210 protein-coding genes, 2 tRNA genes and 2 pseudogenes (2 of these 214 running past the window's edge) are annotated in these 227,748 nt (G+C 63.0%); 94 read left to right on the plus strand and 120 right to left on the minus strand.

Annotation, left to right across the window (positions count from 1 at the left end; all coding sequences use genetic code 11):
* Both ACDK93_RS07420 and ACDK93_RS07425 read left to right on the plus strand, forming a co-directional pair.
* Positions 1-887, plus strand: the 3' portion of a protein-coding gene (locus ACDK93_RS07420) for a diguanylate cyclase domain-containing protein (protein WP_458071965.1). Its footprint begins 748 nt before the window's first position; 887 of the gene's 1,635 nt are visible here — the last part of the coding sequence; the start codon falls outside the window, past its left edge; its stop codon occupies positions 885-887.
* A 162-nt stretch (positions 888-1,049) separates the two neighbouring features.
* On the plus strand, positions 1,050-1,439 hold the full coding sequence (locus ACDK93_RS07425; protein WP_458071966.1) for a hypothetical protein: 390 nt from the start codon (positions 1,050-1,052) through the stop codon (positions 1,437-1,439).
* A gap of 129 nt (positions 1,440-1,568) precedes the next feature.
* Here the strand turns inward: ACDK93_RS07425 and ACDK93_RS07430 are convergent, their stop codons facing one another.
* The 8 genes from ACDK93_RS07430 to ACDK93_RS07465 all read right to left on the minus strand — a co-directional run bounded on the left by ACDK93_RS07430 (position 1,569) and on the right by ACDK93_RS07465 (position 10,997).
* Positions 1,569-2,603 (minus strand): LLM class flavin-dependent oxidoreductase, encoded by a 1,035-nt coding sequence (locus ACDK93_RS07430; protein ID WP_458071967.1) that lies wholly within the window; start codon positions 2,601-2,603, stop codon positions 1,569-1,571.
* On the minus strand, positions 2,600-3,532 hold the full coding sequence (locus ACDK93_RS07435; RefSeq protein ID WP_458071968.1) for an ATP-grasp domain-containing protein: 933 nt from the start codon (positions 3,530-3,532) through the stop codon (positions 2,600-2,602). Before ACDK93_RS07435 ends, ACDK93_RS07430 begins: the two co-directional genes overlap by 4 nt.
* 142 nt (positions 3,533-3,674) lie before the next feature.
* Positions 3,675-4,667 carry an NAD(P)/FAD-dependent oxidoreductase gene (locus ACDK93_RS07440; RefSeq protein ID WP_458071969.1) on the minus strand — a complete coding sequence of 331 codons (993 nt, stop codon included), beginning with the start codon at positions 4,665-4,667 and terminating at the stop codon, positions 3,675-3,677.
* A gap of 92 nt (positions 4,668-4,759) precedes the next feature.
* Positions 4,760-6,226 carry an ABC transporter permease/substrate-binding protein gene (locus ACDK93_RS07445; RefSeq protein ID WP_458072375.1) on the minus strand — a complete coding sequence of 489 codons (1,467 nt, stop codon included), beginning with the start codon at positions 6,224-6,226 and terminating at the stop codon, positions 4,760-4,762.
* 23 nt (positions 6,227-6,249) lie between these two features.
* Complete coding sequence (locus ACDK93_RS07450) at positions 6,250-7,017, minus strand: ATP-binding cassette domain-containing protein (protein WP_458071970.1); 768 nt, start codon at positions 7,015-7,017, stop codon at positions 6,250-6,252.
* Positions 7,018-7,065: 48 nt separating this feature from the next.
* On the minus strand, positions 7,066-8,340 hold the full coding sequence (locus ACDK93_RS07455) for a putative bifunctional diguanylate cyclase/phosphodiesterase (protein WP_458071971.1): 1,275 nt from the start codon (positions 8,338-8,340) through the stop codon (positions 7,066-7,068).
* A gap of 19 nt (positions 8,341-8,359) precedes the next feature.
* Positions 8,360-9,736 carry an HD-GYP domain-containing protein gene (locus ACDK93_RS07460; RefSeq protein WP_458071972.1) on the minus strand — a complete coding sequence of 459 codons (1,377 nt, stop codon included), beginning with the start codon at positions 9,734-9,736 and terminating at the stop codon, positions 8,360-8,362.
* Between the two features lie 28 nt (positions 9,737-9,764).
* Positions 9,765-10,997 carry an MFS transporter gene (locus ACDK93_RS07465; RefSeq protein ID WP_458071973.1) on the minus strand — a complete coding sequence of 411 codons (1,233 nt, stop codon included), beginning with the start codon at positions 10,995-10,997 and terminating at the stop codon, positions 9,765-9,767.
* Positions 10,998-11,255: 258 nt separating this feature from the next.
* Between ACDK93_RS07465 and ACDK93_RS07470 the strand changes: the two genes are divergently transcribed.
* Both ACDK93_RS07470 and ACDK93_RS07475 read left to right on the plus strand, forming a co-directional pair.
* Positions 11,256-12,287, plus strand: coding sequence for an aldo/keto reductase (locus ACDK93_RS07470; RefSeq protein WP_458071974.1), 1,032 nt, complete (start codon positions 11,256-11,258; stop codon positions 12,285-12,287).
* A gap of 88 nt (positions 12,288-12,375) precedes the next feature.
* Positions 12,376-12,534, plus strand: a complete 159-nt coding sequence (locus ACDK93_RS07475; protein ID WP_458071975.1) for a DUF2256 domain-containing protein — start codon at positions 12,376-12,378, stop codon at positions 12,532-12,534.
* A 30-nt stretch (positions 12,535-12,564) separates the two neighbouring features.
* Here the strand turns inward: ACDK93_RS07475 and ACDK93_RS07480 are convergent, their stop codons facing one another.
* From ACDK93_RS07480 to ACDK93_RS07525, 10 genes are all read right to left on the minus strand, one after another.
* Positions 12,565-13,350 (minus strand): alpha/beta hydrolase-fold protein, encoded by a 786-nt coding sequence (locus tag ACDK93_RS07480; RefSeq protein WP_458071976.1) that lies wholly within the window; start codon positions 13,348-13,350, stop codon positions 12,565-12,567.
* Positions 13,351-13,425: 75 nt separating this feature from the next.
* Positions 13,426-13,806: a hypothetical protein gene (locus ACDK93_RS07485; RefSeq protein WP_458071977.1), complete on the minus strand. Its 381-nt coding sequence runs from the start codon at positions 13,804-13,806 to the stop codon at positions 13,426-13,428.
* Positions 13,807-13,862: 56 nt separating this feature from the next.
* Positions 13,863-14,243 carry a DUF4345 domain-containing protein gene (locus tag ACDK93_RS07490; protein ID WP_458071978.1) on the minus strand — a complete coding sequence of 127 codons (381 nt, stop codon included), beginning with the start codon at positions 14,241-14,243 and terminating at the stop codon, positions 13,863-13,865.
* A 42-nt stretch (positions 14,244-14,285) separates the two neighbouring features.
* Entirely contained in the window at positions 14,286-15,500 is a 1,215-nt protein-coding gene (locus tag ACDK93_RS07495) for an NAD(P)/FAD-dependent oxidoreductase (RefSeq protein ID WP_458071979.1), read from the minus strand.
* Between the two features lie 141 nt (positions 15,501-15,641).
* Entirely contained in the window at positions 15,642-16,442 is an 801-nt protein-coding gene (locus ACDK93_RS07500) for a siderophore-interacting protein (protein WP_458071980.1), read from the minus strand.
* A 135-nt stretch (positions 16,443-16,577) separates the two neighbouring features.
* Positions 16,578-16,778, minus strand: coding sequence for a hypothetical protein (locus ACDK93_RS07505; RefSeq protein ID WP_458071981.1), 201 nt, complete (start codon positions 16,776-16,778; stop codon positions 16,578-16,580).
* Positions 16,771-17,442 carry a PadR family transcriptional regulator gene (locus ACDK93_RS07510; protein ID WP_458071982.1) on the minus strand — a complete coding sequence of 224 codons (672 nt, stop codon included), beginning with the start codon at positions 17,440-17,442 and terminating at the stop codon, positions 16,771-16,773. Before ACDK93_RS07510 ends, ACDK93_RS07505 begins: the two co-directional genes overlap by 8 nt.
* An 84-nt stretch (positions 17,443-17,526) precedes the next feature.
* Positions 17,527-17,985: a cupin domain-containing protein gene (locus ACDK93_RS07515; RefSeq protein ID WP_458071983.1), complete on the minus strand. Its 459-nt coding sequence runs from the start codon at positions 17,983-17,985 to the stop codon at positions 17,527-17,529.
* 51 nt (positions 17,986-18,036) lie between these two features.
* Entirely contained in the window at positions 18,037-18,741 is a 705-nt protein-coding gene (locus ACDK93_RS07520; RefSeq protein WP_458071984.1) for a class I SAM-dependent methyltransferase, read from the minus strand.
* A 282-nt stretch (positions 18,742-19,023) separates the two neighbouring features.
* Positions 19,024-19,827, minus strand: a complete 804-nt coding sequence (locus ACDK93_RS07525; protein WP_458071985.1) for a hypothetical protein — start codon at positions 19,825-19,827, stop codon at positions 19,024-19,026.
* 306 nt (positions 19,828-20,133) lie between these two features.
* On the opposite strand from ACDK93_RS07525, the gene ACDK93_RS07530 reads away from it, so the two are divergent.
* Positions 20,134-20,670: a PepSY domain-containing protein gene (locus ACDK93_RS07530; protein ID WP_458071986.1), complete on the plus strand. Its 537-nt coding sequence runs from the start codon at positions 20,134-20,136 to the stop codon at positions 20,668-20,670.
* 46 nt (positions 20,671-20,716) lie between these two features.
* On the opposite strand, the gene ACDK93_RS07535 is transcribed toward ACDK93_RS07530, so the two are convergent.
* The 8 genes from ACDK93_RS07535 to ACDK93_RS07570 all read right to left on the minus strand — a co-directional run bounded on the left by ACDK93_RS07535 (position 20,717) and on the right by ACDK93_RS07570 (position 27,708).
* On the minus strand, positions 20,717-21,214 hold the full coding sequence (locus ACDK93_RS07535; protein WP_458071987.1) for a hypothetical protein: 498 nt from the start codon (positions 21,212-21,214) through the stop codon (positions 20,717-20,719).
* A gap of 185 nt (positions 21,215-21,399) precedes the next feature.
* Entirely contained in the window at positions 21,400-21,990 is a 591-nt protein-coding gene (locus tag ACDK93_RS07540) for a gamma-glutamylcyclotransferase (protein ID WP_458071988.1), read from the minus strand.
* A 134-nt stretch (positions 21,991-22,124) separates the two neighbouring features.
* Positions 22,125-23,231, minus strand: coding sequence for an alkene reductase (locus tag ACDK93_RS07545; protein WP_458071989.1), 1,107 nt, complete (start codon positions 23,229-23,231; stop codon positions 22,125-22,127).
* Between the two features lie 109 nt (positions 23,232-23,340).
* The gene (locus ACDK93_RS07550) at positions 23,341-24,525 is read right to left on the minus strand and encodes an FAD-binding domain-containing protein (RefSeq protein WP_458071990.1); all 1,185 of its coding nucleotides are present in this window, start codon (positions 24,523-24,525) and stop codon (positions 23,341-23,343) included.
* Positions 24,525-24,947: a DUF427 domain-containing protein gene (locus tag ACDK93_RS07555; protein ID WP_458071991.1), complete on the minus strand. Its 423-nt coding sequence runs from the start codon at positions 24,945-24,947 to the stop codon at positions 24,525-24,527. The genes ACDK93_RS07550 and ACDK93_RS07555 overlap by 1 nt, the downstream gene beginning before the upstream one ends.
* A gap of 137 nt (positions 24,948-25,084) precedes the next feature.
* The gene (locus tag ACDK93_RS07560) at positions 25,085-25,885 is read right to left on the minus strand and encodes an SDR family oxidoreductase (RefSeq protein WP_458071992.1); all 801 of its coding nucleotides are present in this window, start codon (positions 25,883-25,885) and stop codon (positions 25,085-25,087) included.
* A gap of 107 nt (positions 25,886-25,992) precedes the next feature.
* Positions 25,993-27,066, minus strand: a complete 1,074-nt coding sequence (locus ACDK93_RS07565) for an alkane 1-monooxygenase (RefSeq protein ID WP_458071993.1) — start codon at positions 27,064-27,066, stop codon at positions 25,993-25,995.
* 105 nt (positions 27,067-27,171) lie between these two features.
* Entirely contained in the window at positions 27,172-27,708 is a 537-nt protein-coding gene (locus ACDK93_RS07570; RefSeq protein WP_458071994.1) for a lipocalin family protein, read from the minus strand.
* A 252-nt stretch (positions 27,709-27,960) separates the two neighbouring features.
* On the opposite strand from ACDK93_RS07570, the gene ACDK93_RS07575 reads away from it, so the two are divergent.
* The gene (locus ACDK93_RS07575; RefSeq protein ID WP_458071995.1) at positions 27,961-28,143 is read left to right on the plus strand and encodes a CsbD family protein; all 183 of its coding nucleotides are present in this window, start codon (positions 27,961-27,963) and stop codon (positions 28,141-28,143) included.
* A 97-nt stretch (positions 28,144-28,240) separates the two neighbouring features.
* On the opposite strand, the gene ACDK93_RS07580 is transcribed toward ACDK93_RS07575, so the two are convergent.
* Entirely contained in the window at positions 28,241-28,930 is a 690-nt protein-coding gene (locus ACDK93_RS07580; RefSeq protein WP_458071996.1) for a class I SAM-dependent methyltransferase, read from the minus strand.
* 345 nt (positions 28,931-29,275) lie between these two features.
* Here ACDK93_RS07580 and ACDK93_RS07585 point away from each other — a divergent pair, with 345 nt between their 5' ends.
* The 3 genes from ACDK93_RS07585 to ACDK93_RS07595 all read left to right on the plus strand — a co-directional run bounded on the left by ACDK93_RS07585 (position 29,276) and on the right by ACDK93_RS07595 (position 32,578).
* Complete coding sequence (locus tag ACDK93_RS07585) at positions 29,276-30,028, plus strand: SAM-dependent methyltransferase (RefSeq protein WP_458071997.1); 753 nt, start codon at positions 29,276-29,278, stop codon at positions 30,026-30,028.
* A gap of 447 nt (positions 30,029-30,475) precedes the next feature.
* Complete coding sequence (locus ACDK93_RS07590; RefSeq protein ID WP_458071998.1) at positions 30,476-30,766, plus strand: hypothetical protein; 291 nt, start codon at positions 30,476-30,478, stop codon at positions 30,764-30,766.
* 96 nt (positions 30,767-30,862) lie between these two features.
* Complete coding sequence (locus ACDK93_RS07595; RefSeq protein WP_458071999.1) at positions 30,863-32,578, plus strand: GGDEF domain-containing protein; 1,716 nt, start codon at positions 30,863-30,865, stop codon at positions 32,576-32,578.
* A 47-nt stretch (positions 32,579-32,625) separates the two neighbouring features.
* Here the strand turns inward: ACDK93_RS07595 and ACDK93_RS07600 are convergent, their stop codons facing one another.
* Positions 32,626-33,603, minus strand: coding sequence for an aldo/keto reductase (locus ACDK93_RS07600; protein ID WP_458072000.1), 978 nt, complete (start codon positions 33,601-33,603; stop codon positions 32,626-32,628).
* Positions 33,604-33,862: 259 nt separating this feature from the next.
* Between ACDK93_RS07600 and ACDK93_RS07605 the strand changes: the two genes are divergently transcribed.
* Complete coding sequence (locus tag ACDK93_RS07605) at positions 33,863-35,518, plus strand: M28 family metallopeptidase (protein WP_458072001.1); 1,656 nt, start codon at positions 33,863-33,865, stop codon at positions 35,516-35,518.
* A gap of 8 nt (positions 35,519-35,526) precedes the next feature.
* Here the strand turns inward: ACDK93_RS07605 and ACDK93_RS07610 are convergent, their stop codons facing one another.
* Positions 35,527-36,138, minus strand: a complete 612-nt coding sequence (locus tag ACDK93_RS07610; protein ID WP_458072002.1) for a TetR/AcrR family transcriptional regulator — start codon at positions 36,136-36,138, stop codon at positions 35,527-35,529.
* Between the two features lie 135 nt (positions 36,139-36,273).
* Here ACDK93_RS07610 and ACDK93_RS07615 point away from each other — a divergent pair, with 135 nt between their 5' ends.
* From ACDK93_RS07615 to ACDK93_RS07630, 4 genes are all read left to right on the plus strand, one after another.
* Positions 36,274-37,398, plus strand: coding sequence for an MBL fold metallo-hydrolase (locus ACDK93_RS07615; protein ID WP_458072003.1), 1,125 nt, complete (start codon positions 36,274-36,276; stop codon positions 37,396-37,398).
* Complete coding sequence (locus tag ACDK93_RS07620; protein ID WP_458072004.1) at positions 37,395-38,315, plus strand: SDR family oxidoreductase; 921 nt, start codon at positions 37,395-37,397, stop codon at positions 38,313-38,315. Before ACDK93_RS07615 ends, ACDK93_RS07620 begins: the two co-directional genes overlap by 4 nt.
* A gap of 298 nt (positions 38,316-38,613) precedes the next feature.
* On the plus strand, positions 38,614-39,861 hold the full coding sequence (locus ACDK93_RS07625) for a serine hydrolase domain-containing protein (protein WP_458072377.1): 1,248 nt from the start codon (positions 38,614-38,616) through the stop codon (positions 39,859-39,861).
* A 106-nt stretch (positions 39,862-39,967) separates the two neighbouring features.
* Complete coding sequence (locus ACDK93_RS07630; RefSeq protein ID WP_458072005.1) at positions 39,968-40,669, plus strand: tetratricopeptide repeat protein; 702 nt, start codon at positions 39,968-39,970, stop codon at positions 40,667-40,669.
* A gap of 106 nt (positions 40,670-40,775) precedes the next feature.
* On the opposite strand, the gene ACDK93_RS07635 is transcribed toward ACDK93_RS07630, so the two are convergent.
* The 3 genes from ACDK93_RS07635 to ACDK93_RS07645 all read right to left on the minus strand — a co-directional run bounded on the left by ACDK93_RS07635 (position 40,776) and on the right by ACDK93_RS07645 (position 47,429).
* Positions 40,776-43,526 carry a M14 family zinc carboxypeptidase gene (locus tag ACDK93_RS07635; RefSeq protein ID WP_458072006.1) on the minus strand — a complete coding sequence of 917 codons (2,751 nt, stop codon included), beginning with the start codon at positions 43,524-43,526 and terminating at the stop codon, positions 40,776-40,778.
* 122 nt (positions 43,527-43,648) lie between these two features.
* A complete protein-coding gene (locus ACDK93_RS07640) occupies positions 43,649-45,919 on the minus strand; it encodes a transferrin receptor-like dimerization domain-containing protein (RefSeq protein WP_458072007.1) in 2,271 nt (756 codons plus the stop codon).
* Positions 45,920-46,208: 289 nt separating this feature from the next.
* Positions 46,209-47,429 (minus strand): hypothetical protein, encoded by a 1,221-nt coding sequence (locus tag ACDK93_RS07645; RefSeq protein ID WP_458072008.1) that lies wholly within the window; start codon positions 47,427-47,429, stop codon positions 46,209-46,211.
* A 437-nt stretch (positions 47,430-47,866) separates the two neighbouring features.
* Between ACDK93_RS07645 and ACDK93_RS07650 the strand changes: the two genes are divergently transcribed.
* Positions 47,867-48,640 (plus strand): class I SAM-dependent methyltransferase, encoded by a 774-nt coding sequence (locus ACDK93_RS07650; RefSeq protein WP_458072009.1) that lies wholly within the window; start codon positions 47,867-47,869, stop codon positions 48,638-48,640.
* A 9-nt stretch (positions 48,641-48,649) separates the two neighbouring features.
* Here ACDK93_RS07650 and ACDK93_RS07655 read toward each other — a convergent pair whose 3' ends face one another.
* A complete protein-coding gene (locus tag ACDK93_RS07655; protein WP_458072010.1) occupies positions 48,650-49,795 on the minus strand; it encodes a glycoside hydrolase family 18 protein in 1,146 nt (381 codons plus the stop codon).
* A gap of 158 nt (positions 49,796-49,953) precedes the next feature.
* On the opposite strand from ACDK93_RS07655, the gene ACDK93_RS07660 reads away from it, so the two are divergent.
* Both ACDK93_RS07660 and ACDK93_RS07665 read left to right on the plus strand, forming a co-directional pair.
* Positions 49,954-50,151 (plus strand): oxidoreductase-like domain-containing protein, encoded by a 198-nt coding sequence (locus tag ACDK93_RS07660; RefSeq protein WP_458072011.1) that lies wholly within the window; start codon positions 49,954-49,956, stop codon positions 50,149-50,151.
* A 71-nt stretch (positions 50,152-50,222) separates the two neighbouring features.
* A complete protein-coding gene (locus ACDK93_RS07665; RefSeq protein WP_458072012.1) occupies positions 50,223-50,732 on the plus strand; it encodes a DUF1993 domain-containing protein in 510 nt (169 codons plus the stop codon).
* Positions 50,733-51,059: 327 nt separating this feature from the next.
* Here the strand turns inward: ACDK93_RS07665 and ACDK93_RS07670 are convergent, their stop codons facing one another.
* A complete protein-coding gene (locus ACDK93_RS07670) occupies positions 51,060-51,782 on the minus strand; it encodes an rRNA pseudouridine synthase (RefSeq protein ID WP_458072013.1) in 723 nt (240 codons plus the stop codon).
* A 142-nt stretch (positions 51,783-51,924) separates the two neighbouring features.
* Here ACDK93_RS07670 and ACDK93_RS07675 point away from each other — a divergent pair, with 142 nt between their 5' ends.
* Both ACDK93_RS07675 and ACDK93_RS07680 read left to right on the plus strand, forming a co-directional pair.
* The gene (locus ACDK93_RS07675; protein WP_458072014.1) at positions 51,925-52,935 is read left to right on the plus strand and encodes an LLM class flavin-dependent oxidoreductase; all 1,011 of its coding nucleotides are present in this window, start codon (positions 51,925-51,927) and stop codon (positions 52,933-52,935) included.
* 87 nt (positions 52,936-53,022) lie between these two features.
* Positions 53,023-53,880 (plus strand): PA4780 family RIO1-like protein kinase, encoded by an 858-nt coding sequence (locus tag ACDK93_RS07680; protein WP_458072015.1) that lies wholly within the window; start codon positions 53,023-53,025, stop codon positions 53,878-53,880.
* 701 nt (positions 53,881-54,581) lie between these two features.
* Here ACDK93_RS07680 and ACDK93_RS07685 read toward each other — a convergent pair.
* From ACDK93_RS07685 to ACDK93_RS07695, 3 genes are all read right to left on the minus strand, one after another.
* Positions 54,582-54,968: a VOC family protein gene (locus tag ACDK93_RS07685; protein WP_458072016.1), complete on the minus strand. Its 387-nt coding sequence runs from the start codon at positions 54,966-54,968 to the stop codon at positions 54,582-54,584.
* 150 nt (positions 54,969-55,118) lie between these two features.
* Positions 55,119-58,418: an efflux RND transporter permease subunit gene (locus ACDK93_RS07690; RefSeq protein ID WP_458072017.1), complete on the minus strand. Its 3,300-nt coding sequence runs from the start codon at positions 58,416-58,418 to the stop codon at positions 55,119-55,121.
* Between the two features lie 12 nt (positions 58,419-58,430).
* Positions 58,431-59,657 carry an efflux RND transporter periplasmic adaptor subunit gene (locus tag ACDK93_RS07695; protein WP_458072018.1) on the minus strand — a complete coding sequence of 409 codons (1,227 nt, stop codon included), beginning with the start codon at positions 59,655-59,657 and terminating at the stop codon, positions 58,431-58,433.
* A 641-nt stretch (positions 59,658-60,298) separates the two neighbouring features.
* Between ACDK93_RS07695 and ACDK93_RS07700 the strand changes: the two genes are divergently transcribed.
* The 4 genes from ACDK93_RS07700 to ACDK93_RS07715 all read left to right on the plus strand — a co-directional run bounded on the left by ACDK93_RS07700 (position 60,299) and on the right by ACDK93_RS07715 (position 67,883).
* Positions 60,299-65,245 carry an NAD-glutamate dehydrogenase gene (locus tag ACDK93_RS07700; protein ID WP_458072019.1) on the plus strand — a complete coding sequence of 1,649 codons (4,947 nt, stop codon included), beginning with the start codon at positions 60,299-60,301 and terminating at the stop codon, positions 65,243-65,245.
* Between the two features lie 122 nt (positions 65,246-65,367).
* Entirely contained in the window at positions 65,368-66,132 is a 765-nt protein-coding gene (locus tag ACDK93_RS07705) for an NAD kinase (protein ID WP_458072020.1), read from the plus strand.
* Between the two features lie 161 nt (positions 66,133-66,293).
* Positions 66,294-67,235, plus strand: a complete 942-nt coding sequence (locus ACDK93_RS07710) for a 5'-nucleotidase (RefSeq protein ID WP_458072379.1) — start codon at positions 66,294-66,296, stop codon at positions 67,233-67,235.
* Between the two features lie 126 nt (positions 67,236-67,361).
* Positions 67,362-67,883, plus strand: coding sequence for a DUF4142 domain-containing protein (locus tag ACDK93_RS07715; RefSeq protein WP_458072021.1), 522 nt, complete (start codon positions 67,362-67,364; stop codon positions 67,881-67,883).
* A 158-nt stretch (positions 67,884-68,041) separates the two neighbouring features.
* On the opposite strand, the gene ACDK93_RS07720 is transcribed toward ACDK93_RS07715, so the two are convergent.
* Entirely contained in the window at positions 68,042-68,917 is an 876-nt protein-coding gene (locus ACDK93_RS07720; RefSeq protein WP_458072380.1) for a DMT family transporter, read from the minus strand.
* A 133-nt stretch (positions 68,918-69,050) separates the two neighbouring features.
* Positions 69,051-69,557 (minus strand): hypothetical protein, encoded by a 507-nt coding sequence (locus tag ACDK93_RS07725; RefSeq protein WP_458072022.1) that lies wholly within the window; start codon positions 69,555-69,557, stop codon positions 69,051-69,053.
* A gap of 212 nt (positions 69,558-69,769) precedes the next feature.
* On the opposite strand from ACDK93_RS07725, the gene ACDK93_RS07730 reads away from it, so the two are divergent.
* The 3 genes from ACDK93_RS07730 (at position 69,770) to ACDK93_RS07740 (ending at position 74,200) form a co-directional block, all read left to right on the plus strand.
* Positions 69,770-70,939, plus strand: coding sequence for an acyl-CoA dehydrogenase family protein (locus ACDK93_RS07730; RefSeq protein ID WP_458072023.1), 1,170 nt, complete (start codon positions 69,770-69,772; stop codon positions 70,937-70,939).
* 347 nt (positions 70,940-71,286) lie between these two features.
* Positions 71,287-71,889, plus strand: a complete 603-nt coding sequence (locus tag ACDK93_RS07735; protein ID WP_458072024.1) for a glutathione S-transferase family protein — start codon at positions 71,287-71,289, stop codon at positions 71,887-71,889.
* 40 nt (positions 71,890-71,929) lie between these two features.
* Positions 71,930-74,200 carry a thiamine pyrophosphate-dependent enzyme gene (locus tag ACDK93_RS07740; RefSeq protein ID WP_458072025.1) on the plus strand — a complete coding sequence of 757 codons (2,271 nt, stop codon included), beginning with the start codon at positions 71,930-71,932 and terminating at the stop codon, positions 74,198-74,200.
* A gap of 3 nt (positions 74,201-74,203) precedes the next feature.
* Here the strand turns inward: ACDK93_RS07740 and ACDK93_RS07745 are convergent, their stop codons facing one another.
* The 4 genes from ACDK93_RS07745 to rnd all read right to left on the minus strand — a co-directional run bounded on the left by ACDK93_RS07745 (position 74,204) and on the right by rnd (position 79,993).
* Positions 74,204-75,877, minus strand: a complete 1,674-nt coding sequence (locus ACDK93_RS07745) for a sensor domain-containing diguanylate cyclase (RefSeq protein WP_458072026.1) — start codon at positions 75,875-75,877, stop codon at positions 74,204-74,206.
* 571 nt (positions 75,878-76,448) lie between these two features.
* Positions 76,449-78,428, minus strand: a complete 1,980-nt coding sequence (locus tag ACDK93_RS07750; protein WP_458072027.1) for a S9 family peptidase — start codon at positions 78,426-78,428, stop codon at positions 76,449-76,451.
* Positions 78,429-78,694: 266 nt separating this feature from the next.
* Positions 78,695-78,770: transfer RNA gene (locus ACDK93_RS07755), tRNA-Ala, on the minus strand.
* 107 nt (positions 78,771-78,877) lie between these two features.
* Positions 78,878-79,993, minus strand: coding sequence for a ribonuclease D (rnd, locus tag ACDK93_RS07760; RefSeq protein WP_458072028.1), 1,116 nt, complete (start codon positions 79,991-79,993; stop codon positions 78,878-78,880).
* Positions 79,994-80,094: 101 nt separating this feature from the next.
* Here rnd and ACDK93_RS07765 point away from each other — a divergent pair, with 101 nt between their 5' ends.
* Positions 80,095-82,032 (plus strand): formylglycine-generating enzyme family protein, encoded by a 1,938-nt coding sequence (locus tag ACDK93_RS07765; RefSeq protein ID WP_458072029.1) that lies wholly within the window; start codon positions 80,095-80,097, stop codon positions 82,030-82,032.
* Between the two features lie 121 nt (positions 82,033-82,153).
* Positions 82,154-83,464, plus strand: a complete 1,311-nt coding sequence (locus ACDK93_RS07770; protein ID WP_458072030.1) for an IS4 family transposase — start codon at positions 82,154-82,156, stop codon at positions 83,462-83,464.
* A gap of 58 nt (positions 83,465-83,522) precedes the next feature.
* On the opposite strand, the gene ACDK93_RS07775 is transcribed toward ACDK93_RS07770, so the two are convergent.
* The 21 genes from ACDK93_RS07775 to ACDK93_RS07875 form a co-directional block, all read right to left on the minus strand.
* Positions 83,523-83,608 (minus strand) — tRNA-Leu (locus tag ACDK93_RS07775).
* 25 nt (positions 83,609-83,633) lie between these two features.
* Positions 83,634-84,215, minus strand: a complete 582-nt coding sequence (locus ACDK93_RS07780; RefSeq protein ID WP_458072031.1) for a cysteine dioxygenase — start codon at positions 84,213-84,215, stop codon at positions 83,634-83,636.
* Between the two features lie 90 nt (positions 84,216-84,305).
* Positions 84,306-85,538 (minus strand): homoserine O-acetyltransferase family protein, encoded by a 1,233-nt coding sequence (locus ACDK93_RS07785; protein ID WP_458072032.1) that lies wholly within the window; start codon positions 85,536-85,538, stop codon positions 84,306-84,308.
* Positions 85,538-86,599, minus strand: coding sequence for a tetratricopeptide repeat protein (locus ACDK93_RS07790; protein WP_458072033.1), 1,062 nt, complete (start codon positions 86,597-86,599; stop codon positions 85,538-85,540). The genes ACDK93_RS07785 and ACDK93_RS07790 overlap by 1 nt, the downstream gene beginning before the upstream one ends.
* Positions 86,596-87,057: a cytochrome c-type biogenesis protein gene (locus ACDK93_RS07795; RefSeq protein ID WP_458072034.1), complete on the minus strand. Its 462-nt coding sequence runs from the start codon at positions 87,055-87,057 to the stop codon at positions 86,596-86,598. Before ACDK93_RS07795 ends, ACDK93_RS07790 begins: the two co-directional genes overlap by 4 nt.
* Positions 87,057-87,599, minus strand: coding sequence for a DsbE family thiol:disulfide interchange protein (locus ACDK93_RS07800; RefSeq protein ID WP_458072035.1), 543 nt, complete (start codon positions 87,597-87,599; stop codon positions 87,057-87,059). The genes ACDK93_RS07795 and ACDK93_RS07800 overlap by 1 nt, the downstream gene beginning before the upstream one ends.
* Positions 87,596-89,578: a heme lyase CcmF/NrfE family subunit gene (locus tag ACDK93_RS07805; RefSeq protein ID WP_458072036.1), complete on the minus strand. Its 1,983-nt coding sequence runs from the start codon at positions 89,576-89,578 to the stop codon at positions 87,596-87,598. Before ACDK93_RS07805 ends, ACDK93_RS07800 begins: the two co-directional genes overlap by 4 nt.
* Positions 89,575-90,042, minus strand: coding sequence for a cytochrome c maturation protein CcmE (ccmE, locus tag ACDK93_RS07810; RefSeq protein ID WP_458072037.1), 468 nt, complete (start codon positions 90,040-90,042; stop codon positions 89,575-89,577). Before ccmE ends, ACDK93_RS07805 begins: the two co-directional genes overlap by 4 nt.
* 34 nt (positions 90,043-90,076) lie before the next feature.
* Complete coding sequence (ccmD, locus tag ACDK93_RS07815; RefSeq protein ID WP_458072382.1) at positions 90,077-90,256, minus strand: heme exporter protein CcmD; 180 nt, start codon at positions 90,254-90,256, stop codon at positions 90,077-90,079.
* A 29-nt stretch (positions 90,257-90,285) separates the two neighbouring features.
* Positions 90,286-91,044, minus strand: coding sequence for a heme ABC transporter permease (locus ACDK93_RS07820; RefSeq protein ID WP_458072038.1), 759 nt, complete (start codon positions 91,042-91,044; stop codon positions 90,286-90,288).
* A gap of 4 nt (positions 91,045-91,048) precedes the next feature.
* Complete coding sequence (ccmB, locus tag ACDK93_RS07825) at positions 91,049-91,735, minus strand: heme exporter protein CcmB (protein ID WP_458072383.1); 687 nt, start codon at positions 91,733-91,735, stop codon at positions 91,049-91,051.
* 11 nt (positions 91,736-91,746) lie between these two features.
* Positions 91,747-92,394: a cytochrome c biogenesis heme-transporting ATPase CcmA gene (ccmA, locus tag ACDK93_RS07830; RefSeq protein ID WP_458072039.1), complete on the minus strand. Its 648-nt coding sequence runs from the start codon at positions 92,392-92,394 to the stop codon at positions 91,747-91,749.
* Positions 92,395-92,451: 57 nt separating this feature from the next.
* The gene (locus ACDK93_RS07835) at positions 92,452-92,862 is read right to left on the minus strand and encodes a DUF3293 domain-containing protein (RefSeq protein WP_458072040.1); all 411 of its coding nucleotides are present in this window, start codon (positions 92,860-92,862) and stop codon (positions 92,452-92,454) included.
* Positions 92,855-94,258: an FAD-dependent oxidoreductase gene (locus ACDK93_RS07840; RefSeq protein WP_458072041.1), complete on the minus strand. Its 1,404-nt coding sequence runs from the start codon at positions 94,256-94,258 to the stop codon at positions 92,855-92,857. The genes ACDK93_RS07835 and ACDK93_RS07840 overlap by 8 nt, the downstream gene beginning before the upstream one ends.
* A 105-nt stretch (positions 94,259-94,363) precedes the next feature.
* Positions 94,364-95,125 carry an acetoacetyl-CoA reductase gene (phbB, locus tag ACDK93_RS07845; RefSeq protein WP_458072385.1) on the minus strand — a complete coding sequence of 254 codons (762 nt, stop codon included), beginning with the start codon at positions 95,123-95,125 and terminating at the stop codon, positions 94,364-94,366.
* Between the two features lie 125 nt (positions 95,126-95,250).
* Complete coding sequence (gene phaR, locus ACDK93_RS07850) at positions 95,251-95,742, minus strand: polyhydroxyalkanoate synthesis repressor PhaR (protein ID WP_179477052.1); 492 nt, start codon at positions 95,740-95,742, stop codon at positions 95,251-95,253.
* Positions 95,743-95,837: 95 nt separating this feature from the next.
* Positions 95,838-97,406 carry a DHA2 family efflux MFS transporter permease subunit gene (locus tag ACDK93_RS07855; RefSeq protein ID WP_458072042.1) on the minus strand — a complete coding sequence of 523 codons (1,569 nt, stop codon included), beginning with the start codon at positions 97,404-97,406 and terminating at the stop codon, positions 95,838-95,840.
* 15 nt (positions 97,407-97,421) lie between these two features.
* Complete coding sequence (locus ACDK93_RS07860; RefSeq protein WP_458072043.1) at positions 97,422-98,657, minus strand: HlyD family secretion protein; 1,236 nt, start codon at positions 98,655-98,657, stop codon at positions 97,422-97,424.
* Complete coding sequence (locus tag ACDK93_RS07865; protein WP_458072044.1) at positions 98,644-100,107, minus strand: efflux transporter outer membrane subunit; 1,464 nt, start codon at positions 100,105-100,107, stop codon at positions 98,644-98,646. The genes ACDK93_RS07860 and ACDK93_RS07865 overlap by 14 nt, the downstream gene beginning before the upstream one ends.
* A 62-nt stretch (positions 100,108-100,169) precedes the next feature.
* Positions 100,170-100,721 carry a MarR family winged helix-turn-helix transcriptional regulator gene (locus ACDK93_RS07870; RefSeq protein WP_458072045.1) on the minus strand — a complete coding sequence of 184 codons (552 nt, stop codon included), beginning with the start codon at positions 100,719-100,721 and terminating at the stop codon, positions 100,170-100,172.
* 75 nt (positions 100,722-100,796) lie between these two features.
* The gene (locus ACDK93_RS07875; protein WP_458072046.1) at positions 100,797-101,591 is read right to left on the minus strand and encodes a TatD family hydrolase; all 795 of its coding nucleotides are present in this window, start codon (positions 101,589-101,591) and stop codon (positions 100,797-100,799) included.
* Between the two features lie 170 nt (positions 101,592-101,761).
* Here ACDK93_RS07875 and ACDK93_RS07880 point away from each other — a divergent pair, with 170 nt between their 5' ends.
* Positions 101,762-102,373, plus strand: coding sequence for a glycine zipper 2TM domain-containing protein (locus ACDK93_RS07880; RefSeq protein WP_458072047.1), 612 nt, complete (start codon positions 101,762-101,764; stop codon positions 102,371-102,373).
* 27 nt (positions 102,374-102,400) lie between these two features.
* Positions 102,401-102,892, plus strand: coding sequence for a glycine zipper 2TM domain-containing protein (locus ACDK93_RS07885; RefSeq protein WP_458072048.1), 492 nt, complete (start codon positions 102,401-102,403; stop codon positions 102,890-102,892).
* Positions 102,893-102,976: 84 nt separating this feature from the next.
* Here the strand turns inward: ACDK93_RS07885 and ACDK93_RS07890 are convergent, their stop codons facing one another.
* Both ACDK93_RS07890 and ygfZ read right to left on the minus strand, forming a co-directional pair.
* Entirely contained in the window at positions 102,977-103,399 is a 423-nt protein-coding gene (locus ACDK93_RS07890; protein ID WP_458072386.1) for a cell wall hydrolase, read from the minus strand.
* Positions 103,400-103,892: 493 nt separating this feature from the next.
* Positions 103,893-104,714 carry a CAF17-like 4Fe-4S cluster assembly/insertion protein YgfZ gene (ygfZ, locus tag ACDK93_RS07895; RefSeq protein ID WP_458072049.1) on the minus strand — a complete coding sequence of 274 codons (822 nt, stop codon included), beginning with the start codon at positions 104,712-104,714 and terminating at the stop codon, positions 103,893-103,895.
* A gap of 194 nt (positions 104,715-104,908) precedes the next feature.
* On the opposite strand from ygfZ, the gene ACDK93_RS07900 reads away from it, so the two are divergent.
* The 14 genes from ACDK93_RS07900 to lpxK all read left to right on the plus strand — a co-directional run bounded on the left by ACDK93_RS07900 (position 104,909) and on the right by lpxK (position 118,029).
* Positions 104,909-105,013, plus strand: coding sequence for a DUF1674 domain-containing protein (locus ACDK93_RS07900; protein WP_343205645.1), 105 nt, complete (start codon positions 104,909-104,911; stop codon positions 105,011-105,013).
* A gap of 89 nt (positions 105,014-105,102) precedes the next feature.
* Entirely contained in the window at positions 105,103-105,498 is a 396-nt protein-coding gene (gene sdhC / locus ACDK93_RS07905) for a succinate dehydrogenase, cytochrome b556 subunit (protein ID WP_458072050.1), read from the plus strand.
* Positions 105,495-105,884 carry a succinate dehydrogenase, hydrophobic membrane anchor protein gene (sdhD, locus tag ACDK93_RS07910; protein WP_458072051.1) on the plus strand — a complete coding sequence of 130 codons (390 nt, stop codon included), beginning with the start codon at positions 105,495-105,497 and terminating at the stop codon, positions 105,882-105,884. Before sdhC ends, sdhD begins: the two co-directional genes overlap by 4 nt.
* Positions 105,885-105,904: 20 nt before the next feature.
* Entirely contained in the window at positions 105,905-107,692 is a 1,788-nt protein-coding gene (gene sdhA / locus ACDK93_RS07915) for a succinate dehydrogenase flavoprotein subunit (protein ID WP_458072052.1), read from the plus strand.
* 145 nt (positions 107,693-107,837) lie between these two features.
* The gene (locus ACDK93_RS07920; RefSeq protein WP_458072053.1) at positions 107,838-108,620 is read left to right on the plus strand and encodes a succinate dehydrogenase iron-sulfur subunit; all 783 of its coding nucleotides are present in this window, start codon (positions 107,838-107,840) and stop codon (positions 108,618-108,620) included.
* Positions 108,621-108,707: 87 nt separating this feature from the next.
* The gene (locus ACDK93_RS07925) at positions 108,708-108,977 is read left to right on the plus strand and encodes an FAD assembly factor SdhE (RefSeq protein ID WP_458072388.1); all 270 of its coding nucleotides are present in this window, start codon (positions 108,708-108,710) and stop codon (positions 108,975-108,977) included.
* Complete coding sequence (locus ACDK93_RS07930) at positions 108,949-109,386, plus strand: protein YgfX (protein ID WP_458072054.1); 438 nt, start codon at positions 108,949-108,951, stop codon at positions 109,384-109,386. Before ACDK93_RS07925 ends, ACDK93_RS07930 begins: the two co-directional genes overlap by 29 nt.
* Positions 109,387-109,545: 159 nt before the next feature.
* Entirely contained in the window at positions 109,546-110,787 is a 1,242-nt protein-coding gene (locus tag ACDK93_RS07935; protein WP_458072055.1) for a lipoprotein-releasing ABC transporter permease subunit, read from the plus strand.
* A complete protein-coding gene (gene lolD, locus ACDK93_RS07940; RefSeq protein ID WP_458072056.1) occupies positions 110,780-111,508 on the plus strand; it encodes a lipoprotein-releasing ABC transporter ATP-binding protein LolD in 729 nt (242 codons plus the stop codon). The genes ACDK93_RS07935 and lolD overlap by 8 nt, the downstream gene beginning before the upstream one ends.
* 140 nt (positions 111,509-111,648) lie before the next feature.
* Positions 111,649-113,982 carry a DNA internalization-related competence protein ComEC/Rec2 gene (locus ACDK93_RS07945; protein ID WP_458072389.1) on the plus strand — a complete coding sequence of 778 codons (2,334 nt, stop codon included), beginning with the start codon at positions 111,649-111,651 and terminating at the stop codon, positions 113,980-113,982.
* 154 nt (positions 113,983-114,136) lie between these two features.
* A complete protein-coding gene (locus ACDK93_RS07950) occupies positions 114,137-114,781 on the plus strand; it encodes a MotA/TolQ/ExbB proton channel family protein (protein ID WP_458072390.1) in 645 nt (214 codons plus the stop codon).
* Between the two features lie 10 nt (positions 114,782-114,791).
* Positions 114,792-115,223: an ExbD/TolR family protein gene (locus ACDK93_RS07955; RefSeq protein ID WP_458072057.1), complete on the plus strand. Its 432-nt coding sequence runs from the start codon at positions 114,792-114,794 to the stop codon at positions 115,221-115,223.
* Positions 115,220-117,022 carry a lipid A export permease/ATP-binding protein MsbA gene (gene msbA / locus ACDK93_RS07960; protein WP_458072058.1) on the plus strand — a complete coding sequence of 601 codons (1,803 nt, stop codon included), beginning with the start codon at positions 115,220-115,222 and terminating at the stop codon, positions 117,020-117,022. The genes ACDK93_RS07955 and msbA overlap by 4 nt, the downstream gene beginning before the upstream one ends.
* Before the next feature lie 8 nt (positions 117,023-117,030).
* Positions 117,031-118,029, plus strand: coding sequence for a tetraacyldisaccharide 4'-kinase (lpxK, locus tag ACDK93_RS07965; protein WP_458072059.1), 999 nt, complete (start codon positions 117,031-117,033; stop codon positions 118,027-118,029).
* Positions 118,030-118,069: 40 nt separating this feature from the next.
* On the opposite strand, the gene hutI is transcribed toward lpxK, so the two are convergent.
* The 3 genes from hutI to ACDK93_RS07980 form a co-directional block, all read right to left on the minus strand.
* Positions 118,070-119,305 carry an imidazolonepropionase gene (gene hutI / locus ACDK93_RS07970; RefSeq protein WP_458072060.1) on the minus strand — a complete coding sequence of 412 codons (1,236 nt, stop codon included), beginning with the start codon at positions 119,303-119,305 and terminating at the stop codon, positions 118,070-118,072.
* 24 nt (positions 119,306-119,329) lie between these two features.
* On the minus strand, positions 119,330-120,946 hold the full coding sequence (locus ACDK93_RS07975; RefSeq protein ID WP_458072061.1) for a chloride channel protein: 1,617 nt from the start codon (positions 120,944-120,946) through the stop codon (positions 119,330-119,332).
* A 149-nt stretch (positions 120,947-121,095) separates the two neighbouring features.
* Entirely contained in the window at positions 121,096-122,664 is a 1,569-nt protein-coding gene (locus tag ACDK93_RS07980) for a bifunctional GNAT family N-acetyltransferase/carbon-nitrogen hydrolase family protein (protein WP_179477030.1), read from the minus strand.
* 126 nt (positions 122,665-122,790) lie between these two features.
* Between ACDK93_RS07980 and ACDK93_RS07985 the strand changes: the two genes are divergently transcribed.
* Both ACDK93_RS07985 and ACDK93_RS07990 read left to right on the plus strand, forming a co-directional pair.
* On the plus strand, positions 122,791-124,167 hold the full coding sequence (locus ACDK93_RS07985) for a formimidoylglutamate deiminase (RefSeq protein ID WP_458072062.1): 1,377 nt from the start codon (positions 122,791-122,793) through the stop codon (positions 124,165-124,167).
* Positions 124,168-124,277: 110 nt separating this feature from the next.
* Positions 124,278-124,448 (plus strand): hypothetical protein, encoded by a 171-nt coding sequence (locus ACDK93_RS07990; RefSeq protein WP_458072063.1) that lies wholly within the window; start codon positions 124,278-124,280, stop codon positions 124,446-124,448.
* 69 nt (positions 124,449-124,517) lie between these two features.
* Here ACDK93_RS07990 and ACDK93_RS07995 read toward each other — a convergent pair whose 3' ends face one another.
* On the minus strand, positions 124,518-125,024 hold the full coding sequence (locus ACDK93_RS07995; RefSeq protein WP_458072064.1) for a periplasmic heavy metal sensor: 507 nt from the start codon (positions 125,022-125,024) through the stop codon (positions 124,518-124,520).
* A 179-nt stretch (positions 125,025-125,203) separates the two neighbouring features.
* On the opposite strand from ACDK93_RS07995, the gene ACDK93_RS08000 reads away from it, so the two are divergent.
* The 5 genes and pseudogenes from ACDK93_RS08000 to ACDK93_RS08020 all read left to right on the plus strand — a co-directional run.
* Positions 125,204-125,890, plus strand: coding sequence for a response regulator (locus ACDK93_RS08000; protein WP_458072065.1), 687 nt, complete (start codon positions 125,204-125,206; stop codon positions 125,888-125,890).
* Positions 125,887-127,269, plus strand: coding sequence for a sensor histidine kinase (locus ACDK93_RS08005; RefSeq protein ID WP_458072066.1), 1,383 nt, complete (start codon positions 125,887-125,889; stop codon positions 127,267-127,269). The genes ACDK93_RS08000 and ACDK93_RS08005 overlap by 4 nt, the downstream gene beginning before the upstream one ends.
* 199 nt (positions 127,270-127,468) lie before the next feature.
* Positions 127,469-128,470: a multidrug resistance efflux transporter family protein gene (locus ACDK93_RS08010; RefSeq protein WP_458072067.1), complete on the plus strand. Its 1,002-nt coding sequence runs from the start codon at positions 127,469-127,471 to the stop codon at positions 128,468-128,470.
* Between the two features lie 428 nt (positions 128,471-128,898).
* On the plus strand, positions 128,899-130,167 hold the full coding sequence (locus tag ACDK93_RS08015; RefSeq protein ID WP_458072068.1) for an MFS transporter: 1,269 nt from the start codon (positions 128,899-128,901) through the stop codon (positions 130,165-130,167).
* A pseudogene (locus ACDK93_RS08020) lies at positions 130,164-130,284 on the plus strand (VOC family protein); the annotation flags it as partial. The gene ACDK93_RS08015 and the pseudogene ACDK93_RS08020, both read left to right, overlap by 4 nt.
* Before the next feature lie 169 nt (positions 130,285-130,453).
* Here ACDK93_RS08020 and ACDK93_RS08025 read toward each other — a convergent pair.
* The gene (locus tag ACDK93_RS08025; RefSeq protein WP_458072069.1) at positions 130,454-131,734 is read right to left on the minus strand and encodes an alkaline phosphatase family protein; all 1,281 of its coding nucleotides are present in this window, start codon (positions 131,732-131,734) and stop codon (positions 130,454-130,456) included.
* A 157-nt stretch (positions 131,735-131,891) separates the two neighbouring features.
* Between ACDK93_RS08025 and ACDK93_RS08030 the strand changes: the two genes are divergently transcribed.
* On the plus strand, positions 131,892-132,314 hold the full coding sequence (locus tag ACDK93_RS08030) for a hypothetical protein (RefSeq protein WP_458072070.1): 423 nt from the start codon (positions 131,892-131,894) through the stop codon (positions 132,312-132,314).
* Positions 132,315-132,350: 36 nt separating this feature from the next.
* Here ACDK93_RS08030 and ACDK93_RS08035 read toward each other — a convergent pair whose 3' ends face one another.
* From ACDK93_RS08035 to ACDK93_RS08050, 4 genes are all read right to left on the minus strand, one after another.
* Positions 132,351-132,881, minus strand: coding sequence for a methylated-DNA--[protein]-cysteine S-methyltransferase (locus ACDK93_RS08035; RefSeq protein WP_458072071.1), 531 nt, complete (start codon positions 132,879-132,881; stop codon positions 132,351-132,353).
* Positions 132,878-134,395: an AlkA N-terminal domain-containing protein gene (locus tag ACDK93_RS08040; RefSeq protein ID WP_458072072.1), complete on the minus strand. Its 1,518-nt coding sequence runs from the start codon at positions 134,393-134,395 to the stop codon at positions 132,878-132,880. The genes ACDK93_RS08035 and ACDK93_RS08040 overlap by 4 nt, the downstream gene beginning before the upstream one ends.
* A gap of 109 nt (positions 134,396-134,504) precedes the next feature.
* On the minus strand, positions 134,505-135,047 hold the full coding sequence (locus tag ACDK93_RS08045; RefSeq protein ID WP_458072073.1) for a cytochrome b: 543 nt from the start codon (positions 135,045-135,047) through the stop codon (positions 134,505-134,507).
* Positions 135,044-136,132 carry a catalase family peroxidase gene (locus ACDK93_RS08050; protein WP_458072074.1) on the minus strand — a complete coding sequence of 363 codons (1,089 nt, stop codon included), beginning with the start codon at positions 136,130-136,132 and terminating at the stop codon, positions 135,044-135,046. The genes ACDK93_RS08045 and ACDK93_RS08050 overlap by 4 nt, the downstream gene beginning before the upstream one ends.
* A 194-nt stretch (positions 136,133-136,326) precedes the next feature.
* On the opposite strand from ACDK93_RS08050, the gene ACDK93_RS08055 reads away from it, so the two are divergent.
* The 8 genes from ACDK93_RS08055 (at position 136,327) to ACDK93_RS08090 (ending at position 147,787) form a co-directional block, all read left to right on the plus strand.
* Positions 136,327-137,976, plus strand: coding sequence for a tetratricopeptide repeat protein (locus ACDK93_RS08055; protein WP_458072075.1), 1,650 nt, complete (start codon positions 136,327-136,329; stop codon positions 137,974-137,976).
* A gap of 160 nt (positions 137,977-138,136) precedes the next feature.
* Entirely contained in the window at positions 138,137-139,807 is a 1,671-nt protein-coding gene (hutU, locus tag ACDK93_RS08060) for a urocanate hydratase (protein ID WP_458072076.1), read from the plus strand.
* 111 nt (positions 139,808-139,918) lie between these two features.
* The gene (locus tag ACDK93_RS08065) at positions 139,919-140,284 is read left to right on the plus strand and encodes a hypothetical protein (protein WP_458072077.1); all 366 of its coding nucleotides are present in this window, start codon (positions 139,919-139,921) and stop codon (positions 140,282-140,284) included.
* Positions 140,281-140,631, plus strand: coding sequence for an HVO_A0114 family putative DNA-binding protein (locus tag ACDK93_RS08070; protein WP_458072078.1), 351 nt, complete (start codon positions 140,281-140,283; stop codon positions 140,629-140,631). Before ACDK93_RS08065 ends, ACDK93_RS08070 begins: the two co-directional genes overlap by 4 nt.
* Before the next feature lie 107 nt (positions 140,632-140,738).
* A complete protein-coding gene (locus tag ACDK93_RS08075; protein WP_458072079.1) occupies positions 140,739-142,289 on the plus strand; it encodes a type I restriction-modification system subunit M in 1,551 nt (516 codons plus the stop codon).
* The gene (locus ACDK93_RS08080) at positions 142,286-143,464 is read left to right on the plus strand and encodes a restriction endonuclease subunit S (protein WP_458072080.1); all 1,179 of its coding nucleotides are present in this window, start codon (positions 142,286-142,288) and stop codon (positions 143,462-143,464) included. Before ACDK93_RS08075 ends, ACDK93_RS08080 begins: the two co-directional genes overlap by 4 nt.
* 1 nt (position 143,465) lies before the next feature.
* Entirely contained in the window at positions 143,466-144,578 is a 1,113-nt protein-coding gene (locus tag ACDK93_RS08085; protein WP_458072081.1) for an AAA family ATPase, read from the plus strand.
* Positions 144,579-144,676: 98 nt separating this feature from the next.
* Positions 144,677-147,787 carry an HsdR family type I site-specific deoxyribonuclease gene (locus ACDK93_RS08090; RefSeq protein WP_458072082.1) on the plus strand — a complete coding sequence of 1,037 codons (3,111 nt, stop codon included), beginning with the start codon at positions 144,677-144,679 and terminating at the stop codon, positions 147,785-147,787.
* A gap of 516 nt (positions 147,788-148,303) precedes the next feature.
* Here the strand turns inward: ACDK93_RS08090 and ACDK93_RS08095 are convergent.
* Entirely contained in the window at positions 148,304-148,693 is a 390-nt protein-coding gene (locus tag ACDK93_RS08095; RefSeq protein ID WP_458072083.1) for a hypothetical protein, read from the minus strand.
* A gap of 30 nt (positions 148,694-148,723) precedes the next feature.
* Entirely contained in the window at positions 148,724-149,965 is a 1,242-nt protein-coding gene (locus tag ACDK93_RS08100) for a serine hydrolase domain-containing protein (protein ID WP_458072084.1), read from the minus strand.
* A gap of 29 nt (positions 149,966-149,994) precedes the next feature.
* Here ACDK93_RS08100 and ACDK93_RS08105 point away from each other — a divergent pair, with 29 nt between their 5' ends.
* From ACDK93_RS08105 to ACDK93_RS08140, 8 genes are all read left to right on the plus strand, one after another.
* On the plus strand, positions 149,995-151,104 hold the full coding sequence (locus ACDK93_RS08105) for a sensor histidine kinase (protein ID WP_458072085.1): 1,110 nt from the start codon (positions 149,995-149,997) through the stop codon (positions 151,102-151,104).
* Positions 151,097-151,822, plus strand: a complete 726-nt coding sequence (locus ACDK93_RS08110) for a LytR/AlgR family response regulator transcription factor (RefSeq protein WP_458072086.1) — start codon at positions 151,097-151,099, stop codon at positions 151,820-151,822. The genes ACDK93_RS08105 and ACDK93_RS08110 overlap by 8 nt, the downstream gene beginning before the upstream one ends.
* 259 nt (positions 151,823-152,081) lie before the next feature.
* Entirely contained in the window at positions 152,082-152,282 is a 201-nt protein-coding gene (locus tag ACDK93_RS08115; protein ID WP_458072087.1) for a DUF2784 family protein, read from the plus strand.
* A gap of 24 nt (positions 152,283-152,306) precedes the next feature.
* Positions 152,307-152,462 (plus strand): hypothetical protein, encoded by a 156-nt coding sequence (locus tag ACDK93_RS08120; RefSeq protein WP_458072088.1) that lies wholly within the window; start codon positions 152,307-152,309, stop codon positions 152,460-152,462.
* 93 nt (positions 152,463-152,555) lie between these two features.
* Positions 152,556-153,113: a DUF6933 domain-containing protein gene (locus tag ACDK93_RS08125; protein ID WP_458072089.1), complete on the plus strand. Its 558-nt coding sequence runs from the start codon at positions 152,556-152,558 to the stop codon at positions 153,111-153,113.
* A 118-nt stretch (positions 153,114-153,231) separates the two neighbouring features.
* Positions 153,232-153,633 (plus strand): VOC family protein, encoded by a 402-nt coding sequence (locus ACDK93_RS08130; protein ID WP_458072090.1) that lies wholly within the window; start codon positions 153,232-153,234, stop codon positions 153,631-153,633.
* Between the two features lie 244 nt (positions 153,634-153,877).
* Positions 153,878-154,120, plus strand: coding sequence for a hypothetical protein (locus ACDK93_RS08135; RefSeq protein WP_458072091.1), 243 nt, complete (start codon positions 153,878-153,880; stop codon positions 154,118-154,120).
* An 85-nt stretch (positions 154,121-154,205) separates the two neighbouring features.
* Positions 154,206-154,754: a YdeI/OmpD-associated family protein gene (locus tag ACDK93_RS08140; RefSeq protein WP_458072391.1), complete on the plus strand. Its 549-nt coding sequence runs from the start codon at positions 154,206-154,208 to the stop codon at positions 154,752-154,754.
* Between the two features lie 188 nt (positions 154,755-154,942).
* Here ACDK93_RS08140 and ACDK93_RS08145 read toward each other — a convergent pair whose 3' ends face one another.
* The 3 genes from ACDK93_RS08145 to ACDK93_RS08155 all read right to left on the minus strand — a co-directional run bounded on the left by ACDK93_RS08145 (position 154,943) and on the right by ACDK93_RS08155 (position 158,070).
* Positions 154,943-155,104 carry a hypothetical protein gene (locus ACDK93_RS08145; RefSeq protein WP_458072092.1) on the minus strand — a complete coding sequence of 54 codons (162 nt, stop codon included), beginning with the start codon at positions 155,102-155,104 and terminating at the stop codon, positions 154,943-154,945.
* A gap of 1,012 nt (positions 155,105-156,116) precedes the next feature.
* The gene (locus tag ACDK93_RS08150; RefSeq protein ID WP_458072093.1) at positions 156,117-156,770 is read right to left on the minus strand and encodes a glutathione S-transferase family protein; all 654 of its coding nucleotides are present in this window, start codon (positions 156,768-156,770) and stop codon (positions 156,117-156,119) included.
* 100 nt (positions 156,771-156,870) lie between these two features.
* On the minus strand, positions 156,871-158,070 hold the full coding sequence (locus tag ACDK93_RS08155; RefSeq protein ID WP_458072094.1) for a M48 family metalloprotease: 1,200 nt from the start codon (positions 158,068-158,070) through the stop codon (positions 156,871-156,873).
* A 298-nt stretch (positions 158,071-158,368) separates the two neighbouring features.
* Here ACDK93_RS08155 and ACDK93_RS08160 point away from each other — a divergent pair, with 298 nt between their 5' ends.
* Positions 158,369-159,049, plus strand: coding sequence for a hypothetical protein (locus tag ACDK93_RS08160; RefSeq protein ID WP_458072095.1), 681 nt, complete (start codon positions 158,369-158,371; stop codon positions 159,047-159,049).
* A gap of 66 nt (positions 159,050-159,115) precedes the next feature.
* On the opposite strand, the gene ACDK93_RS08165 is transcribed toward ACDK93_RS08160, so the two are convergent.
* Positions 159,116-159,508, minus strand: coding sequence for a MerR family transcriptional regulator (locus ACDK93_RS08165; protein ID WP_458072096.1), 393 nt, complete (start codon positions 159,506-159,508; stop codon positions 159,116-159,118).
* 72 nt (positions 159,509-159,580) lie between these two features.
* Between ACDK93_RS08165 and ACDK93_RS08170 the strand changes: the two genes are divergently transcribed.
* Positions 159,581-160,429: an oxidoreductase gene (locus tag ACDK93_RS08170; RefSeq protein ID WP_458072097.1), complete on the plus strand. Its 849-nt coding sequence runs from the start codon at positions 159,581-159,583 to the stop codon at positions 160,427-160,429.
* 32 nt (positions 160,430-160,461) lie between these two features.
* Here ACDK93_RS08170 and ACDK93_RS08175 read toward each other — a convergent pair whose 3' ends face one another.
* The 4 genes from ACDK93_RS08175 to ACDK93_RS08190 all read right to left on the minus strand — a co-directional run bounded on the left by ACDK93_RS08175 (position 160,462) and on the right by ACDK93_RS08190 (position 163,908).
* Positions 160,462-161,166: a hypothetical protein gene (locus ACDK93_RS08175; RefSeq protein ID WP_458072098.1), complete on the minus strand. Its 705-nt coding sequence runs from the start codon at positions 161,164-161,166 to the stop codon at positions 160,462-160,464.
* An 87-nt stretch (positions 161,167-161,253) separates the two neighbouring features.
* On the minus strand, positions 161,254-161,826 hold the full coding sequence (locus tag ACDK93_RS08180) for a relaxation protein (RefSeq protein WP_458072099.1): 573 nt from the start codon (positions 161,824-161,826) through the stop codon (positions 161,254-161,256).
* 39 nt (positions 161,827-161,865) lie between these two features.
* A complete protein-coding gene (locus ACDK93_RS08185) occupies positions 161,866-163,284 on the minus strand; it encodes a phospholipase effector Tle1 domain-containing protein (RefSeq protein ID WP_458072100.1) in 1,419 nt (472 codons plus the stop codon).
* Between the two features lie 15 nt (positions 163,285-163,299).
* A complete protein-coding gene (locus ACDK93_RS08190) occupies positions 163,300-163,908 on the minus strand; it encodes a hypothetical protein (protein ID WP_458072101.1) in 609 nt (202 codons plus the stop codon).
* Between the two features lie 323 nt (positions 163,909-164,231).
* On the opposite strand from ACDK93_RS08190, the gene ACDK93_RS08195 reads away from it, so the two are divergent.
* Positions 164,232-165,215, plus strand: coding sequence for an alpha/beta hydrolase (locus ACDK93_RS08195; protein WP_458072102.1), 984 nt, complete (start codon positions 164,232-164,234; stop codon positions 165,213-165,215).
* 229 nt (positions 165,216-165,444) lie between these two features.
* Complete coding sequence (locus tag ACDK93_RS08200) at positions 165,445-169,107, plus strand: putative bifunctional diguanylate cyclase/phosphodiesterase (protein ID WP_458072103.1); 3,663 nt, start codon at positions 165,445-165,447, stop codon at positions 169,105-169,107.
* 261 nt (positions 169,108-169,368) lie between these two features.
* Here the strand turns inward: ACDK93_RS08200 and ACDK93_RS08205 are convergent, their stop codons facing one another.
* The 3 genes from ACDK93_RS08205 to ACDK93_RS08215 form a co-directional block, all read right to left on the minus strand.
* Positions 169,369-170,190: a hypothetical protein gene (locus tag ACDK93_RS08205; protein ID WP_458072104.1), complete on the minus strand. Its 822-nt coding sequence runs from the start codon at positions 170,188-170,190 to the stop codon at positions 169,369-169,371.
* Between the two features lie 48 nt (positions 170,191-170,238).
* On the minus strand, positions 170,239-170,373 hold the full coding sequence (locus tag ACDK93_RS08210) for a hypothetical protein (protein ID WP_255457565.1): 135 nt from the start codon (positions 170,371-170,373) through the stop codon (positions 170,239-170,241).
* A 196-nt stretch (positions 170,374-170,569) separates the two neighbouring features.
* Positions 170,570-172,084 carry a diguanylate cyclase domain-containing protein gene (locus ACDK93_RS08215; RefSeq protein WP_458072105.1) on the minus strand — a complete coding sequence of 505 codons (1,515 nt, stop codon included), beginning with the start codon at positions 172,082-172,084 and terminating at the stop codon, positions 170,570-170,572.
* Between the two features lie 140 nt (positions 172,085-172,224).
* Here ACDK93_RS08215 and ACDK93_RS08220 point away from each other — a divergent pair, with 140 nt between their 5' ends.
* Positions 172,225-172,767, plus strand: coding sequence for a YybH family protein (locus ACDK93_RS08220; protein WP_458072106.1), 543 nt, complete (start codon positions 172,225-172,227; stop codon positions 172,765-172,767).
* A gap of 364 nt (positions 172,768-173,131) precedes the next feature.
* Here ACDK93_RS08220 and ACDK93_RS08225 read toward each other — a convergent pair whose 3' ends face one another.
* Positions 173,132-174,070: an AraC family transcriptional regulator gene (locus ACDK93_RS08225; RefSeq protein WP_458072107.1), complete on the minus strand. Its 939-nt coding sequence runs from the start codon at positions 174,068-174,070 to the stop codon at positions 173,132-173,134.
* 164 nt (positions 174,071-174,234) lie between these two features.
* On the opposite strand from ACDK93_RS08225, the pseudogene ACDK93_RS08230 reads away from it, so the two are divergent.
* A pseudogene (locus tag ACDK93_RS08230) lies at positions 174,235-175,067 on the plus strand (oxidoreductase).
* 147 nt (positions 175,068-175,214) lie between these two features.
* Here ACDK93_RS08230 and ACDK93_RS08235 read toward each other — a convergent pair.
* Positions 175,215-176,540, minus strand: coding sequence for an amidohydrolase family protein (locus ACDK93_RS08235; protein WP_458072108.1), 1,326 nt, complete (start codon positions 176,538-176,540; stop codon positions 175,215-175,217).
* 243 nt (positions 176,541-176,783) lie between these two features.
* Between ACDK93_RS08235 and ACDK93_RS08240 the strand changes: the two genes are divergently transcribed.
* The 5 genes from ACDK93_RS08240 to ACDK93_RS08260 all read left to right on the plus strand — a co-directional run bounded on the left by ACDK93_RS08240 (position 176,784) and on the right by ACDK93_RS08260 (position 183,804).
* Entirely contained in the window at positions 176,784-178,430 is a 1,647-nt protein-coding gene (locus ACDK93_RS08240; RefSeq protein ID WP_458072109.1) for an SWIM zinc finger family protein, read from the plus strand.
* 111 nt (positions 178,431-178,541) lie between these two features.
* The gene (locus ACDK93_RS08245) at positions 178,542-179,732 is read left to right on the plus strand and encodes a site-specific DNA-methyltransferase (RefSeq protein ID WP_458072110.1); all 1,191 of its coding nucleotides are present in this window, start codon (positions 178,542-178,544) and stop codon (positions 179,730-179,732) included.
* Positions 179,733-180,389: a hypothetical protein gene (locus ACDK93_RS08250; protein ID WP_458072111.1), complete on the plus strand. Its 657-nt coding sequence runs from the start codon at positions 179,733-179,735 to the stop codon at positions 180,387-180,389. It abuts the gene before it with no gap.
* A 32-nt stretch (positions 180,390-180,421) separates the two neighbouring features.
* Positions 180,422-180,790, plus strand: a complete 369-nt coding sequence (locus ACDK93_RS08255) for an HI0074 family nucleotidyltransferase substrate-binding subunit (RefSeq protein ID WP_458072112.1) — start codon at positions 180,422-180,424, stop codon at positions 180,788-180,790.
* Positions 180,787-183,804 carry a DEAD/DEAH box helicase family protein gene (locus ACDK93_RS08260; protein ID WP_458072113.1) on the plus strand — a complete coding sequence of 1,006 codons (3,018 nt, stop codon included), beginning with the start codon at positions 180,787-180,789 and terminating at the stop codon, positions 183,802-183,804. The genes ACDK93_RS08255 and ACDK93_RS08260 overlap by 4 nt, the downstream gene beginning before the upstream one ends.
* Positions 183,805-183,963: 159 nt before the next feature.
* Here ACDK93_RS08260 and ACDK93_RS08265 read toward each other — a convergent pair whose 3' ends face one another.
* From ACDK93_RS08265 to ACDK93_RS08290, 6 genes are all read right to left on the minus strand, one after another.
* The gene (locus ACDK93_RS08265) at positions 183,964-184,173 is read right to left on the minus strand and encodes a hypothetical protein (protein ID WP_458072114.1); all 210 of its coding nucleotides are present in this window, start codon (positions 184,171-184,173) and stop codon (positions 183,964-183,966) included.
* Positions 184,174-184,264: 91 nt separating this feature from the next.
* Positions 184,265-184,834: a hypothetical protein gene (locus ACDK93_RS08270; RefSeq protein ID WP_458072115.1), complete on the minus strand. Its 570-nt coding sequence runs from the start codon at positions 184,832-184,834 to the stop codon at positions 184,265-184,267.
* Positions 184,835-184,851: 17 nt separating this feature from the next.
* Positions 184,852-186,015, minus strand: coding sequence for a peptidoglycan-binding protein (locus tag ACDK93_RS08275; RefSeq protein ID WP_458072116.1), 1,164 nt, complete (start codon positions 186,013-186,015; stop codon positions 184,852-184,854).
* 70 nt (positions 186,016-186,085) lie between these two features.
* Entirely contained in the window at positions 186,086-186,793 is a 708-nt protein-coding gene (locus ACDK93_RS08280; protein ID WP_458072117.1) for a hypothetical protein, read from the minus strand.
* Complete coding sequence (locus ACDK93_RS08285) at positions 186,783-187,238, minus strand: lysozyme inhibitor LprI family protein (RefSeq protein WP_458072118.1); 456 nt, start codon at positions 187,236-187,238, stop codon at positions 186,783-186,785. The genes ACDK93_RS08280 and ACDK93_RS08285 overlap by 11 nt, the downstream gene beginning before the upstream one ends.
* A gap of 183 nt (positions 187,239-187,421) precedes the next feature.
* Entirely contained in the window at positions 187,422-189,638 is a 2,217-nt protein-coding gene (locus ACDK93_RS08290; RefSeq protein WP_458072119.1) for a penicillin acylase family protein, read from the minus strand.
* A gap of 344 nt (positions 189,639-189,982) precedes the next feature.
* Here ACDK93_RS08290 and ACDK93_RS08295 point away from each other — a divergent pair, with 344 nt between their 5' ends.
* Positions 189,983-190,336: a hypothetical protein gene (locus ACDK93_RS08295; RefSeq protein WP_458072120.1), complete on the plus strand. Its 354-nt coding sequence runs from the start codon at positions 189,983-189,985 to the stop codon at positions 190,334-190,336.
* 54 nt (positions 190,337-190,390) lie between these two features.
* Here ACDK93_RS08295 and msrA read toward each other — a convergent pair whose 3' ends face one another.
* Positions 190,391-190,897: a peptide-methionine (S)-S-oxide reductase MsrA gene (msrA, locus tag ACDK93_RS08300; RefSeq protein WP_458072121.1), complete on the minus strand. Its 507-nt coding sequence runs from the start codon at positions 190,895-190,897 to the stop codon at positions 190,391-190,393.
* 354 nt (positions 190,898-191,251) lie between these two features.
* Complete coding sequence (locus ACDK93_RS08305) at positions 191,252-192,214, minus strand: GlxA family transcriptional regulator (RefSeq protein ID WP_458072122.1); 963 nt, start codon at positions 192,212-192,214, stop codon at positions 191,252-191,254.
* Positions 192,215-192,338: 124 nt separating this feature from the next.
* Between ACDK93_RS08305 and ACDK93_RS08310 the strand changes: the two genes are divergently transcribed.
* Positions 192,339-192,980: an HD domain-containing protein gene (locus ACDK93_RS08310; RefSeq protein ID WP_458072123.1), complete on the plus strand. Its 642-nt coding sequence runs from the start codon at positions 192,339-192,341 to the stop codon at positions 192,978-192,980.
* 52 nt (positions 192,981-193,032) lie between these two features.
* On the opposite strand, the gene ACDK93_RS08315 is transcribed toward ACDK93_RS08310, so the two are convergent.
* The 3 genes from ACDK93_RS08315 to ACDK93_RS08325 form a co-directional block, all read right to left on the minus strand.
* On the minus strand, positions 193,033-193,536 hold the full coding sequence (locus ACDK93_RS08315; protein WP_458072124.1) for a gluconokinase: 504 nt from the start codon (positions 193,534-193,536) through the stop codon (positions 193,033-193,035).
* A 56-nt stretch (positions 193,537-193,592) separates the two neighbouring features.
* On the minus strand, positions 193,593-194,693 hold the full coding sequence (locus tag ACDK93_RS08320) for a hypothetical protein (RefSeq protein WP_458072125.1): 1,101 nt from the start codon (positions 194,691-194,693) through the stop codon (positions 193,593-193,595).
* Positions 194,694-194,833: 140 nt separating this feature from the next.
* Positions 194,834-196,741, minus strand: a complete 1,908-nt coding sequence (locus tag ACDK93_RS08325; protein WP_458072126.1) for an AMP-binding protein — start codon at positions 196,739-196,741, stop codon at positions 194,834-194,836.
* Positions 196,742-196,927: 186 nt separating this feature from the next.
* Between ACDK93_RS08325 and bla the strand changes: the two genes are divergently transcribed.
* From bla to ACDK93_RS08355, 6 genes are all read left to right on the plus strand, one after another.
* Positions 196,928-197,800, plus strand: a complete 873-nt coding sequence (gene bla / locus ACDK93_RS08330) for a class A beta-lactamase (protein WP_458072127.1) — start codon at positions 196,928-196,930, stop codon at positions 197,798-197,800.
* A gap of 103 nt (positions 197,801-197,903) precedes the next feature.
* A complete protein-coding gene (locus tag ACDK93_RS08335) occupies positions 197,904-198,446 on the plus strand; it encodes a cytochrome b (RefSeq protein WP_458072128.1) in 543 nt (180 codons plus the stop codon).
* 282 nt (positions 198,447-198,728) lie between these two features.
* Positions 198,729-199,463: an SDR family oxidoreductase gene (locus tag ACDK93_RS08340; RefSeq protein WP_458072129.1), complete on the plus strand. Its 735-nt coding sequence runs from the start codon at positions 198,729-198,731 to the stop codon at positions 199,461-199,463.
* A gap of 75 nt (positions 199,464-199,538) precedes the next feature.
* Positions 199,539-200,588: an aldo/keto reductase gene (locus ACDK93_RS08345; protein ID WP_458072130.1), complete on the plus strand. Its 1,050-nt coding sequence runs from the start codon at positions 199,539-199,541 to the stop codon at positions 200,586-200,588.
* Positions 200,589-200,754: 166 nt separating this feature from the next.
* Positions 200,755-201,498 carry an aquaporin Z gene (gene aqpZ, locus ACDK93_RS08350; RefSeq protein ID WP_458072131.1) on the plus strand — a complete coding sequence of 248 codons (744 nt, stop codon included), beginning with the start codon at positions 200,755-200,757 and terminating at the stop codon, positions 201,496-201,498.
* Between the two features lie 113 nt (positions 201,499-201,611).
* The gene (locus ACDK93_RS08355; protein ID WP_458072132.1) at positions 201,612-202,772 is read left to right on the plus strand and encodes a murein hydrolase activator EnvC family protein; all 1,161 of its coding nucleotides are present in this window, start codon (positions 201,612-201,614) and stop codon (positions 202,770-202,772) included.
* A gap of 111 nt (positions 202,773-202,883) precedes the next feature.
* On the opposite strand, the gene ACDK93_RS08360 is transcribed toward ACDK93_RS08355, so the two are convergent.
* The 13 genes from ACDK93_RS08360 to ACDK93_RS08420 form a co-directional block, all read right to left on the minus strand.
* Positions 202,884-203,015 carry a hypothetical protein gene (locus ACDK93_RS08360; RefSeq protein WP_458072133.1) on the minus strand — a complete coding sequence of 44 codons (132 nt, stop codon included), beginning with the start codon at positions 203,013-203,015 and terminating at the stop codon, positions 202,884-202,886.
* A 1-nt stretch (position 203,016) separates the two neighbouring features.
* Positions 203,017-204,006 (minus strand): cytochrome d ubiquinol oxidase subunit II, encoded by a 990-nt coding sequence (gene cydB / locus ACDK93_RS08365; protein WP_458072134.1) that lies wholly within the window; start codon positions 204,004-204,006, stop codon positions 203,017-203,019.
* A gap of 26 nt (positions 204,007-204,032) precedes the next feature.
* Entirely contained in the window at positions 204,033-205,448 is a 1,416-nt protein-coding gene (locus ACDK93_RS08370) for a cytochrome ubiquinol oxidase subunit I (RefSeq protein ID WP_458072135.1), read from the minus strand.
* Positions 205,449-205,577: 129 nt separating this feature from the next.
* Complete coding sequence (locus ACDK93_RS08375) at positions 205,578-206,354, minus strand: sulfite exporter TauE/SafE family protein (RefSeq protein WP_458072136.1); 777 nt, start codon at positions 206,352-206,354, stop codon at positions 205,578-205,580.
* Positions 206,354-208,036 carry a TIGR01244 family sulfur transferase gene (locus ACDK93_RS08380; RefSeq protein ID WP_458072137.1) on the minus strand — a complete coding sequence of 561 codons (1,683 nt, stop codon included), beginning with the start codon at positions 208,034-208,036 and terminating at the stop codon, positions 206,354-206,356. The genes ACDK93_RS08375 and ACDK93_RS08380 overlap by 1 nt, the downstream gene beginning before the upstream one ends.
* Positions 208,037-208,124: 88 nt before the next feature.
* A complete protein-coding gene (locus ACDK93_RS08385) occupies positions 208,125-208,991 on the minus strand; it encodes an MBL fold metallo-hydrolase (protein WP_458072138.1) in 867 nt (288 codons plus the stop codon).
* A gap of 23 nt (positions 208,992-209,014) precedes the next feature.
* On the minus strand, positions 209,015-209,434 hold the full coding sequence (locus ACDK93_RS08390) for a DUF6691 family protein (protein WP_458072139.1): 420 nt from the start codon (positions 209,432-209,434) through the stop codon (positions 209,015-209,017).
* Positions 209,431-209,946: a YeeE/YedE family protein gene (locus ACDK93_RS08395; protein WP_458072140.1), complete on the minus strand. Its 516-nt coding sequence runs from the start codon at positions 209,944-209,946 to the stop codon at positions 209,431-209,433. The genes ACDK93_RS08390 and ACDK93_RS08395 overlap by 4 nt, the downstream gene beginning before the upstream one ends.
* Before the next feature lie 93 nt (positions 209,947-210,039).
* A complete protein-coding gene (locus tag ACDK93_RS08400; protein WP_458072141.1) occupies positions 210,040-211,110 on the minus strand; it encodes a TQO small subunit DoxD in 1,071 nt (356 codons plus the stop codon).
* A gap of 58 nt (positions 211,111-211,168) precedes the next feature.
* Positions 211,169-212,131, minus strand: a complete 963-nt coding sequence (locus tag ACDK93_RS08405; protein WP_458072142.1) for a substrate-binding domain-containing protein — start codon at positions 212,129-212,131, stop codon at positions 211,169-211,171.
* 3 nt (positions 212,132-212,134) lie between these two features.
* Complete coding sequence (locus tag ACDK93_RS08410; RefSeq protein ID WP_458072143.1) at positions 212,135-213,001, minus strand: metalloregulator ArsR/SmtB family transcription factor; 867 nt, start codon at positions 212,999-213,001, stop codon at positions 212,135-212,137.
* 389 nt (positions 213,002-213,390) lie between these two features.
* On the minus strand, positions 213,391-214,461 hold the full coding sequence (locus ACDK93_RS08415) for an acetamidase/formamidase family protein (protein ID WP_458072144.1): 1,071 nt from the start codon (positions 214,459-214,461) through the stop codon (positions 213,391-213,393).
* Between the two features lie 133 nt (positions 214,462-214,594).
* Positions 214,595-215,179 (minus strand): hypothetical protein, encoded by a 585-nt coding sequence (locus ACDK93_RS08420; protein ID WP_458072145.1) that lies wholly within the window; start codon positions 215,177-215,179, stop codon positions 214,595-214,597.
* A gap of 213 nt (positions 215,180-215,392) precedes the next feature.
* On the opposite strand from ACDK93_RS08420, the gene ACDK93_RS08425 reads away from it, so the two are divergent.
* Complete coding sequence (locus ACDK93_RS08425; RefSeq protein WP_458072146.1) at positions 215,393-216,595, plus strand: diguanylate cyclase; 1,203 nt, start codon at positions 215,393-215,395, stop codon at positions 216,593-216,595.
* Between the two features lie 14 nt (positions 216,596-216,609).
* Here ACDK93_RS08425 and ACDK93_RS08430 read toward each other — a convergent pair whose 3' ends face one another.
* Positions 216,610-217,185 carry a hypothetical protein gene (locus ACDK93_RS08430; protein WP_458072147.1) on the minus strand — a complete coding sequence of 192 codons (576 nt, stop codon included), beginning with the start codon at positions 217,183-217,185 and terminating at the stop codon, positions 216,610-216,612.
* 41 nt (positions 217,186-217,226) lie between these two features.
* Entirely contained in the window at positions 217,227-218,360 is a 1,134-nt protein-coding gene (locus ACDK93_RS08435; RefSeq protein WP_458072148.1) for a Cache 3/Cache 2 fusion domain-containing protein, read from the minus strand.
* A gap of 379 nt (positions 218,361-218,739) precedes the next feature.
* Between ACDK93_RS08435 and ACDK93_RS08440 the strand changes: the two genes are divergently transcribed.
* Positions 218,740-219,444, plus strand: a complete 705-nt coding sequence (locus tag ACDK93_RS08440) for a glutathione S-transferase N-terminal domain-containing protein (RefSeq protein WP_458072149.1) — start codon at positions 218,740-218,742, stop codon at positions 219,442-219,444.
* A gap of 18 nt (positions 219,445-219,462) precedes the next feature.
* Here ACDK93_RS08440 and ACDK93_RS08445 read toward each other — a convergent pair whose 3' ends face one another.
* Entirely contained in the window at positions 219,463-219,852 is a 390-nt protein-coding gene (locus ACDK93_RS08445; protein ID WP_458072150.1) for a tautomerase family protein, read from the minus strand.
* Between the two features lie 422 nt (positions 219,853-220,274).
* Between ACDK93_RS08445 and ACDK93_RS08450 the strand changes: the two genes are divergently transcribed.
* Complete coding sequence (locus ACDK93_RS08450; protein ID WP_458072151.1) at positions 220,275-220,790, plus strand: DUF1697 domain-containing protein; 516 nt, start codon at positions 220,275-220,277, stop codon at positions 220,788-220,790.
* A gap of 12 nt (positions 220,791-220,802) precedes the next feature.
* Here ACDK93_RS08450 and ACDK93_RS08455 read toward each other — a convergent pair whose 3' ends face one another.
* Positions 220,803-221,636, minus strand: a complete 834-nt coding sequence (locus ACDK93_RS08455) for a DUF4097 family beta strand repeat-containing protein (RefSeq protein WP_458072152.1) — start codon at positions 221,634-221,636, stop codon at positions 220,803-220,805.
* Between the two features lie 203 nt (positions 221,637-221,839).
* Here ACDK93_RS08455 and ACDK93_RS08460 point away from each other — a divergent pair, with 203 nt between their 5' ends.
* Complete coding sequence (locus ACDK93_RS08460; RefSeq protein ID WP_458072153.1) at positions 221,840-222,724, plus strand: metal-dependent hydrolase; 885 nt, start codon at positions 221,840-221,842, stop codon at positions 222,722-222,724.
* Positions 222,725-222,820: 96 nt separating this feature from the next.
* Positions 222,821-223,210, plus strand: a complete 390-nt coding sequence (locus ACDK93_RS08465) for an MAPEG family protein (RefSeq protein ID WP_458072154.1) — start codon at positions 222,821-222,823, stop codon at positions 223,208-223,210.
* Positions 223,211-223,257: 47 nt separating this feature from the next.
* Here the strand turns inward: ACDK93_RS08465 and ACDK93_RS08470 are convergent, their stop codons facing one another.
* Complete coding sequence (locus ACDK93_RS08470) at positions 223,258-223,689, minus strand: DUF3429 domain-containing protein (RefSeq protein WP_458072155.1); 432 nt, start codon at positions 223,687-223,689, stop codon at positions 223,258-223,260.
* Between the two features lie 562 nt (positions 223,690-224,251).
* Entirely contained in the window at positions 224,252-224,488 is a 237-nt protein-coding gene (locus ACDK93_RS08475) for a hypothetical protein (protein ID WP_458072156.1), read from the minus strand.
* A gap of 82 nt (positions 224,489-224,570) precedes the next feature.
* On the opposite strand from ACDK93_RS08475, the gene ACDK93_RS08480 reads away from it, so the two are divergent.
* Both ACDK93_RS08480 and ACDK93_RS08485 read left to right on the plus strand, forming a co-directional pair.
* Complete coding sequence (locus tag ACDK93_RS08480) at positions 224,571-225,347, plus strand: TenA family transcriptional regulator (RefSeq protein WP_458072157.1); 777 nt, start codon at positions 224,571-224,573, stop codon at positions 225,345-225,347.
* A gap of 126 nt (positions 225,348-225,473) precedes the next feature.
* Positions 225,474-227,748 carry the 5' portion of a putative bifunctional diguanylate cyclase/phosphodiesterase gene (locus ACDK93_RS08485; RefSeq protein WP_458072158.1) on the plus strand. 431 nt of this gene lie beyond the right edge of the window, so 2,275 of the gene's 2,706 nt are visible here — the first part of the coding sequence; its start codon is at positions 225,474-225,476; its stop codon lies off the right edge, out of view.

Here is a 227,748-nt window from a genome sequence, read left to right on the forward strand (position 1 = left end):
CGCCGAACGAGCCGGGTTCGCGTTCGACCCTGATCCCGCTGATGCCGCTGGTCCATCACGCATGGCTGCCGTTGGACGAGGAAAATCGGCTCGCCGATCTGCGCGAGGCCAACGAGCGCCTGGTGATGGCAGCGCTCACCGCGCAGGAGCTGGAAGCGCATGCGCGCGAGGCGCATCGTCAGCAGATCAAGTTCATGGCGATGGTGGCGCACGAGCTGCGCAATCCGCTCACGCCGATCCGGCTGGCGGCCAGCCTGCTGATCGATCGGCAGACCAATGACGAGCTGTCGCTGTCGCGCCTCCAGCTGATCATCGACGACCAGGTGACGCACATGTCACGACTTATCGGCGATCTTCTCGACGGCTCGCGTATCAGCACGGGCAAACTGCGGCTGGAGCGCAGCGACGTGGACATGATCGACGTACTGCGGCTGGCGATCGAAGCGAGCCGTCCGGCGATGGAGTCGCGCGGGCAGCGCATGACGGTCGATCTGCCGTCCCCACCGCTGAATTTTCACGGCGATCGCGTGCGGCTGACGCAGGTATTCAACAATCTGCTGGATAACGCCTCGAAATACACGCAGGAAGGTGGCGAGGTCTCCCTGGCGCTGGTGGTGCGCGAGCGCTCGATGGTTATCATCGTGTCCGATAACGGCATCGGCATTTCGTCCGAGGCGTTGCCGCATGTCTTCGATCTGTTCGTGCAGGATGCACGCGCGCTCGATCATTCCAGCGGCGGACTGGGTATCGGGCTTGCCGTGGTTCGGGAGCTGGCCGAGGCACATCAGGGCACGGTAACGGGAAACAGCGCCGGGCGAAATCTGGGTAGCGAATTCATCGTGACGCTGCCGATGGACCACCGACCGACGGCTACATCAAAAATCTGAGACGGTCGTTCGCGGGCCGATTTTTTCGGCGGATAGAAAATTTCCGCGGCGAGAGCCCCGCGCCGAAGCATATTTTTATGCCTCGCTTACTTTCCAATCACGGGATGGCTCTACATCGTGCTCTGATGAGCGCATGCCGCGTTCTCCACGGGCAACCAGCGCATGCCGTTTCGAAAGGATGATCCGCAGGGCATTGGCATCATGCTCGAAAAATGCATGGGCGAAGACGCGGACGCGGCAACGATAGCCACTTTTGCCGTATCGCTATGGCCCGAGATCGAGGCCGCACTCGCACCGATCTTTGAAGAAAGCGGTGTTGCCGCGATCTACCGGAGAACTCTGGATTTGACGGCCGGGCTGCATCCCAGTCTTGCTGGTGCCCACGAGTGCGCACGGAGCACGGGCAAGTTTGCCGGCCTCGCAGCAGCACTGATCGAGCACGAGCCCGAATATGGCAGGGCCATCCTGGCTTCTCTTCTTGACACTTTCCACGGTCTGCTGACCGGAATATTCGGCGGAACGATGTTGGACAGGCTGCTTCGATCGATTTGAGACGGCCAGTCCGACAGCAACGGGCAAGTCGCGCTCGCCGATCGCGGCCGGCAGGCGTGCTGACGATTCTTCGATTCCTCGCTACGGCCTGAGCCGATCAGCCTGCAAAAGACTTGCAGGCTGATCGCCTCAGGCGGTCACCGCCGGACGAGAGATCACCTGCGCCGCGAAACGCTCCATCTCTTCCAGCTGCGGGCTCATCTGCAGCAGCAGCAGATCCAGGCCGACCGCGGAGAATTCCTCGATGCGCGCCCGCACCTGCTCGGGTGTGCCGACCAGGCCGGGACGCAGGCCGCGATTGGAGACCGAGTATTCCTTGATTTTCATCTCGCGCTCCAGCTGGGTACCGGAAAGCCACTGCTCGAAATTGGCGAAGCCCGCGGCTTCCGGGTCCAGCGTGGTGATGCGCTCGACTTCGGCCAGCGCCTCGGCCTCGGTATCGCGCACGATGGCGTAGGCCGCCATGCCGTAGATCATCGGCGGCAGGCCTTCTTTCTCGCGGCGTGCGCGCATGTCGGCGATCTTTTCGGCGATGAAGGCCGGCTCGTCGCCGTGCATGACGTAGGCGTCGCAGCGCCGGGCGATCATCGTCTTGGCCGCTTCGGACTCGCCGCCGGCGTAGATGGTCGGACGCGGCGAGGAGATCGGCTTGGGCTCGCAGATCGCGTCCTTCAGCTGGTAGCGCTCGCCGCTGAAATTGAACGGTGTCTGCGTCCACAGGCCGTCGACCACCTGCAGCCACTCGTTGGTGCGGCCGTAGCGGTCATCGTGCTGATCGAACTGCAGGCCGTACTGCGTGGCCTCGTCGGCCCACCAGGACGACACCACGTTGAGCGCGAGGCGCCCGCCGGAGATGCGGTCGATGTTCGCGGCCTGCTTGGCGAACAGCGCGGGCTGATGAAAATTCGGCCGCACCGCCACCATGATCTCCAGCTTCTTCGTCACCGCGGCCAGCGCAGCGGCGCTGGACCAGGCGTCGAGCGCCGGTTCGTTGACGCCCTTGATGTCGTTGAGGTTGAGCTCGGCGACCAGGGTCAGGTCATAGCCGATCTGCTCGGCGCGAATGCACAGCTTGCTGAGATAGTCCCAGCTTGCTTCCATATTTTCATCGCGGATATTGCGCAGCCAGCCGCCGAATACCGGGGCCCAGAATCCGTACTTCATGCTGCCTTCTCCCGCTTGGACGCGATCACGTTGATCAGATAGTCGACCAGCTTTTCGTGCGGGTCCCAGCCCAGCACGTTGAGCGGATCGGCCACGAAATTGGATAGCCCGTTGATGTCGTAGAAGCGGCGCGCGCCGTCGCGTTCGTCGATCATGTATTCGATGCCGCCGATGTCCAGCCCCGACGCGCGTGCAATCGCCTCGGCCGCCTTGATCGCCTGCGCATCGGGCTTGAATTCCTGCACGGTGACGGTGGGTTTGTCGATCATGCAGACGTCGGCGGGGCACAGGTCGAACGTGCCGCCGTCGGTGTTGAGCGAGATGGCGTAAAGAAACTTGCCGTCCAGCGTTTCCATGCGAACCATGTGTTTGTCTTTCGCCGGCACGTATTCCTGCACCAGCAGCACGCTGTCGATGCCCTTGGGCGTGCTGTCATCGGCCACGGCCTGCTTCAGTTCGTCGACGCTGTCGTAGCGAGACACGCCGGCGCCCGAGCCGCCGATGTTCACCTTCACGATGACCGGAAAGCGCAGGCCCTGCGTTGCCGCGACGATATCGGCCTGGCGATGCACCACGCGCGTGGCGGGAATATCCAGCCCCAGCGACTGGATCACCGACAGCTGGCGCGCCTTGTTCGCATCGATGGCCAGCGCCTTGCTGCCGTTGATCACGTGCGCGCCGTTCAACTCCCAGTGCGCGTACAGCGCTTGCGCATAAAAGATCGGGTGTTCGTCCTGGCGCAGAAACGAACTCATCGCCAGCCGGCTGAACACCACCGGTGCTGGCGCGTGCTTGTCTGCCAGATCGAAGTAGTGATTTTCAAATGGAAAGGTTTGATAGTCGACGCCGCGGCGATCCAGCACAGCGAACAGTGGCTTGAACCACTCGGGGTGCTCGTAAACGATCGCCAGTGCGGGCTGATTGGACATGAGAAGTGGTTTCTTGGAATAAGCGGACGCCCATGGTCGACACGAGCGATACGGATTGTCAACTGACAGCGATATTTGGACGGCCATTTGCCGCGGCATGCGGTGTTTCGTCAGACAGAATAAAAGTTGTGCAACGGCGCGGTCAGTCGGTGCGCAGCCTCTTCGAGACGGCTTCGGCGATCGCCGCGCCGCTCTGGTATGCGCACTCCACACTCGCGCCAAGGCACCAGTCGCCGCCGGCGAACAGGCTGCGATCATTATTGGCGAGAAAAGGCCGGCCAAGCGCCTGCGTAGTCATCGCGTAACGCCAGCGGTGTGCCTGGACGAAGATGGTGTCTGGCAATGCCTGACCAACGGCGCGAGCCAGCTCCTGCTGCATTGCGCTTGCTGCCTGCTCGGGCGTCAGTTCCAGATGCTCCGCGCTCCACTCGGCGCCCGCATGCACAACCCAGGCGTGCGCATTTCCGCCATGTGCTGGCCGCGACGCCTGCCGTGCCAGCCACGAGATGGCGCCCTCATCGAAGCGGCGCGCGTCGACGTCCACATCGAGCGGTTTGGCGAACGCGATCATCAAAGTCCAGCACGGCGCCATGCTTACCGCATCGAGCGCTTCTTGCATGGTCGGGTCGACCTCGACAAGCGCGTGCGTTTGCACGGGCGGCGCGGTGCTGATCACCACATCGTAGGGTTCGGAGAGTGCGCCGTCGGCGCTGCGCAGCCGCCAGCTGTCCCCGCTTCGTTCCAGCGCGCTGACTGTCGTGCTGAGGCGGATGTCGAGATCCTGCGCCAGCGGTTTCAGCAGCGCGCTCATGCCGGGCGTACCGACAAACCACGGGTGATGCGCCGCGTCGGTGCCCAGGCGCGGCTGCCATTGCGCCGCAGCGCCGTCGTGTCGAAGCCTGTCGATGAAAGCGCTGAAGTCGGCCGAGCGCGTGGTGATGTACTGCGCGCCGTGGTCGAAGCGTTCGCCGCCATCGGTGCGTCGGGTAGCGAGACGGCCGCCGATGCCGCGGCTCTTATCGAATAGCGTGACGGCGAAATCGCGCTGCTGCAGCGCGTGTGCGCAGCTGATGCCGGCCATGCCGGCTCCGATGACGGCGATGCGCGGCGAGTGGGTTTTACGATCGTGCGGCATGCGTTGAACCTTGATGCGAATACCGGATGGTCGCATGCGCGACGTGCCGGTTTCGTCACGCGGCCGGCCTGCGACAACAGCGCACGTTGCAACTACTGCCGCACCTGCAGCCTCAGCCCGCGCGGGGTCAGCCAGCGCTCGATGCCCTCGAACACGCCTTGCGCCAGCAGCGCCAGAATCGCCGCAGGAATCGCCCCCTCGAGAATAAGGCTGATGTTGTCCAGCCGGATACCGGTGAGTATCGGCTGGCCGTAGCCGCCGGCGCCGATCAGCGCGGCCAGCGTAGCGGTGCCCACGTTGATCACCGCCGCCGTCTTGATGCCAGCGAGGATCGAACGGGTTGCCAGGGGTAATTCGATCCGGCGCAGCCGCACGCCGCGTGGCAGGCCCATGGCCGCGGCCGATTCGCGCAGTTCCGGCGCAATGCCGACCAGCCCCGCGTGCGTGTTGCGCACGATCGGCAGCAGGCTGTAAAGGAACAGCGCGCCGATGGCCGGCCACGTGCCGATGCCGAAAACGGGAATCATGAAGACGAACATCGCCAGCGACGGCACCGTCTGCAGAATGCCGGTCAGCCCGATCACCACCTGGCCCAATCGCTTCAGCCGCGCCGCCAGAACGCCCAGCGGGATCGCCAGCAGCACGGCCAGCCCAAGCGACAGCGCCACCAGCTTGATGTGTTCGATAGTCGTCTGCAGCAGTCGTGCGACAAGGCCCTTGTCGGCGCTGGTATCGGCGCGGATGCCGAGAAACGCCGCGACGACGACGTCTTCTTTCATGCCCTGCAGCTTCACCTTGGCGTTCATCTGCCGCATGGTGTTTTCGTCGATGCGGCCGGCGAGTTTTTGCAGCGCCCTGACGAAGCGCGGTGCGCTTTGCACAAGCGCCAGCCGATACAGGTACACCGCCTCGTAGCGAGGGAAATAATGCCGATCGTCGTCCAGCGTCCGCAGATGGTAGTAGGGGATCTCTGCGTCCGTGCTGTAGAGGTCGATCGCATCGACCGCGCCGCTGGCGACCGCGCGATACGACAGCGCGTGGTCGAGTCCGCGCACCTGTGTCTGCGGCAATCCGTAGCGTTGGCGAATGCCGGGCCAGCCGTCCGCGCGGTCGATGAACTCATTGGAAAAGCCGAAGCGCAGCTCGGGATGCGCGGCCAGATCGGACAGGCGGCTTATATGCAGTTGAGCCGCCTTGTTCGCCAGCATGCCCACTGCGTAGGTGTTGTTGAAGCCCAGCGAATCGGTGATGCCGATACCCAGCGGCTGCAGTCGCGCCCGCAGGGTGGGGATGTCGGCGTCGGGTGCCACGTTTTTCAGCAGCTCGTGCGTGATGGTGCCGGTGTATTCGGAATAGACTTCGATGTCGCCCTGCTGCAGGGCCTTCCACAGCACGCTGGTGCCACCCAGCTCGCGCTGATGCACGGCATCGACACCGGCCTGCTGCGCGGTGGCCCTGGCCAGTTCGCCCAGGATGACCGATTCGGTAAACACCTTCGAGCCGATGCGCACCGGCGTCGCGTGCGCGAACATTGGCACGAGCAGCAGCGCCAGCAGCATCAGGCACCAACGTATGGTGCGACTCACGAACGCACCTCGGGCAGGCGACGCTGCGCTTCGACAAAGCGGGTGACGAAGGGATCGGCGGGGCGTTCCAGCAGATCCTGCAGCGTGCCGTCCTGCACGACGGCGCCGTCGCGCATCAGCACCAGCCGCTCGGCGAACCATGCCGCTTCGGCCAGATCGTGGGTGACGATGATCACCGTCTTGCCGAGCTGCGCGAAGATGCGCTTGAGCTCGTCCTGCAGCTCGTGCCGCACGATGGGATCGAGCGCGCCCAGCGGTTCGTCCAGCAGCAGCGCATCGGGATCGGCCATCAGCGCGCGCATCAGCGCCACGCGCTGGCGCTGTCCGCCGGAAAGTTCGGCGGGATAGCGTTCGAGCACATCGAGCGGCAGGTGCGTGAGCGCCGCGAGCTCTTGCGCGCGCTGCTGTACTTTTGGCGTGCTCCATCCGAGATAGCGCGGCAGCAGGGTCAGATTGCCGGACACGGTGAGGTGCGGGAACAGTCCGCCTTCCTGGATTACGTATCCAACGCGCCGCCGCAGTTCGAGCACCTTGGACGGATCGAGCGGCTGGCCGTCGACGCGAACCGTGCCCTCGTCCGGATAATCCAGCCCCAGCAGCAGCCGAAGCACGGTCGACTTGCCCGAGCCGCTGCTGCCGATCAGGGCAGTGGTGCTGCCCGCGGCGAAATCGATATCGACGTGATGGAGCGCGACCACCGCGCCGTAGCGCTTGCTGGCGCGCTCCAGCGCGAAGCCGAAGCGACGCGCTTCAGCGACGGCCATGGGCAGACTCGCAAAGCGTTGGAGCAACCTTGCAAGCGGCGCGTCGGCTCATGCCTCGTCCGACGCGGGTGGTTCCGATGCCGAGGGGGGTGGCATCGCCTTGAACCGCGCCACGAAATCGGCCGCCGGCTCCGGGCGTCCAAGGTGATAACCCTGGCCGTAGTCGCAGCCCATCTCGGCCAGCAGATCCTGCGTGGCCTGATCTTCCACGCCCTCGGCGACTACGGTCAGATCCATGTGGTGGGACATGTTGACGATGGCGCGCACCAGTTTGGCCGTCTGCACATCGTCGCGCATGTCGGCGATCAGCGACTGGTCGATCTTCAGCTCGGTCGCGGGGAATTTGCGCAGATAGGCGATCGAGGCGTAGCCGGTGCCAAAATCGTCGATGGCAATGCCGACGCCGCGATCGCGCAGGCGCGCGAGCACCCGCAGGCTCAACTCCAGATCGTTGACCAGCGCCGTTTCGGTCACCTCGGCGATGACGCTGGTCGGCGCCACGCCCCAGATGTCCAGCGCGTCCATCAGCTGCTCGACGATGCCGGGCTTGGAAAACACCCGCGGCGAAAAGTTGATCGCAAAAGTCAGCCCGTGCGCGCCGCGCAGCGGCGCCGCGTGGCGCAAGGTGGCGTTGATGCTCCAGCGGGTCAGCGCCGAAATCAGGTCGCTCTGCTCGGCAAACGGCACGAAGTTGGCCGGCGACACCTCGCCGTGCTGCTCGCTGGTCCAGCGTGCCAGCGATTCGACGCCGGCCACGCGCAGGCGCTGAAGATCCCAAATGGGCTGAAAATACGCGCGCAGGCGATTGGTGTCGATCGCATCGCGCAGCTCTTCGTGGACGATCTCGACCTGCTTGTCCTGCGCCTGGTAGAACGCGTACTGATCGCCGCGGCGCAGCGCGTCGTCGAGCGCCATCTCCGCATGACGGCACAGGGCATCGGCGTCGTCACCATCCTGGGGATAGAGCGCAATGCCCATCAGGGCGTGGCCGTGCCACGGCGTGGTGCCGGCATTCATCGGCAGCTCGAAGGCGCGGATCAGTCGCGTCGCGGCGAGCAGGGTGTGGTTTTGATGACGCATGCCCGGCAGAATCAGCGCGAAGCTGTCGTCGCCGGCGCGAAACACCTGATCCATCGGGCGCACGGACTGCTCGATCAGCACGCGAGCGCGGTCCTCTGCCAGCTCACCCTGGACGTAGCCGAGGCGCAGCGCGATGTCGCGAAGTCCGCGCACCCGCACCATGACCACGGCGAAGCTGCCGGCTTCGGCCGCAGCCACTTCCACCTGCGTCTCGATCGCTGCAAAGAGGGGTTCCCGATTCATCATCGCTCGGGAATCCTCATCAGTGCAGAAACAGCTCGGCGGCGTTGATGCCGTAGTCGCCGGAGGTGAGGCTGCGAACGATGTCGATGACGCGCGTGACGGTGCTGGTGACCTTTTTCTTGTCCTTGGGAGACCTCACCGGGTCGCCCTGATTCATCAGGTCGAGCTGGCGAAAATCGTTCAATGGCTGCTTGTCCGCGTCGGTGAGAATCACCACCTTCGGGCGCAAACGGCGAACCTGGTTCTGCGCCATCACGACGGCAACCTCGCCCGTACTCAACTCGACCAGCGAGCCAGTGGGGTATACGCCCAGGCACACCTGGAACTGCTCGACCAGTTCGGTCTGAAACAAGGTGTCGCGTCCGGCATAGATCTGGCGCAGCGCCTGATGGCGGGAAATGGCGGCGCGGTAGGGGCGCGGGCTGATCATCGCGTCGTAGGCGTCGATGATCGCCAGCATGCGCCCGGTGATTGGGATGGCGTCGCCGATCAGACCATCCGGATAGCCGCTACCGTCGACGCGTTCGTGATGCGTACGCACGATGTCGAGCACGTCCTGATCGCTGATGCCTGAGTCCTCGACGATTTTCATGCCGCGCGCGACGTGCGACTGCAGTTTTTTCCATTTTGCCGGGGTCAGCTTGCCGGTGCCCTGCAGTAGGGACTGCGGCAATTGGGTCTTGCCGATATCCATCAGCAGGCCACCGGCGGCCAGGCTGATGATGGTGTCTTCGGCAAAACCCATGTGCCGGCCGAACGCGGCAGCCAGCGCGCTGCAGCCAATGGAGTGACTGTAGGAATAGCTGTCGTGACCTTTCAGGCCCTCGATCCAGAAAAACGCATCGGCGCTGCGCAGCACGCTGGCGACCAGAGGTCGCACGGCGTTTTCCACGTGTTCCACCGACAATTCGCGGCCGCTGGTGACGTCTTCGAAAATGCGGTCGACCATGGCGGTGGCGTTGTTGAACGCCTCGCGGGCACGAGGTGCTTCCTCGTCGACCGCTGCCTTGTTTTCGTACTTGATCGAGCCATCAAAGCGCGACTCGTCGAGGCGCGTGCGGGTCAGTGCAGTGGGCCGGTCCAGCGAAATCTGCCGGCGCGCGTCGATAAAGACGTATTCGCACAGTTCACGAATGGTGCCGAGGTCCTCCTCGGTCAACAATTCCACCCCCTGCAACGGGTAAGACGTTTCTTCCCAGGGCCGGTCCAGCCGGCACACGAACATGCCAATTTCCAAATCGGCTACGTCCATGCGCCGCTCTTCAATCTCAGAGGCCACGCGTTGCACCATCCACATCAAGTCTGCTGCGCGTATTAAAGCGTATTTCGTCGACCTATGGAGTGAAAACGGCAGCGCGCACGCGATGTGTGCCGTCGATGCGGCTGTGATGGGCAAGGTCCGCGTGGTGGAACCGATGAGATGCTCAGCCGCGGGCTATGCTCAGGGAGCGTTCGGCGCGGTTCTTCAATAGCAACGTCAGTGCTATCGCCAGCATGGCGGCCAGCGCGGCGAAACCGTACACGCTGCTAAAGCCCATGCCCGACGCGATCCATCCGCCGAGCGGCCCGACCGCGACCATGGCGACATCCAGAAAGCCGGAAAACACGCCGATGGCGGCGCCGCGACTGTTTTCCGGCACGCGGTTGACGGCTTCCACCCCGAGGGCCGGAAATACCAGCGAAAACCCCATGCCCGCCACCGCCGCGCCCGCGGCTGCCAGGCGCATGTCGCTGGCCAGCCAGAGTGTGGCCAGGCCGATCGCCTCGACGGCGAACGACGCCATCGCCACGCGATAGCCGCCGACGCGGTTGATCATCTTGCCGAACACGAAGCGCGTGCCGACGAACATCACGCCGAAGATGCTCAGCGTCAGGGCAGCGCCGGTCCAGCCGTGCGCGACGTAGAGCAGGGTGATGAAGGTGGCGATGCAGCCGAAGCCGAGCGAGCCCAGCGCCAGGCCAATGCCGTGCGGCACCACGCGCGCGGCCACGCTGCGAATCGACGAGCGTTCGCCAACGGCCACGGCGGTGGCCCGCTTGCGTCGGGCCAGTGGAAAGGCGATCACCATCATGATCAGCGACACGGCACCGATGGCGGCGAAGCCGAAGCTGTGCGCGATCAGCACGCCGAGCGGGGCGCCGGCTGCGATGGCGCCGTAAGTCGCCACGCCGTTCCAGGAGATGATCCGCGCCGTATGCTGGTGCCCGACCTGGCCCATGCCCCAGGCGATGGCGCCGGTACCGACGCAGCTTTCGGCGCAGCCCAGGGCCAGTCTGGCGATGAGAATCAGGCCCAGGCTCAACGCGGGGATGGCCGCCGCCAGCGCGCCGAGCATCAGCAGCAGTCCACTGATACCGCACATCACCAGACCCGTCAGCACTGCCCGTTTCGGTCCCAGGGTGTCGGCCATGTGCCCCGCGCGGGCGCGGCTGGCCAACGTGGCCACGTACTGCATGCTGATCGACAGCCCCGCCACCACCGCGCCAAAACCCAGCGTGCTGTGCACGAAGCCGGGCAGCACCGCCAGCGACAGGCCGATCGTGAGATAGGTGAAGAAGGTAAATGCCACCGTGCTGAGGATCGGACCGATCACGCGGAAGCGGCGTGGCTCGGCGCTCGCATGGCAAACGGCGGTGGCGTAAGAGGCGTCTGGCATGGGGCACGGGCAAGTAATGGGCCTGCGCTTGGCAGGAGCGTGAAGTTTAACCGTTAATGACGCAATGCAACATGAAAGAAAAGTCATCCATGCCCGCGGCCCTTGCTTCCCGCAGCGGGCGAACGCATGGTGATATGACGGAGAAGGAATGGTGCGCTTGCCTGTGCCACGCCAGCAAGTTTTGCTCTCCCGTTCCCCGTTCCCCGTTCCCCGTTCCCCGTTCCCCGTTCCCCGTTCCCCCAGCAAAAAGGATTCCCCATGGACTATAGACAACTTGGCCGTTCCGGTTTTCGCGTGCCGGCGCTCAGCTTCGGCACCGGCACGTTCGGCGGCAAGGGCGAGTTTTTCCAGGCCTGGGGCAATACCCAGGTCGAGGACGCCAGGCGGCTGATCGACATCTGCCTCGAAGCGGGCGTCACGCTGTTCGACAGCGCCGACATCTACTCCGGCGGCGCGTCGGAAGAAGTGCTCGGCGCCGCGCTGAAGGGGCGCCGCCACGAGGCGCTGATCTCGACCAAGGCCACGTTCCGTTCCGGCGACGGCCCCAACGACGTCGGCTCCTCGCGCTTTCATCTGATCGAAGCGGTAGACGCCGCGCTGCGCCGGCTGCAGACGGACCACATCGACCTGTTTCAGCTGCACGGTTTCGATGCGATGACGCCGGTGGAAGAGACGCTGTCCGCGCTGGACGATCTGATCCGGGCGGGCAAGATCCGCTATATCGGCTGCTCCAACTTCTCCGGCTGGCATCTGATGAAGTCCCTCGCTGCGGCCGATCGCCACAACCTGCCGCGCTATATCGCCCATCAGGCCTACTACTCGCTGATCGGTCGCGACTACGAGTGGGAGCTGATGCCGTTGGGCGTGGACCAGGGCGTCGGTGCGGTGGTGTGGAGTCCGCTCGGCTGGGGCCGGCTCACCGGCAAGATCCGCCGCGGCGAGCCGCTGCCGGCCAACAGCCGCCTGCACAAGACCAGCGAGGCCGGCCCGCCGGTCGACGATGCGTATCTCTACAAGGTGGTCGATGCACTCGACGTCGTGGCGAAGGAAACCGGCAAGACGGTACCCCAGGTGGCGCTGAACTGGCTGCTGCAGCGTCCGACCGTGGCTACGGTGGTGATTGGCGCCCGCGACGAGGCCCAGCTGCGGCAGAATCTGGGTGCGGTCGGCTGGAATCTCACTGCCGAGCAGGTTGCCACGCTCGATGCCGCGAGCAGGCCGGTCAAGGCGTACCCGTATTGGCATCAGGCTCAGTTCGGTGAGCGCAACCCGTCGCCCGTTGCCGAATAGTCCGGACGGCTAGACGTCTATTCAGCAAGGCGTGGTATCGCTGCCGCGCCTTGCTGTTCGGTCCACTCTTTGGCCAAGTTATCCGATCATGAAGAAAAGCGAGTTGCCCAGCAAAATCTGTCCGGTCTGTCGGCGGGCGTTCGCGTGGCGCAAGAAGTGGTCGCGCGACTGGGAGCAGGTGATCTATTGCTCGGACGCTTGCCGCAAGGGCACGCCGCGCGGCAAGGCTCTGTCGATCGCACCATAAGCATCGGCCACGGCCGTATTCAGCCTAGTTCTACCCGTGCGCCGGAGGCATTTCGGCGTCGTGCGAAACGTCCTGCAGCAACTGTGGCGCAGCGACTTTCCACGTCTTCCAGCTATGTCCGCCGGAGACCATCAGCACGTGTGAGCGGGGTAGGGTCGGCGACATCAGCTCGATGTCCTTGCGCAACCGGTCGCTGTCGCCGTAGCCCAGCCAGACGTGGCGGGCCTTGGTCGGATCGGCCGACCAGGTTTTCAGATAGCGCCATAGCTCACGCTGCCAGGTTTTCGGTCCCAGCGTTTCGGCGGGGCCGGGGTTCCAATGCGCCAGGCCGCCGGCGGCGGTGATCTCTTTCGGCACGGTGCTGTCGCCCAGATACGGCGCCAGCAGAATCATGCCGTAGACCTCGCCCGGATAGTCCCGGTCGTAGGTCAGCGCGCCCATGCCGCCCAACGAGGTGCCGGCCAGCCAGATCTGCGTGTAGCCATGCTTGAGTGCGGGCAGCATGACTTCGTTATGCAGCCTCCGCGTGGCATGGCCGTCGAGGTAGTACGCCATGGTGACGGCGGCGAGCTCTACGTCGGCATCGGGCCATTCGCGCTGGATGATCTGCGCGATGCCACTTTTCTTGAGCCGTGCCAGATCGTCGCCGCGGCCGGGCAGAAACACCACCAGCCGATGCGCCGTTTGCGGCGCCGGCACAAAGGCGGTGGGAATGGGTTGGGTGGCGTTGCCGATCGGATAGCACGCGCTCAGCAGGCAGGGCGAGATAATCAGCAGGCACAAGCGCACGGCGCGGGCAAAAATCTGGTTGTTCATATGTAGCGACTCCCTATGTCCACTGGATCGTCGCTGCTAAGACGTATCCAATAGGTGAGCAGCCGCCTCGGTCTTTCAGCGAACCGGTGTAGCGTCGCGCGTCCGCGCATAGGCCAGCACGAACAGCGCCGCGAAAAACAGGTCGACGCAGCCGGCCAGCAGCATCACCGGCGAACCGCGGTGTTGGGCGTACAGCACGACGGCGGCTGCACCAAAGGCGAGTTTCTCCAGCGTGGCGGGAATCATCATCGGGCGAAAGCGCAGCGGGTCGCGCGACAGCTGAAAGAACAGCACCTGCCACGCCAGCGCCACACCTATAAAGCCGTAGTAGTACTCCGCGTGCGTTATCGCTGGCGGCTGGGTCAGCGCCACCGACGCTTCCTGGAAATACATCGGTATCAGTGCGGCCACGCCGTAGATGCCGGCGATAAAAAATATCCAGCGCGCAAGCTTCATACACATCCCCTTGGACAAACCAGCTGGTCAGCCCGCAGGCTACGCGGGAATAGCGATCAAAGCGCGTTGCGCTGCACCAGCCACAAGGCGAGCGCGAGGATCAGCAGGGTGGTTTCCAGTAGCCCCGTACCCAGGGTCAGTCCCTGCACCGGCCAGTACCGCGCCACGCTGATCCAGCGAAAGATCACCAGCGGCGCGTACAGCGCCAGCGCGAGAACGATGCCCGTACGATGCAGCTCGGGCTGCCACGCCACCCAGGCAAAAATGAAACCCAGGCCCAGCTCCATGCCGCCATAGACGGTGACGTATTCGGCCATGCCGCCGTTGCTGAGCGAAAGAAACCCGATCGACTTCGACGTGGCGCTGGCCTTGAGCGTGCACAGGAGCGCAAAGATGCCGTAGATCGCGGCGTTGGCCCATAGATAGATGGCAGTCATGGCGTTCCTCGGCAGCGATGGGATAACGTCTGGCGCGATGGCTCAGCGATTCAGTCGATCGAATGAAAACAGCGCGGCCAGCGGATGCTTGCGGCGCTCGATCAAGGCGCGGATCAGCCCCGCGCCCAGCATGCTGTACGTAATGCCGTTGCCGCCATAGCCCATCGCAAACTGCACGCGCGGGCCGTGCTGCTTGTGCGTGCCGAAAAACGGCAGGCCGTCCTCGGTTTCGGCAAAGGTGCCGGCCCAGGAGAAGGCCGGCTTCAGCTCGAGGCCGGGAATGGCGCGGGCGACTTTTTTTATCAGGCGCTGTGTCTTCTTCTCCACGCGCGCATCGCGGCGCGAGGGAATGTCGATGGCATCGTCCTCGCCACCCACCAGCAGCCGGCCATCGCCGGTGCTGCGCAGGTAAAGATACGGATGCGCTGATTCCCACACCATCGTTTCGCCCAGCGCACCCAGAGTGTCGGCGTCGAGCGGATCGGTGATGAAAGCGTAGCTGCTGCGGTTGTTGGCCACGTGCTGATCCAGCCAGTGCTGGCTGGCATAACCCGCCGCGAAAACCACGTGCCCTGCGCGTATCTGTGCGCCCTGCGTGGTGTGCAGCGTCACGCCGCGCGCGCTGGTTTCCATGCGCTCCACGCGTGTGCGGTCGAATATGCCCGTACCGCGTTTTTCCAGGCGTGCCAGCAGGCGATACGCCATGCGATATGGATCGACCCGGCCAGCCAGTTGGCTCAGGATGGCGCCCGGCGCACGCACGCCGTACTGCGCCAGCAGCGGCTCGGGCTCCAGCCAGCTCACGTCGAAACCGTGCTTCAGCCGCAGCGCCATTTCTTCGCGCATGTCCGGCAGGTGATGGCGACGGCTGGCGTAGTAGAGGCTGTGCATGCGGGCAAAATCCACGTCGCGGATGTCCGCAGCGATCGACTGCACCTGGTGGATCGCATCGGCGCAGGCGCGATAGGCGAGAGCGGCGTCATCCTCGCCGTAGCGCTTGGCCAGATCGATCATCGGCGTATCGATTTCATACTGCAGCAGCGCCGTGCTGGCGGCGGAGCTGCCCCAGGCCACGTCGCGCTCCTCGACCAGCACTACCTCGTGGCCTTGACTGGCCAGCTCGTTGGCGATCAGCGCGCCGCTGATGCCGCCACCGATAATCGCCACGTCGCAGCGCGCGTCCTCCTGCAACTGTGGAAAGGCGTGCATCAAGCCGTTCTTGATTGCCCAGAAGGGGTAGCCGCTTTTCAGATCCATGGGCGTCGCTCGCTGTGGCTGCAACGAAAACGTTGCGGTGGCCAGGGAGCTTACGACGACGTCATGTAGACGTCATGTATTGGCGCAGTGATCCCGCGACGTGCAGTCACGATGAGCCGCGCCGGCCTGTCGCGTCAGAGATCAGCCGTCGTCATCGGCATCATCCGCACCGGCCTTCCAATAGCCCTTGGCTTTCACCCAGTCCTTCGGCACCTGGCGTTCCTGGCTCAGCCAGATTCGCATGGCGCGGGCGCGGCGCGATTCGGTGGCGATCCAGTAAAAGGTGTCACCTGATGGTGTGGGCAGCTGACGCAGCGCCTGCTCTAGCAGCTCGCTGCGATCGGCCGGCTGGCCGTTGCGCTCCAGCCAGACGAGATTGACCTGGGCGGACGATGGCAGCAGCTGGCGATCGTTCGCGTCGGGAATTTCCACCAGCACATCGGCGCGCAGGGTGGCGGGCATTTCACTCAGCCAGCGCCCGATGGCGGGCAGCGCGGTTTCATCGCCGATCAGCACGTAGCGGTCGAAGTCGCCGGCGACCAGGAACGAGCCGCGTGGACCGCCGGCGCCGATGCGCTGGCCGGGCGCGGCCTGCGCCGCCCACAGCGAGGCCGGTCCGTCGCCGTGCAGTACGAAATCGATCGCCAGCTCGTTGCGCGAGGCGTCGTGGCGACGTGGGGTGTAATCGCGCATCGGCGAGTATTCGCGTCCCGGCGGATATTCCGGACCGTTGTCGCCCATCACCGGCGTCACGATCTCGCCGGCGCTGTTGGGGAAAAACAGTTTTACGTGATCGTCCGGCGATGCGCTGACGAAATCGTCGAGCTCATCGCTGACGAAAATCACGCGCTGCATATGTAGCGTCAGCCACTCGACGCGCTGTACCTGCAGCGTGCGAAATTTGACCGGGTGGCGGAGCATGTGATGGGTGTGGATAGTCATCGGCAAAGATCCCGTTATTGAGGAAGAAGATGCCGGCTGGGCTCCGAAGCATCCCGAATCTCAGGATCATCGAGCGTTGGCGATGGCGGATGTGTGGAAGCCGCTTTTTACGGAGCGCTTCTGAATAGCGATCGATCAGTCGATGCGATAACCGAAGTGTTCGCCAAGGGATCGCAGTAGATCAAACGTCGTGGTGGCGGTTGGACGAGTGGTTTCCCTATTCGTCGCTGCATCCGGCACAGCGGCCGGTTCGGCGAGGCCGAGCCTCTCGAGATCATGCAGGAAGCTTTGCACCTGCAGCTCCCTGGCGAGCGCTTCCTCGTGCGCTTCAGTCACGGCGTTCGCCCGACGCGATATCGCTGGCGGCGCGGTCGAGTATCTCGGCGATGCGCTGTGCTTCGGCCTTGCTCCAGTCCGTACCACGCATCAGCAGGGCGTGCTTGAGCGCATGCATGGCCTTGCGTACGGCCATCGGTGCCGCTGCTTTGGCCGCCATGCGAGCGCTGTGTTCGGTGCGTGCGGTCACCGCGTCCACCGCTTCGCGGTTTTCGTCGAGATAGGTGCGGCCCGCCGCGGTGATGGCGTAAAGCTTGCGGCCGCCCTGTTCGCTGGTGACCTCGGCATAGCCCAGTTCCTCCAGCATGGTCAGCGTGGGGTAGATGGCGCCGGGGCTGGGCGAATAGTGGCCGTGGAACATGTCCTCGATGATGCGGATCAGCTCGTAGCCGTGGCGCGGCTGCTGTTCGATCAGGGCCAGCAGCAGCAGCTTGAGATCGCCATGACCAAACATGCGGCTGCCGCCGCGCCGACCGCCGCCGCGCTTTTCGCTGAAATCCGCGAAGAAGTCGCCGCCACCGCGGCCACCGAAACCGCGGCCGGCGTGCCGCTGGTGCCGATCGCCCTCGTCATGCCCGGGTTCAAAGCCGAAGGCGTGATGCAGAGAGTCGTGCTGGTGATGGCGGGAATGAAGCGCGTTGAACAGTATGTGACGCATGCGCATGGCAGGCTCCGATATCTCGTTAGAGTGTATCTAAGATATATCGTAATTGTATCTAGGACAAGCGCGGCGAATCTCAATCCGCGGTCACTCAATGCGAGGGTAGGGGCGGCCGTCCTTGTGCGAGTAGTCATCCCGATCCGCTCGAAGGTCAATATCCGAATAGATGCAGACATCGCTGGCCGAGCGGCTGCCGACGTCAAGGCATATCGCCACGTCGCTGCCGCGGTTGACCATGTGGTGGCCATTGGGACTGTTTTTCGGAAAGGCTGCGCAGTCGCCAGCGCGCAGCAGCTGCTCACCGGCATCGGTGATCAGGGTCAGCTCACCGGATATCACATAGACGAACTCGTCTTCCTCGCTATGCCAGTGGCGCTGACTGGACCACGCGCCCGGCGCCAGCCTTGTCAGGTTGACGCCAAAGTCGGTCAACCCGCCCGCCGTTGCCAGCGCCTGTCGGGTGCGGCCAGCGATGGGTTCGGCAAACGGCGCCGGATAGTCCGAACCGCTGCGTACCGGGATGACGGACAAATCGAGTTTGGGCATGAGCGGCTGCTCCGAAGTAAAAGTCCTGAACGGTCTTTTGAAGAAACGACGCTACTGCCGCTGCCCTCCAGTCAACGGCATGGCGCGCGCGACAAACAGTATCGATGCAGGCTTACCCGTGCAGGGGTGCATCGGTTCGCGCAGCTCTTCCAGATGCCATCCGTTCGCCGTGAAAAGTCGAACCCAGCTTTCCAGCGTGCGGAAATACCACGGCGCCGGTCGGACGAAGTCCTCGCTGAAGCCGGCCCAGGAGCCGGGCCGCCAGCCGTCGACATAGGGCTGGTCACCGCAGGCGATCAGCGGATGCAGCGTCTGCACGATCACTCTGCCGCCGGGATGAAGCAGCGACGTCGCGGCGGCGATGATGGCGTCGACGGACTCCTTGCCGATCAGCGAAAAATTGCAGACGACGAGGTCGACAACAACATCGAGTTTCCCCGCGGCCAGCTCTTCATACGCCGCCACACGAAACTCGCCGCCGCCGGCTTGCCGTGCCTGCTCGACCAGCGCAGGCACCACGTCGACGCCGATCACCGAAATGCCTCTGGACGACAACGCGCGGGCCAGCCATCCCTCGCCGCAGCCCACGTCCAGTACCGAGCCGGGCGCGCGCGACACGATGGCATCGACAACGGCGCCGTCGGTGACCAGGCGACGGCTTTCGATATCGCCGTCGCGTACGGCCTTCGTCCACGGCCCGGCATTGGCGTGCCATGCGGCGATGATTTCCGCGTCGTTGAGGCGCGCGCCATTCATGTTGCCCGTTCTCCGCACTGTCGAAGCTTGCGATCGGGCTCATGGTTCCACACCGTCGCAGAGGTGTCACCAGGCCCTGTCGTACTTATGTTGGGACGGCAGCGGCGCCATCGCGCGATGTTCGGCATGGAGCGCGCGGTCGGCACAGTCGTCATTGGCCTCATGATCTGCAGCGAGGCGGTTCGGGTGAATCCGCACTCGCGGGCCTTGTCTCGGCGTGCAACGCCGGCTCGCCGCCGCACTGAACGCTGCCGCGCGGCAGGCGACGCGCCTGGCAGCGGCCTACTTCGCTTCCTGCGTGATGGTTTCCCATTCATGCAGGCACATGCGGCACTGGTGGTAGTGACGCACCGCGGCTACGTGCCCGCGACCGGATTCGTGGCCGGCCATAGTGTCGGTGACAGCGCGCGAGCGCGGGATGAGTCGACGTCGCGTCGACAGTCGCGTTGCGTCGCTGGCGAGCTGGCGCCGATCGATCTCGACCCGGGCAAACCAGTGATGGCAGTTGGGGCACTTGCCACAGACGTTGGTGAGCATCTGCCACAGCAGGATCGACACGGACAGCAGCCCCACCAGAACCCACAGCGTGTTCCAGCGTGGCGTCTGGCTGATGGCCGGGGTGGCGGGGCCGGCAGCGCGATTCAGTCGTTCGCTGGCAGACGCCGGTTCGGCGGGCAGCGCGCTGGGTGCCGGGCTCAGCAGCTGCGCCGGCGCATGCCTCAGGAAAAGATGTTTGACCGGTTCGGTCGAATCAGGCGCGGCAGCCGCCGACGTGGTAATGGCCGGCAGCCGCGCCAGATAGGCATTGCGTTCGCGATATGCCGTGGTCAGGCATGCCAGGTTGCCGTTGCAGCGATCGCGGATGCCGGTCCACTCAAGCTGGCTATGCCTTGCGCTCCCTGTGTCGGCGAGGTGCGAATAGCGCCTGTCCATGCTGGCAGCGAGCGAGCGAAGCGTTTCCGATGCGCACACGGCGCGTTCGGAGTGGTTCAACGTGGTACTGGCGCAGTCGATCGCCTGGGCCGAGGCTGCGCCAGAAATTCCACCCCAGAAAAGTGCAAGAAAAGCGAGTCGCCAAAACGCCATAGTCCACCCCGACGGACGGCCCTGGTGCATCCCCATGTCGCCTGGCCGATGGCAGAATCTACCGGCTTTTCAGTGCGTGTGGTTGAAATAGGTGCGCGAATGGCTCGAGCCCGTAACCGGCAGCGCGTGTCCCAGTGTCGGCGACGATCGATGGCGAGCACGCCATGCGCCGCTGTCACCGTGTCGCCACAGCCGGCCGCTGTGCCGGCCCATCGCACTACCCGCCGTTACTGGACGGAACGGGTCGGTGCAGCGGACGGGAAATGATGGCATCGTTGCGGCTCGGTTTTCTTGCGCAAAGGTTTTATGTCGACGAATCATCGCTTCCTCAAGCTCTCCCGCACGGTCCACTTGTATCTGGGCGTATTCATGGCGCCTGCGCTACTTTTCTTCGCCATTACCGGCGGGCTGCAGACGTTCAGCCTGCACGAGACCACGCGTGGTAGCAGCTACACCCCGCCGGCGTGGCTGGCTACGCTTGCGTTGCTGCACAAAAAGCAGACTATCGTGGCTCCGATCCGCAAGGCGCGGCCACCCGAAGGCGTGGTGCCTGCAGCGGCGCCCGGCGTCGGTATTGCCGGCGCGACGTCAGCGTCGTCGATCGATGTTCCGGCCAGGGCCCGCCCAGCCGGGCCTTCCGCTGGTCCGTCGGATCGCGATGCTGCGCGACCGAAGAAAAATCTGCTGCCGATGAAGATATTTTTCGCGCTCGTTTCCATCAGCCTCTGTCTGTCCACGCTGACGGGGCTTTATATGGCGTATCGCTTCAGCCGCAGGCCGGTGCTGGTGACCGGCATCCTCGTGGCCGGCGTCGTCGTGCCAATGCTGCTTCTGGTGTTCTGAACGATCACACGGCGATGGCAGTGCCATGCGCGTTGAAGCGGTCGTCTCACGTCATCGCCGTGGGTTCCTCGAACGGCAGGGGAACTGCGCCGGTACCTTCGACGGCGGCGCGGGCGGCGGGCAGCTGATCCGCCTCGGCGTCAATGACCACCAGGATGTGCCCGGCCTTGATCTGCTCCTCAAACGCGCGGCTGACGGCGTCGGGTACGTTGAAACCGACCAGCGCCCCGGTCCACGCGCCCATCGCCGCACCGGCAACCGTCATGGCGCCGACCCCAGCCAGGGTCAGCCCCAACGGCGGAACGGCTACGGCGATAAGGCCGAGCAGCAGGCCGGTACCACCGCCCAGGCCGATACCGCGCACCGCGGCCGGGCTGGAATCATTGTGGTTGACCAGCCGGTGGTCCGCGATTTTCTCCAGCTCGATATCGTCGCGGGCAATCAGCGAAAGGTCGTCATCGTCGATGCCGGCATGACGCGCGGCCTGCAGGGCGGACTGCGCTGCAGGCAGGTTGGTAGTACTGAATACGCAGCGGGTTTTCATAGGCTTTACTCCACTTTTCCGCACGGTAGACGCGCGGTGGCAGGAGTCGCGCGTGTGAGCGACGGCGCGACGGATGGCCAGTCGATCAGCACGGATGTCATGGCCGCGTGGGCGACGCGTGATCGCTCATGGCGGCGTTCATGCCGCGGCCTCGGCCGAGGATTCGCAGTCGCAGCGGCGCAAGGCTAAATGGCGCGGCCAGCGCCCTGACTTTCGATCAGCCGAACCAGCTCGCGCTCGATATCGAACACATGTGGATCGTTCGCCTCCATCTCCCGCAGCGCCGCGGCGAGCTGCAGCAGGTAGTCCCGATTCGGGCCACTGGGCCCGTTGGAGCGGGCGATGTGTTCGGCGATTTCGCGCTCGGATGCGGCGCCGAGGAAGGCGGCGTTTTCTTCGGTGGCGATATAGACCAGCCCTTCGGGTTCGCGACCGTCGTCGAGGCTCAAGGTGGTAACGAAGCGGAGATAACCGTTTTTTTCGCGCACATCCAGATGATCGAGCGCATCGGGCGCGATCAGGTAGGCCATGCCGGCACAGACGGCACCCTGTTGGGGTATCAGCGTGACTACGCGGCCGGGCGCATCCGGCGTGCCACGATGATCGTGCGAGCCTTGCCAGAACCGGCGCACCCAGTCACGGATCGCGGCAGGCCGGCGTTCGATATAGGCAAAGTCGGCCTTGTAGATCAGCGAGCCGTAGCCGAACAGCCATACCGCGTCGTGACCGTCGAAATGATGCATCTGCTGATTGATGGCGACGGTGTTGAGGGTCACGTTCGGGCTCGTTCGGCGAGCGCCTGATTATGCCGGCTGTTGCATGCCGATGGCCTTGGTCCACGTAAAAGGCCGGTCACGACGGACCGGCCTTTCGTTTTCAGGAGCTCTTTGCGACTAAGCAATCAGCCTGATCAATCCAGTGTCGGATAGTCCGTGTAACCGTGCGCGTCGCCGCCGTAGAAGGTGTTCTGGTCGGGCGTGTTCAGCGGTGCATCTTCGCGCAGGCGCCGCGGCAGGTCGGGATTGGCCAGGAACTTGACGCCGAAGGCGATCATGTCGGCCCGGCCGCTGGCCACGTCGTTAATAGCCATCGTACGGTCGTAGCCGTTGTTGAGAATCCAAACGCCCTTGTAGGGCTTGCGCATCGCGGCATAGTCGAACGGCTGCGGATCGCGATCGCCGCCGGTTTCACCGTGGATGATATGGATATAGGCAAGGTCCAGCGGTGCCAGGCGCTCGACCGCGCGGTTGAACAGCGCCTGCGGATCGCTGTCGGACACGTCGCCGAAGGAGGTCAGCGGCGACAGGCGCACGCCGGTGCGGCCAGCACCCACTTCCTTGGCGACCGCTTCACACACTTCGAACAGCAGCCGCGTGCGGTTCTCGATGCTGCCGCCGTAGGCGTCGGTGCGGTGGTTGCTCTTGTCGCGCAGAAACTGGTCAATCAGATAACCGTTAGCGGCATGCACTTCCACACCGTCGAAGCCGGCTTCGATCGCATTGGCCGCGGCCTTGCGATAGGTTTCAACGAGCGTCGGAATTTCGCTCAGCTCCAGCGCGCGCGGCATCGATACATCGACGAAACCCTCGGCCACGAAGGTCTTTGCGTTGGCCTGGATGGCCGAAGGCGCCACCGGCGCAGCGCCGTTTGGCTGCAGCGAGGTATGCGAGATGCGTCCGACGTGCCACAACTGCAGCACGATGCGGCCGCCCTTGTCATGCACGGCCTTGGTAACCAGCCTCCAGCCGGCGATCTGCTCGGGCGAATGGATGCCGGGCGTAGCGATATAACCCTGTCCCTCGGGACAGACCTGCGTGGCCTCGGCGATGATCAGACCCGCGCTGGCACGCTGCGCGTAATAGGTCGCGTTAAGCTCGGTCGGCACGTTGCCCTTGCTGGCGCGGTTGCGTGTCAGGGGCGACATCACGATGCGGTTGGGTGCTTCGATGCTGCCGACGCGAATCGGCTCAAACAGCACGTCGGCAGTCGCGTCCGCGGAAGCGGTATGAGCGTTCATGGAATCTCCAGGGAATGGTAGTGCCATCGCAAGCGGTGGCGGGGAAAAGCGTGATGGTACGCAGGCGACCTGTTCACAACGCGTAAAACCCGCGCGTTCGCAGTGCGGCTCAACGACGCTGCACGAGTCGCCACCACTGCGAAAAGCTGTCGCAGCATCGCGCGACGGATGGAAATAACCCCGCCACCGGCTGCAGCTGCATATCATCGCGCAGGCGGCGCAGCGCCTGGGCGCAGTGCGGATCGTCGATCGCATGCACGCTGCGCGCGCCGGCCAGCGCTGCCCGCAGCGTGGCGATATCCGCAAACCAGCGCACGTCAGCCAAGACGCGCTGGCGCGTGCCGACAAACTGCCAGCGGCGCTCGGACCACGGCCAACGCGCGTGCCAGTTGGCGATGGCAAGGGCAACCATCACGCAGTCAGGTGGGAGACCGGGCGGCGGTTCGTCCAACGACCAGGGATGAACCAGCCAGACGTCGCGACCGGCGATGGCCGCCGCATCGGGAGCAGAGAAACCCAAGGTCTCCGGTGGCTCGGACAGCAGCAGAGGTTCGCCTGTCCCGTCCGGGAGCGGATGCCAGCTAACGGCCTTGGGCTGTCGCGCGATGACGTCCAGCGCCTCGTAGCTCGTATCGATAACACTCCTCGGGCTATGCCATTCCGACGGCGCGTATTTGGCCACGTTCTCGGCATTGAACAGGTATGGCTTGTGGCTTGCCGTGGCGGCGATCCACTGCCAACTCAGATGGTTGCTGGCCAGATCGCCGTCGAGCAGGTGCGCGTAAAGCCAGTCGGCGCCGGTGCGCCAGTGCACCTTGCGCAAATGCACCACGTAACTGGCAAGCCACATGCGGACATGGTTGTGCAGGTAGCCGGTGGCGTAGAGCTGGCGCACGGCGCGATCGATCACCGGCACGCCGGTGCGCGCCTCGCGGATGTCGTCGGGCAGCGCGCTCGCATACGCATCCCCGGGCAGCAGGCCTTCGTGCAGCGAATCGAATATGCCGTCGCCACGATGCGACCAGACGTGATGCCAGTACTCGCGCCAGCCGAACTCGTAGACCAGCTTGTGCTGCGCGTCGATGGCGTGGCGTGCGGTTATTGCGGCGTGCACGGCGGGCAGGCTGATGAAACCGTGGGTGAGGTAGGGCGACAGCCGCGTCACCGCACCATCGAGCGCGTTGCGGCTGCGCGCGTAGTCGCTGGGGCGAATGGCGGCGATACGGAGCAGGGCAGCTTCTCGGGTCGGTGCAAAGCGGTCGTCTGCGCCAGTGACTGTGTCGGCATCGCGCATTACCAGTGCCCGGTGCCCGGTTCGCCTTTGACCGGGCCGACGATTTCATCGGTGAGCCAGCCACCGTAGAAGCCGCCCGGTTGCGGACGTACCCGTTCGCCGTCCACTTCGCAGTGCAGACGCGCCGGGTAAAACGACAGCCAGCCGGCAATCGCCGCAAATGCCGGTTTCGGCTTCGGGTAACTCCAGCCAACGGCTTCGATGCGTGTACCGTCGGGCAGCAGCACGGTCCAGTAGCTGGCGGCGCCTTTCCATTCGCACATTGACGCACCCGAGGCGGCGACGATTAGCGTTTGATCGATATCGTCCGGCGGCAGATAAAACGTCGGCGGGCTGGCCGTCTCCAGCACGCGCACCGCGCGGCGCGTGTCGGCGATGACGTGATCTCCCACACTGACCAATACGCGGCGTATATCTGACACGAGCCTCGGCGGCCGCGGATAGTCCCAGACAGACTCTTCGCCAGGCCCCGGCATATCAGCGGTCCGCGGACGCACGCGACCATCGTATTGCCACATGGCGTTATTCCTTCGAAAGGGCTGCCGCAGAATGCGTTGCCTCAGAGGTACTGCATCTTCACCGTCATGCCGCCGTCGACGGCGAAGTGCTGCCCGGTGATGAAGCCGGCATTCGCGGATAAAAGATAGACTGCCAGGTCGCCGATGTCCTGCGGCGTGCCGACGCGGCCCGCCGGATGCTGGGCGTGATCCTGCTTGCTCAGCTTGGGCGTGCGACGCGAGGCCGGCTTGCGCCAGTCGTCGGTGGCGATCCAGCCAGGAAGGATCGCGTTGACGCGAACGTCAGGTCCCGCACTCACCGCCATTGCATGGGTCAATGCCACCAGGCCGCCCTTGGTCGCCGCGTAGGCTTCGGTATGCGGCTCGGATTGCAGCGCACGGGTGGAGGCAATATGCACGATCGCACCATGATTTTCCTTCAACGATGCCAGCGCGTGCTTGCTGCAGAGAAAGGCGCCGGTGAGGTTGGTGGCAAGGTATTCGTTCCAGCGCGCCAGGGTCAGTTCGGCGAAGCTGCCGATATCCGGATCGGCGATGCCCGCGTTGTTGACCAGGCCATCGATCCGGCCGAAGATTTTCAGCGCCGCCGCAATCCACCCTTTGACGCTGCCTTCGCTGGAGACGTCCAGACGTCTGAACGCCGCGCGCTGCCCGACGTTCCATTCGTCGATACAGGCGCGTCCGGCCTCGGCGTCGAGATCGCCGATCAGCACGGAGCCGCCCGCGCCGAGTACCGCCTGCGCTATACCGCGCCCAATGCCCTGCGCGCCACCGGTGATCAGCACGATGTGATCGCGCATGGGCTGGGCGTCGAAATCCGCGATGGCAGGTGTGAGTGTCATCGAAAAGGGCTCCGATAGATGCGAGTGGATGCGAGGCCTGCATGGTGGATCCCGCGGCGTCTCGGCGGCGTGCAGGCTGCACGGCCCGCCGGCACGGCCTGCGGTAGTCAGGCTGAGGCACGACGCTGGGCCAGCGCCAAGGGATCCATCACGCGGTGCCACACCGGTGGCAGCAGGGCCAGGACAAACATGCTCGCATAACCCCACGGCAGTTGCGGGCTGTCCGGATGATGCAGCAACGACTGATAGCGACGGCGCGCCTGCGCGTGGTGGTCGGAGTGCCGCTGCAGGTTGAACAGCAGCCAGTTGGTGTAGCGCTGCGGAGCGTTCCAGGAATGCAGGTGCGTCACCCTCTCATAGCGGTCAGGGGCCAACTGCCGGCGCTCCAGCCCGTAGTGTTCGATGTAGTTGATGACTTCCAGAGTGCAGGCAGCGATCACGCCCTGCGTCAGGAAAAACAGCAGGCAGTGCGCCCCACCCAGGCCGGCAAAGACAATTATGAAAAGGAGCCACAGCGCATACCACGCCACCATCTCGTTGCGCCACGACCACGCCGGTAGCCCGCGTCCACGCAGTCGCCGCGCTTCCAGCCGCCAGGCATTGCGCACGTTGCGCCACAGCGCACGCGGCACGAAGGCATAGACCGATTCACCCAGCTGCGCCGAGGACGAGTCCTCGGGTGTGGCTACATGCAGGTGATGTCCGCGCACGTGCTCGACCTTGAAACCTTGGTAGCCGACGCTGGTCAGAAGCACGCCGCCGAACAGCGGTTCCAGCCGGCCAGTCTTGTGGATCAGTTCGTGGGCAGGATTGATAGCCAGCACGCCGCCGATCACGCCGGTCGACAGCGTCCAGCCGAGCAAGCCCGCCGGGCCGAACGGGAGATGCAGGCATTGCCAGGTGCACCAGCCCAGCGTGGCCAGCCATAGCGGCAGCACCAGAAGCGTCAGCGCACGGAAATACGCCGACCGCTCGCGCCGCGCGTTTTCATCGGCGCTGACCGGGTTGGCTGTTTCGCTGCCGAACACGGCGTCGAGCCACGGCACGATGCCGAAAATGAAACCCAGCGGAAACCATGCCGCGAGATCCAGCGGCACGCCGAGCTTCGCCAACGCAATCGCGCCCAGCGGCAGAAGGGCGGTGGAAAAAGCCAGGAGAAAGCCGGCATCACGTAGGTGCATGCCGCGAGTCTAAAGCGCGCCGCGGCGGTGCCCTAGCTGCCATGCAGCATGGCGACTGGCCCTGCTGCGGCCGTGGCCGATCGGTTGGAGGCGGGGTCGGATGGCTCAGTCCAGCGGTGCCGCCATCACCAGGTTGTCGACCGGGTAACCGCGTCGTCTGGCGCGTTCCACGATTTCGTCGAACTGCGCGCGACGCATGCTCGGGCTGCGCGAAAGGATCCACAGGTATTTGCGGCTGGGGCCGCCAACTACCGCCCACTGATAGTCGGCATCCAGATCGACGACCCAGTAGTCGGCCCACACCATCGGCAGCCATGACAACCATGCAGGCGCAAAGCGAACCTGAAGTGCCGCTGGCTTTCCCTCGACTTTCCTGGCAACGCCCTCGGAGGCATCCATCGAGCCGTCCTTGACGCGGCAGGCGTTGCGAACACCCAGGGTGCCATCGGCGTTGGCCGTGTAGGTCGCGGTAATCCTGTCCACGCACTTGCGCTGGAAAAACATCGGCAGGTGGCCGATCTCGTGCCACTGGCCTACGTAGCGCGAAAGATCGAGCGCGACGACCGGCTGATTTGGCAGCGCAGCCGCCGCGACGGGTATGGCGGCAGCCATCAAGGTGGTGGCGAGCAATGATCGATACATGGTGGTCTCCGATATCCGGTCTTCGATTGAACGCTTCAGCGTGGCGCACAGCATGCATTAGACGATCAGGCGAAAACGCATGTTCTCTTCAGGCGAGCCTTAGGATACGTGCGCGCTGTATTTTTTCTGTCGTATGTCTGAACGACGCGAGTGCGTCAATACGATGCGCACGGCAATGTCACGATCTCTCCACGATATCGCGCCTAGAACGTAATGGCCTGCATTCCGCAGGCTACTTACGGGAGTACCGACGTGGACAAGAATCGCACCGAAGGCACCAAGCATGAGGTCAAGGGCGCCGTGAAAGAGGCCGTTGGCAAGGTGACGGGTAACAAGACGAAGGAAGCGTCGGGTAACGTGGAAAAGCACGCAGGCAAAGCGCAGAAGGAAGTGGGCAAGGCCGCGGATGCGGCACGTGACGCTGCCAAAAAGTAACCGGCCAGTTTCAAGTCAGTGTGCATGTCGGACGTGCGGCCCAGGCCTCGCGTCCGATGCTTTTTTTGGGGCCGCCGAAGCTCAAAAGGTCGAAATGCTAATGACGATATTCGATCGCATTCCGTGTAGCGGCTGTCACTCTCCGATAACTCAGCAGCCGGCCACGGAACGGCGCAATGTCGTCGTCGTTGAACCGGCTGCGCTGCTCGGTGACGGCATAACCCTGTCGCGCCAGTGCGCGCGTGAATGAGGTGCTGTTGCCGCGGCCGGGATCGGTAATGAGAATTTCGGCGTCGACTGTTGCATGCCGCAGTATCGTGGCGGCCAGCTGGTCGACATGGCCCGATTCGTACAACACGTCGCTCCCGATAATCAGATTGAACAACCCGAGCGTGAGATCGGGTACTTCCCAGCGCAGGTCGCGATAGATGATCGCCAGCAGATGGTTCTGCGCTGCGTTGTGGCGCAAGAAACGCTCTGCCAGGGGGTGATGGTCGCTGGCGGTAATATCGGCATGACGATGCTGCAGCACCAGGCTGGACAGCCCAAGCCCGCAGCCAAGTTCCAGAATGCGTTTCCCGCCAATCTCGTAAGTCGACATCGCTTCCGCCATGACTCGGCCCGACGGCCATATTTGGCCAAACAGGCTCCACAGCGCAGAGGAGATACCAATGCGTTCGGCCTGATGCTGCGGATCGGCAAACTGTTGAAGGTCGCTCAACGCGCGAATACGGTAGTTGCGGCCGCCGAGGCAGATCACAAGTTCGCGTGTGGTATAGCCCGGCATGGGCTGCTCCCGTGAGGGCCCGTTCCGCGAATGACGGAACGAGGCATGAGAAGGGAGCGAAGCGGCGGATGTCGCCAGAACGCGCTGATAGAACAGCTGCCGATCCACTTTACGCCATTTGTGTGCCCGCACAGGGATGACTTTCGACGGATTCGCTTTATGGCGGGCCCAGCGTCCACGTCGCGTCGGCTTGGCGCTTGGCTTCTTCAGCGTCGTGATGTGAGAAGTTGCAGGCCGGCTTGTACACTCCCGCCTGGGTTCCACCTTTTCCTAACGATCCATCGGGGATAACTTTGAATGAACGCAGTCCGGACTTCCGGAAGCCTGGTGTGCGTGGGCCTCGGCATGACGCTGGGCTCGCACATAAGCCCGTTGTCACGTAGCTGCATTGAACAAGCGGATGTTGTTTTTGCAGGGCTTTCCGACGGCATCGTGGAACTGTGGTTGTCGCGGATGCACCCGGACGTGCGCAGCCTGCAGCCTTTTTACCGGAAGGGCAAATCGCGCATGGAGACCTATCGCCAGATGGTGCAAGCCATCGTTACCGAAGTACGGGCAGGCAAGAAGGTCTGCGGCGTGTTTTACGGGCATCCCGGCGTTTTCGCCTGGGCGCCGCACAAGTCGATCGAGCTGGCGCGCAGCGAAGGCTATCCTGCGCACATGGAGCCGGGCATTTCGGCGGAAGACTGTCTTTATGCCGACCTCGGCATCGACCCCGGCACCTACGGCTGCCAGCATTTCGAGGCCGGCCAGTTGCTGTTCTACAAGCGCCGGATCGATCCCTCGGCTTATCTGGTGCTTTGGCAGGTGGGTTTGGCCGGTGACAAGTCACTGACTCGGTTTTCCACCGGCCCGGCTTATCGACAGATTCTGGTCGATGTATTGGCGCGCGATTATCCGCTGGACCATGAAGTCATTATTTATAGGGCGGCGACGCTGCCGATCCAGCAAGCGCGCATTGAGAGGCTGACGCTGCGTGCGTTGCCAGAGGCGGAAATTGGCATGGCCGATACATTGGTTATTGCGCCTTGTTTTGCCATGCAGCCGAATATCGAGATTCGCGCACGTTTGGCAGAGCTTGATCGAGCTGAAGCCTAATCAAGGTCGCTTGCGCTTGGCAGACGCAACTAAGACCGACGCGATTGTTTGGCCGCCTTTGGGTGCATCAATGACATATATTTTGGCCCGCATGTTTTGCACGGGAAGTAATATTTATTTTTATATCAGTCACTTAGATATTTTTTCTATCGCTAGCATGGAAAGATTGTCGAAATCGATGAATTCGTGGATTGCGCGATATTGGGTAAGCCCAAAGCCCTACGCTAGGTGTAAAGTGCGTTTTTGCTAAGGCTGGGGTTCGCCGGCAAAAGGCAAGTTAGACGTTGGATGGAGAACGGTATCCACGCTGTTTCGCCATTTGGCTGCGTGGATGTCGGCTTGGGACCATAGCCTTGCGTTCGACATCAGGGGAAAATTTTAAAGGGGCTTGGTCATTCTTTTGACCACGCGATATCCAAGCGATCAACTGTCAGGGGGCAGCTAATGATGAATGTCATCGATTTTCTGGAAAGAATGGGGCGTGATGCGCAATTGCGCCATGCGTCAGCCGCTGAGATGGAGGTGGCGTTGAACGCCACGGAGATTGAACCGGAATTGCAGGCGGCGATCCTGGGCAGGGACCAGTCCCAACTGGAAGCGTTACTAGGGCAGGTTCCACTTTGTGTTGCGTTATTTCCCGGTCAAGAGGATGAAGAGGACGGCGACGAGGAAGAGGAAACGCCGTCGAAGGAGCCCAACGAGGCCCCGGAACTTATGGCTGAGTTCTCTGCGGCGTAGCCGATGTATTTCTCAGGCAGACAGCGCTGGTGCTGCTTTGCGAGCGGACTGGTACTTTTGGCTTTGCTCATTGGCACGGCAGCTGATGCCGCGCCTATGCCTGACGAACCCGCGCAACTGCTGAAGCAGGCGGACAACGTCAGGACATCGAACCATACCGAGTTCTTGCAGCTCATGACGCGGCTCGGCACTGAGGTGAAAACCCTTCCCCTTCAGCAACAGCTGTATTTTCGCTACCTCAACGCCTGGGAAAGTAGTTATCGGGGCGATTACGAAACCGCTGCGCCTCTGTTCAAATCGGTTGCAGCGGAATCCTCCGACGCTACTTTGAGGTTTCGCGCCGGCACGACGTTAGTAAACATACTTTCCATAGGATCCCACTACGCAGACGCGTTCGTGCGGATGAATCAACTGCTGAGTCAACTGCCACAGGTTGTCGACAAGGATGCACGCATACAGGCTTTAGGTGTCGCTTCGATGCTTTACAACGAGGCCGGTCAATATGATCTTGGCCTGAGCTATGCGGATCAGATGCTGCGGGAAAACCCGGTTGGCGACGGTGACTGCAAAGGCAGGTTTTTGCTTGTTCAGTCGCTCTATGAAAGTGGCAAGTTCTCGACGTTCGACAAGCAGTCCGGCGATGCTATAAGCGCCTGCAACAAGGCCTCCGAATTACTATTCGCCAATTTGATACGTTTCTATGTGGCGAGTTTTTATATTGATCACGGGCAACCGGCCACGGCGGTCAAGCTTTTGCAGAAGCACTATGCCGAGGTCCAACACATCGGCTATCCGGAACTGACTTCGGATGTCGATGCGTCACTGGCGCAGGCCTACTGGAACGGGGGAGATGTCACGCTGGCGCAACAGTACGCCCATTCCGCGATTGATGGCGGAGTCAGGCATGAACTCACCAAGTCGCTGACCAGCGCATATCAACTGCTTTACCTGATCAATAAAAAGCAGGGCAATCTGGAAGCTGCGCTTGGCTACCACGAAAAATATACGGAAGCCGACAAGGGCTATCTGGACGAGGTGAGCGCGAAAGCGCTTGCCTACCAGACCGTCAAGCAACAGGTCCTCGCGAAAAAACTGCAGATCGACGCGCTGAACAAGCAGAACCAGATCCTCGAACTGCAACAGGCGCTGGGCACCAAGGCGATGGAGACCAACCGGCTTTACATCGTTCTGCTGCTGACCATTCTGGCGTCGATCGTGCTGTGGGCTTATCGCCTGAAGCGTTCGCAGATGAGTTTCATGAAGCTGGCCCGGCGCGATGGGTTGACCGGCATTTTCAACCGTCAGCATTTTGTCGCGTCGGCCGAGCAGCAGTTGAAGTATTGCCAGAAGTCGGGTCGTGTCGCCGGGCTGATCGTGATCGATCTGGACAATTTCAAGATCGTCAACGACACCCATGGGCACGCGGTAGGTGACCATATCCTGCGTCGCGCAGTGGCCGCTTGCGAGGCGCATCTGCGTTCCACCGACGTGTTTGGGCGCCTCGGCGGTGAGGAGTTCGGCATCCTGATGCCGGAGTGCAACAGGGATATGGTGGCCGGCCGGGCGGAATTGATCCGCCTGGCGATCGAGAGCGTGTCCGATAGCGAAGACGCACGCGGCGTCGTGGTATCCGCCAGCTTTGGCGTGTCGTCTACCACCGAGTCCGGCTACAACCTGCGGCAGCTGCTTATCCATGCCGACAAGGCGCTTTACAGCGCCAAACGGGAAGGCCGCAATCGCGTGGTCGTCTTCGATGATGAGGGGCAGGCTTCGGCAGATCTCCATACCGCTTTGCCTCTGCAGCGGCGCTAACCCGCGCCGGCTAGCCGGCGTGGGGGTTCCAGGAGTGGGGCCACTGATCAGCTATGCCCGGCCACCGCGTGCGGCACGTAATGCTCTTCGAGCTTGGCAATTTCATCGGCGTCGAGGTTCAGCGATAGCGCGGCCACGGCATCATCCAGATGGTGCGGCTTGGACGCGCCGACGATCGGCGCGGTAACAAAGGGCTTCTGCGCGACCCAGGCCAGCGCGACCTGGGCTTTCGATACGCCGCGGGCCTTGGCCAAGGCGGCTACCGCTTCGACGACTTTTTTATCGGCATCGGGCACGGTGTAGAGCGTCTTGCCGAAGACGTCGGTGGATTGGCGCTCGCTGCTTTCGTCCCAGTCGCGGGTGAGCCGGCCGCGCGCGAGCGGGCTCCAGGGAATCACGCCGATACCCTGCTCCTGGCACAGCGGCATCATCTCGCGCTCTTCTTCGCGATAGAGCAGGTTGTAGTGGTTCTGCATGGTGGCGAAGCGCGTCCAGCCGTGCTTTTCCGCGACATACAGCGCCTTGCTGAACTGATAGGCGAACATCGACGACGCGCCGATGTAGCGCGCCTTGCCGGCCTTCACCACATCGTGCAGTGCCTCCATGGTCTCTTCGATCGGCGTGCGCGGATCCCAGCGGTGGATCTGATAGAGGTCGACGTAATCGGTGCCGAGCCGGCTCAGGCTGTGGTCGATCTCGCTCATGATCGCCTTGCGCGACAGGCCCATGCCGTTCGGGCCTTCGTGCATGCGGTTGAACACCTTGGTTGCGAGCACGATGCTGTCGCGCGAGCCGAAATCCTTCAGCGCGCGGCCGACAATTTCTTCCGAGGTGCCGTCCGAGTACACGTTGGCCGTATCGAAAAAGTTGATGCCCAGATCCAGCGCCTTGCGGATGAACGGGCGGCTCGCTTCCTCGTCCAGCGTCCAGCTGTGCGCGCCACGGTCGGCGTCGCCGTAGGTCATGCAGCCGAGGCACACGCGCGACACGTCGAGGCCGGTGCGTCCGAGTTTTACGTATTCCATCATCGTCTCCAGTAGTCGGTAAAAAGGGCGCAGCCGACAGCGTTGATCGGTGCAGCGCAGAGCGCAAGCCTAACCGCCAGCCTTGCCTAAAGGGTTGGCAACGCGTGAAAGCGCGCGCACTGGCTTGTTGGCGACGTCGGAAGTTTTCATGGATTGGGTACGCCCGTGGACGGCTCCCGTCCAACATGTCGATTTTTCGTGGACAGGCACCGGCGAGCGCGCTACAACGGTGCTCTGTCCGATCCTTCTGGAGTGCTCGATGCGTCTCGCCTCAACCGCCTTATTCGCCGCGCTTTGCATCGCTGGCGCTGCCGCGCATGCGGCCGATCCTGCCGTGCCGTTGGCGCCGCAGATCAATGCCGCCGACTTCGCCCAGTTCGACAAGACGCTGAGCTCGGACGAATTCGGCGGGCGCAAGCCCGGTACGGCGGCCGAGCCGCGCACGATCAACTGGCTGGTCGAACAGTACAAGCGCATGGGATTGCAGCCGGGCAATCACGGTTCGTGGTTTCAGACGGTGCCGGCCGATTCGATCCAGCTGTTGAACACCGATGTCACGCTGAATATTTCAGCCGGCGGCAAGATCAGCCAGTTCGCCAATCACGACGACATGGTGGTGCAGACGCTGCAGGCGAAGGCCAATGTCGACCTGAAAAATTCGCCGATCGTATTCCTGGGTTTCGGCGCCGACGCGCCGCAGTGGCACTGGAACGATTACAGGGACATCGACGTCAAGGGCAAGACGGTCATCGTCCTGGTCAACGATCCGGGATTCGCCACGCTGGATCCAAAGCTGTTCAACGGCCGCGCGATGACCTACTACGGCCGCTGGACGTACAAGTTCGCCGAGGCTGCCCTGAAGGGTGCCGCTGCCTGCTTCATAGTGCACACCAGCGATGCGGCCGCCGGTTATCCCTTCAGCGTTCTGCAAAACAGCAACAGCGGGCCGCAGCTCAGCCTGCCGATCAGCGTCGATCCGTCGCCGCGCCTGCCGGTGGCCGGCTGGCTGACGCGCCCCGCGGCGGAGCGCCTGTTTGCCGCGGCCGGCCAGAATTTCGATCAGCTGGAAAAGGCGGCTGCGAAGCCGGGCTTCAAGCCGGTGCCGCTGTCGGCCACGGCGTCAGTGAGCCTGAAAAACAAGATCGGCCATATCGAATCGCATAACGTGCTGGCGATGGTGAAAGGCAGCAGCAAGCCTGATGAAGCAGTGATCTACACCGCGCACTGGGATCACCTCGGTACCGATCCCTCGCTGAAGGGACACAAGGTTTACGGCGGCGCGATCGACAACGGCACCGGCCTGACCATGCTGCTGGAAATCGCCGATGCGTTCGCGCACCAGAAAACGCCGCCGCCGCGCAGCGTGCTGTTCTTCATGCCGACGCTGGAGGAGTCCGGGCTGCTCGGCTCGCAGTACTACGTGTCCAAGCCGGTATTCGCGCTCGACAAGACCGTCGCGGATATCGCCGTCGATGCGCTGCCGATCATCGGCCGCGCGCACGACATGACCGTGATCGGCAAGGGCCAGTCGCAGCTGGAGGACATGCTGGCCGACGTGCTGAAGTCGCAGGGTCGGGTGGTTTCGCCGGAAACCACGCCGGAGAACGGTTTCTACTTCCGCTCCGATCATTTCAACTTTGCCAAGGCCGGCGTGCCGGCGATGCTGCCGAGCTCCGGCCTCGATCTGCTCAACGGTGGGCGCGAGGCCGGGCAGAAAGGCGCGACCGAATACACCGCCCATCACTACCACACGCCGAACGACGTGTTCGATCCTAACTGGGATTTTTCCGGCATCCTCGAAGACACGCAGGCGCTGTACGTGCTTGGCCAGAAGCTCAGCGAGGACAACGTCTGGCCGAAGTGGTACCCCGACAGTCCGTTCGCGGCCAAGCGTGAGGCGGATCCGCCGAAGTGAAACCGAACTCAGCGGGAACTGCTGGCCTGCAGCCGGCCCAATAAAGTCAGGCACGCCTCTTCGATGAGGCGTGCCTGTTCGGCTTTCTTTGGCGCCGGTTGCCAGGCGATAACGGAAAACCAGTAGGCCGAGGATTTCAGGAACGCCACGAAGATGTCTGCCGCCAGTTTGGCGTCGAGCTTGCCCAGCTGGCCCGCTTTGCCGGCTTGCTGAAACCAGTGGTAGACGCTGTTTTCCTTTTCGCCGAACTTCTCCATCAGCCGCAGGCTTTGCGCTTCGGAGCGCATGCACTCGACCATCAGCACGCGGCTAAGCCGGATGAAATCCGGGTCGCAGATAAGCTGCATCTCCCGCACGCCGACCTCGCGCAGCTGCTCGATAAATTCGCGCCGGCTGTCGTAGTGCAGTTTGCTCAGCGGATCGACGCGTTCCATCAGCAGCGTCAATACCGCCTCCAGCACGGCGTCTTTGGACGGGAAGTGCTTGTACAGCGTGCGCTTGGAAACCTCAGCCCGCGTGGCGATGGATTCCATGCTGGCACCGGCCAGCCCGTGCTCGGCCAGTTCCGCGATGCCGGCGTCGAGCATGGCCTGTCGTTTGGTGGCGCTGCGGTTCAACAAGTCGGGCTCCTGATGGCTGGGCGTGTGGCGTCGGTCACCTAACGACCGGCTCACAAAGTACACGATATAGTTTACTTTCTTTATGGCACGCCATAAAGTATACGAAGTCGTTTACTTTTAACGGAATGCCCGCTCATGGCTAGTGCACTCGTTGTCATCGTGGTTATTTGTCTTGGCCTATTTGCCTGGCGCGTGACGGCGCAGCGGCAGCGTATCGTGCGACCGCATCCGCAGTCGCCGGCATGGCACAACGGCCGCTTTCGCAACGTGGCCAACACGCGCGCCGCGAGCCTTGGCGAAGTGCGCAAGGCGTTTCGCGCGCATCGCGGCCAGCGGCGCAAGCCGCAAAGTCGGTTGCCGGTGGTGACAGTGCGTCAGGATGTGCTCAGCGGTCCGCCCTCGCAGGCGTTGCAGGTCACCTGGCTGGGTCATTCCAGCGTGCTGATCGAGATCGACGGGCTGCGTCTGCTTACCGACCCCGTGCTCAGCGCGCGCGCCTCGCCGGTGCCGTTTGCCGGGCCGAAGCGTTTCACGCCGCCGGCGCTTACGGTAGCCCAGCTGCCGCCGATCGATGCGGTAATCCTGTCGCACGATCATTACGACCATCTCGATCGCGACACCATTCGCGCGCTGGCCGATCGCGTCGGCCACTTCTATACGACGCTGGGCGTGGGCCAGCGGCTGATCGCCTGGGGCGTGGATGCCAAGCGAGTCACCGAACTGGACTGGTGGCAGGAAACGCGCTTCGGTCCATTGACCTTGGCGGCGACGCCGGCGCAGCATTTCTCCGGCCGCGGCCTGCGCGATGGCAACGCGACATTGTGGGCTTCGTGGGTCGTGCTGGGCACGCACGAGCGGCTGTTCTTCAGCGGCGATACCGGCATGCACGAAGGCTTTGCCCAGATCGGCGAACGCTACGGGCCGTTCGATCTCACCCTGGTCGAATGCGGTGCGTACAGCCAGACCTGGCCGAACGTCCACATGCAGCCGGAACAATCCATCGCCGCGCATCGGCTGGTGCGCGGAAAGACGATGATGCCGGTGCACTGGGGCACATTCGATCTGGCCTTTCATCGCTGGGACGAGCCTGCCGAGCGCATCCGCGCGCTGGCGGCGGAGCAGGGCGTGCATCTGGTGCAGCCGCGCCCTGGCGAAACCGTTCGCCCCGATACGACGCTGCAGTCGCCGTGGTGGCGTGCGTTCGAAACGGACGCCGTCGACCATCCATCACTCAAATTTTCCAGCGAGACACGCGTATGAGCGGCTTCACGGTGAACGACATTCCCTCACAGGTCGGCAAGCGTGCCGTCGTCACTGGCGCCAACAGCGGCATCGGCTACGAGACGGCTCTGGCCCTGGCTCACGCGGGCGCCGAGGTGATTCTTGCGGTGCGCAGCGAGCAAAAGGGCCGCGAGGCGTTGGCGAAAATACGCGCGCTGTCGCCCCAGGCGAAGGTGCGGCTGGAGTTGCTCGATCTGTCGAAACTCGCGTCCGTTGCGGAATTTTCCAGACGTCTAAATGCCGAAGGCCAGCCGCTGGATATCCTGATCAACAACGCCGGCGTGATGCTGCTGCCGCAGCGGCAGCTGACAGCCGAGGGCTTCGAGATGCAGCTCGGCGTCAACTATCTGGGGCACTACGCGCTTACCGCGCAGCTGTTGCCGCTGCTGCGCAAGACGCCTGCCCCGCGCGTGGTCAACCTCAGCAGCCTGATGCATCGCGTGGGCAGGATACATTTCGACGATCTGCAGCTCGAACGCGGTTACACGCCGACGAAGGCTTACGCGCAGTCCAAGCTGGCGCCGCTGATGTTCGCGCTGGAACTGCAGCGCCGCAGCGATGCCAACGGCTGGGGCCTGATGAGCAACGCCGCGCATCCCGGCATCGCCACCACGGAGCTGATCGCCAACGGCCAGGGCAGCGAGGGGTTCATCAGCAAGGTCAGCCTGGGGTTTGTCCGGATCGTTGGCCAATCCGCCGCCGCCGGTGCGCTGCCCACGCTGTACGCCGCCACGTCGCTCAACGCGAAAAACGCGGGTTACTACGGGCCGGACGGATTCTCCGAAATCAAGGGCGCGCCAGCGCCGGCAAGGATTTCGGCACGGGCTAGCGATGTTGCGGCGGCGGCGTGCCTATGGGATGTTTCGGCGACGCTGACGGCCGCCAAGTTTCCATAGGTGGATCTTCAACAGGTTATGCGCCTAATTGATTTACGATGTGACACCCGTCATGAGTGATGACTCTTTTTCGTCAGTCGCCGGTCCCATGGCGCTGGACTAAGCTTTGGCTAATCCATTACCGGCGCAAACGATGCTTGCTGATCTGTCCCAAGAGCCGGTCGCGCGGCCCCGGCGGCGAAGACCAACCACCATATGGGTGTGTTGCGCAGCGGCACTGATAATTCTGTTTGCGCTATTTTTCTGGAAGCGACCGGACCACGCGATTCGCGTCGCTACGGCGAGCATTGCCGATGTGATGTGCTCTGGCGTATTCGTCAACGGCATGACGCCGGAGCGCACGTTTGTCGAGAGCTATGCCGACGACAAGGGACTGAAGCCACTCAGGCTCGGCCTGCACTATGCGGTAGACCGCGCGAATCGCCGTATCACGACAGACTGGCACGGACACTTCGTTAGCCAGTCGACCTACTACCCGTCGTACGGCTGCGCGCTGCCGTCGCAGACGCCGGGCGAGAACACGCTACGGGCCGCGCGGGATGTGATCGGCTCACCAGAAACTCAACCGTTGGTGGTATCCGGCGATCCGCTGCTGCGCGATGCCCTGGCGCGTGCGTTCGCCGAGCCGGCGAGCGGCGTGCCCCGCCATGTCCACGCCATTGTGGTGATGCACGACGGCAGGATCGTGGCGGAACAGTACGCGCCCGGTTTTGGTCCGGACACGCCGCTGCTGGCCTATTCGGTGAGCAAGTCGGTGGTGAATGCGCTGGTCGGCATCCTCGTACAGCAGGGAAAAATGGACGTCCATACGCCGGCGCCGGTGCCGGCATGGGGCGATCCGTCGGACCCGCGCCACGCGCTGACCATTGAGCAGCTGATGCGCATGACCTCGGGATTGGCGCTGGCCGAAGACGACAGCGGCTTCGATCCGGTGTCGACGATGCTGTTCCGTCAAGCCGATATGGCCGGCTATGCGGCGCAGGCGAAGTTGATCCATCCGCCCGGCGCCGTGTGGGATTACAGCAGCGGCAATACCTTGATCGTCTGCGGCATGCTGCGCGACACCGTCGGCCACGGTGCCGAGGGCATGATTCGCTTCGCCCACACGCAGCTGTTCGACCCGCTGGGCATGCATCACGTGCTGATGGAATTCGATGGCGCGCAGACGCTGATCGGTTCAACCCGTATCTACGCCTCGGCGCGCGACTGGGCGCGCTTCGGCCAGCTTTATCTCGACGATGGCGTGGTGAACGGGCAGCGCATTCTGCCGGTAGGGTGGGCGGCGTTTTCAGCCCGTCCGACGCTCGATGCACCCTATGGCGCCGGCTTCTGGACCAACGTGGCCGCAGCCGGCGACACGACGCCGGGCATCGATGGTCTGCCATCGGACGCTTATTTTGCCTCCGGCATGAACGGGCAGCGCATCGTCATCGTACCGTCGACGCATCTGGTCGTCGTGCGGTTCGGCTCGACCGTCGACCCGCCGCGGTTCGATATGCAGGGACTGGTGCGACTGGTCGCCGACGTGTCCGCCGCTGTCCACTGACGTAGCGCCGTCATCGAGGGCCCGATCCCGGCTCGATGGCGTGGCACCGGGATTTTCGGCCTCGTATAATGGCGCATGACTCCATTGCGCCAGTGGCTGCACCAGCATGACTGCTGACGAAATCCGCGACCTTCTGGCGCGCGACCCCGATCGTTCCGAATTGACCCTGCAATGGCTGGCCAATCAGGGCGTGGTCACCGCACAGGTAATGTTTGGCCGCATGCTGCTGGAGGGCAGGGGCACGATCAAAAGTGCGGCCGCTGCGCTGGCCTGGTTCGAACGCGCCGGCAAGAAAGGCCATGCCGAGGGCACCATGATGGTTGGCCGCTGCCTCGAGCACGGGTGGGGAACCGCTCCCGACCTCGCTCAGGCGTTTTTCTGCTACGCCTACGCGGCCAAGCTCGGCAACGACTGGGCGCAGTACAACGTGGCGCGCATGTATCTCGATGGTCATGGCGTGGCGCGCAACGCCGAGCGCGCCGCGTACTGGTACGCCAAGGCGGCGGAGCAGGGCCACGCCCGCGCCATGAACCTGCTAGCCCGCTGCTACGAAGAAGGCTGGGGCGTGATGCGCAACACCTTCAAGGCCAACGACTGGTATCGACGCTCGGCCGAAGCCGGCTATTTCCGCGGCCAGTACAACTGGGCCATGGCGCTGGTTGCCGAGGGCAGAATCGAGGACGCCGCGCAGTGGCTGAAGCGCGCGGCCAAAGATGCAACGCCCGACGTCAAGGCCGCCATCGTCAGCTACGCGGCGCAGATGGATCATCCGGCGATGCGGGATCTTGCTGCTTCGTCAGCTCAGTGATCGGCAGTAAATGAGTTCGAGGTTTGTCAACGATTGCCGACGGCGTGATCGGCGAACTCGACGGCCATCCGTTCGGATGACCGATCGCCAGCTCTAGCTATTCGAATTACGGCTTGGCCGTCTGGCCGTCCAATTGATTGAAGTGGGTGATGGCATTGAACACCAGGCCGTAGCTGCCGATGGTTTCGCCGCGCCAGATCGGGTTGCCGGCGAACAGCAGCACGTTGCCCTTGCCGTAGTGGGCGTCGACCACGGCGGCGCGCCCGGCCATTTCATCGCCGCCGTCGAGCAGGCCGGCGATCAGCAGCTTGTCGGCATCGGCGTAACGCACGATCACCCTGGGCTGCTGGTCGGCGGGAATCGCCAGCGGATTGTTGCGCAGCTGCTCGGCGTTGAGCGGCGTCGGCTGCCACGGCTTGGGATCGGGCAATGTGGGCGGGGCGATCGAGGCGCGGCCTTCCGGCGTATCGGTGTCGTGCGGGCCGCCCCGGCCGGTAGGGCGCTGGAAGTCCTTCGCGTTCGGCAGGCCGTCGTCGCCGGTGACCTGGTTGGAGACGGTGAACGACTGGCCGACCGAGCTGTACAGCGCCAGGTCATCGCTGGCGTAGCCGCCGGCGATCGGACTCTTGCGGTCGACAAACGTGCCTTGCAGCACGCTGCCGACGACCTTGAGGTTGTGCGTCGGGGTGACGAACACGCCTGGCGCCATGCCGCTATCGATGGCGAACTTGGCAGTGTCTTCGGCGGTGACCAGCAGACCGCCTTCGCGCACGAACTGCTTCAGGTTTTCCAGGCCCTTGGCACTTAGCCCGGGGCGGATGTCGTCGGTGGAATCGATGGTGCCGATGTTCGGCGTGAGCTTGGTGGTTTTCCACGGCATCGGATTGCCCCACATCGGCAGGCCGTCGACGATCTGCTGCGTGCTGACGCCGCCGATCGGGCCGAACAGGATCACGTCGTACTTCGCATGCAGGTCACCGCCGCGTGCCACGTCCTGGGTGCTGATGTAGGTATACGGCACGTGCAGTTTGTCCAGCGCCATGCGCCACCAGCCTTCGGTCTGCGTATCGAGCCAGGTGTGCATCAGCGCGATGCGCGGCAGTTTGGCCGCGGGCACGTCGATGGCGGCCAGGCCATGCGGCGGCGCGATGGTGTCGCTGACGGCACTCATCGGTGCCTGGAGGATCGCCGTGTCAGTCACCCGCACGACCTGCACATCGAACAGGTCGCCCATCGACCAGGCGGTGTCGTCGTAGGGATGCTGCTGCGGATCTTTCGGCGACCAGTACTGGCGGTCGAGCAGGGCGTCGGCGATGCGCGAGTAGGGCTGATCCATGCGCACCACGTAGCTGCCGGCGGCAAAGGTTTTCGAGGTGGCCTTTGCCTTCGGATCGTCGCCCTGCTTGGGTAGCGTCACCGTGACAGGCGACGTGGTCCGGCTCACCTCCACGTGCTGCAGCTGCATCACATGCAGCAGCTGGGCCTGCGAACCGGTGCGCGTTTCATCGGCGGGAAAAACATACGCGGCCGGGCCGGCTTCCTGCGGCTTTTCTATCGAACGCTTGCCCTTGAGGTAGAAATTTTTCAGGAACAGCGGGCCGTTGTCGGAGAAATAATTCAGCGCGGTGAGCAGGCCGGTCTGCTCGTAGTTGTTGTTGTCGCGCTGCGACCACATCACTTCGGGCAGCGGCGGGTTCGGCCGATACCAGGTGCGCGCGTATTCTTTCGGACTCAGCGTGCGCTTGACCGTGTCGGCACCGTCGTTGCCGAAGGTTTCGTACAGGCGACTGACGCCGTTGTGCATGGCGGCGATGAACATCAAATAGCCCGGGCTCCAGGTGTCGAAGTCGCCGTGGGTGAACACGCCGGGCATGCCGAGCTTGGTCAGCTCCTGCACGTTGTTCCAGCCCAGCTGCTGCCACTCGCCGGTGAGGATGGGATCGATCCAGGCGTTGTACGGGCCGTCGCCGACCGTGTTGTCGTAGAGGAACGGCACCGACTCGTGCAGATCGTGCAGCACCTGCGCGTGCCAGCCGATATAGGTATCGGCGATGTTGCGCGTGAGGTTGAGCGTCATGCCCATCGCGTCACGGTTGTTGTCGTGCGCCACGTAGTGGCCCCAGTACATCAGCGGCGAATAGTTTTGCCCGGGATGCGCCAGGTGCCAGTTGTACAGATCGACCATGCGGTCGCGGCCGTCGACTTCGACCACCGGCGTGATCAGCGTAATGACGTGCGAGCGGATGTGCTTGATGTAGGGCGAGTCGTCCACCGCCAGGCGATAGGCCAGCTCCATCAGCGCTGTGGGCGCGCCGGTTTCGGTGGAGTGAATGGTGCCGGTGATGTAGTAGACCGGCGTGGACTGTCCGACTAGCTGGTCGGCCGTGTCGTCGTTCATGCCGATGCTGCGCGGGTCGGCCAGCTTGGCCAGCCGCGCCTTGTTGGCGTCCAGATCGGCCAGCACGCTTTCGTCGGCGATCGCCACCGCGATCATCTCGCGGCCTTCTTCGGTCTTGCCGATGGTGAATACCTTCACCCGCGGGCTGGCGGCGGCCAGCGCGCGAAAGTAGCGATAGACGTCGGCCGAGTAGGGCAGATAGTTTGGTGCACCCGAGATACGGCCAAGCACCTTGTCCGGTGTCGGCACGGTCGGGGACGCTGGCAGATAGTCGGTGAGCGGCGAGTTGAACGACGGATCGGTGGTGAACTTCAGGATCTGGTCGGTATACGCCTGATCGATCGGCTGGCCTGGATCACGGGCATATGCCTTGGGATCCGCCGGGTCGGTGGCCGCCGTCGCGGCGCCCACGCCCAGCGCCAACAGCGCGGTCAACGAAAGTCGAATGGATACGCGCATGATGGTTCCCCTGGTTTGGCGCCGTGATCTATCCAGACACTTTGCCAGAACGCAGGGGAATCGGTGTCGCCCATCAGTTGGGTGGCGTTTCCATCGAGTTCGTCCGCGATGCAAAAAAGCTGCTATTTGTTGAGCATCGCTGTCAGCTGATCGAGCTGCGTGCGGTAGCCGTCGATGACCTTGGCGGTGATCACGGCGTACTGGTTGGCCTCGTCCCAGCGTCGTGCTTCCAGCGCCTCGCGCACCCCGGGGAGGGTTTTGACGCCGTAGCCGGTCAACATGCCGGGCGCGTAGATCATGTGCTTGAACCAGGGGCGGGTCGGCAGGCCATTCGGATCGGTCAGCGCCTGCTCCATGCGCGCCATGTGCGCACTCAGTTCGCGGGCTTGTTTTGGTGGAAGATCAAAGCCTGCCGCTGCGCGTTTTGCATAGGCGGCGTCGAAAGCCTGTGCGCTCTGCGTCAGCTGTTTTGCGGCCTGATCCAGCGGTGCCAGATCGATGGATGGAACATCGGAGTCACGCTCCGGTGGAGCCACCGGACGGGTGGGGTCAGCGTCGAGCGTAAACGCATGGGCATCGAGCAGCTTGTGCTGTTCCTCGGTTGATTTACGCGTGTGCTCGACCAGCTTGTGCAGCTCGTCCACATACTGATTCAGCGTGGTGCTGAAATCGCCGAAGCGCATCGGCACCACGTCGGCATCGGCACTGCGCAGCACGATGTGGCCAACCACCTTGGATAGCGCGACGCCGTAGTCGAAGGTGGGGTCGCCGAAGCGGACGTAGTGATCGAACGAGTCGTACTGGGAGTGATAGATACCTGCGTTGTCGTCCTCGTCGCCAAAGCCGAGATCGAGCGAAGCAATGCCCAGATGTTCCAGGAAAGCGCTGAAGTCGGAGCCCGAGCCCAGTGCGGCCAGCGGTACGTCTCCACCTTGGGCGGCGATTTTCGCCACGTCTTTCGCTTCGGCTTTGGCGTCGTCGTCACTGCCGGCGATCAGCATGTGTGCGCGCAGGCGCTCGCGCACGCTGACCTTGGTCTCTGGGTCAGTCACGCCGTCGGCGACCTGATTGACCAGGTGCTGCAGCGAGTGGCTGCCACCGGCGCCGAGAAAGCCGCGCCCGTTGGTATCGGAGTTGACGTACATCACGGCCTTGGCCTGCAGCTCCTTTGCGTGCGTCTCGGCCCATTCGGTGGATCCCAGCAAGCCCGGCTCCTCGCCGTCCCAGCTGGCATAGACCAGCGTGCGCTGCGGGCGCCAGCCCTGTTTGACCAGCGCGCCGATCGCCTTGGCTTCGGCCATCAGGGCGACGTTGCCTGCCAGCGGATCCCATGCGCCGAACACCCAGCCATCATGGTGGTTGCCGCGCACGATCCACTGATCCGGTGCCGTGCTGCCCTTGATTTTCGCGATGACGTCATAGACAGGCTTCTGGCCCCAGTTGGACTCGACCGTCAGATGTACCTTGGCCGTGCTCGGTCCGACGTGATACGTAATCGGCAGCGATCCGCGCCAGTTGGCCGGCGCCACGGGGCCGGTCAGCGACTGCAGCAGCGGCGTAGCGTCGGCGTAGGAGATCGGCAGCACGGGAATCTTCAGCAGCGAGGTGGCGTCCTTGATCGCCAGGCGCTTGGCACCGGGTACCGAGCCGATGCCGGGCGTCAGCGGGTCGCCGGGATACACCTGCATGTCCGCCACCGAACCGCGCTGCACGCCGTCGGCCGGTCGCCAGCCGCCTTTCGGATAAACATCGCCCTTGGCGTAACCGTCGTCGTGCGGATCGGAATAAATCAGGCAACCGATGGCACCGTGCTGCTGTGCCAGCTTCGGTTTCAGCCCGCGCCAGCCGCCACCGTAGCGCGTGAGAACGATCTTGCCGCGTACGTCGATGCCGCGACGGGCCAGGTCTTTGTAATCGTCCGGCATGCCGTAGTTGGCATAGACCAGTTCGGCGGTGACGTCGCCATCGGCACCGTAGACGTTGTAGGGCGGCAGTGCGCCGTCCTGGATATTCGAGGTGGCGTCACCAGCAATAGGCGGTTCCTTCAGCGCCGCGGTGAAGGGTTGCGGTCCGAGCAATTCGAGCGCGACTTTCTTTGGCGTTGGATAGAGCACGCTGAAAGTTTCGATATGCGCATCCCAGCCCCACTCGCGAAACTTCGCCAACATGAATTCGGCGTTCGCCTTGTCATGCGGCGAACCCACCTGATTCGGCTGCGACGACATCTGCTTGAGCCAGCTGCGCTGGTCGGCAGGATCGAGCTGTGCGTCGAAGCGTTGTTCGAGGCTTTGCTGTTTGGCCGCGCCAGCGATGCCGAAACCGAGCATGCCTTTGTCCGTGGGCAAGTTTTCGGCAGATAGAGCAGTGCCGAATGTCGACAGCGTTGAGGTCATGGCCAAAAGCCAGCGAGCAGTCAATCGCGTCATCCCATCACACTCCTTTCGTTTATCGATTACTGATATCCGACCACGAATGCGTGATCAGATGGCTACCGCTGATTTATATGGCTGGCAGAGCTTCTTGCTCGAGGCATCAATCATGCCAGGGGAAAACTAGGAGAAGGGGTGGAACATGTTCGGACGCATTGAGGCTTTGGATTTCGCTCAAAGGACAAGCTCACGCTGTCGATTTCAGACCACTTCAGAGCAGGAGATTAGACTGCGCTACCGGAGCGTCTGATTGTTAATGGCTGATTGGCGGATTGTCGGGCACCACGATATGCTGATTGAAGATGGGTTGGTCGTCTTTGCCCGTGGCACTCAGCTCATAGTTGCCCGGCCGCAGATAGAGCTCGCCGGCAGGTGCGCCAGCTCCCTGGCGAATGCGCTCGCCCAAAGTAGGTGTCAAAGGTAGGGGGTCTAGCACCATGCGGTCGGCTGGCACGGCCCCTTTGCCCTCGCTCGAATAGCGCGCTTCGATAAGGCATGGAAATTTTTCCTGGCATTTGTCGCCACTAACAAAAAAGGGTTGCCGCAAGTCACCCAGAGATAACCAAGTGGGGCGTCCACGTCGTAGATGCTGTGTGGGAAATACGACGCTGACATCGTATCCAGTACGAAGCGACCATGGCTTGTTTGACTTGTCGACGAAGACAATGGGCATCTCTGGCTGAACTTTCTGCATGATTGCCGTGTAATAAGGATGATCTTCATCGCTCGACGGATGAGGGATCATCATGGTCTGCTCAACGGCGAGTCCGCTAATGCCGGAAAGCTTGTACAAATGTTCTGCCATAGACTGGCCGCGTAGAAATTCGCCCGACGTCTGTATGTGCGCATAGCCCGCTTCGACCACCAGTCGTGCCGCGGGATCCATCTTGAAAACGGCCTTGTAAATGTTGCGGGCTTGTTCGGCCTCGCGGGCGTCACCCGTCGCATCGGACGTCGCTTCGTAAGGAACAAGTTTGAAACCAAGCTTTAGAGCAGTTCGCACCAGTTCAGCGCTGATTGGCTCCTGCGTATAAAAGCCAGTCTCCGGCATGGGATAACCACGCGATTGCAGCTGAGTATCGGTCTGGTAGAGCGTTTCAATAGCAAGATAAGTGAATCCTGCTTTGCGCAAACCGGGAAGCAACTGCACAGCCAGCGTGCGCGTCAGCGGAATGTTGTGAGCCTCGTTCAGAAAAATCAGCTGATAGCCTTTGGCCAGCGCCGGAATCGCCTCAATTGCAGGTCGCCATGAGTAATTGCTGTCGGAAATTGGAGACGGGTGATCTTCAGGGGTGCCCGGCTGTCTGATGGAAAAGCTCGCCGCTGCGTCGGGATAATCGCCAATGAATGTCTGGTACCAACTTAGGTATTGACCAAAGATCAGCCGGAATGCATCACTCTTGTCGGCCGCATACGCGTAGCGCATCACCTGATACTGAGCCAGCAAGCCTTTGTGCTGATCCGCCTCTTTCATGATTCGCTCGGACTTGAGTGACGCGTCAAGCTGTTGCGTCCGCCACTCCGACGGCGACTGCGCCGACGCAGTCGTCGAAAGCCAAGCCAGTAAAAGCAGGTGACCAAGCATCTTTTTTGACCGTAGTCGCAGCATTGCCGTCCCCCCATCAGCGTGTACTTAACTCTCCCCTCGCAATCGCTTTCAGCATCCGATAGCCGCCTGGCAATGCTGTGAGTCGAGTACCTGTTTACCATGTCATTGAATATCGCATGATGCCAATAAGCAAATCGGTCACCGTAAACTTGCGACCAATTCTTGATCGCTCGTCGAGATTTACTGTGAGCCGCTGGCTGGTTCGCGCTTTTGGTTCCAACGGTTTTCCTGCCTTCACGTTTGTGCGCGTCCACCGCTTTGCGCGCACAATGATGGGACCCTGAACCACTATGGAGTCCGTCATGCGCTCAACCGTTCTCGCCATTTTGATTGCTCTTGCCCTGCCGGGCGCCGCGCTGGCGCAAACGTCCGGCGCCCATACCGGCGCCATCTATGCCACGGTGGCAAAGGCCGTCGGTGACCCTACGCGCGATGCCGACAAGGCCAACGATGCGCGCCGCAAGGTCAGTTCGATCATGGAGTTTGCGCATGTCCAGCCCGGACAGAGCGTGCTGGAGCTGATCCCGGGCGGCGGCTATTTCACCCGCGTGTTCAGTGCCATCGTGGGTCCGAGCGGGCACGTGTATACGATCTGGCCGAACGAGTACGTCAAGGAAGATGCCGAGGATCTGGCCGCGGTGAAAAAGTTTGCCGCTGACCCGCACTATGCCAACGTCAGCGTGTTGGAACAGCCGGCCAACCAGCTGAGCTCTCCAGCGCCGGTCGATCTCGTGTTCACCTCGCAGAATTATCACGACTATCCGGACAAGTTCATGGGCAAGGTTGATCCCGCCGTGCTCGACAAGCAGGTATTCGATGCGCTGAAGCCGGGTGGCCTGTTCGTGGTGATCGACCATGTGGCCCCCGCGGGATCTGGCATGCAGGATACCGATACGCTGCACCGTATCGATCCGGCCATCGTCAAGCAGCAGATCGAGGCGGCGGGCTTTGTGTTTGGTGGCGAGAGCAACGTGCTGCGCAATCCAGCGGACAACCACACGCTGAAGGTGTTCGACAAGGCGATACGCGGCCACACCGATCAGTTCATCTACCGCTTCCGCAAGCCGGCCAAGTAAAACGTTTGATCACTGCAGGCCGCGCCAGATCGCGTCCAGCAGCACGTTCTGCGGATCCTCGCTCTGTTCCCAGTACATGATGCCGCCAAGATGCTGCGCTTTCACGAAGGCAGCCTTGGCGGCGATGGACTGCGGGTCGTCATAGCTGATGAACTGGCGGGTGGCGGCGTTCCACAGATAAGGCGCCTGCGCCTGCGCGTCCCAGTAGCGCACGAAGCCGCGGCGGTTGATGAAGTCGGACTGCAGCTGCGGCCACGGATGTTCGCTGCCGTAATGACCGTAGGCCTGGTAAAGACCGTGCTGGTCGGGGTTTACGTCATCGAATTCGCGGCCGTAGAAAGCGGCGCCGATAAGCAGCTTGCTTGGCGGCACGCCCGCAGTGAGAAACTGCTTTACCGCGCGGTCGATGGTGCGCGCACCGGCGGGCGCGAGCGCCGAAGCATGCAGGCCGCTGTGATGTCCGGTTGTCGGCGTCATCGAGTTCACGAAGTCGTACGTCATCAGATTGAACCAGTCGAGGTACGGCGCAATCGCGGCGATGTCGATGCCGTCGACGAACGGCCCATCGGCGACTGCCATGCTTAGCGTGTAATGGCGTTTGTGGCTTTGGCCTGCGGCATCCAGGGCCGCTCGGACGCCTTGCAGTAGCAGGGTGAGGTCGGCGCGGTCCTGCGGACTCGAATGGATGCCCGATTCGGAATGGCCGGGGTATTCCCAGTCGACGTCGAGGCCGTCGGCATCGTTGTTGACCAGCAATGTCGTCGCGCTGTCGGCGAAGCGTCGGCGACCGGCCGGTGTGCTCGCCGCTTCGGAAAAGCCGCCCGCGCCCCAGCCTCCCACCGACAGCACGACCTTCAATGCGGGGTGTGTCAACTTCAAACCCGTCAGCTGATGCAGCTTTATTGACGCGTCCGGGTCGAGCACGACCTGGTCATGCGCGACCCGGGCGAAAGCGAAAATAAGCGTGTCGATCTTGCCGACGTCGAGGTGATCCACGCCGGCCTTGTCGACGTCGTAGCCCACCACGCGATAGTGCGCCGCAGGGGCATCGAGCGCGTGGACAAGCAGGCTGCGGCAGCAAGACAGAAGCAGTGCCAGTGTCGCGATCAGCCTTGGGCTAATCGCGTTGTGTTTTGGTTTGCTGCCAATCGGCATGAGCGTCGTTCCGCTGGATACGATCGGCTATCTTTGCAGCCGCTACCGGCTTTGCCTATACCTAGCCCGGATAATGTCGTCGTTGTCGCTGCCGAGCGCAGCCGCCGCTTCCGGCACACGGATACGCCGCCGATAGAAAAAGGTCGTTGTGACGCCTCATGCAGAAAAATGATCCGCCATCGAGTCGTTTAACGGACCCAGCCGATCCGCCGCCGACGCGCCCGATCGAACCGGATGCCGCGGACTGCTGCGGGGAGGGCTGCGTGCCCTGCGTGTTCGACACCTACGAGGAGGCGCTCGAGCGTTATCGGGTGGCGCTCGCCGCGTGGCATGCGCGGCACGCGGAAAATCCGTAGAAGGCGCCGGCGTAGCGGGCAGCACTGAACTACACTGCGCCGACCTCTTTCGCCGCATTTCAGGAATTTCCATGTCGCATGCCATGCACACCAGTTCGGTTCCCGTCTTTCGCCAGATGCTCGGCGGGCTCGATGCCATTCTCGCCAAAGCCGACAAGCATGCGGTGGCCAGAAGCATCGAGCCGGCGGCGCTGACTCAGGCGCGGCTGTTCCCCGATATGTTTCCGCTGGCCAAGCAGGTGCAGATTGCCTGCGACTTCGCGCGTGGCGTATCGGCGCGTCTGGCTGGCGTCGAGGTGCCGAAAGTGGACGAGGGTGAGCCGACGTTCGACGGTCTGCATGCCCTCATTGCGAAAACGCTCGCTTTTATCGACGGCCTGAACGCGGCATCGTTCGACGACGCGGCCAAACGCGAAATCGTCACCCGGCCGGGTACGCCGAAAGAGCGTCATTTCAGCGGGCAGAACTATCTACTGAGCTATGGCCTGCCGCAATTTTTCTTCCACGTGACCACGGCGTACGCGATTCTGCGCCACAACGGTCTGGAGATCGGCAAGCGCGATTACATGGGCGAGTATTGAGTCGAAAGCGGTAACGACGGCGAGGCGTCGTACCAAGGCTTGCGCGTGATGCCTGCAAGCCGGGTGGCTGCAGCGGACTAAACCGAAGGACCGATGCAGCCACCGTCAGGAAGCGGGAGCGGTTACTTGGCGTTCTTCTTCTTTTCCTGCTTGGCCAGCTTCTTTTCCTTCATGGTTTTTTCCGGTTTTTTCTTGTCGCTCTTTTTCGAATCCAGACCCTTGCTCATGCTGCTCTCCGCGGTGTGGTGGTGGGACGGTCGGCACTGCTGACATCGCTGCACGCGTTTCGTTGTCTGAAGCGTCGTTGCAACGTGCGGAAAGTTTACGCTAGATGCGCTCGTGCGGCGCCAGATATCGCCATTGGCCCGGCGGCAGTTTGGATAAAGAAATGCGGCCGACGCGCAGCCGCTTCATCGCCAGCACCTGCAGCCCGACCGCGTGGCACATCGGCTCGATCTGGGTCGGTTGAAGTCCCTTGAACGCAAACCGCAGCCGCTGCTCGCTCTGCCAGCTGACCTTGATCGGCGGCATGGCGTAATTGTTGAAACGCAGGCCGTGATTGAGCAGGGCCAGCCCGTTCTCGATGATGTCGCCGCTCACGTCCACCACAAACTCTTGCTCGACCCGATCGACGTCTTCGGTGAGCTTGCGCGTCACCCGCCAGTCCTGGGTGAAAATCATCAGGCCGGTGGCGTCTGTCGGCAGCGGCAGCGGCGAGGTCAGCCGGTGCAGGTGACGCTTCAGCGGGCGCACGCCGGACGCATCGTCGGCGGATCGGGATTCAGGGACGACCAGCGCGCTGGCCGGATTCGGACCGTTGCCGGCGTCGTAACCGGCCGGCTTGTGCAGCACGAGGGTGGCCGGTTCGGTGGCGATCAGCTGCGCGCCAGGGTCCAGTTCCACCGTTTGCGTATCGACCATGAACTGCGGCGTTTCCACCACCACGCCGTCGACGCGCACCCAGCCGCCCTCGATGTACTGCTCGGCCTCGCGCCGGGAGCACTGGGCAAGGGCAACGACGCGTTTGGCGAGGCGAACCGGTTCAGTCATGGAGATGCCGTACAAAAGGATGCGCCCATTGTAGGCGGGGTTAGCCGCTGTGGCTGCCGATATCCCGCTGTCGGGGCTAAAGCCGTTGCCAATCGCGGCAACCGTCCCCAAATCATGACCCATGGCTACCGCGAGAACTCCCATGATTCCTTTTTCGATCCTCGACCTCGCGCCCGTCACCGAAGGCAGTGACCCGTCGCAGGCTTTCCGCAATACGCTGGACCTGGCGCAGAACGCCGAACGCTTGGGCTACCGGCGCTACTGGCTGGCCGAACACCACAATATGGTGGGTATCGCCAGCGCCGCCACGGCCGTGCTGATCGGCTACGTGGCGGGCGGAACCTCGAAAATTCGGGTGGGCTCGGGCGGCATCATGCTGCCGAATCATGCCCCGCTGCAGGTGGCCGAACAGTTCGGCACGCTGGCGTCGCTGTATCCCGGGCGTATCGATCTCGGGCTGGGCCGCGCGCCGGGCACCGATCAACCCACCGCCAAGGCGCTGCGCCGCTATTTCGACAGCGCCGATGCGTTTCCGCATGACGTGATGGAGCTGCTGGGTTACTTCGAGCCGGTAAAGCCGGGCCAGGCGGTGCGCGCCGTACCGGGCGCCGGGCTCGACGTGCCGGTGTGGCTGCTGGGTTCCAGCCTGTTCAGCGCGACCTTGTCGGCGCGCCTAGGTCTGCCGTTCGCCTTTGCCTCGCATTTCGCGCCCGACGCGATGGACGAGGCGCTGGCGCTGTACCGTCGCGACTTCCGCCCGTCCGCGCGGCTGCAGCAGCCTTACGCCATGCTCGGCATCAACGTGGTGGCTGCCGAAAGCGACGCGGAAGCGCGCCGGCTGTTTACCACCCAGCAGCAGAGCTTCATCAATCTGCGTCGCGGCAAGCCCGGCCTTATTCCACCGCCGATCGACAACATCGAGTCGTACGCCTCGCCGATGGAGCGCCTCGGCGTCGACCACGCGCTTGCCTGCGCGGTCATTGGCGATGCCGATACCGTTGAAGCCGGCATCGAGGCTTTCATCGATCGCCACAAGCCCGATGAGTTGCTGATCACCGCCAACGTGTTCGAGCATGCCGCGCGGCGGCGCTCGTTCGAAATTGCAGCTGGTGTGCGCAACCGGCTCGGCTCGGCCAGCCTGTTAGCAAGCTAAACGGTTCAATGGCGGGAAATAGCCGAGTTGGCCCGCCGATCGGCCATAATCGCGCCTATTCCACGAATTGCCGAAGCTCTCCGACGCATGAAGACACCCAAGGGCCTGCAGGATCTGATCGACGAAGGCGTGATCGATCAGGTGCTGCGACCGCTGAAGAGCGGCAAAGAAGCTTCCGTCTATGTGGTGCGCTCGGGCGAGGATATCCGCTGCGCCAAGGTCTACAAGGACATGGCGCAGCGCAGCTTTCAGGCCCGCGTGCAGTATCAGGAAGGCCGCAAGGTGCGCGGCAGCCGCCAGGCCCGCGCCATGGGCAAGGCCACCAAGTTCGGCCGCAAGGAGGCCGAGGCGGCCTGGAAAAACGCCGAGGTCGACGCGCTCTACGCGCTCACCGCCGCCGGCGTGCGCGTGCCCAAGCCGTACGGCTATTTCAACGGCGTGCTGGTGATGGAGCTGGTCACCGATGCGGAGGGCTACTCCGCGCCGCGCCTGGGCGAAGTGGAGCTGTCGGCGAACACCGCGCGCGACTACCACCGCTTTCTGATGCAGCAGGTGGCGCGCATGCTCTGCGTCGGCCTGATCCACGGTGACCTTTCCGAATACAACGTGCTGGTCGGGCCGGAAGGGCCGGTCATCATCGACCTGCCGCAGGTCGTCAGCGCCTCCGGCAACAACGCCGCGCGCACCATGCTTCGGCGCGACGTCGGCAACATCACCATCAGCCTGTCGCGCTTCGCGCCCGAGCTGCTGGACAGCTACTACGCCGAAGAAATGTGGGCGCTGTTCGAGCTCGGCGAACTCCACCCCGACACCGAACTGACCGGCCATTTCGAATTCGATGAAACCATCGCCGACGTCGACAGCGTGATGCAGTCGATCATCGACGCGCGCGAGGAGGCGATCATCCGCCAGCAGGGCAGGGACGAGGCGGCGCAGGCAGATTGACGCCGCCGCGCGGTTTGCGGTTCGGCGCGTCGGCTATTACAAGCGACATACGAATACGGCGTCCCGTGCTTGTGGACGAACGCCCACCTGTCGGCGCGCAGGACTGCTTCAGGATCGTCGTCGTGATAACGCACTTCGTCGCCGGGCACCCTGTCGCCGACCTCCAAATAGAAAACGTCTTCCGACGTTTCCATTCACCAGACAGCGTCCATCTCCGGACTCTGCTTTGAAGCCAGCGCACATGCCCTGGGCGGGACGCGTCGAACCCTCATTGGTTCGGAGTGTGGGATGCCCTTGCAGAATGTAGACGATCACATCCTGACGCGTATGCGCACGGCGTAGCGATGAAACGGCTTCGGCATCAGTCGAGTGAGGTTCACGCCGAAATTCGTAAGACCGAACGCGTCGCCGAGCGGGCGCTTCTTGCGGCCCGTCATGTGCGACGCAAAAGGCTCGGGGTAATTGGACCGCTTGGCTCTTACCTGCACATCGAGGCAGCTATGACCGCAGGTTCGGCATCTTCCGACATCCCTATCCTTTGTTGTGAAAACCGAAAACGCGCACTGTTGGGATTTGGTAGCCGCTTTTTCCCGGACTTTGCTCGGCACAACGCGTCGTAACCAAGCGTGCCAAGCAACAACGGCACACGTACTTTCAGGCACTCGCCGGGCGGCGAGTCATCCGAGCTGGGTCGCGCCCCATCATTGACCGGCAGGCGGCTGCCAGAGTTCGACCTTGTTGCCTTCCGGATCGATGACCCAGGCAAACTTTCCGAACTCGGAATCGTCGATTTTCTCGAGCACGTTGCAGCCTTCGTCGCGCAGAGCGCTCACCAGTGCATAAAGATCATGCACACGGTAATTGACCATGAAGGACGCCTCGCTCGGCGCAAACTGGTCGCTCTCCGCCGAACCGATCGACCACACGGTCGTTCCCTCCATCGGTTTGCTCTTGTCATTAATCCAGGGAAAGGCCGTACCGCCCCATGTCTGTACATCGATTCCCAAGTGCCTTTTGTACCAAGCCCGAGGTGTCACAGGGTCCGTCGCCTTGAAGAAAATACCGCCAATGCCAGTCACTCGTTTCATGGAACCTCCGAGTTTGATGCGCATATTTTAAGACGACTGCGCCTAGCTCAGCGAGCAGCCTGCCTCTGAGGAGCCTTGTTTAGACTAGACGGCCGCACCGAACTCTCGGAGCGGCTGACGCCGGGCTTTTTTGCTTATTACTGGACGATATCAGCCGCCGCGGTACGGATCGGGATCCGGTGGCGGCAGCTTTTTCTGCTCTTCTCCGTCGTTCGGGCCGTTCTTGCCGGATGCGTTCTTGCCTTCCTTGTCGTCGCCATCGAGCTTTTCGCCCAGCAGGCGGCGCACGCTGACGTAGAACACCGGAATCAGCAGGAGGCCGAGGATGGTTGCGAACAGCATGCCGCCGATCACGCCGGTGCCGATGGCATGACGCGAGTTGGCGCCGGCACCGGTGGAGATGAAGAGCGGGAACACGCCTAGGATGAAGGCCAGCGAGGTCATCAGGATGGGGCGCAGACGCAGCTGGGCCGCTTCGATCACGCCCTCGCGCAGCGTCTTGCCTTCGGCCTGCTTCTCCACCGCGAACTCGATGATCAGAATGGCGTTCTTCGCTGCCAGACCCATCACCGTGATCAGACCGATCTTGAAGTAGATGTCGTTGGGCAGGCCGCGCAGCAGCTCGAACACCACCACGCCCAGCATGCCCAGCGGCACCACCAGCAGCACCGCCACCGGAATGGACCAGCTTTCGTACAGCGCCGAGAGGCAGAGGAACACGATCACCACCGACAGCACCAGCAGCAGGGTGGCCGAGTTGCCCGACAGCAGCTCCTGATAGGACTGACCTGTCCAGTCATAGCCGAAATCCTTCGACAGATGCTGGTCGACGATCTGTTCCATCGTGGTGATCGCCTGGCCGGTCGAGTAACCCGGTGCGGCATCGCCCACGATTTCCACCGCGGAATAGCCGTTGTACCGGGTGAGTGCCGGCGAGGCCATGCCCCACTTCGCTTTCACCACGCTGGCCAGCGGAATCATGTTGTACGGATTCGTGCTGCTGGCCGAGCTGCTGCTCGACGTTGAGGTGCTTGAAGTGGAGCTGCCGGACGTGCTTGAGCTAGTAGTCGCCGACGTGCTGCTGGTGCTGCTCAGCGTGCTCGGGGTGAAAATGTGCTGAAACGCATTCGGGTCCATGCGGTAGGGCTGGTCGGCCTCCACATAAACGCGCTTCACGCGGCCGCCGTAGGCAAAGTCGTTGACATAGACCGGTGCCAGGGTGAGCTGGATCGCCGTATAGATGTCGCTGACCGACAGGCCCATCGACTGCGCCTGCACACGGTCCACGGTGAGGTTCAGCTGCGGCGCGTCTTCCAGCGTGTTGGGACGGATCTTGGTCAGCGTCTTGTCTTTCGAGGCGAGGCCCAGCACGGTGTTGCGTGCCTTGGTCAGTTCGTCACGCGACTGGCCGGCACGTGCCTGCAGGTACATGTCGATACCGCCGAACTGGCTCAGGCCGCGAATGGTCGGCAGGTTGACCACGAAGACCTGCGCGTCGCGAATGCCGTGCAGCTTGCCGTTGGCCTGCTGGATGAATTCATCGGCGGTAGTACTTCGATCAGCCCAGTCGGTGAGCTTGATGAAGGCCATGCCGGTGTTTTCGCCGGAGCCCACAAAGCTGAAGCCCGAGATCTGGAACACGCCGGCAACATTGGCCTTGTCCTTCAGCAGCGTTTCGCGGATCTGCTTCATCACCCCCTGCGTGCGCTGCAGCGAGGCATTCGGCGGCAGAGACACGATGGCAAGCGCGAAACCCTGGTCCTCACTGGGCACGAAGCTGGTGGGCAGGCGCGAAAACAGCACGCCGGCCAGCACGCAGATGACGACGAACACGATCATCCAGCGCGGCGCATGTTTCACCGCGCTGCCGATGTGGCCGGTGTAGGTCTTGTTGACGCGGTCGAATGCCTTGTTGAAACCGCGGTAGACGACGTTCTTCTTCTCGTCGTGCGTGGGCTTGAGAAAGCTCGCGCACAGGGCTGGCGTGAACGACAGCGCCAGGAACGCCGAGAACCCCATCGACACCGCAATGGTCAGCGCGAACTGCTTGTAGATCACGCCCGAGGCGCCGGGCTGGAACGCCGACGGCACGAACACGGCAGCCAGCACCACGGTAATGGCCACGATGGCGCCGGTGATCTGGCCCATCGCCTTGCGCGTGGCGTCCTTCGGCGAGAGACCTTCCTCGCTCATGATGCGCTCGACGTTCTCGATCACCACGATCGCGTCATCCACGACGATACCGATGGCCAGCACCATGCCGAACAACGTCAGCTGGTTGATCGTGAAGCCCAGCGGCAGCAGGCCGATGAAGGTACCCAGCAGGGCCACCGGAATGACCAGGGTGGGGATGATCGTCGCGCGGAAGTTCTGCAGGAAGATCAGCATCACCAGGAAGACCAGGATGATGGCTTCAACCAGCGTTTCAATCACTTCCTTGATCGAGATCTTGACGAACGGCGTGCTGTCGTACGGGACGATGTAGTGCACGCCTGGCGGAAACGACTTGGCCAGTTCGTCCATCTTCGAACGCACGGCCGTTGCCACGTCGAGCGCATTGCCACCCGGCAACAGCTGCACGCCGAACGCGCCCGCCGGTTTGCCGTTATACGTAGCCGAGAGGCCGTAAGTCTGCGGACCGAACGCAATGCGGGCCACGTCACTGAGCTTGACCACGGTGCCATTGTTGTTGGCGCGCAGAATGATGTTGCCGAATTCCTCCGGCGAGGAGAAGCGCCCCTCGGCCGACACCGTGGCACTGAAGCCCTGGCCATTGGCGGCGGGATCGGAACCGAGCGAGCCGGCGGCGAACTGCACGTTCTGCGCGGAAATGGCGCTCTGCACCGCCGATGCCGACAGTCCGTAGCCCTGCAGCTTGTCCGGGTTGAGCCAGATGCGCATGGCGTACTCGGAACCGATCTGGCGGGTGTTGCCCACGCCCGAGATACGGCCGATCTGGTCGAGCACCTGCGACGACACGATATCGGCAAGCCGGTCCCCGTTGATCGACGGGTTGTCCGAGATCAGTGCCAGGAACATCAGGAAGTCGGGGTTGCTCTTGGCAACGATGACGCCCTGCTGGGACACCTCGGTCGGCAGTCGCGGCGTGGCCAGCGAGACCTTGTTCTGGGCCTGCACCTGGGCAATGTCCGGATCGGTGCCGGTCTCGAACGTCAGCGTGACCGTGGCGGTGCCGTTGGAGCTGGAGGACGAGCTGAAATACAGCAGGTGATCGATACCGGTCAGCTGCTGCTCTATCACCTGGGTCACGGTCTTTTCGACCGTGTCCGCGCTGGCGCCGGGGTAGGTGGCCGTAACGGTGACCTGCGGCGGCGCGATATTCGGGTACGACTCCACACCCATGTTCAGCACCGAGAGGGTACCGACAAGGGTGATGAGGATCGCTACCACCCACGCAAAAATCGGGCGGTCAATGAAAAAACTCGGCATGATCGGGCTCCGTTACTGCTTGTCGGACGGGGCTTTGCCGCCCTGTGCTGCGGCGGGCTGGGCGCCGGGCTGACCCGGCTGACTGGCGCCGGCATCCTGGCCGGGCTGCCACGGTTGCGCCTTGGCCGGCGCGCCTTCCTTCACGGTCTGCAGGCCGGAGACGATGATCTGGTCGCCTGTTTTCAGGCCGCTGGTCACCACCCAGTTGCTGCCGGCGGCCTGGTCGGCTGAGACGTTCTTGCGAACGACCTTGCCGTCATCGCCCACCACCATCAGATAGGCGCCGGTGGTGTCGCGCTGCAGCGCCGGCTGCGGCACCAGAAAGATATTGTGCTGCTCGCCGAGATCGGCCTTGATCGTCACATACAGGCCCGGCAGCAGGCTGTGCTCGGGATTGGGTAACTTGGCGCGCAGGTTGATCGAGCCGGTGGTGGGATCGACCGTGGCGGAGGAGAAGTCCAGCGTGCCCTGCTGGGCATACTTGCTGCCGTCGGGCATTACGATCTGCACGGCGGCCTTGTTCGGATCGGCCAGAGTCACGCCGCCGCTGGTCTGGGCTGCGCGCATCTTCTCCATCTCGCTCGCGCTGAGGGTGAAGTTCACGTACAGCGGATCGATCTGGTCCACCGTGGTGAGCAGCGTGGCGTCGCTCTGACCGACCAGCGCGCCTTCGGTGACCTGCTGCTGCTCGGCGCGGCCATCGATCGGCGACCGCACGCTGGCGTATCCGAGGTTGATGCGCGCGGTCTGTACACTGGCGCGTGCCTGCTGCACGGACGCCGCAGCAGTGCGCTCGTTGGCATCGGCAGTGTCCAGATCGGACTTGGAGATGTAGCCGCTTGGCGCCAGCGAATGGGCGCGCTCGGCAGCGACCTTATTATTGGCATACGTGGCCTGCGCCTGCGCCAGCGCAGCGAGGCTGGAATCGAGCGTGGCCTTCAACGGCGCCGGATCGATCAAGAACAGCACCTGACCCTGCTTGACGTCCGTACCTTCGTCGTAGACCCGCCGCAGCAGTACGCCAGCGACGCGGGCACGCACGTCGGCCGAGCGGTAGGGCGACAGTCGGCCGACCAGATCCCTGGTCAGCGGGGAATTGGTGGGCTCGGCCTTGACCACGCCCACTTCCGGCGGTGGCTGCTGCTGTTGCTGCTGCTGTTGATCTTTGCCTTTGCTGCATGCGGCGACCGCCAGCAGGGCCAGGCACAGCACCGGTGTGCGCAGTAACGAGGACTTCATGTGAGCTCCAGAACTTGCTTGATCGAAGATGGGGTAAAAAATGTATTGCAGCGCAACAGCGGAGGGTCGGACCAAAACTGTCGCGATTCTGCTGGGTCAGATGTCGTGGAAAAGTAAGCTCTGAGCACGTCGCAGACTCGTTGCCCGCGCTCTAGTGGCCGGCAGCAACACCGGTAGACCAAGGCAGAATCGCGATTCCCAAAACACTACTATACCGGACAGTTTACTTTTAACTGCCGTTCAACACCAGCCATTGACATGGGCTGCCGAGCCGTGCGCGATCTTCCGCATAACCTCATGCACGGCGGCCCAGCTCGCGATTTCTCCTGCGCGGCCTCGTCATGACGGCGGAACGCAAGGGATAACGGCGATCGCCCCGTCCCGGTGCGGCTTTTCCAAGAGTGGGGAAGTTCCAGGTGTGCGGAAGCGTTGCTCAAGCGTTAGCCAGGCGCAGGCAAGCGGCGTGCAAATGCTGCAGGTGCCGCGCAGCGAACAATCGTTGTGCCCCCACGAGGGGAATGAATCCATGCGCAATCGCATGGTGCGAACGCTGCAGTGCAGGTGGATTCGGTCACAGGCGGGGCGTATCCTTCCAAGGCTTTTTACCCCCTTTTTCCCGTTTCCACTCATTAGTTGATGCCATGAATGCGATTCACGCGGTTAACGATCACTCCCTGTCGTCCGTGGTTTTCGAGGAACTGAAAAATACCGATTTTCCGCCGGACCGCCTCGCGGAGGCCGAGGTTTTCTGCAAGGCCTTTTTTGCGCGCATTGCCGGCAGCGAGGCCGAACTGCACACGCCGGCGCAGTGGGCCGGACTGATTGCCAGCCTGCTGGCCTTCGCGCAGCAGCGTTCACCTGGCCGAGCCATCGTGCGGGTGGTCAACCCGGAGCAGGGTTCGGCCGGCCGCAGCATGCTCCAGGTCGTTACCGACGATATGCCGTTTCTGATCGACACCACCAGCATGGTGCTGTCCGACACCGTGCAGATCCACGCGGTCATCCATCCGGTCATCACGGTGGAGCGCGACGCGTCAGGCAAGCTGCTCCAGCTTTGTGATGAATCGGACACCGCGCCGGCGCGCAAGTCCGAGTCGGTGATGCATTTCGAAATCGATCGCGTGGCCGACGAAGCCGCGCAGGCACAGCTGAAGGCGCACGTGGAAGCGGCGCTGGACGACGTGCGTTCGGTGGTCGGCGACTGGGCCGCCATGCGCGACATGGCGCTGGCCATCGCCCACGATCTGCCCCAGCGCGACCTGCCGCTGGATGCGGCGTCGGTGCACGAAGCCGGCGAGTTTCTGCGCTGGATTGCTGACGACAACTTCACTTTCTTCGGCTACCGCGAATACGAGGTGGCCCAGGCCGACGGCGAGCAGGAGCTTCGTGCCATCGACGCGTCCGGACTGGGTCTGCTGCACAAGCAGGAGCGCTCGATCGCGCCGCGCTCGCTGCGTTCGCTGAGCGGCAACGAGCTGCCGCAGTCCGGTGCCACCGACGCGATCATTCTGACCAAGACCAACGCGCGCTCGCCGGTGCATCGCGCCGGCCACATGGATTACATCGGCGTACTGAAATTCGATGCCGACGGCCGGCCGGTTGCCGAGCAGCGCTTCCTCGGCTTGTTCTCCACCAACGCCTACATGGCGCGACCGCAGGACGTGCCGCTGGTGCGCCAGAAGGTCGAAGCCGTGCTGGTGCGTTCGGGACTCAAGCGCGATTCGTATTCGGGCAAGTCGCTGCGACATGTGCTTGAAGCGCTGCCGCGCGAGGAGCTGTTCCAGAGCACCGAAGACGAGCTGTTTGAAACCGCGATGGGCATCCTCGAACTGCGCCAGCGCGCGCGTACGCGCCTGTTCGTGCGCCGCGACCGCTACGGCCGCTTTTTCACCTGCCTGGTATTCGTGCCGCGTGATCGCTTCAACACGACCGTGCGCGAGCGCATCGCCGCGCTGCTCGGTGCGGCCCTGCACGGTGAGCAGAGCGAGTCGGCCGTGCTGCTCGGTGAAGGAGCGCTGGCGCAGCTCACCATCGTGGTGCGGCCGAAGATCGGCGACGAGTTCTCCTACGATCTGGCCGAACTTGAGCAGAGCGTCGCGGGCATCGTGCGCAACTGGCACGACGAGGTACGCGATGCGCTGGTGCGCGAGCGCGGCGATCATCAGGGCGTGGTGCTGGCCAATCGCTATGCGCGTTTGCTGCCCGCCGGCTATGTCGAGGATGTGACGCCCAAGGTCGCTGCCGAAGACATCCATCAGCTTTCGCTGCTGCAGGGCGACAACGTACTGCGCATGTCCTTCTACCATCCGCCGCAGGCGCCGGAAACGCTGCGTTTCAAGGTGTATCGCAGCGGTGGCGACATCGCGCTGTCCGAAGTGCTGCCGCAGCTGGAGAACCTCGGACTGCGCGTGCTGACCGAGCACGTCTACGAAATTGCCAGCGAACCGACGCCGCTGTCGATCCAGGATTTCGAAGTGCAGCCGGCCGGCAAGCTGACCTTTACGGTCGAACAGGTCGGCGCCCTGTTCGAGGACGCGTTCGAGCAGATCTGGCGCGGCAATGCCGAGAACGACGGCTTCAACCGGCTGGTGCTCGGCGCCAAGCTGAGCTGGCGCCAGATCGCGATGCTGCGCGGCTACTGCAAGTATCTGCTGCAGGCCGGCGCGACGTTCTCGCAGGCCTACATGGAAGACACGCTCAACCAGTATCCGGCGATCGCCGGTCTGCTGGTGGAACTGTTTCTGGCCAAGTTCGATCCGCAGCGCGAGAGCCTGTCCGCCGATGCCTTGAAGGAAGCCAGCGACACGCTGGTGGTGGAGATGGCAGCGCTGATTCCGGCGTCCGTGCAGGACGCGCATCCGCATCTGATCACCGACCTGGCCAGCGCGCTGTCGCTGCCGCGCGCCGAGCAGGTGACGGTGCTCGAGGAAGCCATCGGCGTGCTGCTGGAAAACGTCGCCAGCCTCGACGAAGACCGCATTCTGCGCAGCTTCGTCGCTGTGATTCGCGCGACCTTGCGCACCAGCTTCTTCCAGCGCTGGGACGGCGGGCATCGCGGCTACATCAGCTACAAGCTGGACTCGCACAAGGTGCCCGAGCTGCCCAAGCCGGTGCCGTACCGCGAAATCTGGGTGTGCGCGCCGCGCGTCGAAGGCATTCATCTGCGCTTTGGCGCCGTCGCGCGCGGCGGCCTGCGCTGGTCCGATCGGCGCGAGGATTTCCGCACCGAGGTGCTGGGCCTGGTCAAGGCGCAGATGGTCAAGAACACGGTCATCGTGCCGGTCGGTTCGAAGGGCGGTTTCTTCGTCAAGAAGGCGCCGGTGGGCGGTGATCGCGATGCGCAGCTGGCCGAAGGCATCGCCTGCTATCGCCTGTTCATCAACGGCCTGCTCGACATCACCGACAACCTGATCGAAGGCAAGGTGGTGAACCCGCACGACGTGGTGCGCCATGACGCGGACGATCCGTACCTCGTCGTCGCCGCCGACAAGGGCACCGCGACGTTCTCCGATATCGCCAACGCGATCTCGATCGAGCATAACTACTGGCTGGGCGATGCGTTTGCGTCAGGCGGCTCCAACGGTTACGACCACAAGGGCATGGGCATCACCGCCAAGGGCGCGTGGGAATCGGTCAAACGCCACTTCCGCGCGCTCGGCCGCGACTGCCAGACGCAGGACTTCACTGTCGTTGGTATCGGCGACATGTCGGGCGACGTGTTCGGCAACGGCATGCTGCTGTCGCGACACATCAAGCTGGTGGTGGCGTTCGATCACCGCCACATTTTCTTCGACCCGAATCCGGACGTCGAAGCGTCCTTCGTCGAGCGCGAGCGCATTTTCAAGCTGCCGCGTTCGAGCTGGGACGACTACGACCGCTCGCTGATCTCCGCCGGTGGCGGCATCTATCCGCGCAGCGCCAAGTCGATTCCGCTGACGCCCGAAGTGCGCGCCGTGCTGGGCATCAAGGCCGACGTGGCGCAGATGGCGCCGACCGATCTGCTCAGCGCGATCCTCAAGGCGCCGGTCGACCTGCTGTGGAACGGCGGCATCGGCACTTACGTCAAGGCCAGCAGCGAGACGCACGCGGACGTTGGTGATCGCGCCAACAACGCGCTGCGCGTCAACGGTGCCGAGCTGCGCTGCAAGGTGGTGGGCGAGGGCGGCAACCTGGGCATGACCCAGAAGGGCCGCATCGAGGCGTCGCAGCACGGCGTGCTCCTCAACACCGACTTCATCGACAACTCCGCTGGCGTGGACACCTCCGATCACGAGGTCAACATCAAGATCCTGCTGAACGACGCGGTCCAGCGCGGCGAGCTCAGCGAGGACGCGCGCAACACGCAGCTTGCCGCGATGACCGATGAGGTCGGTCAGCTGGTGCTGTTCGACAACTACCGGCAGAACCAGGCGATCACCCTGATGGAGCACCAGTCGGTGCGCCGCATCGGCTCGCTGGCGCACTTCATCCGCACGCTGGAGGCCGAGGGTCTGCTCGATCGCCAGGTGGAAAACCTGCCCAGTGAGGCCGAGCTGACCGAGCGCAAGACGCGCGGCGTCGGCATGACCCGGCCCGAGCTGTCGGTGCTGCTGTCGTACGACAAGATCAAGCTGTATCAGCAGCTGCTCGATTCGGACGTGCCGGAAGATCCGTATCTGTCGAAGGAGCTGGTGCGCTACTTCCCCGAGCCGCTGCACCAGAAATACGCCGAGCACATGCAGCGCCATCGCCTGAAGCGCGAGATCATCGCCACGGCGGTAACGAACTCGACGATCAACCGCATGGGCGCCACCTTCATGATGCGGATGCAGGAGGACACCGGCCAGCGTCCGGCCGCGATTGCCAAGGCGTATACGGCGGCGCGCGAGATTCTGGACGCGCGCGAACTGTGGGCGCAGATCGAATCGCTCGACAGCCAGGTCGCCGAGGACACGCAGATCGATGCGGTGATGCAGATCTGGTCGCTGCTGCGTCACCTCACGCGCTGGCTGCTCAATCGCCCCGGCGGCACGCTGGATATCGCCGACAACGTCGAGCGCTACCAGTCCAGCGTGTCGGAGCTGCGCCAGGCGCTGCCCGACGTGCTGACGCCGACCGGCAAGGGCGATTTCTCCGGCAACCAGGAAAAATGGGAAGGCCTGGGCCTGCCGTCTGAACTGGCACTGCGTCTGGCGCGCATGCCGGTGCTGCGCGCGGCGCTGGACATGGCCGAGGTGGCCCAGCTCAGCGGTCGTCCGATCGCCAAGGTTGCTCAGGTGTTCTACGAGCTGGGTGAAGCGCTGGATCTGGAATGGCTGCGCGACCAGATCGAGGCGCTGCCGGTGGAGGGTCACTGGCATGCGCAGGCGCGTGGTTCGCTGCTGGACGAGCTCAACCACCAGCACCGCGCGCTGGCCTCGCAGGTGCTCGCCCTGGCCAGTGATCGCACCGACGTTTCGCCGGTGCAGGCGTGGCTGCAGCGCGACAACGCCACGCTGCAGTACACCCGCAGCATGCTGGCGGAAATCCTGACCCAGAACGCGGACTATCCGATCGCCTCGGTCGCGGTGCGTCGTCTGGCACAGCTGGCGCAGGTGCCGATCGGCTAACGGATCGTCAGCCACCGAACTGTCACCTCGGTGCGGCTCGGTCATGAAGGCGCAGGAGCCGGCGTGGTCTTGCGCCTTCATGCTGTGTACTCTCCTCTCACTTGATTGCCAGGTAGATCCGCATGCGCTTTGCCTTCGTCGCCAGCGATACCAGCATCGCCCAGCAGGCGCGACGCAAACTGGTGGAGCGCTATGGCGACGTGCCGCCGGAACAGGCCGAGCTGATCGTGGCGCTCGGTGGCGACGGCTTCATGCTGCGCACGCTGCACGACTGGCACGCGCTTGAGGTGCCGGTATACGGCATGAAGCTCGGCCGGGTCGGCTTTCTGATGAACAAGCACGTGGTCGATGGTCTACCCGAGCGGGTAGCGCGCGCGCATACCGCCTCGCTGTTTCCGCTGCAGATGGAGGTCACTGACGTCAGCGGCAAGGAGTATTCGGCGCTGGCCTTCAACGAGGTGTCGTTGCTGCGCCAGACCAACCAGGCCACGCATCTGGAGGTCAAGCTCAACGGCATCGTGAAGCTCGACACGCTGGTTTGCGACGGCATTCTGGTGTCCACACCTGCCGGTTCCACCGCCTACAACCTCTCGGCGCACGGGCCGATCCTGCCGCTGGATGCGAACGTGCTCGCGCTGACCCCGATCAGCCCGTTTCGCCCGCGGCGCTGGCGTGGCGCGATCCTGCCGCATCGCACCGAAGTGACTCTGCGCGTGCTCGATCCGGGCAAGCGCCCGGTCAGCGCGACGGCCGATTTTCATGAGGTGCGTGATGTGCTCACGGTGACCATCCGCCAGTCGGGCGGTGAGGGCGTACGGCTGCTGTTCGATCCCGAGCATAACCTCGAACAGCGGATTCTCGACGAGCAGTTTGCTTCAGCGGAATGATCTCAGTGCGTGTCTTCCTGGCATTGAATGCGACAGGCGAAAACAGCTGCCCGAAGCGACGCCGACGAAATACGCCGGGCTGCGTGCTAGATTGAAATCAACGATCCGCTGCGGATCAAGCCGTGCTGCCTTTCGTGAACGAATCCATTGCGTCAGACCACATGCCCCAGGCCGATCCGGCCACGGCCGGCGCGCACGATGCGCGCGCGGTGAGCGACAACCGTCTGGTGGTGGCCATTTCCTCGCGCGCGCTGTTCGATCTCGGCGACAGTCATGCGCTGTTCGAGCGCGACGGGCTCGATGCGTATCGCAACTTCCAGATCGACCATGAGAACGAGATTCTTCAGCCCGGCGTAGCTTTTCCCCTGGTGCAGAAACTGCTCGGACTCAACAAGCTGGCCGGCAACGTGCCGCCGGTGGAGGTGATCCTGCTTTCGCGCAACTCGGGCGATACGGGCCTACGGATTTTCAACGCGATCCAGCATTACGGGCTGGAGATCAGCCGCGCCGCCTTCACCAGCGGTGCGCCCACGTCCGACTACATCGCACCGTTCAAGGCCGATCTTTTCCTCTCGGCGAATGCCGAAGACGTCGGCCGCGCGCTTGCTGCCGGCGTGGCCGCGGCCACGATTCTGCCCAGCACCGCGCCGCCGCGGGCGTCCGAACAGCTGCGCATCGCCTTCGACGGCGACGCGGTGATCTTCGGCGACGAGGGTGAGCGCGTATCGCGCGAAGAGGGGCTCGAAGCCTTTCATCGCAGCGAGACCGAGCACGCCGCCGAGCCGCTATCGGTAGGGCCGTTCCAGGGCTTTCTCACCGCATTGCACCGCTTGCAGACGGCGTTTCCCGCCGAGGATTCGCCGATACGCACGGCGCTCGTTACCGCACGCTCTGCCCCCGCCCACAAGCGCGTCATTCTCACCCTGCGCAAGTGGGGCGTGCGTATCGACGAGGCGCTCTTCCTCGGCGGCCGCGACAAGGGGCCGTTTCTGGACGCGTTTGGCGCCGACATCTTTTTCGACGACTCGCCCGCCAATGTGGAGTCGGCACGCATGCACGTGGCGACCGGGCACGTGCCGCACGGGGTCAGCAACCGGGGCTGATCTTCGATCGCGATCACCGCTGTTTTGCCGAATCCGTTTGTGTTGCGGCATGGATGAAACCGACACCGGATCATCACGCTGGGGCGCCCACGCTGGACATCCACATCAACGCGGGAGAGCTGGCTCATGCAGAACACACGGAAACAACTCGGTACGCTCACGCTGCTTGGCGCGCTGGTACTCAGCCCACTTGCGATGGCGCAAGACGCGAGCGGGGCGGTGCCTGCCGCGTCCAAGCAGGACAAAGCCTTTGTCGCCAAAGCTTCTGCTGGTGGAATGACCGAAGTTCAGGCAAGCAAGCTCGCGGACTCGCGCGCGCAATCGGCCGCGGTGAAAAGCTTTGCGGCCAAGATGGTGACCGATCACACCAAGGCCGGCGACGAGCTGTCCGCGCTGGCACAGAAAGACGGCTTTACCCCGTCTACCTCGCCGATGCCTGCACAGCAAAAGGCGCTGGCCAAGCTGGAAAGCCTCAATGGCGCAGCGTTCGACAAGGCCTATTCGTCGATGATGCTGAAAGATCACAACGAGGCCGTTGCGCTGTTCAAGAAAGAGTCGACCAGTGGAAAAAACGATGATCTGAAGTCGTTTGCCTCGAAGACCCTACCCACGCTTGACGAGCATTTGGCGATGGCCAAAAAGCTCTGAGTCATCGTCCGTAAATCAGGCGTCAACCATCAAGCATCAGGCTGAAAAGCCCGGTGCTTTTTTGTGCAGGATTTCTGAACTCGTTCGCTGATATGGCTGCGCAGGCGCCGGGGATCGACGCTATCCGGATTGATGCCGAGCGCCGGCAATAGCGTCCGTCAAACGACCTTGGTGCGTCGCCACCAGCGCGTGACCTTGTACTCCCGCACGAAGGTGAACAGTCCCGAGCCCAGGATGATCACGATGCCGATCAGCATCGGCCAGTCCAGCGGATCGTTGAACAACACATAGCCGAAAGCGACCGCCCACAGCATCTGGCTGTACTGGGTGGGTGCGACGTGGTTCGCCGGCGACTTCTGCGTGGCGAGCATCAGCAGCACCGCACCGAGGGCGGCGAGCAGTCCGTAGCCGAGCAAAAGCGCCCACTGCTGCCACTGCGGCCAGCGAAAATCCCACAGCATCAGTACGCCGGTGAGCAGCAGCGGGCCAATGACACCGGCGCCGTAGAGGGTGACGCGCTTTTCCTGCGATCCAGTCATGCGCAGGGCGATCATCGAGATCGCGCCGGACAGGCCGCAGATCAGCGCCGCAAGATGGCCGATACCCAGCGCGCGAAAGCCCGGGCGCAGCACCACGAGGACGCCGACAAACCCGGCAATGACGGCCGACCAGCGCCGCCAGCCCACGTGTTCCTTGAGGAAGATCACCGACAGGATGGTGACGAAGATCGGCATCAGAAAGATCAGCGCGAACGCTTCGGCCATCGGCAGCGCTGTGAAAGCCATGACCGCCGAGGTGGTACCTATCGCGCCGAATACCGCACGCACCAGCCACAGGCTTGGCCGCTTGGCGACAATGACCTCGCGCCAGCGGTCGCCCTTGCGCTTGATGAAGGGCAGGGCGGTCAGGCCCAGAAGCGCCCCGAAGAAAACCGCCTCATACGGCGGCAGCGAACCGCGCAGCAGCTTCACGAACGCGTCGCTGATGGCATAGGCCGCGAACGCCATGAAACCAAGCAGCACACCTTTGTACATTTTTGCGGCTTTTTGAAACGGGGGTTCTAACAGTATCCGCGTTTCCTGCTTCGGCCGCATGAAACGGCGGCCGGTGTTGAGATAGTCCGAGACTATTGTCGGCACGCCGGCATCTGCCGACGTGCCGACCGCATCAGAGGCAGTTGACCAGCCCGTCGTAGATCGACTGGCTGCTGCCGGGGAGAATCACACGTATCGGATTGCTTACATTCAACGCGGCAATCAGGTCCGCGACGCGCGTTTTCGGCGCCAGCGGGCTGCGGCAGCGCCAGTGCTGATTGTCCACGGTGAAATTGCCGGTTTTTGCGTTAACTTCTTCGTTGCTGGCGGCGAAAACCCAAACGCAGCGCCCGATCACGCCGGTGGTCCTGTCGACCGAACACCGATAGTCGAGTGATTCAATGTTGCTGTAGTCGCCCTCGCAGAACGTGTCGCCACAGACGTCGTCGAAGTTCTTCCGCAGCTGGCTGGTGATGCTGTACCAGGCGTTGATGTCCGCGTCGCTGGTCAGGTAGCTGTTGATGTCGACGTAGTCGGCGCTGCTTGCGGCGCTGGCTGGGGTTGTCGGTGCGGCGGCGTTGGTGGCCGGGGAAGCGATGATGACCAGGGCGAGCAACAGCCCGCCAAGCATGGTGCGCATGGAAAACTCCTTTTCTCGGGGATGGGAGGAAGCGTTGGTTTACGTCGGCGATGGCGCTTAAGGCGCAGTTGGCCGACGTGCTCTTTTTAAAACCCCGGCAGGCCCCGGCACAGCGGGCTTTGCCGACGCCTGTCGTCAGTGTCGCTGCCGGTGACCCTCATCCCGGTCCCCGCTACACTAGGGGACTTGCCTGATCACTCTGGACCTTTGCCATGGCTACGCGCCTCGATCCGCTCGATCTTTATGACGTCCGTTCGCTGCTCACCGACGAGGAGCGCATGGTGCAGGACTCCGTCGGCCGTTTCGTCGACGAACGGGTGCTGCCGATTATTGGCGACTGCTTCGATCAGGCGCGTTTTCCGAAGGAGCTGATCCCGGAAATCGCCGGCCTCGGCTTGCTGGGTGCCACGATCCCTGAGGAATACGGCGGCGGCGGCATGAACAGCGTCAGCTACGGCCTGATCTGCCAGGAGCTGGAGCGCGGCGATTCGGGCCTGCGCAGCTTCGCCTCGGTGCAGAGCTCGCTGTGCATGTATCCCATCTACGCCTACGGCAGCGAAGAGCAGAAGCGCCAGTATCTGCCCGGCATGGCCGCGGGCGAGATCATCGGTTGCTTCGGCCTCACCGAGCCGCACGGCGGCTCCGATCCGGCCAACATGAAGACCAACGCCAAAAAGGACGGCGGCGACTGGGTCATCAATGGCGCCAAGATGTGGATCACCAACGGCAACCTCGCGCATATCGCCATTGTCTGGGCAATGACCGAGGACGGTATCCAGGGCTTTGTGGTGCCGACCGACACGGCCGGCTTCAAGGCGCAGGAAATCCACAAGAAGATGAGCCTGCGCGCATCGGTCACCTCCGCGCTGTTTTTCGACGGCGTGCGCGTGCCCGACAGCGCGCGCCTGCCCAACGTCAAGGGCCTGAAGGGCCCGCTGGGCTGCCTGACCCAGGCGCGCTTCGGCATCACTTGGGGGCCGATCGGCGCCGCCCAAGCCTGCCTCAAGGAAGTGCTCGACTACACCACCGAACGCAAGCTGTTCGACCGGCCGCTGTCGTCCAATCAGGCGGTTCAGCTGAAGCTGGCCGACATGGCCCGCCGCATCACCACGGCGCAGCTGCTGTCGCTGCAGCTCGGTCGCCTGAAGGACGCCGGCAAGATGCAGCCGACCCAGGTGTCGCTGGCGAAGTGGAACAACTGCCGCATGGCGATCGACATCGCCCGTCAGTGCCGTGACCTGCTCGGCGGCGCCGGCATTACCACCGAACACGGCGCCATCCGGCACGCGCTGAATCTCGAATCCGTCATCACCTATGAAGGCACCGAAACCGTGCACGAGCTGGTGGTGGGTCGCGAGCTGACCGGTATCAACGCGTTCTGAAGCGGAGCACCGCGCTCATGCGTCGTGAAGCGGGATATATAGCCACAGCCGTGAACATTGGCGTAAGCAAGACTCAGCGCAGCGACCGGATAGCGCGGAGCGCTTCCGATCGCGCTTCGCACGCTACCGTTTTCCAGGTTTGCCCGTGGAAGTGATGGGCGGCCTCGAAGTTTTTGGCGCCGATGGGTGGACGCCGCTGCGGATTGATCGGAGCGTGCGCGTGAGCTTCGTCGGGCTGTCGTTCCGGTGCCCTTCGTCGCGGAGCAGATTCGCGTACTTGAGAGCTTCGGGTGTCCCAAGGATTGTGCGCGCATCGCCGTGCTAAACACTCTATGCGAGGTTGGCGAATGATCACTGTTTACGGCAAGCGCTCGTCCGGCAACTGCTACAAGCTGCAGTTGCTGCTCGATCAGCTGGGTCGCGACTATCGCTGGGTTGAGGTCGACAGCGCCCGCGGCGAAACCCGCACCGCGGAATACCTGGCCAAGAATCCCAACGGCAAGGTGCCGCTGCTGGAGCTCGATGACGGTCGCCGACTGGCCGAGTCCAACGCGATTCTGTGCTACCTCGCCGAGGGCACGCCCTTGTTGCCGAGCGACGCGTGGCTGCGTGCGCAGACGCTGCAATGGCTTTTCTTCGAGCAGTACAGCCATGAGCCGTATATCGCGGTGGCGCGTTTTATTTCGCTTTATCTGCCGGCGGATCATCTTCGTCGGGCCGAGCTGCCGCAGCTGCATCAGCAAGGCACAAAAGCGCTGGCCGTGATGGAAGCTCATCTTGCCTCGCACGAGTGGCTGGCTGGCGAGCGTTATAGCATCGCCGACATTGCGCTGTACGCCTATACCCATTGCGCCGCCGACGGCGGATTCGATCTGGCCGTCTATCCGGCTATATCGGCATGGCTGGCGCGCGTGAAAGCGCAGCCCGGGCATTCGCCGCTGCAGCGCTGATCCAACCGTCATACCCACTCTTCATTCCGATACCGAGCCCATGTCCATTCCGTTTGCCATTGCCGCGCGCCACAAAGGCTTCAACCGAGCCGAGATCGTCGACCAGAACTTTATTGAGTTCGTGCAGCTATGGCAGGGCGACGTGGGCAGCGCGCCGCAGGCCGATGCGCCGCTGCTTGCCGGCAGTTCGCTCGACGCGCGCGGCTTTCGCGAGCTGCTGGAATCGCAGCTGATCAGCCGTCATCTGGATCTGATGGCGCGCGTGCTGCGCGTCCAGAACAAGGTGTTCTACACCATCGGGTCGAGCGGCCACGAGGGCAACGCCATGGTGGCGCGGCTGACCCGGCATACCGATCCGGCGTTTCTGCACTATCGCTCGGGCGGCTTTATGGCCGAGCGCTTTCGCAAGCTGGCGGGCATGGACCCTGTGATGGATTCGGCGCTGAGCTTTGCCGCCAGCAAGGACGATCCGGCCTCCGGTGGCCGGCACAAGGTGTGGGGAAGCAAGCCGTTATGGGTGCTGCCGCAGACCTCGACCATCGCTTCGCACCTGCCCAAGGCGCTGGGTACGGCGGTGGCGATCGAGCAGGCGCGGCGTATCGGCCACGTGCTGCCGATTCCCGAGGACAGCATCACCGTCTGCTCGTTCGGCGATGCGTCGAGCAATCACGCCACCGCGCAAACGGCGTTCAACGCTGCGGCGTGGACCGCGTACCAGAAGCTTCCCGCGCCGGTGCTATTCGTGTGCGAGGACAACGGCATCGGCATCTCGGTGAAGACGCCGACCGGATGGGTGGCGAGCAATTTTCAGCATCGTTCCAACCTGGATTATTTCTTTGCCGATGGTCTCGATCTGGCCGAGGGCTATGCGCAAGTGCAGCGCGCCGTCGAGCACTGCCGCCGCACGCGTCGCCCGACGTTTCTGCATTTGAAAACCACGCGCGTGATGGGCCACGCGGGCACCGATTTCGAGATCGAGTGGCGCAGCATCGAGGAGCTGGTGAGCGTCGAGTCGACCGATCCGCTGCTGCGTTCGGCTGCCATCGCGCTGGAATCCGGGCTGTACAGCAAGGACGAGCTGCTCAACCTCTACGAAGCCACCCGCAAGCGCTGCTTTGCGGCGGCCGAAGAGGCCGATACGCGGCCCCGCCTGACGTCGCTGGCGGATGTGATGAAACCGCTGGCGCCGTATACGCCTGTGGCCGTCGAGGCGGAAGCGAAGCGCGCCGATTATGCGGATAAGCGCCTTGCGGTCTTCGGCAGCGAAGCGAAGCTGCCGGAGCACCAGCCGCCGCGGCATCTGGCCATCCAGATCAATCAGGCGCTGCACGACCTGCTGGCCAAATACCCGCAGGCGCTGCTGTTCGGCGAGGACGTGGCGCAGAAGGGCGGTGTCTACACCGTGACCAAGGGGCTCAACAAAGCGTTCAAGGGCAGCCGCGTGTTCAACACGCTGCTGGACGAGACGATGATTCTCGGCCTCGCGCAGGGCTACGCCAATATGGGCATGCTGCCGATGCCGGAAATCCAGTATCTGGCGTATTTCCACAACGCCTGCGATCAGATTCGCGGCGAGGCGGCTTCGCTGCAGTTTTTCTCCAACGACCAGTACCGCAATCCGATGGTGATGCGCGTGGCCTCGCTGGGTTACCAGAAAGGCTTCGGTGGCCATTTTCACAACGACAACTCGATCACCGCGCTGCGCGATATTCCAGGCCTGGTGGTCGGCTGCTCTAGCCGCGGTGACGACGCGGCGATGATGCTGCGCACGATGATGGCCCTAGCTAACGTCGACGGCCGCGTTTGCGCTTTCCTCGAACCGATCGCGCTGTACATGACCAAGGACCTGTACGAGGCCGGCGACGGCCAGTGGCAGTTTGCGTATCCCGCGCTGGATCAGGCCATGACGCTGGGCGAGGGGCGTGTGTACAACGAGTCGGCCAGTGATCTGGTGATCTTCACCTTCGGCAACGGCGTGCCGATGGCGCTGCGCGCGGCGAAGACGATCGAGGCAAACCACGGCTGGCAGATCCGGGTAGTCGATCTGCGCTGGCTCGCCCCGCTCAACAACGCGTTTATCGCCGAACAGGCGCGGACGGCCAAGCGGATTCTGGTGCTGGACGAGGGGCGCCGTAGCGCCGGCGTGGGCGAGGGCGTTATCACGGCGATCGTCGAAGGCGGCAGCGGCGCCACGCCGATGCATCGCGTGGTCGGTGCCGATACGTTTACGCCGCTGGCAGGCGCCGCGCTGCTGGTTTTGCCGGGTGAGGCCGAGGTGGTGGCGGCGGCAAAGCAGCTGGCCGAACGATAAAACTCAGATATCCCTGCGGCGCTTTTCCACCACGTGCAGGCGCGAGTGCGCCGATGCGGTCGCGGGCTTGACGTCACCATACAGGCAGACCTGATTCCGCCCGCTGAGCTTGGCGGTGTACATGGCCTGGTCGGCGCGCTCGGCGAGCGACTCCACGTCGTCGCCCTCGCGTCGCATGGCGACACCGATACTGACGCTGAGCATGTGCTTGTCGTTGACCGGAATTTCCAGCCGATGCACGCGCCGGCACAGGCGCGTGGCGACATGCATGGCGTTTTCTTCGGTGGTGTCGTCGATCAGTGCGACGAATTCCTCGCCTCCGTAGCGGCCGAGAATATCGGTCGGGCGCAGCTCCGCGCTCAGCGCCTTGGATACAGCGACCAGCGCACGATCGCCCGCGTTATGGCCCTGGCAATCGTTGAGTAGCTTGAAGTGATCCAGATCGAGAAAGAGCAGAGCGGCAGGGCGCGGTTCACCCGAGCCAAGCGTCGCGTTGGCGCGCTCGCTCCAGCCGCGGCGATTGAAAGTGTTGGTAAGCGCGTCATGGTCGGCCAGCACGCGGACCTTGTCGCGATCGTGACGCAGCCTCAGCGCTCGATCCGCCAGGCCAAGCGACAGCACGATGGCTTCGAACGCTCCGCCCGCGAGGCTGCCGTCGTTGAGCCAGTCCAGGCTGGGCAGTGCGCCGTTGGCCTGGGCACTGGTCATGGCGGTAAGCAGCAGCAGCGGCGTCCAGCCGAGCAGGAAAAACCAAGCCTGTCGTGAGCCGTTAAATCCGGCAACGAGAGCGGAAATCAGCAGCAGCGCCGCGCCGATCATAAGCATGGGGTTGAGCAGAATCTGCGCCGTATCGCTCAGCAGCGTGATGTGGCTGCAGCGCATCACCACCAGCAGGCCCATGCCGACGGCCAACGCAGTCACCGGCACGCGCAGCAGCGGCGCGCGCGTGCGCAATTCGCAGAAGCGCATCATGAACAGCGAGGCGAAGGTCACCGACAATGCTACCGCCACGGCCCCACTGGTCATGCCCATTCCGGCCAGCCACTGCCACTCCAGCGGGTGAAAGAGAAAACCCGTCTGTATGCCCTGAATAAAGCTGTAGCAAAGGATGAAGCCGGCGTACCAGGCGAAGGTGATGTCGCGCAACATCAGCGCAAAGCACAGCGCCATCAGGACCATCGACAGCATGACGGCAAGGCAGACGCTGGCGAACACCAGCCACTGCGCATCCTGCTGCAGATAGTCGTTCCATGGTTGCACCTCGAAGCGTACCGGCGCGCTGGCGATGGCGGACGGCTCGAACTTCAGCAGGATGGGCGCCGACGCCGCCTGGCTCAGCGGCACGCGCCAGGCCAGCCGGCCATGGCCATGCGCCGCCGCCGAGAAATCGTCCAGCGCAAGCGTGCTGACCTGATCCTGCCCGTACACCGTCACGCTGCCCAGTGGTGGCGGATAAATGCTCAGCACGCGCTCGTTGTTGTCCCACGGAGGCTTGGGAGCAATAACGACCCAGCTGCCCAGCGAGCTCACCTGGAATCGCTGTAGAACGGACGGATCGAAGCTTTTGAGCTGACCGCCGCGATAGTCCTGCATCACCAATTGCGGCGTATCGCCAGCCACGACGGGGCGCCACGCGCCATCCAGGGGCGCGGAGGCCTGCGCCGAGCCGATCAGCATGAGGCAGATCCACGACGCCGCCAGCACTCGCCTTAGGCGAACCGATGCCGTTAGTGTGATCCGCCTCTCCATTTATGTCGTTACCTCCTGTAATCCTATTGATGGGTGTAGACATCGAGCGTTTTGAATCTCGGGACGCGTGCTCCCCTGATTTTCCTTCATTCGCCGTAACCACCTGCCTGAGCCCGTACCGACAGTGCACACTGGCGTAGAGCGGCTGCAGCGGTTGCCCACGCAGGCAACACAGTCGATCCGCCAGTGTAGGTGCAGCGCGGCAAAGTCCGGTGAAGAAGCCGCCACTGCGCTCGGTGCTGCAGGCCTTCCGCCCTTTTATCCCCTTTCCGATGATAGACAAATGGTCCTGTAAGGGGCACCGCAGCACGTTTTGTGCCATTACGAGCGCGCGCCGCGCGGGCGCCTGGGCGGCAGCAGCGGTCGTCGGCTGTCGTAACGTCTTGCACTCGACAGGCCGGTAAAAGCGCAATTCGACGCGCAGTGTCACTAGATGCGCAAGAAAACGCCTGATGCCCGCAAGATGCGAGCGTCAAGAATCCCGCTTGCCGACGCCGCGCTACAAATGCGTGGTCATCCACCCGACCCAGCGCTTGTAGACGTCCGTCGTTCGCACGATGTCGCCGGGAAAATGGGTGTCGACGGGATAGGCATAAAACGCCACCGGTACGCCGTTGTCGCGCAACGCGTGGTACCACTCGTAGCTGTTCAACAGGGGCACGTTGGGATCGCCGACGTCGCCCATGATCAGCGTGGGCGCCGTCACGTTCTGGGCATAGGCAATCGGCGACTGTTCGCGCCAGATGTCGTGGTACTTCGCAAGCCAAGGGGAACCGCCGAAGACGTAAGTGTCGCCCTGCTGGTAATAGGCGAGCGTGTAGTCCATCACCCAGTCGGTCAGCGCGGCGCCTGAAACCGCGGCTTTCCATATGCCGTAGTGGCCCGTGAGCCAGGTGGTCATGTAACCGCCGTAAGACCAGCCGGTGACGCCAATCCGGTTTTGATCGACGCTGCCGAGTTTTTCCACCGCAGCAAGTCCCGCCATCACGTCGTTGGCGGGGCCGGTGCCCGTGTCGCGAAAAATCGCATGCTGATAGGCGTCGCCCAGATCGGTGCTGCCGCGATAGTTCGGTTGAAACACCAGGAATCCCGCTGCCGACAGCAGCTGCGGCAGCGGCGAAAAATGCAGCGTGCTGGCGGAGGCCGGGCCGCCGTGGATCACCAGCACCAGCGGATATTTTTGACCTTTGCTGTATCCGATCGGGTAAGTGAGGACGCCGTCTTCCTTGAAGCCGTCCGGACCGGTCCATTCGATGGATTCGCTGTGCCCCAGCGTGAGGCTGTCGGCGAAGGCGTTGAGGTTGGTCAGCCGTTTCGGTTTGGTGCGTGTGGACGACATCACGTACAGCTCGCCTGGGTGGACAGCCGTGCTGCCGATAAAGGCGATGGCACCCGCGTTGGACACGCTGACCTCAGGGTTGGCTTGTACATCACCAAGGTCGAGCTTTTTCGCCGCACCGCTCAACGGCTGTTCCCACAGCGCTGCCTCGGTGCCGTCGTCGCCCGCTAGCAGCAGGGCCTTGCCGCGCGGCAGCCAGGCATAGCCGGAGAAATTGCGCGAAGCAGCTTTCGTCACGTCGCGACCCTCGGCACCATTGTCGACATAGACCGCGTTGCCGTTGTTCTGATCGCCGTTGCGCGGGCACAGGTAGGCAGCCGTGTCGCTATCGACGGCATAGGTGAAGTCGCCCGAACCTTCACTTGACACCAAGGTGCGAGGCTCGCCGCCGTTTGCGTCCACGCTGGCGATCACCGAGCGGAACGACGGCCCCCAGTACGGTCCGGGGAACCGGGTAAAGGCGATGCGCCGACCGTCGCGGCTCCACGTCGGCGCCGGCGCCGAGTCCTGCTGATCAGTCTGCAGGCTGAAGCTGCCCTGCGTCAGTCGTTTGGCTGATCCCCCCGCGCTGGGTATTACCCACAGATGCCACGGGGTCAGCGCGGCACGCGCCAGAAAGTTGTTGTCGGTAACCTGAAAGGCATCGTCGTGCGCCTTGATGGCTTTTTCGTTGACCGGTTCATCCGCGGTCACGAAGGCGAGCTGTTTGCCGTCCGGGCTCCAGCTGAAGGACTCCACACCGTACTTCGTGTCGGTGACGCGCATGGCATCGCCGCCGCGCATCGACAGCACGTAAATCTGCGTCTGCTTGGTTTCCTCGTCATGCGCGAGAAAGGCCAGCCGGCCGCTGTCGCGTGACCAGCGTGGCGAGGCGATATCCGTGCGTTTCCAGGTGAGGGCGCGCGTTTCTCCGCTGGCGACATCAACCAGATCGATCTCCTGCAGATTCTTGTCGGTTTTCCAGTCCGGCCGCGACACGATCACGGCGATCTGCCCGCCGTCGGGAGCGATCTGCGGATCGCTGAGGCTCACGAGCTTCTGCAGGTCATTCAGCTGGAAAACGGATGTGCCCTCGGCGGCAGACAATGCAGACGCGAGCGTGAAACTGACGGCCAGGACAGCCGACCCCATGAACTTCATCAAGGTATTCCCCTCCCCGGATTAGCGGCAGCGCTGCCTCGCTCGCCGCGGCCTGTCAGTCAACGCGTCGACTGCCCGATTCTCGGCGCAGACAGTGACACGTTGCCACTTTTTCCGAAAGAACTGGCCGCCATATTTGGTCAAGCAAAGACTTTCCTGGCAGCGTCACCGGATGGGTCGCCGGATGTTCGCTGTACCTGCCAGTTAACCAGCCCATAAAAAAAACCCCGAAAACGGCATGTTCACGGGGCTTTTCCGTATGAGGTTGGTGGAGCCTGGGGGGATCGAACCCCCGACCTCGTCATTGCGAACGACGCGCTCTCCCAGCTGAGCTAAGGCCCCACGTGGCCGTGCGATGGTAGCAGCGCAGGTCGTGTTTCGCCAAGAGTTGGCGGATGTTTCTGCACGCGGGTGTCGCAAGCCTCGTGGGTGCGATGGGCAAGCAAGAGCTAGCCGGGCAAAAGCGCGGCAAGGCGGTCATGCAGAATTTCGCGGCGCCAGCCGTCGAGAAATTCCGGCCATTCGGCGGTGACCACGTATTCCTCCAGCGCCTTGCGCGGGCAGAGCAGGCCGGACGGCAGGTCGAGTTCGGCGGCGAGTGCGTCGACGCTCTCCTTCATGGCGCCGAGCGCCTTTTTCGCTTCGCCCTGCGGATGGCCGGGAATGCTCAGGGTCTCGCCGATTTCTTCTTCGCTGGCGGCCAGCTTTATCAGTTCGAATAGCTCGCTGCGCTGGGCCGAGCGCAGCGCACGCTGACCGCGGCTGCGTTGATCGAGTTCGCTCGGGCTCGCCGGCGGATGCTGCGTCAGCGTCAGCGCCAGCGTGTCGTCGATCAACCACGGCCGCGGAACGTCGAGCGCGCGTGCGCTGCGGTCGCGCCACAGCAGCAGCCGGCGCAACATGGCCTGCTGTGGCAGCGTCCAGTCGGCGGCGCCGCGCATCGCGCGCTGCGGTTGTGGATCGCCGGCACGCTGGCTGGCGCGGCGCTTGAGTCGTTCGCAGTCCTCCGCGTGCCAGGCGCTGCGGCCGTGTTGCTGCAGGCGCTCGCTGAGCTGTTCGTGGATGGTTTTCAGATACACCACGTCCAGCGCGGCGTAGCTGATCTGCGAGTCGGTCAGCGGTCGCTGCATCCAGTCCGAACGCGTCTCGCCCTTGTCCAATTCCACTCCGGCCAGTTCGGCCACCAGCGCGCGATAGCTGATGCCCAGGCCCATGCCGACGAACGCGGCGGCGATCTGCGTATCGAACAGGGTCTTCGGTCCGCCCGGCAACATCGGCGACAGCGTCTCCAGATCCTCGCTGGCGCTGTGCATGATGGTCACCGATGGGCCGGTGCCGAGCAGCGGCGTCAGCGCATCGCCAATTTCGAAGGCGAGCGGATCGATCAGCGCGTAGCGACCATTCCAGCCCAGCTGCAGCAGCGCCAGCTGCGGATAGAAGGTATTGCGGCGCATGAACTCGGTATCGAGGCCGACCGCGGCGTCATCGGGCACGCTGGACAGCCACGACTGCAGCGCGTCGCGGTTATCGATCCAGTCCGCACTGGCGGATTCGGGCAGGGACATCAAACTTCCTCTGGAAAGCGCCGGGCATGCATTGCCCTGTCGGCGGTTTGAACTTATGGTGGGCAGCGAACGATAACAGGCCACTCCCGGGACGCCCATCCATGCCGAGCAATGCAATTTTGCGCAATCAGCGCGCGCTTGGTGGAGCGGCAGGCATCATTGTCCTCGGGTTTGCGCTGACCTATCACTTTTTTCCGCGCCTGCTGCACGTCGACCCTACGCTGGCACCGCGCCGATCCATGTCGATGGGCGAAGCCGTGCCGGGCCGGGAGGTGCCCCAGGCGAGCGTTGCCGCCCTTGCCGAAGTCAATGCCGGGCCGCCGCTGGCGCTGGCGTCCACCAGCGTGATCGTCGCGCACAGCAAGAAGAAGGCCGATCTGCCCGAACAGCTCAGCGCCGATCCACCCGCCGTGCAGGCGCTTTTGACGCGCGCTTCCAAGGCCCTTCAGGCCGGCCAGGTGGCGGGCGACAAGAACAGTGCGGGCGCGCTGTTCGCGCAGGCGCTCAAAGCCAAGCCGGACAGCCGCCGCGCCGCGCAGGGCTTGTTCGATGTGAAGGCGCGTCTGGTGGCCGACATCGACCAGGATATCGCCGTAGGCGATGCCGATGCAGCGAAAGATCAGCTCGATGCGCTGCGCACCTTGCCCAATGCCGCCGAGGATATCGCGCTCCTGTCCGCCAATCTGAAAACCCTGACCAGCGTGCGGCCGATGCTGGCCAAGGCGGCGGCGCTGTTGGCGCAGGGCAAGTCCGATCAGCCGGTCGACGGCAGTGCGCTGGATATGTATCGCCAGGTGCAGCGGCTAGACCCGCAGAACGCGGTGGCCGAGCAGGGCATCATCCAGGTGCAGCGGGCGGTGCTCGATCGTGCGCTGGCCGCGCTGGCGCAGAGCAATTTCGCCGGGGCCGATGCCGCTCTCGCCGAGGCGCAGGCCATTCGTCCCGGCTCGCAGCAAATGCAGGATGTGAGTAAGCGTGTGGACGACATGCGCCAGCAGCGCGGAGCCGGTGTACTGGCGCAGGCCCATTCGGCACTGGATAGCGGCGATCTTCCGCTGGCACGCAAGCTGGCCAGTGAAGCACAGCAGATCGAGCCCAACCTTGTGGGACTCTCCGAATTCGAAACTCAGCTGACCAATGCGCGACTCTACGCCGGTCACAAGCCTGGCCAGATTTTCAGCGACGGTTATGTCGACATTCCGGGCAGGTCGCCGATGATGGTGGTCGTTCCCGTCGGCAGCTTTCAGATGGGTGCGCCGGACAATCAGGAGGGCTATACGAGCTACGAGAGGCCGCAGCATCCGGTGACGCTGGCCAGGGGTTTCGCGATGGCGCGCACGACCATCACCGTCGGGCAGTTCCGCGAATTTGTGCGCAACAGCGGCTACGTGCCCGATTCGATAAAACTGGGCGGCGCCAGCGTCTACGACGAGCGCAGCGGCGCACTGCGAGACGACGAGAACGCGAACTGGCAGGACGACTATGCCGGCAACAAGGCGGCAGATGATCTGCCCGCGGTCAACATCTCCTGGAACGACGCCAAGGCTTATGCCGACTGGCTCAGCCAGCGCACCGGCAAAACCTATCGATTGCCGAACGAGTCGGAGTTTGAATACTCCCTGCGTGGCGGCACCACAACGCGCTACTGGTGGGGTGACGGCACGCCGGCCAAACCGGTAGAAAACCTCACCGGTTCGGGCGATCGTTCGCGCAACGGCCGCCGCTGGAGCAACGCTTTCCGCGGTTACAAGGATGGCTACTGGGGCCCGGCGCCGGTGATGAGCTTCGCGGCCAATCCGTTCGGTCTCTACGATATCGACGGCAACGTCTCGGAGTGGGTGCAGGATTGTTGGCACGAAAGCTACGTGCGCGCTCCCGGCGACGGCAGCGCCTGGCTCAACCCGGGCTGCAGCGCGCACGTCGTGCGGGGCGGTTCGTGGGGCAGCTCACCCGACCAGGTCAACTCGGCCTACCGTCAGGGCACGGACGGCAGCGTGCGCAGCGGCCGCGTAGGCTTCCGCGTCGTGCGCGAGCTCTGAACCGCCTCCAGCAGACATGAAAAAGCCCGGCAGATGCCGTAATGCTGTTCACTTAAGCATTGCATCGTAGCCAGGGCGTCCCAAGAATCTGGCCTTCACGTGTTGAAGGCCGGATTTTTTTGTGTCCCTGCAAAGTGTTCTGTTTGATATCGATGAGCTGCACTCGTTCTCTGATCTGAGTACCTTCGCGCAGCACATTCCGGTCGAGTGGGTAGCCTCGGCGCTGGATCTTTCCTCCTCGGCCACAATTCGCCGCCGGCGTTTGCCGTCAGATCAGGTGCTGTGGCTGGTGCTGGGCATGGCACTGTTTCGTAACGAGCCGATCTCGGAGGTGGCTCGTCGGCTGAACATCTGCGCACAAGGCTTGGCCAGCGACAGTCTGTTGGCGCGCAGTGGCGTCTCTCAGGCGCGTCAGCGCCTTGGCGCCGAGCCGCTGCAATGCCTGTTCCGTCAGACCGGCGAGTGCTGGGGCAAGGAGCGCTATCCCGGCGATGACTGGCACGGCTTGCAGGTGCTGGCCGCCGATGGCGCGGTGTTGCGCACCCCGGACACCCCGGCATTGCGTGAACACTTCGGCTCGGGCAATACCGGCACCGATCGCCAGACACCGTTCCCGATGATGCGACTGGTCGCCCTGATGAATGTCCGTTCGCACGTCATGCTGGATGCCCAGCTTAGTCCTTATCGGCGCAGCGAAATTCGCTTGGCCGATGAGTTCATCGACCGCATACCGGACCGCTCAATCACCCTGTTGGACAAGGGCTTCTGGAGCGCTGACCTGCTGCTGCGTCTGGCCGGTGGCGGCCAACAACGGCATTGGCTGATTCCTGCTCGCAAAGATCTGGTGTTCGAGACACGGGAGACTTACCACGCCGATGATCAGTTGGTGCAGATGAAGGTCTCGCCGCAGGCACGCAAACGCAACCCCGAACTGCCTGCGGTCTGGGAAGTACGTGCCGTGAGCTACATGCACAAGGGACAGCGAAGAACGGTCTACACCTCACTGCCGGCCGAGCATTACTCCAGCGAAGCCGTTGCACAGTTGTATCGGGAGCGCTGGGAAATCGAGTTAGGCTTCCGGGACATCAAGAGCTCCCTGCAACACAATGCCGTCACGCTGCGCAGCAAGACCGTCGCGTTGATCTATCAGGAAGTCTGGGGTTTGCTCCTGGGCTACAACGTGATCCGTCGCGAGGCCAGTCAGGCCGCCGTGGCGCACGGCCAAGAGCCAGCCCGAGTGCGCTTCAAGTTCGCCTATCAATACATCGCCGCTCAACTCATTGTCATGGCGGCAGCGCAACCTCTATCACGCACCGGAGTGCGACTGGCTCAACTCAGGGCCGGAATCGGCAACCTGTTTCTGGATAGACGACCTCGGCCTTCCAGGCCGAGGTCCGTCAAAATATCCAAGACTCGCTACCCCGTGAATTGAAAGGCTGCTCCGCTTAAGTGAACAGCATTACGCGCGTGGCGGGGTTTTCAAGCTGACCTGGTACCGGTGATAGGACTCGAACCTACACGACATCGCTGCCAGCGGATTTTGAGTCCGCCGCGTCTACCATTCCGCCACACCGGCAGATCAGCGTTGCATTATGCCGTGATCAGTGGACCTGGTCGAGCCCCAGCTGGCGCTCGTCGCGGTGGTACCAGCCGTCGTCGGGCAGCGGCTGGAACACGGCGCAGCGCGTCATGCGGCCGGAGTAGATGTGCAGGCTCACCGCGATGTCGGCGTCGCTGGGATTGCGAATGGTGTGGTATTCGTGCGGCGGAATCAGGCTGCCGGCCGAACCCGGGCCGGCCTGGATCGAGCCGACCGGGCGAAAGTGATAGCGCGCGTCCTCGTTCTCCATGCGCTCGTACTGCACCACTTCGAGCGCGCCGTTCCACACACCTTCGACGCACCACATGCCGTCGTGATCGTGGATCAGGGTGCCCTGGCCGGGTCCCCATGTCATGGCGACCACGCAGTAGCCGTGGTCTTCGCTGCAGTAGAGTTCGCGCCGCGCGTAGTGCCCCTCGTTGGCTTCGAACACGCATGCCGGCAGCTTGACCTCGTTGCTGCGGATCAGCTTGCACAGGCCGTTGCGCAGGCTGTCGGTAATGGCAGGCGTGGATTCCTTGCTCATCGCCTCATCGATGGTGTCGATCAGGGTGCGGCTACCGGGGAAGTCGAGAGTGAGCATGGCGGGCTCCGTAGATCGGGTGGTGCGCAGGACGTTGCGTCGATTCAATTATAGGTGATGGGGCCGTCAACGGCCGGATCGCCGTCGCTATCAAGCCTCGCCTTTGTGCGCGGCTTCAGCATGCGACGAGATTCGGCGCAGAAACCCGCCGATCGCCTTGCTGTAATTCTCGATATCGACCAGAAACGCGTCGTGGCCCTGGGGTGAGTCGAGCGCCACGAATTCGACATCGGCGCCGGCCGCCTCAAGACCTTCGGCGATCTGCTCCTGCTGCTGCAGCGGAAACAGGATGTCGGTGCTGACGCCGATCACCATCGCACGCTCGATCTGGATGCGTTTGAGCCCTTCGTGCACGCTGCCGTGGCCGTATTCGGCCATGTCGAACCAGTCGCTGGCGCGCGAGAGGTAAAGATAGCTATTGGGGTCGAAGGTGCGCACGAAGCGCTGTGCATGGCCTTCGAGGTACGACTCGACCTGGAATTCGCGGCCGAAGGGATCATCGTCGCGCTGTTCGGGGTCGAGCCGAATGCGGGCGAAACGGCCGTTCCACTCCATCGCCGATCGATACGTGATCACGCCAAGCTTGCGCGCGATGCTCATGCCGATGTCGGGATAGGTGCCGCCTTGTTCAATATGAATATCGGCCGCTCCTGCGCATCCTGCGCCCGCTTTTTGGGTGCCCCTTTTTGGGGCGCTCGCGGCACTCATCCTTCCCTGGATATCGTAATTGCCGTCCTTCCAGTTCGGATCGAGCCGTATCGCCTCGCGCTGCAGCGAGCGGATGGCGATGGCGAACGGCTGTGCCTGCGGGGCGGTATCGACGCTGATATGGCTTCTGGCGCTGCCGGGATGCAGCAGCATATACGCCAACGCACTCATACCGCCCATCGAGCAGCCGATGAGGCAAGCCAGCTGCGTAATGCCGATGCTGCTGACGGCCGCATGCGCCGCGTTGGCCACGTCTTCCAGCGACAGGTCGGGAAAGTTAAGCCGATAGGCTTCGCCGGTGGCCGGATCGATGGAGGCGGGGCAGGTGGAGCCCTTGTCGCTGCCAAGCGAGTTCACGCAGATCACGAACCAGCGCGAGGTATCGATGGCCTTGCCGTCGCCCAGCATCGCCTCCCACCACCCCGGCGTATCGTCATGGGCATTGGACGCGGCGTGCGCGCTCGGTGACAGGCCGGTGAGAATCAGTACGGCATTGTCGCGCGCCGCGTTGAGTGTGCCCCAGGTTTCGTAGGCGACGTGGGCGCCCCGCAGCTCGCCGCCGCGCTTCATGGCGAACGGCGAAGGGAGCGCGAAATACTGGCGTGCGTCGCCCATCAGTGCACCTTGTCGATGGTGATGTGTATCGGCCCCGTGGCATCGACCGCCACCACGCCGGCATCGCCTTCAAGATCGCCGGGCTGCGCGATCGCTTGCCCGCTGTGGCTGATGCGCGCGCCGACGAAAACCTTGGGTACGGATGAAAGCGTGCGCTGCGGCGTCATCGCCATCGCGTCGGTCAGCGTGACGCTGACCGGCAGCGTGTCGGCCTCCATGCGCGCCACGGCCAGCGGCATCGGCGGCCCGTCGGGGGGGCGCGCGTAGATGAAGAGCGTATCGCCGCGGCCGACGCGTGCGCTCAGCGCGGGTGCGAGTTGCACGTTGACCCGCAATGCGGGGCCGCGGCGCTGGGCCGCGTCTTTCGACTGTGCGGCGGAATCGGGCGCCTTGGCTGACGTATCGCCCGCGCGCGCATCGGCGGCTTTGATCTGGTCGGCGACGGCGCTAGCTACCGCGCTGCCGGGCTGGAGCATCGGTTGCAGCTGACGCCAGGTGGCGGCGGCATCGGTAAACTGGTTTTGCTGAAACTGGCTGATGCCGAGCAGCCACAGGCCACGCTGATTGTCCGGCTGCTTGTCGACCGCCTGTTTCAGCAGCTGGCGCGCACGTTCGCTGATCACGTGATCGGGCTGCAGCATCGAATCGGCCTCGGCCCAACCGACCATCGCGTCCGTATTCCCCGCATCGAGTTTTAGCACGCGGTCGTACGCGTTACGGGCTGCATCCGGCTGATGCATGGCGGTGCTGGTCTGCGCCAGCAGCAGCCAGCCCTGCAGATCGTCCGGCTGCTGGGCCAGATGCGCGCGCAGATCGGCCAGCGCCTGGTCGATCGTCACCGCCGGTGGCTGCGTAACGACGCCATCGAGCGTGGCCGGCGTGCCGATTTTCAGATACAGGCCCAGCGTGATCAGCGGCACGGCGACGATAAAGAGCAACGCCAGCAGAAACACGCTGCGCGGGCGTCCCTGCTGGCGGCCGCGGCGAAGCAGGGGCACCACCACCACGCCGATGGTGACGAGAACCATCAGGATGACGATAACGACAAAAGCCAGCTTCACCAGTCGTCCCCTTCATCGAGCGCGGTCTGCGTTGCTGCGGACGCGGCCGGCGTGACCGCGCGGCTGCGTTTGCGAATGGTGGCGACCACGGCGGCGGCGCCCACCAGCAGAATCAGCAGCGGCCCGAACCACAGCAGCCAGGTGTTGCGCGCGACCGGCGGGTCGTACAGCACGAACTCCGAATAGCGATCGACCAGATACTGCTTGATCTGCGCATCGGTCTGGCCGCGCTGCATCAGCTGGAAAATCTGGTTGCGCAGGTCGCGCGCGATCGGTGCATTGGAATCGGCCAGCGTCTCGTTCTGGCACATCGGGCAGCGCAGCTGCGCGGTGAGGTGCTGGTAGCGCACTTCCTCGGTGTGATCCTTGAACGGCAGCGGTTCGATCGCCTGGGCGAGGGCGGCACCGGCACACAGCAGCAGCGTCGCCATAAGCAGGGTCCGCAGCAGTACAAGCATCAGCGCGGCTCCTGCGGCAGTGCGGCGATCGCCGGCTTCAGCTCGTTGTCGAGCACCTCCGGCGTGATCGGGCCGATGTGCTTGTAGCGGATCACGCCGTGCGCATCGACCAGAAAACTTTCCGGCGCCGCGTAGACGCCGAAGTCGATCGCGGTCTGACCGCTGGTGTCGGCCATCAGCAGCGCGTACGGATTGCCGTGCGTCGCCAGCCACGCCTTCGCATCGTCCGGCGCGTCCTTGTAGTTGTAGCCGACCAGCGCCACGCCCAGCGTCGGCGCTGCCGCCTGCAGCACCGGATGCTCGACGCCGCATTCGATGCACCAGCTGGCGAACACGTTGAGCAGGTAGGGCTTGCCCAGCAGTGATTCCCGCGTCGCAGTCTGCGTCGGCTCGTACAGCAGCGGCAGCTTGAAATCGGGCGCCGGCTTGTTGATCAGCGGCGACGGAATGGCGGTCTGGTCGTGCCCGGTATTCCACCAGATGCCGAAGCCGAGCAGGCCGGCCAGCAGCAAGAAGCCGATAAAAGGAATCAGGCGACTCATGTGAGGTTTTCCGCCAGCACCGAGGCGTGCATCGGCTCGGCTACGTCGACGATGGCAGTACGTCGCACACGGAAGCGACGATCGCAGGCGCTGACGAAGCCGCCCAGCATCATCATCAGGCCGCCGAACCACAGCCAGCGAATGAACGGCTTGTAGTACAGGCGCAGCGCCCAGGCGCCGTCGATATGCTGTTTGTCCATCGGCTCACCCAGCGCGACGTAAAGATCGCGGGTGACGCCCGGATCGATCGCCGATTCGGTCTGGATCTGCTCGCGCGTGTAGGTGCGCTTCTGCGGCTGCATCACGGCGATGGGCTTGCCGTCGCGAGTCACCGTGACCGTGCCCTGATCGGCGCGCCAGTTCGGCCCCTGCGTTTCGCGCACGCCGTCGAAACGGAAGTCGTAACCGCCGATCGTTTTGGTTTCGCCCGGTGCCATGCGCACGTCGCTGGTGGCGCTGAGCGATTCGGACAGCAGCACGCCGATCAGGAAAACCGCCACACCCGCATGCGCGAACAGCATGCCGGCCATTTCAGCGGGATAACGCCGGCCGCGCGGCATCTCGCGCCAGCGCTTCACGACGTACAACAGTACGCCCACTGCAACCCAGACCGCGGCCGCGACGCCTGCAATCGCCTTGAGTTTGCCGTCGACAAAAAACGCCGCCGCGATCGCGCAGGCCACCGCGGCGAACAGCGCGCGCAGCATCACCCGTTTCAGAATCTGCGGCTCGCCCTTGCCCCAGCGCAGATAGGGTCCGAAGGGCAATAGCAATACGATCGGCAGCATCAGCATTGGAAACAGCAGGCCGAAGTAGGGCGGTCCGACCGAGATCTTGCCAAGGTTAAGCGCGTCGCCGATCAGCGGAAACAGCGTGCCCAGCAGCACCATGGCCGCAGCCACGGTAAACATCAGATTGCCGACCAGGATCGCGCTTTCGCGCGACACCACGGCGAAGGGCTTGCCGCCAGCGACCTTGGGCGCGCGCAGCGCATACAGCAGCAGCGAGCCACCGACGACGAAGATCAGAAAGCACAGGATAAACAGGCCGCGGCGCGGATCGGAGGCGAACGAGTGCACCGACGTCAGCACGCCAGAGCGCACCAGGAACGTTCCCAGCAGCGACAGCGAAAAGGCGAAGATCGACAGCAGGATAGTCCACGCACGCAGCGAGCCGCGTTTCTCTGTCACCGCCTGCGCGTGAATCAGCGCGGTGCCGACCAGCCAAGGCATGAAGCTGGCGTTCTCCACCGGATCCCAGAACCACCAGCCGCCCCAGCCCAGTTCGGCATACGCCCACCAGCTGCCGGCGACGATGCCGCAGGTGAGAAACGCCCAGGCGATGTTCGTCCACGGCCGCGCCCAGCGCACCCAGGCCTGTTCCAGCTCGCCACCCAGCAGCGCGGCGATGGAGAACGCGAAGGCGACCGAGAAACCCACATAGCCCATGTAGATCACGGGTGGATGGAAGGTCATGCCCGGGTCCTGCAGCACCGGATTCAGATCGCCGCCGTCGGGCGGCATCGGGATCAGCCGTCCAAACGGATCGGAGGTGAACAGGATAAAGGCGAGAAAGCCGACCGAGATGATGCCGAGCACGCCGAGCACGCGTGCCGCAAAGGCCTCGGGCAACTGCCGGCTGAAAAGCGCCAGCGCCAGCGTCCACACGTTGAGGATGAAAATCCACAGCAGCATCGAACCCTCGTGCGCACCCCACACCGCGGTGATGCGGTAATACCAGGGCAGCGCCAGGTTGGAATTGTCGGCGACGTACTGCACCGAAAAATCGAAATGCAGAAACGCCCAGACCAGCAGCACAAATGCCATCACCACGAAAAAGCCCTGGCCGAAGGCGGCCGGACGCGCGACCGCCATCATCGCGCTATTGTTTTTCCAGGCGCCGACAATCGGCAGAATGCTCTGCGCCAGCGCCAGCAGCAGCGCGAGGATCAGCGCAATCTGCCCCAGTTCCGGTGTCATGGTGAGCCGCCCGCGTCGCTGCCTTCCGGCATCGGTTTGTCCTTGTGCGCCTTCGCCATGGCGTCTTTCAGCTCTTTCGGCATATAGGTCTCGTCGTGCTTGGCCAGCACTTCGGTCGCCACGAAGTGGCCGTTGTCCATGTGCCCGGTCGCGATCACCGACTGGTTGTCGCGAAACAGGTCGGGCAGGATGCCGGTGTATTCCACCGGCATGGCGCCGTCGGCGTCGACCACGGTGAACGTGGCCAGCAGCGAGGTCTTGCTGCGCTGAATCGAGCCGGCCTTGACCATGCCGCCGAGGCGGAATGTTTTATGGTTGGATGCGGCGCCGGTCTGCACCTGGCTCGGGGTAAACAGGTAATTCATGTTTTGCTGCAGGGCGAACACCCCCAGACCGACCGCGACGGTGGCTGCGGCAACGACGAGTAAAACCACGAAAAGTCGGCGTTTGCGTATGGGGTTCATGACAACTCTTGCAGCGTTCGTTGACGGGCAGGCATCACGCCGGCTCCGTCGGAGTGGGTGCCTGACGCGACTGACGTGCGGCCTTGCGTGCCAGCCGTGCGCGCAGTTCGCGCAGCAGCCGGCGCCGGCGCAGCAGCGGCGCCAGAAAGTCGGCGAACAGCACGATGAAAAACACCGCATACGCTGGCCAAAGATAGCCGGCGTAGCCGCCCATGGCGAAAAAATGCTGCAGCGAACCGCCGTTCACTGGAGCGTGCTCCCGGTGGCAATGGTGCGCACCCAGTCCTTGCCGCTTTCCAGGTCGAGCAGGTCGGTGCGCACGCGCCCGAAAAGGCTGGCGAGGTAATAGAACTTCGTGGCCAGCATCATCGTCAGCAGCGGCCACAGCATGCCTGGCGCGATGGTCGATGGCCCGAGCAGGCGGATCGTCGAACCCTGATGCAGGGTGTTCCACCAGTTCACCGAGAAATGCACGATCGGCACGTTGATGATGCCGATCAGCGCCAGAAACGCCGCGGCGCGCGCGCCCTGTCGACGGTCCTCGAACGCGTGATAAAGCCCGATCACGCCCAGATACAAAAACAGCAGCACCAGCTCGGACGTCAGTCGCGCGTCCCAGGTCCACCACGTGCCCCACATCGGCTTGCCCCAGAGCGAGCCGGTGACCAGTGTGATGAAGGTAAAGGCCGCGCCGATCGGTGCCGATTCCATCGCCACGACTTCGGCCAGCTTGATCCGCCAGACCAACGCCAGGAACGCGGCGAAACCCATCACGCCGTAGATGAACAGGCTCATCCAAGCGCTGGGCACATGGATGAAGATGATCCGATACGCATCGCCCTGCTGATAATCCGCCGGCGCCAGCACCAGACCACCGTAAAGTGCGATGACACCGGTCAGCAGCGCCAGCGCGAGCAGCCAAGGCCGTAGCGCACCCGCGAAGCGGTAGAACGTCGGGGGCGAACTCAGTTTGTGCAGCCACAGTGGAATCCACTTGGACATCGTTTCAAGCGTCCAGAGCAAGTCGGAGGGCCGCCGCGCAGGCCAGCGGTGCCAGTACCAGCAACAGCACCAGTGCCGCGCCCAGCCAGGCGATGGGTGCCAGCCATGGCAACCCTTGCTGGGATGCCGCCACGGCACCCGCGGCGAAGATCACAACCGGCACGCATAGCGGCAGCAACATAAGAGCGAGGAGCATACCAGAGCGCCGCGTGCCAGCCGTCAGCGCCACCAGAATCGCGCCGAGCATGCTCAGCATCGGAGTTGACAGCAGCAGGGCCAGCATCAGCACCGGCATGACCGACGTGGGCAGATGCAGCATGCCTGCCAGCAGGGGCGAGATAACGATAAGCGGCAGGGCGGTGGTCAGCCAGTGGGCCAGAATTTTCATCGCCAGCATCAGCGCCAGCGGCTGCGGCGCCAGCACCAGTTGCTCCAGCGAACCGTCCTCGATATCGCTGGAAAACATCGCATCCAGCGCCAGCAGCATCGCCAGCAGGATCGTCACCAGCACGACGCCGCCGGCGATTCGTTGCAGCAGCGTGTCTTCCGGCCCCAGCGCAAACGGGAACAGCATGGTGACGATCAGCGCATAAAGCACCGGCATGGCGATATCGCCGCGCCGGCGCCAAGCCAGCGTGAGGTCGCGCCGCAGCATCGCGGCGCAGGCGGTGGCCAGTCCAGGCCGGCTCATGATCTGGGCGCTCACGCGTGAATCCGGATGCGCTGCGGTTCGCCGCCGTGAAAACTCACCGCGCCGTGGCTGGTGACCAGCGCCGCGCCGTCGCGCGCGAGGTGCTCTTCCAGCAGCCGATTGACCAGCGCGATGCCGGTGCGGTCGAGGTTGGCGTAGGGTTCATCCAGCAGCCACAGCGTCGCGGGCAGCAGCACCAGTCGCGCCAGCGCCGCACGCTTTTTCTGGCCGGCGGATAGCCGCCGTACCGGCTCGTCGTCGTAGCCGCTCAGGCCAACCTCGGCGAGCGCCGCGGAAAGGGTTGTCCGCACCCGGTAGCCGTGCAGGCCCATCGCCACCTGCAAATTCTCCGACGGGCTGAGGTCGGCCTTTAGCCCGAGCTGATGGCCGAGAAAAAGCACGTCGCCGACGCAGTGCTCGCGCTGAAGCGGCTGGCCGCGCCAGTAAAGCTCGCCTTCATCGACATGCAGCAATCCCGCGAGGATGCGCATCAGCGTGGTTTTGCCGCTGCCGTTATCGCCTTCGATCAGGCCCAGTTCGCCCGCGCGCAGCCTGAAATTCAGTGAGGCGAATACCGGCTCGTCCCGTCGATAAAACCCCAGCTCCCGCGTTTCCAGCAGGATCACGTTGTCGATTGCAGCGGTGGCGGCGGCGGTCATCCGCTCGATTGTCCGCAATGCGTGAGTCGCTTGTCCATGCGGCGCGCTGTCAGCAGCTCAGGTTGACAGGACGCGCAAACGGGCCGTGTCCATCCCGTTGCCGCAGACATACGCGTGCTGTTGGTAACGGCGACCCAGCACGTCGAGGGTCGGTTGATCCACGCCAATCACGAACAGGCTGGGCTCGTGCCAGCCGCTGCGGCCGATGCCGATGGCCGCAAACATCGATGCGGCAGGTATGGCCGTGAGGTCGGCAAAAAGCGCGCGTTGCGCGGCAAGGTTGTCCGCCAGGGCGCACGCCTCGGACAAGGGATTCCACGCCGTGATAAATCCCCAGTCGTTGGCGCCGACCTTTCGCTGCAAAGAATCCGTCAATGGCTGATCGATCGTGATGCAGGTCCACTCGACGGGATCCAGGCACACCAGATATTCCGTATCGCGATAAGCCTGCAGCAGCGCCTCATTCATGGCGCAGCGGCGGCAGCGGCGGCAGGCTGGCTTTCAGCAGAGCGACCGCGGCATCGAGATCGACGCTGGCGACATCGTTAGAGTCGTGCAGCAGCTCATCGAGCAGCGCGTCCTGCGCCCGCCCGCGTTCGAGCGCGTACGCGTAGGGCAGGTGGGTGAAGGTGACCATGCGATAGCGCGCCATGTAATGCTCGGGCGCGCGCTCGGCCAGCAGCACGCCCAGCTCGCGCTTGGCCAGGTAGTGCGCATCGGCAACCGAGTCGCGCATTTCGACGTAGTTTTCCAGCGCCATGGTGGCAATCGCGTTGGCATCGGGCTGGCGGATGCGCTGGAATTCGGCAAACACGTCGGCACTGTCGTTCGGCGCTTCGGCCAGCAGATCGGTCAGCACCACGGTGTCCTCGAAACCGCAGTTCATGCCCTGACCGTGGAACGGCACGATGGCGTGCGCCGCGTCCCCGATCAGCAGGGCACGGCCGTCGAGATGCCAGCGATCCAGATAAAGCGTCGCCAGCATGCCGACCGGATGGCCGTCGTAGTCGTCGACAAATTTGGGCATCAGGGGCAGCAGGCCGGGAAAGTCTTCGCGGAAAAAGGCGGCGGCGGTGGCCGCGTCCGGCAGGCTGGCAAAGCTGGGCGAGCTGCAATCGTTGGGCAGGAACAGCGTCACCGTAAAGCTGCCTTCGGTATTCGGCAGTGCAATGCACATATAGCCGCCGCGCGGCCAGATATGCAGCGCATGCGGCTCGATCGCAAACTGGCCGTAGGCGCCGCTGCCGCGCACCAGCGGGGCGGGCAGTTCGTCGACCGGCGGAATTTCCAGTTCCTTGTAGCCGTGCCCTAGCGATTCGACGCGTTCGCCCAGCGGCGCGTAGGCGTTCATGGCCGCGCGCACGCCCGAGCCGGCGCCGTCGGCGCCAATCAGCATGCCGAACGGCACGCGTCGAGTGGATCCGCCCGCATCCGTCACCTGCATCTGCTGCCGATCAAAATCGATATCGTGCGGCGACTGGCCAAAATGAATCTGCGCACCGGCGGCCTCGGCGGCATCCAGCAGCAGCGTATTCAAGGTGCCGCGCGATACCGACCAGATCACTTCGCTGTCGTCGACGCCGTAGCGCTGCAGGCTGGTACTGCCGTCGCGGGCGTGCACCATGCGCCCACGCATCATTACGGCGTGGCGCAATACGTCGTCAGCCAGCCCGGCCGTGCGCAACGCCTGCAGGCCGCGCTCGGCCAAGGCCAAGTTGATCGAGCGCCCACCAGAAAAACCGATAAAGCGTGGGTCGGGATATTTCTCGTATACCTCGACCGCGAAGCCGCGCCGGGCGAGCTGCTGCGCTAGCAGCGCGCCGACCAGGCCGCCGCCAATGAGGGTGATGGGTTGCTTCGCCATTCGGCTTCCAGAGAGAGAAAAACGACCCGTGGCGCCTGCCGCCGGCCGGCCGAGCCGTGCGCTAAAGCATAGTCAGGTCGGCCGATCGTGGCGCGGACTGCGACACTAGAAGCTCATGAAGTAGCCGCCGTTAACCGGCAGGTTGGCGCCGGTGATATAGCCATTGTCGTCGCTGTTGAAAAAGCTGACGGCGCGGGCAATGTCGGCCGGCGTGCCGAGCCTTCCCACCGGAATGCCGGCAATGATCTGCTCGCGAAACTCGGCGGCCACGGCGGCCACCATCTTAGTGTCGCAATAGCCCGGCGACACCGTATTTACCGTAATGCCTTTGCTCGCCGTCTCGCGCGCCAGCGCCATGCTGAAACCGTGCACGCCGGCCTTGGCCGCGGAATAGTTGGTCTGTCCGAATTGCCCGGTCTGGCCGTTCACCGAGCTGATATTGATGACGCGGCCGAACTCGCGTTCGATCATCCCTTCGATCACGTTGCGGCACATGTTGAACACGCCATCGAGATTCACCCGCATCAGCTGATGCCACTGCTCGGGCGTCATCTTGCGCAGGCTGGCATCGCGTGTGATGCCGGCCGCGTTGACCAGCACGTCGACACCGCCGGTTTGCGATTCAATGCGCGAAATAAGCTGCTTGCAGCTATCGAACTCGGTCACGTCGACCGACTCGAAACGGACGGCGTCACGAAAGTCGCCGACCTCTTGTTCAAATTGGCTAAGGCGTTCTGCGGAGGCTGTGAGGTCAACCGCAATTACCTGGCGCCCGGCCTGCGCCAGATGGCGGCAGATTTCCGTTCCCAGACCACCGATGCCACCAGTAACCACTGCTGTGCGCTTGCGAGCCGCCGATGCACCCATGCACTTCACCAACATAGTCAGGCTCATGCCGCTTAGCAGCACATGTTGTGCCGCAGCGGATGAAGAAAAAGGAAAAGGTCAAATGCAGCGATAGGACGCCATTCGCCCCGAGGCCGATGCCTGGCTCAGCCCGTTTTTTTGCCACCGCGTCCGGCGGGTGGCTGAACAACCTGCGCGGCCGTATCCATAAAGCCTCGCTGCATCGCTTTCCAAGCATCCATGTTGCGTTCGGTCAGGTCGTTCAGCATGGTCCAGGGCGTCTGACCCATCAGGCTGTTGAGCTGGCTGCGGAACTGTGTCTGCTGATCGAGAAACACCTGCAGGCTGCGCTCCAGGTATGGCCCCATGAAGCCCTGCAGCGAATCGCCGTAAAAGCGGATGATCTGGCTGAGCAACTGCGGGGAGAGCATCGGCTGGCCGTCGCCCTCGTTCTCTGAAATGATCTGCAGCAGAACCGATCGCGTCAGATCCTCACCGGACTTGGCGTCGCGGACTTCGAAGTCTTCGTTATCCAGCACCAGCTGACGGACCTCTTCCAGCGTGATGTAGCTGGAGATTTCCGTGTCGTAAAGACGGCGGTTCGGATACTTCTTGATGATGCGTTTGGTTTGTGCCATGCCGCACAAGCTAGCAGAAGGTATTGCGCCGCACCAGCCATCCGGCGGAAAAATTGCTGCAGGCGCGTCGCTGCAGCATTGGTGGGCTGCAGGGCTTAGTGCGCTCCTTTGGCGGCGGCATTGCCGAATGGCGGCCGGGCCAGCCACAGCAAGGGGATCAGCAGCACGAAAGTGATGCTGCAGCCCCAGAACACGTCGTTGACCGCCAAGGTTGCCGCTTCCTTGCTGAGCAGCTGCTCGACCACGCTCAGCCCCTGCTTACCAGCCAGCCCTACGCCTTGGAGGTGCTGAAGGAAGGACGTTGCCGCCGGCGATCCGGCCGTGACGTTTTCCGTTAGCGAGGCGTGGTGGAATTCAGTGCGGTGCTGCCACAGGGTCACTGTAACGGCGGTAGAGACGCTGGCACCCAGCGTGCGGAAAAAGTTGGCCAGGCCCGAGGCGCTGGCCACCTGTTCCGGCGGCAGGCCGGAAAGGTAGATCTGGTTCAGTGGAATGAAGAAGAGCGGAATACCGATGCCCATCACCAGGCGCGGCCACACCATGCTGATATACGACGCACTGCTGTCGAATGTGGAAAGCCAGAACGCACAGCTGGCCAGGATCACGAAGGCGGTGCTGATCATTGCCCGCAGATCGAACTTGCCCAGCAGGCTGCCGACCAGCGGCGAGAACAGGAACGCCAGCACGCCGACCCAGGCGCTGGTGAGGCCCGACCAGCTCGCGGTATAACCCAAGGTCGTCTGCAGCCACAGCGGTGACACCACGTTGATGGCGAAGAACGCCAGCATGCCTAACGACATGGCGATGACGCCGATGGTGAAGTTGCGCTGCTTGAACAGTGACAGGTCGATAACCGGGTATTTGGCGTTGAGCTCCCACACGACCAGGAAAACCAGGCTTACGAGGGCGACCAGGCCGAGCACGAGAATCAATGGCGAGGAGAACCAGTCCTTGTCGTTGCCGTTATCGAGCATGAACTGCAGGCAGCCGATGCCGAGCACCAGCAGCACCAGGCCAATCACGTCGATCGGCGCGTAGACCATTTTCGACTCGCGCTTGCGCAGCAGGAACCAGGTCGACACGGCCGCCATGATGCCGACGGGCACATTGATGTAAAAAATCCACGGCCACGAATAGTTGTCGGTGAGCCAGCCGCCGAGAATCGGTCCAAGCACCGGCGCAATCACTACCGTCATCGCCCACAGCGCCAGCGCCATGCCCTGTTTGCTCTTCGGATAATTGGCCAGTAGCAGCGACAACGCCAGCGCCACCATCGGGCCGGAACCTGCGCCCTGCAGCAGGCGGGCGACTACCAGCATCGGCATGCTGGTTACCAGGCCGCACATCATCGAGAACAGCACGAATAAGCCGACGGATACCACGAAGGTGCGCACTTCGCCAAAACGCTTGGCGATCCAGCCGGTCAGCGGCTGCATGATTGCGCTGGCCATCGAGTAGGAACTGATCGCCCACGTTCCTTCGTTCGGACTCACGCCCAGGCTGCCGGCGATGTGTGGCACGGCGACGTTGACGATCGTGGTGTCGAGTACCTCCATGAAGGTGCTGAACGCAACGGCCACGGTCATCAGCGCCAGCATGGCGCCCTGCAAGGGCTTCAGCGGCGAGGCGTCGGCGGGTGTCGCGTCGGAAGAAAGGGCGGCCATAGCTCGTATTCGACGTCAGTTCGGGCGGTCGTTGCCGGCTTTGTCCGATGAACCGAGGTTGGCCTGGATCACCTTGTCGGCCTCGGCATCGGCCTTGCTGGCCATCTGCTCGTAGACGCTGGTTTCCGCCACCGGCTCGCGCTGGCCCTGCGGCGCCAGCACCGGGCCGCTGTCGTCGGTGATATCGACGGTGACATCGCTGGACAGGCCAATGCGCAGCGGGTGCTTGTCGAGTTCGTTGTTGTCCAGCGCTACGCGCACCGGCACGCGCTGCACCACCTTGATCCAGTTGCCAGTGGCGTTCTGCGCAGGCAGCAGCGAGAACACGCTGCCGGTGCCGGCGCCCAGACCGATCACCTTGCCGTGATACTCGACGCTGCCCCCGTAGATATCGGCCTCGATCTTGGCCGATTGGCCGATACGTATATGGCGCAGCTGGCTTTCCTTGAAGTTGGCGTCGATCCACAGGTTGTGCAGCGGCAGCACGGTCATCAGCTGCTGCCCGGCCTGCACGCTGTTGCCGACCTGCACGCTGCGCTGGGCAACGTAGCCGGATACCGGCGCATAGATCGCGTTGCGCTGCGCGGCCACCCACATTGCGCGGAAGTTGGCGCGGGCCTGCAGCACGGCCGGATTGTTGGCGATGTCGGTACCGGAAATCGACGCATGCTGCGCCGACGCCTGCGCCCGGGCGGTGGTGAGCGCGGCACGGGCCTGCGCGACCGCGTCGCGCAGGTGCTGGATGGTTTCCGGCGCTTCGGCCTGCTGCGCGACCAGCGGCAGGCGGCGCTTGAGGTCGGCCTCCGCCTTTTTCAGCTCGACCTGGCGTTCGGCCACGGCGGCGTCACTGCCGCTGGCCGAATCGGTCTGCTGCCGCACCTGCCGCACGGCCGAGGCTAGCGAGGCTTGGGCCTGCGCCAGACGCACGCTGGCATCGGTGTTGTCCAGCTTGACCAGGACCTGGCCCGCTTCGACATGTTGCGTATCGTCGGCAAGAATCGCCACGACCGTACCGGGTACCTGCGCGGAAATCGCCACCTGATTGCCGCCGACGTAAGCATCGTCGGTGGTTTCGCGGGTGGAGAACACCAGCAGCCACAGCAGCAGCCAGATCACGCCGGCGACGATGAAGATCAGCAGCACGATCAGCAGCGTCTTGCGACGCTTGGCCGGATTCTTGGCCGTCATGCCGCTGTCCTTGCTGTCGGCAGGCGCGGCATTCTGGGGCTGGTCGGACTCAGTGGCGCTCATGGGCGTCGTCTCCGGACGAGGTCGAAGGGGAGGTTGTGGATGTTTTGGCAGCGGAGGCAGAGTCGCTGGATGCGCGATAACCGCCGCCCAGCGCCTTGATCAGGGCCAGGTCAGTGGATACGGCCTGCGCCTGCAGGCTTACGGCGTCGTCACGCTGCTGCAGCAACTGCGCGGCGGCGCCAATGGTTTCGCGCGCGTCGCGCACGCCCTGGCTCTGGCGCGCCTGGGCGGTGGCCACAAGGCGTTCGTTGGCGGCGATCTGGCCGGACTGCTCCTTGCGTCGCGCGGCGATCTGCTGGGCGGCGAGCGCCTGATTGGCCACGTCGCGGGCGGCGTCGATCACCGTGCTGTTGTAGCCCGCCACCGCGCCGGCCAGCTGCGCCTTGCTGATACCGTAGTTGGCCTGCAGCTGGCCGCCTTCGAAGATCGGCAGGTGCAGCGCAGGCGTCAGCGAAAACGTGCGGCTGTCGGCGCTCAGCAGCTTGCCCACCTGAAGGCTGGAAAGCCCAGCGAGGGCGCTGATGCTGAGATCAGGGAAAAACTGCGCGCGCGCCACGTCGGTCTGTTTCAACGCAGCCTCCACCTGCCAGCGGCTTGCCGCAATGTCGGGGCGTCGTGCAATCAGGTCGAGCCTGGCGTCGGCGGGCACGCGGCTATCCACCTCCGGCAGCGGTTTGACCTGCAAGGCGGGCAGTTCGGCCGGCGCGATGCCGAGCAGGGCGGCCAGCGCCACCTTGCGGATCGCGGCCGAGCCTGCCAGCGCCACGTTCATCTCGCGCGCGGCAGCGAGGTCGGCCTTGGCCTGTTGCACCGTGTCCTCTAGGTCGACGCCGCGCGCTACGCGCAGCTCGGCGATATGCAGAAACCGGGTCTGCGCGGCGACCAGCTGGTTGGACAAGTCCAGCCGCGCCTGATCGCCCTGCCAGCCGAAATAGGTGTCGGCCACCGCGTTCTGGATGGTCAGTGCGGCGGCGCTGCGCTGGGCTTCGGCGGCATGTGCCTGATCCAGTGCGGCTTCGATATTGGAGCGTTTCTTGCCCCACCAGTCGAAGGTGTACTGCGCCTGCAGGCCGAGGTCGGCCTGGTTGTACCAGGGGTCAATGGTGAAGTTCTGCGGCAGCAGGCTGACGATGCCGTTCTTGCTGATGCGCTGGCGCTCGAACTGCGCGCTGCCGTTGATGTTGAGCCCGGCCTGCGCGGCCGCCAGCCGCACCGACTGCTGGGCGTTGATCAGGCGGCTGCGCGCCTGTTCCAGATCGGGCGAATTCTTGACGGCCATCGTGATCAGCTGATCCAGCTGCGCATCGCCGTAGACGCGCCACCATTGCGCATCGGGCCAGCCGTCCTTCGTCGGCGCCCGCAGGCCGGCCAGCGGCACGTCGTCGCGCAGCACCGGGTGGCTGAGTTTGGCCGGCGCTGCACAGGCGCCGAGCAGCAGTGCCAGCGTCACGGCAGCGGCGCATCTGCGAACGGCAAGGCTTTTCATCGAAGCCGGATTTGCAAGAGCAGTCTTCATTTCGTCGCCTTCATGGTCCCGATGTTCGCGTCAGGATGTCCGGTGGCCTGATCGAGGTTAAGCGCCAGCTTGCGCAGCAGCCGATCGAGATGTTTTTTATCGGTATCGCTGAAGCCGTTGAACATCGCATCGAGGCGAGGAAACAGCGGCGGCAGCATCTTCAGCACAAGACGCTTTCCGGCTGCTGTCATGCGGATGACCACGCGCCGCCGATCGTCGTCGCTGCCGCCGCGGGTGATGAGTCCACGCTTGACCAGCGCATTGCCGATGCGGGTCATATTGGTAGCACCCTGTTTGGTGAATTCACACAGCTCGCCGGGCGTGGAGCTGCTGTCGGGCCGGCTGTACAGAAACATCAGTGTCAGAAACTCGCTGTGGTTGAGCTTGTAGGGCTTGAGCTCAAGTTCCAGCTCCTCGTTCAGGCTGCCGCTGACCATCAGCATCAGCCGGCTGAGCTTGGCCTCGGCGGTCGGGAGCTGCGGGATGAGTCGGATCGTTCGTTCGATCCCCTCATCCATCATGCCGATACATTTGCTCAGGGATGCCATTTCACCAGCTCATATTTCACCGATGAAATAAAAGATAGCAATCCGGCTGTCCGCGCGCAAGCATCTGGCCAGCGATCAGCCGAGATCCGCTAGGCGATTTACGGGATCGATGCCGAAAAGGCGGCGCGTGTTGTCGCAGGTGGCGGCAGCAATCACCGATTCAGATTCGGTGCGCAGTGCGGCAATACTTCGCAGCACTTCGACCACGCGAGCGGGTTCGTTGCGCTGGCCCCGGTGTGCGCAATCCGGTTGATCGGGCGCATCGCTTTCCAGCAACAGATATTGGAGCGGCATGGACGCTACGATCCGGCGCAGGCGCTTCGCTCGGTCATACGTTATCGGGCCACCGATACCCAGGTGAAAACCCATCTGCCACAGCTGCCGCGCCTGCTGCTCGCTGCCGGAGAAGCTGTGCACCACACCGCGCAGCCCGGGAAAGCGGCGCAGGGTCTGGATGATTTCCTCCAGCGCGGCACGGGCATGCACGATCACGGGCAGGTCGAACTGCCGCGCCAGTTCCAACTGGCGGGAAAAATAGTCGCGCTGCAGCGCGGGGTCGAGACCCTCCACATGAAAGTCCAGTCCGATTTCGCCGACTGCCACCGTGTCGCCGTGCGCCAGCCAGTCGGCGAGCGCATCGAGATGATCGGGGCTGTGATTCGCCAGATACATCGGATGCAGGCCGTAGGCCGGATGGATGTGATCACTTGCGGCGGCCAGAACTCTGATGTCTGGCCAGCTAGCCGCGTCGACGGATGGCAGCACCATGGTGGCGACGCCCGCATCCAGCGCGCGAGCAATGACCGCGGCACGGTCATCGGCAAAGGCCTCGGCGTCGAGATGCACGTGGCTGTCGGCAAGTTTCAGCATGATTTTTCGTCAGCCTTGGCGGCGATGCAAAAGCTACGCCTGCGTGAAAATTATGTAGTGAAAGCGGTCTAGCCCCGATTCAGTTGTATAACCGTTCAATAGTGGCGCAAGTAATTGCTTCGGCGTTACCGGGCGTAGACCGTTTACTCAAACAAACATGGGAGATAGTAATGAACAGGCTGATGATCAACACACTCAATATCGCCATCACGGCTGCGCTTGCGTTGGGGCTGTCAGCCTGCAATCGCAACGCCGCCGCAGATACTTCCAGCGACGCGGCAGCGATGTCCAACGGCAGCAACGTTGCCGCCGCACCGGCTGCCGCGCCAGACAATGGCCCGCAGTATGCGCAGGTTGTCAGCGTGGAGCCGGTTCGTCAGTCGATCAATGATCCGCAGCGCGTCTGCCACGACCGGGTCGTCACACACACCGCGCCGCCGCGCGACGAGCACCGCGTAGCCGGCACCGCGATCGGCGCCGTGGCCGGCGGCCTGCTCGGTCACATGGTAGGCGGTGGTCGCGGCAACACGCTCGCCACGGTGGCGGGTGCGGTGGGCGGCGGCTACGCCGGTAATCGCATCGAGGCAGCGCACCAGCAGGGTCAGGTGACGCAGACGGTGCAGCGTCAGTGCGACACGGTCGATAACGCCAGCAGCAAGATCGTCGCCTACGATGTCCACTATGTCTACAACGGCGTGACGCGCACCGTTCGCATGGACCACGACCCGGGCGATCGCGTCATGGTCCAGCAGGGCATTACCGCTGTTTCCGACGCCCGCTGATCGGACTCAACCACCATGAAGACGACCATGAAAACAACAACCATGAAATCACGCTTCGCCCGACTTCCGCTGGCCCTGGCCATGGCCGCGGGAGCTGTCCTGGCCGGTTGCGCAACGCCTCAATACAGCGGCTACCAGCAGCGCCAAGGATATGCAACGCGCTGCCAGAACTGCGGCGTCGTGCAGCAAGTGGACCAGGTCTACGTGCAGGGCGGCGGTGGCAACGGCAATGGCGGCACTCTGGGTGCTGTGATCGGTGCGGTTGCCGGCGGCGTACTGGGCAGCACGATCGGTAAGGGCGATGGCCGCACGGCGGCTACCGTGGTGGGTGCAGTCGGCGGCGGCGTTGTAGGCAACCAGATCGGCAGAAACAGTGATGGCGGTGGTGGCGGCACGGCCTGGCGCATCGTCGTGCGCATGGATAACGGTCAGTACGCGACAGTGACCCAGCGAGAAAATCCGCGCGTTCCCAATGGTGCGTATGTTTCCATCCACGACGGTCACGTCTATCCGCAGTGAAATCATGAGTCACGAATAGACGTCTAAACGTCCAAATAAAAAGCCCTCGATCGAGGGCTTTTTATTTTCTGTCAATTTATTTACTCAGTTCACGGCATAGAAGGCATGTTCGCCTATCGTTACCGTGTGGCGATTGCGCGACCATGCGGGATTGACTGCCAGCGTTGCGAAATGATCGGCTTTTGGTACCAGCATCTTGCGCTGGGCGACCGGCAGCTGCCAGTTGTGGATCGATCTTCCTGCAACCTGCCACGCCTTGTGGAAGGCGTCGAGGTTGGATACGTCAAACGATCCGGGTGTGGTGGTGATGGCGAACTGGTGCGGTGCGCTGACAACCTGGCAAACCGTGCCGCCCCAGCTGCCTCGATCGCGTCGTCGCATCGCGACTTCGGCCACCGCCAGTTGTCCGTTCACTGGTTCACTGCGTGCTTCCAGGTACACGGTTGTAGCCAGGCAAGCCTGATCTGCAACCGGTTGCGGCATGAGAGATGTCAGCCACAACAGCATTGATAACTTCATGGGTCGTTCTGCCTCCAACGTGCTGTACGCGTTGAAGCGGACTGTCTGCTTCAACGCGCCATTGCGATGGACGGGCTGGCGGGCCGTTCCATCTGGATCAATCGCTTCAACCTGAACATGCGGTTGAGCGCTCTGCCACGGGATTGTGGCGTCCGTTCGGCAATTCGATGCCGGCGGGGGTAAATGTTGCCAACGGTGCGCCTGCGTTCTTCGCTGCGCTTCCTGCAACTTCTCTGCTATCGCTGAAGCGATGCGTTATGCCATCCGACGATTCAATGCCGGGTCGCGCCGATTCGGACTCTTCCGGTTCGTCGCGTGATATCGGTGCCGATATTTCGGGGCACCGCTTTTCAAGAGTTGGCGGAGCGTAGTGGCGGATTTCCCCGATGGCAAGTGCCGCCAAAGGTGAAATGAATTTTCACGCACTTTCGTTCACGTTGAATTTTGGATGTTCCCAAGACATCGCATCATCAAGAACTGTTCAGGCGCTCCACGTTTCAAGAATACGAACGCTGATTCGATCGTCTGAACACGCGATGGTTCCGTCAATACATCCGGCAGCGATGTCGTAATTAATTACAGCGAGCGCTTCTGCGCTTGCGTCCTGCTGAATCACATCGAGCAGCAAAATTTTTTCATTCGTGGCGACGCGCAATATGTCGCCGGCAACGCACGGTAGAGAGTTTTCAGCCGACGATACTGCGATGCGATGGAGATGCTTTTTGTTGCCGCCGCGATAGTGCAGCCGCGCAACAATTTCCTGGCCGGGATAGCAGCCCTTGTCGATTTCAACGGCATGCAGCCGATGCAGGGACAACGCTGGTCCCAGCAGTTCATTCGAGATCGACGGCGGCAGCCACGGCCAGCCGCGTCGTAGTTGCGCAAGACGCCATGCGCTGTCGCCCATACTCTCGGCAGATATTCGCAAGCTGTGCGTATCGCAACCCAGCAGAAGATTTTTCTGATCGTTCTGCAAGACTTCACTGAGAGGCAGCGCAGGGCCGGTCGCGAGGCTGCAAGGCGCCAGAGCGGTCAGCGTGACTTTCGAACGAAAGATAAAACGCTTCAGCGCGTCGACGATGGTGACGGATTCACCACCGCGAAGCAGGATCAGCAGCCGATCGTCGGCCAGACGAGCCAGATGGAACAATGCCCTGACCCTGCCTTGCGGATCGAGCCAGGCGCTGAACTGCCAGCGTCCCACGGCGAGCGCCGTGACGTTGCTGCTGAACTGAGCGTGCGCAAAAGCGATCGCGTCGGGGCCTTCGATCAGCAAGGTTTCTGCGGAATAGAGTTTTGTCATGCTCGGGCCTGGATTGGGGCGGGTCGTCTTGCGCACAAGGTGCCGGCCCAGGGCGTAGCAATTGCCGCAGGATGTGGTCCGTAGTTGTGCGGCAGTGCGGCAAGCATTAAGATTTGCGAGGTAACCCAATCATGTCCGACACTTCTACGCCAGCTGAGTCAAAGCCTGCTTCCGTTCCTACGGAGCAGCCTATCGTGACCAAAACACCGGTACCGGACGAAGCGCCGGTGACACGGCCAGCTCTTGACCCCACACGCTACGGTGACTGGGAAAAGAACGGACGCTGCATCGACTTCTGATGGAATGTGAGGGCGCGCTTTTTGCCCTCTGCGTACACAGCAGTGACAAGGTCGGCATGGATCAGCGATTCCACGACAGGATAGCCGCCATGGCAGATACGCGACGCCCGCTCTCTCCGCATCTTCAAATCTACAAATGGCAAGTGCAGATGGTCAGCTCCATCCTGCATCGCGCCACAGGTATCGCCTTGGCGGTGGGCACGCTGATTGTTGTTGCCGGCCTGATGCATCTGGCTGGCGGTGAAGAGAGCTTCAATCACTTCAAGGGCATCGTCGGCAGCCCCACAGGCGAGATCCTGCTGGTCGGCTGGACCTGGGCGCTCTTCTATCATCTGTGTAACGGCATCCGGCATCTGGCGCAGGACACCGGAGCGGGTTATGCAATCCCGCAGTTCGTTCGCTCGAGTTGGCTGTCGGTGGTCTTGAGCCTGGTTCTCACGGCGGCCGTGTGGGCCTATGTGCTCACCGCAGGAGGTGCGGCATGACCGCGAAGGATTTGCGCAATCCGCTGAAGGTCGCTCGCGGCCTCGGTTCGTCCCAGTCGGGTGTCAGCCACTGGTGGACGCAGCGCGTGACCGCCGCGGCCTTGGTCGTGCTGCTGGTCTGGTTCGTGGTCACCGTGCTTGGTCTGCTGCATGCAGATTACGCCACGGCGCTGGCCACCGTCGCCAAGCCGTGGAACGCGCTGTTGCTGATCATCCTGCTGGTCACCATGTTCTGGCATGCCGTGCTGGGCCTGCAGGTTGTGATTGAAGACTATGTGCACACGCGCTGGAAGGAAGTTCTTTCGCTGGTGCTGATCAAGTTTCTCGCGGTCCTTGGCGCGCTTGCTAGCGTGCTGGCCGTGCTGCGCATTGCGCTGACCCACTGAGACGCGGGAGCCACGATTCGATGGAAAGCTACAAGATCCAGCAGCATGAGTATGACGTCATCGTCGTCGGTGCCGGCGGCGCCGGCTTGCGAGCCACGTTCGGCCTCGCCGAGAAAGGCCTGAAGGCCGCGTGCATCTCCAAGGTGTTCCCGACGCGGTCACACACGGTGGCGGCGCAGGGCGGCATCTCGGCGGCGCTCGGCAATATGGGCGAAGACGACTGGCGCTTCCACTTCTACGACACGATCAAGGGCTCCGACTGGCTCGGTGACCAGGACTCGATCGAATACATGTGCCGCGAGGCGATTCCCGCGATCATCGAGCTGGAACACTACGGCGTGCCGTTCTCGCGTACCGAGGAGGGCAAGATCTATCAGCGTCCGTTCGGCGGCATGACCACGCATTACGGCAAGGGCACCGCGCAGCGCACCTGCGCCGCGGCCGACCGTACCGGTCACGCGATTCTGCACACGCTGTACCAGCAGGCGCTGGCGCACGACGCCACCTTCTTTATCGAATACTTCGCCATCGACCTCATCTTCGACGACGAGGGCGTCTGCCGCGGCGTGCTGGCGCTCGATATGAACGAGGGCACGCTGCATTTCTTCCGCGGCCAGGCCGTGGTGATGGCGACCGGCGGCTACGGTCGCGCCTATTTCAGCGCCACCTCGGCCCATACTTGCACCGGCGACGGCGGCGGCATGGTGCTGCGCGCCGGCCTGCCGCTGCAGGACATGGAGTTCGTGCAGTTCCATCCCACCGGCATCTATGGCGCGGGCTGCCTGATCACCGAGGGTGTGCGCGGTGAGGGTGGTTATCTGACCAACTCTGAAGGCGAGCGTTTCATGGAGCGCTACGCGCCCAACGCCAAGGACTTGGCCTCGCGTGACGTGGTCAGCCGCGCCATGACGATCGAGATCCGCGAGGGCCGTGGCGTCGGCAAGGACAAGGACCACATCCATCTGAACTTGATGCACCTTGGACCAGAAGTGATAAATGAGCGTCTGCCGGGCATCTCGGAAAGCGCGCGCATTTTCGCCGGTGTCGACGTGACCAAGGAGCCGATCCCGGTGCTGCCGACGGTCCACTACAACATGGGCGGCATCCCAACCAACTATCACGGCGAAGTCGTGACCAAGAAGGGTGACGACAACGACGCCGTCGTCCCTGGCCTGTTCGCCATCGGTGAGGCGGCCTGCGTGTCGGTGCACGGCGCCAACCGCCTGGGTTCGAACTCGCTGCTCGACCTGGTGGTGTTCGGTCGCGCGGTCGCCAACAAGTGCGCCGAGATCATCAAGCCGGGTGCTTCGCACAAGGATCTTCCATCCAGCGTGCTGGACAAGGCGCTCACGCGCTTCGACAACCTGCGCCACGCCAAGGGCAGCACGCCGACGGCGAAGATCCGCGCGGCCATGCAGGCCTCGATGCAGAAAGATGCGGCCGTCTTCCGCACCGGTGAAACGCTTGCCGAGGGCAGCAAGCAGATCTCCGAAATCTATGACTCCTTCGCCGACGTGAGCGTCAGCGATCGTTCGATGGTCTTCAATTCCGACCTTATCGAAACGCTGGAGCTGTCCAACCTGCTGGCGCAATCGGTGGCCACGATGCATTCGGCCCTGCAGCGACCGGAAAGCCGCGGCGCGCACGCGCGCGAAGATTTCCCCGACCGCGACGATCACGAGTGGCAGAAGCACACGCTGGTGTGGGTGGACGACGCGGGCAAGACGCGCTTCGACTACCGCCCGGTGCACATGTACACCATGACTGACGAGGTCGAGGTCGTGCCGCCTAAGAAGCGCGTGTATTGAAGCATTGAAGAGTGCGGCCATGGATGGCCGCTTTTTGCTCTCCGCGTTCAAGGACGAATGCAAAACCAACGAATAGCGCGGCCAGGGACAGCCGCTCTCTGCACTTCGCGTTCATGGACGAACGCAAAAACCAAGCGAGGCAATCGTGGCCGAGTTCACGCTACCCAAAAATTCCAAGATCAAGCCCGGCAAGCATTTTCCGGCGAAGAACGCGAAAAAGCCGCGCACGTTCCGCGTGTACCGCTGGTCGCCGGACGACGGCGAAAATCCGCGCATCGACAGCTACGAAGTCGACATGGAGTCGTGCGGCCCGATGGTTCTGGACGCGCTGCTGAAGATCAAGAACGAGATCGACCCCACGCTGACCCTTCGCCGCTCCTGCCGCGAAGGCATCTGCGGCTCGTGCGCGATGAACATCGACGGCACCAACACGCTGGCCTGCACCATGGCGTCGGCCGACTGCGCCTCCGGCGACGTGAAGATCTATCCGCTGCCGCATATGCCGGTGGTAAAGGATCTCGTGCCCGACCTGTCGCACTTCTATGCGCAGTTCGCCTCGATCAAACCCTGGCTGCGCACGCAAAGCCCGACGCCCGGTCGCGAGCGTCTGCAGTCGCCGGAAGAGCGCAAGAAGATCGACGGCCTGTACGAGTGCATCCTGTGCGCCTGCTGCTCGACCAGCTGCCCGAGCTACTGGTGGAACGGTGACAAATACCTCGGCCCGGCGATCCTGCTGCAGGCGTACCGCTGGATCGTGGACAGCCGCGATGAAGCCACCGGCGAGCGTCTGGACGATCTGGAAGACCCGTTCAAGCTCTACCGCTGCCACACCATCATGAACTGCACGCGGACCTGCCCGAAAGGCCTGAACCCGGCCAAGGCGATTGCGGAAATCAAGAAGCTGATGGTGGAGCGTCGTTCGGCCTGAGCGTCAATCAGCACAAACGTTGTCAAAACAGGCCGCCTCGCGCGGCCTGTTCTGTTTGACGAGTGCGTGGGCCGCTACACTGGCGCAATGGACGAAACCACCGCAATTCCGCAGCAGGCCCGACTCAACCGTCTGCGCTGGCGCACCCGACGCGGCACGCGTGAACTCGACGCGCTGTTCGGCGGCTGGCTGGACGAGCGTTTCGCAACGGCCGACGCCGCGCAGCAGCAGGCCTTCGACGAGTTGCTCGATGCGCAGGACCCGGATCTTTGGGACTGGGTGATGGGCCACGCGCGACCGGAGCGGCAGGACTGGCAGGTCATCATCGATGACATCCGCGCCCGCCATCGGCTTTGAATACCGGCCGTCGCCCGGGTATCGCGTCGCTCTGATCGGCGTTGCCGCGCTGGCCGTGCTCGCGCTGCTGCTTTGCGCGCTGGCCTGGTGGCTGAAAATCCTTATCTCGCTGCTGGTGCTGGTGGCCGCTGTGCGAGCGGTTCGACGCATCGCGCAGTCGCCCGTATCGGCCGCCGGCTGGGGTGCCGACGACAGCTGGACGCTGCATATGAGCTCGCATGACGATGTTCCGGCCACGCTGGCGTCGTTCCGTGTGCTCGGCGCGCTGGTGCTGCTGCGGCTGAAAACGGCAAAGCACGGTACGCATAGCCTGCTGCTGGCGCCGGACAATACCGATGCCGACATCCGCCGCCGGCTGCGCATGCGGCTGGCGACCCTCCAATCGGACGAATCGTCCGCGCGTGCCTGAGGTTTCTGCCGGCCGATGTTGCAACGCGATCGGCCGACTTGCCGCCCTCGGCCGCTTCGGGCACTCTGCCGCGTCGGCGCGGTCTATGCGTTACCGTGATGCAGCTTCGATGGCCGGTTGATCGGCTTTATTCTCTCGGCCCCCACAGATCAGGTTGCCATGTTCCGACCGCTCGAACTTTTTATCGGCCTGCGCTACACCCGCGCCAAGCGGCGCAACCAGTTCATTTCGTTTATTTCGACGGTGTCGATCGTCTGCATTGCGATCAGCGTGATCGCGCTGATTACCGTGATGTCGGTGATGAACGGCTTCGATTTTCAGATGCGCGACCGCATCCTTGGCGCGGTGTCGCACGCGACCATTTCCGGCATCAACGAAAGCGTGCAGGACTGGCCGCGCGCGCTGAAAACCGCCGAGGCCAATCCGCATGTGCTGGGCGCGGCGCCGTATGTGGAAACCGAAGCCTATCTGAGCGCGCAGCATTCGAGCGGCGCCATTCTGCGCGGCATCGATCCGGCGCAGGAATCCAAGGTGGTCGATATCGGCCAGCACATGGTGCAGGGCTCGCTTACCGAGCTGACCCCGGACAGCTGGAATATCGTGCTGGGCAAGGAGCTGTCGCTGTCGCTGGGCGTGACGGTGGGCGATCGCGTTACCGTCGTCGTGCAGGAGTTGCGCGCTACGCCAATGGGCGGCGTGCCGCGCATGCGCAGCTTCCATGTGGTCGGCATATTCGAGATGGGCATGGAGCAGTTCGACTCGGGCCTCGCCCTGGTCAATATCGGCGACGCCGAAAAGTTGAACAGCCTTGATGGCCCCAGCGGCATTCGCCTCAAGCTCGACGACCTGTTCAACGCCGGCCCTGTCGCGAGGCAGCTGGCCGATACCCTTGGCCAGGTCTATCGCGTACAGACATGGAAAGACACCAACGCCAACCTCTTCGCCGCGCTGTCGATGGAAAAGATGGTGATGTTCGTGATCCTCTCGCTGATCATCCTGGTCGCGGTGATCAACCTGATCTCGATGCTGATGATGCTGGTCACCGACAAGCAGGCCGATATCGCGATCCTGCGCACGCTGGGCGCCACGCCGCGCAGCATCATGGGCATGTTCATGGTGCAGGGCGTGCTGGTCGGCGTGGTGGGTATCGCTTTCGGCGTAGGCCTGGGGTCGCTGCTGTCGTGGAAGCTGCCCGGCATCATCAAGTGGATCGAGCACACCTTCAACGTGACCTTTCTCTCGCCCGACGTCTACTACATCAGCGAGGTGCCCAGTCGGCTGGACTGGCACGACGTGATGTGGGTCACCTTGCTGACGTTTGCCTTTTCGCTGCTGGCCACGCTGTATCCGGCCTGGCGCGCCTCCCGCACGCAGCCGGCCCAGGCGCTGCGCTATGAATAAGACCGCCATGAACGCTTCATCGACCACCACGAACAGCGACTTTGTGCTGCGCGCCAGCCACGTCGCCAAGACCTATGACGAAGGCGGCCTGCGCACCGACGTGCTGAGCGACGTCAGCTTTACCCTGAAGCGTGGCGAGACGATGTCGATCGTCGGCGCCTCCGGGTCGGGCAAGAGCACCTTGCTGCACATCATCGGCGGCCTCGACACGCTGACCGCGGGCGAAGTGGAGGTGGACGGCCGCGTGTTGTCGAAACTTTCCGACGCCGAGCGCGGCCGGGTGCGCAATCGCTCGCTCGGTTTCATCTATCAGTTCCATCATCTGCTGCCCGAATTCACTGCGCTGGAAAACGTCTGCATGCCGCTGCTGATTCGCGGCACGGCCATCAGCGAGGCGCAGAAGCAGGCGTCGGCACTGCTGGAAAGAGTGGGCCTGGGCGCACGCGCGCATCACAAACCGTCGGAGATGTCCGGCGGCGAGCGGCAGCGTTGTGCGGTCGCGCGCGCGCTGGTCACCCGCCCGGCGTGCGTGCTGGGCGACGAGCCGACCGGCAATCTCGACGAGACCAATGCCGCCCAGGTCTATGCGCTGATGCTCGAGCTCAACCGCGAGATCGGCACCAGCTTCGTGCTGGTCACGCACGACAGCCGCCTGGCCGCGCGGATGGATCGCACGCTGACCCTGCACAACGGCGTGCTGCAGGAAAACGCTCGCGTCTGACGGCATCGATCCAGCCGGCTCGTCGTGACATCACGCGGCCACGGCCTACATGGATTTCGTCCTCCGGATGCGCCTTGCCGCGTTAGGCTCGTGGGCATCGTGGATGAAACGGAGCGAGCCGCGTGGCGCGAAGCACGGCAATGCCGACGGCGGTTACCGCAGCGCTGATGCTGCTGAGTGGCGTGCTGTCCGTTCAATGGCTGCCGCGTCTGCCGTCATCCACGTTGCTTGTTGCGCTGCTGCTCGTTGCCTTGCTGCTTGGCTGGCGATGTCCCCGCTGGCGCTGGCTCTCATGCATGCTGCTTGGCGTTGCCTGGGCTGCCTGGCGGGGCGCGGCGGGGATGGATGCGCGCTTGCCGCGCGCGCTGGAAGGACGGGATTTCGCGGTAGTCGGCCGCGTCGCCCAGCTGCCGCAGGCGCGCAGCGATGCGACCTCGTTCGTTTTGCGCGTGGAGAGCGCGACGCTGGATGGCAAGCCCGTGTCGCTTCACGGGAACCTCAACGCGTCCTGGTACAACGGCGCGCCGCCGATCGAGCCGTGCTCGCGCTGGCGATTGCTGCTGCGGCTCAAGCGCCCGCGCGGTCTGCTCAATCCCGGCGGTGCCGATAGCGAACGCTCGTCGCTCGAGCGTGGCGTGGTGGCCACCGGCTACGTGCGGGACGATCCGCAGAACAAGCCGCTGGGCGTCCGCGCGCTCTGCATCAATGGCGTGCGCGATGCGATTTCCCGTGGCATCGCTGATCGCGTCGACGATCCGCACGACGCGGCGCTGCTGCAGGCCTTTTCGGTTGGCGATACGCGTGGGCTGCAGCAGCGTGACTGGGAGGTGGCGCGCGCCAACGGCGTGTCGCATCTCATCGCCATTTCGGGTTTCCACGTCGGCGTGGCCGCGGTATTTGGCGTGTGGCTGGCGCTACTGGCGTATGCGGTCTGGCCGCGCCTGGGGTGCCGATTGCCGCGACCGCAGGCGCAGGCGGGTGCGGCACTGCTGGTCGCCGGCGTTTACAGCGCGCTGGCGGGATTTGGCCTGCCCACCGTGCGCACCCTGCTGATGATTGCGGTCGTGGCACTGGCACGCTGCAGCCGTCGCGGCGGCGGCGGCGCGCAGTCGCTGGCGCTGGCGATGATTGCGATGCTGCTGGTCGATCCGCTCTGCGTGCTGGCGCCGGGCTTCTGGCTGTCCTTCGTGGGCGTGTCGTTTCTGATGATGTGCCTGCAGGCGCGCGGCCGGGGTCTGCGCGCGTTTGCGCACGAGCTGTCGGCCGGGCAGATGGTGATGACGGTGTCGCTGCTGCCGCTGAGCCTGTGGTTTTTCGGCGAGGCGTCGCTGGTGGGCGCGCTATCCAACCTGCTGGCGGTGCCCGTGATCAGCTTCGTCATCGTGCCGTGCGCGCTGGTTGGCGTGCTGGCGATGGCGGTTTGTCCGCCGCTTGCTGAGCCCGTGCTGTGGCTCGCCGCGCAACTGGCGCACGCGCAGTGGTGGCTACTTGAAAAGATGGCGAGCTGGCCCGGCGCGCACTGGTATCTGCCCACCGTTCAACCGTGGGCGCTGCTGCTGGCGGTGCTCGGTGCGCTGTGGCTGTTTCTGCCGCGCGGTGTGCCGATGCGCTGGCTTGGCGCACTGCTGTTTCTTCCGCTGCTGCTGCCGCCGCGGGAACTGCCGGCCGAAGGCGCGTTTCAGGCCTGGGTGCTCGACGTGGGGCAGGGCCTGTCGGTGGTGCTGCGCACGCGCGAGCACGTTTTGGTGTATGACACCGGTGCGCGCTATCCCTCGGGTTTCGACCTGGGCGAATCGACCGTGCTGCCGTCGATGCACGCGCTGGGCATGAATCGGCTGGACATGCTGATGATCAGCCACGGCGATAACGATCACGCCGGCGGCGCGCAGTCCGTCGCCGACGCCTTTCCCGACGCGCCGCGCTACGCCGGCGAGCCGGATCGCATGACAATACCCATGCAGCCATGCGCGGCCGGGCAGTCGTGGCAATGGGATGGCGTGAGTTTCCGCGTTTTGAATCCCGCCGTCGACCAATCCAGCGCAGCGAGCTCCAACGCAGGCAATGACAAAAAGTCGGCCAAGAACAACGATCGCTCCTGCGTGCTGCTGGTCGAAGGCCGCGGCGGCCGTCTGCTGCTGACCGGCGACATCAGCGTCAGGGAAGAGCCGCAGGTGCTTGCCGCGATGGATCGGGGCACAGCGCCGGTGATGCTGGTGCCACACCACGGCAGCAGCGGCTCGTCCAGTGATGGTTTTATTGCCGGCATCGAGCCGTCGTTGGCCATCGTATCGGCGGGCTGGCGCAATCGCTTCGGTCATCCCCGGCCGGATACGCTGGCGCGCTATGCGGCGGCGAGCGTGCCGGTGTTCAACACGGCCGAGCAGGGCGCGATTCCGCTGGATTTTCCGGCGGATGGGCTTGCGCGTCGCGGCCAGGGCTGGCGCTTTCGCGAAACGCGCTACTGGCGCGAGTAGGCAGCGAGCAACGCATCGCCTGCTCAGACGCGCGGTCAAGCGAGGCGCGCGCCGCAGGATGCCGAGCACGCCGCAGTCGCCGCGGGCGACACTGCTATCATGCGCGCTCATCAAATCGTTGCTGCGACGGGGTCGAGACGTGCTGGAAATCCTGATGGCTGGCGGCTGGGCGATGGTGCCCATCCTGATCTGTTCGGCGATTGCCCTGGCGATCGTGCTGGAGCGCTGCTGGACCCTGCGTCGTAGCGCGGTATTGCCGCCGGGCCTCGGTGACGAGGTACGCGAATGGGCGCGTTCGGGCCAGCTCGATCCGGCACATATCGACACGCTGGCCGCCGGTTCACCGCTGGGCGAGCTGCTGGCCTCCGCGCTGGCCGTGCGCAACCGCTCGCGCGAGCTGATCAAGGAGCGCATCGAGGATACCGGCCGGCACGTGGTGCATCGGATGGAGCGTTATCTCAATACGCTGGGTACCATCGCGCTGATTGGACCGCTGCTGGGCCTGTTCGGCACGGTGATCGGCCTGATCCGCATGTTTATGGAAGTGATGGCCGGCGGTATCGGCGATCCGGCCAAGATGGCCGGCGGCATCGGCGAAGCGCTGATCTGCACGGCGTCCGGCCTCACCGTGGCGATTCCCGCCTACGTGCTGCATCGCTATTTCCGTTCGCGCGTGGCGGGTTACTGCGTGCAGATGGAAAAACAGGCCACCGCGCTGCTCGACGATCTGACGCTGACCGCCGCTCCAGCCCCGCGCGCGCGCCGCAGCCCGGCGCCCGCCGCGCCGAGCGCCGGCTGAGCACGCCCGCATGCGTATCGGTAACGACCGCCGTCAGGACGATTTCGAGATCAACGTGATTCCGTTGATCGACGTGCTGCTGACCCTGCTGATGTTTTTCGTGCTCACCAGCACCTTCGTGCAGCACACACATCTGCAGGTGACGCTGCCCAGGGCCAGCTCGCAGGATCACGACACCAGCGCGCCCGCGCTCACCATCGTGGTCGACCGCGACGGCAAGTTTTATGTGGGCAGCGACGAAGTGATGGGCGAGGGCATCGAGCCGCTGAAGCAGACCATCGCGCGCATCGCCGGCACCGACCGCGATCGCCAGGTCACCATCCGAGCCGACGGCATGACCGCGCATCAGAACGTGGTCACCGCGATGGATGCGCTGGGCCAGCTGGGCTTTACCCGGTTGTCGATCGCCACCACGCCGACTCAGGACACCCGTTCTCCGTGAGCACCACCGCCAAGCCGAATGCCAGCACCTGGCAGACCTACAAGCGTTTGCTTTCCTATACCCGGACCTACTGGCCGGTGATTATCGTCACCGTGCTTGGTATGGCAACGGACGCGGCATGCATGGGCCTCTTTGCCGCGTTGATGAAAACGATCGTCGACAAGCTCTTCGTCGCGCACGACCCGTATTACATCTTCTGGATGCCGATCTGGATATTGAGCATCTTCGCCGTGCGCGGCGTGGGTACCTATGTTGGTGACTACGGCATGGCCTATATCGGTCGCAACGTGGTGCAGGTACTGCGCACGGAGGTGTTTGATGCCTACCTGCGCATGACCGCGGCCTTCTTTGGTCGCGAAGGCACCGGCAACCTGATCGCGCGCATCACCTATACCTCCGAGCAGGTGGCGCAGGCAGCCACGGATGCCGCAAAGGTGGCGGTCGTCGACAGCCTCTCGATTCTTTTTTACATCCTGGTGATGCTGCACTACAGCCCGTACCTCACGTTGTCACTGGTGTTGATGGTGCCCACCGTGGCGGTTGTGGCGACGATTGTGAGTCGGCGTTATCGGCGCATCAGCCGGAGTATTCAGGGCATGATGGGTTCGGTTACCGGGACAGTGGAGGAGGCCGTCGGCGGCCATCGCGAAGTCCGCATCTATGGTGGCCAGAAGTATGAAAGCGAGCGCTTCTATACGGCGGCAGCCCGCACGCGCCGGCTGAATCTTAAGGTCGCCTCGACCAGCGGCATCTCCAGTTCGCTGGTGCAGTTGCTGGCCGCGATGGCGCTGGCGACGATCATCTACCTGGCGACGCGGCCCGCCATGCTCCAGACGATGACGCCGGGTACCTTTCTTGCCGTGCTCTCAGCCATGGGTGCGATTTTGCCGTCGCTGAAGCGTCTGACCAATATCCAGTCCAACATCCAGCGCGGCATGGCCGCTGCAGAAGACCTGTTTGAAGTGCTCGATACGCCGCCGGAAGAAGATCTTGGCCAGCGCGTCGCCGAGCGCAGCCACGGTGATATCCATGTCCGCGCCGTGTCGCACATCTATCCCAAGGCGAGCGAACCGGCGCTGCGTGATGTCGAACTTCGTTGCGCGCCGGCAACCGTGACCGCCCTGGTCGGGCGTTCGGGCAGTGGCAAAAGCACCCTGGTCAGCCTGCTGCCGCGCTTTTACGAACCGGAAAGCGGCTGCATCGAACTGGACGGATACGATATTCGAGACTACACGCTGGCTTCCCTGCGCAAGCAGATCGCCTGGGTGGGTCAGAACGTGGTGCTGTTCGACGACACGATTGCCCGCAATATCGCGTACGGCGAGCTGGAGGGCGCCAGCGAGGTCGACATCATCGCGGCAGCCGAAGCGGCCAACGCGATGGAGTTCATCAGCCGACTGCCGCAAGGTCTGCACAGCATGGTGGGTGAGCACGGTGGGCAGCTTTCCGGTGGCCAGCGCCAGCGCATAGCCATTGCCCGCGCCATTCTCAAGAACGCGCCGATCCTGGTGCTGGACGAGGCCACCAGCGCGCTGGATACCGAGTCCGAGCGGCTGATCCAGCAGGCGCTGCAGCGTCTGATGAAGGACCGTACCACCGTTGTGATCGCCCATCGGCTGTCGACGATCGAGCACGCCGATCAGATCGCGGTGATGGACCAGGGCCGCATCGTCGAGCGTGGCACGCACGCAGAGCTGATCGCGCTGGGCGGCCATTACGCGGCCCTGCATCGCATGCAGTTCCACGACCAGGCGACCGATGCGGTCGACGAACCGGTCGGCCAGCCGTTGGGCATCTGAGGCTTGGCATGGCGCTGATCGACACGCTCGAATCAGCCTGGTATGGCGGCGGTCGCGCACCGTGGTGGACGAGCCCGCTGTCGATTTTTTACGGTGCCGCGATTGCCCTGCGCCGCGCGCTCTACCGAGCCGGCGCGCTGCGCAGCGTCGCGTTGCCGGTGCCGGTTATCGTGATCGGCAACCTCAGCGTCGGTGGCACCGGCAAGACTCCCTTGACGATTGCCGTCGTCGATGAGTTGCGCAAGCGCGGCTTCCGACCGGGTGTGGTGAGCCGCGGCTACGGCGGCACGCAACGCGATCCGCTGCTGCTCGAATCAGCGCCTGATCCCTCCTTGGTCGGCGACGAGCCGTGCCTGATCCACGCCAGCGGCGCGCCGGTAGCGGTGGGGCGTGATCGGCCCGCGGCGGCGCGGCTGCTGCTCGACGCGGGCTGCGATGTGGTGATCGCCGATGACGGCCTGCAGCATTACCGCCTGGCGCGCGACGTGGAAATCTGCGTGATCGACGGCGCGCGTCGTTTCGGTAATCGACGGCTGTTGCCTGCCGGCCCCTTGCGCGAACCGATGCGTCGGCTGCAGCGAGCGGATCTTCGCGTCTGCAACGGCGGCGACGCGGCCGACGGCGAATACGCGATGCGGCTCGTGGGCGGTCTGGTCGTGTCGCTGGTCGGCGATCGGCGTGAGTCGCTTCAGGCCTTCGCCGGTTTGCGCGTGCACGCAGTGGCGGCCATCGGAAATCCGCAGCGTTTCTTTGATAGCCTGCGCGGCGCGGGTATCGAGGTGATCGAGCACGCGTTCGCGGACCACCATCGCTTTGCCCCGGCTGAACTGGACTTTGCGGACGATCTGCCGCTGCTGATGACCGACAAGGACGCCGTCAAATGCCGGGGCTTCGCGCAGCCGCACTGGTGGCGTGTGCCGGTGCGTGCCGGCCTGCTGGACGCTTTTTATGCGGTCCTGGTCGAGCGCATCGATCGCGCGCGGGCCGCTCGCCGGATTCAGTCCTGAATCGGGTAGGGCGATGTCTATGGCAGCTGGCGCATCGTCGTCAGCGCGCAGCAGGCACAGGCTCGCCGGCGAGCCATACCTGACGCACCAGGTTGCCGCCGATCCAGTAGCAGAGTTCCGCCGGCTGACGCGCGTTCCACACGACGAGGTCGGCGCGCTGGCCAGCGGCGAGCGTGCCGCGATCGGCAAGGCCCAAGGCGCGCGCCGCGTTGATGGTGATGCCGCGCAGCGCTTCTTCCGGCGTGAGGCGGAACAGCGTGCAGCCCATGCCGGCGGCCAGGCGCAGCGACAGTAGGGGCGAGGTGCCGGGATTGCAGTCGGTGGCGATCGCCATCGGTACGTTGTGTTGGCGCAGCCGCTCGATCGGCGGCAGTCTGGTTTCGCGCAGCGCGTAGAACGCGCCGGGCAGCAGCACGGCGACCGTGCCCGCTGCGGCCATCGAGCCGATGCCGGACGCGCTCAGATGCTCCAGATGATCGGCCGATAGGCCACCATACTCGGCGACCAGCGCGGCGCCATCCATATCGGACAGCTGTTCGGCGTGCAGCTTCACCGGCAGGCCGAGTTCCCTCGCGCGATCGAACAGCCGGCGCGTTTCCGCGTGGCTGAAACCGATGGTCTCGCAGAAAGCGTCGACCGCATCGACCAGTTTTTCCGCGGCCAGGGTCGGCAATATGTCGTCGCAGACGAGGGCGACGTAATCGTCGCGACGATTCGTGTACTCGGGCGGTAGCGCATGCAGGCCGAGAAAGCTGGTGCGTACGGTGATACCGAGCTCGCGTCCCAGCCGGCGCGCCACGCGCAGCATGCGGCGCTCGCTTTCCAGATTCAGGCCATAGCCCGATTTGATTTCCAGCGTGGTGACGCCGTCGGCGAGCAGGGCCAGCGCGCGGGGCAGGGACTGCGCATACAGCTGATCTTCGGTCGCGCCGCGCGTGGCGCCGACGCTGGAGACGATGCCGCCGCCGGCGCGGGCGATCTCCTCGTAGCTGGCACCATTGAGGCGCAGGTCGAATTCATGCGCGCGGTCGTCAGCGAAGACCAGGTGCGTGTGGCAGTCGACCAGCCCCGGAGTGATCAGTGCGCCGTCGACCGATTCCACGATGGACGCCAGCGCGTTCGGGGCATCCGGCAGCGCGTCCACGCGGCCGATCCAGGCGATGCGGCCGTGATGGATGGCGATGGCGCCACGCTCGATCAGGCCGTAAGGCGCGTCGCCGGCAAACGTTGCCAGCGTGGCGTTCATCAGCAGTCGATCCCAGCGTGGTGTGCTCATGCGTCGACGCATTTCATCATGACATTAGTGGTCTTTGGGCGGTGAGCCGGCCGGCTTTTCATCGACGGTATGTCTTTCGGTCGGCGCTTCAGCGTCTGGCTCGTCGAGATCATCAGCATGGCCTTCAGGCGCATCCGCTTCATCGGGAACAGGTCCTGCCGGTTCGTCGAATGCCGTGGTGTTGCCGACATGCGGCATCGCTTCGGCGTCAGCCCCTGCCTTCTCCGTGGCTGCTGTTTGGGCGGCCTGCTGGTTTTCGAAATCCTGCACCATGCGCTCGGCGAAATCCTTATAGACCGGCGTGGGGCAGAACAGCGAGGCGGCGGCGCGGGCCAGCAGGCAGGCCGCCATGATCGGGATCACCATGTCCTGATTGTCGGTCAGCTCCATCGCGATCACCGCCGAGGTCAGCGGTGCGCCGGTGACGCCGGACAGATAGGCGCTCATGCCCAGCAGCACCACCGAAGCGGCGGGAACGCTGGGCAAAAACGTCGCAATGTTGTGGCCGATGCCGGCGCCCACGGCGAGCGCCGGTGAGAAAATGCCGCCGGGAATACCGGCCCAGTACGACACCACGTTGGCCAGCAGCTTGGCGATGCCAAAGCTCTGCCCCGGCGTGACCGCGGCCTCCTGCACGAAGGCGCGCGCCTGGTCGTAGCCGGTGCCATACACCGAGTTGTGCGTAAGCACGCCAAGCACGGCCAGCGCGAGACCGCAGCCGCCGGCAAACAGCACCGGTCCGCGGGCGCGCAGCCGGCCGATGTAAGCCAGCGGGCCGTTGCGGCTGAGCAGAATCAGCCGGGCGAACAGGCCGCCGAGCAGGCCGCAGATCACGCCGCACCAGAGCACCGCGAGCCATGCGTGACCCAGCGGCAGCAGCGTTTCCACCCGGCCGAAATAGGCGTAATTGCCCATAATGCCCAGCGAAACCACGCCGCCGACGATCACCGCCGTGAGCAGCAGGCCGCTGAAGCGGTGCTCGAACGTGCCGGCCAGTTCCTCGATCGCAAACACCACACCAGCCAGCGGCGTGTTGAAGGCCGCCGCGATGCCGGCGGCGCCGCCAGCGAGAATGAAGCGTGAGGCGGCTTTCGGATCATCGAAGCCGAAGCGCCGGCCCAGCGAATAGAAGATGCCGGCACCGACGTGCACGGTAGGACCTTCGCGACCAATGGATGCGCCCACGGCCAAAGCCAGTAGGGTCAGAATCATCTTGCCCGCGGCGATCGGCAGCGCCAGCATGCGCTGGCGAAAGCCCTCGTCCTCGATATGCAGCGTGGCGATGACCTGCGGAATACCGCTGCCGCGCGTGGCGCGCAGCTTGCCCTCGGTGACCCATGCCAGCAGTGCGAAGACCACCGGCGTGATGATCAGCGGAATCCAGATGCCGTGCGTGAGAATTTTCTGGAACAGGTGATACGACCAGTCGCTCGCCTTGGCGAACACGATGGCCGCCAGCGCCACCAGCAGCGCGCCGGCCCACAGCGCGATGCGACGTTTCCACTGCTGGGGCGCAAAAAATTCGTGTCCCAGTACCGCCTGCAGGCGCGGATTGGAGGATCGGGTCACAGGAGGTACCGGCGGATGACCGGCTTCCTCCCGGTCAGCTGGATTCGAGCGTGGCGGGGTAGCGTCGGTCATCCGTTGATTATTGCAGACCTGGCGAGGGCAGTCCTGCGGTAGTCAGTAAAACGCGGTATGGGTTCGTCATGCCGATGGGTTCGTCATCCCAGCGTTTGCTGGGATGACGAACCCATCGGTAGAGGTCCTGCGGCAAGGCGCGCGCCGCTTCAGCTCAGCGGTTTGGTGTGCCAGCGCATCTCATACAGATCGAATCGGCGATCTTTCAGGTTCTGCACCGCACCGGCGTTCCGCGCCCGGGCCAGGCTTTCCAGCCGCAGGTCGGCGAACAGCACGGTTTCGATATTCGGCGTGGAGTCGGCGGCGATGCCGTCACGCGCGAACGGAAAATCGCTGGGCGTGAGGATGCAGCTCTGGCCATACTGGATATCGAAGTTGTTGACGCCGGGCAGGTTGCCGACGTTGCCCGACAGCACGACGTAGCACTGGTTTTCGATCGCCCGCGCCTGCGAGCAGTAGCGCACGCGCAAATAGCCTTCGCGCACGTCGGTGCAGAACGGCACGAACAGGATCAGCGCGCCCTGGTCGGTCAGGTGGCGCGCCACTTCGGGGAACTCGGAGTCGTAGCAGATCATCACGCCGATCGGCCCGCAGTCGGTCTGCACCGTGGCCGCCGTGTCGCCGCCGGTGATGCTCCACACCGTGCGCTCGCTGGGCGTGGGGTGCAGCTTTTCGCGCTCGTGGATCGAACCGTCGCGCAGGCACACGTAGCAGACGTTGTGGATATCGCCGTTGGCCTGCTCGGTGGGGTGCGTGCCGGCGATGATGTTGATGTTGTAATGGACGGCCAGACGGCCAAACAATTCCTTGACCTGCGGCGTGTACTGGCTGAGCTTGCGGATCGACTCCACCGGCGACAGCTCGGTGTTCTCGATCGACAGCAGCTGCAGCGTGATCAGCTCAGGAAAGGTCACGAAATCGGCGTTGTAGTCGGCCGCGATATCGGTGAAATATTCCACCTGGGTGGCGAACTCCTCGAACGAGGCGATCTTGCGCTGCTGGTACTGCACCGACGCCACGCGGACCGAGTCAGGCATGTGCTGGGTCGAGGGGATCGACGGCATGTCCGGATGATCAAGCAGCTGCGGATTGCGCCAGACCATGTGCACGGCATAGCCGAGCGAGTCATAGTCCGACGGCGCATACGCGCGCAGCACGCCGATCGCCTCGAAGTCGTTGGACAGCTGAAAGCTCAGCGTCAAGTCGCGCCGCTTGCCTTCCACCACGGCCTGCACATACGCCTCGGCGCTCCCGTAGCGCGGCATGGCCTTGGCCAGGCCGGGAATGCGCCCGCCGAACACGATGCCGCGCAGCTTCAGGTCCATGCACAGGCGCTTGCGCGCCTGATACAGGCGCTGGCCGATGCGCATGCCGCGAAAATCCGGGTGCACCACCACTTCCATGCCATACAGCCAGTTGCCGTCGGGCTTGTGGCGCGAGCCCATGCCGCCGCCGGTGATCTGCATCCAGGTATGCGGCGCCAGCGCGGTCGCCTCGTCGATGCGGAACGTGGCGCAATAGCCGACCACGTTGCCCTCATATTCGACGACGAACTGGCCTTCGGCAAAGTGCGTCTGCTGTGATCGCAGCATTTCGGCGGAGTGGCCCCATTCGGCGGTGTAGATGCGCGCGGTGAGGTCGACCAGCTGAGGCACGTCTTGCGGCGTTGCCAGACGAAGCAGGAGTTTGGGGTTGAGTTCGCTAGTTTTCTTGGCCATTTCAGGATTATGCCGCAGCGAAAGTGAAGTGAAGGCGACCGCCCCGGTTACACTTTCGGCGCAATGGCTTGCATCGTCCGCGAGGCCGATCGGCCCCGGCGCGGTTTTACATCTGGAGAAAAGGCAGTGGGCGATCACGCAATCGTGGGCAATTACAGCGCCGGCCATATCTGGGGCCTCGATGGCTGGCACAGCCACGCAAGCTTCGGCGTCGATGCCGGCGGTTTGCTGGCTGCTGCAGGCAGCGCGGCCGCGCTGCCGCTCGGTGAATGGGTGCTGCCCGGCATGCCCAACCTGCATTCGCATGCGTTTCAGCGTGCCATGGCCGGGCTGGCCGAGCGCCGCAGCCGCATCGACGACAGCTTCTGGTCGTGGCGCGAGGTGATGTACGGCTTCGCCGCGGCAATCAGTCCCGAGTCGCTGCAGGCGATTGCCGCCCAGCTCTATGTGGAAATGCTCAAGGCCGGCTACACCCAGGTCTGCGAATTCCATTACCTGCATCATCAGAGCGACGGCACGCCCTATGCGCAGCCCGAGGCGATGTCGCTGGCGCTGATCGAGGCCGCACGCGAGGCGGGCATCGCACTGACCTTGCTGCCGGTGCTCTACATCAGCGGCGGCTTCGACGGCCGCGCGCTGGCGCCGCGGCAGTGCCGCTTCGGCAACACCGTCGACAGCTATCTGCGCCTGCTGCAATCGCTGCGGCCATATGAAAACGATCAGCTGCGCGTCGGCGTGGCGCTGCACTCGCTGCGCGCCGTGCCGGCCGAAGCCATGCACGAGGTGCTGGCGAGCCAGTTCGCGCGGCAGTGTCCGATCCACATCCATGTCGCCGAGCAGATCGGCGAAGTGCAGGACTGCCTCGCCCTGCGCGGCGCGCGTCCGGTCGAGTGGCTGCTGGACAACGCGGCCGTCGACGAACGCTGGTGCCTGGTCCATGCCACCCATCTGGCCGATGCGGAAACTTCCCGGCTGGCGGGCAGCGGCGCGGTGGCCGGCCTGTGTCCGACGACCGAGGCCAACCTCGGCGATGGCCTGTTTCCGCTGGCGGATTATCTCGACGCGGGCGGCCGGCTCGGCATCGGCTCGGATTCGCATATCTCCATCTCGCCGGTCGAAGAGCTGCGCTGGCTCGAGTACGGGCAGCGGCTGGCCTCGCGCCATCGCAATATCGGCGCGCGTCGTCCGGGTGCCAGCGTGGGCGAAACGCTGTGGTGCGCGGCGTTGAGCGGCGGTGCGCAGGCGTCGGGGTTCTCCATTGGCGAACTGCGCGAGGGTTCACGCGCCGATCTGCTGGTGCTGGACGAAAACTCGCCTCTGCTGGCGGCGCGCGATACGCAGTCCATCATCGACAGTTTTCTGTTCGCGGGTAACGTGCCGCTGGTGCGCCACGTGATGTGCGGCGGCGAATGGCTGGTGCGTGATTTCCGGCATCGCGACGAGGAGCGCATTGCGGCGCGCTACCGTAAAACGGTGTCCGAGCTCGCATCGAGCGCCGGTTAGCGCGGCTTTTTCCAGATGAACGGCAGCTGGCGCGTTCATCGAAGCGGCGTCATCGATCAATCGGGCGCAGGCGTTAGCGGTCACACATCCCTGTCATCGGAGTGTTTCCCATGCGTCGATTCATGTCCGCTTTTCTGCTTTCCGCTGCCCTGATGGGCGGCGCCCTGTCGCTGTCGGGCTGCATCGTGGCACCGCCCCGGCCCTACCACCAGCGCGTGTGGATTGCCGGCCACTGGGCGTCGCCGCATGTGTGGGTCGGCGGCCACTGGGGCTATCGTTGAGTGGATGCCTAAGGTTGCGGCGCCAGTGGAATCACTGGCGCCGCGGTGACGCGTGTGACGGATAAAGCCTTACTGAGCCTGCGGCGAGGTCGCTGCCGCCGTCGGCAACGGGTTGGCTGCCTTGAACTTCTCCCACTGCGCCCGGCGTGCCTGCTGCTGGGTCTGCAGGGTGGCGTACTGGGCCTTCTGCTGCGTGGTCAACAAGGCGTAGATCTGCGCGCGGATGGTGGCCTGCTGCTGCACACGCTGCTGGGCGGCGGCGCCTTCAGCGGTCGCCAGACTGGCGGCAGCCGCCTGGTAGCCGACCTGGTCCGGCGTCATCGCTTCAAAGGCTTCGCGCTGCTGGCGGAGCGCCTGGCGCTGCGCCTTGGTCTGCTCAAAGCTCGTTCGCATGGTCTGTTTGATGCTGGCGCGCTGCGCATCGGTCAGGTTGAGCTTGCTCAGCGCCATGAACTGGCCGTGCCCGTGGCCGCCGTGCCAGCCTCCCTGTGGTCCACCGGCCTGGGCGGAAACCGCAAGCGTCGTGCAGGAGACGGCCGCCCCCAGAAGCAGGACGAGTGATGTGCTCTTGCGCATAAGTAATACCTTCGAGTGTGGGAGGTGGTTTGTTGCGTATATTGGACGGCACCCCCGCGTATATGTTCTTTGCCGCGAAGTAAAGATGGGTAAAGAGCTATGGCGCTGCGCGCGCGCTGCCGTTTAGCTGTCCACCTGCGCGCCGTCCATCCATCCGCTGCAACAGGCATCCGAGCATCATGTCCCGAATCCTCATTGTTGATGACGACCGCGCCCTCTGCAGCCTGCTGGCGGATTATCTGCGCCGCGAAGGTTTCGAAGTGGACGTCGCGCATGACAGCACCAGTGCGCTGACATATCTGCACAACGCGGGGCAGCGTCCGGATCTGCTGATCCTCGACGTGATGATGCCTGGCCGCGATGGGCTGGACACCCTGCGCGAGCTTCGCCTGCAGTACCGCCTGCCGGTGATCATGCTGTCCGCGCGGGGCGAGCCGGTGGACCGCATCGTGGGGCTGGAGCTGGGCGCCGACGATTACCTGTCCAAACCGTGCCTGCCGCGCGAACTGCTGGCGCGCGTGCGCGCCCAGCTGCGGCGCAATACGCCGGCCATCACGGGCGTATTGCAGGTGGGTGCGCTGCGCCTGCTGCCGGGCGAGCGTCGCGCCTTCGCCGACGACAACGAGATCTCGCTCACCGGTGCCGAATACATGCTGCTGCAGGCGCTGGCGCAGCGCGCCGGCGAGCTGGTCGAAAAAGCGGTGCTGACGCGTTTTGCCCTCGGCCGCGAGCTGGAGCGTTTCGATCGCAGCGTCGACGTGCACGTGAGCCGCCTGCGGCACAAGCTGGCCGAGGCCTCGCCCAAGTCGCCGCGCATCGACTCGGTGCGCGGCGCCGGCTACGTACTCGTGGTCAGCACGCCGTGAGGCTTTTCAAGAGCTCGCTGTATCGGCGGCTGCTGCTGTGGTTCGGCATCGGCAACCTGCTGGTGCTTTTTCTGGGTGGCCTGCTCACGCGCGGCTTCATTGACTACACCACGGCCAAGGAAATCGAGTGGGTCGCGCTGGCGCAAAGTGCCGACGTGGCCTACGAAAGCGGCGGCGCCAACGCGCTGGCCGACTGGTCGTTGCAGCAGCGGCGCGAGGGCATCGAAGCCACGCTCTATGAGAAGGCCCAGCCACTGTCGCCGATTCATTTGCCGCCGCCGATCGAACGGTCTCTTTCGAACTGGCTCGATGCCGGCAAGGACGTGGTGCTGCAGCCGTGGCCGGGCCTCTACGTGGCCGTGCAGCAAGTCACCGGTGACGACGGCCGTACGCGTCAGCTGGTGGCCCTGAGCCGCTCGCACGCGCGGCTCGCGCCGCAGACGCGGCAGCTGATCCTCTGGAGCGTGCAGCTGACCCTGCTTCTGGTTTTCATCGGCATACTGAGCTGGTGGGTAGCACGCAGCGTCGCGCGCCCGGTCGAGGCTCTGCGCGACGCCACCCGGCGCATGGCGGCCGGCGAACTGTCGACGCGGGTAGGGCGCCGGCGCGGCGAAAAGCACGACGAGCTGGCGCAGCTCGCCTACGATTTCGACACCATGGCCGAGCGTATCGAGGCGCTGGTCGCGCACGATCGCGGCGTGCTGCAGGATCTGTCGCACGAGCTGCGCTCGCCGCTGGCGCGGCTGCACCTGATCCTCAATTTCGCCCAGCGCAGCAGCAGCCCGGACGAAGCCGAACCGTATTTTCTGCAGGCCGAGCAGGAGATCGAGCGACTCGACCGCATGACCGGCGAGATGCTGGCACTGTCGCGTCTGGAGGGCGGCATTCCCGGGATGAGTCGGGAGCGTCTGGATCTGGACGAACTGGTTCGCAGCTGCGTGGCGCAGGCCGAGTTCGAGGCCGGTGTGCGCGAAGTGCGGCTGCACATGCCAGCCGGTGCGCCGCTGCTGATCACCGGCAGTCCGCTGCTGCTGGGGCGTGCGGTGGGTAACCTGATCGCCAATGCGATCAAGTTCAGTCCGGTCGGCGGCGTGGTGGAACTGCGCGTGCAGACGCGGCACGGTAGCGCCGAGCTGTCGGTTCGCGATCATGGCCCGGGTGTGCCTGAGGCCGAGCTGGCCTCGCTGTTTCGGCCGTTCTATCGCGGCAGCAACGGCGTACGCGCCGATGGTCACGGCGTGGGCCTGGCCATCGTGCAGCGCGTGGTGCATGTGCATGCCGGCGAGATCCGGGCCGAGAACGCGCCCGGCGGCGGCTTGCAGGTGACGCTGCAGCTACCGCTTCTTTGCGCCGCGGAAAGCGCCGGTCCGCCGATGTAGCGCAATCGCTTTGTGTGACCGCCTGTCGGGTTCCAGAAAAAACAAGGCCGATGGAAATGAACAGACGTCTAGATGTCTCCAAGTGTGCAAGAAGAACGCGAGAGGAAGACGGAGTCTTTCCGCGCCATGGCCGGAATCCGTCCGGACGAGCCGGCCCGCCGCTATGGCACACTGCGCTTGAACCCGTCCAGGTCATGTCATGCGCTCGTCCTCGCTAAAAGCCGTTGCTCTGGCGCTGTGTTCTGCGCTGTTCTTTACGCTTACCTACGTACTCAATCGCAGCCTGGTGGCGGGCGGCGGCCACTGGCAGTGGGCGGTGATTCTGCGTTACCTGTTCACGCTGCCGCTGCTGGCGCTGGTGATTCCATGGCAGGGCGGCCTGGGGGCGCTGCCGCAGGAGCTGCGGCGTTACCCGCGCTCCTGGCTGCTGTGGAGCAGCGTGGGTTTCGTGCTGTTCGGCATTCCGCTGACCTGGGCGGCAAGCAGCGGCCCGTCCTGGCTGATCGCCGGCAGCTTCCAGATCACCGTGCTGGCCGGGCCGCTCCTGGCGCCGCTGCTGTATCGCGACGAGCGTCGCCGGCTCGCCTGGCGCAGCCTGGGCATCGGTGCGCTGATTGTCGCCGGCGTATTTACCCTGCAGTGGGGACATGCGCAGGGCCGGCTGTCGGCGGGCGACTGGCTCGCCATCGCGGCAGTGGCGCTGGCGGCGTTTGCCTATCCGCTGGGCAACCGCGGACTTTTATTGCATCTGGAGAAAACGAGTCCGAAGCGCGGCGCCAGCCACATCTCCGCCGTGCAGCGCGTGTTCGGCATGACGCTGTGCAGCTGGCCGCTGTGGCTGGTATTCGCGGTGGTCGCCTGGTGCACGACCGGCCCGCCCAGCCCGCGCGAAATGCTGCTGGCCGCCGGCGTTGCGCTATCCTCGGGCACCATCGCCACCGTGCTGTTTTTTCGCGCCACCGATCTGGTGCGCAGCGAGCCGACCGCGCTCGCCGCGGTGGAGGCCATGCAGGCGGCCGAGCTGCTTTTCGCCACCTTGCTTGGCGTGCTGTTTCTCGGTGAGGCGTGGCCGCACGGCTTTGCGGCTTTCGGCGCGCTGGCGATCGTGATCGGCATCGGTCTTTTCAGCTGGGTCACCGGCAAGGACATGGCGGGTGACGACGAGGCATTGAGCGCGCTGCGCAGCGATCGCGGCGCCTGATTCGCAGCCTGATACGGCAATAGCTTGTGGACGAATGGCGAGTCGCATGAATGAAGTTTTTCGGCGAGATGCTGTCGGGCATCGCTGCGCTCTCCCCAGCCTACGAACCACGAACCGTGCGTCCTTGTAGCGCAACGCCATGACAGGGGGGGGGGCTGATCTTGTAGCTTGGATTGAGCTTTCCAAATCCAACGCGACCGAAGCATGGGGTTGGCCATCGCCTCGCTCAGCCAGCCTGCAAAATTCCTCTCAAAACCATTATTCGTGCGGCGAACGCTCCATAGGGCGACTCGCCGATGCGAGCCGCAGCCCAGCGTTCGCCAATTTCAAACCATACGCCAGACCTCTCAAGGCGGACGTTTTGAATGATCGATCGTCTTGCTGCGATGGATTAATCTGCCGCATTGCCATCGAATGGGAGCGCGACTTTGGAACGCCTGCGTGATATCGAATCGAGGATCGAGCCGGACTGGATTCGGCACGGTACGCAAGCGTTTCGGCGCACCAACCTCGCGCTGTTCGCCGCCGGCTTTGCCACGTTCGGACTGCTGTACTGCGTGCAGCCGCTGATGCCGGAATTCGCCCGCGATTATCAGGTGAGCGCCGCGACCAGCGCCCTGTCGCTGTCGCTGACCACTGGCGTGCTGGCGGTGATGATGCTGTTTGCCGGCGCGGTGTCCGACGCGGTGGGCCGCAAGTCGGTGATGGTGGTGTCGCTGCTGGTGTCGGCGGTGCTGGTGCTGATTTCGGCGTGGATGCCGAGCTGGACGGCGCTGCTGGTGGTTCGCACCTTGCTTGGCGTCACCCTCAGCGGACTGCCGGCAGTGGCGATGACCTATCTCAGCGAGGAGATGCATCCGGAATCGATCGGCCTGGGCATGGGGCTGTATATCAGCGGCAGCGCGGTCGGCGGCATGGGCGGTCGGCTGATCACCGGCGTGCTGTCGGATTTCTTCGGCTGGCATATCGGCGTTAGCGTGGTCGGGGTGATCGGCCTGGTCTGCGGGCTGATCTTCTGGCGCGCGCTGCCGGCCACGCGCAACTTCGTACCGCAGCCGCTGCGCGCACGCGCCTTGCTCGACCGCTTCGCGCGGATGTTTCGCGATCCCGGCCTGCCGTGGCTTTTTCTGGAAGGCTTTCTGCTGCTCGGCGCGTTTGTTACCGTGTACAACTACCTCGGCTATCGTCTGCTGGCGCCGCCGTTCAACCTCAGCCAGGCGGTGGTCGGACTGATCTTCGGCATCTATCTGATCGGCACCTTCAGCTCGGCCTGGATGGGCAGCCTCGCCGGCCGGCTGGGCCGGCGCAAGGTATTGTGGACAGCCTTCGCCCTGATGTTGGTTGGCATCGTCCTGACCCTGCTGTCGTCGCTGTGGCTGATCATGCTCGGCATCGTGGCGATCACCTTCGGCTTTTTCGGCGGCCATTCCATCGTCAGCAGCTGGGTCGGCCGCCGCGCGGGCAACGCCAAGGCGCAGGCGTCGTCGATGTATCTCTTCTGCTATTACATGGGCTCGAGCATCGCCGGCGCCAGCGGCGGGCTGTTTTACGCGGCAGGCGGCTGGCCCAGCGTGGCGGCGTTCGTCGGTGCGCTGGTGCTCGCCGGCCTGCTGATCGCGTGGAAGCTGTACGGCCTGGCGCCGCTGGTCAACGTGGCCACGCCGCCCACGCCCATGACCAATGGCGCCATGCCATGAAGATCGATGCGCTCGATCACCTCGCGCTTACCGTCGCCGACATCGAGGCGACCTGCGCCTTTTACGAGCGCGTGCGTGGGATGCAGACGATCACCTTCGGCGAAGGCCGCCCGGACAGCGGCGTGGATCGCGTGAAGCCGATTCGCAGCCGCCGATGTCACCGCGCTGCGCGCGCTGTGCCAGCGCGATCGCGTGATCGACGCGGGCCAGAATATCCTGCGCCTCGATCAGAAAAAGCGTGCCCACATCGGTCAGCGCGACGCGGCGGTTGGTGCGCGTGCCTGTCTCAAAGGGCGTCCGGCTTCAGCATGTCCTTCACCGCATCGTAGTTGCCGTCGTTCGGCGCGGCGGGAAGGTGCAGCAGATGCGTCATCAGCGGATAGACGTCCACATTTGGAAACGCCGGCACGTTCACGCCGTTGCGAAAGCCCGGGCCGTGCGCCACGAACAGCGCCTGCATCCGCGGATCGGCGTTGTCGTAGCCGTGCTCGCCGAGGCTGATGTGGCCGGCGTGGCTGGCGGCATAGTCGGTCGTGGTGATACGCCAGCCGACGTCGGCCAGGCACAGCAGCTGCGGCACGCGCGGGTTGCTGCCGTAATCCAGGCGCTTCGGAACGCGCGTCTTGTCCCAGCAGCGCATGTGCTGCTGTGGCTGTTCCAGCGTGCGTTCCACTGCGGCAAACTTGCGGCGCGCGTCGGGCGTGTTCGACGCCGGATTGAAGCCGGCCAGAATGCCCATGCTCACCGTCTGCACCGTATCGATCGGGATCAGCCTGTCGACCATCACGCTGTTGGCCAGCGGCACGCTGGCCATGCCGTGGTCGGCCACGATGATGATGTTCATCGTGTCGAACAGGCCATCCTGCTTCAGTCCCTGCACCAGCCGCGCGAGCGCCGCATCGGTGGCGCGCAGCGCGTCGTCGACCTGCGGCGAGTCCGGGCCGTATTTGTGGCCGGCGTGATCCACCGCATCGAAATACAGCGTGAGAAAGGTCGGTCGCCGGTCGGTCGGCACATTCAGCCACGCCAGAATCTGGTCCACGCGGGCATCGGCCGTCACGGCGCCATCGAACGGCTTCCACTCATCCGGATGGCGGCCGTGAATATCGGCTTCGGAGCCAGGCCAGAACATCGTTGCGGTGCGCAGGCCGTGCGCGTCGGCGGTCTCCCAGATCGGCGTGCCTTCGTCCCACCAGCGGCCGTCGCTGACTGCCTTGCGGTTGCTCAGCGAAAACTTGCCCAGCGCCGGATCGACCATCGTGTTGTTGACGATGCCGTGGTGATCGGGGCGCAGGCCGGTGACGAGGGTGTAGTGGTTGGGAAAGGTCAGCGACGGAAACGAGGGCTGCATCGAGGCGGCGTGCACGCCGTCCCTGGCCAGCATCGCCAGCGTCGGGCTCAGCCCGCGGTCGATGTAATCGGCGCGGTAGGCGTCGATGGAAATCAGCAGCAGCGGCGCCGGCAGGGCTACCTGCGAACCTGGAGCGGTGTCGGTGTGCGGCGTCGTGGCGCAGCCGGTGCTGAATGCCACCAGCAAAATTAACAAAGGGCGCAACAGGAATTTCATGCAAGGACTCTCAAGATGTTTTCATCGCCCCCCATGATCGCGCACCGCCATGACGAATACATCTCAGATTCCAGCTACACCGGCTTCCGGGTCGACGACCTCGACTGTGCACGTGAGGTCCGCAGCCAGACATCGCGCACAGCGATCGCGGTGGCTCTTGATCGCGCTGCTGGCGGGCGCGCCCCTCGGCTTCGCAGGTGCGTTTTCGCCGCAGGTCAAACCGGTCGCGCCGCCACCGCCGGTTCCGGCGGCACCTCGCGTCGTGCTCGTGCAGCCGTCGGCCAACGCGCAGATTCAGCAGAAGATGCAGCATGCGCAGGTGCGCAGTCAGCTGCAGCAAGCGCAGGTCGAACAGCAGAATCAGCAGGCGCTGAGCCAGAACGTCATGCGCCCGTATGCCAACAACCCGCAGGTGCAGCAGCCGATGCAGCAGCAAATGGACCAGGCCAACGCGGCGCAGCAGCGTATAGACCGGGCGCGTCAGCAGAGCATTATCGATCGTTATAACGCCACGCCGCCGCCGTCAGGGCAGGTGCTGGTGCCGGTCACGCCCCCACCGGCAAAGCCTGCCGGCGGTTGATGATCGGCCCCTGCGTGACGGCGGCGCGCCGTCGCGCTAGCTGGCCGAGCCGCTCGCAGCATACAGATCGCTGCCGCCGACCTTCTGTTCCAGCGCCAGTAGAAACTCCTTGGTCGGCAGGCCGCCGCCGAATCCGGTGAGGCTGCCATTGCTGCCGATCACCCGATGACAGGGCACGACGATGGGAAGGGGATTTTGCGCGTTCGCCGCACCGACGGCACGCACGGCGGCGGGATTGTCGATGCGTTTGGCGATGTCGCCATAGCTGGCAGTGGCACCGTAAGGAATGCGCACCAGCTCACGCCACACGCTCAGCTGAAACGGTGTGCCCAGCGGATGCAGCGGCAAGTCGAAGGCCACGCGTTCACCGGAAAAATATTCCTGCAGCTGCACGCGCGCAAACGCCAGCGGCTGGCTGGCCCGAATCCATTCGCCCGGCGTCGATCGCGGATGGCGCGGTTCGGCAAAGCGCACTTCGCGCAGGCCGTGCTCATCCGCCACGAGTCGCAGCACGCCGATCGGGCTGTCCATGTCGTCGTAATAGATTGTTTTGCTCGGCGTGGTCATCGCTTCGCCCTCGTTCGCTTGTCGGTTTTTTGCGTGGGTATCGGCGCTTTGTCAGTGGCGCCGTGCCACAAATGCATCACGGCGTAGGCGCGCCACGGTCGCCACGCCTCGGCGCGCGTTTTCAATGCTTTCATCGTCAACGGCACGTCGTCCATCGCCGCCTCGCGTCGCAGAATCAGATCGGCCGCGGGAAACGCATCCGGTTCGCTCAGCGAGCGCATGGCAATGTAATGCGCCGTCCACTCGCCGATGCCGGGCAGCGCGACCCAGCTCGCAACAAAGGACTCCAGCGTCTGCTCCGCGCGAAAATCCACGCGACCATCGAGCAGCACCTGCGCCACGCCTCGAATCGTTGCGGCGCGCGCGGTGGTCACGCCGATCTCTCGCAGGTCGGCCTCGGCGAGAGCCGCGGCGGTAGGAAACAAACGCTCTAGCCCCGGTACGCTGACGACTGGCAACGGCTCGCCGTAGCGCTGCACGATGCGCGTGGCCAGCATGCGCGCCGCGGCCACGCTGATCTGCTGGCCGAGAATCGCGCGCACCGCGATTTCGAAGCCGTCCCAGCCGCCCGGCAGGCGCAGGCCAGGTCGCCTGGCGATCAGCGGGCCGAGCACCGCGTCGTGATGAAACATGTCGGCAATCGCCTGCGGGTTCGCATCGAGATCGAACATCCGCCGCAGCGTCGTCACTACACCAAGCAGCTGCGACGGCTGCGGGCAGTGCAGCTGCAGCCGCAGCGCGTGTTCGCCGTCCGGCCACGCGCTCAGGCGCAGCCAGCCGGGCGCGTCGCTGGGTCCGAACACGCGCGCATAGCTGTGCTCGTCGACGAGCTCCACGCCGGGTAGCGCGCGGCCGCGCAGAAACGCCAGCAGGGCATCGAAGTCGTACGGCGGCCGATAGCCCAGCCGCAGCACCAGCGCGGCGTCCCCGCTGGAACGTGGATGACGCCGCAGCTCGCGCGGCGCGATCCGGTTCGCCTGGGCAAACGCGTCGTTGAAGCGGCGCAGGCTGCGAAAGCCCGAGGCCAGCGCGACTTCCGTCACCGGCATCGCCGTTTCGGTCAGCAGCTGCTTGGCGAACAGCAGTCGACGCGTCGTATGCACGCTGATCGGCGGTGCGCCGACGCGCTCGACAAACAGTCGCCGCAGCTGCCGCGCACCGATCGCCAGTCGCGCGGCGAGCTGTTCCAGCGACTGATCTTCCAGCGCGCCTCTTTCGATCAGCTTCAGCGCGCGCGCCACCACGTGATCGCCGCGCTGCCAAAGCGCGTTACCCGGGGCGAGCTCCGGCCGGCAGCGCAGGCACGGTCGATAGCCGGCCGCTTCCGCGCTGGCGGCATTGGCGAAATAGCGGACGTTCTCGCGCTTCGGCACTGGCGCCGGGCACACCGGGCGGCAGTAAATGCCGGTGCTGCTGACCGCGGTAAAGAACAGCCCGTCGAAGCGCGCGTCGCGGCTGAGCCGGGCGTTTTCGCAGACCAGCGGTTCGGGCAGGGTGGTGGATTGTTCGGACATGCGTGCAGGCTAGCACCGGCACGCCGGCCGAACTCGCCGTTTTCGGACATGGGTGTCGACGGCGCGTTTGAACACCACGATGCGCCGCCAATCGGGGGCGCATCGGCCGTTACGGAATACGTCGCCCCGCCATGCTCGACAGCACGCCATCACGGCGGATCAGCCCGTGATAAAGCGCGGCACCCATATGCGCGAGAAACGTCAAAAACAGCAGCAGCGCAAAAACGCTGTGCGCGTGCCGCAGCACCGCGAACGCATCCGGGCTCACCGGAAAAATCGGCGGCAGCCGCAGCGACTCGCTCAGCATCACCGGATAACCGCCGGCCGAGAGCATCGCCCAGCCGATCAGCGGCATCAGCACCATCAACACGTAAAGCAGCCAGTGCGACGCGTGCGCCGCGAGCTTCTGCAGCGGCGGCAGATCGGCCGGCAGCGGCGGCGGTGGATAGCGCAGCCGCACGGCGATGCGAATGATCGCCAGCAGCAAAATCGCGATCCCCAGCGGCTTGTGGATGCGGATCAGCAGCGCGTGCGTTTCCGATACCGAGGCCACCATACCGACGCCGATAAACAGCATCGACACGATCAGGATCGCCATCAGCCAGTGCAGCACGCGGGCGGGCAGTGCAAACATGGCGGAAGGCGCGCTCATTGTTTCATCCCCTGTGTCGAATGAGGCTGCGGCGCAGCGGTGCCGGGCAGGTGGGCTTCTTCACTGGTGCGGCGCAGGTACGAATCGGCATAGGCGGCCGAGCGCGCCGGCAGCAGCGGATCGTCCGAGGCCTCAATGCCGTCGGGCAGCACCAGCGGGTCGTAATTGATGTCGCGGCACGGGCCGCTGTCCTGCGCGGTGGCCTGATCGAGCACCAGGGTGCCGGCGTCGATCTCCTTGCGATCGGACGGCCACGCCTTGGTCGCGTCATTCGTTGGGTCACCCGGATTGGCCAGCGTCACCAGAAGCTTCCAGCGCTGCGGTCCCTTGGCCAGGCGCTGGGTGAGGTCGGCGCTGAGATAATCCGCGTCGCTCTTCGAGCCATCCACCGGCTCGCCGGCGCCCTCGGGCACCACGCGCCAGCGCACCGGATGACGTGTGCCGGTGGCATCGACAAACACAAACGCATCAAGACCCCAATAGCTTTCCGTGGCAAAGCTCGCCGACGGCTTGGCCGTTTTCACCCAGGCCAGAAACGGGCCGCTCTCCGGATGCGCGGCGAAAAAGGCTTTTACCTTCGTCGGGTCCGGTTTGCCGGTGGCCGGGTCGGGTGCCGACGACTGCGCCTGCTCGTAGAACGCCTGCGGCGTGCTCACCAGAAACACCGGCATGCTGTTCATGCCAGTGCGCCACTGCTGGCCGTTCGACTGAGTAAAGCGCAACGCCATGCTGCGAATCGGCGCGCTGCTGTCGGGCGCGTACGGGTTGCCGCCGGGGATCGCCAGCCGCCCGACCACCGGCGTGCGCCCCGCGGCAAACACCTGCGCCTTGGAATACGCCTGCGCCGCACCGTTGCTGTCGAAATAGCCGGCCACGCAAATCCCTTTGGCATGGTTGCGCCGATAGCCGGGGTGCAGGCCGCCGTTGCGCTGCAGCTGATCGACGATGCGCGCGGGCGTCAGCCGATGCGGCGCCAGCCAGCCGCCGACATAGCCGAAGGCCGCTGCGGTGACGACGATGACGCCGGCAATCAGTGCCCAGGATCCGATGGACCCCGTGCGCTGCGGATGCGTGGGTTCTTGCATGCGTGACTCCTGATCGACAGCGGTCGGGTCGTGCGAGGCGGGGATCTGTCGGAAGCGCTGACCATGGAGCATTCGCCAGCCGTTCGCCACAGGTTACGGCAAGTCGCCACGGCGTGCCTTGCACGGCAAGCCCGGGACAATCATCGCGACGCGGTGATATCGTCGGCGCTTCACTGCCTGGGGGGAGGCATGCCATGGAATCGCGTCAACGCGTGGGGCTGATTGCTGGTGTCGTGGCGCTGGTGGCGCTCGGTTTGGGCTGGGGCGTCTGGCAGCTGGGTACGCGGTTCGCGGACTTCATGCAGTTGAGCCAGATGAAAACCGCAGCCGCCGTAAAAGCCGTCAATAACGCACCGGTAAAAAATGGCCGAACGTTCACTCCCGACGAGATCCATGCGTTCCTCGGCGCAGCAAGGAAAGCAGAGGCGATCAAGAACCCTCTGCAGCGCTGCATTTCCTACCCCAATCCTCCCGACAGCCATTGGTCTCCCGCAGCGATAGAAGCGTATTGCCGATATCACTTGCAGACCATCATCAGCTTCGATGAAGCGCGAACGCTGATCCAGACCGGGCATGCGTCAGATCTGGATCGTCGGCTTGAGCAGGCTCTGCAGTCCCAGCTCAACAAGCCCGAATCGCGGGGCCTGCTCGATCTCACGTATTTCGTCGATTTTGACGACGGTTCCTTTGACACGCGTTCGACCTTGGACGCATGGAAGCGCGAATCGCCGTCCAGCGCTTTTGCGTATGCCGCCAGTGGCTGGGCCTATGTGGCAATGGCGTCCAAGGCGCGCGGCGGTGCTTTCATGCGCGACACGCCACAAGACAATATTGAAGCCATGGATCGACTGCTGTCGCAGGCCGATAGCGACCTGCAGCGCGCGGTTGCTTTGAACCCGAAAGTCACGCCGGCCTATGTGGCCATGCTCACCGCCGGTTCGCTGAGCCTGGGTGATGCATACATTAGCAACGCTGCTAAACGAGGTCTCAATGCGTCACCGGACGACTATGCAATCTACGGCTTGCGCAGTCATTCCGCCGAGCCGAAGTGGGGCGGATCGCTGCAGGCAATGAAACAGGTGGCCAGCGAAGCTCAGCTACACGCCAGAGAGAATCCGCTGCTGACCTTGCTGCTCTCCGCCGAGCCCGCCGTTGAATACGACATATGCAACTGTCAGTCTTCAGCGAGGTGGACGGCGTATCCGGTGGCATTCGATAACGTGTCCAGCACGGCGCTGCTAATCAATGCGGGCGTTGCCGCCAGCCATGGCGGACACGCCGATCTCGCCGCGATTTATCTGTCCGAGGCACTGAGATTCCTCCCCGATTCTTCCCTGGCGCACATCCGCCGCAGCTACGCACTTGCCAATTTGGGTGAGGGAAACTGGGCACTGGAAGAAGCCAACAGGCAGATAAGCGAATGGCCGCAGAGCGCCTGGGGATACAGCATGCGCGGCTATGCCTACAAATCCCTCAAGGACTTTGATAGAGCCGCCCCCGACCTGGAGAAGGCGAACCTTATCGATCCGGACAATACCTTTCCGCTGCAGCAGCTTGGAAAAATCTATACCTACGAAACCCATGACTGGGACAAGGCGTGGGACGTCGCCAACCGTTTGATACAAAGCCATCCGAATGACGCCGAGGGCTGGATACTCCGCGCCAGCATCCAGAAAGATCAGCCGCGTGCCGGACTGCGCGACACTATCAATTACTTTCTCGCTCATTTCGGCCATGACCCGGATGAAGCTGTACCCGTAGCGCAGATGCGTCAGACGCTGATGCAGCTGAACCACCAGCCGGCTATCGCGGCCAGCGCTTCAGGTAAACCCATGCATGGCTGACGTCAGCGTTTGTGGAAGGCGCCTGGCTACGCGTGGAATGTATTAGCGAGTGGATGTCAGGCCCTCGTATCGCATATCGCTTGATGGGTCCACCATCCGCGGCTGAGGTTTGGTCATTGCCTCGCCTATACTCAAGCCCATCTTTCCCGGAGCTTTAGCGATGACCGCACCGACCCGTATCGACACCACCCGCACCATTCGTTCGCCGCGCGGCACCGAGCTGAGCTGCAAGAGCTGGCTCAGCGAGGCGCCGTTTCGCATGCTGCAGAACAACCTCGATCCGGAGGTGGCCGAGAACCCGGCCGAGCTGGTGGTGTACGGCGGCATCGGTCGGGCAGCGCGCAACTGGGAGTGCTTCGACGCCATCCTCAAATCGCTGCGCGAGTTGAACGACGACGAGACCCTGCTGGTGCAGTCGGGCAAGCCGGTCGGCGTGTTTCGCACGCATGCCGACGCACCGCGCGTGCTCATCGCCAACTCCAACCTGGTGCCGGCGTGGGCCAACTGGGAGCACTTCAACGAGCTCGATCGCAAGGGCCTGATGATGTACGGCCAGATGACCGCCGGCAGCTGGATCTACATCGGCTCGCAGGGCATCATCCAGGGCACCTACGAAACCTTCGTCGAAATGGGCCGCCAGCATTACGGCGGCAACCTCAAAGGGCGCTGGATACTCACCGCCGGTCTCGGCGGCATGGGCGCGGCGCAGCCGCTGGCCGCCTCGCTGGCCGGCGCGTGTAGCCTCAATATCGAATGCCAGCAGAGCCGCATCGATTTCCGCCTCAAGACCCGCTACGTCGACGAGCAGGCCAGCGATCTGGACGACGCGCTGGCGCGCATCAAAAAGTACACCGAGGCAGGCGAAGCCAAATCCATCGCGCTGCTCGGCAACGCCGCCGACATCCTGCCCGAGCTGATCAAGCGCGGCGTGCGCCCCGATGCCGTCACCGACCAGACCAGCGCGCACGATCCGGTCAACGGCTACCTGCCGCACGGCTGGACGGTGGAGCAGTGGCTGGAGCGCCGCAAGGCCGATCCCGAAGGCACGCGCGACGCGGCCAAGCAGTCCATGCGCACCCACGTCGAAGCCATGCTCGCCTTCCACGCGCAGGGCATCCCCACCTTCGACTACGGCAACAACATCCGCCAGATGGCCAAGGACGTCGGCTGCGACAACGCCTTTGCGTTTCCCGGTTTCGTGCCCGCCTATGTGCGCCCGCTGTTCTGCCGCGGCATCGGCCCGTTCCGCTGGGTCGCGCTCAGCGGCGACCCGGAAGACATCTACAAAACCGACGCCAAGGTCAAGGAGCTCATCCCCGACGACAAGGCCCTGCACAACTGGCTCGACATGGCCAAAGAGCGCATCAGCTTTCAGGGATTGCCGGCGCGCATCTGCTGGGTTGGGTTGGGCCTGCGCGACAAGCTTGGGCTGGCGTTTAACGAGATGGTGCGTAATGGGGAGCTGAAGGCGCCGGTGGTCATCGGTCGCGATCATCTGGACAGCGGCAGCGTCGCCTCACCTAACCGCGAAACCGAGTCGATGAAGGATGGCAGCGATGCTGTCAGCGACTGGCCGTTGCTCAACGCCATGCTCAATGTGGCTGGTGGGGCGACGTGGGTGTCGTTGCATCATGGCGGTGGGGTGGGGATGGGGTATTCGCAGCACAGTGGCATCGTCATTGTTTGCGATGGCACGGCTGAGGCGGACAAGCGGATTGCGCGGGTGTTGTGGAACGACCCGGGCACGGGCGTGATGCGGCATGCGGATGCCGGGTATGACGAGGCGATCGAGTGTGCAAAGGAGCAGGGATTGAAGTTGCCGATGGTCTGAGCAGCGGGCGGCGACGTTCTGTATCTCGATCGTCATCCCAGCGCGAGCTGGAACCCAGTGACTCAACAGCTCGGCGGGAAAACTCAAGTTATCATCGGATGATATATAGTCATGTCAACGGAAGACGTGGGAATCGAAACGCTGCTGTTGCTCCATGGTGAGATTTACGACCAGGGCAACGGCTACTGGATCAAGATCGAAGCCTGGCGTGTCGAGGCGAACGAGCACGTGCCTCACGGCGTACGCTACGCGCTGACGTTGCACGATCGTTACGGCACGCGGTTGTTGGGTTTCGACAATGCACATGCGGTCAAGCCACCAAAGCGCAAGCGCTATGCCGGCCGGCGTCTTGCCTACGACCATCGACATCGGCATGCCCGTGACAAAGGTGTGCCGTATGAATTCACCAGTCCGCAGCAGCTGCTTGAAGATTTTTTCAACGAAGTCGATCGCGTCATCGAGGAAACAAATCCATGAAAAAAATGGTCATTGGCATCGCCTCCCAGCACGCCATCCGCGCCCGCGCACTGGCCATTGCGCGTGGCGAGCATCACCCCCGTGCCAGTGAGCCAAAAATATGGTTCACCTCCATGCGATCACTGGCCGAGGTTTTGTCGGATGACAATCGGGCGTTATTGCGTGTGATTCGGGAGCAAAAGCCCGAGTCACTGAGCCAGCTTGCCGAATTCACCGGGCGAGCCCCCAGTAATTTGTCACGCACCTTGAAGACGATGGAGCGATATGGGTTGGTGGAGATGCAGCGGGAGTTACGGATGGTGCGGCCGGTGGTTACTGCTAGTGAGTTTGTGATTCGGGCGGCTTGAGATGTAAGTAAAGCTGACCCCGTTTCGCTCCGTGTGACGCCATCGACAGAGCCCCTTTGGTTCGCGCCTTTAGCGGGAGCCAAACCAATTGAAACAGGAACAAAAGCATGACAAGCACCCAACAACGCGCCGAACTGCAACGCCGCATCTGGCAAATCGCTAATGACGTGCGTGGCGCAGTCGACGGCTGGGATTTCAAGCAATACGTGCTGGGCACGCTGTTCTACCGCTTCATCAGCGAAAACTTTGCGGCGTACATCGAGGGCGGTGACGACAGCGTCCGCTATGCCGAGTTGGCCGACAGCGTGATCACCCCGGAGATCAAAGACGACGCCATCAAGACCAAGGGCTACTTCATCTACCCCAGCCAGCTGTTTGCCAAGGTGGCCGCCAGCGCCAACACCAACGAAAGCCTGAATACGGACCTGGCGGCCATCTTTGCTGCCATTGAAAGCTCCGCCAGCGGCTACCCGTCTGAACAGGACATCAAAGGCCTGTTTGCCGACTTCGACACCACCAGCAACCGCCTTGGCAACACGGTGAAGGACAAAAATATCCGCCTGGCCGCCGTGCTCAAAGGCGTGGCCGAGCTGAATTTTGCCGATTTTGAAGGCAGCAACATCGACCTGTTCGGCGATGCCTACGAATTTCTGATCTCCAATTACGCCGCCAACGCCGGCAAATCCGGCGGCGAGTTCTTCACCCCGCAGCATGTGTCCAGGCTGATCGCCCAGCTCGCCATGCACAAGCAAACCAGCGTCAACAAGATTTACGACCCGGCCTGCGGCTCCGGCTCGCTGCTGCTGCAAGCCAAAAAGCATTTTGACGCGCACATCATCGAAGACGGCTTCTTTGGGCAAGAAATCAACCACACCACCTATAACCTGGCGCGGATGAACATGTTCTTGCACAACATCAACTACGACAAGTTCAACGTCCAGCTCGGCAACACCCTGCTAGAACCGCATTTTGGTGACGACAAACCCTTTGATGCCATCGTCTCCAACCCGCCCTACTCGGTGAAGTGGATCGGCAGCGACGACCCCACCCTGATCAACGACGAGCGCTTTGCCCCAGCGGGTGTGCTGGCACCCAAATCCAAGGCCGACTTTGCCTTTGTGCTACACGCACTCAGCTACCTGTCCAGCAAAGGTCGGGCCGCCATCGTCTGCTTCCCTGGTATCTTTTACCGGGGCGGCGCCGAGCAGAAGATCCGCCAGTATCTGGTCGATAACAACTACGTCGAAACCGTCATCTCGCTGGCACCCAACCTGTTCTACGGCACCACCATCGCCGTGACCATTCTGGTGCTGTCCAAACACAAAACCGACACCACAATACAGTTCATCGACGCCAGCGCTCTGTTCAAGAAAGAGACCAACAACAACGTGCTGCTGGATGCGCACATCGATCAGATCATGGCCGTGTTCGACAGCAAGGAAAATGTCGAACACTTTGCCCAATCTGTCCCGTTTGAGAACGTGGCGGCGAACGACTACAACCTGTCGGTCAGCAGCTACGTCGAAGCGAAGGACAACCGCGCGGTCGTAGATATTGCCCAGCTCAATGCACAGCTGAAGACCACGGTGGACAGGATCGACCAGCTACGCAAAGACATTGATGCCATCGTCGCGGAGATAGAAGGCGAGGAGGCATGAGCTCCTTTAACGAACTGATTGCCGAGCGTTGCCCGCAAGGCGTGGCGTTCAAGGCGTTAGGTGATGTTTGCGTCATCAAGACTGGACCTAATATCAACAAGCAGGACATAGCTAAGCGACCGGGCCCTTACCCTGTAATCAACAGCGGACGCCACCCGCTCGGCTATTTTGATAACTTCAATACAGACAACGACCCGATTGGTATTGCTTCGCGGGGAAGCGTTGGTCTTGTGACCTGGACATCGGGCCGGTTCTTTCGTGGGAATCTCAACTACTCATGCACAGTTAAAAGCGCGGCGCAATTGGATGTTCGGTTCTTATATCACTACCTACTTCGCGCTGACGCAGAAATTCAAGCCCTCGCTACTCATGAAGGCATTCCTGCCCTTAATGCCGGCGCATTAAAAACACTTCAAGTTCCGGTTCCGCCAAAGAAGGTTCAGATCGAAATCGTCCGCATACTGGACACCTTCACCAAGCTGACCGCCGAGCTGACCGCCGAACTGACTGCCCGCAAAAAGCAATACAACTACTACCGCGACCAGTTGTTGAGTTTTGAAGAGGGAGATATCGAGTGGAAGTCGTTGGGGGACGAAGAGTACTTTGAAGTGGCTTCTGGTGGGACGCCGTCAACGGGCAGGCCCGATTACTGGGACGATGGCAATGTCCCGTGGCTTAAATCGGAGTCATGCAACAATGAGCCCGTCTATTCGGCAAACAAGTTCATAACAGAACTCGGGTTAAAAAAGTCAACCGCGAAGCTTCTTCAAAAAGAGACGACGTTAATTGCACTTGTTGGCGCAACAATTTTCAAAACTGCATTTCTGGAATTTCCTGCGGCAACAAACCAAAATATTGCCAGCATAAAGTCCAAGAATGCGAAGGTAATAATTGACAAATTTGTCTTCTATTTTCTTACGAAGCAGTACGACAAGCTTAAGTCGGATATGCGCAACTACGGGATGCTCAACTTGTCCACTTTGAGGCAGTTCAAAATTCCCGTTCCGTCACTGCAAGAACAAGCCCGCATCGTCGCTATTCTCGACAAATTCGACGCCCTGACCAACTCCATCGGCGAAGGATTGCCGCGCGAAATCGAGCTGCGCCAGAAGCAATACGCGTATTGCCGCGATCTGCTGTTGAGCTTCCCGAAGTCGGAAGAGGTCGCCGCCTGATATGAGCAAGACCCCGACCGAAATCGCCCAGCAGCTGAAAGATGCCAAGAAGAAGGTGCAGCTGATTTATGCCTTTAACGGCATGGGTAAGACGCGACTGTCGCGGGCGTTCAAGCAGCTCATCGCTCCGCGAGTTGATGGCGGCGACACGGACGATGAGGCCGACGCTCCTGAGCTGTCGCGCAACAAGATCCTGTACTACAACGCTTTCACCGAGGACTTGTTCTATTGGGACAACGACTTAGCGCGAGATACGGAGCCAAAGCTGAAAATCCAGGTCAACACCTTCACGGACTGGGTGTTGGTGGATCAAGGCCAGGACCAGAACATCATCACGACCTTTCAGCGGTACACCAATGACAAGCTCACGCCGCGCTTCAATTCAGAGCGCACGGAGAAGGGCAACGAAAATAACGAAGTCACCATCAAGGCCTTTTCTGAAGTCACTTTTTCGATGGAACGCGGTGACGAGACGCACACGGGTAACCTGAAAATCTCGAAGGGTGAAGAGAGCAACTTCATCTGGAGCATTTTCTACACGCTGCTCGATCAGGTGATTGGCGTGCTCAATGTGCCGGAGCCAGGCGACCGGGAAACCAGCGAGTTCAATCAGTTGGAATACGTGTTCGTCGACGACCCGGTGAGCTCGCTGGACGAGAACCATCTCATTCAACTGGCCGTCGACCTCGCGCAGCTGATCAAATCCAGCAGGTCTGACATCAAGTTCATCATCACCACGCACAACCCGCTCTTCTACAACGTGTTGCACAACGAATTCAGCAGCGACGACGGCAGCTATAAAAGGAAAGACTTCGAAAAACACCGACTGACAATGCTTGAAGATGGCACCCTTCAGCTGATTCCCCAGACCAATGATTCGCCGTTCTCGTATCACCTCTTCCTGAAGGCGGAGCTGGAAAGGGCCATCGAAAGCGGCCAGATCAGCAAATACCACTTCAACTTCTTGCGGAACATTCTGGAGAAAACCTCTACGTTCCTCGGCTACAGAAATGGGGGGATTTGTTGCCGAAGACCGATGATGGCCGAATCAATCCATACGAGGCGCGAATCATCAACATCTCCAGCCATTCAAAGCACGCAGGCGAGGAGGTAGCCGCACTCACAGATGACGACAAGCGGGTGTTGGGTTACTTGGTGAATGAGTTCAACAAGACCTACCGCTTTCAGCAGACTGAAAGCTAAGGGAAGAGCATGCACGACTACAAGGCCATCGCCGAATCCAAGAACTTCATCGTTCTGGACAAATACACAAAAGAATGGCAGGTCAATGAGAGCTACCAGAGCGAAGGCGATCTGGAGCGTGAGTTCATTCAAGACTTGGTCAATCAGGGGTATGGGGCTCCGCAGGGACTGAGAACACCTGAAGCCTTGCTGGCCAACGTGCGTGAGCAACTTCAAATACTGAATGACGTGGCGTTTGAAGATAGCGAGTGGCTGCGTTTTGTCGAGAACTGGCTGGACAAGCCAAGCGATGGCATCGTCGAAAAGACCCGCAAGATTCACGACGACTACGTGCATGACTTTGTCTTCGACGATGGGCATATCAAGAACATCTATCTGCTGGACAAGAAGAACATTGCCCGCAACAAAGTGCAGGTGATCAAGCAGTTTGAGCAGACTGGCAGTCACGCCAACCGCTACGACGTGAGCATTCTGGTCAATGGCCTGCCGTTGGTACAGGTAGAGCTGAAGAAGCGCGGCGTGGCGATTCGTGAGGCTTTCAATCAGGTTCACCGCTACAGCAAGGAAAGCTTCAACAGCGAGTATTCCCTGTTCAAGTATTTGCAGCTGTTCGTGATTACCAATGGCACCGACAGCCGGTACTTTGCCAACACTACCCAGCGCAATAAAAACAGCTTCGACTTCACCATGAACTGGGCGAAGGCGGACAACAGCCTGATCAAGGACCTCAAGGACTTCGCCGCGACTTTCTTTCAGAAGCACACGCTGCTCAATGTATTGCTGCACTACTCGGTGTTCGATGTCAGCAACATGCTGCTGGTGATGCGGCCGTATCAGATTGCGGCCACGGAGCGCATCCTGTGGAAGATCAAGAGTGCTTATCAGGCCAAGTGCTGGAGTGATATTGAGGGCGGCGGCTTCATCTGGCACACCACCGGCTCGGGCAAGACGCTGACCAGTTTCAAGGCGGCGAGGCTGGTCACCGAGCTGGACTTCATCGACAAGGTGTTCTTTGTGGTGGACCGCAAGGATCTGGACTACCAGACCATGAAGGAATACCAGCGTTTTTCACCGGACAGCGTGAACGGCTCTGACAGCACGGCTGGCCTCAAGCGCAACCTGGACAAGGACGATAACAAGATTGTCGTCACCACCATCCAGAAGCTCAACAACCTGATGAAGAGTGAGGTCGACTTGCCCATCTACGGCAAGCAGGTGGTGTTCATTTTTGATGAATGCCATCGCAGCCAGTTTGGCGAGGCGCAGAAGAACCTGAAGAAGAAGTTCAAGAAGTTCTACCAGTTTGGTTTTACCGGCACGCCGATCTTCCCCGAGAATGCGCTGGGCGCTGAAACCACGGCGAGCGTGTTTGGCCGCGAACTGCATTCGTATGTGATCACCGATGCCATTCGCGACGAAAAGGTGCTGAAGTTCAAGGTGGACTACAACGATGTGCGCCCCCAGTTCAAAGCCATCGAGACCGAGCAGGACGAGAGAAAGCTGAGCGCGGCGGAAAACAAGCAGGCCTTGCTACACCCCGATCGCATCCGCGAGATCACCCAGTACATCCTGGACAATTTCCGGCAGAAGACCCACCGCCTGCAGGCAGGCGCTGCTCATAGGAGCAAGGGTTTCAACGCCATGTTTGCTGTGAGCAGCGTGGATGCCGCCAAGCTGTACTACGAGTCTTTCAGGCAACTGCAGAAGAACAGTGACAAGCCGTTGAGGGTGGCCACCATTTTCTCGTTTGCCGCCAACGAGGAGCAGGATGCGGTCGGCGACATTCAGGACGAAAGTTTTGATGTGTCGGCCATGAACAGCAGCGCCAAAGAGTTTTTGAGCGCGGCCATCGCAGACTACAACGCGCTGTTCAAAACCAACTTTAGCGTCGATAGCAATGGCTTCCAGAACTATTACCGCGACCTGGCCAAGCAGGTTAAAGCCAAGGAAATCGACCTGCTGATTGTGGTGGGTATGTTCCTGACCGGCTTCGATGCGCCTACGCTGAACACGCTGTTTGTGGACAAGAACCTGCGCTACCACGGCCTGATGCAGGCCTACTCGCGCACCAACCGCATTTTTGACGCCACCAAAACCTTTGGCAACATCGTCACCTTCCGCGACCTGGAACAGGCGACCATCGACGCCATCACCCTGTTTGGTGACAAGAACACCAAGAACGTGGTGCTGGAGAAGAGCTACAAGGAATACATGGAGGGCTTCACTGATTTAGTCACCGGTGAAGCGCGGCGCGGGTTTATGGATGTTGTGACGGAGTTGGAGCAACGCTTTTCCGACCCTACGGACATCGTCAAGGAATCCGATAAAAAAGCCTTTGTTAAGGTATTCGGCGAATACCTGCGCGTGGAGAACGTGCTGCAGAACTACGATGAATTCGCCAGCCTGAAAGCCTTGCAGGATGTCGACATCAACGACCCGCAGGCTGTCGAGGTTTTCAAGGCCAAGCATCACTTGAGCGAGGAGGACATGGCCACGCTCCAGGCCATCAGGATGCCCTCCGAACGAAAAATTCAGGATTACCGTTCAACCTATAATGACATCCGGGATTGGCTGCGGCGTGAAAAAGCGGGCAACGACAAAAACCAGTCGAACATCGACTGGGATGACGTGGTGTTCGAGATAGACCTGCTTAAGTCGCAGGAAATCAACCTGGATTACATTCTGGAATTGATTTTTGAAAACAATAAAAAGGTTAGAGATAAAGCGGCATTGGTTGAAGATGTCAGACGGGTGATTCGTGCCAGCTTGGGCAACCGGGCCAAAGAAAGCTTGTTGGTTGATTTCATCAATCAAACCGATCTGGATCAAATTCGCGACAAGGCTAATGTGATCGATGCTTTCTTTAGCTTTGCCCAAGTAGAACAACAGCGTGAGGCGCAAGAGCTAATCGATGATGAGAGCTTGAATGCGGAAGCGGCTAAGCGTTACATCACCGCCTCGCTCAAGCGGGAATTCGCCACTGACAACGGTACGGAGCTCAACGCCATTCTGCCCAAGATGAGCCCGCTCAATCCGCAATACCTCACGAAAAAGCAAAGCGTCTTCCAAAAAATCGCTGCGTTTGTTGAAAAATTCAAGGGTGTAGGCGGTCAGGTCTGATGAAGTCGAGAATGCGAAATAGGGGCTGGCTCGTAGTGCGTTTTCTGTAGCGGAAAAACAGGGGCCAAAAATAAGGGCCAACTCACTTCGGCCCTTTCTTTTTGGCTGATAAATAACGTGTCAAAGATAAATAATGGGCCAGGTTCTGAGGGTTCCCCACGTTTTCATGCCGGCACCCCCAGCTGGCATCGTAACCCGTGAGGAATGACAGCATCATGCGCGCACTGTTTCTTCAGTCCGCGCGCAACGTGTTGATTGATCGAGGAGATTCGTGGGGAAACCTCAGGGTCAGGTTCATTTGATTCGGCTAGCAAAATGAACCTGACCCCTTTGTCTGGTATTGCCGCATTGGACGAGATGCTGGGGAATGCCGGGGAGGTCGAGCCGTGGCCTGCGTGGCATGCGCGCTCCTTGCCAAAGAAACTCAGCGTGCCTGCTTTAGCCCGTGGTTTCTGTCAGCGCCCCTCGACCGGGCCACTCGGAACAGTCCACTCTGACCCCGGTTTTATCCGGAATTTATGGCGAGGCGGGGCGCGTTGCCGTCCAGGTCAGCAGAAAATGGCGACCTTCGGACCAGCTTTGTCCCTCGATATGGTCGCCGACCCGGCATCCCGACGTTTGATAGGGTCCGGTGTTGTCCGAGGTGTGGAATGCAAAGCAGGCACGTCCCTTGGCATCGAACGCGCGACCGTCCTCAATGTCGTGATCGTAGAACTCACCACCGACCACGCCCGCGGGCGTAATGGCCAGTTTCATCGATTTGATGTACGCGGGTGCGCTGTTGGTAGGGCGCAGGTCCAGCGTCCAGTTGCCGTTGAGCTGGCTGGCGCCGTGATCGTCGGTCTGCGCCAGCGCGGGCATTGCGACGGTGAGTGCGAGGGCGATCGAGAGCAGGGTGCGGATCATGGCTTGTTCCTCTGAGCGTGGATGGGCGGGTCAGGATTTGACGGGTGGGCAGAAGGCGGCTGACAGCAGGTCGTAGGCGAGGCCTTTGCCTTGCCAGACCTCGCCGAAATCAAGCGTGTCGTCGTTGGTGAATACGGCGATCGAGCGACCGGATTGCGGTGCAATGACGTTACGCACCTGGATGCCGCCGACGTCGCCGCGTCGTTCGATCAACGACACCGGTGCGGCGCATCCGGCAAGCCGCGCGGGGAAGGACCAGACACCCAGCGCCTCGTAGCCGAGCTTGGGATTGCCTTGCCACAAAAGCTCCCGTGTTTCGGGTTTGATAAGCGCGCCGGCCATTAGCGCGCGATCCAGCGCCACAAGATCGCGTGCCGTGCCGGTGAGCGCGCCGGCTGCGCCAAAGGTCGCGACATTGATGGTGGGATACGGTTTCCCTTCGGCGGTGTAACCGACCGCCGCGCCGCCGCCGCGCACAGCGCCATCGGCAGCGAGCGTGAGCGAATGCAGCCCCAGCGGGCGAGCGATGCGGTCGGCGACCAGACGGGCATACGGTTCGCCGGTCACGCGTTCGAGGATCGCGCCGAGCACCAGATAGTCGCAGTTGTTATAGGCAAAACCCGCACCCTGCGCGGCCTTGGGTGTCCCGGCGCAGAAGCCGAGCGATCTGGCGGTATCGCCTATCGTGGCGCCAGTGTCGTTGTAAAAGTCGGGGACGCCACCGGCGTCGGGCGGGGTATCGTCGGGGTTGGGCAGGCCGGATAGATGCTGAAGCAACTGGCGGATGGTTACCCCGTCACTGCTCGAGCCCCGAAAATCGGGCAGGTAACGGTGAACGGTACCGTCCAGCGACAGGGCTCCTGTCTCTACCTGCTGCATCACCAGCACGGCCGTCACCTGCTTGGTGACCGAGGCCCACAGCCAGCGAGCGCCCGGCCGATGGGGTTTCTGCGTTTGGCGATCGGCAAGTCCAGTCACTCGATCGATCACTGGCCCTGACCGATCGGCCACTGCGATTTCTCCCGCCAGATGGCGTGCTCGGGCGACCGCCATGACGCGTGTGGCGGCCGAGGCCAACGGGGGCGTTTGTGCGTTGGTGACGCCGGAGGAGAGGGCGGCAATGCAGGCGGCGAGGCTGATTCTGGCGATCCTATTCATGGCGCGACTCCTGGCGGTTGGGGCCAGTGAATCGAAAAAGCCGAGGGCTGTCACGGATGTTGCGACGAGCGTCGTGTGGGTGCGGCAGGCGTTGCCTGTGCTGAGGTTTGCCACGTCGTGAGCAATCGGATAGCGTCGTTCTCATGTCCGATCGCGCCCTCCGTTTCGACGCTCCCGCCCACGTGCCGCGGCGCGTGGCGCGGCTATCTGTTCTGGGCTTCTGGGCGGTGTGGCTCGTATTGGTGACGGCACGCGCGGCCGCGATGGGTTGGCCGGATCAGTCCGGCATGTTCATTCGCCGCTGCGCGCTGTTCGCGGTTGGCATGCTGCTGACTCTGCTTATTCACCTCGCGCTGGATCGACTGGGGCGGCGCTCGCTGCCTATCCGATCAGCGCTGGCCTTTGCGCTCGCCGTGCCGGTGACCATCACCTTTGCGATACTGAACACGCTGGTGTTTTACCGCTGGTTTCCGGTGCCCTCGGTCGCCGGCGATCTGGCGCGCTGGGATCCCCATGACGTCATTGTTACGGCGATCGCCGATGGGCTAGTTACCTGGTATTTTTTCTTCGCCGCCTGGGCGGCGTTCTATCTCGCGATGAGTTACGTCTCCGAGGTACGCGCGGCCGAACGCGCCGCGGCGGACTCCGCCGCGGAATCGCGCGAGGCCCGGCTCGCCATGCTGCGCATGCAGGTGGATCCACATTTCCTGTTCAACGCGTTGAATGCGCTGTCGTCGCTGGTCGCACGCGGGGAAACCAAACCAGCGCGCGCGATGATCGGTGACCTGGCTGCGTTTTTCCGGGCCGGGCTGGGTGCCGAACTGACTGAGGATATTTCTCTGGGCGACGAAATCGAGATGCAGCGGCTTTACCTTGCGATCGAGCGGGCGCGCTTTGGTGATCGGCTGGACGTCGTGTGGGATGTGCCCGATGAGCTCTACGATGTTCCCGTGCCGCCGCTGGTCCTGCAGCCGCTGGTGGAGAACGCGGTGAAGTACGCCGTGGCGCGCAACTCGCGGCCGGTCCGGATCAGCATTACCGCACGACGGTGCGGCAACGATGCGATCGAGCTGTCCGTCGAGGATGACGGCGGCGCTCTCAGCACGATGCCGCTGCCAGCCTCCGGTACGGGTATTGGCCTGGTCAACGTGCGTGCGCGCCTTGCCACCCGCTACGGCGGGGCGGGTGAGCTGTCGGTGGGGCCGACGTTGGCTGGCTGGCGATCGTCGCTTACGGTGCCCTTGCATGGCTGATCCACGGCTGAGGCTGTTGATCGTTGATGACGAATCGCCCGCGCGCGACCTGCTGCGCGTCATCTGCGCCGAGCAAGCCGTGGCCGTGGTGGGTGAGGCTGGCATGGGTGAGGCGGCCATCGAACTGACCGAGCAACTGCGCCCGGACCTGGTGCTGCTCGACATCGCGATGCCCGGCATGGGTGGCATGGCGGCGGCACGACGCATGGTCGAATTGCCTTACTCACCTGCCATTGTTTTCACCACCGCCTTCGAGGGATATGCCCTGACGGCGTTCGATGTGGGCGCGGTGGATTATCTGCTCAAGCCTATCGTCGATCAGCGATTTGCGGTGATGCTCGATCGGGTCCGCGCGGTACGCCAAACGGCGGGACAAGCCCCCGCCGAGGAGTACATCTGGGTGCCGATGAGGTCCCAGTTGAAGCGCGTGTTGCTTGCAGCTATCGAATGCGTCACGGCGGAACGCGATTATGTAAATATCGAGGTGGACGGCCGTTCGTATCTGCTGCGCGCCACGATGGATGTCATGGCCGGCCGGCTTGATCCGCTAAATTTTGTGCGCATCCACCGATCGGCGATCGTGCGCAAAGATCTGATTACAGGCTTGCATCACGACGGCGGTGGCGTCTGGAGTGCGATGCTTTCGCAGGGTGAGCGGATGCGAATCGGACGAAGTTATCTGGACGCCGTGAGATCGCTGCTCGCGGGCGCATGCTGAGCTGCAGCGGAGCATGGCAAAACGATGTCTGGCAAAACGAGGTCAGGTTCACTTCCGGCCGTTTGAACTATTTCGGGGTGGTCGATGTGCGGGTCTAACGCCGGCGCGCTGTTTGAAATCAAGGATGGCAAAACTGGGACGGTGATGGCGCTGCGGCACCGACGCGAAGACGATTACCCCTGACGCTAGAACTGCCGGGTAAGCTTACGTAATCTCCCTTTGTTCGACCGTTCTGTTCTGACAACACCTCAGGATTTTAATGGCCGCGATCATCGTGCTTGCGCTACACCTCGCGATCATTGCGTTCAACGTGGCGGGCTTGGTGCTGATTCCGTTCGGCGCGTGTCGCAGCTGGCGTCGGGTGCGTCAATTCTGGTGGCGGCTGGTGCACCTGCTCAGCTTCGCCGTCGTAGCGGTTCAGGCCATGCTGGGGCGTGCGTGCTTTCTGACCATCTGGTAGGACGATCTTTCCGGAACCACGCACATGCAGCCGCTGATCGAGCAGTGGATCAACGGTTTGATCTACTGGGATTTACCGCTGCGGGTCTTTGCCGTCGCGTATGGCACGGTCTTCGTGTATGTGATTGCACTGTGGGTATGGGTGCGGCCAGGTAAGTGGCGATCGCGCCGGACGGTGTAGCGGGAAAGGTGTCGGGGGTAATTCCTATTTGGCGACCAGAGCGCTTTTCCCTGACACGATCTCCCAGGATGATGGCCATTTCTTGAGGTTTGCATGACCGTACTTCGCTGCACCGCCAAGCTGCTCAAGCGCTTGAGGCAACCGGCCAAACCGCCGGAGCCGGCGCCGCAGGCCAACCCGCTGGGTGAGTGGTATGCCGATATTGATTCCTGGCGACGGCAGCCGTTCGTGGTGATGCTCAATGCGGCCACCGGCGCCGTGCTGGTGCTCCCGGGCGATGCCGCCGGCCTGCGCGGGCTCCACGAGCGCGCGTTGCTGCAGTTCGCGGCGATCAGCAATCACGTTGGCCTGCGGGGTACGGGCGTGGATGCCGAGCTGGCGGGTTTCCATGCCGGATTCGCCTTCGGCTCCACCCGCGACCGCAGCCTGCTGTCGTCGCTCAATCAGCGCAAGTTTGCGTTCTGGATGGCGCTGGAACACAGCAACCGCTCGCTGCCGGAGGTTGCGGCGCAAGAATGGGATGGCCTGTTCAAGCACCCCGCGCTGGGCCGTAACGAACGCCACAACATGGAATATCACCGTCCGCTCGACTTGCTGCGGCAGCGTCTGCAGCCGGCAGCGCAGGTGCTCCCCTTCAGGCCTACGGATTAGCCACTGCTGCACTGAACGCTGATAAGGTGTGGGAGACATGCTTCGCGCGGCCTGCGAAATGTTCCGCTAGCTGCTGATACCCGTCTTCTGACCGCACCAGCCACGCAAGGGGAAATTCATGAGCAAACAGCTGTTCATCAACCTTCCAGTCGCCGACCTGCCAAGGTCCATCGCATTCTTCACGGCCTTGGGCTTTGCGCTCAAGCCGGAGTTCACCAGTGACGACGGCGCCGGCTTCGTCATCAGCGACACGATCAGCCTGATGTTGACGACGCACGCCCAGTTTCGGGTTTTTACGCCCAAGGAAATCTGCGACACCAGCAAGGCTGTCGAAGTGCTGCTCTCCATCGGTTGCGAAAGCCGCGAAGAGGTCGACAGTCTCGTCGCCAAGGCCCTGGCTGCCGGCGGGACCACCTACGACGAGCCGGAAGATTTCGGCTTCATGTACACGCACAGCTTTATCGATCTGGACGGCCATGGCTGGGGCGTTCTGCACATGACGGGCACGCCGGCACAGTAGTCGGCCACATAGCCTACAGGTGTTGGTTCAACAGCTGCGGCTTGGGTTGCACGGCGTAGGGGATGAGGTCTGCGTTATACCGTGAGGACAGGCTTAGTCGCATAAAGAGCATCGCTGACCTTTCAACAGAATAGCGCCAGTACGTAGGAAGGGAAGCACTGATAGTCCGAAATGCGGCTCGAGGCAGGGCAACCGGCTCCGGTCCAACTCGGCTATCGTGCCGATCTGATCACGAAGACACGCCATGGCAAAAAACTACGAGCCGCCCCTCACTACGAACCCGCATGCGCCTTCGTATCGTGTCGATAAAGCGATCCGCGCTGCACAACAGCGCCTGGATGCGGCCATCGATGCGAAGCGGCACCACACCAGCCAGAACCTGGCATTCGAGGTGATCAAGGAGGCGCGGGAAGGTTTGAAAAAGTGTGAGCAGCTGCGTGCGATCAAGCTCAGGGAGCTCGTGCAGCGGGCTGCGGAAGGCGAATAGGCGAATAGGCGAATAGGCGAATGGTCTCTCAAGCCGATCGGGATTGCCGTCACCGAATGCGAGCGAAGCGTCGGAGGTCATCGAGATGACAGAATCAGGCACGTCTGCGTTCAAGGCGAGGCTCCTTCGCCCTGCGAAACCCGGAAAAGACGGTTTGTGGGCTTTTCTGGTTTTGCCAAAGTCAGCGAGCGACCTGCTGCCCAGGCGTGGCAGAACATCGGTCGATGGCACCATCAACGGGAGCCCGTTTCGAGCGACGCTCGAACCGGACGGCCAGCTCAGCCACTGGCTCAAGGTCAGCAATGAACTGGGCAAGGCGGCGGGCGCAGCGATCGGCGACGTCGTGACGGTTGCCATATCCCGTGCCGATCCCGAACCGGAGCCGCCGTTGCCGGACGATTTGCGGGACGCCCTCGCGGCGTCTCCAGCCGCAACGGCGGCCTGGAGGGCCACGACGACCATCGCACGTGTCGACTGGATCCACTGGATCGAGTCTGCCAAGCAGGCCAAGACACGAAAAACCCGCGTGGAAAGCGCGTGCGACATGCTGTCGTCGGGGAAAAAGCGCGTGTGCTGTTTCGATCCGTCGGGCTTTTACAGCAAAAGCCTCAGCGCGCCCGAGGCGGCAGACTAAGCGTGATTCAATCGAGTCGGCTATCGCAGCAATCGAACGTCCCACGAGCCGCGGAGTTCAGCGGTGATAGCGTCGCACTGAATCGCATCGTCTTCCATGACAACCCAAACGCGCGTGCCCAGACGCACCCAGGCACCACGGATGCGATGAGTGGTTTCGTCGTGCGCCGATACTTTGTAGACGATCTGTTACTTCGACGTCGTCAAGTACATCCGCCACGGCATGAACGTGCGTATGCGCGATTGCAGGATGCCCAAGGGGCTGGCTTGCGCCCGGTCCCAGAGCACGGCTTTCGCATTCACGATGTGTCGATAGCTGAAGTAGATCGCTAGCGCGACCACCAGCGCCATGGGCCGTGCTGAGCTGGAATGCTGGAACGCAGGCATGGCGGCCGAGCGAGCGGCGGGGATGGCCGCCGACCAGCAGCATGGAACGCGCGGTGGCCGGCGGGCGGGTCGGTGGAGTGCATGCACGCTTGCGTCAATGCGGTATCTACCAATGCCGGATGGTTTTTTCCATCCATCGCTTATCGATATCGGTGGGTTCGTCGACTGGCAACTACACGCATCGATATAGCGGGACGTTTGCCCTCGTCGCCAGGCGTAGGCAATCATCAGGCCATCGTCAATGCGACCTGCCGCTGCTCATTTAGCGATAGAGCGAAGGTCCATCTGCTCCGTCAGCCCCGTGTGGCTGCGAGATCAGTGTGTTTGCAGCGTCCGTTGTCCGCGCGAAGTGTCCGCGGACGACTATGTTCTGTCGGCGATCAGCGAAAAAACGGCGTGGTGGCGCGGCTTTCGACATATGACGCTCTTGGCACGGTGCTTGCGATATCTCTTCCCGCAAGCTTCTTCCTCATTCCCGGAGACCCGCCATGAAATTCGAAATCGAAACCCTGATGCTGCGCAGCCTGTTCGGCGCCTGCGTGCTGATCAGTGTCATGACCATGGGCAATATGCTGCTGGTATAGCGCTTGATCGTATGACGCGGGGTCTGCGCGCCGCCACTGATGGCAGCGTCTTGCGCTTCGTTTGCAGCAGCAACCGCCGCTGTCATGCACTGTTTCATTCCTTGCAAAGCGAAGCCCCTAACAGGGGCGCGGTATCGAAGTGGACTTCAACTTCAGCAAGATCAAGTACAACGAGCTTGCCAACACGCCGTGCGCTTTGGCGTACCGATGTGCGCCGGGTGAACAAGGCATAACGAAGAACTGTCGCGCCTGCCTTCATTTGAGGTGCGCAAAAACCGCTGCGGTAGACAGGAGCGACGGCGCATGTTTGCGGTACTCGCCCGTCGAGCACGTCGGGGAGTTGAGAGAAAATCGACGCATGCAAGAATGCTATCGACGTGAACGAGTCCTCGTCAGCCGGCTGTGGATTGGCCAGTAAATACCGCCAACTGAGCAGCGAAGGCTTGTTTGAATGCGGGGCGCGCCTCGGCACGTGCAACGTAGGCGGCCAGGTTCGGAAATTCGTTCAACAGGCCTGAGACTTTCAAGCGCAGCAGCACCCCGACCATCATGAGGTCGCCAGCGCTGAATGCGCCGTCGAGCCAGTCGGCGTCGCTCAGTCGATCGGACAATAAACTCAGCCGGTTACGGATACGATCCTGGATGAGCGGTAAACGCTCCTTGCTCCAGGGCTTGTCGCCCTCAAGAAACCTGGCGGTGACCAGCTCGAGTATCGGCGGCTCCACGGTGTTGACCGCGGCAAACATCCACGCGATCGCGCGGGCTCGCGCGTTCGTCTCGTTGGGCAGCAGGCCCGCATGATGCTCCGCGATATGCAGCACGATGGCCCCCGACTCGAACAGTACGAGATCGCCTTCTTCGTAGGTGGGAATCTGGCCGAAAGGATGCAGCAGGCAATGTGCAGGCTCCTTCATCGCCGTGAACGAAACCAGCCGAACCTCGTAAGGCTGGCCTGTCTCTTCCAGCGCCCAACGCACGCGCATGTCGCGCGCGAGGCCCTGACCGCGGTCGGGGGACGTTTCAAAAGCGGTGATGGTGGGGATCATGACAAGGCTCCGGTGATCGCATGTGGCCATGGGAAAAACGGGGCAGAGCGCAGGCTTCGATGCGTGCGTCTGAAAGGGCGACTCTGCCCCCGGGCCATTCTTACTTGCAGGAGGGCGGCAACCACTTGGCTGGCATGTCGCTACTGCAGCGCCAGGTGATGCTTCCACGCTCGACAGTCGGTGTAAACAGCAGCGGATGCTGGTGCAGGGTCGGCGCCTTGAAGTTCAATTGCAGTTGACCATTGGACTGCAGCTCTACCGTTTCGATCGTGCGATCGGCAACGGGAGCGCTGAGCCCGATCTGATCTAGCGAGGTAGGCCATTGCTGGTGGCTGATGGCGTAGCTGACAATGGCCGTGCGGTACGGCAAGCTTTCGGTAGTGGCCGTCATGGCCGCCGTACGATTTATATAGTCCTGGTAGGCAGGGATGGCGATCGCCGCAAGAATCGCGACATAAGCGACCACGATAACGCCACCTCCAATGCCCAGCCCTGGAACACGCGGCAACAGCATGCTGAAAAAGAAGGCGAAGGGATTGCGTTTGCCCAGGCGAGGCTTGCCGTTTTCGGGCAACGCGCGTAGCCACGCCTGACGCTTGTTGAGCCAGGGGTAGTCGCCGACCAGTTCGTGCAGCGACATCCAGAAGCCGGGGCTGATGGCAGCCGACGCGCTGAATTCCTGAAGGTCGACATTCTTCCAGCGCCGCTTTCCTGCAGCGAGCGCGGCCAGTCCGAACTGTGCGTCTTCGGGATTCTCGCAGACGGCCAGCCCGTGGCGATCGCAGGTGTACTCGCGAGCCCGCGAATACGCGGCGCCAATCAAGGGCAGGAACAGCGCCGGAGCAAGAATCTTGCCCCAGGTAAGGTGCTTGCGCTTCAGATGGCCCAGCTCGTGGCCAATGTAGAAATCCAGCGCGCCCGGACGTTCCTCCATGCTGTCCACAACATCGGAGAGCAGCACCACAAAGTTTCTTCCAAGAAAACGTGTGGCAAAGGCATTCAACAGGCCATTGCCGTTGATCAGATAGGCATCGGGCACCGGCTGCACGCCCAATTGCGCGGCACAGCGGTAAAGCCGCTGATAGAGATCGGGCATCTGTTTCGCACTGATGCGTACGGCGTTGCCGCGCAGGTGGGCGATGAGTGCCGAGTGCGCAACCACCGCAAATAACGCAAACAACAGCACATAGACAATGACGGCGCCCACGGTGCCGACCAGCAGTGCGAGCCAGATGATGATCGACAGCGCCAGCGCGATGGCACGCAGCGTCGTCTCGTTCCTGTAGACGAGTTCAGTCACTTGTTTTCTCCCCTGTTATTCGCGTCCCCCGACGCGCCGCACGAGTCTAGGGTAAGGCGGGCGTTGACGCCACTTGCTAGTGGAATAGTGTTCTGATTTTTCTAGGTGAACCGATGTCGGGGAAATTTTGGCCGGAGCGGCGTCAACAATGCCTCGTTGGCAAAGTATGCGTCGCGCGCTTTGTCCCTAGCATTATTTATCGTTGACCATCTGGTGCGAAGAATTCTTGATCTGCTGGCGCTGCCATGCGCCGCCGCGCACCGTAACAAAAGCTGTTTCGTCCACGGTAGGAGTGCCGATGAAACCCGCACGTATCCTGTGGCTAGGCAGTCTGAGTCTGGCGAGTTTCGTCGCCTCGGCGCAAACCAATTTGCCCGCAGTGAAGGTGACTTCGCAGAAGTACTCGTCGCAACACAGCGGCTATCTGATTTCTGGCGATTTCAAGGTCGATCCCCGCGTGCCGTCGGTGGTTTTTCCCGTGCAGGCGCTGGTGAAGGACGACATTCTCAGCATCGAGCCGGTCCATCTGCAGGACGACGAATATCTGGTGCTGCAGGAATGCGCAGCCGCCGACTGCCACGAGGCTTCGCTGGTGCGCTTCTGGAAATCAGACGACGTCGGTGGGGAGGACGCTCGACGGAATCGCGTCTGGATCATCCACGTGAACAAGTATTTCATCTGGCTCAAGCGCCTGCCGGAAGTCTCCGGCGCGAGCTGCGGCCAGGGCCGGCTGATGTTCGAGTCGAGCACGGTCAAGTGCGGCGGCCACTTCACCAGCTTCCAGCAAATCAGCCCGCCGCTGATGCTTATTCCCGAAGGCGATCTGTCCGCCTTTCATCAGGACGAAGTACAGAAATCGATCCAGGCCGACCCTGTGCACGTTGCGCGAGAGACGCATGAGGGCTCGACTTATGTGGTGACCTACGAAGGCGGAAGCACGGTACGCATCCGGCGCATGCACGTGGATCATGAGAACTAGAAATGTCATCCCCAAGACGGTTGGTTGTCCGTTTTTTGAGAGGCGAAACCGGTTCGGCTGGCCTGCTTAACCTCGTACACGGCAGAACACCGGTTCGGCGCCGCGCTCGCCGCCTTCCAGCCACGCAATCTTGGCGCGCAGATACTTTTTCATCGCGCGAATGCGTTCGGCCTTCAGTTCGACCGCTTCGAGCTGCGCACGCATGATGTCCAGCTTGCGCTTGCGATCCATGGCGCCCGCCGCGTACTCGAGGTTGAACGTGACGATCTGCTTGAGCGTGAAGCCGAGCTGCTGCGCGGTGCGAATGACTGCAGCGCGATCCAGATCGGCGTCGCTGAACTGCTGATAGCGATTGCTTGCGCTGTGCCCCACGTTCGGCGTGAACAAGCCGAGCTTGACGTAAAGCCGCACCGCATCGCGGGTAAGGTCGGCGCGGCGACAGAAGTCGGCGATAAGCATGCGGCACCTCTTGACTTGGGGGTATAGGCCCTAGTTTAGAGTGCTGGCCGACGAATCCCAAGAGCATGCGCCATGACGATAAACAATATCCACGCAAGAAAGAGGGTTGCACTGATTACGGGCGCATCGTCCGGCATCGGCGAAGCGACAGCACAGCGCCTGTTGGAGGACGGCTACGTCGTTTATGCGGCTGCACGTCGGCTTGAACGCATGCAGGCATTGAGCACCGCCGGAGCGCGGCTGCTGTCGCTGGACCTGACTGACGATGCGTCGATCGTGGCGGTGGTGGATGCGATCCGAAACGCGGAAGGGCGAATCGATGTGCTGGTCAATAACGCCGGCTACGGTTCCTACGGGGCGCTGGAGGACGTGCCCCTGGACGAGGGCCGCCGCCAGTTCGAGGTCAATGTGTTCGGGCTGGCCCGACTGATCCAGCTGAGCACGCCGATAATGCGTGCGCAGGGTAGCGGCTGCATCGTCAACATCACTTCGATCGGCGGCAAGATGCACGAACCGCTGGGCAGCTGGTACCACGCCACCAAGTTTGCCGTTGAAGGCTTGAGCGATTGCCTGCGGATGGAGCTCGCGCCCTTCGGCATCGACGTGGTGGTTATCGAGCCCGGCGCAATCCGCACCGAATGGACGGGCATTGCCAAGGAGAGCCTGCTTCAGCGCTCCGGCCACACGGCCTACGCCGAGCAGGCAAAGGCACATGCTCGATTGTTCGAATCCGGCGAAACCTCAAAAATGGTTTCAGAGCCCGGCGTGGTCGCCGCTACCATCGCCCGCGCGCTGCGCGCGCGTCGACCCCGCACGCGTTACGCCACCGGCGGCGGTGCGCGCCAGATTCTGTTCTTGCGAAGGTTACTCAGCGATCGGGCGTTTGACGGGCTGATGCGTATGGTCGAAAACGCAGCGTGAATCGCAGGCTGCCTCGCACCTGGAGCTGGCTTCTAATGATGATGCTCAGCGTCATCATCGTCGGGATGGATGCCGGTGCCCATGCCGCCCATGCCGCCGCCTGACCCGCCGCTCTTGCCGCTCTTGCCGCCGCCGCTTCCATTCTCGCTTTTGGAACTGCCTTCGCCTTTGCCTCGCGTGGTGGCGACCCGGATGGGTCCTTGCAGAGGAATGGACAGCTTTGCCGCGATGGGCTCCAGATCCAGCACCTGGCGGATGAAGTTGCGCAGCGACGTTACGAGGGCCGCGGTATGCACCGCGCGGCCTTCGGCGAGTTCGGTGGCCGCCTTCGCGGCGAGTTCGACCTGTTCCTCTGTGCCCAGCAGAATGATGTCCGATAGCGCAGCTTCGACAGCATCGCGTATGCGTCGGGGCCGTTCGGAAGGCGACTGCAGTGCGGCAGAGGCAGAGTCTGCCGCCGAGACACCGGACGCCACAGCCTGCTCCTGGCGCTGTCGCAGATCACGCAGATGGCTGGGGTCGACGGCAAGATTGCCGGTGAACGAACCGCCCAGCGTCTTGTAGGCGGCGATAAGCGTGCGCAGGCGTTCGTTGATCTGCCTGTTCTCGCGCTCACGCCGCTGCTGGATCACCTGCATGGCCAACAGCCGTATGCCAACACCGATAAGTGTGATGACGGACAGCCCAAGCAAGGTCGAAAGCAGCGTTTGCCACGAGCTGAAATCCAGGCTTCGCATGCGTGAGTCTCCGGAGGGCCAATAGCTCAGTGTAGGCCTTGAATACCTGTTGAATCGACTCACCGTCCACGTGTCTTATCGGCAGCGCTACCGCGCCATGACGGGCACGTACTGCCGGCGATCGCCGTAATGCTTGCCCTTGGTATCCACGTTGGCGCAGAGCTGGTCTTTTTCGCACATGACCAGGTCGGCGCGGTTGTAGGTTTTCAGCAGATCGGCGGTGAGCTGGTTTTCCTCGATGACCCTGGTGTAATGCATCGACAGCCAGATGCCGCCGGCAAGCAGCAGCAAAAAGCAGATGGCGGTGACGCCGATGACTTTCCATATCAGCAGCCGCTGCAAACGCGCCATCTGCTTGATCTGCTGCGCGAGCGCGTGCGAGGCACGCCCGACGTCGTTGCCCGACCTGTCCAGCATCTGCTGGTACTCGGCCATGGGGCGGGAGAGGCCGAGCTGTACCTGACTCGATACCTGACCGGGGAGCGCTTGCATGGACTCATGGGCGGACTGCCTGACTGCATCCGGCAGCTGCCGGGTTAGCTTTTGAAGTTCTTCCTGCGAGGTCGAAAGGCGCTGGTCGATTTCATCGCAGCGGCGCTCGAACTGTTCCATCAGCGCGGCCGTCTTGCTGATCAGTACGGTCAATTCATCTTCTTGCATCGTGCTGCGTTCCTTGCTCGATCGCGGTGAACGTGATGGCTAACGTTGCGGAGGGCTCGCGCCCGCACTTGGCTGCTGCGGCGTCAGTTGGGAAGCGGGAGGCGGAGCCTGCTGCTGCGTTTGCCGGTTGACCATGTCCGCGGCCTGGGTGTGCATGGCCCGTGCTGCGTCGGAATTCGCCAGTGCCTGAGTGCCCGCCCGAAACGCTGCGCGATCGCCTGATTGCCCCGCTGCAAGCATGTTGTCGAGACGGGAGGACAGATCATCGGCGGACGCGGCCTTTGCCTGCTGCGGCGCCGGCAGTGGGGCGATCTTCACCGGCTGGCGTTCGAACCGGTTGCTGAGCGACTCGTCGCGCGGCTGCGCGTGATACGCATCGCCCACGTGTGCAATCTGATTCCTGGGCACCAGCAGATCGTTGTAACCGCCGGGGCCGGTTCGATCGATCTTCGGATAGAACTTGTACAGCAGCATGCTCTGTTCCGAGCGATGCACGACGTTCAAGCTCGGATCGGTGGGCTCGGACTGCTTTTTCAGATACGGCTTGTCGCTAAGGCCGTTCAAGTAATCGGTCATCAGATTGTCGCTGCGAATGGCCAGACCATCACGCAGGTAGCTGCCGCCCACATCGGAGTGCGCGCCGGCCACGTTGACCGCCAGAAAGCGACCATCGGGCGATTCCCCGGGTTTGATGATGCGATCGGATTTGAACAAGCCGCGGCGCTCGTCGTCTGCGGTGATTTGAAAGCCGGAAATCACCGAAGGCGGCAGGCGGCGGTCGTGATACTTGATGGGATCGCCTGTGCCCACCGGGTCGAACAAGCCGACCGCTTGTGCTGTCTGACCAGGCGCCACCAGCGGAGGCCTGGTGTACTCCACATGTGTTATCTGGCCGTGAGCGTCGCGGGTATATTGCGCGCCTGAAGGATCCTGTACGCCGCGCTCCTGCACGAGGCGCGCGAAACCGGGGACTTGGTCTGCGCCTCTACTGAAACCGATCTCGGCGATGCGGATTTCTGCTTTGGGATCTTCCTGGCGCCACTTTTTGGCCTGTTCGATGAACAGTTTGTACATCTGCTCGGTGCGCTGGTCGTAAGTGAGCCCGGTGATGCCGTCTAGCGTACGTGGCACGAAGCTATCTTGTGTTCCAGGACCGGGGACGTATCCGCTGATGACTCGCGTATCACCGGTTTTATTTAGCTCGCGCACCTGAAGATCGATTTTAGCGACATTCGTGGAGTGCACCGGGTCTTTGGTGCGGTCGTTACCGGTGCCATCAAAGCAGGCGAGATACAGTCTCTCATGCGCGTTATCGGCGTGGATCAATACAGGTGCTTGAAAACCTGACAGGTGCTGACTGGCATCCGTATAGGTTTGCAGCCTGTGTGGATCAGCCGGGTAAAAAGCTCCTTCGCTTGGATAGCCGTCTTTATCAAGTTTTTGCTTGTCGCCGCCCATGGCTATGCTCCCTGCTTAGTAGGTGTGGCTCCAAGCCAGAATCACGTCTTTGCGAAAGTTACTGTCCTTGTTTCCGGGAATCTGTTCATGCTTGGTGGGAATGAACATAGCCATGTACACATTAACCGTGCGGTCGTTGACCTCAAGATAAATGTCCGGCTCGCCGGCGACAGGGCCCTTATAAAAATCTGCCATGTCCGCTTTACGCACGGCGTGCCATACCAGTTCGTCTTTGAATATTGCGCCGATGTCGACGGTAGCTTCGTGAGCGACACCATCGATTGATTTCCAGGTCACCTCGGCCGGTGGAGGAAAGTTATCGATACCTACCTCGACCGAGCCCCAAGCCTTTTTGTAGTCGGACGACTTTGGCGGGGCTGATACTTCATCAGGCGCGTGCTGCGTCTGATAACGGTTGTTGTAGATCACATTGCATCCGATGGTGCTGTAGCAAAGTGCTTCAAAGTTGTGCTGCTTGAACTTCAGCGGCACGGCGTGCGTTTGCGCAGGGGGTTCGATTCTTGCGTTGGTCTGAGCTGACATGGCTGGATGGCATCCTGTCATCAATAAAACGGAAACAGTGATCGAGAACGTGGCGCGACGAAGGTTGAACGGGCTGAGCATCTGGCTCTCCTGCCTTGAGCTGCAACGAGCCGAATGTACTTCGCTCGTACACGATCGGCAATACGAACACGTCACGTCCCGACGATGCCAGCACCAGGGCAAATGACCAGACACGACAGGCAGTGTGCGGGACAACATGCTGGGCTGGATCGAATGGTGGATCGGTTGCTTGCCTCGTTGTCGATGTCGTCGGCGCAGCTGTCGACCTTCATGGTGTGTGGTTTGATGCGGTTCGCAACCGTTCACGGATGCCTGACCAATCTTGCCGCAACGGATGGGCGATGCCCTGTGGGTTTACTGATCGTTCTCTGACGGAGAGTGTTATGCGCTGCAGGGTTTTCGTCGTTGCCACGCTGTGGCTCATGTCGCTGTCGGCAGGAGTGGCGTCTGCACGGCAGAGTGATGGGGCGGCGATTGGCGCGCATGACGATCACTCGGGAAACTGTTTCGATACGTTGGACGCTTCGGAAATCCGACTCTGGCCGGGCGCCGCTCCCGGTGCCATGGGTAACGACGCATGCCGCGATATTCCCTATCTGAAAAGGTATGCCCCCGCTTCTGCAAAAGCCGCACGCCTGCCCGCGATATTGATTATTCCCGGTGGTGGTTACGACCGTCTCTCCGATGCGAAAGAGCAGGCGCCGGTCGCCGAATATTTCGCCAGTCATCTGCGTGTGGTCGCTTTCGTGCTGTATTACCGGCTGGTGCAGCGCGATGGGACGTATCGTTATCCCGTGCCGATGTGGGACGGTCGGCGCGCGTTGAACTTCATTCGGCACAATGCCCTGGCACTGGGCGTCGATCCCGGGCGCATCGGCGTGTTCGGTTTTTCCGCTGGCGGCCATCTCGCCAGCACGCTCGCGCTGCATCCGGACAGCGATTTCGATCTGCCTGCACACGATGCCGTGGATGCTGCGCATGCCGCGCCGGCCTTTCTCGGCCTGGGTTATCCCGTGATTTCGATGCTGCCTTCGCAATACGCGTCGCCAAGTTCGCTGAAGCATCTGTTGTATGGGTACGACGGGCGACTCCTGCAGCAGCTCGAATTTGGCTTGTCCGGCCAGCATCACGTCGCTCGCGGGATGGCGCCGGTATTTCTTTTCGACAGCGAGGACGATCAGCGCGTCAGCGCACAAAACAGCATCGCGTTTGCGGACGCGCTGAGTGCCCATCGGGTGCCTGCCGAGGTGCACCTGTTCAAGCAGGGCGTGCACGGTTCCGGATTGTCCGAGGGCATTGCCGGCGAGGATCAATGGCCGAGGCTATTTCAATCGTGGCTCCAGCGCATCGGCTTTCTCGAACGGTAAGCGCTTGCGCGATTGAAAGCATCAGCGCGCAGTGCTTCTTATTGGTGGTGGAGCGAGCAGCCCGATCACTCGGACGAAGTCGGCTCATGCCTGACCAGCGCGGCGCCTGTGCCGAGGCGCCCGGTTTATCGGACCTTATCGGGTTATATTGATCGAGAGTTTGTCGCCATGGCCGGCCTTGTTGGGGTACGTCGGATGCCTTCGGGCTTCGCAAACCGGGGAAAACGCAATGAAGTTCATGGCTTGGCCGGCACGCTGGTTGTCGCTTGTCATTCTCGTTGCCGGTGTTGCCGTGATGTCCGGCTGGCTGACGCGTACCGCCTGGCTCACCACCATCGTTCCCGGTCGGGTGCCGATGGTTTTCAACACGGGACTGTGCTTTTTTCTTTTGGGGCTGGCTCTGTTCCGGCTGTCACTGGGCAACACAGGAATCACGCACACGTTCGCCAAACGCTGCGGCTCCGTCGTCCTGGCCCTGAGTGCGATCAATCTGCTGCAGGTTATCGGCGACGTGTCGCTGGGTATCAATCTGCCGGCGTTGCACGCGTGGCACCCCATCAATAGTGTCAAACCGGGGCAGATGTCGCTGGGCGCGACAACGTGCTTCCTGTTTGCGGCGGGCTCACTGCTGCTGCCTGTTGCGCGCAGCCCGCGTCTGGCCGTGCTCGCCATGAGCTTTGGCGCCGTGCCTTTCAGTATCGGGCTTACGGTGATTGTCGGCTACTTCATGCATATGGAATCGCTCTATGCGTGGTACCCGATCAACCAGATGGCGATGCCGACCGGTGTGGGCATGCTGATCTTGAGTATGGCGCTATGGCCTACCGTGCTGCGCATCAGCGCGCTGCACGGCTATTCGGAGGATCGCCACATCATTGCCGTCGGCACGATGGCGCTGCTGGTGGTGGCGCTGGTTGCCGTGTTCAGCGGCATATGGTTGCTGCGCACACAGGGAGCTCCCGCGCTGCAGGCCAATCTGCAGCTTGCCCGCGATGCCCGATCGGACCTGCTGGCACTGGACCTGCAGAGCGCGACCGAGCGTGCCGTGGACGCCGGCGCCGACGTGTCGCTGGTCTTGGCGTCGGCGTCGCACACATTGCCCGGGGCGGATGTCCGCCCGTCATTGCAGGCGGAGGCAAACGTGCTGGCGGCGCGCGGCATACGCGGCGTCCAGATCAATGCTCCCGGTGGCATCGCGTTGGCACGCGCAGGCGCTCCGATCGAACCGTTCATTGGCGCCTTGCCGATGACGGCGGCATCGGGTGTCACCCGCGCAATCGGATGGCACGGCGGTCTCACGCTGCGCACGCGCGTGATGCTGGTCAATAACGGAAGAAGCCAAGGCGAACTGATCATGGATCAGCCGCTCGCGCTCGTGCAGTCGAGATTGCGATCCGGTACCTATTTGAATGCTTCGGTCATCACGCGACTGTGCGGTCGCGTCAGCGCAGCGAATGTGGCTTGCCTGCGCGTGGACAGTGGCGCTACTGCTGCGGTTTCCAATCAGGCCGGCGATCGTCTTGTTGCGCTGGTCGGCAATGCGATTGCAGGATCGAAAGGCATCGCGCGCGCGCAGGCCAGCGAGGGTATCCCCACCGATGTCATCGCTTACGGCTCCGTACGTTCGACCGGGCTCGCCCTGCTGGTACAACTCGATGCCACCGGTCTCTATGCGCCGATCCGTCGCGGCATGCTGTGGGGACTGGGCGTGGTTCTGCTTGTCGTGGGCGTGTCGGTGACCTGGCTGCGCACGCGCATTCGCGCTCTGGTGAAGCGCCTGGTTATCAGTGAGAGTCGGTACAAGGCGGTAGTGGAATCACTGCACGACGGCCTGCTGCTGCAGGATGCCAACGCCAGAATACTGGCATCCAACCCCGCGGCAAGACGCATTCTTGGGCTGGACGACGCTGACATACGCACGCGCGGCTCGCTCGATCCGGTATGGAACACCATGCATGAGGACGGTTCGCACTGGCCCGGCGCTGATCATCCAGCCCCGCGCACGCTGCGCACCGGCAAGCCGGAGACAGGCGTGATCATGGGCGTGCAGCGACCGCAGGGCGAGCTGCGCTGGCTGAGCATCAACACCGTGCTCTCGCTCGGCGACGGCCCGGATGACGAACGTACCGTGATCACCTCGTTCTCCGACATCACTGAACGGCGATCCGCCGAAAAGCAGCTGGCGCAGTCCAACCAGCTGCGCCAGGCGATTCTGGAAGCCGCGCCGTTTTCGATCATTGCCACCGATGAGAGCGGGCTGATCAGGGCGGTCAATCCGGGCACCGAGCGCATGCTCTGGTACAAGGCCGACGAGCTGGTGGGCAAGGCGACAGCCGTGGATATCCACGATCCGCTGGAAATCACGGAGCGCGCGGAAGAGTTGTCCGACTCGCTGGGCAGGCCAGTGGACGCGGGCTTCGAAGTATTCGTGCACAGGTCGCGTTTCGGCGTGACCGAAGAACGCGAGTGGACCTATGTGCGCAAGGACGGCTCGCGCTTTCCGGTGAACCTCACGGTGACCGCCTTGCGCGATGAAGGCGAGCAGATCACCGGCTTTCTGTGTATCGCCTACGACATTACCGAGCGCAAGCATCAGGAAGAGTACGCACGCCACGTGGCGCACCACGATTTTCTCACCGGCCTGCCCAACCGCACGCTGTTGAACGACCGCCTTTACATCGCGATAGAGCGGGCGCGACGCGACGGCTGCAGGGTGGCCGCGATGATGATCGATCTGGATCATTTCAAGCGCGTCAACGATTCGCTCGGCCATCACGTGGGCGACGAACTTCTGAAGATCGTGGCCGCACGCATTCTCGCCTGCGTCAGGCGATCCGATACGGTGGCGCGCATGGGCGGCGACGAGTTCGCCGTGCTGCTCAGCGATATCAAGAGCGATGTGGATATCGAGCTGGTCGCCGAAAAGATCATCGCCAGCGTTTCGCAACCGGCGCAGGTTGGCGGGCACGAGCTGCATGTTTCTCCCAGCATCGGCGTGAGCCAGTATCCGGTCGACGGAGACGACCTGCACGCGCTGCTGGTAGACGCCGATACCGCCATGTACGAGGCGAAACAGGCCGGCCGAAAAACCTATCGCCTGTTCAGTCGTGAAATGGAGCTGGCCGCCAAGACCAAGCTCGAGCTGGAGAGCGAGCTTCAGCTCGCACTGACGCAGGGCGAGTTCCAGCTGCACTACCAGCCGCAGGTCAGCCTGCGGGATGATCGGATCCATGGCATGGAAGCCTTGCTGCGCTGGTATAGCCCCAAGCGCGGGCTGGTGGCACCCAACGATTTCATTCTCATCGCCGAGCAGAGCTCGCTGATCGTGGCGATCGGCGACTGGGTGCTCGTCAACGCATGTCACGACATGGCTGCGCGCAATCGGCGTACGGGCGATAGTTTGCGTGTGGCGGTCAATCTCTCGCCACGGCAGTTTCTGCAAAACGATCTGGTCGAGCACGTGCAGCGGGTGCTCGAGGAAACCGGGCTGGCACCCTCGTGCCTTGAGCTCGAAATCACCGAAGGCGTGCTGATGGATCATTCGGCGCAGACGATCAAGCGTCTGCAAAAGCTTCGGGAGCTTGGCGTGCTGATTGCCGTCGATGATTTCGGCGTCGGCTTCTCCAGCCTGTCGTACATCACCCAATTTCCGATCAGCACGCTGAAGATCGATCGCGTCTTTGTCGACCGTCTGCCCGACAGCGCCAGCGACGCGGCGGTCGCGCTGGCGATCATCGCGCTGGCGCACAGCCTTGACATGATCGTCGTTGCCGAGGGCGTGGAGACGATCGAACAGCTGAACTACCTGCGCCTGCATGGTTGCGACTTCGTACAGGGTTATTTTCTGGGCCGGCCGCAGCCGATGGAGAATGCTCCGTCGGATGGCGGCTGACCGCATGCCCGATTCCCCGGCCTGTCGCGACGCCGGCCTGCGTTCAACGGGCTGGCCGGTGATGGTGCTTTTCGCTTGCGTGCTTGGCCTTCAAGCAAATCGACGCGGTGATGACCTTTCGAACTTGCATGTCGGGCAGGGACATGCGCGGCGCCGGCCAACGACCCTGCCATGGCTATCGTGTTGTGCCGCGGCGTCGCCATAAAAAAGGCCGGTCGCAGCGACCGGCCTCTTGCAGCGTCTCGATGTAGCTATCGCCGTTCAGGCGATGTGGCGACGAGCCGGGTATTTGCGCAGGTGATAGACGCGATGAATATGGCCGGCGCCGAGCCAGCCGCCGACGGCGGATGCGAGCAGCGCGAGAAAGCCGCTGATAAAGGCAATCCATAGCGTCAACGACAGGTAATGCGCCGCCTTGTCCGCGGTCATCCTGGACTCTGCGCGCGCTGTGTCGATCTGCGGCGTGAGCTTCTGCAGCGAAGCCGCAGCGGAGTCCTGACTGGTGCCCGTGTCCGCTGCCAGAAGCGCGCTGGCGATATCGTCCTGGCCGGCGAGAATCGCGCCGACGATGGGTGTCGAGCCGCCGCGCTCGCGCCCCGTCAGCGAATACGCGATATTCGCATCGAGCACCGACACGGCCGGCGTCATGGTCGGGCCGCCATGCATTTCTGGCCCTGGACCGCCCCTGTGTTCGTTATGCCCCGACATGGCATGGCCCAGTCCCAAGGCCAGCCACAGTGCTGTGGTGGTCAGTGAGAGCCCCCACACCGTGACACCGTGCAGCGCCCCACTCGTATCGTCGTTTCGGCCATCGAACCAGGCAGCGAACATGCCGCCGATGAACAGTGCGGCGACCCAGGTGACGATCACCCAGACCGCCGTGCCGATGCCGATGCCTTTGGCGCTTCCTGCCACGTTCCACGCGTCGAAGCTGGCAAAGCCCAGGGCCAGGCCCGCGGCGTACAACAGACCGGCTGTCGCTGTGGCCACCAGCCAGCCGGCGATGATTGCGCCGAAGCGCATGGAGGGATGGGCGAGGGCGAGTTCGTCCTGAACCCGGTCATTGTTAGCAACGTAGGACATGCTGTTCTCCTGCGAGTGGGTGGGCGAGGCCGGGTTGTGGGGCGAACATCACGCACAACCTCGCAGGAGCGCAAAGAGAAGCAGCAGCGGAATGGGCACGCCCATCAGCCAGAGCAGCACGTAACCGATGCCGCCTTTTTCTTTGGACGATGGCGGCGGTGACAATGGATTTGTTTCGTTCATGACGTTTCCCTCTCGTGTGGTTGGACCGCAACGAGCCCTTCGGTCCCACCTTCGCTGCGATGAGGCAGGGTGGCGTTTAAGCGGTCGAAAAAGCGTGACGTAGACGAGCCGGTGCTTTCCGACGAATCGGCCGGTGACGCATGTCCAAAGCATTTTCATGATCCGGGTGGAGCCGCTGTCCGGCCGGCCCGGCTGTCTAGAGTCCGGTTGACACCGGCGCAGCGGATGCGTCCCGTGGCTCCGCCGCTCGTGCGCCGCCGATATGGATGCGGTGGCGGCCGGCCTGTTTGGCTTCGTACAGCGCTGCGTCCGCCGCATCGAGCGCGTTGTTGAGGTCGGCAAGCGGATCGCATAAAGCCACGCCGGCAGAAAACGTCGCTCCGCGCGGCGTGGCGGTCTGCATGCGCTCCAGCAGATGCAGCGCCTGCTGTGTCGTGGTGTGTGGCATCAGCAGGGTGAACTCCTCGCCACCGTAACGGGCGATCAGGCAATCGGCCGGCAGTCGCGCGGACCACGCCGCATAGGCCTCGCACAGAAGATCGTCGCCGGCATGATGGCCGTGCGCGTCGTTGAAGGCCTTGAAGTGATCCAGATCCATCAGCGCCAGCGTCAGCGGCTGGCCATCGTGGCGCGCCTGCGCGGCGGCAGCGGCAAGCGCGCGCTTCCAGTGGCGGCGGTTCGGGGCGCCGGTGAGTTCGTCGTAATGGGACTGCTGGTCGAGCTGCCTCGCTTGCCGCCGCAACTGCTGCAGCAGGCCGTCCATGCGCACCAGCACCAGCACCGGCAGCAGCAGGCCGCCACCGACCACGGCAATCCAATAGGGAAAATTGGATGGTGCGAGCTGGGCCAGCAGCAGCGTCAGGGCAGGCATCAGCGAGCCCAGCGTCAGCGCGACCAGACGCAGCCGCGGCAGCGGCGCATCCGCCGTGCTGCTTTCGTACTCCCAAAGGCGCCACACCGAAGGATGCACGATCACCGCCAGCGGCAGGCAGCGGTTGAGATACCACAGCAGCTTGGGCAGATCGCCGAGCCTGTCGTCGCCGCCCATCATGTGCACGTTCCACAGCGGGTCGCCGATCGCCGTCATCAGCATCGCCACGCCCAGGATCAGAAACGCGGGGTTGCGCGTGCGCCGCGAGGTGATCTGATGGATATACAGCGCAAAAATGAGGATGCTGCCCAGCGCGTACCAGCCGACCAGAAGCATGCCGTCGAGGCTGATGGATGTTTCCCGCGCGGTCGGCACGATATAGAACGCCACCACCGGCACGGCCAGGCCGATTGCAAAAATGCTCGCGTCCAGCAGCGCGCCCGTCGTGCGGCCGACGCGTCGGCCCATGGTTACCAGACCCACCGCCAGCGGCACATAGGCCGCCATGTACATCACGTCGGAAAACGAGGCCTGCGGGCCCATGCCGATAAATACCGTCTCCCGGTAATACAGCAGGTCGGCGATCGCGTTGCAGCTAAAGCCGGCGAGCAGCCAGTACCAGGTGGCGGGCGGGCGATAGCGCAGGGTAAATACCCAGGTCAGCGCGATCGCCACGGCCGCGAGCAAACAGTAAAGCCCCCAGCGCTGGTTGCCGCTCAGCGGCCACCAGGCGTAGGGCGCCGCAAAGGCCAGAATCAGGGCCAGAAACAGCCACGACAGCCGACGGCTTCCGCCGTGGCGGGTTGCGGTTGCGGAGCCATTGGGCGGGCGTCCATCCATGCTTGCACTGTAGCCCAGCCGCACCGCGTCGGCGTGGCCTGTTTGCCATCTTTACCTGATCAGATGCGGCGTAGCCGCTGGTGGTCGGCCCGATGCATCTCGCGCGGGTGTCGTCAAAAGCCGTTGGTGGGATCCGGGCGATGGCGCAAGCCGGCGCAGTAATGCTTAACTCTCGCAACGATGGTGGTTTGAAAAGGCCTGATATGACGACGAAAACGTTTTTGATCCGACTGGGGATGCTGGTTGCTCTGAGTGCTTTCGTTGGCGTTACCGCGGCGGCGCCGTTGAAGCGTGCAACTGACGTCATCGCCATTGAGCAAGTGATGGCGCAGCAGCAGGCCGCGTGGAATCGCGGCGACGTCGACGATTTCATGCAGGGCTACAAGGACGCGCCCGACACCACCTTCGTCGGCTCGACGGTACGCAAGGGCTATCGCGATATTCTCGCCAGCTACCGCCAGCACTATGCGAGCAGGGCGCAGATGGGCAGGCTTACGTTCTCCGCCATCGACGTGCGGCTGTTGCCCGGCGACGACGGGGTGGTGCGCTACGCGGCCGTCACCGGGCGTTTTCATCTCGATCGCAGCGCCCACGGGGAAGTGACAAAGGACGACGGCGTATTCTCGCTGCTGTGGGAAAAAACACCGAGCGGCTGGAAAATCATCCTCGATCACAGCAGCTAACCTGCGACGGGCGGCTTCGCCGAGGTGCGCGATCTTGGTCGTCAGGTGAGCAATAAAACGCTTTACGTGCGATGGGTTCGCTGCTTGCGCGGATAGATGGCAAACACATCCGCCTCGGTCATCTGATAACAGGTGAGCACGGGCATGAGGCAGATACGGACCGGCCAGCCAGTCTACCGCCATCACAACACCCGGCGCGCCGAGTGCTTAGTTCAAGACAGGTTAGCCGTCATCAGTGGATACCTGGCTGAGAATCGGCGAATGCCCCAACGCGCTGACCATCGGTATTCGGCTTTGACGACAAGACGATTGCCGTTACAGCTATTGGATCGCGAAGGCATCGTCGATCGTCCGCCGTCCCCCGTCAGTGCGAGGAAACATACGCCGATGGTAGCGCGGGCGGCAGCGCGAATCGGCGTTTCATGCGTTCGACCTCATCCACCGGGGTGCGGCCGAAAAGGCGTTTGAATTCACGGCTGAACTGCGAGCTGCTTTCGTAGCCGACCTGGGCACACGCCGCGGCCGCGGTCAGCCCGTTGCGCATCATGAGCAGGCGCGCCTGATGCAGGCGCGTGGATTTCAGGTACTGCATCGGCGAGGTATTGGTAACGGTTCGAAAGTGCGCGTGGAAGCTGGGCACACTCATCGACGCCTCTTTGGCCAGATCTTCCACCGCCAGCCGTTTCGTATAGCTGCGGTGGATTTTCCGTATCGCTTTGGCGACCTTGCCGAACGGGCCCTGCATGGCGAGCGCGGTGCGCAGCGTTCCACCCTGTTGGCCCACGAAGATGCGGAAATAGATTTCACGCAGCAACGCCGGGCCGAGAATTGTCGTGTCGAGCGGCGAGCCGAGTACTTGCAGTAGCCGCAGCACGGAATCGGCCAGGGCATCGTCTATGGGAGTGGACATCATGCTGCGCGGCCTGGTCTGCGGCGCATCGTGATGTTCGTCAAGTTCCAGCAGAAGGTCGGCGGCCATCTGAAAATCCAGCCGCAGATAGATCGCCAGCATCGGTTCGGCAGGCGTGGCGTCGGTTTCCATGGTGAACGGCACAGGCACCGAGACCACCAGATAATGCTGCGCGTCGTAAAGATAGACGGTGTCGCCGAGATAGCCGCGCTTGCGTCCCTGCACCACGATGACGACGCCGGGATCGTACAGCACGGGCGTGCGGCTCATCCGGCGATTCGAGCGCAACAGCCGCACATCATCGAGCGGCGTGAGGTTGTAGCCCTCAACCGGCGTCAGTCGGTCCAGCAACGCGATCATCTGTCGCTGGACGCTGTTTCGTTGCCGACTCATGGAGCCCCCAAAGCCAGGGAAAAATGAAAACCTTCCGCGTTTTGCGAGCACAAGGCAAGCGGCCTCATAGCTTTAGGCAAACATGCCAGAGGTATGGGTATTCGCCTGCGCGGCACGGGTGTCTAGCATGCCAGGCATTCGAAGCGGTGACAGGAAGTGAACGTATGAGCGCCACAAAAACTCTTTTTATCACCGGCGTGAGCAGTGGTTTCGGTCAGGCGCTGGCGCGCGAGGCGTTGCTTACCGGACACCGCGTGGTCGGCACGGTGCGCAGTATGGCGGCAGTGCAAGAATTCGAGGCGCTCGATCCGACCAAGGCACATGCCCGCGTACTCGACGTTACCGACACGACGTCCATCGATACGCTCGTCGCTGACTCGAAGCGACGTTCGGGCCCGTCGACGTGCTGGTGAACAATGCCGGCTACGGCCACGAAGGCGTGCTGGAGGAATCGCCGCTTGAGGAGATGCGCAAGCAGTTCGACGTCAATGTTTTCGGCGCAGTGGCCGTGAGCAAGGCCTTCCTGCCGTATTTTCGGCAGCGTCGCCGCGGACACATCATCAACATTACCTCGATGGGCGGTTTCATCACGATGCCGGGCATTGCCTATTACTGCGGCAGCAAGTTCGCGCTCGAAGGTGTGTCCGAGGTCATGGGGAAAGAGCTGGCGCCCTTCGGCATCGCCGTGACGGCGGTGGCGCCGGGCTCATTCCGCACCGACTGGGCCGGTCGGTCGATGCAGCGATCGCCGCGCCGCATTGCCGACTACGACGACGTATTCGATCCCATTCGCCAGGCCAGGCACGAGAAGAGCGGAAAGCAGCTGGGCGACCCGCAAAAGGCCGCAAAGGCGATCCTGCAACTGATCGAGAGCGAAAAGCCGCCGGCGCATCTGCTGCTGGGTAGCGATGCTTTGTCGCTGGTGCGCGCCAAACTCGCCGAGCTGTCGGCGGAGATGGATGCCTGGGAAGCCGTGACGCTGTCGACGGACGGCTGAGCAAAGATCAACAGTTCGTAGTTTGCGGTTCTGGTGGCTGCGCTGACGCTCTGCCATATCAGCGCACCACCGATCCGAAGCCTACGACGGGTAGGGCATTCGGGGGCTCTTGCAGATTTTTTCGAGCACATTGATCTGCGGGGCATCTCACTGCGGCTGCTTGTAGATCACGCCGCCTTTCATCACGAACGGCACACGTTCCAGCACGCTGATGTCGGCGGTCGGGTCGCCCGGCACGGCGATGATGTCCGCATCGAGGCCGGCTTTGAGCTGGCCGAAGTTTTCCTGCTGGCGCAGGATGCTCGCATCGACGGCGGTGGCGGCGAGCAGGGCGCGGGCGGGTGTCATGCCGTCGCGCACCATCCACTCCAGCTCCTTGTAGTTGGTGCCGTGGGTAAACACGCCGACATCGCTGCCGCAGCCGATAGTCACGCCGGCGGCCATCGCCAGCTTGAACGCGTTCGCCGCCTGCTTCATGGCGTCGGTCGGCGGCATGCCGGGTTTCCAGCCGCCGAAGTATTCGGCGTAGGCCGCTTCGGCTTCCAGCGTCGGCAGATAGGCGACGTGGTGCTGCTTCATCAGCTCGAAGTTTTCGCGCGTGCCGTCGAAGCCGTGTTCGATGGTGTCGACGCCGGCGAGCACTGAACGTCGCATGCCTTCGGGCGTGGTCGAGTGCACGGCTACCGGCAGACCGAGCGAATGCGCGGCCTCGACGCCGGCGTTCAACTCGTCCTGGGTGAACGTAGGCACAGAGCCCTTGCTCTTGCCGCAGTGGTAGTCGGCGTACAGCTTGATCCAGTCCGCGCCGTGGCCAGCCTGATCGCGCACCGCGTCGAGCATCTGATCGCGGCCGCTGACCGAGATGCCGCCCTGCGGCAGATCCAGATTGGCGAAGCCGCTGGGCCCCGGCCCGTAGCAGTGGCTGGCAATCGTCGCGCGGGTAGCGACAAACAGACGCGGCCCCGGAATCATGCCCTCGTTGATCGCGCGCTGCACGTCCACGTCGGCATAACCCGCACCCTCGGTGCCCAGATCGCGCAGGGTGGTGAAGCCGGCCATCAGGGTGTCGCGCGCGTGCTGCACGGCTTCGATGGTGCGATAGGACTGCGACTCCTTCAGCACCTGATCGTTCCACAGCGTTTCGTTGTACGGGTGCAGAAAGATATGCGAGTGCGCGTCGATCAGACCGGGCAACAGCGTCATGCCGGGTAGGTCGATGGTTTGCGTATCCGCCGGCGCGTGGACTTCTGCCGACGGCCCCACCGCCAGAATTTTTCCACCCTGTACCAGCACCACCCATCCGGCATGCGTCTGCTCGCTGCGCGCGTCGAATACGCGATCGGCCTTGAGCAGCCATGCGTGATCGGCGGGTGTGTTGATCGGGCGAGCTACAGTGGCGCTAGCCACACACAGGGGCAACAATATGCCGACAAGTGCGGCGGTCGCGCGATGCAGAAATTTCGACATGGCCATGGTGCGACTCTCAAGTTCTGCAGGATGTCAGTGGATTGTGGCGATTGTCTTTGCGTACCGATACAGGTGTGACGTAGGACAGGTTTGCAAACCCCGGCACTAAAGGCAACGGAAGTCATGTCAGGCCACTCACGAATGCATGTCGTCGGAGCAGACGCTGCGACAACACAGCCGTGGCTGTTTGTCAGTCAATGGCCACGCAGTTCAGAATAGCCGTCTACCAACCCGTATCCGAGTGTGGCGGTGGCTACTGATTTACCCAGCAATTCTGAACTGATCGAGTTGGCCGGCAAAGCGGCTTTCGAGCGCGGGCGTGGCTATCACCGTGCCGGGCGCATAGCGTTGTCCAAGGTATCGACCACCGCGCTGGCTGGAGAGGCGCACGGTACGGACACCTATAATTTGTGGCTGAAGTGTGCCGGCGACAACTGGCACTGGGACTGCAACTGCCCCGCGGCGGACGGTGGTTCGCTCTGCAAACATCTGGTGGCGGCCGTATTGACGGCGCGCGACGAGGCAGCAGAGGGCGATGCGGTCGAAGGGCGGCCACGCTCTTCCTCGAAACCCCGCACAAAACCCGACGAGTTGGTCATCTTTCTGCGCGCACAGCCGGCCGAACGTCTGGCCGGCTGGCTCCAGGAGCTGGCCGACGAGGACGGCGATATCGAAAAGCGCCTGCTGCTTTACCGCGCGGCTGACGAGCCTGGCGCACTGAAAGCTGCGCTGGCCAAACTGCTAAACACCGGCGGCTTTCTCGACTACCGGCGTGCCATGGCGTACGCGCAGCGACTGCAGGCAGCGATCGGACAGTTGCACGAACTGCTGCAACGTGATCCTGACGAGTGTCGTGTGTTGTGCGAGTACGCACTCGGTCGACTGTTCAAGATCTATGGCAATAGCGACGATTCGGCCGGTGCGATCGGCGAGTGTCTTGGCGCGATGGCCGAACTCCATGCGCAAGCGTGCGTCGCGGCACCGCCTGGCAAGGCTCTGGCCAAGTCCCTGCACAGCCTGATGGCGAAGGACGGCTGGAGTACATTGCAGCTGGCGGCTTACTGGAACGCGCTTGGATCCCAGGGACAATCGGCTTACAGCAAGCTTGTGCTGGCCGAGTTTGAACGCCTGCCGGCGCCGGTGCTGCGTGAGCATTACGGCGAAGGTTTCAGCGTCTGCCGTCGCGTCGAGGAGCTGGCGCGTTGCGCGAACGACTTCGACCTGCTGCAGCGCGTGCTGCGGCGCGACTTGCAGCACGACTATCAGCACCTGCGCGTGCTGGAAAGCCTGCGCGAGTTTGGGCGCGCGCGTGAGGCTCTGGCCTGGGCCGAGTCGGCGGTCAAGCGGTTTCCGCGTGACGAGCGACTGCGTGCCTTGCTGGCCGAGTGTCTGCTGGAAAGCGGTATGGACGAAGAGGCGCTGGAGCAGACGTGGCAGCGCTTTCAGCAACGGCCGAACGACGATGGCTGGGACGCACTCAAGCGCATCGCCGGCAAGGCGTGGCCCCAATGGCGGCAGCGCGCGCTTGACGATGTCGCGGCGCGCGAAAAGGACGACGTTACCATTCGGGTCGTTCTGCTTCTGCACGACGGTGACCTTCGCGCGGCGCAGGCGCTGGCGCAGCAAGGGCGATTGGCTGCGCACCTGCTGGATACGCTGGCGCAGCGTCTATGCCGATCCGACCCCGCCGCGGCGGGCCAGTTCTATCTGCGGCTGGCTCGTCACCAATTCGATTATATGAGGTCGGCCAGCGACTACTCGAAGCTCGTGGCAACGTTGAAAAAGGCGTCCTCGCTGCTTCCGGCCGAGGCGTGGCAACCGCTGCGGGACACGATCCGCACGGTGCACGCGCGCAAACCCAAGCTGATGGGCCTGCTGACGAACGCCGGGCTGTAGCTGCAGTGTGCAGCAACGGGCACCACGGCTTTGCGGCGCAAGCGTCGCGCGGCTTAAGTCGGCATAATCGTCAGGCCATTTCACTGTTGTACTGAACGAGTCACGCTGCCCATGCCCGAAATCGTCTTCAAAGGCAAAGAGTACGTTTACAACCACCATCTCACCGTGTCATACCGGCCGCTGGTGGCGCAGGCGGGCAAGGGCGTGGGGCCGGCCGATCTATCCGGCAACCTGATCATTCATGGCGACAATCTGCATGCCCTGAAAAGCCTGCTGCCGCGCTACGCCGGCGCGGTGGATCTGATCTTTATCGACCCGCCCTACAACACCGGCAACGAGGGCTGGTGCTACAGCGACGGCGTCAATTCGCCGATCATGAAAGAGTGGCTATCCACCAACCCGGTCGATGGCGAGGACATGCTGCGGCACGACAAGTGGCTGTGCATGATGTGGCCGCGGCTGGTGCTGCTGCGCGAACTGCTGAGCGAGCAAGGTTCCATCTGGATCACGCTGGACGATAACGAAATTCATCGCGCGCGGATGGTGATGGATGAGATTTTTGGGGAGGAGAATTTTGTTGCGAACTTTGTTTGGCAGTCCAAAGACACGCCAGGCAACAACAGCGTAGGTGTCGCGGAAACGCACAACCATGTTCTGGCTTATCGCAAATCTGACGCGTTTTCCGGAAATCTACTGGAACGCAACGAAGAGCAGATCGCGAACTACGTCAATCCGGATAGCGATAAGCGCGGCGATTGGCTGGCTGCCCCGTTGACGCGAGCAGAATTTCGCGAGCGTGACTATTACGCGATTCGCAACAAGGCTGGTCGAGAAGTGTTTCCGCCAAAGGGAAGCAGCTGGCGACGGCCACCGGATAAGATGCGATGGCTTGAAGCGAATGATCGCATTTGGTGGGGAAGATCCGGGGACGCTGACTTTCCGATGGAGAAGAAATTTCTCGCCGAGGCGAAGTCTGGCGTGGTCAATCAGACATGGTGGCCCTATGAATTCGCGGGAAGCACTCGCAACGCCAGTGCGGAACTGAAGGGAATCTTTGGTGGTGAAAAGCCGTTCGAGACACCTAAGCCGATCACGCTACTTGAGCGAATTCTTGAACTAGCAGCGGATGAAACTTCAACCGTCTTGGACTCGTTCGCCGGCTCCGGCACCACCGCCCACGCCGTACTCAAGGCCAACGCGAAAGACGGCGGCACGCGAAAATTCATTCTGGTGGAAAGCGAGGACTATGCCGATCGCCTCACCGCCGAACGCGTGCGCCGTGCAATTCAAGGCTACGCCTAGGTGGGCACCCAGCGCGAGACGCTGCTGGAAGAAAAGCTCACCTTTACCCAGTTCAAGAAAGCCGACGAGTGGCTGAAGAAGATCGACGCGATCAAGGCCAGCGAAGGCTTTGCCGAGGGCGATCTGGCCGATCAGGGCACGTCCACGCGCAAGCGCTTCGACAAAATCAGCACCAAGCTCGACGACGGCACGCTGCGCGTGGAGGGCGAAAAACGCATTTCCGAGCGGGTGGACGGGCTGGGCGGCGAGTTTACCTATTGCACGCTGGGCGAACCGATCGAGCTGGAAAAGTTGCTCTCCGGCGAACACCTGCCCAGCTTCGAGGCGCTGGGTGCGTGGCTGTTCCATACCGCCACCGGCGGCACGCTGGCGGCACGACCCAAGGATGCGCCGGCGTGGTATCTGGGCGAGGCGAAAGATCGGCACGTGTGGTTGATCTATCGCCCCGAGCTGACCTTTCTGAAAAGCCCGGAGGCAGCGCTTACCCTGAGCCGCGCCGCCGAGTTCGGCCAGTGGGCTGCCGCGCGTGCGGCGGCCGGTTTCGATGCCAAGTCACACCTGGTGTTTGCGCCGGCCAAGTACCTGAGCAATCGCCAGCTGCTGGAGCACGGTGTGGACTATGCGCCGCTGCCGTTTGCGCTCTACCGGGAGGCTTGAACGTGAGCGACAGCGACCGTCAGCAGATACGCATGGAGCAACTGGGCAAGGCCATTGCCGCGCTGAAGCTCGCGCTGCAGCAGCCGGAGGACGAGTTTATCCGCGACTCGATCATCAAGCGTTTTGAGCTGTGTTTTGAAACCGCGCGCAAGGCCATTCGGCAATGGCTGATGGAGCAGGGCGAGGTACCCGGCCACGCGACCAAAAAAGAAGTGATGGAGGCGGCATTTCGAACCGGCCTGATCGCCGACGCCGACCTCTGGAGCGAATTGACCCGGTGGCGCAACGACAGCACGCATGAATACGAAGAAGCCAGTGAAGTAGCGGCAGCGGCTTTTATTCGCCAGCGCGCGGTGGATGCTTTTGATGTGCTGCGTAACGCGTTGGCGAGCCGCACGTGACCGAGTTCGACAGCACGGCACGCATCGACACCACACACACGCGAGAGGCTGCGGGCATTGCCGGGCGCAGCCTGGACGCGCTGCTGGCGGCGCTGGAGCAGACGCCAGCGCTTCAGCGCGCCTGGCTGTTCGGCTCCCGCGCCACCGGCGCGCATCGGCGCGAATCGGATATCGATATCGCGCTGGAGGCGCCGGGTATGGCCGACGCGGATCGCACCGGTCTGGTCACGCGGATAGAGGCGCTGGAGCTGCTGTACGGTGTCGATCTGGTCTGGCTGGACCGCATCTCCGACGAGCGATTTCTCTCGAACATACATCGCGACCGTCGCCTGCTCTGGGAGGTTTCCCGCCCAGCGGTTGACGTCGAAGCGATCGGCGGCACCCAGCTGAAGAGTTTCCAGTCCACCGTGTTGACGCAGGTGGGGCGGTATATCGACGAGCTGAAAAAGCAGCAGGCGACATCGCGTCGGCAGCTCGAGGTTTTGGGAGTGATGGAAGAAATGGAGGAGGTGGCGAAGCAGGCCGCCGACTTCCCGAAAAAAACCTGGGAGGCACTGCGCAAGCGGAGCGAGCTGCCGCCAGCCTACGTCGATCGGCCGTATTCGAGCCGTTTCGATGGCGCGGGCAACGCGGTGCCGAACGTCTGCCTGAAAATACCCACCGGCGGCGGCAAGACCCTGCTGGCCGCTGCCAGCGTGGCCAGCGTGTTTTCCCGCTATCTCGGCCGGCACACCGGCCTGGTGCTGTGGGTGGTGCCGAACGAGGCGATTTATCGGCAGACGCTGAAAGCGCTGGCCGATCGGGATCATCCCTACCGGCAGATTCTCAACGTGGCCGGCGCGGGCCGGGTCAAGATTCTGGAGAAAAACTCGCCGCTGTCGCGCCTGGATACCGACTCGCATTTGTGCGTGATGCTGCTGATGCTGCAGTCGGCCGCACGGCAAAGCAAGGAGACGCTGCGCTTTTTTCGCGACCGCGGCGATGTGCTGAATTTTGTGCCGCGCGAAGACGATATCGAAGCGCACTGGGCTATGTTGCAGCGGGTGCCCAATCTCGATGTCTATGCGCCGTGGGGATCGAACGCCGACGTCGATCAGGATGCGGCGCGGCGGCAAAAAGGCGCGATCATCAAGAGCTCGCTGGGCAATGTGATGCGACTGTTGCGCCCCATGGTGGTGATTGACGAGGGCCACCACGCGTATACAGAAAACGCGCTGCGCACGCTGGATGGCTTCAATCCGAGCTTTCTGCTCGAGCTGTCGGCCACGCCGCGCGTCAAGTCGGAGAAAGCCGGTGGCTCCAATATTCTGGTCGACGTGCGCGGTACCGACCTGGACGCGGCCGAGATGATCAAGCTGCCCATCCACGTCGAGGTGCGGCGCTGGCGCGACTGGCAGAGCTGTCTGGCGGTGTCGGTGGCCCAGCTGGACGCATTGCAGCGCGAGGCCGATGCGCTGCGCGGCGAAACGCAGCGGTACATCCGTCCGATCCTGCTGGTGCAGGTGGAGCGCACCGGCGCCGATCTGCGCGATGCCGGTTTCATCCACGCCGAGGATGCCAAGGCGTATCTGCTGCAACTGGGCTTCAGCGAAAGCCAGATAGCCATAAAGACGTCCGAAAAAAACGACCTGAAGGCGCCCGAAAACATCGATCTGCTGTCGCCGAACTGCGCCGTTCGCGCGATCATCACCAAGCAGGCGCTGCAGGAGGGCTGGGACTGCCCCTTCGCCTATGTGCTGTGCGCGCTGGCGGCAGGACGCAACCAGAACGCCATGACGCAGCTGGTCGGGCGCATTTTGCGACAGCCGCAGGTGGCGAAAACCGGACGCGCCGATTTGGATGCCTGCTATGTTTTCTGCCACGAGGCGCGCACGGCCGATGTGGTCAAGAGCATCAAAAAATCACTCGAAACCGAGGGCATGGGCGACCTGGCAATGACCGTGCGCAGCGATACGGAGGATGCCGAAGCGCCAAAGGCCGTTGCGTTGAAACGGCGGCCCGCGTTTGCAGGGTTGCGGATTTTTGTACCGAAAGTTACCTGGAGCGAGCCCGGCCGAGCGCGTCGCGAGCTGGTTTACGAGAGCGATGTATTGCAGCGTTTGCCCTGGAGTGATTTCGATACAGCGCGGCTTGCCCGCGATTGGGCGCCGGAAAGTGCGCCGGCTCATGGCAGTCGCCTGCTCTATGATCTCTCCGGCTCGCGCCCCGACCCCGCGGCCGATACATCAAAGAACTCGGCAGCGCTGGATCGCGTGCGGCTGGTGCGATCGCTGCTGGATGTGGCGCCAAACGCATGGCAGGTTTGGCAGTGGATCGATACCGTGGTGGCGCGTCTGCTCGACACCGGTTACGACGAGGCGGCGCTGGCGCAGTCAAGCGATTGGCTGGCCGAGCGCCTCCGTGTCGATATCGAGGCCGAGCGGGACCGGCTGGCGCAGTCGGTTTTCGACTCGCTGGTGGCCGATGGGCGCATCCAGTTTCGGCTGCGCGCCGATGCGACTGACTACGCGCTGCCTGACAATGCCACCCTGCAGGTGGCCGGAAAGCCTCAGCTCCTCATGCGCGAAGACGGCGTGCACCCCGTGGAAAAAAGCCTGCTCGAACCTGCGCTGCGGCTGCCGGACATGAACGAGTTCGAGGCGCAGTTTGCCGGCTACCTCGACGAGCGTGCGGCGCTGCAATGGTGGCATCGCAACGTGGCCAAAACCCAGTACGGACTGCAGGGGTGGAAGCGCCATCGCGTCTATCCGGACTTTATTTTCGGCGTGGTCTCATCAGCCGGCGTAACCCGCACGGTGGTGCTGGACACCAAGGGCATGCATCTGGCGGGCTCGCTGGATACCGATTACAAAAAGGCGCTGCTGCAAAAACTTTCCGATGCCTTCGCCGATGAACGCGGCAGCAAGGCCGGCGAGCTGTCGTTGGGCGCCGGCCACGCCGAGGTGGTCTGCGACCTGGTGTTTGACGATGCCTGGCGCGGGAGTCTGGAGAAACGCCACTTCTCCAAGCCATAGACAGGTATTGATTCAGACCGGTCGCTCTCGTAAGAGCAGGGATTCAGCGACGTTTACCACTAGCATAGCGCCAAGTTTTTCGGTAATCGTCTTTTCTGCTGTAGACGGCTGGCGGCCAATTGGAGCCCTATGAGTAGCGGTGATTTTTGGCGTAGCGGCTCACGTTTTCGGATGTCCGCCAGGCGGCCCGAGCTGCTTCAGCGCTGGATCGATCGCCAACTGCCGCTTCGCATACAGTGCCGAGCGCCGAGATTGCGCTCGTAAAGAAGCGATGTCGGAGTCCGTTAGCCGAGTAGCGGTATTTACCTTAGGTGGAGAGGCGAGTCCTTTTTTCTGAATCATCAACTCATAAATGTCATCACCGGTCATGGCCCATCTCCACGCTCACAGGACAATGTAGATTCCCTTCTGCATCCACATGCGGACCTGTACAGACGATGCTGTCTGCCTGTTGCCCAGGTCACTGAGAGTCTAGTCGTACCCACTTCTTGCCGTCGAGCGCGCAGATACCGGCGCCTTCCGGGCACTGCGCCAGCTTGCCGGCTGTTTCCGCCGCCTGCACCTGCTCGGCCCACTTGAGGTTGCCAAGGTCCTGTCTTGCCGACCAGACCATGTACGTCGAGGCGCCAACGATCGCCAACGCACCGATGAGAAGGCCAATGAACCCTTTCCATGCCGTCGCCACATGCGCGCGATCTGTCTTGACGACACGATGTTCCAGAGTGTTGACCGCTCCGATCATCTGCCGCACTTGGCTGTCGAGCAGCTGCACGCCATTGCCTAGGCGTTGCAGAATGTCGGAGACGGCCATGTTGGCACCGGCCGAGATGGATTTGGCGGCGGACTGCTCGACTCCCTCAACAATGCGTGCAACGGATTGATCTGCGACGTTGCTCAAGCCTTTTGCGGTATGGGTCAACTGCTCCGTTGCCTGCTGTGACTGCTTGGCGACATGGTCACCAAGCTCGTTCACGCGGTTGGCAAACATGCTGATCTTGACGACAAGTGCTTCGAGTTCCCGCTGGTCCATGTTTCTTCCTTGATTGGTTAGAGTGAGATCGTCGGCGCACTCTGCTGCGCAACCGGGGCTTGGATAGTGATTTGGGCCGCCTGTTGGGTGATCGTCTGGTTCTGTGCTTGTATCTGCGTTTGCTGCTGATTGAGCTGCGCGCCCATCGCCAGATAGGACTGGCCGTCCGGGGACTGCTCATAGCACTTGCCCACGGCGAGCATGCCCTTGGTGTCACCTCTCTCGGCGGCGCTGCAGATGGCCTCGAACATGTCGTGGGTAGAGCTATCTTTGGTAACCGTCTGCTCCGGCCCCACGTAGGGGCCCCGGCTGTTTTCCAGTTGATGCACCTGCTCGTTCAACAGGTTGCGCGTTGTTGTGCCAGCAACGCCATCGACTGTAAGTCCATTATTCCTCTGATAACTCTCAATCGCATTGGCGGTATCACGACCAAAATCACCATCTGGATGCAGGGGGTTACCATGCCTGTCGGTGTAGCCAAGTGCGCTGAGGTCGGATTGCAACTCACGCACAACGTCGCCGTGGGCACCTTGTCTGAGATTGCTGTGTTGAACAGCAGCAGCTTCGATGGGGAGTACCACCTCCCCTTTGGCAAGATGCTGCATCACGTCCGGCGTCAACGTCTTTTCCCACTTGTTGAATTCTGCCTGACGCACGGCTAGGCCGTTATGGCCACCATTGATAGCTGAGGTCGCTGCGCGCACATCGGAGTGCGCAGCTTCGGGCACTTTGTTTTCCCAATACCAAGTGGCGATCTTTGAAGCATACTGCGGTTCGGCGGCGAGTTCCGGGTGCTTGACCAGATCCACCCCGAGTGCATCGCCAGCATCCTTGTAATTCGCTTTTCCAGTGAGCTGCATGTAGCCGCGTCCACGGTAGGTGTAACCGTCGCCGGGCTGATCGTTACCGTTGCGACCGCCATACATCAATTCGGCCAACTTCTCGGGCTTGCCTTGCATCGCTTCCACACGCGCCGTTTCCAGCGCTGCGTCGCCATCACGGTGCGCAGATTGAACCGGAATTTGCGATATACCTTGGGGATATCGAAAGCCCTCTTCGAGGTGGGTCAGCCCCTGTGATTCTTCGCTGACCTGAGCCATGAAATTCGCCAGCTCTTGTGGCGATTTAATGTCGGCATTTGTAGCGTCTAGCAACAACTGCGCTTCTCGTTCCGTAGCCATAGAAACTCCTGTACCCGGGATTGAACGATTTCCCAACTTATACTTTGCCTACGCGATAGCTAGAGAGTCTTTAGGGAAGATCAAGCGTCGGCAAAGTAGACGGATCAAAGCCCTTGAACTGGACCACACCAAAATCCTTCGGCTTGAGGTCAAGCGCCTTTTGCTTGCCAGTGTCCTGATCGACAACGGCGCGTTTGACCTCTCGCAACAACCAGTTTTTCTGCTCGGGAGAGTAGGCGAAGGTATATTCGTTAGACCAGTGCTCGCGTGAGCCGCCTTCCGTGACTATCGTAAATCTGCCCTCGCTGATGCGGGTGTAACTGTAGGGATCGCCCGCTATCCCGCCACATTGGGCACATGGCACGATCTTGTCGTTCTGCGCGGCTTTTTGTAATTGCCCGGTGGCATCACGCGTCAGGAGTAGCACGGTCCGCGACGGTCCTTCGCCGAGCTTTTCTGCGCCACTAGTGGCCGGGTTGAGAACAAGAAGCGCATCGGTTGTTCCATCGCCGTTTAGGTCACCTGTCTTGGAGTCAAGGATAGTTGCGCCATTCGTGGCAAATGCCTTCAAACTACTCGTGTCGATTTTGCTTCCTTGGTTCTGCGTTTGTGCCCATGCTGGCGGTATGACCACCCCTAGCGTGAGCGAGCCAATTATCGACGCAACAATAAACCTTGATCGAAAGCACAACATTCCATCCTCCTTAACGACGCTACAAATCACTTTGGCCGAGCTTATGCAGATCTCTGGTCCTGTGATGAAAAGATCAAAGATCATCGAGTATTGCCTCTAGGAACGTTGCTTGCTCAGCAGTTTTCGTGAGCCTGCACGATTCATATTCTCCGGCAGGGCTGTCCTGGTCGTTCGGACCTTTGGGGCAATGCGTGTCGCGATACTGGATCCAGATGTTTTCATCGGATTTCAGCTTGGCTTGCTTCTCGGGAGGCAACTTCGCCAGGAGCGACTTGTATGCCTTATTCAAGCGTGCATCCTGATAGGCGAGCTCGGTCTTGGTGCACGCCACCATGCCATACATCGATGTTCCAGCTTTGCTGGTGCATTCGTCGTAAGAGGGTCTGTAGTGATAGAGGTACGACAAGACGGCACCGATATTGGCCGGTGGTTTCTTCCCTTGCCCTAGAGCGGCGGGAGCGATCGCACCCTCCAGCAGGAGAACACCAACGACCGATAGAGCGACAAAGCGTGAACGAATGAGAGACATCCTATCCTCCTTACTGACGCGTCAAAACTCACGATCTGAGCTTATACCCAACTCTTCGACGCTCGCTACCAATCGGCGGAGCACCGGGAATTATGCAAAAGGCGGGTGAGTGAACGTTATAGCTGACCGCTTCAGTCCGGTGTCCCGCAGTGCGCTATCGAATGGAGTTGTTGAAATCACGACTCACGATCCCGGGCGATACACCCGCTCAATATGCCCCTGCAGTTCCTCCGGCCAAAAGTACACGGTGCGCAGATTGCCGGTGCTGTAGCGCTCGGCTTCGTCGTTGAAGTGCGGCGAGTGCGGGTGGCCGCTTTCGCCGCCGGCGGTGATGGCGCGGGCGTGCACCTTGGGGCCGAATTCGACCACGGCGACGAAGCTGTTGCCGCTGGTGCCGTAGTAACGCTTCGTGCCCGGCCAGCGGTGCGCGCCGAACGAGGCGAGCGAGCCCCAGCGTGAGGAGACGAACGGCACCGGGATGCTTGGCCTGGCGTCGTTGAACGGCTGCTCGATATCGCCGGTGAGGCGCTGGAAGCGGTTGATCTCGCCCCATGGCGTGCCCCAGCTGCCGAAGTCCTTTTCCAGCCGGTCGGAGGCTTCGGCCAGCGCCTGCAGGCGCGCCGCGGGTCCGGCTTTCTCGGCCATGTAGTCGTAGATGGACAGGCCCTCGGCGGTATCGGCCTTGCTGACCGAATCCCACAGGGTGTCGCCCCAGAATACCGCCAGCGACGTCGGTATCGAGGTGACGCCCCAGCGATAGTCCCAGTGGCGCAGCAGGGCGATCTGGCTGGCGAGTTTTGGTTTCAGCGGATCGCTGGCCGGCAGCGCGTCGTAGTCAGCTACGAGGATCGGTATCTGCCGCGCGAACGCGGGCAGGTATGAGTCGAACGCGGTGCTGATCAGCGAGGCGAGGGTGAAGTCGCGCTGGCCGGTGAGCAGGGCGGTGGCGTGGATGCCGCGCGGGTTTTCGCCGAAGCTGTCCATGTAGCGCGGGTAGTCGGCCTGTTTCGGGCTGTACGGTCCGGCGGCGGAGTAGGGCCAGTCGTTGGTGTTGAAGATCCAGCCGTTCGGCGGGTTGAGCAGGTGCGGCGCGGCGTCGAGCGGCAGCAGGCCTTTCCAGTCGGTGGCGGGATCGCTGCCGTCGACCGGCCGGGTGTAATCGAAGCGGTTATCGCGCCGTGGGATGAACTGCGGATGCAGGTACGCGATCTCGCCCTTGTCGTCGGCGAAGATGGTGTTGTTGGACGAGTTGGCCTTCAGCTCGGCCACTTTCATATAGCTGGCGTAGTCGCTGGCCTTGGTGCGCAGCCAGCTTTGTTCGAGCGCCTCGACCGGCTTGTTCATCAGCGCGATGGCGATCCACTTGCCGTCGGCGGCCCGCACGATCGGACCGTGATGCGTGGCGTAGACGGTGAAGCGGCGTTCGGCCATCGAGCCGTCTTTCGCGCGATAGGGCACGGTGATGATCTTGCTGGTGACGGGCCGCAGCTCGCTGCCGTAGCGATAGAACAGCTTGCCGTCCTTGTGCACGATGGTCTCGGCAAATTCGTCGACCACGTCGGCGCCGGTGGAGGTGTGCATCCAGCCGATATGCGGATTGAAGCCCTGATAGATGAAGAACTGGCCCCAGGTCACGGCGCCGTACGCATCGAGTCCGGCATCGCTGCTCATCTGCAGCTCGGAGCGGAAGAAGAACGAGGTGTGCGGGTTGATCAGCAGCAGCGCGTGCCCGTCGACGGTGAGCTTGGGCGCGATGGCGATGCCGTTGGAGCCGGTCGGTTCGCTCCAGCTCGACGGCGGATCGACGCGCGCCAGCGCGGCCGGATTCTGGCCGTAAAACGCTTCCAGCGGATTCAGCGCCACGCGCTCGATATCGCCGCCGATGCTGCCTTCGCTGAAGCTCAGCGCCATCCACGGCTCGAAGTGCTTGATGACGCGCGGATGCACGTCGGGGTGCTCGGCCAGGTAGTCGTTGAGGCCGTCCGCCCAGCTGTTCATCAGCGCCTGCAGCCAGCGCGGGCTTTTTGCGTACATCGCCTGCAGCGCCACCGGGTCGATGAAGAGCTTCATCCGCAGGTCCTGCCAGATCGCCGGCTCACCCTCGGCCTCGGCGAGCCGGCCCATCGCGTTGAGGTAGTTGGTTTCGACGCGGTTGAAGTCGTCCTCGGCCTGCGCGTAGGCCATGCCGAACACGGCGTCGGCATCGGTTTTACCGTGCACGTGGGCGATGCCCCAGTCGTCGCGGGTAATGGTGACGTCGTGCGCTTCGCGCTGCCATCGCGCGGTGTCGGAGCGATCGCCGGTGGCATGCGCCTGCGCGGATATGAGCAGTGCGATCGCGGTAGCGACAGGCAGCAGGCGCTTTGGAAAACCAGCGTATTGCGACAGGCTTACAGGCATCAGCTTTTCCGTCCCCAGAACCGGATCACGATCTGTACTTTACCGGTGTCGGGGTGTCGTAGGGCGATGCGCACGCCGGGTCATGTGAGCGCCGCCACGCCGCCACATCGCTGAACCCTCGGGAAGACGCCGCTGTCCGACGCGGGAGGCATGGTTGTGGGCTCACCACTCGGTGGCGCAGGAAGCATCGAGGGTATTGACGCACCGGGCGCGCCGCGTCGCCGTTATTTAATTAGCACCTCATTGGCTGAATCGCAGCGGCCTTACGGGACGTGCCGGGATGAAACTAATGCATGTGTTCCGTGTTCAATGACGGAGTCGTCCGCCGTCAGCGAAGAAGCTGCATGAAGTTTCCAGTCAACACGCCGCGCAAATCCCAGCGTATCCGTCTGGATGAAAACATCTGTGTGCATATCTTTACCGCCTCGGCCGCGATGGTCGGCGTGTGTCTGACGGTGGTGGGCATCATTCGCGTGGTGATCTCCACGCACAAGTCCGACATGGTGGCCGAAGACCTGCTGGCGGTGAACGCGATGCTTTACCTGGCATCGTGCCTGCTGTCGTACTGGGCGCTACGCACCCGCAGCCTCACCCGCAACTACCGGCTCGAACGCATGGCCGACGTTATTTTTCTGGTGGCGCTGACGCTTACGGCCGTCAATGCGGCCTATATCACCTGGGCGATGTCGCTGCATTGAGCGAGCCGCCGCGTGCGCGAGTTGCCTCGCGCACGCGGGTCGGTCTGTTTGTCGTCAGGCGCGGCGCGGCAGTTTCCACTGCGGCCGGATGAAGTGGCAGGTGTAGCCGGTGGGGTAGTGCTGCAGATAGTCCTGGTGCTCGGGCTCGGCCTCCCAGAAGTCGCCAACCGGCGCCAGCTCGGTCACTGCCTTGCCCGGCCATAGGCCGGAGGCATCGACGTCGGCGATGGTGTCCTCGGCAACGTCCTTCTGCTCTTCGCTGGTGTAGAAGATTGCCGAACGATAACTCACGCCGCGGTCGTTGCCCTGGCGGTTCGGCGTGCTCGGGTCGTGGATCTGAAAGAAAAATTCCAGCAGGGTGCGGTAGCTGATCACTGCCGGGTTGAAGATGATCTCGATCGCCTCGGCGTGCGTGCCGTGATTGCGATAGGTGGCGTTGGGTACGTCACCGCCGGAGTAGCCCACGCGGGAGGAGATAACTCCCGGCTGGCTGCGGATCAGCTCCTGCATGCCCCAGAAGCACCCGCCGGCGAGTACGGCACGTTCGGTTGTTGCGGTCATGGATTTTGCTCCTGGGTGATGAGTGTTCTGAATTGGTGATATGGGGGGCGTGTCTGGCAGTCCAAAGGGGATGGACGGGACAGCGCGTGCGGTGGATTGCCGCCTTGTAGCCGCCATTGCGCGGGCGTTGAAGGGCCGGCGAGCTTGGCGATCCGTCAATTGATTTCAATGCGCTTCGCGTGGCGATGTTAGAACTTGCGATGCTTTCGCGATCGATTTGATCCGCGCTGAAACCCGTCGCTCCGGGCAGCCGGGGTTCGCCGCGTGAGTGGTTAGCTCGCGATGGCGGGTCTCTTTCTACGGGCTCTGCGTCATCCGTCAGCGGCGAGCTTTCAGTCTTGCAGCGCCGAACAATCACCGCGCATGTGATTTACGGTATTGCGCGGGCGACAGCCCGAACACGCGGCTGAAGGCCCGGCGAAAACTGTCCACGTCGGCGAAGCCGCATTGCGCGGCAACCTGTTTCGGCGCGCCGTGCTCGCCTTCGAGCATTTCTCGGGCGGCGGCCAGTCGCATGGTTTCCACCCAGACCCCGGGCGTCGTGCCTATTTCGTGGCGGAAGATGCGGGCGAAATGCCGGGGGCTCATGCGCAGCCGTGCAGCCAGCGCCGTCACGCTGTGGTCCTGTTCGGGGTTGGCGATAGCCCATCGCTGCAGCTCCTGCAGCGATGACCGGCCGGCCACTTCCAGCTCGCCGCAGCGGCTGAATTGGGTCTGTCCGCCCGGTCGACGGAAAAACATCACCAGCTGCGAGGCAACCTGTTTTGCGATGGCGTGGCCCAGGTCCTCTTCCACAAGCGCCAACGCCAGGTCCATGCCGGCGGTGACGCCGGCGGACGTGCGCAGGCGTCCGTCGCGCACGTGAATCGCATCGGCATCAACGATGACGTGCGGATAGGCGCGGGCCAGTTGGTCCGCCACCGCCCAATGCGTGGTGACCCGCTTGCGGTCGAGCAGGCCGGCGGCCGCCAGCATGAAGGCGCCCGTGCATACCGAGCCGAATCGCCGGGTACGCGGCGCATGGGCATTGAGCCATCGCAGCGCAGTGTCGCCGAACGACGTATCGGCGGCGTGTGGCGAACCGGCGACCAGCAGGGTATGGATGGGCGTTTTTTCCCTGCCGCGCGCCACGCCATCGGGAATCAGACGCACGCCGGAGGAGCTGCGGATCTCGCCGAGTTCGCTGGCGAGCAGCTGCAAGTCGTAAACCGGCCAGCCGGCCTGCACATTGGCTTCGGCAAAGACGTCCATCGGCCCCGAAACATCCAGTAGCTGCACGCCGGGCATGGCCAGCAGAACGACTCGCTTTGTTTTCATCGTCGCCGCTTCGGCGCCTGCATGGCTGCCTCGGACCTATGATGGCAGAAAGTGAATGGTTTGACTGATTGAGGACATGACGCGCCGGGCCTAGCCTGAAGTCTGGCCATCAAGGAGAACGATCATGCAAACCACGATTAGCGGCATCCAGGTGCCGGAGCGCGCTCTGGCGAAAGAAGTGACCGAGTTGGTTCGCGACACCACGTCGGAGCTGATTTTCAACCATTCCAGCCGCGTCTATTACTTCGGGGCCATCGCCGCTCGCCAGCGCGGACTGAGCTTCGATCCTGATCTGCTTTACGCCGGTGCGATGTTTCACGACATGGGCCTGACGGAAAAGTACAGCAGCGCGCACGAGCGCTTCGAAGTGGACGGCGCCAATGCGGCGCGCGATTTTCTCCGTCGCCACGGTATCGCTCCGTCGGAGCTGGGTATCGTATGGACGGCTATCGCGCTGCACACGACGCCCGGCATTCCGCAGCACATGCACCCGGTGGTGGCGCTGGTGACGGCGGGTGTCGAAATGGATGTGCTGGGCCTGACCCACGCGCTTTACCCGGACGAGGAGCGCCAGGCCGTGGTGGACGCCTTTCCGCGCAGCGAGCATTTCAAGGAAGACATCATTCAGGCGTTTTACGACGGAATAAGGCACAAGCCGGAAACGACCTTCGGCAACGTGAAGGCGGACGTGCTGGCCGAGAAGGATCCACGCTTCGTGCGCGGTAATTTCTGTGATGTGATACGTCAGTCGCGCTGGGCTTCATAGACGGCGTCTTGCGCTGAATCGGCCTGCGCCCATGCAGGCGCGATGGCGCCGATCAGCGAGAGACTCGTGCCTCCAGCCAGCGCGAAACGTCGCCGATCAGCGCGTCAATGGATGCCTCCCCCGATACGGTCAACGCGTCTTCATCCGATGCCGGTTCTTCGAGCGTTTGCAGCTGGCTGTCGAGCAGGGACGTGGGCATGAAATGATGGCGCTGCTGTGTACGGCGCTCCAGCTCGTGGCGCGGCACCTGGATATACACAAAGCCCACGTCGGTGTCGCTCAGGCGCAGCCGGTCGCGATAGCTGCGCTTGAGGGCGGAGCAGCTCACCACGCCATGGCGGTGTTGTTTGTGTTCGCTGCGCATCCATGCGGCCATGCGATCCAGCCATGGCCAGCGGTCGGCATCGTCGAGCGGGATGCCTGCGCTCATCTTGTCGATATTTGCCCGCGGATGCAGGGCGTCGCCTTCCTGAAAATTCCAGCCGAACGCGTCGGCCAGCGATTGCCCGATGGTGGTTTTGCCGCAACCGGATACGCCCATGATGACGATAACCATGGTTATTCCTTATCGAAGGAGGAAGCCGCAAGCTGCGGATGGTGGGCTGCGCGCATTCAAGAGCAGCCAGCGATGGTGTAGAAGTGCGCGAGGTCTTTCCAGGCCGGCATCATCACCGGAGTGGAACCGCGGAATGAGTCGACCAGGCCAAACCACTCGCCGCTTTTATAGGGGTAGTCCCTGCCACCAACCCAGGCGAACGCGGCATACGGATTCTGCCGTTGGCAAAGACTGGCGGTGAGAAAGCCCTCAAAAGCCGCCCTCTGGTCCTGCGTGGTCCACTGAATTCCGACCGACTTGCCGTACTCGTCGATCCAGAGGGGTTTGGTCGATGCCGCCGCGTAGGTGTCCAGGATGACGTTGGTAGCTTTGGCATAATCCTGCCAGGTCGATCCGGCCGGCAGGGAAACGTACAGCGACACGGCCGTTACCGGATTGGTTGGCGTATGGACGTCCATCCAGGTGGCCAGTTTGCTGATCAGGGCTGGATCATTGTTGCTCAGGCTCTGTACGCCGATGACTTCATAAGAGGCGGCAAGCTTGGGCAAACGGGACTGCTTCCACGCCCAGATCGACGTTATCCACGCACCGTGATTCATCGGCAGCGCCTGCACTTGCGTTCTGTCTCCATAGCAACCGGACAGATAGCAGGGCGACAGATCGCCAGCGAGCATGATCATACCCAGATTGGTGTAGTCGAGATGGTCGATCCAGCTCTGCAGCCAGCGTTTGTCATGCGCGTATGGCGCGACGTCTGAGTACAAACCGTGCACGTCGCGATGAGTGGTCAACACCACTTCGACATGGAACTGTCCAGCGTTAGGGCCGCTGTGTGTAATTCCGATGAAGTCGTTGACTTGCTTTATCAGCGCACGGCTCGGGGCCGGCTCGACCTCGGCGCGAGAAAAGTAGTCATAGGACACCAGTAGACGGATCCAGTTGACGCCGGCGCTGCGGTATTGCGCGAGCAGCGCGTCGATCCTGGCACGAACTATGGGATCACGCTGATGGGCAAGCACCCACGGAAAGTCCTCGGTGGCGCTATCGAGATAGAAGAAGGTCACGCCCCTGACGGGCCGGGCGGTTTTGGTGTCGCCATAGGCCGCGAAAGTAGCCGTAATCAAAATCGCTAGCGCGCACAAAAAAACACCTTTCAAGATGCGTGTCGGTAAGAGCCGGACCACGTTGGATCGCCATGGATTCAGGAATGTTGCCGCCACTGTAGCGGCTTTGATCGTCGCCGGTTGACACGGCGGAGTGGTCACTCGATCGGCGGGTCCGCCATTTTTTTTTCGAGCTAATGGGATTGCCTCAGTGTCCGCAGCACCACATCGATGGCGTCCGGATTTTCCAGGCTGGTCAAGTCACCTGACGCCGCGCCGTCGACGACAAGATCACGCAGCACGCGTCGCATGATCTTGCCGCTGCGCGTGCGCGGTACCGTGGAAACCACGATGACGCGTGCAGGGCGGGCGATGGCGCCCACCGCATCGACGATGGACTGGCACAGCGCCGTCTGCAGTTCGGCGCTGTCGGCGTAGCCCGCCCGCGGCACCACAAAAGCCACCGGCACCATGCCCTTGATCGCATCGGGCCGGGTGACCACCGCAGCCTCCGAGACGGCTGCGTGCGTAAGCAGGGCCGCTTCCATCTCCATGGTGCCCAGGCGATGGCCGGCGACGTTTATGACGTCGTCCATCCGGCCGGTGACCCACAGCTGGCCGTCGGCGTCGAACAGCGCGGCATCGGAGGACAGGTAGTGACCGGGGAAGGCGGTGAGATAGGTTTTCACATAACGCGCGTGATCGCCCCAGACCGTGCGGGCCAGGCAGGGAAACGGGGCGCCCAGCGTCAGCGCACCAACCTCGCCGGGCGTCGCTTCGGAACCGTCATCGCGCAGCACGCGGGGCACGTAACCGGGCAGCGTATGCCCGCAGCTGCCGGGGCGCGTGGGCGTGAGGCCGACCATGCTGCTCGACCACGCGGTGCCGGTTTCGGTTTGCCCGTAGGTGTTGTTGACGAAGATGCTGCCGCGGCCGAGCCTGTCGCGCGTCCAGAGCCACGTATCGGGGTCGAGTGGCTCGCCGACGAGTGAAACCAGCGCCAGTTTGCTGGTGTCATGCTGTTGCAGGAGCGCATCGCCGGCGCGACGCAGCATGCGCAGGGCGGTGGGCGCGGTGAACAGTTTGTTGACCCCGTAATCGGCCATCACCTGGTAAGCGCGTCCGGGCGTCGGCGTGTCGAGGCTGCCTTCGTAGATCACGTGCGTGGCGCCATGGGCAAGGCCACCGACAAGGGCGAAGATCGGAAACGTCAGCCAGCCCACATCGGCCGTGCACCAGTAGATATCGTCGGCGCCGAGGTTGAGCGACCACTTGACGTTGGCATACGTGCCAACCAGAAAGCCGATGCCCGAGTGCACCAGGCCCTTCGGCTTGGACGTGGTGCCCGAGGTGTAGATGATGAAGCCGGGATCGTTGGCCTCGAGCGACAGCGGCGCCGCGCGCCGCACGGTGGCTGCAAGCAATTCGGCGAAATCGTGCTCGCCGTCCCGCAGTGGACAGGCGCGATCGACGCGGCGCGCGACGATGATGTGTGGCGACGCCAACCCGTGCATCGCTTCGTCAAGCGTGGACTTGATCGGCACCACGCGGCCGCGCCGCAGCGTGGCGTCCGTGCACACGATGACCTTGGCCTGCGCATCGACGATGCGATCGCGCACGGCGGAGGCGCTGAAGCCGGCGAAGATCACCGAGTAGATCGCACCGATCCGATAACAGGCGTGGATGGCGATAAACGATTCGGGCACGTTGCTGGCGTAGACCGCCACGCGATCGCCCTTGCGCACGCCGAGGTCTTCGAGCGCGGCGGCAAAGCGGGCCACGGCGTCGGTGAGCGCGCCGAAGGTCCAGGTTTCCTTGAGGCCGTCCTCGCGCTCGTAGTGCAGCGCGACGCGTTCGGCCGGCCAGCGATCGAGGCAGTTGACGCTGACGTTGCCCATCGCTCCGGGGAAATAGCGAAAGTCGCCCAGCACGCCGTCGAGCGCTTTTTCAGGCGGCTTATCCCAGACGAAGGCACGTGCCATCTCCAGCCAGTAGGCTTCGGGAGTGAGCGTGCGCAGCCTGTCGGCCTCCTGCGGCGTGGTCGGCGGCTTGACCCGATCGGGCGCCATGACCAGCGGTTGCTCGAGCAGCGTTTTTTCCATGGGCGAACGATAACGGAGAACCGTGGGCGAGTGATCGTCGGTAACGCCATCGTCTGCGGGAACGGAAGGCAACGCGAAGCACGGTCGGGCTGATGCCATCGCATTGCCTTATTTTTTGCAGGTTGTCGTCGCGATCGGCGACCATGCTCGATGGATGTTTTGTCATTGCCGCTGCCCGGGAGAACCATGAATCGTCGAAGCCTGCTCAAAACCGCGTTGTTCGGCGCGTCCGCGCTCGTGCTGCGCCCGTCGTGGGCACTCGCGGGCACCTCTGATGATGCCAATCGACGTCTCGCCGCGATCGAGCGCCAGCACGGCGGGCGACTCGGCGTCGGCATAATCGATACCGGCAACGGGCGTCGCGCGATGCATCGCGGCGATCAGCGCTTTCTGATGTGCAGTACGTTCAAGCTGTTGGCGGTCGCCGCGGTACTGGCGCGCGTGGACAAGGGCGCCGAGCGTCTCGACCGACGCGTGGTGTTCGGCCAGGACGTCTTGCTCAGCTACGCGCCGATCACGCGCCAGCATGTGGGTGCACCGGGCATGAGCATCGCCGAGCTGTGCGCGGCGGCGATTACCGTGAGCGACAACACCGCGGCCAACCTGCTGCTGGCCAGCCTGGGTGGCCCCGGCGCCGTGACCCGATATGCCAGAAGCCTTGGCGATACGGTGACGCGGCTCGATCGCATCGAGCCGGATCTCAACATCGCCAGCCCCGGCGATATCCGCGACACCACCACGCCGAACGCCATGCTCGCCACACTGCAAAAGCTCCTGTTGGGCAATGCGCTCGGCGCGGCCTCGCGCGCGCAGCTGATCGTCTGGCTTCGCGGTTGCACGACCGGTGCGGAAAAGCTCCGGGCGGGGCTGCCGGCTGGCTGGACGGTAGGCGACAAGACCGGCAGCGGTGCGCAGAACGAAACCAACGACATCGGCATACTTTTTCCCCCGCAGCGCAGTCCGCTGCTGGTGACGGCGTATTACGCTGGTTCGTCGGCCGACGACGCGACGCGCAACGCGGTGTTGGCCGGGGTAGGCCGCATTGCCGCGTCGCTGTAGAGCAAGTGCCCGATTTTCCCGCCGTTGGCGCTAAGCAATCGCAAAGCCGCCGGCTGGATGCTGGAGCGCCGCCTTTTTGCGGCCATTTCTCCGGGGACATATCTTGGCCGTCATCGAATCACGTTCGCGCTACACCGCCGCCGCCAGGTACTTGCACTGGACGGTCTTCGCGCTGGTCCTGCTCGCCTACGTTTTCATCAACGTATGCGATTTTTTCCCCAAGGGCAGCGTTCTGCGAACGAATATCAAGGCGGCTCACTTCACGGCTGGCATCGCCGTGCTGCTGTTGATGCTGCCGCGAGTGATGGTGCGGCTGCGCCGCGGTGCCCCGCCGATCGCGCCGGCGCTGCCCCACGCGATCGATGTGTTTGGCAAGTTGACCCATCTGGCGCTGTACGCCTTTCTGGTCGTGCAGCCCATCCTGGGCATCGTGACGCTGCAGGTCGGCGGGAAAACCGTGACGCTGTTCGGCGTCACCCTGTTGCCGTCTTTCGTGGGCACCCCAAACTCCGCCCTGTCGCATCAGCTGGAAGATATCCACGGCACCATCGGTACGATTTTCTACTACGTGATCGGCCTGCACATTGCCGCCGCGCTTTGGCATCACTTTGGCCGCCGCGACAACACGCTCAAGCGCATACTCTGATCGAATCGGTGGCGGGTCGCCTGCGCAAGGCGTTGCGCGATCGTTGACGATGCTGCACGAATGGCATGTGGCGGGGTTCCTGCGTGCCATGAAAGCGCACGGCGCGCGCGTTCGGGCACGAGTCACGCAGCGCATACGGGCGATTGGGGATACTTGAGTCAGAGATGCTCGAAGCCGGCTGCACGGAGATCGCAACGCGACATAATGGCCGCCCATTCCCTGTACCTGCTTTGGACACGAATAGTTACCTACGCGTATTGAACCCGTCCAAGGAATCCCCCCATGAAATTCAGAGATATCAAAGATAGCGTCGCCGTTATCACCGGCGCGTCCAGCGGCATCGGTCAGGCGACCGCGAAGGCGCTTGTGGAAGAAGGCGTGAAGGTCGTGCTGGTCGCGCGCAGCAAGGACAAGCTCGATGCTTTGGCCAGGGAGCTCGGCGATCGTGCGGTGGTGAAAGTCGCCGACGTGGCGGATGAAGCGGCGATTGCAAAGGTCTTCGCCGAGGTAAAGACGGAGTTCGGCGGCATCGATCTGCTCTTCAATAACGCCGGCGTGGGTTACAACAACCCCTTCGAGAAAAGCACGCGCGAGGAGTGGAAGCTGACCATCGACGCCAACCTCTACGGCGTACTCAACTGCACCCAGCTGGCGATTCCGCTGATGCGTGGTCGCAAGGGCGCGATGATCAGCACGGTATCCAGCGTCGGAGGCCGCTATGGCATCGCCGGCTGGTCGGTCTACAACGCGACCAAGTTCGCGGTGGTGGGCTTTCACGACGCGCTGCGCAAGGAGCTCGGTGACGAAGGCATTCGCGTCTCGCTGATCGAGCCGGGCTCCGTGCATACCAACTGGGGCTTCAACGTGCCGCCGGACAAGATGAAGGAGCGGCGCGACTCGATCGATGCGCTGCACGCGGAAGACATCGCCAACGCGCTGGTTTTCGCCTTCGCCCAGCCGGCGCACGTCAATATGCAGGAGTCGCTGATCATGCCGACTCGGCAGATTTCTCCGTAAATTTTCCGACGCTGAGAACGCGCGCTTTTCGAAAAGCGCGCGCCACCGTACGACACCCACACAGGATGGCAAGCCATGCGTTACAACAAACTCGGCAACACCGGCGTCTTCGTCTCCGAACTCTGCCTGGGCACCATGACCTTCGGTGGTGAAGGGGAGATGTGGAGCAAGATCGGCGACCTGAAACAGGCCGATGCCGACAAACTGATCGGCCGCGCGCTCGAGGCCGGCATCAATTTCATCGATACGGCCGACGTCTATTCGGTTGGCCAGTCGGAGATCATGACCGGCCAGGCGTTGAAGAATCTGAAAGTGCCGCGCGAAGACGTGATCGTCGCGACCAAGGTGTTCGGCGAGACCGGTACCAAGGGCGTCAACTCGCGTGGGCTCACTCGTCATCATATCCAGGACGGCGTCAAAGCCAGCCTGAAGCGACTGCAGCTCGACCATATCGACCTTTATCAGGTGCACGGTTTCGATGCCGCCACGCCGATCGAGGAAACCGTGCGCGCGCTGGACAACCTGGTGCAGCATGGTCACGTGCGCTATGTGGGCGTATCCAACTGGGCGGCCTGGCAGATCGTAAAGGCGCTGGGTATTTCAGAAAAACATGGGCTGTCGCGCTTCCAGTCGCTGCAGGCGTACTACACGGTGGCCGGCCGCGATCTCGAGCGCGAGATCATTCCCGCGCTGACTAGCGAGCAGATCGGTCTGATGGTGTGGAGCCCGCTGGCCGGCGGCTTGCTCAGCGGCAAGTACGGCCGCGACAAGGAAGGCGAGCAGGGCAGCCGTCGCGCCAGCTTCGACTTTCCACCGGTGAACAAGGAGCGCGGCTACGACTGCATCGACGCGATGCGCGGCATGGCCGACAAGCGCGGCGTATCGGTGGCGCAGATTGCCCTGGCATGGCTGCTGCATCAGAAGGCGGTGACCAGCGTGATCATCGGCGCCAAGAAAATCGAACAGCTCAATGACAATATCGGCGCCACCGAAGTGAAGCTCGACGCCGAAGAACTGGCCGCGCTCGACAAGGTCAGCGCGCTGCCGTCGGAGTACCCCGGCTGGATGTTCGATATGCAGGGCCAGTACCGAAAGAAGCAGATCGCTGCCGCCGACGAGCGTTGATTCGACGCTTCGACATCGGGGCATCGCCGTTGATCGGTGCCCGATGGTCTAGTGCTGAGGCAGGTATCGACCCGGTGCAAGCGCACTATTGCGGACCGCTTTGCGCGGGCGCAAAGTGCGCGGATTGGACTGGCGCTGGGCCGGTCCGTCCTGGGGAGTACGCGTCATGCTAAGACGACTCGTTGCCGAGTTTCTGGGCACGTTCTGGCTGGTGCTGGGTGGATGTGGAAGTGCGGTGCTCGCGGCCAAGTTCGGTGGGCCGGGCAATCCGTTGGGCATCGGTCTGCTCGGCGTGTCGCTAGCGTTCGGCCTGACGGTGGTCAGCGGCGCCTACGCGTTCGGCCACATCTCCGGCGCGCATTTCAATCCGGCGGTGACGATCGGGCTCTGGGCGGGCGGGCGCTTTCCGCTGCGCGACGTGGTGCCGTACGTGGTGGTGCAGGTCATCGGCGGCGTCGTGGGCGGCGCGATACTTTTGCATATTGCCAGCGGCGCGCCCGGCTTCGCGATCGATCCCAACGCGGCGGGCACCTTCGCCAGCAACGGCTACGGTGCGATGTCCCCGGGCGGTTACGCGCTGACCGCTGCGGCGCTGTGCGAAGTGGTGATGACCGCCATGTTTCTGGTGGTGATCATGGGCGCCACGCACGGCCGCGCGCCGGCGGGCTTTGCGCCGCTGGCCATCGGCCTGGCGCTGACCCTGATCCACCTGATCAGCATTCCGGTCACCAACACCTCGGTGAACCCGGCGCGCTCCACCGGCGTGGCGCTGTTTGCCGGCGGTACCGCCATCGCCCAGCTGTGGCTGTTCTGGGTGGCGCCCATCGCGGGTGGCCTGATCGGCGGCTCGCTTTACCGCTGGCTCGGTGCGGACCGTCCCAATATCGTCGGTGACGTGCCGATCACCTGAGCGGCGCGGTCAAGCGAGCATGGCCCATCGCAGCGAAGGGCAGCGGGCCATGCTTGCCATCGCCAGCGCGGCCGCTACATGCTGCGTGCTCCAGCCGACAGGGGAAGTCACCGATGAAAAGACGCTACACGACGTGGACGCTTGCTGTGGCCTTGTGTTGGAGCTCTACGGTTGCTGCACAGCAGCCGCTGGCGCCCGTCGAGGCACGCGTGCCATTTGCGCCGACGGCGTTTACGGGAACCGACGGAAGGAGTCATCTGGCCTACGAGCTGGACATCACCAATATCTACGGCGATACCGGCCCGCTGAAACCGCAGGGTCTCGACGTTTACGGCGATGATGCCACTGCGCCGCTAGCCCATTTCAGCGCAAGCGCGCTGGCCGACATGGCGCGCCCCACGCCACCAGAGCACACGCCGGTGGCGATCGAATCGGGCAAGCGCGTCGTGATCTATGTATGGATTACGCTGCCGGCAGGCAGCGTGGCGCCGCGCGCGCTTCGACACCGCATGGCGTTCGCTGCGGCAAAAGGCAAAACCGAACTGCTCGATGGCGTGCTGGTGCCGGTGAATACCGCGGCACCGTTGATCATCGGCCCACCGCTGCGTGGTGGTCGGTGGCTGGCGCACGAAGGACCGGGCAACGCGCACTCGCATCACTGGGGCAGCCTGGTCGCGGTGAACGGCATGGTGACGATTCCGCAGCGCTACGCTTTCGATCTCGTGGGCGTCGATCAGCAGGGTCACGTCACGCGCCCAGGCGTCAAGGACATCAGTCACTCGCGCTACGCCGACTGGATCGGCTACGGCGCCGACGTGATCGCTGTCGCCGACGGTGTGGTCGCTGATGCGCACGACGGTGAGCTCGAGCATGCGCCGCTCAGCCCACAGGGCGAACCCGATTCGCTGACCGCGCGCGGGGTCTTCGGCAACTACGTGGTGTTGCGGCTCTCGGCCGGCGAATTCGCCAGCTATGCGCATCTGCAGCGCGGCAGCGTCACAGTGCGCGCCGGCGATCGCGTGACGCGCGGTCAGCTGCTCGGACATCTCGGCCAGTCCGGCGGTTCCAGCGCACCGCATCTGCATTTTCAGCTGTCCAATGCGGCCACGTTTGAAGGCTCGGAAGGTCTGCCGTTCGTGTTTGATCGCTTCGACTTTTTCGGGCCCGAATCCGAAGCCCAGCTGTTCGGCCAGGGCGAACCATGGACCGCGCCACCGGCGCAATATCGCCAGGCGCAGCTGCCGTTGAACGATGTGGTGATCGGCTTTCGCTGAGTTCACATCGTGCTTCGACCGATCATGTCGGGTCGTCGTTCAAGCGCGGTTGAATGCAGTGATGCGCCGCGACGCTTGGCCGCGCTGATTCACGCTGGATTTCGCTGTCGCCTATCGCACCGCATCCAGCACCAGAACACGGAAGAGTCCTGCGACGATCAGCACGGCCAGGAAACCTGCGGCGTAGAGGAGAAAAAACCAGCCGAGCCGCTTGTGCAGCGGCGATTGCTTGGGTGGGTCCATATCAGTGATACCCCGCATCGCCGTGGCGCACCTTGCCGCGGAATACCCAGTACGCCAGCCCCGTATAGGCCAGGATGATCGGCAGGATGATCAGCACGCCGACCAGCGCAAACTTCTGGCTCGACGGTGGCGAGGAAGCGGCCCAGATCGTCAGCGACGGCGGCACGATGTACGGAAAAATGCTGATCAGCAGCCCGCTGTAGCCCAGAAACAAAATCGCCTGCGTCAGCATAAACGGCAGCGTGTCGTGCCCGCGCGTGTTGAACCTGACGATGCCCGCCACGCAGGCCAGCACCAGGATCGGCACCGGCGCGAAAAACACGAAGTTGTGTCTGGCGAACCAGCGGTCGGCCACCGCCTGCTGGCCCAGCACCGTCCACAGGCTGACTACGCCGATCACCAGCAGCAGGGTCAGCACCAGTGGCTTGACCATCACGCGCATGCGTCGCTGCAACTCGCCGTCGGTTTTCATCACCAGCCAGGTGCAGCCCAGCGTCGCGTAGGTGGCCAGCAGGCCCAGGCCGCAGAACAGGCTGAAGGGCGAGAGCCAGTCGAACGCGGTGCCGGCGAATCGTCCGTCGACGATGGTGACGCCCTGCAGCAGCGTGCCCAGGATCACGCCCTGGCAAAACGTCGCCATGGCCGAGCCCAGCATGAAGGCCAGCTCCCACAAGTGTTGCGTGCGCCGTGCCTTGGCGCGTATCTCGAAGGCCACGCCGCGAAATATCAGTCCGCACAGCATCGCAATCAGCGGCAGATACACCGCCGGCAGCAGCGTGCCGTAGGCGACCGGAAACGCCGCGAACAGGCAGGCGCCGCCCAGCACCATCCACGTCTCGTTGCCGTCCCACACCGGGGCGACCGTGTTGAGCATGACTTCGCGGTCGCCTTCGCCATGAAAGAACGGAAAGAGCAGGCCGATGCCGAGATCGAAGCCGTCGAGCAGCACGTAGAGGAACACGCCCAGGCCAATGATGGCGGCCCAAATCATGGGGAGATCGATGTGCATGGCGGTGCCTATTCGTCGATCGGATCGGTGGGACGGGAGAGCGGGCGATGGTCGAAGCGCGGCGCGCCTTTGCCGGTGTCGTCGCCGTGCGTGTCGGTGGTATCGGCCAGCGACGGGCCTTTGCCCATCAGCTTGAGCATGTAGTAGATGCCGGTGCCGAACACCACGAAATACACGATGACGAAAATCATCAGCGACGTGCCGACCTGCTGGGCGGAAAGCGCCGACGACGCATCGGCCGTGCGCAGCACGCCGTAAACCACCCACGGCTGTCGCCCGGCTTCGGTGGTGACCCAGCCGGCCAGCAGCGCGATCAGACCGGATGGCCCCATCAGCAGGGCGAAGCGCTGCAAAAAGCGCGACTCGTAGAGCCGGTTACCGCGCCGCAGCGCCAGGCCAAGCAGGCCGAGAAAGAGCATCAGGAAACCCATGCCCACCATGATGCGGAAACTCCAGAACAAGATGGTGGAATCGGGCCGATCGCGCGGAGCAAAGTCTTTCAGGCCCTGGATCTCGCCGTTCCAGCTGTGCGTAAGGATCAGGCTGCCCAGATGCGGAATCTTCACCGCGTAGCGCGTGACCTCGTCCTGCATGTCCGGCCAGCCCACCAGGTTGAGCGAGGTACCGCCTTTCTCGGTCTCCCACAGGCCTTCGATCGCGGCGATCTTGGCCGGCTGATATTTGCGCGTATTGATGCCGTGCGCGTCGCCGACGGCAATCTGGATCGGCACGATGCACACGATCATCCACATCGCCATCGAGAACGATTTCTTGATCGCCGCATCGCGACGTCCGCGCAGCAGATGCCACGCGCCGCACGCACCGACCAGCATGGCGGCCACGATGAAGGCGGCGATCGCCATATGCATCAGGCGGTAGGGAAACGACGGATTGAAGATGATCTTGAACCAGTCCACCGGCACGATCTTGCCGTTCACCAGCGAGAAGCCCTGCGGCGTCTGCATCCAGCTGTTGGATGCCAGAATCCAGAACGTGGAGATCAGTGTGCCGACGGCGACCATCAAGGTCGCCAGGTAATGCAGGCGCGGCCCGACGCGCGTCCAGCCGAACAGCATGATGCCGAGAAAACCCGCTTCGAGAAAAAACGCGGTGAGCACTTCATAGGCGAGCAGCGGTCCGGTGACCGCGCCGGCCACCTGCGAAAAGCCCGCCCAGTTGGCGCCGAATTCGTAGCTCATCACCACGCCGGAGACCACGCCCATGCCGAAGCCGACGGCGAAAATCTTCGACCAGAAGAAGAACAGCTCGCGATAAACCACCTTTCCGGTGCGCAGCCACAGGCCTTCGAGTACCGCCAGATAACTGGCCAGGCCGATGCTGATCGCGGGAAAAATGATGTGGAACGACACGGTAAACGCGAACTGGGTTCGCGCGAGCAGCAGAGCATCACCAACGTGGTTCACAGCGGTAACTCCAGCGTGACGGAACTTGCGTTCAAGTGCACACGCGTGCGGATGAATCGGCATCGACAAGGTTACGCCGATGCAAGCTCGGGGCCCTTCGCTGCGGCGTTGTGGCCGCGGTAAACAGGCTCAGTGACGAAGCGACTTGAACAGCATGAAGATCGCTACCAGGATGATGACGATGGCGAAAATAAGGTTGAGTGCGCCGCGCGTTTTTGCCAGGCGCCTGGCGCCGAGTGCGCCGATCCAGCCGCCGATAATACCGCCGCCGATAAACTCCGCCGCCACGCGCCAGTCCACCAGTCCGGACATGGCGTAGTTCACCGTGGTGGTGAGGCCGAACGCGCCGACGGAAAACAGCGATGTGCCGATCGCATAGATGATCTCCATCCCGCTGGCCAGCATCAGCCCCGGCACGATCAGAAATCCGCCGCCAATGCCGAAGAAGCCGGACAGTGCGCCAGCGCCCAGCCCGGTGGCGCCCAGGCGCGGATACATGTGCGGTAGCGGATAGCGATCTACCGTTCCACCGCGGCGCCCGCGCAGCATCAGCGCCGCCACCACCAGCATCAGCAGGGCAAACAGCACCAGCAGGCGCTGTCCGTTCACGGCCTTGCCCAAGGTCGAGCCGACGTAAGCGCCGATGACGCCGGTGGCTGCAAAGGTGAAGGCGGCCTTCCAGCGCACGTGTCCGGCGCGCGCGTGCGGTATCAGGTTGGCGAAGGCGTTGGCGGCAACGGCCAGCGCGCTTGTTCCGATAGCCAGATGCGGGTCGTGTACGCCGGCCACGTAGAGCACCAGCGGCATGGCGAGAATGGAGCCGCCACCGCCGATCAGGGCCAGCGAAAAGCCGACCAGCGAACCGCAAAGAACGGCCAGAAAATCCTGCAGCGCCAGGGCATGCATCAGAGCGCCCCGTCAACCATGACCGGTTCGGCCAGCCATTCGCGCCCGCGCAGCACCATGTGGAAATAGATCGGCGGCAGCGCCTTGGCCTTCAGCAGCCAGGCCAGTCGGCTCGGTTTCGTGGGATCGAGCGGAAACGTCGGCAACAGCTTGCCGCCATAGCCGAATTCGGCCAGCACCACGCGCCCGCGTTCGACCGTCAGGGGGCACGCGCCGTAGCCGTCATACACCGCATGCCGCTGGCGATGATGCATGACCGCCAGCAGGTTCTCCGCCACCACGGGCGCCTGTTTGCGAATCGCCGCCACCGTCTTTGCGTTCGGCGCCGAACACACGTCGCCCAGGCTGAAGACATTCTCGAACGTGGGATGGCGCAGGGTCTGCTGATCGACGGCCAGCCAACCGGCCGCATCCGCCAGCGGACTGTCCTTCACGAAATCCGGCGGGGTCTGCGGCGGCACGGCATGCAGCATGTCGAAGTCGACCACGCGGCGGCGGGTGGTGCCGTCGGCCTGCTTGTCCTCGAATGTCGCCCGACGGGCGGCGCCATCGACACCCACCAGCGTGGAGTTGAAGCAAAGCTGCGCCTGATATTTTTTTACGTATTCCATCAGCGGCGGAACGAAGTCCTGCACGCCGAACAGCACCGCACCGGCATTGTGGAACTGCACATCGATCTGGTCGGTCAGCCCCTGGCGATACCAGTGGTCGCACGACAGATACATCGCTTTCTGCGGTGCGCCGGCGCATTTGATGGGCATGCCCGGCTGCGTGAAAAGCGCGCGGCCACGCTTGAGCTCGCGCACCAGTTTCCAGGTGTAGGGTGCCAGGTCGAAGCGGTAGTTGGAGGTGACGCCGTTGCGCCCCAGCGCGTCCGACAGTCCTTCGATGCGATCCCAGCGCAGCATCAGTCCTGGCGTCACGATCAGATACTGGTAATCGATCTGGCGACCGTCGCTGAGCCTGACGCCATTGCGTTCGGGCATCAGCGTGTCGACGGCGGCACGTTCCCACTTCACCCCGCGAGGAATCACCTGCGCCGTTGGCACTTCGGTCTTGGCAATGTCGAAAACGCCACCGCCGGCCAGCGTCCACGCCGGCTGGTAGTAGTGCTTGTCGCTGGGCTCGATGATCGTGATCTCCAGCGACGGCTCGCGCGCCAGCAGGCTGGACGCCACGGCACACCCGGCCGAACCGCCGCCGACAATCAGCACCTGCACGGCCGTCCGCAGGCGCGGCTTCACCGTCGTTGGATGCGCGGCCGTTTTCGACTCCTCAAGGCGCGGGCGCAGGGCGCTCAGATCGTAGCCGGCGTCGGATGCGGTTTGCAGTACGGCCTCGGCGCCCAGCGCTGGCGCCGAGGTGAGTGCCCACAGCGAGGTGGAGCGCGTGCCCGTGCGACAGAATGCCAGGATCGGCGTCGGCATCGACGCGATCGCCGCCGCAAAAGTATCGACCTGATCGCCCTGAATCTGCCCGGATATGACCGGAATGTGGCGATAGCCCAATCCGGCTTTTTGCGCCGCCGCGTCGAGCGTTGCGCTGCTCGGCTGCTGCGCCTCTTCACCGTCGGGCCGGTTGTTGATGACGCTGCGAAAGCCGAGCCCGGCGAGGGTGGCCATATCGGCTTCGTCGATCTGAGTGTCCACGCTCAGCGAGGGTGTGAGGCGTTTGGGCGGCATGATCGGGTTTCCGTGTGGAGAAGCGTGCTTGCAGCAATCGAACGTCGGTATCGTGGGCGACGCCAGTGGCGCCGCGCGCGGGCCGTCCTCAAAGCGTGTTGATCGGTATTTTCAGATAGCGCACGCCGTTCTCTTCGGCCTCGGGCAGGTGGCCCGCCCGCATGTTCACCTGGACCGAGGGCAGAATCAGTCGCGGCATCGACAGCGTCGCGTCGCGTTCGGTGCGCATCTGCACGAACGCGTCCTCGGTAATGCCGTCGCGCACGTGGATATTGCCCTGACGCTCCGCACCCACCGTCGTCTCATGCGCGAACTGGTCGCGGCCGGCGGCCTTGTAGTCGTGGCAGAGAAAAATGCGCGTGGCGTCAGGCAGCGCGAAGATTTTCTGGATGGAGCGGTACAGCGCGCGGGCATCGCCACCGGGAAAATCGCAGCGCGCCGTACCGTAGTCGGGCATGAAGAGGGTGTCGCCGACAAACGCGGCATCGCCGATGAGATGGGTCATGCAGGCGGGCGTGTGCCCGGGCGTGTGCATCGCGATAGCTTCGATATCACCGACGAAATAGTGCTCGCCGTCCTTGAACAGGTGATCGAACTGGCTGCCGTCGTGCTGGAACGCGGTGCCGGCATTGAACAGCTTGCCGAACGTGTCCTGCACGGTGCGTATGTGTTCGCCGATGGCCAGCTTGCCGCCCAGTTTGCTTTGCACGTAGGGCGAGGCCGACAGGTGATCGGCATGCACATGCGTGTCGATCACCCACTGCGTGTGCAATCCTTTCGCTTGTACAAAGGCGATCAGCGCGTCGGCAGAGGCGAAGCTGGTGCGGCCGGAAGCGGCGTCGTAATCGAGGACGGAGTCCAGCACGGCGGCTTTTCCGGTCGCGGCGTCCCAGACGACGTAGCTGAAGGTGTTGGTCGAACTTTCAAAAAAGGATTCGACGTCGGGCTTATGCATGGCGGTCTCCTAACACGGTCATTTCAGGTTGCGACGTTCGCGGGGATCTTCGAGGCGATCCACCAGCCGGCCAGCATCGATCCCACCAGCAGGAGCAGGGACGGAGACAGGGCACCTATCGACGCGAGTGCAGGGCCGGGGCAGTAACCCGCCACGCCCCAGCCGGTGCCGAAAAGCGCGGCGCCACCGAGCAGGCGGCGATCCAGGTGTCTGGCGGTCGGCACGTGAAACGTGGCGTCGAGCAGCGGCTTTTTACGGCGCAAGACCCAGCGATAGCCGATGCCGGTGGTGAGCACGGCAGCGCCCATGACGAAGATCAGCCGCGGATTCCACGCGCCGAACACGTCGAGAAATCCCAGCACGACCGCCGGCTGAGTCATGCCGCCAAGGCTGAGGCCAAGGCCGAACAGCAGGCCGGCCACAAGTGCAACGATGATTTTCACAGGCCTACTCCGAACACATGCCGCATCATAAAAACCGTCGCCACGCCGAACAGCATGAACACCACGGTGGCCGCGATGGATCGCCGTGACAGCCGTGCCGTTCCGCAGACCCCATGGCCGCTGGTGCAGCCGCTGCCCAGCTTGGTGCCGATGCCCACCAGCAAGCCGGCCAGCAGCATCCACGGCCAGCGCACCACTGGCTCGCCGATGCCGCTGGCGCCGGTCAGCGCCAGCAAGAGCAGGGGCGCCGCAAAGAGGCCGACCACAAAGGCCAGCCGCCAGCCGTAGTCCGTCGGCTTGCTCAGCAGCAGGCTGCTGGCGATGCCGCTGATGCCGGCAATGCGTCCCAGCGCGCCCATCAGCAGCACGGCGGATGCGCCGATCAGCACGCCGCCGATGGCAGCCAGTACGTAGGGATTCATGGCCTCGACCGCGCGGCCGCGTGCAAAAGGTGGGTTGTTTCGTTCATCGGAAAAATCCTCTGTTCGGGTGGCAGCCAACAGGGAATGCACCTGGTGGGTATGAGATGGCCGGATGGGCGATCGATGATGACGACCGCACCGCGGACGCCTGCGCGAGATCGCGATGGCGAGGGTGGGAGTCGGTCACGGACGTTGCACCGTCAGCGTGTAGCGGTGGCCGTTGACGCTGTGCAGAACCAGGTTGTAAGCGCCGCTGGTCAGCTGAAGTCCCGCCTGCGCCGGCGGCAGGCTGATCACCGCACGCGCGCCCATTTCGGCGGTCATGCCGGCATAGCCCGGGCCAAACGTGTTGTAGCGGTAGTCGTTGACGAAGGCGCTGGCGGGCAGCGCGGCCAGTGCGGCGCTGTCCCAGGTTTCCACAACCTGACCCTGCGCGTTGCTCAGATCGGCGCGCACGATATTGGCCGGCGCTTCCGGCGTGCCCGCATCGAGATAGGCGGTGAACGTGATGGTGCCGCGGCCGTCCAGACGGCCGCCCGAAAGACTCACATGATGCTTCGATGGGCTGACCGGCCCGCCATGAAACGGGGTGAACACCGAGCCGCGGTAGTGGTTGTATGTCATCACGACGAACAGGACGGTAAGCACGGCACCGATCACACCCAGGCGATCGATCCTTGCCGCACTCAAGGTGCCGCTGCCGAACCACTGAAACCAGCCGCGATCGGCCAGCGCCGGATTTCTGCGCATCAGCCAGCTGTCCACCGAATAGGCGGCCGAACCGGCCACGAACAGCGTGACGCCGATGGCGAAGTTGCACGCGGCCATGGTCCACTCGTCGATGCAGGTGGCGCCCTGCCAGCCGAACAACAGCATCAGCACCACGCTGAAGGCGATCGTCACCAGTGCCGACAATCGCGTCATGAAACCGAACAGGAGGAACAGGCCGAAGATCAGTTCCGCCGCGCTGAACGCCACGGCGCCGGCATACATCAGCGTGAAGTGGTGCAGCATGTAATCGACGACGCGATCCATGCCAAGCAGTGCGCCGGGCATGGCGGACTGGAATTTGTTTGCCAGCCACGTGTGCGAGCTGGGATCGAGTTTGCTCGGGGCATAGATGAAACGGCGGCTGCCGCCGCCCCAGAAGATCCAGCCCTGCACAAAGCGCACCGACAGCATGGCGATGGCAGCCAGCCGCCAGCCGTCAAGTCGCGTTGCGCCGTGGATACCGATGGGGTGCTGTGAACTCATGGGTCTTCCAAAGTGGATCGAAGTCGAGGATCGGCCGGTCAGGTCAGGCGGCCGGGCCTTACGGCGGCGGCTGAAAACCGTATTTGCGATAGATGGCCCGCGCGGCGGGCGAGCGCATGAAGCTCAGAAAATCCCGGGCGGCCTGCGCGTGCGGCGCATCCTTCATGCGGGCGGCGGTGTAGGTGGCGGTGGTGTTCTGGTCGGTGGGGATCGCGATGGTTTCTACCGGGTGATGCAGGATCTGCTGCTGGAAATAGGCTTCGGTGAACCATACCGGCGCCGCATCGGAGTCACCCTGCAGTACGCGTATCGGTGACTGCCGGTGGTGGATGCTGGTAAGGAACGTGCTGCCGTCGGCGACCTTGGCCTTCATGATGCGGGCGTCCAGCGCGTCACCGCCGGCTTTGCGGTAGCTGGCTTCGATCTGTCTGGCGATACCTTCGGTTTGCGGGTTGGGCATGCTCACGCGCACGTCCGGTCGACCCAGATCGGCAAGCCCCCGGATGCCCTTCGGATTGCCTTTGGCAACCAGAATGGCCAGCGGGTTGGCGGCATAGTCGTACGTCTCGGCAAACCAGCCATGCGCCGCCTGCTGCACGGCAATCGATTCCTTGCCGCCGGTGAACACATCCGGCTTGAGGTCGATTTTCAGATTGCCCATCACCAGCGAGCGGGTTTCCACCTGCCTGGCGAGAATGCCCGGCGGCAGCGTTTCGACGAACACGCGCGCATCGTTCGGATAGGCCTTTCTGAACGACGCCACCAGATCGGCGACCACCATGAACTGATTGCCGGCAAAGAACACGGTCAGCTGCGGATCGACGATGTCGCCGTGCAGATCCGCTATGGCGTCGAACGGCGCGACGCTGAAATGCACGCCGCCGGCCGGTGGCGCACTCCATGGCGGCAGGTAGTCCGGGTGGTCGGTCGCCGCGCTGGTCGAGGCAGCCAGCGCGCAGGCCAGCAACGGCGCGACCCATCGAACCGTAAAACGCCACCGCGGCCTGAGTCGGACGGTCATGGCTCAGAGCGGCATCAGGGCATAGCCCTTCTGCTGCAGCTCCGTCACGGTGGTCAACGTCGACAGGGCGAGGGTCACCTGGCTGTCGATCCACGCATAATCGTACTGATGTTCGGCCACGGCCTGTCCGCACACGGCGACGTCCACGCCGGCCGACTTGAGCTGCGCGATGATCGGGAGGTTGGGGTTGGCCACGCCGAACTGCTTTCGGTACTGCTCGTCGTTCAGCGCAATGGCGGTGGCTTCACCGGAAGCGATGGCGACGAAATGCAGATGCTTGAGCGGAACGCCGGCGTTGACATAGAGATTGACGGTGCGCGCTACGCGCTCGAGGCCCGGGTTGGCTTGATCGGGCTTCTCCGATCCCTTGGTCAGACCGAATACCACCTTGTAGGTCGCCTTGCCATCGGGCTGGTACGCCGCCTGCGGCAGCGGATGGATTTTTCCCGCACCGTGGATGGTCGGGGTCAACCAGAAGTTATCGGCGGCGAGGACGCCGGTGCTGGTGAGTGCCAGGCCCATCACGGCTGCAGCGGTGTGCATCAGTTTCATGTTCTCGTCTCCTGGAAATGCGGGTTGATCGTTCGTGTCGGCGCAGATGTTTTGCAGCAGCGCCGGCAGCTGGGGGAACGACGTGTCGGCAATGCGATAGATCAGATGCCTGGCTTCCCGGCGCTGAGTGACCAGGCCTTGTTCACGCATGCGTGCGAGGTGCTGCGAAAGCGCGGAAAGCCCCATGCCGAGGTCCTGCGCCAGCTGCCCCGCCGACGTCTCGCCGTGCTTGAAAAGGCGGCACAGGATCAGCAGCCGGCGCGCGTTGGCCAGCGCGCCCAGAAGCTTGGCGGTCTGCACGGCGCGTGCGTAGGGCAAATCTACCTGTCGTGGTTTGGATTTCATTGTTTAGTAAAATATGAAATGTGCTGAGACGATAGGCTTCCCGGCGCCCGCTGTCCAGCGCATCAAATGCCGCAGCTCGTCGGTCCGGTCAGCGTATGGCGATGAAATGTCGGGTGTGCGCCTGCGCGTTGTCGCTGTCAACGATGGGGCTACCGATGATTCGACAGGCACCGCCAGAGCACTGGCCGCCTGTGTCTCGTGCAGACGGCGCTTGCCGTGGCGGCAAGTCGACGATTGCATAGCGGCGAACGACGACTGCGTCAGCCGCGAAGCAGGGGCGTCGTGAGGGTTCTACCGCCTCTGCTCTGAGGCCTGACATCCGTTTTGAACGATGTCGCTCAGGCAATGCCGGTCGTCAGAGCTCAATGAAAAATCGCCTTGGGCAGCATGACGTGCACGCCCTTGTTGTGATCGACCAGTTCGGTGATGTCGATGTCACCGGCCACGCTGATCAGCATGTAGGCGTCGTCGCGGCTCATGTGCTTTTGCTCGACCAGAAAGTTGATCATGTCGGTGACGGCCTTGTGCGCGGCGACGGTGAGGTCGTCGTCGAAGCCCATGGCGATGTAATGCGTCGGCGTTTCGGCGCGCGGGTAGACGCCGGTCTTCATCCCCTTGTGCACGATGAACTGCAGCGTGCCGACCAGCGAGGTTTCCATCGCGGTGATGTCAACTTCGCCGTTGCCCTGGCCGGCGTGGCCGTCGCCGATCTGGAACAGCGCACCGCTGGCGAACACCGGGTAATACACGGTCGAACCTTCCACCAGCTCCTTGTTGTCCATGTTGCCGCCGATGATCGTGGGCGGTGCGCTGTCGTAACGGCCGAAGCCCGCCGGCGGCGCCACGCCCATGCTGCCGAAAAACGGATGCAGCGGAATGTCGATGCCGGGCGCGAAGTGGGCCATGCGCTTTACCCGGTCGAGCGGAATGATCTTCATGCGCGCGTAGGGAAAATCATCGGTCTGGAAACCGGCGCCGTAGCGGAAGCCGTTGTAGGCGTAGGGAATGGCAAGGTCGATCTTTCTGATCCGCACTTCCAGCGTGTCGCCGGGCTCGGCGCCGTCGATGGCTACCGGGCCGGTGAGAATATGCCCGCCGGGTCCGCGATCTTTCGCGGCCACGCCATCGAACAGATCGCGCAGGCTCTGCTCCACATCGGCCGGCTTGACGCCGGCCTTCTCCAGGGCGGTGGGACTGCTGGTGAGCACGGTATGAAACACCACCGTATCGCCCGACTTCACATGCAGCACGGGCGCAGTCGTGGCGTCGTAATGGCCCCAGGCAACGGTGGTCGGGGTGGCGAGCAGGGTGTAGGTGTGGCCGCTGTCCGCACCGACTTGCTGGGCACGAGCCATCGTCGGGCCAGCCATCAGACCCATGGCCAGAGCCACGGCGACGGCGCGCGAAGCGGATGAAAAGTAGAACGTCGACATCGTTGCCAGCCCCGGTCATGGCGTGCGGTAGCCGCCTCACCCGCGATAGTTACCATTCGTCTGGCCAGGCGCAAGGATTTGATGGAGAACAGATAAGCGCAGGGACGCGACAGGGGATGGTGACATCAGCCGCTCAACGGGCCGAGCGCCACGACAACAGACCGGTCAGCCAGAGCGCGAGAGCGCAGATGATGTCAAGCGTCACGTCGACCGGACTCACCGCAAGCCCGCTGTTGAGCGCGAGAATCGCGCCAATGCCCGCGAGCGTCATCACCGTGGCGGTGGCGTAATAGCGCGTGGCGCGAAACAGCTTGGCCAGCGGATAAAAGTGCAGACCAACGATCACCGCGATGGCGGGCATCAGATAGCTGATGCGGTGGTGGCTCACCAGCAGGTTGGCGACGACGTTCAGCGCAATGATCTCGGCGGCGAATATTGCAAAGAATAGCCAGCGCGTGCGGCGCTGCGCGGGCGCTACGGTATCGCTCAATGCGGTCATGTGCCGGCTGCGCCGCAGCAGTCGAACCGCGGCGATGAGCAGCCACGTGGAGATGAGCGCAATCACGAAGAAATAGGCTGCCGCGTAGCTGACGGCGGCGGTCGCTACGGCGGTGCCGGCCCAGAAGGCGCCGAAGCAGGCGCAGGCAATCATGCCGAGGCCGCGGCTTCGCAGGGCCGGCGCGCTCAGGATATCGGGTGCGGTAAGGCTCGTGCGCATTGTGTCTCGCGAATGGGTGGGGCTTTGCGCATCATGGCGCGTTCATGCCGGCGTGCGTCAGTGGGGCGGGTCACGGCGCTTGTCTGGCAGCTGTCAGACGGCGTGCGCGAAGCCCTTGCCGTCGCCTGTGCTGTTGCTCCAAGCTGGGGACAACAGGTTTGAGCTCTCAAGCCGCATTCGTTTCCAAGCTGCGTCAGAACCCGCGGAATCACCATGGACGCCGAGCGTGCGATCGCCAGACGCCTAACCTATGCCTACATCGCCGGACTGGCGCTGATCGCGATCCTTTCCGGTGCGGTGCACGTGCTGCTGAACAACGTGATCGTAGCGCAGGGTGACTCGGCCACGGTGATCAACGTGGCCGGGCGGCAACGCATGCTGTCGCAGCGCATCGGCCTGCTGGCCACGTATCTGCATGCGGGCGATGCGACCGCCCGGCAGCCGCTGCTCGATGCCGTGACCCTGATGGAGCGATCGGAAAAAGCGCTGACCCAGGGCGGCGATCTGGGTATCCGCCATCCGCTTTCCGTGCCGGCACACCGGTTTTATCTGGAGGGTGCGGCGCCGCTGGACCCGGCGGTGCGCCAGTTTGTCCTCGACGCGCGCCAGTTTGCCGATCCATCGCCCGGCGCCGACGTCGAAGTGGCCTATCGGCGGCTGCAGGCGGCCGCGCGTACCGCGCTGCTGCCGAACTTGAATCAGGCCGTATCGATTTTCGAAAACGAATCCAATCGGCGGATCGAATGGCTGCGCACCGCGCAGAAGGTGGTGCTGATCACGCTGCTGATCACGCTGTCCCTGGAAGCGATTTTCATTTTCCGTCCGCTGGTCGGCCGGGTTAGACGCTACGCGGCCAATCTTTACGAGATGGCCACGCGCGACAGCCTGACCGGGCTGGTCAACCGCCGGCATTTCATGGATGTCGGCAATCGCGAGCTGCTGCTGGCGCGCCGTTCGGGTCGGCCGCTATCCGTGGTCATGCTCGATCTGGATCACTTCAAGACCGTCAACGACACCTGCGGACACGCCGTGGGCGATCTGGTGCTGAAGCGGTTTGCCGCGATTGCGCTGGCCACGCTGCGAAACAGCGACGTCGTCGGCCGGATTGGCGGCGAGGAGTTTGCGCTGGCGTTGCGCGAGATGTCGCCGTCCCATGCTTGCAAAGTAGCGGAGAAACTCCGCGCTGCGGTCGCTGGTGATCGCAGCGAAGGCCTTCCCGCGTTTACGGTAAGCATCGGTATCAGTGCGGTCGAGCCGAACGACAGGAGCCTGGACGACGTACTGCGGCGCGCGGACAAGGCGCTTTATGCGGCCAAGGCGGAAGGGCGCAATCGCGTCGTCGTTGCGCCGGGCGACCGGGATGAAAGCGCTGCGTTGCTCCACGGTGTCCGGCTGCATCCGGACGCGTCGGCCTGATCGATCGCGACCGTCTACGGCATCCGGACCAACGCTCCGCGCGCGTCTGCCATGAAACGCCGCGACTCGTCCGGCGAGGACAGATTCGAGGCGATTTGCGCTAACGCCTGCTCCATATCGTTTTCAGGAACGAATGCCTCGTCGCACAGCAGGCTGGCAATCGGGCCGAAGTAATTCAGCGCGATTCTTTCTATGGCCGATCGCTGCGCGTCGCTGATGCCGACGCGCAGAGGCGCCGCCGCATCCGTCGTATCGATTTGCGCTGTCTGTGCCGCGGCGGCCGGCGCATTTTCAAAATCACCGAGCAGCCACCGCAGCGATGCCGGGCTCAGGGTACCGCGGCTATTGGCGCTGCTCACCGCAATCGGCTGAAACCGCGCCCTGGCCGCCGTGACCGTCGACAGCAGCTGTACCGCCTCATCGTTGCGCTGACGGCTGAACTGCACGTCATCGATCTCGCCGGCGCGCAGGCGGATCGTGCAGGAATGATTGTCCTCGGTCACCACGAAAAAGAAGCCGGACGCTTTTTGCTGCACGAGCGGCTTGAGCTCGCGCAGCACGTCGTGCAGGGGTTGAAATTCGCCGGCCATCTTTCATGCGCTCCGATGATGTTGAGACGGGTCGAGCCTGATCAAGACTGTCGCTTGCTCAGTCGATCCATCGCCAGGCGCACGCTGTTGGAGAGCCGGGCAATCGCCTTGGCCAGCGTACCGATTTCGTCCTTGAGCACGACTTCGTCGATGGTGTGGTTCCACTTGCCCATGCTCAACTCGTCGGCCACCGCGGTCAGATGCTGGATCGGCTTGAGCACGCGGCTCCAGATCAAAGCGGACTGCAGGCCCAGCAGCAGCACGCAGATCAGCAGCCCGATGCCGCCGATCCACAGCGACTGCTGCACGATGACGTTATTGACGTCGCTCTTGGGATACGCCGACACCAGCGAGAAACCCCAGCCCGGCACATCCTGCCGTACCACCGTCCAGTCGGCAGGCTGCTGGGCAGCGATTTTCTCGATCAGTGCCGGATCGGTGGTGGTACCGGTTTTCGAATGAAAGCGCAGCTTGCCCTTGCTGTCGAACAGCGCCACGAAGCCCGAGTCGAGCACGCGGCTGTCGCTGATCACGTGGTCGAGCGACTGCAAGTCGGTTTTGTACCCGACGTACCAGATGCCGATCACGCTGCCGCCGCCGGCGCTGAAGATGGGCTCGTAGCCGGTGACGTAGGGCGTGCCCAGAATGTCCACCACGCCGTAGAAGCTGTCGTCCTTGCGAATCTGCGCAATCACCGGACCGGCGGGATCGAGCTCGGTGCCGATGGCACGCGTGCCGTCATCCTTTTTGACGTTGGTCGATATGCGTACGAAGTTGTCGCCGGAGCGCGAAAAGATCGTCGCCGTACCGCCGGTGGTCGCGGTGAGGCCGTCGACCAGCTGAAACGTGTTGCCCTGCGGCTTGCCGCCGAACAGCAGATCGTTGGCCGGCTTGCCCTGCACCGTGATGCCGGGGCCGACGGCTGCCGGTCCCAGAGCGTCGCTTTGCTGGCGCAAAAGGCGCATCGCGCTGTTGACCCGGTCGAGCATGATCGACCGGGTGACGGAAAACAGGCTTTGCAGGGCGACGGACTGCCGATCGATCGAGCTGGTCGCTTCGGCTCTGACCCGATTGGCTTCCACCGTGGAAAGCGCGAGGGTGACCAGCACCACCACCACGAGAACCAGCGCGAGCACCGGCAGTAAAAGTCGCACTCGCAGCGAGTGTCTGAACATGGATATTTCCCCTGTAGGTAAGTCGTGGCCGATCAAGCTGGCCGCAGCGTGCTGATCCGCCCGGGAATGCATCCGGGCACACGGTCGCGGCTTGGGCTTTTCAGAATTCGTGCGCGAGCATATCAGCGTGACCCTGTTCAGAAAATGACAGGTCATCAAAAAGCGATGGAGATCTCGGAAATTTTCCTCGGCCTGATCGGCAGGCGAGCAGCAGCAGGCGTGTCGTTGGAGTTCGCATACTTGATCCCCGTGACTGGCGCGCGGACCCGCCGCATGGCGCAAGCGCGTGACGCGACGTTGTCGATGGTTGCATGGATGCAGCTATTGAACGTGCCGTCGGAAGCGCCTACTTTGCAGCGAGTGTTTACAAGGATTCGCCATGACCAAGCTCTCCGACTTTCCCATCGCCAGTCGCTGGCCTGCGCAGCATCCCGAGCGCATCCAGCTGTATTCGCTCAACACGCCCAACGGCGTCAAGGTCTCGATCATGCTGGAAGAGACGGGGTTGGCGTACGAGCCGCATCTGGTCGATATCACCAGGAATGAAAGCCACACGCCGGAGTTCCTGTCGCTCAATCCCAACGGCAAGATTCCCGCCATCATCGATCCCGATGGCCCTGGCGGAAAGTCTATCGGCCTGTTCGAGTCGGGCGCGATTCTTCTGTATCTGGCCGACAAGACCGGGCAATTTATTTCGGCCGATGCGGCGCAGCGCTGGGACACCGTCCAGTGGCTGTTCTTCCAGATGGCGGCGGTCGGGCCGATGTTCGGCCAGCTCGGCTATTTCAACAAGTTTGCCGGCAAGGAGATCGCCGACAAGCGGCCGCTGGAGCGCTACGCGGCCGAATCCAGGCGGCTGCTGGCCGTGCTCGATACGCGTCTGGCAGACCGCCCCTGGATCATGGGTGACGAGTACAGCGTTGCCGATATCGCGACGATTGGCTGGGTGCGCAATCTGATCACCTTCTACGAGGCGCGCGAGCTCGTGGCGTACGACGCGCTGAATCACGTTCCCGGCTGGCTCGATCGCGCGCTGGCGCGGCCGGCCGTGCAGCGCGGGCTGGAGATTCCGCGCCGCCCGTGACCAAAGCACCGCGAAAAGCTACAGCTCGCCGCTGAGGAACTGCGCGCGGCCGTGGCCGAAGCTCCAGTCTTCATCGGCATTGCTGACGATGTTGACCATGACGTCGCTGGGTTCGATGCCGCAGCTATCCTTCAGTTCGCGGCACAGCTCCACGTAGAATTTTTCCTTTTCCTCTCTCGTCCGCGGGCGGCTGGTGACGCTGACGATCACCACGCTGTCGGTGCGCGTGATATCCAGGCCGGTGTCCTGCACCACAAAATGCGATGCCGCATGTTGATGCACGATCTGGTAACGGTCCCGCACCGGTACGCCGAAGGCGCTGAGCACCGCGCGGTGCGCCGCGTCGAGCAGGTTGGTGATCTGGTCGGCGCTGCGGCCTTCGAGTACGTCGAATCGGAGCAGGGGCATGGGAGTTCCTGTAGATAAGGGACAGTTTTTCGGCCAGCACTTTTCCAGCGTCGGCTTTTCTTCCAAAACCATCGAAGCCCAAGTATCCACGCACCCGTGGCAAGTCGACGTGAGCTGCGACAACATTGGCTGCGATCTCGATGATGGCCAAAGCTGGCTGTTTGGACGTCTGGTCAAGTGCCACGGCGGCGATAGATGCAGCACCTTCGGATCGATCGTGGCGGAGACAGCGCCGTCTTCAGCGGGGACCCCCGGGCCGCCGGCGGCAGCAGACCATCCAGCGGTATGGGAGCCGTGCCTTGAGAGCCGGCGAGCTGACGGAGCTTGCAGCGCGCCGGAGCAACGGGTTACATCCTGCAGAGGCCATGCCGCGGCAGAACCCGATCGCACCAGGCGTTCTGCAGAAACAAGGGAGAGGAGATATGCCGACCTACATCGCCCTGCTGCGCGCCGTGAATGTCGGCGGCACTGGCAAACTGCCGATGGCCGAACTGAAGGCCATGGGCGAGCAGGCCGGGTTCGCGAATGTTCGCACATTCATCGCAAGCGGTAACCTGCTGTTCGACAGCGCGCAGACCGAAAAGCGGGTGGCGGCCGCGCTGGCGTCGCAGCTGGCGGCCTACGCCGGAAAGCCGGTAGGCGTACTGGTGAGGACGGGTGCGGAAATGGCTGCCGTGCTGGCGGGGAATCCTTTTGCGGGCGAGCCGCCGAATCGCGTGATGGCGATCTTTCTCGATGGCGCGCCGCCGGCCGGCGCGCTCGACCATGTCACTGGGCGCAAGGACGAAGGCATTGTTTTGGGTCAGCGCGAGATCTACGTGCATTACCCCGGTGGCATGGCCGATTCGCGCCTGAAAATGGCGGCGGTCGCCGCCGGCACCGCGCGCAATATGAATACCGTCGCCAGGCTGGCAGCCATGGCGACGGTATCGTGCTGACCTCAGGAGACGTCAGTCATCGCTCTTGGGTACGTTGATGCTGCCCTTGATATTGCTGTGCCGGACGTCGCCGCTGCCGGTGGAGTGCACGCTGAAGTTTCCGCCCACACCGTCCGCCGTCACATCGCCCGAGCCCGTGCTGCCCACATCGACGTCCCGGCCGATACTGTCGAGGCGGATGTCACCGGAGCCCGTGCCGCCGATGCTGACGCTGCCGGTGACATGGTCGAAGCTGAGGTCCCCCGAACCGGAGTGCCCGGCGCGAACGTCGCCCTGCACATCGATCACGTCCACGTCGCCCGATCCGCTGCCTCGCAGATCGACGCTGCCCACGTGCTGGGCTTTCACGTCGGCCGAGCCGACTTTCAGGGTCAGGGGGCCGGCGATGTGGTCGGCGACCAGATCGCCCGAGCCCGAATCGAAGTTCAGCGAGGCAAGATCGGAGGCGTTGACATCGCCCGAGCCGCTGTCGACGGCGACGGCCACCGACGCCGGCACGCGCACCACCAGCTTCATATACGCATAGCTGGAGCCGAACAGGCTGATGTTGATATAGCCGCCGTTGGTGCTGGTATCGACCGTGGCGTGGTCGCCGTTGCGACGGGCGTTGACCTGCAGATCCTGCAGCTTCGAGGCGTCGGAGGCACAGGCGGTGCCTCGCACTTCGACCTTGGTCAGGCCAGGCGCGCTGTGAATATCCAGATCGGTCGATCCCAGCGTCAGCATCAGGTCTTTCAATCCGGCCGCATCCAGATCGGCATTGCGCGCTGCGGTGAATTTGCACTCGTTGGCGCTCGCCGCCAGCGGCAGCGCGATAAGCAGCAGGACTAAAATAAGTTTGCGCACGTCTTCACTCCCGGTAGGTAACGCAGCATGAGATGCGGCGAAGCGGCGAAAGGTTTACACGCTCGGCGCCACCTGACGCTGCGCTGCGCAATGAGCTAGCCCCATTCGTGGCCCTGCAAAAACAGCGGCTTGCGCGACGGTATCTTGAAACCTGAGGACGATGCGCCTAATTTTGTGCGAACACCCCGACACGTGGAAGCGTCATGAGCCACTCACCGACCATTGTTCGTCGCGATCTGCATTTCGATATGGCGGCGGACATCCCGCGTTACTGGGTCGAGGGTGATGCGCACAAGACGCGGTTTTTCGACGCGATGTCGCTGATGTTTCCCGACGGCGAACGTTTCTTTATCGACAGCGTGCGTGCGTTCCGCGCTCAGATTGCCGACGATCCGGTGCTCGACGCCGAGGTGGGCGGCTTTATCGGGCAGGAGGCGATGGACAGCCGCGAGCATCTGGAATACAACGAGCGTCTGGAGCAGCAGGGCATCGGCGCCAGCGAGCTGGTGCGGGTGTTGAAAACCTTCCAGGAGAATCGGGCAAAGAAACTGCCGCCGCTGGGGCAGCTGGCGGTGACGATCTGCCTGGAGCATTTCACCGCCATGCTGGCCGATCAGGTGTTGCGCCATCCCGAAACGATGCAAAAGTCTGATCCACGCATGGCGGCGATCTGGCAATGGCACGCGCTGGAGGAAACCGAGCACAAGGGCGTCGCGTTCGACGTGTTTCGGCGCGTCGGCGGATCACCGCTGAAGCAATACCTGCGTCGCAGCCGCGCCATGCTGTTTGTCACCGGGCTGTTTACCTTCCGGGTCTGGCAGTTCATGTGGCGCATCTCCAAGGCCGAGGGCACCCAGAAGGACTGGCGCGGGTGGCTGCGCCTGCTGGGTTTTCTGTTCGTGTCGCCCGGTCCCATCACCCGCATCGGCAGCCAGTGGCTGGCGTGGTTTGTGCCCGGCTACCACCCGTGGAAGCACGACAACCGCAGGCTGGTGGAGGCTACGCGCCGTCATTACGACGAATTGGCGAAGGCACCAGTGGCAAGGCCGGTGCCGACATCGAAGGCGTGGGCCGCCGCCGCTGGCTGACAAGGCCTCGTGGCACTTTCCTGCAGGACTGGCGCGGTGCCGCTGAAGATGATCTGATCCGTTCACATCGCAACCATCCCTTGGCGGAACCGCCGCATGACGATCGAAATCAAGATGCTGGCCTGGTCCATCGCTCTAGGCCTGGCGTATGTGCTGGTGGCTGCCTGCCTCGCCACGGCGCAACGCGGAATCACATGGAACGCGGGCAACCGCGAAGGCGACGCCAAACCGCTGGTCGGTGTGGCGGCGCGCGCCGATCGTGCCAGCCGGAATTTTCTGGAAACCTTTCCCTTCTTCGCCGCCGCGGTGCTCGCCGTGGTGCTGAGCCACCGCAACACGGACCACACGGCATTGGGTGCCCAGGTGTATTTCTGGGCGCGCGTGGCGTACTGGCCGGTGTACGCGGCGGGCATTCCCTACCTGCGTACGGCGGTATGGATTGTGGCTTTCTGGGGGTTTCTGCAGGTGCTCGAAGCGCTTTTCTAGAACCGCCTCATCCGGTGCGGATTCGGATACCGGCCGGCCGGCGCGGGCTAGATCAGCAGCCACGCCGAGTGCAGTAACAGCACAACCACGCTGATCCCCAGCCGCATGCGGCGATACCTTTGTGACCACAGCGGGTCGCGTAAATCGATCAGCAGCCAGATCAAAAAGCCGCCGGCCAGCAGGGCCAGCGCCGGCAGTGGCCTGTGCGCCAGCAGCAGCGCGGCAAAACCGATCAGGCTGGGCAGCACGGCTTCGCCATAGCGATAAGCGGATACGACGGTGGCCAGGCCGCGGCCCCAGCGTGCGCCGCCGAGAAAGCTCAGAATGACGGCGGCGTAGGCAATAAACGCCGTGAGCGCGACATCGTGCCAGCCCGGCGCAAGCGCAGCCAGCGCCAGTGCGCCGATGAACGGCAGCAGCCCGCTCCAGCCAAGGGCGAGCATGCCGCGGGGAAGTGGTCGTGTGTCCTGCATGGTCATTTCAGCGTTCCTGGGAAAAATTCGGTCGATCGCGATTTTGCCGCAGTATGGCGCCCGTTTCCGGTGAATCTTGCCACGCCTTGGCAGCGGATATCCGCCCCTTGGGTACGTACGCAGGCAGTCCTCTCCGGCACGATGGGCCGCCAGTTCCGCTTCGCTTAGTCCGGAGGGTGCTCTGCGGTTTCGGCCTGGTGCACGTTTGCCTGTTCGATAGTGCCTGTCGGCATGGGAATGCACTATCAACCTCGTCTGCCTGCCAGTCACCAGCGCCAGCGCGGGACTGCAGCACTGGCTATTTCCGGTTTGCATCCGGTAGCCGACTGAGAGAGGATCGGGGCATATCGACGACGCCTTTGTCGGCCCGTCGATAACGCCGCGGGCACCGGCGATTGGCCCCGTCTCGCCTTACGCTGGCTGGCAGTCGTGCCACGGTGGGCCGAGCCGTGAGTCACATGGGATCAGCGCTGCTGCAGCGGATCGGAATTTATCGTGCGCGGACTGCCGCAGTGAATCAGCCGTATCGACCGTCCGCCAGCGCTGCACATGGCGCGCGTCGCGTCGATCAACGTGATGATTTGTTCTGCGGCAGCGCATGCGTCGACAACGCACCGGCCGCATTGTGCGCCGCGTTGCAAGGGATGGCTTTTCTGTCCGTGCGAACGGACGGCCGAACCTGCTCACGCTTGCAGAGCGCGCCGTCGTGCACGAACCGGTATCGCATCCGAAAAACCACTTCCCCGTTCAGAGCGCCGACCCGGATCGGCCGTTCAAGGTTTCCGGTGATTTTCCATTCGATCACCGGAGTCACAGCGGCGCGGACTGTCCCACGCCGTATCACGCAGTCGCCAAGTAAAGCGGCCGCTATCGCCAAGGAGTTTTACATGAACACGCATTTCGAACGTACCGGCCCCCTCACAGAAATCAGCAGCTACCCGCAGTGGGCACAGGACATGATTGCCGACTGCCAAAGCACCAAGCAAACCGTGCTGGATCACGAACTGTGGGTGATGATGCGCGAATGCACTCTGGGACTTACGGCCACTACCAATTTCATGGTCGGCATCTGGCCGTTTATCGAACGATTCCCGAGTTACATGGCCCTCAACTTGCTGAAGACGCAGTACGGCCGTAGCAAGGGCGAGGACATGGCGCGACGCTGGCTCGTACGCAACATCCGCGTTGAACAGAATCACGCGGAGTATTGGCTGAACTGGGGCGAGGGTGCCGGGATCTCACGCGATGTGCTTCTGCACGGTGCCGCGCCGCAGGGTACCGATGGGCTCGCCAAGTGGTGCGAGGAAATCAGCAAGAGCGGCACATTGGCAGCGGGTATGGTTGCCACCAACTACGCCATTGAAGGGGTTACCGGTGAGTGGTCGCACTTTGTCTATCAGAGTACAAAGTACCGGGAGAGCTTCGAAAAGTCCGAAAGGGCCTCCAGTCTGCGTTGGTTGCATCTCCATGCTGACTACGATGACACACATCCGTGGGAGGCTTTGGAGATAGTCTGTACGTTGTTGGGAACCAATCCTCTGCCGAGCGAAGTGGCTCACTTGGGTGAATGCGTCAAGAGAAGTTACGTGAGCATGCGTATTCTTGGCGATAAGTGCCTGCAGTCGCGGCAGGATTTGTGGAGGGTCAACGAAGCTGCAGCCTGACTTATCGGTCCAGCCAAGTTGCTGCGTGTGAGAGTCATGGGTTTCCCCTGATGGAAGATTATTCGGATCATTGGAGATATGCCTAGCACGCACGCCGCCTTGAGAAGCCCCCTGCGTCGACGTCTTATGCCGCTTGCCTACGGGTTGGTTGCAATTGTCGGATTCATTCTGGTGCTCACTTGGTTTGCTATGCAGGTCCAGGTCACTCTCGCTGGTTTTCTTAACAGCGAGAGTGTTTGGTCCAAGGCCCAGAAACAGTCGGTCATCGACCTTGGCAATTACGCCATTGATGGCAATCCGGCTTCGTTGACTGCATTTGAAAGTAATTATTCGCTCATCAACTCTGATCGCCTGGCGCGTGACGCCATTGCCCGGGGCAATTTCGACAGTGGCGAAGTCGATCGGGCGTTTATCCGTGGCAATGTCATGCCCTCGGCAAAGTCCGGCATCATTCTCATGCTTGAGTATTTTTCCGGCGCGCCGCACATGCGGGAGGCGCTGGCGGCCTGGCGCTCTACCGATCAGCCGATCGAAGAGCTACGAAAAATCTCCCTGCAGCTGCAGCGTGAATATGCAGCGACGTCGATCAATCGTGAGCGCATTGCCGAACTGCAGAAGCGTGTGCGGGATCTGAATGTTTACATCGAGCCGCGCACCAATCAATTTTCTATCGAGATAGCCCATGGCGCGGTCTGGATCGGCCGCGTACTGTTTTCCAGCGTACTGGCTGCGGCCATTCTTGCGGCTCTGCTATGGTTGCGTATGGCGCGCCGTATTCTCGCGAGCGTCAAGGGTAGCGAGGAGCGCTACCGCCTGGTATTCGACAGTGCGGCGGACGCCATCGTGATGGTGGACGAAGACAGCGGGCGAATACTCGACGTTAACCGCGCGGCCAGCGAATGGACCGGACGTCGTTGGGATGAATTGGTCGGTGATCGCTTCGTGCACCTGTTCACCCAGCAGATCTCCCGCAAGGAAGGCGGGCCGGCGATCAACGCGCTGCTCAATGCCGACGGCAGCAAGCGCCCGGTCGAAACGCAGAGCAGCCTGGTCGACTGGAGCGGTACGCCGGTACGGCAGGCGATCATCCGCGATATCTCCGAGCGAGTGGCGATGGAGCAGGAGCGCCGGGTGGCGGCCGAGGCGCTGGCCAGCATTGTCGAGGGAGTGATCATTGCCGACGCCGACCGGCGGGTGGTGTCGACCAATATGGCGCACACCGGCATCACCGGTTTTACCACGCGCGAGCTGTTGGGCAAGCCTTTCGAGGACACCCGCACCTTGCCGGATGGCTCCCCGCTGCCGCTGTCGATCTGGAAAAACATCGCGGCCGGGCACAACTGGCTCGGCGAAGTGCAGAGCACGCGGCGCGACGGCAGCACCTATCCCGAGCAGCTGAGCATCAGCGCAATCCGCGATGCGGACAACAACGTGCAGTATTACGTGGCGGTGTTCACCAACATCTTCTCCAGCAAGGCCAACCAGCGCCGGCTGGAGCATCTGGCACGGCACGATCCGCTCACCGGCATGGTCAACCGCTCGGAGTTCGAGCGCCACTGCAGCGAGGCCATTGCGGTGGCCGCGCGCGAGCGCATGGCCGTCGCCGTGCTGTTCATCGATCTGGACGCATTCAAGATCGTCAACGACAGTTACAGCCACGCCATCGGCGATCGTTTGCTGGTGAAAGTGGCCGAGCGGATCAGCCAGCAGCTGGCCGAAGGCGATATGGCCGGGCGCATCGGCGGCGATGAATTCACCGTATTGCTGCATCGTCTGAGCCTGCGTGAAGACGCTCGCCCGATCGTCAACCGGCTGCTGGCGAGTCTCTCTGAACCGTTCGTGGTCGATGAATACGAAATTTTTCTGAGCGCAAGCATCGGCGTGGCAGGATTTCCGCTGGACGGCACTGACGCGTCATCGCTGATCGCCAACGCCGACGCGGCGATGTATGCGGCGAAAACCCAGGAGCGCAACGCTTATCGCTTCTATTCGCCGATGATGCATGCCAATACCCGCAAGCGGCTGCAGCTCGCCAGCGAGCTGCGGCAGGCGCTGTCCCGCGACGAGTTCTATCTGGTCTATCAGCCCAGCGTGGAAATGCGCACGGGTCGTATCGTGGCAGTGGAGGCGCTGCTGCGCTGGCAGCATCCCGAGCGCGGCGAGGTATTGCCGGGTGAATTCATTCCGATGGCGGAGAGTCTGGGCATGATCCGGCGCATCGACGAATGGGTACTGCAGGCCGCGTGCGCGCAGATTCAGGCGTGGGATCTGGCCGGCGTCCCGGCGATCCGGGTGGCCGTGAATATTTCCGCGCGCTGGTTCGGTCAGCCGGCCTTTGTCGAAGGCATCAGCCGCACGCTGCAGGCGCGGCATATTTCGGCGCGGCGGCTGCTGCTTGAGA

The sequence above is a fragment of the Rhodanobacter sp. BL-MT-08 genome (assembly GCF_054161255.1).

What these genes read in the sequence shown, in the direction of transcription:
- ACDK93_RS07425 (WP_458071966.1), top strand. Translation starts at nt 1,050, where the DNA reads ATGCCGTTTCGAAAGGATGATCCGCAGGGCATTGGCATCATGCTCGAA.
- ACDK93_RS07430 (WP_458071967.1), bottom strand. Translation starts at nt 2,603, where the DNA reads ATGAAGTACGGATTCTGGGCCCCGGTATTCGGCGGCTGGCTGCGCAAT.
- ACDK93_RS07435 (WP_458071968.1), bottom strand. Translation starts at nt 3,532, where the DNA reads ATGTCCAATCAGCCCGCACTGGCGATCGTTTACGAGCACCCCGAGTGG.
- ACDK93_RS07440 (WP_458071969.1), bottom strand. Translation starts at nt 4,667, where the DNA reads ATGCCGCACGATCGTAAAACCCACTCGCCGCGCATCGCCGTCATCGGA.
- ACDK93_RS07445 (WP_458072375.1), bottom strand. Translation starts at nt 6,226, where the DNA reads ATGCTGCTGGCGCTGCTGCTCGTGCCAATGTTCGCGCACGCGACGCCG.
- ACDK93_RS07450 (WP_458071970.1), bottom strand. Translation starts at nt 7,017, where the DNA reads ATGGCCGTCGCTGAAGCGCGTCGCTTCGGCTTCGCGCTGGAGCGCGCC.
- ACDK93_RS07455 (WP_458071971.1), bottom strand. Translation starts at nt 8,340, where the DNA reads ATGAATCGGGAACCCCTCTTTGCAGCGATCGAGACGCAGGTGGAAGTG.
- ACDK93_RS07465 (WP_458071973.1), bottom strand. Translation starts at nt 10,997, where the DNA reads ATGCCAGACGCCTCTTACGCCACCGCCGTTTGCCATGCGAGCGCCGAG.
- ACDK93_RS07470 (WP_458071974.1), top strand. Translation starts at nt 11,256, where the DNA reads ATGGACTATAGACAACTTGGCCGTTCCGGTTTTCGCGTGCCGGCGCTC.
- ACDK93_RS07475 (WP_458071975.1), top strand. Translation starts at nt 12,376, where the DNA reads ATGAAGAAAAGCGAGTTGCCCAGCAAAATCTGTCCGGTCTGTCGGCGG.
- ACDK93_RS07480 (WP_458071976.1), bottom strand. Translation starts at nt 13,350, where the DNA reads ATGAACAACCAGATTTTTGCCCGCGCCGTGCGCTTGTGCCTGCTGATT.
- ACDK93_RS07485 (WP_458071977.1), bottom strand. Translation starts at nt 13,806, where the DNA reads ATGAAGCTTGCGCGCTGGATATTTTTTATCGCCGGCATCTACGGCGTG.
- ACDK93_RS07490 (WP_458071978.1), bottom strand. Translation starts at nt 14,243, where the DNA reads ATGACTGCCATCTATCTATGGGCCAACGCCGCGATCTACGGCATCTTT.
- ACDK93_RS07495 (WP_458071979.1), bottom strand. Translation starts at nt 15,500, where the DNA reads ATGGATCTGAAAAGCGGCTACCCCTTCTGGGCAATCAAGAACGGCTTG.
- ACDK93_RS07500 (WP_458071980.1), bottom strand. Translation starts at nt 16,442, where the DNA reads ATGACTATCCACACCCATCACATGCTCCGCCACCCGGTCAAATTTCGC.
- ACDK93_RS07510 (WP_458071982.1), bottom strand. Translation starts at nt 17,442, where the DNA reads ATGCGCATGCGTCACATACTGTTCAACGCGCTTCATTCCCGCCATCAC.
- ACDK93_RS07515 (WP_458071983.1), bottom strand. Translation starts at nt 17,985, where the DNA reads ATGCCCAAACTCGATTTGTCCGTCATCCCGGTACGCAGCGGTTCGGAC.
- ACDK93_RS07520 (WP_458071984.1), bottom strand. Translation starts at nt 18,741, where the DNA reads ATGAATGGCGCGCGCCTCAACGACGCGGAAATCATCGCCGCATGGCAC.
- ACDK93_RS07525 (WP_458071985.1), bottom strand. Translation starts at nt 19,827, where the DNA reads ATGGCGTTTTGGCGACTCGCTTTTCTTGCACTTTTCTGGGGTGGAATT.
- ACDK93_RS07530 (WP_458071986.1), top strand. Translation starts at nt 20,134, where the DNA reads ATGTCGACGAATCATCGCTTCCTCAAGCTCTCCCGCACGGTCCACTTG.
- ACDK93_RS07535 (WP_458071987.1), bottom strand. Translation starts at nt 21,214, where the DNA reads ATGAAAACCCGCTGCGTATTCAGTACTACCAACCTGCCTGCAGCGCAG.
- ACDK93_RS07545 (WP_458071989.1), bottom strand. Translation starts at nt 23,231, where the DNA reads ATGAACGCTCATACCGCTTCCGCGGACGCGACTGCCGACGTGCTGTTT.
- ACDK93_RS07550 (WP_458071990.1), bottom strand. Translation starts at nt 24,525, where the DNA reads ATGCGCGATGCCGACACAGTCACTGGCGCAGACGACCGCTTTGCACCG.
- ACDK93_RS07560 (WP_458071992.1), bottom strand. Translation starts at nt 25,885, where the DNA reads ATGACACTCACACCTGCCATCGCGGATTTCGACGCCCAGCCCATGCGC.
- ACDK93_RS07565 (WP_458071993.1), bottom strand. Translation starts at nt 27,066, where the DNA reads ATGCACCTACGTGATGCCGGCTTTCTCCTGGCTTTTTCCACCGCCCTT.
- ACDK93_RS07570 (WP_458071994.1), bottom strand. Translation starts at nt 27,708, where the DNA reads ATGTATCGATCATTGCTCGCCACCACCTTGATGGCTGCCGCCATACCC.
- ACDK93_RS07580 (WP_458071996.1), bottom strand. Translation starts at nt 28,930, where the DNA reads ATGCCGGGCTATACCACACGCGAACTTGTGATCTGCCTCGGCGGCCGC.
- ACDK93_RS07585 (WP_458071997.1), top strand. Translation starts at nt 29,276, where the DNA reads ATGACGCTGGGCTCGCACATAAGCCCGTTGTCACGTAGCTGCATTGAA.
- ACDK93_RS07590 (WP_458071998.1), top strand. Translation starts at nt 30,476, where the DNA reads ATGAATGTCATCGATTTTCTGGAAAGAATGGGGCGTGATGCGCAATTG.
- ACDK93_RS07595 (WP_458071999.1), top strand. Translation starts at nt 30,863, where the DNA reads ATGCCTGACGAACCCGCGCAACTGCTGAAGCAGGCGGACAACGTCAGG.
- ACDK93_RS07600 (WP_458072000.1), bottom strand. Translation starts at nt 33,603, where the DNA reads ATGGAATACGTAAAACTCGGACGCACCGGCCTCGACGTGTCGCGCGTG.
- ACDK93_RS07605 (WP_458072001.1), top strand. Translation starts at nt 33,863, where the DNA reads ATGCGTCTCGCCTCAACCGCCTTATTCGCCGCGCTTTGCATCGCTGGC.
- ACDK93_RS07615 (WP_458072003.1), top strand. Translation starts at nt 36,274, where the DNA reads ATGGCTAGTGCACTCGTTGTCATCGTGGTTATTTGTCTTGGCCTATTT.
- ACDK93_RS07620 (WP_458072004.1), top strand. Translation starts at nt 37,395, where the DNA reads ATGAGCGGCTTCACGGTGAACGACATTCCCTCACAGGTCGGCAAGCGT.
- ACDK93_RS07625 (WP_458072377.1), top strand. Translation starts at nt 38,614, where the DNA reads ATGTGCTCTGGCGTATTCGTCAACGGCATGACGCCGGAGCGCACGTTT.
- ACDK93_RS07630 (WP_458072005.1), top strand. Translation starts at nt 39,968, where the DNA reads ATGACTGCTGACGAAATCCGCGACCTTCTGGCGCGCGACCCCGATCGT.
- ACDK93_RS07635 (WP_458072006.1), bottom strand. Translation starts at nt 43,526, where the DNA reads ATGCGCGTATCCATTCGACTTTCGTTGACCGCGCTGTTGGCGCTGGGC.
- ACDK93_RS07640 (WP_458072007.1), bottom strand. Translation starts at nt 45,919, where the DNA reads ATGACCTCAACGCTGTCGACATTCGGCACTGCTCTATCTGCCGAAAAC.
- ACDK93_RS07645 (WP_458072008.1), bottom strand. Translation starts at nt 47,429, where the DNA reads ATGAAAGAGGCGGATCAGCACAAAGGCTTGCTGGCTCAGTATCAGGTG.
- ACDK93_RS07650 (WP_458072009.1), top strand. Translation starts at nt 47,867, where the DNA reads ATGCGCTCAACCGTTCTCGCCATTTTGATTGCTCTTGCCCTGCCGGGC.
- ACDK93_RS07655 (WP_458072010.1), bottom strand. Translation starts at nt 49,795, where the DNA reads ATGCCGATTGGCAGCAAACCAAAACACAACGCGATTAGCCCAAGGCTG.
- ACDK93_RS07660 (WP_458072011.1), top strand. Translation starts at nt 49,954, where the DNA reads ATGCAGAAAAATGATCCGCCATCGAGTCGTTTAACGGACCCAGCCGAT.
- ACDK93_RS07665 (WP_458072012.1), top strand. Translation starts at nt 50,223, where the DNA reads ATGTCGCATGCCATGCACACCAGTTCGGTTCCCGTCTTTCGCCAGATG.
- ACDK93_RS07670 (WP_458072013.1), bottom strand. Translation starts at nt 51,782, where the DNA reads ATGACTGAACCGGTTCGCCTCGCCAAACGCGTCGTTGCCCTTGCCCAG.
- ACDK93_RS07675 (WP_458072014.1), top strand. Translation starts at nt 51,925, where the DNA reads ATGATTCCTTTTTCGATCCTCGACCTCGCGCCCGTCACCGAAGGCAGT.
- ACDK93_RS07680 (WP_458072015.1), top strand. Translation starts at nt 53,023, where the DNA reads ATGAAGACACCCAAGGGCCTGCAGGATCTGATCGACGAAGGCGTGATC.
- ACDK93_RS07685 (WP_458072016.1), bottom strand. Translation starts at nt 54,968, where the DNA reads ATGAAACGAGTGACTGGCATTGGCGGTATTTTCTTCAAGGCGACGGAC.
- ACDK93_RS07690 (WP_458072017.1), bottom strand. Translation starts at nt 58,418, where the DNA reads ATGCCGAGTTTTTTCATTGACCGCCCGATTTTTGCGTGGGTGGTAGCG.
- ACDK93_RS07695 (WP_458072018.1), bottom strand. Translation starts at nt 59,657, where the DNA reads ATGAAGTCCTCGTTACTGCGCACACCGGTGCTGTGCCTGGCCCTGCTG.
- ACDK93_RS07700 (WP_458072019.1), top strand. Translation starts at nt 60,299, where the DNA reads ATGAATGCGATTCACGCGGTTAACGATCACTCCCTGTCGTCCGTGGTT.
- ACDK93_RS07705 (WP_458072020.1), top strand. Translation starts at nt 65,368, where the DNA reads ATGCGCTTTGCCTTCGTCGCCAGCGATACCAGCATCGCCCAGCAGGCG.
- ACDK93_RS07710 (WP_458072379.1), top strand. Translation starts at nt 66,294, where the DNA reads ATGCCCCAGGCCGATCCGGCCACGGCCGGCGCGCACGATGCGCGCGCG.
- ACDK93_RS07715 (WP_458072021.1), top strand. Translation starts at nt 67,362, where the DNA reads ATGCAGAACACACGGAAACAACTCGGTACGCTCACGCTGCTTGGCGCG.
- ACDK93_RS07720 (WP_458072380.1), bottom strand. Translation starts at nt 68,917, where the DNA reads ATGTACAAAGGTGTGCTGCTTGGTTTCATGGCGTTCGCGGCCTATGCC.
- ACDK93_RS07725 (WP_458072022.1), bottom strand. Translation starts at nt 69,557, where the DNA reads ATGCGCACCATGCTTGGCGGGCTGTTGCTCGCCCTGGTCATCATCGCT.
- ACDK93_RS07730 (WP_458072023.1), top strand. Translation starts at nt 69,770, where the DNA reads ATGGCTACGCGCCTCGATCCGCTCGATCTTTATGACGTCCGTTCGCTG.
- ACDK93_RS07735 (WP_458072024.1), top strand. Translation starts at nt 71,287, where the DNA reads ATGATCACTGTTTACGGCAAGCGCTCGTCCGGCAACTGCTACAAGCTG.
- ACDK93_RS07740 (WP_458072025.1), top strand. Translation starts at nt 71,930, where the DNA reads ATGTCCATTCCGTTTGCCATTGCCGCGCGCCACAAAGGCTTCAACCGA.
- ACDK93_RS07745 (WP_458072026.1), bottom strand. Translation starts at nt 75,877, where the DNA reads ATGCTGATCGGCTCGGCGCAGGCCTCCGCGCCCCTGGATGGCGCGTGG.
- ACDK93_RS07750 (WP_458072027.1), bottom strand. Translation starts at nt 78,428, where the DNA reads ATGAAGTTCATGGGGTCGGCTGTCCTGGCCGTCAGTTTCACGCTCGCG.
- rnd (WP_458072028.1), bottom strand. Translation starts at nt 79,993, where the DNA reads ATGTCCCTGCCCGAATCCGCCAGTGCGGACTGGATCGATAACCGCGAC.
- ACDK93_RS07765 (WP_458072029.1), top strand. Translation starts at nt 80,095, where the DNA reads ATGCCGAGCAATGCAATTTTGCGCAATCAGCGCGCGCTTGGTGGAGCG.
- ACDK93_RS07780 (WP_458072031.1), bottom strand. Translation starts at nt 84,215, where the DNA reads ATGCTCACTCTCGACTTCCCCGGTAGCCGCACCCTGATCGACACCATC.
- ACDK93_RS07785 (WP_458072032.1), bottom strand. Translation starts at nt 85,538, where the DNA reads ATGGGCGACGCACGCCAGTATTTCGCGCTCCCTTCGCCGTTCGCCATG.
- ACDK93_RS07795 (WP_458072034.1), bottom strand. Translation starts at nt 87,057, where the DNA reads ATGCTTGTACTGCTGCGGACCCTGCTTATGGCGACGCTGCTGCTGTGT.
- ACDK93_RS07800 (WP_458072035.1), bottom strand. Translation starts at nt 87,599, where the DNA reads ATGAGTCGCCTGATTCCTTTTATCGGCTTCTTGCTGCTGGCCGGCCTG.
- ACDK93_RS07805 (WP_458072036.1), bottom strand. Translation starts at nt 89,578, where the DNA reads ATGACACCGGAACTGGGGCAGATTGCGCTGATCCTCGCGCTGCTGCTG.
- ccmE (WP_458072037.1), bottom strand. Translation starts at nt 90,042, where the DNA reads ATGAACCCCATACGCAAACGCCGACTTTTCGTGGTTTTACTCGTCGTT.
- ccmD (WP_458072382.1), bottom strand. Translation starts at nt 90,256, where the DNA reads ATGGGCGGCTACGCCGGCTATCTTTGGCCAGCGTATGCGGTGTTTTTC.
- ACDK93_RS07820 (WP_458072038.1), bottom strand. Translation starts at nt 91,044, where the DNA reads ATGTCCAAGTGGATTCCACTGTGGCTGCACAAACTGAGTTCGCCCCCG.
- ccmB (WP_458072383.1), bottom strand. Translation starts at nt 91,735, where the DNA reads ATGAGCCGGCCTGGACTGGCCACCGCCTGCGCCGCGATGCTGCGGCGC.
- ccmA (WP_458072039.1), bottom strand. Translation starts at nt 92,394, where the DNA reads ATGACCGCCGCCGCCACCGCTGCAATCGACAACGTGATCCTGCTGGAA.
- ACDK93_RS07835 (WP_458072040.1), bottom strand. Translation starts at nt 92,862, where the DNA reads ATGAATGAGGCGCTGCTGCAGGCTTATCGCGATACGGAATATCTGGTG.
- ACDK93_RS07840 (WP_458072041.1), bottom strand. Translation starts at nt 94,258, where the DNA reads ATGGCGAAGCAACCCATCACCCTCATTGGCGGCGGCCTGGTCGGCGCG.
- phbB (WP_458072385.1), bottom strand. Translation starts at nt 95,125, where the DNA reads ATGGGTGCATCGGCGGCTCGCAAGCGCACAGCAGTGGTTACTGGTGGC.
- phaR (WP_179477052.1), bottom strand. Translation starts at nt 95,742, where the DNA reads ATGGCACAAACCAAACGCATCATCAAGAAGTATCCGAACCGCCGTCTT.
- ACDK93_RS07855 (WP_458072042.1), bottom strand. Translation starts at nt 97,406, where the DNA reads ATGGCCGCCCTTTCTTCCGACGCGACACCCGCCGACGCCTCGCCGCTG.
- ACDK93_RS07860 (WP_458072043.1), bottom strand. Translation starts at nt 98,657, where the DNA reads ATGAGCGCCACTGAGTCCGACCAGCCCCAGAATGCCGCGCCTGCCGAC.
- ACDK93_RS07870 (WP_458072045.1), bottom strand. Translation starts at nt 100,721, where the DNA reads ATGGCATCCCTGAGCAAATGTATCGGCATGATGGATGAGGGGATCGAA.
- ACDK93_RS07875 (WP_458072046.1), bottom strand. Translation starts at nt 101,591, where the DNA reads ATGCTGAAACTTGCCGACAGCCACGTGCATCTCGACGCCGAGGCCTTT.
- ACDK93_RS07880 (WP_458072047.1), top strand. Translation starts at nt 101,762, where the DNA reads ATGAACAGGCTGATGATCAACACACTCAATATCGCCATCACGGCTGCG.
- ACDK93_RS07885 (WP_458072048.1), top strand. Translation starts at nt 102,401, where the DNA reads ATGAAAACAACAACCATGAAATCACGCTTCGCCCGACTTCCGCTGGCC.
- ACDK93_RS07890 (WP_458072386.1), bottom strand. Translation starts at nt 103,399, where the DNA reads ATGCTGTTGTGGCTGACATCTCTCATGCCGCAACCGGTTGCAGATCAG.
- ygfZ (WP_458072049.1), bottom strand. Translation starts at nt 104,714, where the DNA reads ATGACAAAACTCTATTCCGCAGAAACCTTGCTGATCGAAGGCCCCGAC.
- sdhC (WP_458072050.1), top strand. Translation starts at nt 105,103, where the DNA reads ATGGCAGATACGCGACGCCCGCTCTCTCCGCATCTTCAAATCTACAAA.
- sdhD (WP_458072051.1), top strand. Translation starts at nt 105,495, where the DNA reads ATGACCGCGAAGGATTTGCGCAATCCGCTGAAGGTCGCTCGCGGCCTC.
- sdhA (WP_458072052.1), top strand. Translation starts at nt 105,905, where the DNA reads ATGGAAAGCTACAAGATCCAGCAGCATGAGTATGACGTCATCGTCGTC.
- ACDK93_RS07925 (WP_458072388.1), top strand. Translation starts at nt 108,708, where the DNA reads ATGGACGAAACCACCGCAATTCCGCAGCAGGCCCGACTCAACCGTCTG.
- ACDK93_RS07930 (WP_458072054.1), top strand. Translation starts at nt 108,949, where the DNA reads ATGACATCCGCGCCCGCCATCGGCTTTGAATACCGGCCGTCGCCCGGG.
- ACDK93_RS07935 (WP_458072055.1), top strand. Translation starts at nt 109,546, where the DNA reads ATGTTCCGACCGCTCGAACTTTTTATCGGCCTGCGCTACACCCGCGCC.
- lolD (WP_458072056.1), top strand. Translation starts at nt 110,780, where the DNA reads ATGAATAAGACCGCCATGAACGCTTCATCGACCACCACGAACAGCGAC.
- ACDK93_RS07945 (WP_458072389.1), top strand. Translation starts at nt 111,649, where the DNA reads ATGCCGACGGCGGTTACCGCAGCGCTGATGCTGCTGAGTGGCGTGCTG.
- ACDK93_RS07950 (WP_458072390.1), top strand. Translation starts at nt 114,137, where the DNA reads ATGGCTGGCGGCTGGGCGATGGTGCCCATCCTGATCTGTTCGGCGATT.
- ACDK93_RS07955 (WP_458072057.1), top strand. Translation starts at nt 114,792, where the DNA reads ATGCGTATCGGTAACGACCGCCGTCAGGACGATTTCGAGATCAACGTG.
- lpxK (WP_458072059.1), top strand. Translation starts at nt 117,031, where the DNA reads ATGGCGCTGATCGACACGCTCGAATCAGCCTGGTATGGCGGCGGTCGC.
- hutI (WP_458072060.1), bottom strand. Translation starts at nt 119,305, where the DNA reads ATGAGCACACCACGCTGGGATCGACTGCTGATGAACGCCACGCTGGCA.
- ACDK93_RS07975 (WP_458072061.1), bottom strand. Translation starts at nt 120,946, where the DNA reads ATGACCGACGCTACCCCGCCACGCTCGAATCCAGCTGACCGGGAGGAA.
- ACDK93_RS07980 (WP_179477030.1), bottom strand. Translation starts at nt 122,664, where the DNA reads ATGGCCAAGAAAACTAGCGAACTCAACCCCAAACTCCTGCTTCGTCTG.
- ACDK93_RS07990 (WP_458072063.1), top strand. Translation starts at nt 124,278, where the DNA reads ATGCGTCGATTCATGTCCGCTTTTCTGCTTTCCGCTGCCCTGATGGGC.
- ACDK93_RS07995 (WP_458072064.1), bottom strand. Translation starts at nt 125,024, where the DNA reads ATGCGCAAGAGCACATCACTCGTCCTGCTTCTGGGGGCGGCCGTCTCC.
- ACDK93_RS08000 (WP_458072065.1), top strand. Translation starts at nt 125,204, where the DNA reads ATGTCCCGAATCCTCATTGTTGATGACGACCGCGCCCTCTGCAGCCTG.
- ACDK93_RS08010 (WP_458072067.1), top strand. Translation starts at nt 127,469, where the DNA reads ATGCGCTCGTCCTCGCTAAAAGCCGTTGCTCTGGCGCTGTGTTCTGCG.
- ACDK93_RS08025 (WP_458072069.1), bottom strand. Translation starts at nt 131,734, where the DNA reads ATGAAATTCCTGTTGCGCCCTTTGTTAATTTTGCTGGTGGCATTCAGC.
- ACDK93_RS08035 (WP_458072071.1), bottom strand. Translation starts at nt 132,881, where the DNA reads ATGACCACGCCGAGCAAAACAATCTATTACGACGACATGGACAGCCCG.
- ACDK93_RS08040 (WP_458072072.1), bottom strand. Translation starts at nt 134,395, where the DNA reads ATGTCCGAACAATCCACCACCCTGCCCGAACCGCTGGTCTGCGAAAAC.
- ACDK93_RS08045 (WP_458072073.1), bottom strand. Translation starts at nt 135,047, where the DNA reads ATGAGCGCGCCTTCCGCCATGTTTGCACTGCCCGCCCGCGTGCTGCAC.
- ACDK93_RS08050 (WP_458072074.1), bottom strand. Translation starts at nt 136,132, where the DNA reads ATGCAAGAACCCACGCATCCGCAGCGCACGGGGTCCATCGGATCCTGG.
- ACDK93_RS08055 (WP_458072075.1), top strand. Translation starts at nt 136,327, where the DNA reads ATGGAATCGCGTCAACGCGTGGGGCTGATTGCTGGTGTCGTGGCGCTG.
- hutU (WP_458072076.1), top strand. Translation starts at nt 138,137, where the DNA reads ATGACCGCACCGACCCGTATCGACACCACCCGCACCATTCGTTCGCCG.
- ACDK93_RS08065 (WP_458072077.1), top strand. Translation starts at nt 139,919, where the DNA reads ATGTCAACGGAAGACGTGGGAATCGAAACGCTGCTGTTGCTCCATGGT.
- ACDK93_RS08070 (WP_458072078.1), top strand. Translation starts at nt 140,281, where the DNA reads ATGAAAAAAATGGTCATTGGCATCGCCTCCCAGCACGCCATCCGCGCC.
- ACDK93_RS08075 (WP_458072079.1), top strand. Translation starts at nt 140,739, where the DNA reads ATGACAAGCACCCAACAACGCGCCGAACTGCAACGCCGCATCTGGCAA.
- ACDK93_RS08080 (WP_458072080.1), top strand. Translation starts at nt 142,286, where the DNA reads ATGAGCTCCTTTAACGAACTGATTGCCGAGCGTTGCCCGCAAGGCGTG.
- ACDK93_RS08085 (WP_458072081.1), top strand. Translation starts at nt 143,466, where the DNA reads ATGAGCAAGACCCCGACCGAAATCGCCCAGCAGCTGAAAGATGCCAAG.
- ACDK93_RS08090 (WP_458072082.1), top strand. Translation starts at nt 144,677, where the DNA reads ATGCACGACTACAAGGCCATCGCCGAATCCAAGAACTTCATCGTTCTG.
- ACDK93_RS08095 (WP_458072083.1), bottom strand. Translation starts at nt 148,693, where the DNA reads ATGATCCGCACCCTGCTCTCGATCGCCCTCGCACTCACCGTCGCAATG.
- ACDK93_RS08105 (WP_458072085.1), top strand. Translation starts at nt 149,995, where the DNA reads ATGTCCGATCGCGCCCTCCGTTTCGACGCTCCCGCCCACGTGCCGCGG.
- ACDK93_RS08110 (WP_458072086.1), top strand. Translation starts at nt 151,097, where the DNA reads ATGGCTGATCCACGGCTGAGGCTGTTGATCGTTGATGACGAATCGCCC.
- ACDK93_RS08115 (WP_458072087.1), top strand. Translation starts at nt 152,082, where the DNA reads ATGGCCGCGATCATCGTGCTTGCGCTACACCTCGCGATCATTGCGTTC.
- ACDK93_RS08120 (WP_458072088.1), top strand. Translation starts at nt 152,307, where the DNA reads ATGCAGCCGCTGATCGAGCAGTGGATCAACGGTTTGATCTACTGGGAT.
- ACDK93_RS08125 (WP_458072089.1), top strand. Translation starts at nt 152,556, where the DNA reads ATGACCGTACTTCGCTGCACCGCCAAGCTGCTCAAGCGCTTGAGGCAA.
- ACDK93_RS08130 (WP_458072090.1), top strand. Translation starts at nt 153,232, where the DNA reads ATGAGCAAACAGCTGTTCATCAACCTTCCAGTCGCCGACCTGCCAAGG.
- ACDK93_RS08135 (WP_458072091.1), top strand. Translation starts at nt 153,878, where the DNA reads ATGGCAAAAAACTACGAGCCGCCCCTCACTACGAACCCGCATGCGCCT.
- ACDK93_RS08140 (WP_458072391.1), top strand. Translation starts at nt 154,206, where the DNA reads ATGACAGAATCAGGCACGTCTGCGTTCAAGGCGAGGCTCCTTCGCCCT.
- ACDK93_RS08145 (WP_458072092.1), bottom strand. Translation starts at nt 155,104, where the DNA reads ATGGCGCTGGTGGTCGCGCTAGCGATCTACTTCAGCTATCGACACATC.
- ACDK93_RS08150 (WP_458072093.1), bottom strand. Translation starts at nt 156,770, where the DNA reads ATGATCCCCACCATCACCGCTTTTGAAACGTCCCCCGACCGCGGTCAG.
- ACDK93_RS08160 (WP_458072095.1), top strand. Translation starts at nt 158,369, where the DNA reads ATGAAACCCGCACGTATCCTGTGGCTAGGCAGTCTGAGTCTGGCGAGT.
- ACDK93_RS08165 (WP_458072096.1), bottom strand. Translation starts at nt 159,508, where the DNA reads ATGCTTATCGCCGACTTCTGTCGCCGCGCCGACCTTACCCGCGATGCG.
- ACDK93_RS08170 (WP_458072097.1), top strand. Translation starts at nt 159,581, where the DNA reads ATGACGATAAACAATATCCACGCAAGAAAGAGGGTTGCACTGATTACG.
- ACDK93_RS08175 (WP_458072098.1), bottom strand. Translation starts at nt 161,166, where the DNA reads ATGCGAAGCCTGGATTTCAGCTCGTGGCAAACGCTGCTTTCGACCTTG.
- ACDK93_RS08180 (WP_458072099.1), bottom strand. Translation starts at nt 161,826, where the DNA reads ATGCAAGAAGATGAATTGACCGTACTGATCAGCAAGACGGCCGCGCTG.
- ACDK93_RS08185 (WP_458072100.1), bottom strand. Translation starts at nt 163,284, where the DNA reads ATGGGCGGCGACAAGCAAAAACTTGATAAAGACGGCTATCCAAGCGAA.
- ACDK93_RS08190 (WP_458072101.1), bottom strand. Translation starts at nt 163,908, where the DNA reads ATGCTCAGCCCGTTCAACCTTCGTCGCGCCACGTTCTCGATCACTGTT.
- ACDK93_RS08195 (WP_458072102.1), top strand. Translation starts at nt 164,232, where the DNA reads ATGCGCTGCAGGGTTTTCGTCGTTGCCACGCTGTGGCTCATGTCGCTG.
- ACDK93_RS08200 (WP_458072103.1), top strand. Translation starts at nt 165,445, where the DNA reads ATGAAGTTCATGGCTTGGCCGGCACGCTGGTTGTCGCTTGTCATTCTC.
- ACDK93_RS08205 (WP_458072104.1), bottom strand. Translation starts at nt 170,190, where the DNA reads ATGTCCTACGTTGCTAACAATGACCGGGTTCAGGACGAACTCGCCCTC.
- ACDK93_RS08210 (WP_255457565.1), bottom strand. Translation starts at nt 170,373, where the DNA reads ATGAACGAAACAAATCCATTGTCACCGCCGCCATCGTCCAAAGAAAAA.
- ACDK93_RS08215 (WP_458072105.1), bottom strand. Translation starts at nt 172,084, where the DNA reads ATGGATGGACGCCCGCCCAATGGCTCCGCAACCGCAACCCGCCACGGC.
- ACDK93_RS08220 (WP_458072106.1), top strand. Translation starts at nt 172,225, where the DNA reads ATGGCGCAAGCCGGCGCAGTAATGCTTAACTCTCGCAACGATGGTGGT.
- ACDK93_RS08225 (WP_458072107.1), bottom strand. Translation starts at nt 174,070, where the DNA reads ATGAGTCGGCAACGAAACAGCGTCCAGCGACAGATGATCGCGTTGCTG.
- ACDK93_RS08235 (WP_458072108.1), bottom strand. Translation starts at nt 176,540, where the DNA reads ATGGCCATGTCGAAATTTCTGCATCGCGCGACCGCCGCACTTGTCGGC.
- ACDK93_RS08245 (WP_458072110.1), top strand. Translation starts at nt 178,542, where the DNA reads ATGCCCGAAATCGTCTTCAAAGGCAAAGAGTACGTTTACAACCACCAT.
- ACDK93_RS08255 (WP_458072112.1), top strand. Translation starts at nt 180,422, where the DNA reads ATGGAGCAACTGGGCAAGGCCATTGCCGCGCTGAAGCTCGCGCTGCAG.
- ACDK93_RS08265 (WP_458072114.1), bottom strand. Translation starts at nt 184,173, where the DNA reads ATGACCGGTGATGACATTTATGAGTTGATGATTCAGAAAAAAGGACTC.
- ACDK93_RS08270 (WP_458072115.1), bottom strand. Translation starts at nt 184,834, where the DNA reads ATGGACCAGCGGGAACTCGAAGCACTTGTCGTCAAGATCAGCATGTTT.
- ACDK93_RS08275 (WP_458072116.1), bottom strand. Translation starts at nt 186,015, where the DNA reads ATGGCTACGGAACGAGAAGCGCAGTTGTTGCTAGACGCTACAAATGCC.
- ACDK93_RS08280 (WP_458072117.1), bottom strand. Translation starts at nt 186,793, where the DNA reads ATGATCTTTGATCTTTTCATCACAGGACCAGAGATCTGCATAAGCTCG.
- ACDK93_RS08285 (WP_458072118.1), bottom strand. Translation starts at nt 187,238, where the DNA reads ATGTCTCTCATTCGTTCACGCTTTGTCGCTCTATCGGTCGTTGGTGTT.
- ACDK93_RS08290 (WP_458072119.1), bottom strand. Translation starts at nt 189,638, where the DNA reads ATGCCTGTAAGCCTGTCGCAATACGCTGGTTTTCCAAAGCGCCTGCTG.
- ACDK93_RS08295 (WP_458072120.1), top strand. Translation starts at nt 189,983, where the DNA reads ATGAAGTTTCCAGTCAACACGCCGCGCAAATCCCAGCGTATCCGTCTG.
- msrA (WP_458072121.1), bottom strand. Translation starts at nt 190,897, where the DNA reads ATGACCGCAACAACCGAACGTGCCGTACTCGCCGGCGGGTGCTTCTGG.
- ACDK93_RS08305 (WP_458072122.1), bottom strand. Translation starts at nt 192,214, where the DNA reads ATGAAAACAAAGCGAGTCGTTCTGCTGGCCATGCCCGGCGTGCAGCTA.
- ACDK93_RS08310 (WP_458072123.1), top strand. Translation starts at nt 192,339, where the DNA reads ATGCAAACCACGATTAGCGGCATCCAGGTGCCGGAGCGCGCTCTGGCG.
- ACDK93_RS08315 (WP_458072124.1), bottom strand. Translation starts at nt 193,536, where the DNA reads ATGGTTATCGTCATCATGGGCGTATCCGGTTGCGGCAAAACCACCATC.
- ACDK93_RS08325 (WP_458072126.1), bottom strand. Translation starts at nt 196,741, where the DNA reads ATGGAAAAAACGCTGCTCGAGCAACCGCTGGTCATGGCGCCCGATCGG.
- bla (WP_458072127.1), top strand. Translation starts at nt 196,928, where the DNA reads ATGAATCGTCGAAGCCTGCTCAAAACCGCGTTGTTCGGCGCGTCCGCG.
- ACDK93_RS08340 (WP_458072129.1), top strand. Translation starts at nt 198,729, where the DNA reads ATGAAATTCAGAGATATCAAAGATAGCGTCGCCGTTATCACCGGCGCG.
- ACDK93_RS08345 (WP_458072130.1), top strand. Translation starts at nt 199,539, where the DNA reads ATGCGTTACAACAAACTCGGCAACACCGGCGTCTTCGTCTCCGAACTC.
- aqpZ (WP_458072131.1), top strand. Translation starts at nt 200,755, where the DNA reads ATGCTAAGACGACTCGTTGCCGAGTTTCTGGGCACGTTCTGGCTGGTG.
- ACDK93_RS08355 (WP_458072132.1), top strand. Translation starts at nt 201,612, where the DNA reads ATGAAAAGACGCTACACGACGTGGACGCTTGCTGTGGCCTTGTGTTGG.
- ACDK93_RS08360 (WP_458072133.1), bottom strand. Translation starts at nt 203,015, where the DNA reads ATGGACCCACCCAAGCAATCGCCGCTGCACAAGCGGCTCGGCTGGTTT.
- cydB (WP_458072134.1), bottom strand. Translation starts at nt 204,006, where the DNA reads ATGATTTGGGCCGCCATCATTGGCCTGGGCGTGTTCCTCTACGTGCTG.
- ACDK93_RS08375 (WP_458072136.1), bottom strand. Translation starts at nt 206,354, where the DNA reads ATGCATGCCCTGGCGCTGCAGGATTTTCTGGCCGTTCTTTGCGGTTCG.
- ACDK93_RS08380 (WP_458072137.1), bottom strand. Translation starts at nt 208,036, where the DNA reads ATGCCGCCCAAACGCCTCACACCCTCGCTGAGCGTGGACACTCAGATC.
- ACDK93_RS08385 (WP_458072138.1), bottom strand. Translation starts at nt 208,991, where the DNA reads ATGCATAAGCCCGACGTCGAATCCTTTTTTGAAAGTTCGACCAACACC.
- ACDK93_RS08400 (WP_458072141.1), bottom strand. Translation starts at nt 211,110, where the DNA reads ATGAGTTCACAGCACCCCATCGGTATCCACGGCGCAACGCGACTTGAC.
- ACDK93_RS08405 (WP_458072142.1), bottom strand. Translation starts at nt 212,131, where the DNA reads ATGACCGTCCGACTCAGGCCGCGGTGGCGTTTTACGGTTCGATGGGTC.
- ACDK93_RS08415 (WP_458072144.1), bottom strand. Translation starts at nt 214,461, where the DNA reads ATGTCGACGTTCTACTTTTCATCCGCTTCGCGCGCCGTCGCCGTGGCT.
- ACDK93_RS08420 (WP_458072145.1), bottom strand. Translation starts at nt 215,179, where the DNA reads ATGCGCACGAGCCTTACCGCACCCGATATCCTGAGCGCGCCGGCCCTG.
- ACDK93_RS08425 (WP_458072146.1), top strand. Translation starts at nt 215,393, where the DNA reads ATGGACGCCGAGCGTGCGATCGCCAGACGCCTAACCTATGCCTACATC.
- ACDK93_RS08430 (WP_458072147.1), bottom strand. Translation starts at nt 217,185, where the DNA reads ATGGCCGGCGAATTTCAACCCCTGCACGACGTGCTGCGCGAGCTCAAG.
- ACDK93_RS08435 (WP_458072148.1), bottom strand. Translation starts at nt 218,360, where the DNA reads ATGTTCAGACACTCGCTGCGAGTGCGACTTTTACTGCCGGTGCTCGCG.
- ACDK93_RS08440 (WP_458072149.1), top strand. Translation starts at nt 218,740, where the DNA reads ATGACCAAGCTCTCCGACTTTCCCATCGCCAGTCGCTGGCCTGCGCAG.
- ACDK93_RS08445 (WP_458072150.1), bottom strand. Translation starts at nt 219,852, where the DNA reads ATGCCCCTGCTCCGATTCGACGTACTCGAAGGCCGCAGCGCCGACCAG.
- ACDK93_RS08450 (WP_458072151.1), top strand. Translation starts at nt 220,275, where the DNA reads ATGCCGACCTACATCGCCCTGCTGCGCGCCGTGAATGTCGGCGGCACT.
- ACDK93_RS08460 (WP_458072153.1), top strand. Translation starts at nt 221,840, where the DNA reads ATGAGCCACTCACCGACCATTGTTCGTCGCGATCTGCATTTCGATATG.
- ACDK93_RS08465 (WP_458072154.1), top strand. Translation starts at nt 222,821, where the DNA reads ATGACGATCGAAATCAAGATGCTGGCCTGGTCCATCGCTCTAGGCCTG.
- ACDK93_RS08470 (WP_458072155.1), bottom strand. Translation starts at nt 223,689, where the DNA reads ATGACCATGCAGGACACACGACCACTTCCCCGCGGCATGCTCGCCCTT.
- ACDK93_RS08480 (WP_458072157.1), top strand. Translation starts at nt 224,571, where the DNA reads ATGAACACGCATTTCGAACGTACCGGCCCCCTCACAGAAATCAGCAGC.